General features: G+C 44.5%; 159 protein-coding genes, 3 tRNA genes and 1 pseudogene (1 of these 163 cut by a window edge). 76 read left to right on the plus strand and 87 right to left on the minus strand.

Annotation, left to right across the window (positions count from 1 at the left end; translation table 11 throughout):
* From C3B73_RS12515 to C3B73_RS12530, 4 genes are all read right to left on the minus strand, one after another.
* Positions 1 to 972 carry the start of a TolC family protein gene (locus C3B73_RS12515; protein WP_103665950.1) on the minus strand. 1,104 nt of this gene lie to the left of the window's left edge, so 972 of the gene's 2,076 nt are visible here — the first part of the coding sequence; it begins with the start codon at positions 970 to 972; the stop codon falls past the left edge of the window.
* A gap of 161 nt (positions 973 to 1,133) precedes the next feature.
* Positions 1,134 to 1,922: a hypothetical protein gene (locus C3B73_RS12520; RefSeq protein WP_103665951.1), complete on the minus strand. Its 789-nt coding sequence runs from the start codon at positions 1,920 to 1,922 to the stop codon at positions 1,134 to 1,136.
* A 117-nt stretch (positions 1,923 to 2,039) separates the two neighbouring features.
* Positions 2,040 to 3,479 carry a tetratricopeptide repeat protein gene (locus C3B73_RS12525; RefSeq protein ID WP_232803204.1) on the minus strand — a complete coding sequence of 480 codons (1,440 nt, stop codon included), beginning with the start codon at positions 3,477 to 3,479 and terminating at the stop codon, positions 2,040 to 2,042.
* A 70-nt stretch (positions 3,480 to 3,549) separates the two neighbouring features.
* On the minus strand, positions 3,550 to 4,971 hold the full coding sequence (locus C3B73_RS12530) for an amidohydrolase family protein (protein ID WP_157939503.1): 1,422 nt from the start codon (positions 4,969 to 4,971) through the stop codon (positions 3,550 to 3,552).
* Positions 4,972 to 5,157: 186 nt separating this feature from the next.
* Between C3B73_RS12530 and C3B73_RS12535 the strand changes: the two genes are divergently transcribed.
* Entirely contained in the window at positions 5,158 to 7,191 is a 2,034-nt protein-coding gene (locus C3B73_RS12535; RefSeq protein ID WP_157939504.1) for a S9 family peptidase, read from the plus strand.
* Between the two features lie 103 nt (positions 7,192 to 7,294).
* On the opposite strand, the gene C3B73_RS12540 is transcribed toward C3B73_RS12535, so the two are convergent.
* Genes C3B73_RS12540 through hutH form a run of 3 tightly spaced genes read right to left on the minus strand, consistent with a single transcriptional unit; the run spans position 7,295 to position 10,475 of the window.
* On the minus strand, positions 7,295 to 7,765 hold the full coding sequence (locus tag C3B73_RS12540) for a DUF456 domain-containing protein (protein ID WP_103665955.1): 471 nt from the start codon (positions 7,763 to 7,765) through the stop codon (positions 7,295 to 7,297).
* Positions 7,766 to 7,795: 30 nt separating this feature from the next.
* Positions 7,796 to 8,977, minus strand: coding sequence for an MFS transporter (locus C3B73_RS12545; protein ID WP_103665956.1), 1,182 nt, complete (start codon positions 8,975 to 8,977; stop codon positions 7,796 to 7,798).
* A 10-nt stretch (positions 8,978 to 8,987) separates the two neighbouring features.
* A complete protein-coding gene (hutH, locus tag C3B73_RS12550) occupies positions 8,988 to 10,475 on the minus strand; it encodes a histidine ammonia-lyase (RefSeq protein WP_103666196.1) in 1,488 nt (495 codons plus the stop codon).
* 138 nt (positions 10,476 to 10,613) lie between these two features.
* Between hutH and C3B73_RS12555 the strand changes: the two genes are divergently transcribed.
* Positions 10,614 to 12,293 carry a peptide MFS transporter gene (locus tag C3B73_RS12555; protein ID WP_103665957.1) on the plus strand — a complete coding sequence of 560 codons (1,680 nt, stop codon included), beginning with the start codon at positions 10,614 to 10,616 and terminating at the stop codon, positions 12,291 to 12,293.
* Positions 12,294 to 12,364: 71 nt separating this feature from the next.
* Here the strand turns inward: C3B73_RS12555 and fbp are convergent, their stop codons facing one another.
* The 5 genes from fbp to C3B73_RS12580 all read right to left on the minus strand — a co-directional run bounded on the left by fbp (position 12,365) and on the right by C3B73_RS12580 (position 18,644).
* Positions 12,365 to 13,354, minus strand: a complete 990-nt coding sequence (gene fbp / locus C3B73_RS12560; protein WP_103665958.1) for a class 1 fructose-bisphosphatase — start codon at positions 13,352 to 13,354, stop codon at positions 12,365 to 12,367.
* A 43-nt stretch (positions 13,355 to 13,397) separates the two neighbouring features.
* Positions 13,398 to 14,570: a porin gene (locus C3B73_RS12565; protein WP_103665959.1), complete on the minus strand. Its 1,173-nt coding sequence runs from the start codon at positions 14,568 to 14,570 to the stop codon at positions 13,398 to 13,400.
* Between the two features lie 47 nt (positions 14,571 to 14,617).
* On the minus strand, positions 14,618 to 15,382 hold the full coding sequence (locus C3B73_RS12570; protein ID WP_103665960.1) for an MIP/aquaporin family protein: 765 nt from the start codon (positions 15,380 to 15,382) through the stop codon (positions 14,618 to 14,620).
* Between the two features lie 145 nt (positions 15,383 to 15,527).
* Positions 15,528 to 17,027, minus strand: a complete 1,500-nt coding sequence (gene glpK, locus C3B73_RS12575) for a glycerol kinase GlpK (RefSeq protein WP_103665961.1) — start codon at positions 17,025 to 17,027, stop codon at positions 15,528 to 15,530.
* A gap of 18 nt (positions 17,028 to 17,045) precedes the next feature.
* A complete protein-coding gene (locus tag C3B73_RS12580) occupies positions 17,046 to 18,644 on the minus strand; it encodes a glycerol-3-phosphate dehydrogenase/oxidase (protein WP_103665962.1) in 1,599 nt (532 codons plus the stop codon).
* 254 nt (positions 18,645 to 18,898) lie between these two features.
* Between C3B73_RS12580 and C3B73_RS12585 the strand changes: the two genes are divergently transcribed.
* The gene (locus C3B73_RS12585) at positions 18,899 to 19,666 is read left to right on the plus strand and encodes a DeoR/GlpR family DNA-binding transcription regulator (RefSeq protein WP_103665963.1); all 768 of its coding nucleotides are present in this window, start codon (positions 18,899 to 18,901) and stop codon (positions 19,664 to 19,666) included.
* Between the two features lie 57 nt (positions 19,667 to 19,723).
* Here the strand turns inward: C3B73_RS12585 and C3B73_RS12590 are convergent, their stop codons facing one another.
* Complete coding sequence (locus C3B73_RS12590) at positions 19,724 to 20,458, minus strand: transporter (protein WP_157939505.1); 735 nt, start codon at positions 20,456 to 20,458, stop codon at positions 19,724 to 19,726.
* A 107-nt stretch (positions 20,459 to 20,565) separates the two neighbouring features.
* Between C3B73_RS12590 and mnmE the strand changes: the two genes are divergently transcribed.
* Complete coding sequence (gene mnmE, locus C3B73_RS12595) at positions 20,566 to 21,939, plus strand: tRNA uridine-5-carboxymethylaminomethyl(34) synthesis GTPase MnmE (RefSeq protein ID WP_103666197.1); 1,374 nt, start codon at positions 20,566 to 20,568, stop codon at positions 21,937 to 21,939.
* Between the two features lie 354 nt (positions 21,940 to 22,293).
* Here the strand turns inward: mnmE and C3B73_RS12600 are convergent, their stop codons facing one another.
* The 4 genes from C3B73_RS12600 to C3B73_RS12615 all read right to left on the minus strand — a co-directional run bounded on the left by C3B73_RS12600 (position 22,294) and on the right by C3B73_RS12615 (position 26,725).
* Positions 22,294 to 22,938: a nitroreductase family protein gene (locus C3B73_RS12600; RefSeq protein ID WP_103665965.1), complete on the minus strand. Its 645-nt coding sequence runs from the start codon at positions 22,936 to 22,938 to the stop codon at positions 22,294 to 22,296.
* Between the two features lie 148 nt (positions 22,939 to 23,086).
* Complete coding sequence (locus C3B73_RS12605) at positions 23,087 to 24,331, minus strand: ABC transporter permease (RefSeq protein ID WP_103665966.1); 1,245 nt, start codon at positions 24,329 to 24,331, stop codon at positions 23,087 to 23,089.
* A gap of 24 nt (positions 24,332 to 24,355) precedes the next feature.
* Complete coding sequence (locus C3B73_RS12610; RefSeq protein WP_103665967.1) at positions 24,356 to 25,585, minus strand: ABC transporter permease; 1,230 nt, start codon at positions 25,583 to 25,585, stop codon at positions 24,356 to 24,358.
* An 18-nt stretch (positions 25,586 to 25,603) separates the two neighbouring features.
* Entirely contained in the window at positions 25,604 to 26,725 is a 1,122-nt protein-coding gene (locus C3B73_RS12615; RefSeq protein WP_103665968.1) for an efflux RND transporter periplasmic adaptor subunit, read from the minus strand.
* Positions 26,726 to 26,978: 253 nt separating this feature from the next.
* Here C3B73_RS12615 and epsC point away from each other — a divergent pair, with 253 nt between their 5' ends.
* Together epsC and cysM are read left to right on the plus strand one after the other, a co-directional pair.
* The gene (gene epsC / locus C3B73_RS12620; RefSeq protein WP_232803206.1) at positions 26,979 to 27,809 is read left to right on the plus strand and encodes a serine O-acetyltransferase EpsC; all 831 of its coding nucleotides are present in this window, start codon (positions 26,979 to 26,981) and stop codon (positions 27,807 to 27,809) included.
* Between the two features lie 8 nt (positions 27,810 to 27,817).
* Entirely contained in the window at positions 27,818 to 28,699 is an 882-nt protein-coding gene (gene cysM / locus C3B73_RS12625) for a cysteine synthase CysM (RefSeq protein ID WP_103665969.1), read from the plus strand.
* 59 nt (positions 28,700 to 28,758) lie between these two features.
* On the opposite strand, the gene secG is transcribed toward cysM, so the two are convergent.
* On the minus strand, positions 28,759 to 29,136 hold the full coding sequence (secG, locus tag C3B73_RS12630) for a preprotein translocase subunit SecG (RefSeq protein ID WP_103665970.1): 378 nt from the start codon (positions 29,134 to 29,136) through the stop codon (positions 28,759 to 28,761).
* A gap of 93 nt (positions 29,137 to 29,229) precedes the next feature.
* Here secG and C3B73_RS12635 point away from each other — a divergent pair, with 93 nt between their 5' ends.
* A complete protein-coding gene (locus tag C3B73_RS12635) occupies positions 29,230 to 30,162 on the plus strand; it encodes a mechanosensitive ion channel family protein (protein WP_103665971.1) in 933 nt (310 codons plus the stop codon).
* 28 nt (positions 30,163 to 30,190) lie between these two features.
* On the opposite strand, the gene C3B73_RS12640 is transcribed toward C3B73_RS12635, so the two are convergent.
* Complete coding sequence (locus tag C3B73_RS12640) at positions 30,191 to 30,874, minus strand: SOS response-associated peptidase (RefSeq protein ID WP_103665972.1); 684 nt, start codon at positions 30,872 to 30,874, stop codon at positions 30,191 to 30,193.
* Between the two features lie 152 nt (positions 30,875 to 31,026).
* Between C3B73_RS12640 and C3B73_RS12645 the strand changes: the two genes are divergently transcribed.
* From C3B73_RS12645 to C3B73_RS12660, 4 genes are all read left to right on the plus strand, one after another.
* Positions 31,027 to 31,959, plus strand: coding sequence for a CPBP family intramembrane glutamic endopeptidase (locus C3B73_RS12645; RefSeq protein ID WP_103665973.1), 933 nt, complete (start codon positions 31,027 to 31,029; stop codon positions 31,957 to 31,959).
* 98 nt (positions 31,960 to 32,057) lie between these two features.
* A complete protein-coding gene (locus C3B73_RS12650) occupies positions 32,058 to 33,659 on the plus strand; it encodes a DEAD/DEAH box helicase (protein WP_103665974.1) in 1,602 nt (533 codons plus the stop codon).
* A gap of 141 nt (positions 33,660 to 33,800) precedes the next feature.
* On the plus strand, positions 33,801 to 35,366 hold the full coding sequence (locus C3B73_RS12655) for a Na+/H+ antiporter NhaC family protein (protein WP_103665975.1): 1,566 nt from the start codon (positions 33,801 to 33,803) through the stop codon (positions 35,364 to 35,366).
* A gap of 201 nt (positions 35,367 to 35,567) precedes the next feature.
* Positions 35,568 to 36,575 carry a sigma-54 interaction domain-containing protein gene (locus C3B73_RS12660; protein WP_103665976.1) on the plus strand — a complete coding sequence of 336 codons (1,008 nt, stop codon included), beginning with the start codon at positions 35,568 to 35,570 and terminating at the stop codon, positions 36,573 to 36,575.
* Positions 36,576 to 36,584: 9 nt separating this feature from the next.
* On the opposite strand, the gene C3B73_RS12665 is transcribed toward C3B73_RS12660, so the two are convergent.
* The 6 genes from C3B73_RS12665 to C3B73_RS12690 are packed head-to-tail and all read right to left on the minus strand — an operon-like array spanning position 36,585 to position 43,564.
* Positions 36,585 to 37,715, minus strand: a complete 1,131-nt coding sequence (locus C3B73_RS12665; protein ID WP_157939506.1) for a glycosyl hydrolase family 18 protein — start codon at positions 37,713 to 37,715, stop codon at positions 36,585 to 36,587.
* Between the two features lie 50 nt (positions 37,716 to 37,765).
* Positions 37,766 to 38,980 carry a glycoside hydrolase family 18 protein gene (locus tag C3B73_RS12670; protein WP_157939507.1) on the minus strand — a complete coding sequence of 405 codons (1,215 nt, stop codon included), beginning with the start codon at positions 38,978 to 38,980 and terminating at the stop codon, positions 37,766 to 37,768.
* Between the two features lies 1 nt (position 38,981).
* Complete coding sequence (locus C3B73_RS12675; RefSeq protein WP_103665979.1) at positions 38,982 to 40,919, minus strand: hypothetical protein; 1,938 nt, start codon at positions 40,917 to 40,919, stop codon at positions 38,982 to 38,984.
* An 8-nt stretch (positions 40,920 to 40,927) separates the two neighbouring features.
* The gene (locus C3B73_RS12680; protein WP_103665980.1) at positions 40,928 to 41,851 is read right to left on the minus strand and encodes an AAA-type ATPase lid domain-containing protein; all 924 of its coding nucleotides are present in this window, start codon (positions 41,849 to 41,851) and stop codon (positions 40,928 to 40,930) included.
* An 8-nt stretch (positions 41,852 to 41,859) separates the two neighbouring features.
* On the minus strand, positions 41,860 to 42,825 hold the full coding sequence (locus tag C3B73_RS12685) for a PorV/PorQ family protein (RefSeq protein ID WP_157939508.1): 966 nt from the start codon (positions 42,823 to 42,825) through the stop codon (positions 41,860 to 41,862).
* 19 nt (positions 42,826 to 42,844) lie between these two features.
* Positions 42,845 to 43,564, minus strand: a complete 720-nt coding sequence (locus tag C3B73_RS12690) for a polysaccharide biosynthesis/export family protein (RefSeq protein WP_103665982.1) — start codon at positions 43,562 to 43,564, stop codon at positions 42,845 to 42,847.
* A 400-nt stretch (positions 43,565 to 43,964) separates the two neighbouring features.
* Between C3B73_RS12690 and C3B73_RS12695 the strand changes: the two genes are divergently transcribed.
* The 13 genes from C3B73_RS12695 to C3B73_RS12755 are packed head-to-tail and all read left to right on the plus strand — an operon-like array spanning position 43,965 to position 58,818.
* Entirely contained in the window at positions 43,965 to 45,305 is a 1,341-nt protein-coding gene (locus C3B73_RS12695) for a GumC family protein (protein WP_157939509.1), read from the plus strand.
* Positions 45,306 to 45,307: 2 nt separating this feature from the next.
* Positions 45,308 to 46,030 (plus strand): tyrosine-protein kinase family protein, encoded by a 723-nt coding sequence (locus C3B73_RS12700; protein WP_103665984.1) that lies wholly within the window; start codon positions 45,308 to 45,310, stop codon positions 46,028 to 46,030.
* Positions 46,027 to 46,209 carry a hypothetical protein gene (locus C3B73_RS12705; protein ID WP_103665985.1) on the plus strand — a complete coding sequence of 61 codons (183 nt, stop codon included), beginning with the start codon at positions 46,027 to 46,029 and terminating at the stop codon, positions 46,207 to 46,209. The genes C3B73_RS12700 and C3B73_RS12705 overlap by 4 nt, the downstream gene beginning before the upstream one ends.
* Positions 46,210 to 46,212: 3 nt before the next feature.
* Positions 46,213 to 47,781, plus strand: coding sequence for an O-antigen ligase family protein (locus tag C3B73_RS12710; protein WP_103665986.1), 1,569 nt, complete (start codon positions 46,213 to 46,215; stop codon positions 47,779 to 47,781).
* Complete coding sequence (locus tag C3B73_RS12715) at positions 47,762 to 48,544, plus strand: WecB/TagA/CpsF family glycosyltransferase (RefSeq protein ID WP_157939510.1); 783 nt, start codon at positions 47,762 to 47,764, stop codon at positions 48,542 to 48,544. The genes C3B73_RS12710 and C3B73_RS12715 overlap by 20 nt, the downstream gene beginning before the upstream one ends.
* Positions 48,544 to 50,058 carry a flippase gene (locus tag C3B73_RS12720; RefSeq protein ID WP_103665988.1) on the plus strand — a complete coding sequence of 505 codons (1,515 nt, stop codon included), beginning with the start codon at positions 48,544 to 48,546 and terminating at the stop codon, positions 50,056 to 50,058. Before C3B73_RS12715 ends, C3B73_RS12720 begins: the two co-directional genes overlap by 1 nt.
* Complete coding sequence (locus C3B73_RS12725) at positions 50,055 to 51,314, plus strand: glycosyltransferase family 4 protein (RefSeq protein WP_103665989.1); 1,260 nt, start codon at positions 50,055 to 50,057, stop codon at positions 51,312 to 51,314. Before C3B73_RS12720 ends, C3B73_RS12725 begins: the two co-directional genes overlap by 4 nt.
* Entirely contained in the window at positions 51,311 to 52,672 is a 1,362-nt protein-coding gene (locus C3B73_RS12730) for a GNAT family N-acetyltransferase (RefSeq protein ID WP_103665990.1), read from the plus strand. Before C3B73_RS12725 ends, C3B73_RS12730 begins: the two co-directional genes overlap by 4 nt.
* Before the next feature lie 20 nt (positions 52,673 to 52,692).
* Positions 52,693 to 53,967: a carboxylate--amine ligase gene (locus tag C3B73_RS12735; RefSeq protein WP_103665991.1), complete on the plus strand. Its 1,275-nt coding sequence runs from the start codon at positions 52,693 to 52,695 to the stop codon at positions 53,965 to 53,967.
* Positions 53,968 to 54,005: 38 nt separating this feature from the next.
* Positions 54,006 to 54,830, plus strand: coding sequence for a polysaccharide deacetylase family protein (locus C3B73_RS12740; RefSeq protein ID WP_198597360.1), 825 nt, complete (start codon positions 54,006 to 54,008; stop codon positions 54,828 to 54,830).
* 42 nt (positions 54,831 to 54,872) lie between these two features.
* Complete coding sequence (locus C3B73_RS12745) at positions 54,873 to 55,850, plus strand: acyltransferase (protein WP_103665993.1); 978 nt, start codon at positions 54,873 to 54,875, stop codon at positions 55,848 to 55,850.
* Positions 55,851 to 55,900: 50 nt separating this feature from the next.
* Positions 55,901 to 57,598 (plus strand): glycoside hydrolase family 9 protein, encoded by a 1,698-nt coding sequence (locus C3B73_RS12750; protein WP_198597361.1) that lies wholly within the window; start codon positions 55,901 to 55,903, stop codon positions 57,596 to 57,598.
* Complete coding sequence (locus tag C3B73_RS12755; protein ID WP_103665995.1) at positions 57,595 to 58,818, plus strand: glycosyltransferase family 2 protein; 1,224 nt, start codon at positions 57,595 to 57,597, stop codon at positions 58,816 to 58,818. Before C3B73_RS12750 ends, C3B73_RS12755 begins: the two co-directional genes overlap by 4 nt.
* Positions 58,819 to 58,827: 9 nt before the next feature.
* Here the strand turns inward: C3B73_RS12755 and C3B73_RS12760 are convergent, their stop codons facing one another.
* From C3B73_RS12760 to C3B73_RS12775, 4 genes are all read right to left on the minus strand, one after another.
* Positions 58,828 to 59,619, minus strand: a complete 792-nt coding sequence (locus tag C3B73_RS12760) for a class I SAM-dependent methyltransferase (RefSeq protein WP_103665996.1) — start codon at positions 59,617 to 59,619, stop codon at positions 58,828 to 58,830.
* Positions 59,620 to 59,783: 164 nt separating this feature from the next.
* Positions 59,784 to 60,602, minus strand: a complete 819-nt coding sequence (locus C3B73_RS12765; RefSeq protein WP_103665997.1) for a dienelactone hydrolase family protein — start codon at positions 60,600 to 60,602, stop codon at positions 59,784 to 59,786.
* An 83-nt stretch (positions 60,603 to 60,685) separates the two neighbouring features.
* Positions 60,686 to 61,984 (minus strand): M24 family metallopeptidase, encoded by a 1,299-nt coding sequence (locus C3B73_RS12770; protein WP_103665998.1) that lies wholly within the window; start codon positions 61,982 to 61,984, stop codon positions 60,686 to 60,688.
* A 75-nt stretch (positions 61,985 to 62,059) separates the two neighbouring features.
* On the minus strand, positions 62,060 to 62,584 hold the full coding sequence (locus C3B73_RS12775) for a DUF1643 domain-containing protein (protein WP_103665999.1): 525 nt from the start codon (positions 62,582 to 62,584) through the stop codon (positions 62,060 to 62,062).
* Positions 62,585 to 62,724: 140 nt separating this feature from the next.
* Here C3B73_RS12775 and tilS point away from each other — a divergent pair, with 140 nt between their 5' ends.
* The 3 genes from tilS to C3B73_RS12790 all read left to right on the plus strand — a co-directional run bounded on the left by tilS (position 62,725) and on the right by C3B73_RS12790 (position 64,844).
* Positions 62,725 to 64,074: a tRNA lysidine(34) synthetase TilS gene (tilS, locus tag C3B73_RS12780; RefSeq protein WP_103666000.1), complete on the plus strand. Its 1,350-nt coding sequence runs from the start codon at positions 62,725 to 62,727 to the stop codon at positions 64,072 to 64,074.
* Positions 64,071 to 64,637 carry a hypoxanthine phosphoribosyltransferase gene (gene hpt / locus C3B73_RS12785; RefSeq protein WP_103666001.1) on the plus strand — a complete coding sequence of 189 codons (567 nt, stop codon included), beginning with the start codon at positions 64,071 to 64,073 and terminating at the stop codon, positions 64,635 to 64,637. Before tilS ends, hpt begins: the two co-directional genes overlap by 4 nt.
* Positions 64,638 to 64,755: 118 nt before the next feature.
* Positions 64,756 to 64,844 (plus strand) — tRNA-Ser (locus C3B73_RS12790).
* Between the two features lie 11 nt (positions 64,845 to 64,855).
* Here C3B73_RS12790 and C3B73_RS12795 read toward each other — a convergent pair.
* From C3B73_RS12795 to C3B73_RS12815, 5 genes are all read right to left on the minus strand, one after another.
* On the minus strand, positions 64,856 to 67,024 hold the full coding sequence (locus C3B73_RS12795; RefSeq protein WP_103666002.1) for a CHASE2 domain-containing protein: 2,169 nt from the start codon (positions 67,022 to 67,024) through the stop codon (positions 64,856 to 64,858).
* Between the two features lie 3 nt (positions 67,025 to 67,027).
* The gene (locus tag C3B73_RS12800) at positions 67,028 to 69,775 is read right to left on the minus strand and encodes a hypothetical protein (protein ID WP_103666003.1); all 2,748 of its coding nucleotides are present in this window, start codon (positions 69,773 to 69,775) and stop codon (positions 67,028 to 67,030) included.
* Between the two features lie 49 nt (positions 69,776 to 69,824).
* Entirely contained in the window at positions 69,825 to 70,556 is a 732-nt protein-coding gene (locus C3B73_RS12805; RefSeq protein WP_103666199.1) for a FecR family protein, read from the minus strand.
* A 20-nt stretch (positions 70,557 to 70,576) separates the two neighbouring features.
* Positions 70,577 to 71,758 carry a hypothetical protein gene (locus C3B73_RS12810; protein WP_103666004.1) on the minus strand — a complete coding sequence of 394 codons (1,182 nt, stop codon included), beginning with the start codon at positions 71,756 to 71,758 and terminating at the stop codon, positions 70,577 to 70,579.
* 141 nt (positions 71,759 to 71,899) lie between these two features.
* Positions 71,900 to 71,973: transfer RNA gene (locus tag C3B73_RS12815), tRNA-Ala, on the minus strand.
* Positions 71,974 to 72,175: 202 nt separating this feature from the next.
* Between C3B73_RS12815 and C3B73_RS12820 the strand changes: the two genes are divergently transcribed.
* Positions 72,176 to 73,132: an OmpA family protein gene (locus tag C3B73_RS12820; RefSeq protein WP_232803207.1), complete on the plus strand. Its 957-nt coding sequence runs from the start codon at positions 72,176 to 72,178 to the stop codon at positions 73,130 to 73,132.
* A gap of 97 nt (positions 73,133 to 73,229) precedes the next feature.
* Here C3B73_RS12820 and C3B73_RS12825 read toward each other — a convergent pair whose 3' ends face one another.
* The 3 genes from C3B73_RS12825 to C3B73_RS12835 form a co-directional block, all read right to left on the minus strand.
* Entirely contained in the window at positions 73,230 to 75,680 is a 2,451-nt protein-coding gene (locus C3B73_RS12825; protein WP_103666005.1) for a DUF5686 and carboxypeptidase-like regulatory domain-containing protein, read from the minus strand.
* Positions 75,681 to 75,795: 115 nt separating this feature from the next.
* Positions 75,796 to 76,080: a hypothetical protein gene (locus tag C3B73_RS12830; RefSeq protein ID WP_103666006.1), complete on the minus strand. Its 285-nt coding sequence runs from the start codon at positions 76,078 to 76,080 to the stop codon at positions 75,796 to 75,798.
* Positions 76,081 to 76,102: 22 nt separating this feature from the next.
* On the minus strand, positions 76,103 to 77,149 hold the full coding sequence (locus tag C3B73_RS12835; RefSeq protein WP_103666007.1) for an ABC transporter ATP-binding protein: 1,047 nt from the start codon (positions 77,147 to 77,149) through the stop codon (positions 76,103 to 76,105).
* Between the two features lie 174 nt (positions 77,150 to 77,323).
* Here C3B73_RS12835 and C3B73_RS12840 point away from each other — a divergent pair, with 174 nt between their 5' ends.
* From C3B73_RS12840 to C3B73_RS12855, 4 genes are all read left to right on the plus strand, one after another.
* The gene (locus C3B73_RS12840; RefSeq protein WP_103666008.1) at positions 77,324 to 77,821 is read left to right on the plus strand and encodes an SPOR domain-containing protein; all 498 of its coding nucleotides are present in this window, start codon (positions 77,324 to 77,326) and stop codon (positions 77,819 to 77,821) included.
* Positions 77,822 to 78,041: 220 nt separating this feature from the next.
* Positions 78,042 to 78,389, plus strand: a complete 348-nt coding sequence (locus tag C3B73_RS12845; RefSeq protein ID WP_103666009.1) for an STAS domain-containing protein — start codon at positions 78,042 to 78,044, stop codon at positions 78,387 to 78,389.
* A gap of 13 nt (positions 78,390 to 78,402) precedes the next feature.
* Positions 78,403 to 78,825, plus strand: a complete 423-nt coding sequence (locus tag C3B73_RS12850) for an ATP-binding protein (protein ID WP_103666010.1) — start codon at positions 78,403 to 78,405, stop codon at positions 78,823 to 78,825.
* A gap of 6 nt (positions 78,826 to 78,831) precedes the next feature.
* Entirely contained in the window at positions 78,832 to 80,559 is a 1,728-nt protein-coding gene (locus C3B73_RS12855) for a PP2C family protein-serine/threonine phosphatase (protein ID WP_103666011.1), read from the plus strand.
* Here the strand turns inward: C3B73_RS12855 and C3B73_RS12860 are convergent.
* The 3 genes from C3B73_RS12860 to C3B73_RS12870 form a co-directional block, all read right to left on the minus strand.
* The gene (locus tag C3B73_RS12860; protein WP_408609861.1) at positions 80,552 to 82,057 is read right to left on the minus strand and encodes an MltF family protein; all 1,506 of its coding nucleotides are present in this window, start codon (positions 82,055 to 82,057) and stop codon (positions 80,552 to 80,554) included. The two genes, C3B73_RS12855 and C3B73_RS12860, sit on opposite strands and share 8 nt — an antisense overlap.
* A gap of 340 nt (positions 82,058 to 82,397) precedes the next feature.
* Positions 82,398 to 83,237 carry an IS3 family transposase gene (locus C3B73_RS12865; RefSeq protein ID WP_103666013.1) on the minus strand — a complete coding sequence of 280 codons (840 nt, stop codon included), beginning with the start codon at positions 83,235 to 83,237 and terminating at the stop codon, positions 82,398 to 82,400.
* Positions 83,227 to 83,520, minus strand: coding sequence for a transposase (locus C3B73_RS12870; protein WP_103666014.1), 294 nt, complete (start codon positions 83,518 to 83,520; stop codon positions 83,227 to 83,229). The genes C3B73_RS12865 and C3B73_RS12870 overlap by 11 nt, the downstream gene beginning before the upstream one ends.
* A gap of 382 nt (positions 83,521 to 83,902) precedes the next feature.
* Between C3B73_RS12870 and C3B73_RS12875 the strand changes: the two genes are divergently transcribed.
* The 3 genes from C3B73_RS12875 to C3B73_RS12885 are packed head-to-tail and all read left to right on the plus strand — an operon-like array spanning position 83,903 to position 85,740.
* Positions 83,903 to 84,130, plus strand: coding sequence for a hypothetical protein (locus C3B73_RS12875; protein WP_103666015.1), 228 nt, complete (start codon positions 83,903 to 83,905; stop codon positions 84,128 to 84,130).
* Complete coding sequence (locus C3B73_RS12880) at positions 84,120 to 85,280, plus strand: 6-bladed beta-propeller (protein WP_232803208.1); 1,161 nt, start codon at positions 84,120 to 84,122, stop codon at positions 85,278 to 85,280. The genes C3B73_RS12875 and C3B73_RS12880 overlap by 11 nt, the downstream gene beginning before the upstream one ends.
* The gene (locus tag C3B73_RS12885; protein WP_103666017.1) at positions 85,255 to 85,740 is read left to right on the plus strand and encodes a hypothetical protein; all 486 of its coding nucleotides are present in this window, start codon (positions 85,255 to 85,257) and stop codon (positions 85,738 to 85,740) included. The genes C3B73_RS12880 and C3B73_RS12885 overlap by 26 nt, the downstream gene beginning before the upstream one ends.
* Before the next feature lie 32 nt (positions 85,741 to 85,772).
* Here the strand turns inward: C3B73_RS12885 and C3B73_RS12890 are convergent, their stop codons facing one another.
* Entirely contained in the window at positions 85,773 to 86,699 is a 927-nt protein-coding gene (locus C3B73_RS12890; protein WP_232803210.1) for a DMT family transporter, read from the minus strand.
* An 8-nt stretch (positions 86,700 to 86,707) separates the two neighbouring features.
* Complete coding sequence (locus tag C3B73_RS12895) at positions 86,708 to 87,115, minus strand: DUF4293 domain-containing protein (protein ID WP_232803212.1); 408 nt, start codon at positions 87,113 to 87,115, stop codon at positions 86,708 to 86,710.
* A 203-nt stretch (positions 87,116 to 87,318) separates the two neighbouring features.
* Between C3B73_RS12895 and C3B73_RS12900 the strand changes: the two genes are divergently transcribed.
* From C3B73_RS12900 to C3B73_RS12925, 6 genes are read left to right on the plus strand one after another with little or no spacing between them, the layout of a single operon-like run.
* On the plus strand, positions 87,319 to 88,233 hold the full coding sequence (locus C3B73_RS12900) for a DMT family transporter (RefSeq protein ID WP_103666019.1): 915 nt from the start codon (positions 87,319 to 87,321) through the stop codon (positions 88,231 to 88,233).
* A 2-nt stretch (positions 88,234 to 88,235) separates the two neighbouring features.
* Positions 88,236 to 89,939, plus strand: coding sequence for a polysaccharide biosynthesis/export family protein (locus C3B73_RS12905; RefSeq protein ID WP_103666020.1), 1,704 nt, complete (start codon positions 88,236 to 88,238; stop codon positions 89,937 to 89,939).
* Positions 89,940 to 89,954: 15 nt separating this feature from the next.
* Positions 89,955 to 91,079, plus strand: a complete 1,125-nt coding sequence (locus tag C3B73_RS12910) for a Wzz/FepE/Etk N-terminal domain-containing protein (RefSeq protein ID WP_103666021.1) — start codon at positions 89,955 to 89,957, stop codon at positions 91,077 to 91,079.
* A 1-nt stretch (position 91,080) separates the two neighbouring features.
* Positions 91,081 to 92,325 carry an O-antigen polymerase gene (locus C3B73_RS12915; protein WP_103666022.1) on the plus strand — a complete coding sequence of 415 codons (1,245 nt, stop codon included), beginning with the start codon at positions 91,081 to 91,083 and terminating at the stop codon, positions 92,323 to 92,325.
* A gap of 2 nt (positions 92,326 to 92,327) precedes the next feature.
* Positions 92,328 to 93,629, plus strand: coding sequence for a lipopolysaccharide biosynthesis protein (locus C3B73_RS12920; protein WP_103666023.1), 1,302 nt, complete (start codon positions 92,328 to 92,330; stop codon positions 93,627 to 93,629).
* Positions 93,626 to 94,810, plus strand: a complete 1,185-nt coding sequence (locus C3B73_RS12925) for a glycosyltransferase (protein ID WP_103666024.1) — start codon at positions 93,626 to 93,628, stop codon at positions 94,808 to 94,810. The genes C3B73_RS12920 and C3B73_RS12925 overlap by 4 nt, the downstream gene beginning before the upstream one ends.
* 6 nt (positions 94,811 to 94,816) lie before the next feature.
* On the opposite strand, the gene C3B73_RS12930 is transcribed toward C3B73_RS12925, so the two are convergent.
* The 4 genes from C3B73_RS12930 to pyrR all read right to left on the minus strand — a co-directional run bounded on the left by C3B73_RS12930 (position 94,817) and on the right by pyrR (position 98,276).
* Positions 94,817 to 95,626, minus strand: coding sequence for a glycosyltransferase family 2 protein (locus tag C3B73_RS12930; protein WP_103666025.1), 810 nt, complete (start codon positions 95,624 to 95,626; stop codon positions 94,817 to 94,819).
* Between the two features lie 12 nt (positions 95,627 to 95,638).
* Positions 95,639 to 96,688 (minus strand): glycosyltransferase family 2 protein, encoded by a 1,050-nt coding sequence (locus tag C3B73_RS12935; protein ID WP_103666026.1) that lies wholly within the window; start codon positions 96,686 to 96,688, stop codon positions 95,639 to 95,641.
* A 93-nt stretch (positions 96,689 to 96,781) separates the two neighbouring features.
* Entirely contained in the window at positions 96,782 to 97,732 is a 951-nt protein-coding gene (locus C3B73_RS12940) for an aspartate carbamoyltransferase catalytic subunit (RefSeq protein WP_103666027.1), read from the minus strand.
* Complete coding sequence (gene pyrR, locus C3B73_RS12945; protein ID WP_269801012.1) at positions 97,725 to 98,276, minus strand: bifunctional pyr operon transcriptional regulator/uracil phosphoribosyltransferase PyrR; 552 nt, start codon at positions 98,274 to 98,276, stop codon at positions 97,725 to 97,727. The genes C3B73_RS12940 and pyrR overlap by 8 nt, the downstream gene beginning before the upstream one ends.
* Positions 98,277 to 98,487: 211 nt before the next feature.
* Here pyrR and sucC point away from each other — a divergent pair, with 211 nt between their 5' ends.
* The gene (gene sucC / locus C3B73_RS12950) at positions 98,488 to 99,693 is read left to right on the plus strand and encodes an ADP-forming succinate--CoA ligase subunit beta (RefSeq protein ID WP_103666028.1); all 1,206 of its coding nucleotides are present in this window, start codon (positions 98,488 to 98,490) and stop codon (positions 99,691 to 99,693) included.
* A gap of 98 nt (positions 99,694 to 99,791) precedes the next feature.
* Here the strand turns inward: sucC and bshA are convergent, their stop codons facing one another.
* On the minus strand, positions 99,792 to 100,934 hold the full coding sequence (bshA, locus tag C3B73_RS12955; RefSeq protein WP_103666029.1) for an N-acetyl-alpha-D-glucosaminyl L-malate synthase BshA: 1,143 nt from the start codon (positions 100,932 to 100,934) through the stop codon (positions 99,792 to 99,794).
* A gap of 210 nt (positions 100,935 to 101,144) precedes the next feature.
* On the opposite strand from bshA, the gene C3B73_RS12960 reads away from it, so the two are divergent.
* From C3B73_RS12960 to C3B73_RS12985, 6 genes are all read left to right on the plus strand, one after another.
* Positions 101,145 to 101,900 carry a YebC/PmpR family DNA-binding transcriptional regulator gene (locus C3B73_RS12960; RefSeq protein WP_103666030.1) on the plus strand — a complete coding sequence of 252 codons (756 nt, stop codon included), beginning with the start codon at positions 101,145 to 101,147 and terminating at the stop codon, positions 101,898 to 101,900.
* A gap of 4 nt (positions 101,901 to 101,904) precedes the next feature.
* Complete coding sequence (locus C3B73_RS12965) at positions 101,905 to 102,549, plus strand: tetratricopeptide repeat protein (RefSeq protein WP_103666031.1); 645 nt, start codon at positions 101,905 to 101,907, stop codon at positions 102,547 to 102,549.
* A gap of 3 nt (positions 102,550 to 102,552) precedes the next feature.
* On the plus strand, positions 102,553 to 103,065 hold the full coding sequence (locus C3B73_RS13950; RefSeq protein ID WP_157939512.1) for a hypothetical protein: 513 nt from the start codon (positions 102,553 to 102,555) through the stop codon (positions 103,063 to 103,065).
* Positions 103,049 to 104,797, plus strand: coding sequence for a BatD family protein (locus C3B73_RS12975; protein ID WP_103666033.1), 1,749 nt, complete (start codon positions 103,049 to 103,051; stop codon positions 104,795 to 104,797). Before C3B73_RS13950 ends, C3B73_RS12975 begins: the two co-directional genes overlap by 17 nt.
* Positions 104,794 to 105,555, plus strand: coding sequence for a hypothetical protein (locus C3B73_RS12980; protein WP_103666034.1), 762 nt, complete (start codon positions 104,794 to 104,796; stop codon positions 105,553 to 105,555). Before C3B73_RS12975 ends, C3B73_RS12980 begins: the two co-directional genes overlap by 4 nt.
* Positions 105,556 to 105,640: 85 nt before the next feature.
* Complete coding sequence (locus C3B73_RS12985; RefSeq protein WP_103666035.1) at positions 105,641 to 107,017, plus strand: dipeptidase; 1,377 nt, start codon at positions 105,641 to 105,643, stop codon at positions 107,015 to 107,017.
* A gap of 34 nt (positions 107,018 to 107,051) precedes the next feature.
* Here the strand turns inward: C3B73_RS12985 and C3B73_RS12990 are convergent, their stop codons facing one another.
* From C3B73_RS12990 to sucB, 7 genes are all read right to left on the minus strand, one after another.
* A complete protein-coding gene (locus C3B73_RS12990) occupies positions 107,052 to 108,533 on the minus strand; it encodes a TolC family protein (RefSeq protein ID WP_103666036.1) in 1,482 nt (493 codons plus the stop codon).
* On the minus strand, positions 108,526 to 109,896 hold the full coding sequence (locus C3B73_RS12995; protein WP_103666037.1) for an ABC transporter permease: 1,371 nt from the start codon (positions 109,894 to 109,896) through the stop codon (positions 108,526 to 108,528). Before C3B73_RS12995 ends, C3B73_RS12990 begins: the two co-directional genes overlap by 8 nt.
* An 8-nt stretch (positions 109,897 to 109,904) precedes the next feature.
* On the minus strand, positions 109,905 to 111,164 hold the full coding sequence (locus C3B73_RS13000; protein ID WP_103666038.1) for an efflux RND transporter periplasmic adaptor subunit: 1,260 nt from the start codon (positions 111,162 to 111,164) through the stop codon (positions 109,905 to 109,907).
* Positions 111,165 to 111,328: 164 nt separating this feature from the next.
* Complete coding sequence (locus C3B73_RS13005; RefSeq protein ID WP_103666039.1) at positions 111,329 to 113,551, minus strand: APC family permease; 2,223 nt, start codon at positions 113,549 to 113,551, stop codon at positions 111,329 to 111,331.
* Between the two features lie 50 nt (positions 113,552 to 113,601).
* The gene (gene panD / locus C3B73_RS13010; protein WP_103666040.1) at positions 113,602 to 114,027 is read right to left on the minus strand and encodes an aspartate 1-decarboxylase; all 426 of its coding nucleotides are present in this window, start codon (positions 114,025 to 114,027) and stop codon (positions 113,602 to 113,604) included.
* Between the two features lie 9 nt (positions 114,028 to 114,036).
* Positions 114,037 to 114,888 carry a pantoate--beta-alanine ligase gene (gene panC / locus C3B73_RS13015; protein WP_103666041.1) on the minus strand — a complete coding sequence of 284 codons (852 nt, stop codon included), beginning with the start codon at positions 114,886 to 114,888 and terminating at the stop codon, positions 114,037 to 114,039.
* Positions 114,889 to 115,043: 155 nt separating this feature from the next.
* Positions 115,044 to 116,798 (minus strand): 2-oxoglutarate dehydrogenase, E2 component, dihydrolipoamide succinyltransferase, encoded by a 1,755-nt coding sequence (gene sucB, locus C3B73_RS13020; RefSeq protein WP_103666042.1) that lies wholly within the window; start codon positions 116,796 to 116,798, stop codon positions 115,044 to 115,046.
* Positions 116,799 to 117,101: 303 nt separating this feature from the next.
* Between sucB and frr the strand changes: the two genes are divergently transcribed.
* The 4 genes from frr to C3B73_RS13040 all read left to right on the plus strand — a co-directional run bounded on the left by frr (position 117,102) and on the right by C3B73_RS13040 (position 123,222).
* Positions 117,102 to 117,671 carry a ribosome recycling factor gene (gene frr / locus C3B73_RS13025; RefSeq protein WP_103666043.1) on the plus strand — a complete coding sequence of 190 codons (570 nt, stop codon included), beginning with the start codon at positions 117,102 to 117,104 and terminating at the stop codon, positions 117,669 to 117,671.
* A 72-nt stretch (positions 117,672 to 117,743) separates the two neighbouring features.
* The gene (locus C3B73_RS13030; RefSeq protein WP_103666044.1) at positions 117,744 to 118,112 is read left to right on the plus strand and encodes a four helix bundle protein; all 369 of its coding nucleotides are present in this window, start codon (positions 117,744 to 117,746) and stop codon (positions 118,110 to 118,112) included.
* Between the two features lie 36 nt (positions 118,113 to 118,148).
* Entirely contained in the window at positions 118,149 to 121,676 is a 3,528-nt protein-coding gene (smc, locus tag C3B73_RS13035) for a chromosome segregation protein SMC (protein ID WP_103666045.1), read from the plus strand.
* Between the two features lie 613 nt (positions 121,677 to 122,289).
* Positions 122,290 to 123,222, plus strand: coding sequence for a tetratricopeptide repeat protein (locus tag C3B73_RS13040; protein WP_232803214.1), 933 nt, complete (start codon positions 122,290 to 122,292; stop codon positions 123,220 to 123,222).
* 93 nt (positions 123,223 to 123,315) lie between these two features.
* Here C3B73_RS13040 and C3B73_RS13045 read toward each other — a convergent pair whose 3' ends face one another.
* Together C3B73_RS13045 and C3B73_RS13050 are read right to left on the minus strand one after the other, a co-directional pair.
* On the minus strand, positions 123,316 to 125,823 hold the full coding sequence (locus tag C3B73_RS13045; protein ID WP_103666046.1) for a M14 family metallopeptidase: 2,508 nt from the start codon (positions 125,821 to 125,823) through the stop codon (positions 123,316 to 123,318).
* Entirely contained in the window at positions 125,823 to 126,329 is a 507-nt protein-coding gene (locus tag C3B73_RS13050; RefSeq protein WP_103666047.1) for a nuclear transport factor 2 family protein, read from the minus strand. Before C3B73_RS13050 ends, C3B73_RS13045 begins: the two co-directional genes overlap by 1 nt.
* A gap of 496 nt (positions 126,330 to 126,825) precedes the next feature.
* On the opposite strand from C3B73_RS13050, the gene C3B73_RS13055 reads away from it, so the two are divergent.
* A complete protein-coding gene (locus tag C3B73_RS13055; protein ID WP_103666048.1) occupies positions 126,826 to 128,415 on the plus strand; it encodes a Ppx/GppA phosphatase family protein in 1,590 nt (529 codons plus the stop codon).
* Positions 128,416 to 128,834: 419 nt separating this feature from the next.
* Here the strand turns inward: C3B73_RS13055 and C3B73_RS13060 are convergent, their stop codons facing one another.
* The 5 genes from C3B73_RS13060 to C3B73_RS13080 all read right to left on the minus strand — a co-directional run bounded on the left by C3B73_RS13060 (position 128,835) and on the right by C3B73_RS13080 (position 134,554).
* On the minus strand, positions 128,835 to 130,214 hold the full coding sequence (locus tag C3B73_RS13060; protein WP_103666049.1) for a M28 family metallopeptidase: 1,380 nt from the start codon (positions 130,212 to 130,214) through the stop codon (positions 128,835 to 128,837).
* 4 nt (positions 130,215 to 130,218) lie between these two features.
* Positions 130,219 to 130,665 (minus strand): hypothetical protein, encoded by a 447-nt coding sequence (locus C3B73_RS13065; RefSeq protein WP_103666050.1) that lies wholly within the window; start codon positions 130,663 to 130,665, stop codon positions 130,219 to 130,221.
* Positions 130,666 to 130,773: 108 nt separating this feature from the next.
* The gene (locus C3B73_RS13070) at positions 130,774 to 132,096 is read right to left on the minus strand and encodes a murein hydrolase activator EnvC family protein (RefSeq protein ID WP_103666051.1); all 1,323 of its coding nucleotides are present in this window, start codon (positions 132,094 to 132,096) and stop codon (positions 130,774 to 130,776) included.
* The gene (locus tag C3B73_RS13075; protein WP_232803216.1) at positions 132,093 to 132,857 is read right to left on the minus strand and encodes a DUF4292 domain-containing protein; all 765 of its coding nucleotides are present in this window, start codon (positions 132,855 to 132,857) and stop codon (positions 132,093 to 132,095) included. Before C3B73_RS13075 ends, C3B73_RS13070 begins: the two co-directional genes overlap by 4 nt.
* A gap of 2 nt (positions 132,858 to 132,859) precedes the next feature.
* Positions 132,860 to 134,554, minus strand: a complete 1,695-nt coding sequence (locus tag C3B73_RS13080) for a tetratricopeptide repeat protein (RefSeq protein WP_103666052.1) — start codon at positions 134,552 to 134,554, stop codon at positions 132,860 to 132,862.
* A 104-nt stretch (positions 134,555 to 134,658) separates the two neighbouring features.
* Between C3B73_RS13080 and C3B73_RS13085 the strand changes: the two genes are divergently transcribed.
* Together C3B73_RS13085 and C3B73_RS13090 are read left to right on the plus strand one after the other, a co-directional pair.
* Entirely contained in the window at positions 134,659 to 135,210 is a 552-nt protein-coding gene (locus C3B73_RS13085) for a 2'-5' RNA ligase family protein (RefSeq protein WP_157939513.1), read from the plus strand.
* Positions 135,211 to 135,301: 91 nt separating this feature from the next.
* On the plus strand, positions 135,302 to 136,402 hold the full coding sequence (locus C3B73_RS13090; RefSeq protein ID WP_103666054.1) for an alkene reductase: 1,101 nt from the start codon (positions 135,302 to 135,304) through the stop codon (positions 136,400 to 136,402).
* Between the two features lie 189 nt (positions 136,403 to 136,591).
* Here the strand turns inward: C3B73_RS13090 and C3B73_RS13095 are convergent, their stop codons facing one another.
* Both C3B73_RS13095 and C3B73_RS13100 read right to left on the minus strand, forming a co-directional pair.
* Positions 136,592 to 137,353, minus strand: coding sequence for a lysophospholipid acyltransferase family protein (locus C3B73_RS13095; RefSeq protein ID WP_103666055.1), 762 nt, complete (start codon positions 137,351 to 137,353; stop codon positions 136,592 to 136,594).
* A gap of 16 nt (positions 137,354 to 137,369) precedes the next feature.
* Positions 137,370 to 138,128, minus strand: a complete 759-nt coding sequence (locus C3B73_RS13100; RefSeq protein ID WP_103666056.1) for a GNAT family N-acetyltransferase — start codon at positions 138,126 to 138,128, stop codon at positions 137,370 to 137,372.
* Between the two features lie 282 nt (positions 138,129 to 138,410).
* Here C3B73_RS13100 and C3B73_RS13110 point away from each other — a divergent pair, with 282 nt between their 5' ends.
* Positions 138,411 to 139,634 (plus strand): MFS transporter, encoded by a 1,224-nt coding sequence (locus C3B73_RS13110; RefSeq protein ID WP_103666058.1) that lies wholly within the window; start codon positions 138,411 to 138,413, stop codon positions 139,632 to 139,634.
* Between the two features lie 121 nt (positions 139,635 to 139,755).
* On the plus strand, positions 139,756 to 140,712 hold the full coding sequence (locus tag C3B73_RS13115; protein ID WP_103666059.1) for an NADP-dependent oxidoreductase: 957 nt from the start codon (positions 139,756 to 139,758) through the stop codon (positions 140,710 to 140,712).
* An 84-nt stretch (positions 140,713 to 140,796) separates the two neighbouring features.
* On the opposite strand, the gene C3B73_RS13120 is transcribed toward C3B73_RS13115, so the two are convergent.
* Positions 140,797 to 142,950: a PAS domain-containing sensor histidine kinase gene (locus C3B73_RS13120; RefSeq protein WP_103666060.1), complete on the minus strand. Its 2,154-nt coding sequence runs from the start codon at positions 142,948 to 142,950 to the stop codon at positions 140,797 to 140,799.
* Positions 142,951 to 143,323: 373 nt separating this feature from the next.
* Between C3B73_RS13120 and ggt the strand changes: the two genes are divergently transcribed.
* Positions 143,324 to 145,060, plus strand: coding sequence for a gamma-glutamyltransferase (ggt, locus tag C3B73_RS13125; protein WP_103666061.1), 1,737 nt, complete (start codon positions 143,324 to 143,326; stop codon positions 145,058 to 145,060).
* Between the two features lie 313 nt (positions 145,061 to 145,373).
* Here the strand turns inward: ggt and C3B73_RS13130 are convergent, their stop codons facing one another.
* From C3B73_RS13130 to recJ, 5 genes are all read right to left on the minus strand, one after another.
* Positions 145,374 to 147,326: a M14 family metallopeptidase gene (locus C3B73_RS13130; RefSeq protein WP_103666062.1), complete on the minus strand. Its 1,953-nt coding sequence runs from the start codon at positions 147,324 to 147,326 to the stop codon at positions 145,374 to 145,376.
* Between the two features lie 100 nt (positions 147,327 to 147,426).
* Positions 147,427 to 147,768 carry a hypothetical protein gene (locus tag C3B73_RS14105; RefSeq protein WP_232803220.1) on the minus strand — a complete coding sequence of 114 codons (342 nt, stop codon included), beginning with the start codon at positions 147,766 to 147,768 and terminating at the stop codon, positions 147,427 to 147,429.
* Between the two features lie 17 nt (positions 147,769 to 147,785).
* Positions 147,786 to 149,387, minus strand: coding sequence for an AMP-binding protein (locus C3B73_RS13140; RefSeq protein WP_157939514.1), 1,602 nt, complete (start codon positions 149,385 to 149,387; stop codon positions 147,786 to 147,788).
* Positions 149,388 to 150,158: 771 nt separating this feature from the next.
* Positions 150,159 to 150,231, minus strand: a tRNA-Phe gene (locus C3B73_RS13145).
* 134 nt (positions 150,232 to 150,365) lie between these two features.
* The gene (gene recJ / locus C3B73_RS13150; RefSeq protein WP_103666065.1) at positions 150,366 to 152,069 is read right to left on the minus strand and encodes a single-stranded-DNA-specific exonuclease RecJ; all 1,704 of its coding nucleotides are present in this window, start codon (positions 152,067 to 152,069) and stop codon (positions 150,366 to 150,368) included.
* 337 nt (positions 152,070 to 152,406) lie between these two features.
* Between recJ and C3B73_RS13155 the strand changes: the two genes are divergently transcribed.
* The 6 genes from C3B73_RS13155 to C3B73_RS13180 all read left to right on the plus strand — a co-directional run bounded on the left by C3B73_RS13155 (position 152,407) and on the right by C3B73_RS13180 (position 158,265).
* Positions 152,407 to 153,525, plus strand: a complete 1,119-nt coding sequence (locus C3B73_RS13155) for a Glu/Leu/Phe/Val family dehydrogenase (RefSeq protein WP_157939527.1) — start codon at positions 152,407 to 152,409, stop codon at positions 153,523 to 153,525.
* A 471-nt stretch (positions 153,526 to 153,996) separates the two neighbouring features.
* Entirely contained in the window at positions 153,997 to 155,226 is a 1,230-nt protein-coding gene (locus C3B73_RS13160) for an MFS transporter (protein ID WP_157939515.1), read from the plus strand.
* Positions 155,227 to 155,348: 122 nt separating this feature from the next.
* Positions 155,349 to 156,251, plus strand: a complete 903-nt coding sequence (hslO, locus tag C3B73_RS13165; protein WP_103666067.1) for an Hsp33 family molecular chaperone HslO — start codon at positions 155,349 to 155,351, stop codon at positions 156,249 to 156,251.
* Between the two features lie 58 nt (positions 156,252 to 156,309).
* Positions 156,310 to 157,560, plus strand: coding sequence for an NAD(P)/FAD-dependent oxidoreductase (locus C3B73_RS13170; protein WP_103666068.1), 1,251 nt, complete (start codon positions 156,310 to 156,312; stop codon positions 157,558 to 157,560).
* 89 nt (positions 157,561 to 157,649) lie between these two features.
* On the plus strand, positions 157,650 to 157,907 hold the full coding sequence (locus tag C3B73_RS13175) for a ribbon-helix-helix domain-containing protein (RefSeq protein ID WP_103666069.1): 258 nt from the start codon (positions 157,650 to 157,652) through the stop codon (positions 157,905 to 157,907).
* Entirely contained in the window at positions 157,897 to 158,265 is a 369-nt protein-coding gene (locus tag C3B73_RS13180) for a type II toxin-antitoxin system VapC family toxin (RefSeq protein ID WP_103666070.1), read from the plus strand. The genes C3B73_RS13175 and C3B73_RS13180 overlap by 11 nt, the downstream gene beginning before the upstream one ends.
* A 71-nt stretch (positions 158,266 to 158,336) precedes the next feature.
* On the opposite strand, the gene C3B73_RS13185 is transcribed toward C3B73_RS13180, so the two are convergent.
* The 7 genes from C3B73_RS13185 to lpdA form a co-directional block, all read right to left on the minus strand.
* Entirely contained in the window at positions 158,337 to 158,774 is a 438-nt protein-coding gene (locus tag C3B73_RS13185; protein ID WP_103666071.1) for a HesB/IscA family protein, read from the minus strand.
* A 30-nt stretch (positions 158,775 to 158,804) separates the two neighbouring features.
* Complete coding sequence (locus C3B73_RS13190) at positions 158,805 to 159,503, minus strand: AlbA family DNA-binding domain-containing protein (protein ID WP_103666072.1); 699 nt, start codon at positions 159,501 to 159,503, stop codon at positions 158,805 to 158,807.
* Positions 159,504 to 159,583: 80 nt separating this feature from the next.
* A complete protein-coding gene (locus C3B73_RS13195; protein WP_103666073.1) occupies positions 159,584 to 160,600 on the minus strand; it encodes an NAD(P)H-dependent glycerol-3-phosphate dehydrogenase in 1,017 nt (338 codons plus the stop codon).
* Positions 160,597 to 161,307 carry a glycerol-3-phosphate 1-O-acyltransferase PlsY gene (plsY, locus tag C3B73_RS13200; protein ID WP_103666074.1) on the minus strand — a complete coding sequence of 237 codons (711 nt, stop codon included), beginning with the start codon at positions 161,305 to 161,307 and terminating at the stop codon, positions 160,597 to 160,599. Before plsY ends, C3B73_RS13195 begins: the two co-directional genes overlap by 4 nt.
* Before the next feature lie 108 nt (positions 161,308 to 161,415).
* Positions 161,416 to 162,297, minus strand: coding sequence for a lipoyl synthase (lipA, locus tag C3B73_RS13205; protein ID WP_103666075.1), 882 nt, complete (start codon positions 162,295 to 162,297; stop codon positions 161,416 to 161,418).
* 227 nt (positions 162,298 to 162,524) lie between these two features.
* On the minus strand, positions 162,525 to 163,250 hold the full coding sequence (lipB, locus tag C3B73_RS13210) for a lipoyl(octanoyl) transferase LipB (protein WP_103666076.1): 726 nt from the start codon (positions 163,248 to 163,250) through the stop codon (positions 162,525 to 162,527).
* Positions 163,251 to 163,811: 561 nt separating this feature from the next.
* Positions 163,812 to 165,233: a dihydrolipoyl dehydrogenase gene (lpdA, locus tag C3B73_RS13215; RefSeq protein WP_103666077.1), complete on the minus strand. Its 1,422-nt coding sequence runs from the start codon at positions 165,231 to 165,233 to the stop codon at positions 163,812 to 163,814.
* A gap of 248 nt (positions 165,234 to 165,481) precedes the next feature.
* Here lpdA and C3B73_RS13220 point away from each other — a divergent pair, with 248 nt between their 5' ends.
* The gene (locus tag C3B73_RS13220) at positions 165,482 to 166,261 is read left to right on the plus strand and encodes a lytic murein transglycosylase (RefSeq protein ID WP_232803223.1); all 780 of its coding nucleotides are present in this window, start codon (positions 165,482 to 165,484) and stop codon (positions 166,259 to 166,261) included.
* An 81-nt stretch (positions 166,262 to 166,342) separates the two neighbouring features.
* Here the strand turns inward: C3B73_RS13220 and C3B73_RS13225 are convergent, their stop codons facing one another.
* The gene (locus tag C3B73_RS13225; protein ID WP_103666078.1) at positions 166,343 to 167,668 is read right to left on the minus strand and encodes a TlpA family protein disulfide reductase; all 1,326 of its coding nucleotides are present in this window, start codon (positions 167,666 to 167,668) and stop codon (positions 166,343 to 166,345) included.
* A 108-nt stretch (positions 167,669 to 167,776) separates the two neighbouring features.
* Between C3B73_RS13225 and C3B73_RS13230 the strand changes: the two genes are divergently transcribed.
* The 4 genes from C3B73_RS13230 to C3B73_RS13245 are packed head-to-tail and all read left to right on the plus strand — an operon-like array spanning position 167,777 to position 171,962.
* Entirely contained in the window at positions 167,777 to 168,148 is a 372-nt protein-coding gene (locus tag C3B73_RS13230; RefSeq protein ID WP_103666079.1) for a BlaI/MecI/CopY family transcriptional regulator, read from the plus strand.
* A complete protein-coding gene (locus tag C3B73_RS13235) occupies positions 168,145 to 169,722 on the plus strand; it encodes a M56 family metallopeptidase (RefSeq protein WP_157939516.1) in 1,578 nt (525 codons plus the stop codon). Before C3B73_RS13230 ends, C3B73_RS13235 begins: the two co-directional genes overlap by 4 nt.
* A gap of 56 nt (positions 169,723 to 169,778) precedes the next feature.
* Positions 169,779 to 171,275 carry a M56 family metallopeptidase gene (locus C3B73_RS13240; protein ID WP_103666081.1) on the plus strand — a complete coding sequence of 499 codons (1,497 nt, stop codon included), beginning with the start codon at positions 169,779 to 169,781 and terminating at the stop codon, positions 171,273 to 171,275.
* A 6-nt stretch (positions 171,276 to 171,281) separates the two neighbouring features.
* On the plus strand, positions 171,282 to 171,962 hold the full coding sequence (locus tag C3B73_RS13245) for a toxin-antitoxin system YwqK family antitoxin (protein ID WP_103666082.1): 681 nt from the start codon (positions 171,282 to 171,284) through the stop codon (positions 171,960 to 171,962).
* 59 nt (positions 171,963 to 172,021) lie between these two features.
* Here the strand turns inward: C3B73_RS13245 and C3B73_RS13250 are convergent, their stop codons facing one another.
* The 4 genes from C3B73_RS13250 to C3B73_RS13260 form a co-directional block, all read right to left on the minus strand.
* Positions 172,022 to 173,128: a 6-bladed beta-propeller gene (locus C3B73_RS13250; RefSeq protein WP_103666083.1), complete on the minus strand. Its 1,107-nt coding sequence runs from the start codon at positions 173,126 to 173,128 to the stop codon at positions 172,022 to 172,024.
* A 3-nt stretch (positions 173,129 to 173,131) separates the two neighbouring features.
* Positions 173,132 to 173,359 (minus strand): hypothetical protein, encoded by a 228-nt coding sequence (locus tag C3B73_RS13955; RefSeq protein WP_157939517.1) that lies wholly within the window; start codon positions 173,357 to 173,359, stop codon positions 173,132 to 173,134.
* Positions 173,360 to 173,696: 337 nt separating this feature from the next.
* Positions 173,697 to 174,188: a GNAT family N-acetyltransferase gene (locus C3B73_RS13255; protein WP_103666084.1), complete on the minus strand. Its 492-nt coding sequence runs from the start codon at positions 174,186 to 174,188 to the stop codon at positions 173,697 to 173,699.
* A 209-nt stretch (positions 174,189 to 174,397) separates the two neighbouring features.
* Positions 174,398 to 175,711, minus strand: a complete 1,314-nt coding sequence (locus C3B73_RS13260; protein ID WP_103666085.1) for a dipeptidase — start codon at positions 175,709 to 175,711, stop codon at positions 174,398 to 174,400.
* 133 nt (positions 175,712 to 175,844) lie between these two features.
* Between C3B73_RS13260 and C3B73_RS13265 the strand changes: the two genes are divergently transcribed.
* The 4 genes from C3B73_RS13265 (at position 175,845) to C3B73_RS13280 (ending at position 178,826) form a co-directional block, all read left to right on the plus strand.
* Positions 175,845 to 176,111 (plus strand): GlsB/YeaQ/YmgE family stress response membrane protein, encoded by a 267-nt coding sequence (locus C3B73_RS13265; protein WP_103666086.1) that lies wholly within the window; start codon positions 175,845 to 175,847, stop codon positions 176,109 to 176,111.
* 85 nt (positions 176,112 to 176,196) lie between these two features.
* A complete protein-coding gene (locus tag C3B73_RS13270) occupies positions 176,197 to 176,595 on the plus strand; it encodes a hypothetical protein (protein WP_103666087.1) in 399 nt (132 codons plus the stop codon).
* A gap of 30 nt (positions 176,596 to 176,625) precedes the next feature.
* Positions 176,626 to 177,336, plus strand: coding sequence for a hypothetical protein (locus tag C3B73_RS13275; protein ID WP_103666088.1), 711 nt, complete (start codon positions 176,626 to 176,628; stop codon positions 177,334 to 177,336).
* A gap of 83 nt (positions 177,337 to 177,419) precedes the next feature.
* Positions 177,420 to 178,826: a Glu/Leu/Phe/Val family dehydrogenase gene (locus C3B73_RS13280; RefSeq protein ID WP_103666089.1), complete on the plus strand. Its 1,407-nt coding sequence runs from the start codon at positions 177,420 to 177,422 to the stop codon at positions 178,824 to 178,826.
* 160 nt (positions 178,827 to 178,986) lie between these two features.
* On the opposite strand, the gene C3B73_RS14110 is transcribed toward C3B73_RS13280, so the two are convergent.
* The 3 genes from C3B73_RS14110 to C3B73_RS13290 form a co-directional block, all read right to left on the minus strand.
* Entirely contained in the window at positions 178,987 to 179,142 is a 156-nt protein-coding gene (locus C3B73_RS14110) for a hypothetical protein (protein ID WP_232803225.1), read from the minus strand.
* 355 nt (positions 179,143 to 179,497) lie between these two features.
* Complete coding sequence (locus C3B73_RS13285; protein ID WP_103666090.1) at positions 179,498 to 179,911, minus strand: hypothetical protein; 414 nt, start codon at positions 179,909 to 179,911, stop codon at positions 179,498 to 179,500.
* The gene (locus C3B73_RS13290) at positions 179,904 to 181,178 is read right to left on the minus strand and encodes a hypothetical protein (RefSeq protein WP_103666091.1); all 1,275 of its coding nucleotides are present in this window, start codon (positions 181,176 to 181,178) and stop codon (positions 179,904 to 179,906) included. The genes C3B73_RS13285 and C3B73_RS13290 overlap by 8 nt, the downstream gene beginning before the upstream one ends.
* A gap of 121 nt (positions 181,179 to 181,299) precedes the next feature.
* Here C3B73_RS13290 and C3B73_RS13295 point away from each other — a divergent pair, with 121 nt between their 5' ends.
* On the plus strand, positions 181,300 to 182,793 hold the full coding sequence (locus tag C3B73_RS13295; protein ID WP_103666092.1) for a sodium/proline symporter: 1,494 nt from the start codon (positions 181,300 to 181,302) through the stop codon (positions 182,791 to 182,793).
* A gap of 65 nt (positions 182,794 to 182,858) precedes the next feature.
* On the opposite strand, the gene C3B73_RS13960 is transcribed toward C3B73_RS13295, so the two are convergent.
* Together C3B73_RS13960 and C3B73_RS13300 are read right to left on the minus strand one after the other, a co-directional pair.
* Positions 182,859 to 183,035, minus strand: coding sequence for a hypothetical protein (locus tag C3B73_RS13960; RefSeq protein WP_157939518.1), 177 nt, complete (start codon positions 183,033 to 183,035; stop codon positions 182,859 to 182,861).
* A 185-nt stretch (positions 183,036 to 183,220) separates the two neighbouring features.
* Positions 183,221 to 185,047 carry a Xaa-Pro dipeptidyl-peptidase gene (locus C3B73_RS13300; protein ID WP_103666207.1) on the minus strand — a complete coding sequence of 609 codons (1,827 nt, stop codon included), beginning with the start codon at positions 185,045 to 185,047 and terminating at the stop codon, positions 183,221 to 183,223.
* A gap of 370 nt (positions 185,048 to 185,417) precedes the next feature.
* On the opposite strand from C3B73_RS13300, the gene C3B73_RS13305 reads away from it, so the two are divergent.
* Complete coding sequence (locus C3B73_RS13305; RefSeq protein ID WP_103666093.1) at positions 185,418 to 185,801, plus strand: endonuclease domain-containing protein; 384 nt, start codon at positions 185,418 to 185,420, stop codon at positions 185,799 to 185,801.
* A gap of 134 nt (positions 185,802 to 185,935) precedes the next feature.
* Here C3B73_RS13305 and C3B73_RS13310 read toward each other — a convergent pair whose 3' ends face one another.
* Positions 185,936 to 186,451, minus strand: a complete 516-nt coding sequence (locus C3B73_RS13310; protein ID WP_103666094.1) for an HAD domain-containing protein — start codon at positions 186,449 to 186,451, stop codon at positions 185,936 to 185,938.
* A gap of 724 nt (positions 186,452 to 187,175) precedes the next feature.
* Here C3B73_RS13310 and C3B73_RS13320 point away from each other — a divergent pair.
* Positions 187,176 to 188,256 (plus strand): annotated as a pseudogene (locus C3B73_RS13320) (hypothetical protein); the annotation flags it as partial.

A 188,256-nucleotide genomic window follows, 5' to 3' on the forward strand; every position in this document is an offset into this window, starting at 1 on the left:
GTTTAAGCCTACTGAAAAGAACTCCCGGCTCCCGTTGTTTTGAAAGGTCGATTGTGGATTTGTGCCGGCGTATAAATTGTATCTCAGGTAGGTCGATAGAGATAATTCATTATAAAATTTATAATCCACACTTTGCTGTAAGGACGTCAGCTCATCATAAAAAATCAGGCCTTCTGATCGTAATCTTTCGAGATCAATATTAAAAACGGGGTAGTCAGAAACAGAAAGTCCTGTTGTATCAAATTCACCAAGAAACCTGCTGACCTTTTCATTATGATCAATGGCTGATTCTGTTCTCACCATTCTTGAGGTAACTTCCAACACCCGGTCGAGAGTGATATAATTTTGTTCATACAATCGGGTGAGCGCATACTTCTGTTCTTCCAGGATTTTCAGGTAATCTCTGAGCAGCTCCAATCTGTACTTATTAAAACCAGATCTGAACCTATCAATTTTACTTTCAAGGGCCTCCTGATGAGAAATAGCTTGGGCTTTCTTCTCCATGATCCTGATCTCGCTGCTCAATTGGTCGCCGGTTGACTTATTCTCAAAAAGTCCATCTTTCAGCACATTCCATTGAACACCTACCTGTGCCCGCCGCTGATAGAAAATGCCCTCCTGGCCAAACACTCCCTGATCCAGGTTTTGCAGTAATCCTGAAGTCAATTCAACGCCAAGGTCAGAATGTAGAACCTCTTGCCTGTACTTAAGCAAGTCGATCTCTGCCTGTGTCAGATCTGAGTAAACAAGCGATGAGTCGAAAAAAACGGAGGAAACATTCTTAGAGTTGAAAGGACCGGTTTCCGGCAGGTTATTTAGAAAAACCATGGCGACAGAATCCAACCTTGCTGAAAGACGGTCTAGATCATGCCCATCCTGCGCATAAGCTGTGTTTCCCGCAAACCCCAGGCACAAAACATAAATACATGCTGTAAACAACAGGTTGCCTACAGCAACTTCATTTGAACTCAATGTTACCCTAACTACTAAATTCCCATTCCCTTTTTTTACAAAGCCTAATCATTTGCAACCCATTTACTAATCAGTTCTTTATGTATGAGAATATATATGCCTAGTACGTCAGGTTTTATTAGATATTTTTTATGTTGCCTTATATCGTACCTTTAATCATGCTAAAGCGCATCGACCAACTGCCACATTTCACTTTTAACGATATCACGTGTGGCATAGATCGCATCAAACATTTCGTTGATGTCGGTGCCGGGCATTACACTTTTGATCAGCTCATTGGTGAAGCCAAACTCAATATGATTCATTTCTTCATAGTGATCGGCTGTTACAAAATTATAGGAATAATTTAACCCTCCGGGCTGAATCAAAGAATAGGTTCTCCAGCTATGCATGGATCCATCTTCAACACGTGCCTCATGAAGCGGACGAGCCATGTCATTTTCAAGTGTGATATACTCAGCTTCTTTCCCCGGTTTTACCATCATGAAATTCATGACCACAAATTCACTGAGGTTTTGATTTTCCCCATTATAGATCCCGGCTACTGTCTTCCATAGCTCAGAAAACTGATGGGTGGCAAGATCATTTGTCCTTTCAATCAATCTTGAATTTGCATTCTCGACCTGCTTGTTAATGGCATCACTGACACGTACCAACGTATTTGGGTCTTTATAAGTAGTTACGATCACATAATTATAAGAACTGTTTTGCCCTCCCGGGTATCCAACCCGGTAAAAATACCAGCCTTTCAGCTTATCGGTGGAATGCTCCTTTTCATAAACCGTTTTCCAATCTTCTTGAACTAATCTCTCGAACTCATCATGATCTTCGGCTTCTACTTTAAGGTAATCGATGTTCAGATAAGCATTCTCTTCAGTCTGACCTACTACAGATGCTGAGATCAGTAATGACAGACACGTTGCAAGGGCGATTTGTATTGCATACTTCATTTGTCCCTCCGGAAATTGATATAGATGTTTATAAATGTAAAAGTAACAGATTCCGGCAAAAATTCAAGTATTTAAGCGTTCTCACCTCATTTATTTTGGGCAAATTCTTAATGCATCTTACTCATTCAGCCCACTCAGACTTCTTCTTCTCTCAGGTGTCCTCTCGAGTTGTTTGTTATAGGCTGCGTTTGCTTCATCATATTTCCCCATTTCCGATAGGACGTCACCCAATAACTCATACGAAGGCTTCACAATTACAGGCGGGCCAAAGTCGATAGGTAAACCGGCTTCAACCTCGGCTGTTTTCGTTAATAACTCGATACCTTCATTTTGATGGCCTTCCTTTACGAGCATAATTGCCTTGATCTGATCCATTTGAATATTTCGCTCCACAGACTCCGGCGTTTCCATCAGTTTATCCAGTGCCTGTTTAGCCTCATCCATCCTATCCAGATGCAGGGCAGCCAGGGCACTCGTAAAGTAATAGTTCACAGCACCTCTCGTACCCGGTGTAAACTCAGCATTAAATGAATCCGCAGCTTTCCAATCCTTTGTATCAGCCACATAATGCCCTCTCATTACGGCAAAATGCCACAACTCACTGCTGCCTGGCTCACCGGAAATGCGCTCGTAGCATTTACTTAACACTTGTTCTGCTGACGCAGCATCTCCTTCCTGTAGGTACCCATACTCAAGCCACCACGGATAATGCCCGCAGACGGTAGTAGCTTCTCCCAACTCTTTCTGCCTGTTTGTTTGAACATCACGAGCCACGATATTCGCATCAATTACGCCATCCCACATTCCCAGTGCCAGAAATATATGTGAGGTCATATGCTGGGCATGAGCCGCAGAGGGTGCGATCCTGGAGTAAGCTTTTGCCATTGGCAATCCAAGTGGGGCATGAACCGGATCATCAAACGAATGGATGAGATAATGTGCTGCACCGGGATGTTCAGGGTTTTCATTCCATACATCCATCAACTCGGCGGCCGCCCTCATATAGATCGCATAATCACGCCCTTCATGCGCCGAACCTAAAATTGCCAAACCATAAAAAGCCGTGATCTCGTGGTCTTCCGGATACCTTTCATGCAGCTGTTCCATAAAATCCAGATACATCAGATCTCTTTCCTCCTTGGGCTTGCCTTCAGATTCCTTTGTGTTTCCATATAATATTTCAAGCGACATCAGAAGGTCCTTTTCTATTTGTGAACCGGCCTTAGCCTGACGCTCAGCCACAGTATTCCCCAACCCATTGAGCACTTCCATAGCCGCCTTCCGGTCCTGCTGAAACCAAAGCGGGTGATTGTGACTTTTTGCCTCGCCGTAATAAGCCATGGCAAAATCAGGGTCGATCTCTCTTGCTCGCTTGAAAGCCCTGGCGGCATCAGCATATTCAAAATTATGCAGGAATTTCATGCCTTCCATGAAATCAGCTTGTGCGGCTGCATCTCCTGAGTTTGGGAAATCGATCTTTCCTAAGGTCCTTTCCTGAGCGAAAAGCCCGGTTGTTAAAACTGTTATTGCAAAGGCAATCAGCACAATTTTATTCAAAAGTCGCATGTCGGTTAGATTGAGTTTTTAAAATTAGCTTCAAACGCATTCGGTAATCGCGTAAAATAAATTAATGCCGCTGTACAGTCGTCACATCCATCAGTTTTCCTTTGATCATGACGTGAGACAGGCTCCGCATATTGGATATATCTTCTGCAGGATTTGATTCCAGAATGATGAGGTTGGCCAGCTTGTCCTTTTCCAGGGTTCCAAAATCATCCTCACGTCTCATGGCCATCGCCCCATTTTTAGTGGCCATCACTATCAGGTCATTTGGATCAATTCCAGCCTCCTGCATCATCTCCATTTCATCATAAATGGATATCCCATGTAGCGTTCCCGGATTTCCGGCATCGGTTCCCACAACAATAGGGATCCCGGCCTCATACAGTCTTTTGAGGTTTTGCAGCATCACATCTGATGTCATATCTGTTTCAGGATCAAATGCCTGCAACCGTTCTTTGAATGCCTCACTCATTCTTGGATGATCCTTGAATTGTGAGGCTGTTGTTATGAGTTCCCGCGTTCTTTGGTCCACACAGCCGTTGGGATCGGTAATAGGGATCGGTTCAATATCTGCCGCACCCCTGAAAGCTACCGTATATCCGGCCCCTACGATCAGCGTTGGGTTATAAATAGTGCCCTCTTCTTTCATCAGGTCTATAAACTCTTCGTCTATTGGCCGATCCTGAACGCTATGAACCAGTAATTTAGCTCCACTTTTTACAACGGCTTTAGCCTGCTCCAGTGTCGTTGCGTGCACGATCATCTGATTATCATGCTTTTCTATTTCATCAGCGGCCGCTCTTACCCGGCTCATATAATCTTCGTCATCTGCTCTGATCATCCAGAATTTTACCCCTGTGCTTCCCAATGCCGACATGTACTGAACCATTTTTACTCCGGTCTCCTCAGAATCTAGTTGAACCAATACTCTATCTGAAGGCAGGTCAAATGGGGCGCCGGGCACCGGTGTCAGTAAAGGTCCGGCTGCCGCCACGTGTGGAGCATTCGGGTTTTCTTCAGCCTGTTCTTGCAGCGCAACTGACCAGCTCATTCCTCCAACATCGTACACCCCGGTGATGCCCGAACAAAGATAGGTATCAAAATATCTCTCCGGATTCCGTTCCTGATAGGCCGCTATTTCAGTAAAGGGGTAAGTTTCATTAAGGTCCATGGCATCAGGTCGGCTGTCAAAAAATCCGGTTTGAAAGAAATGCATATGCGCATCAATTAAACCCGGGGTAATGAATTTCCCGGCAGCATCCACCACTTCGGTTCCCATCGGAACTGAGCAATCGCCCGCTTCTCCAATACAATCGATCGCGTTATCTCGGATCAGTATTTCACTATTCTCGATAGGTTGACCTCCGTTGCCATCAAATACGATGGCTCCCTTTATGACTAAATAGGTGTGTTCTGTGGAGCCGGTTGAGCAACCTACAAAGAGTGTTAAGCTTATAATAAAGGTTAAAAAAGTGCGGATTCTCATAGTTGTCAGGTCAAGTGTTCTTATACCTATGAATAAAGCTATAATGGCGTTCATATCAAACTTTTTGAAAGAATTGCGTCGTGAACACAGGTGCAATTCATACAATCTTCAGACTATTTATTTAGATGATACTGTTCTATGACTATATTTCATCAAACTTTAAAAAATCAATCAGGAGGTAATCCTATGAATAACATTACTAAACGATCGGCTATGCTGACCATGATCCTCTCAGTAGGGCTCATGTTATCAGCTATGGCTCAATCCGGCCTTACTCCGACAGATGTGGCCAAGATCAAGAGTGTTGGTTCCGTTTATCTGTCTCAGGACGGAAACACAGCAGCCTATACCCTTTCGGTACCGGCAGATCCGATGAAGGAAAACAAACCGGCCAGTTCACATCTGTATCTGTTAGATGTGGGATCCGGGGAATCCCATCCCTTTATAACCGGTCGCAGCGTTAGCGGGATCGCTTTCCGGCCAAACTACAACAGCATTACCTACCTGGATCGTCAGGAAGGAGATGATACCCGTTCCATCTATGAGATCTCGCTGAATGGAGGAGAAGCTCAAAAGCTCTATTCTTTTAAAACGAACATTTCCGGGTATGAATGGGCACCGGACGGCAATCATATTATTTTCCGTGCCACCCAACCCAGGGAAACCTCACCGTCTCCTTTACCATACACGCCTGAGATCTACGAAGAAAACCTCAGTGAAACCAAGGCATATATTCAAAACGTAGCTATGCCGGGACATATGCCTCACCACATAGATATTGACGGACATGTCACCGCTGCCACCTGGAGTCCCGACCAAACCAAAATGGCTCTTGCCGTAGCTCCTTCACCCCTTGTGGATGATTTTTATATGGCACAAAAGGTTTATGTAATGGACCACAAAACAAGGGAGATCATCTCTGAAGTGGATCATGAAGGAAAACTCGGTGCGTTTAAATGGAGCCCGAACGGTGACAAGATCGCTATGATAGCCGGAGCCGATATCAACGATCCGATCGACGGCAGGTTAAAAATTATCGATCCTGAAACCGGTTCAACCCAAATTCTGCAGAAAGACCTGAAGGGCAAATTTGAACAGGTAGAGTGGGCTGATAACAACACGCTTCACTACTTAGTGAGTAAAGGTGTTTGGTCTGAATTCGGTACCATAAAAAGTGATGGAAAACAGATGAAAGCTATTCTCCCTACCGGAGGCCCGATCCTTTCTTCCTTTGCAAGTGCAGCAAATGGTACGGTCGTGTTTGATGCTAACACTCCACAACATCCGGATGAAGTTTACCTGATGAAAAAAGGAGAAAGATCACCCACCCGTGTGACGAACAGTAATCCATGGCTCGATGATAAAGAACTGGGTAAGCAGGAAGCTATCTCATACACCACTAAGGACGGCATGGAGATCGAAGGTTTACTGATCTACCCTGTAAATTTTGAGCGTGGAACCCGTTACCCAACCGTGACTGTGGTACACGGCGGACCTGAAGCCCATTACAGCAACGGCTGGCTGACGGCATACTCCATGACCGGACAGATGGGTGCTGCCGATGGTTTTGCCGTATTCTATCCGAACTATCGCGGAAGTACAGGTCGGGGCCTTGAATTTGCCATGAGCAGTCAGGGCGACCTTGCCGGGGCAGAATTTGATGATATCGTGGAAGGCGTTGATTACCTGATCGAACAAGGAATCACAGACAAAGATAAAGTAGGTGTGACCGGTGGGTCTTACGGTGGATATGCCACTGCCTGGATGAGCACCCGTTACAGTGACCGATTTGCGGCCGGTGTGATGTCAGTTGGGATCAGTAACAACCTTTCAAAATGGGGAACTTCTGATATCCCTGAAGAGCTGTTCCACGTGCATGCCCGGAAACGCATCTGGGATGATTATATGGGATACCTGGAGCGCAGCCCTATTTACCATGTAGATAACGCCAAAACACCACTGCTGATCATGCACGGTAAGGAAGATACACGTGTTGACCCGGGACAATCTTATGAGCTGTACCGCCATATCAAGACACGAACAGACACACCGGTTCGACTGGTGCTTTATCCCGGTGAAGGTCACGGAAACCGTAATGCAACTGCTCGATATGATTTCAGCCTTCGCATGATGCGCTGGTTCAATCAGTATTTAAAGGGAACCGAAACCCAACGCCCTGATTCTGAACTGGAAATAGAAGCCGTTTCAATCGATAATTAAGATCGCATCCGGTTCTGAAATTACGAAGCCTGACTTGTGTTATACAGGTCAGGCTTTTTTAATGCGTGTGATCGTACATTCCTGAAATAGGAAAACTACCCACTCAAAGATTTGTGAAGTAGTAAAAGCCCATCACGCCGGCAGCAATAACTTTTAATCCGGTGGCAACCATAAATCCGGCAAATGCTCCTAAAGCAGACCTGAGAGCCCGGTCTGACTTTTGTCCTGCAATAAGTTCTCCGATAAAGGCTCCGAATAAAGGGCCAACCACAAATCCGATCGGCGGAAAAAACAGACCAACAATAAGTCCCAGAATACTGCCAGTAATCCCATAGGGCGTTCCCCCTGATTTTTTTGTAGCCCAGGCCGGAAGTGCATTATCCAGAACAAAACCGAAAATGATCACGATCAGCAACCAAACGATCATGAAGGTGAGTGAAAACGGACTGTGCAGGATCTGCAGGATAAGCAACCCAATGTAACTGAAAGGGAGACCGGGAGCCACGGGTAAAAAAGCACCGATCAGCCCAACGAGAATAAAAATACTGCCTAATATGATCCAGAATAATTCCATGATCCTTACACGTTTGGATGAGTGATTTTGTTACAAGGTAGTTGAATGTACTTTGAATTTCCTGATGGAAAACCAGCCAAACAACGGTCCAGCAAACAGGATCAAAAATGCCCATGGCGTCAACCATTCCACCCAAACTGCCGTCAGGATCTGAATACTGATGATAGTGGTAGTAAAACCAATACTGTTGACCAGCGTCAACCCGGTGGCCACATAAGACCGGTCTGCCGAACCGGCTACCAAAGTTGAGAACTGGGGTGAATCCGAAACCACGCTGACGCCCCAAATCACCATGATCAAGAGAAACACCGGGTATGAAAGATCAAAGATAAAGGGGGATATCAGGCAGCAGAGCCCGGAGATCATCAACGACACAGTAGCCACATATTTACTGCCTCTCTTCTGAGAAAGATACCCGCCGGCAATACAGCTTAAACACCCCACGGCGATGATCAGAAATGACCAGATCGGTACATTCAACTCACTTTCAAACCCTGCCTTATAAAAGGCGAGCATTACCGGCACAAAAGCCCAGAAAGTGTACAACTCCCACATATGTCCAAAATAGCCAAAGGCCGCTGACCGAAAATTCCGGTCTTTAAAAAGCTTGAACATAACAGAGGGTTTGAAGTCACCCTTCTTTCCACTGTACGGGCCATCACTGACCGTAAGTAGCAGTAACAACCCACCTGAGGCACTCAATACCGAAGTACTCACCATCACAAAACGCCAGGGCAGGTCGGCCCCGGCAAACTTCAGAAAATGCGGGAAGGCCGTGCCAAGTACCAGCGCTCCTACCAGGTAACCCAATGCCTTCCCCAATCCTTCCTTGTGCCAGTCGGAGGCGATCTTCATTCCCACCGGGTAAATTCCAGCCAAAAAGAATCCGGTTAAAAAACGGGCTGATAATAGTGTTGCGTACCCGGAGGCAAAGATCACGGAAAGATTGAATAAAGCTCCCAAAACAGAACAGGCAAAGAAAACTTTCACGGGAGAATACCGGTCAGCCATATTCATTGCCGCAAAAATGAGCGTTCCGATAATGAACCCCGCCTGTACCGCCATGGTAACATGCCCAACCGCTGAAAGATCCAGGGATAATTCAAGGATCAGGTCAGGTAATACAGCATTGCCTGCGAACCAAAGGGAGGTCCCCGCAAATTGTGAAAACACAATGACAGGTAAAATAAAACGAGGATTCTTCAGGCTCATCTGATATGAATTATTTCAGGTCCAGGTCACGGATCAAAGACGGATCACTCAATAACTCTACCGCCTGATTGATCTCATCCTTAAAGAAATGATCCTCATCTGCATGGGCTATGTGCTCCCGAATATATTGATGAGCTTTTTCTATCCCTGCACCCGGTTTAAGCGGCTTTCTGAAGTCCAGGGCTTGTGCGGCGGTGAACAGCTCAATGGCCAATACCTGCTCTACATTTTTATACACGTTCAGCAACTTCAAAGCTCCGATACTTCCCATACTTACATGATCTTCCTGCCCAAGACTGGTGGGGATGGAATCTACAGAGGCAGGGTGACACAGTACCTTGTTTTCTGAAACCAGTGCTGCCGCTGTGTACTGCGGGATCATAAAGCCGGAGTTGATACCGGTTTCCTCCATCAGTAATTCCGGCAATCCGTCGTGACCTTCAAGCATCAGGTAGGTTCGTCTTTCCGAAATACTGGCAAGTTCAGCCAGTGCAATGGCTGCAAAATCCAGAACGAGAGCAAGTGGCTGACCATGGAAATTCCCTCCTGATATGATATCCCCATCCTGAAATACCAGGGGATTATCCGTCACAGAATTGATCTCTGTTTCTACCACTCTCACACAATGCTCGATAGAATCCCGGCTGGCCCCATGCACCTGCGGAATACACCGGAGGGAATAGGGGTCCTGAACCTTACCACAATTTCTATGAGATTCCAGGATCTCACTTTTTCCCAGCAGGTAGCGCACATTGGCAGCCACCGTTTGCTGTCCATTGTGTGGACGAATTTTATGTATGCGCTTATCAAAGGGCTTGATGCTGCCTTGAAGAGCTTCAAGGCTCATAGCACCCAACAGATCTGCCACTTTTAACAAATGAAGGGTCTTTTCCAGTACATAAGCTCCATAAGAACTCATCAGCTGGGTGCCGTTTATGAGGGATAACCCGTCTTTAGCCTGAAGGTCGATCGGTTCGAGTCCATGCTTTTTCAACACTTCATCGGCAGGAATGGTGTCGGTTCCTTCCTCATTCCAGAACGAACCAAACCCCAGCAAAGGCAGCGACATATGCGATAGCGGTGCAAGGTCGCCGGAAGCCCCTACACTTCCCTTTTCGGGAACTACGGGAATCAGGTCATGGTCGATGAAGTAAACAAACCGCTCGAAGGTTTCCATAGAGATACCTGAATAACCGATCCCCAATGCATGGATCTTCAGCATCAGCATCAATCTCGAGATCTCTTTAGGAATTAGATCGCCGGTGCCCACAGAATGCGACAATATCAGGTTTCTTTGAAGCTGTTTAAGCTGATCGCCGCTTATGCGTTTGTTCGCAAGGATCCCGAATCCGGTATTGATACCATAAAAGGCCTCATCTTTTTTCAATGCTTCTTCAACGACCTTTCGGGAACGTTGAACCGTACCCGCATCTTTTTTAAGGTCGTTTATTGATTTCTCTAGATCTTTATAAAGTGATCGAATGCTGATATCTACCATGATTTTCCCTTTATTTATTTTGCCTTTGAAGGTCGTCAGAACGTTCATGGAATTCAATCCCTTCTTGCAACCCACTGCCTGTTTAAGTATCATCGGACACTCTTAACTTTTTTAAATCTTAACCAACTTATAAGCATTATGGCAAACGGTAATGCCGCCACCGCTAATGACTTCTTCGGTCATCCGCGCGGACTTTCGACCTTATTTTTTACTGAATTATGGGAGCGTTTCAGTTATTACGGGATGCGCGCCCTTCTTGTACTTTTCATGACCGCTGAAGCCCTGGGTGATAATCCCGGTCTCGGTTTCAGTGTGGGTGAAGCTACAGCTATTTACGGTATCTACACCTTTTTTGTGTATGTATTGTCACTGCCGGGTGGCTGGGTTGCCGATAACATCTGGGGACAGAAAAAAGCGGTATTTGTAGGTGGTTGTATCATTGCTGCCGGACACTTCAGCATGGCCATCCCCACAACCACATTCTTCTTTATTGGCCTGGCGCTGATCGTGATCGGTACCGGTTTACTGAAACCCAATGTGAGTTCTATGGTGGGTGATATTTATCCGGAAGGTGGTGCCCGTCGCGATGCTGGCTTCTCCATTTTCTACATGGGTATCAACCTTGGAGCCATTTTAGGGCCTCTGCTTTGCGGCTTGCTTGGTGAAGGATATAACTGGCATTATGGATTCTCCCTGGCCGGTTTTGGTATGGTACTTGGATTGATCTCCTACAAAATTGGAGATAAATACCTGGAAGGTGCCGGTGAACTGGATGAGAATTTCACCGAAGAACAGGTCAGCAAAAAAAGCAAGATCTTCTACACTATATCCTCCATTTTGATCGCTGTTGTAGTAGTGTTTGGTTTCCTCCAAAGTTCCGGAGCCATTGATGTTGCTCTTGATGCACTGGCTCAAAATCTTGGTATCGTGGCTGTGATCATCACTCTGTTATTTTTTGGATACATCATCTTTTTCGGAGGCCATAATACTGAAGAGAAGAAACGCTTAGGGGTGATCTTCTGGCTGTTTATTTTAGCGGCATTGTTCTGGAGTGGTTTTGAGCAAGCCGGTTCATCCCTGAACCTTTTTGCTTCTGATCTTACGAACCGTGCTGCCGGACCAAGTTCATTTCTTGGCGGTTATGGAGCACTTTTGGTCACCTTTATAATTGCACTGCCTGTCGGTTACTACGTACTAAAAGCCTTCAGGCGGGACGATCTTTGGGGTATGGCTAAATTTGCCCTTGTAGCCTCAGCCGTAGGCCTGATCGGCTTTCTGTATTGGGTATTCAGTCAGATTGGTGACGGATGGATCATCCCTGCCAGTACCCTGCAGCTGATCAACCCAACCTTTATTGTGATCTTTGCCCCGATCTTTGGATTCATGTGGACCTGGCTGGCCTCGCGTAATGCCAACCCTTCCATTCCGGTCAAATTTGGATTGGGCCTTTTTGGCCTGGCAGCCGGTTTCTTTGTTCTATCATGGGGTTCTGCCAATGCCTCTGCAACCAACCTGGTTTCTCCGGCATGGTTGATCGTAACGTACTTCCTGCATACAGCCGGTGAGCTTTGTTTATCTCCTGTCGGACTTTCATCCATGACCAAACTCGCTCCTAAGAACAGAGTGAGTCAGATGATGGGTATCTGGTTTGTAGCCGCTGCTTTGGGTAACCTGATGGCAGGTCTCGTAGCCGGTCAGCTGGAGAGTCTTGCTCCGGCAGGCTTGTTCCAGATGGTAGCTATTATCGTCGGTGGTGGCGGGGTGATTGCCCTGCTTGCTGCACCCGGCGTCAGAAAGCTTATGGGGGATATAGAGTAAAACCAGCTAAATTCAACACCGTAAAAAGCTCCTTCATTAAGCATGAAGGAGCTTTTTTTCTCAATCAACAATCAAGCCTGAAAGAAGGATTCAAGTTTTTCAACATTTCCTTTTGACCCGATATATACTGGAGTGCATTCGTGAATGGAAGTCGGTTCAATTTTCATGATCCGCTTTTTGCCATCAGATGACAACCCACCGGCCTGTTCAATGATAAAACTAAGGGGATTGCACTCATACATCAGCCTGAGTTTTCCATTCGGATACTTACTGCTGTCCGGGTACATGAATATACCGCCTTGCAACAGGGTACGGTGCACATCAGCGGCCATGCACCCAATATATCTTGCTTTATACGGTCGTTTTGTTTCAGGATCGTAGGCCTGACAATACTTCACGTATTTTTTCAAGGCTTCATCCCAATAAATGTAACTGCCTTCGTCTGTACTGTAGATGTTACCTTCTTCCGGTATTCGGACCTCCTTATCAGACAAAATGAATTCGCCAATACTTGGATCAAGAGTAAATAACTGAACTCCCATTCCTGTTGTGTATGCCATGATCGTGCTTGAGCCATAGAGCACATATCCCGCTGCCACTTGTTTTGTACCCGGCTGAAGGGCATCACTTTCAGTTAAATGCTTTTTATTCTCAGGGCGCATGTAAATGGAAAAGATACTCCCTATGGTGGCACTGATGTCAATATTTGAAGAGCCATCCAGAGGATCCATGTACACAATATATTTACCCGATTCATCACTGAGCCTGACAACCCCTTCATTTTCTTCTGAGATCACCATGCATGTGATGTTGGATCTTCCTAAAGCGGATTGAAGCTGTTCATTGGCAAACAGGTCCAGCTTTTTAACCGATTCGCCATGAAAATTGGAAGCTCCGTCAAGTCCTAAAATATTTGTGATACCTGCTTTGTTCACTTCCCGGGAAATGATCTTGGCTGCTAAAGCAATATCCCTCAATAACTGTGAAAGGTCTCCCCGGGCACCCGGAAATTTATTCTGAGCATTGATGATATACTCTTCTAATGTGGTCAGTTTCTTCATGTATCAGCTGTTGGTGTCAGGTTATTGTGAGTTCGGATGGAGCTTAGAAATTGAGCTGCATTCCAACTATCAGTGCCTGATAATTACTTTGGGCATCTGATGAGAAATCCTGCAGTTCTCCAAGGAGTGTCAGATTATCGGTAAGGTCATATCTGCTGAATACCATCAGCAATTCGTTTGTAATATCCGGTGAGCTTCCCACAATAGTCGTATTTGCATCCTGTGAACCTTCTCCATAACTAAGGCCAACTGTTAATTTATTCAGATCATAAGTAGCTTCCGTGTACCATTGTTTAGCTTGTACTTCAGCCTGATCCAACCCGGTTCCTGTCAAGCTTATCCCGATCAGGCCATCTGCCCCCACACCCTGAGTTTCAGAGTAGGCACCGGTCAACCTGAGATCTTTAGCCGAAATTCTCACCCCCGTGTCCCAGCCTGAAATGTCATAGCTGTAATCAGCACTGACCACTTCAATGTTCTGAGTCATTCCACCTAACCACAGGTCAATAATTCCGGAATTAAGATTAATATTGTAATTGGCTTGTGCCTCAAGGCGTGGAGTGGCGGTCTGAATCTGTTGCTCTGAGGCTCCGCTTGGTTTTTCAGGGTTGATCAATCCTGCTTTCACACTAAAACCGCTAAGATCTGGAGTGGTATAGGTCACTCTGGGGTTGAAGTTCGCATAGGTGTAGCCGCTTCCTATTCTACCCAATGTCGCATTGGCCGCATCCGGTCCTCCAAAGCGGCCAACACCCATTCCGCTTCCGGCATCAGCAATGGAACTGCTGTTAAAGATCCCATATCCTTTACCGATGTTCACTTTTCCAAAGTCTCCGGATAGCTCGATATCAGCAATCCTCCCTTCAAATAACCCTTCGTTCTGAATACTTGGTCCCTGCAAATGATGATTGATCTGAAATATGCCTTTCACTTTCAGCCCATTCATTTCCGGAGCCTCTATCGTAAAAGTTATATTTGCCGGATTGAATCCTGACATGATCCTGGTTCCGAACTGATCTGAAGCATCGGAATTGAATGCTTCATGTTCCGAGGCGACTATAAAAACAGGCAGCTGCCCGGTGACCGCCAGGTTCCAATTATTTTCAGTTTCGAACTGAACCTGCTGGGCCTTAAGAGGCTTTGTCAGTAGTATAGGCAGAATAGTCAGGCATAGCATTACAATGAGTGTTTGTGGTACTCTTCTTGATGAATTCATTTTTTTTGGATTTTTGAGTGTGAGTTAGATCACCTGTTTTTGGGTTATCAAAGTATCATGAAGACCAATGCAGCCAGTACGGCCCCAACCGTTGGAGCTGCTATGGGTACCCATGAATAAGCCCAGTCATTGCTTCCTTTATTCGGGATCGGAAGTACGGCATGCGCCAGTCTTGGACCAAGGTCACGTGCCGGATTGATGGCATAACCGGTAGGACCGCCTAAAGCCAGGCCTATTCCGAATACCAGTAATCCCACAGGTAAAGCTGCCAGTGAGCCAAGGCCAAAACCAACTTCCTCTCCGCCAATGTTAATAGATTGTAGCATCTGCCCATTCGAATCCATGAAGCCGGGATCCGTCAGATAAAACACCCCGAAGATCAGTATGAAGGTGCCTATGGTTTCAGTTATAAAGTTGGAACCGTAATTTCGTATTTCAGGAGCCGTTGAAAATACCGCCAAGATCGTTCCGGCATCTTCTGTGGCATCAAAATGTTTTTTATAAGCCAACCAGGTCAGAAATCCCCCAAAGAATCCCCCTGCCACCTGAGCAAGGATATAAGGCACAACCATCACCCAGTCAAACAGACCGGCAGTAGCCAGGCCAATTGTGACCGCAGGGTTGATGTGGGCTCCGCTGAATTGCCCCATGGTATAAACGGCGATAAACACCCCCATTCCCCAACCCCATGTGATGACGATCCAGCCACCGCCATTTCCTTTGGTCTTGTTTAATATGACGTTGGCAACCACTCCACAGCCAAATAATAGAAGGATGGCGGTTCCAATAAATTCTGCTATAATAGGACTCATGATAAGATCTCCATTTGTATTGATTTAGAATTCCATGCCTGTAGTTTTGATAGTCTTTGCCTACATGCACTCGAAAATTTGTCTTGCCGCCGGGCTTTAAGTGCATGACCGGCAAGACCTGAATGTGTGTTATTTGGTTAGTTTATTAACGGTCGTCGGCCCAGGTGATGGCCGCATTAACAGCTCGCTGCCACCCTTTGGTGATCTCTTTTACTTTTTCGGGATCCATCTTTTGGACGAACTTTTTATCGACCTGCCACATCTTTCGTATCTCTTCGATATCATCCCAATAACCCACGGCGAGACCGGCGAGATAAGCGGCACCTAAGGCTGTGGTCTCTGTGATCACCGGGCGGATCACCGGAATATTTGATAGCAGATCGCTTTGAAACTGCATCAGTGTGTCGTTCACGGTCGCTCCGCCATCTACCCGAAGTTCTTTTACTTCTATACCTGCATCGGCCTTCATGGCGTTGAGCAAGTCCATGACCTGATAGGCTATAGAATCCTGAGCGGCTCTTGCCAAATGCGCACGATTGGTTCCCCGTGTCATTCCCACCATGATCCCTCGCGCATGCTGTCTCCAGTGCGGAGCGCCCAACCCGGCAAAAGCGGGTACGAGATAAACACCGTCAGAATCCTCAACTTTGTTGGCAAAGTACTCAATGTCCTTGGACTCCTGTATGATGCTCATCTCATCGCGAAGCCATTGCACCACGGCGCCTCCAATAAATACCGAACCCTCCAGCGCATATTCAGTTTCTCCATTGATCTTCCACGCTACAGTGGTCAGTAGATTATTCTCTGATTTCACCGGCTTTTTCCCCACGTTCATCAACATGAAACAACCGGTTCCATAGGTATTTTTAACCATACCCGGCTCCGTGCACATCTGACCGAACAAAGCGGCCTGCTGGTCACCCGCAATACCGGCGATCGGCACTTTACTGGCAAATAAAGTTGTTTTGGTTCGCCCATATTCCTCGCTCGACTGTCGTACTTCGGGCAGCATATTTTCAGGGATATCCATCAGCTCCAAAAGATCCTTATCCCATTCCATCGTATTGATGTTAAAAAGCATTGTTCTGGAGGCATTGGTCACATCCGTAATGTGAAGCTCTCCCTGTGTGAAGTTCCAGATCAGCCATGAATCGATGGTCCCAAAAGCCAGATCTCCTTTTTCCGCTTTCTCACGGGCACCCTCAACATTATCAAGGATCCATTTAACTTTTGTCCCTGAGAAATAGGAATCGATCACAAGGCCTGTTTTATCCTGTATCATCTCGGCATGACCGGCTTCCTTTAAACTGTCACAATATTCCGAGGTTCTCCTGTCCTGCCACACTATCGCATTATAGATCGGTTTACCGGATTTGCGGTCCCACACCACCGTGGTTTCACGCTGATTGGTGATACCTATACCTGAAAGCGCTTTTCCGTTGATACCGGCTGAAGCAACCGCCTCGGCGGCAACACCTGCCTGCGAAGACCAGATCTCCTGAGCGTCATGTTCCACCCAGCCCGGCTTTGGATAAATTTGCCTGAACTCTTTTTGAGCTACTGAAACGATCTCACCTTTCTTATTGAAAAGCATCGCCCGTGAACTGGTCGTACCCTGATCTAGTGCTAATATGAATGTTTCCATAATGACAGTTGGTTAGTTTTAGTTATTAGTTACTAATGCCTTTGGTTCGTACTTCTCTAACAAATATCGGTTGGCAAGTTTTGTGAATGCATGAACCTGATCGTCGATCCATTTTTCATCGTATCCCAATTCCTGCGCCATCAATTCCGCTACTGCCGGTGCCATATCAATGGCGGCTTTGGCATCCAAAAATAACATTCGGATCCTGCGGGCCAAAAAATCTTCAACCGTTCGGGCCATCTCATGGCGTGCAGCCCAGATGACTTCAGCCTTAATATGTTCATAATCTTCGTGAAGATTCTCCTTTAACATACCTTCCTTCCCGGCTAAAGCTTTTACCTTTTTTTTGTCTGACCCGTAAAAATATAGGGGGTCGCTAAAATCCACATTCTCTTCATGGCCATGGACCTTCAGCCCGTCACTGGTTGATCTCTTCTTTCCGATCTTTAAAACTGACTCCGCCTTGTCAACGGTATCTTCTCCCATTTTTCTGAAGGTGGTCCATTTACCCCCGGTAATGGTGATCAGACCGGAATCTGACACAATGAGCTTGTGGCTTCTCGAAATTTCTTTGGTCTTTGTATCTCCTTCTTTTGGAGCTGCCAGGGGACGTAATCCGGCAAACACACTTTTCACATCCTTTCGGGTGGGTTTTTTGGCCAGATATTTTTGCGCTGTCTTTAAAATAAAATCGATCTCTTCTTCCATGGCAACCGGCTCCAGGCTGTGTTCATCGAGAGGGGTGTCCGTGGTCCCAACCACAACTTTATTGTGCCATGGAACGGCAAACAGCACGCGTCCATCATCCGTTTTTGGTATCATAATGGCATCCTCACCGGGAAGAAAGTCTTTTTCCAGTACGATGTGCACACCCTGACTTGGTCGCACCATTTCCTTATGTTCGTCTTTATCCATTTTCATGATCTCATCCACAAAAACTCCCGTGGCATTGATCACAGACCTTGCCTTAAGGTCATAGGTCTTACCGGTTTCACGATCTTTCATTCTTACTCCGGCCACCTTATCCGAATTTTTGATCAATCCGGTTACTTCCGCATAATTAAGGGCGATTCCTCCATGCTCGACAATGGTTTGAACCAGATTGATCGACAGCCGGGAATCATCAAACTGCCCATCGTGATAGATCACGCCACCCCGCAGACCCTCCTGCCGGATCGTTGGCAGCCTTCGAACCGCCTCTTTTTTGGAGATTGGCCTGGAACGACCCAAACTCAATTTTCCTGAAAGAAGATCATACATGGTAAGACCTATGGTATAATAATACCTGGTCCACCATTTGTATCCGGGAATGACGAAGGTTTCATTTTGAACAAGATGGGGAGCATTCTTCTTCAGTAATCCGCGTTCACGCAGCGCCTCTCTTACCAATGCGATATCTCCCTGGGCTAAATATCTCACCCCGCCATGTACCAGTTTCGTACTTCGGCTTGAGGTCCCTTTCGAAAAATCAGATTGTTCGATCAAAAGAGGCTCATACCCTCTGCTTACGGCATCCAGGGCCACTCCCAGTCCGGTCGCACCTCCACCGATGATGATCATGTCCCACTCTTTTGCCCCGTGCTCTTCAATTCTCTGTACTAAATTCTCACGTTTCATAGCATTTCGTCTATTTCGTTTTGTTCTTTTTCCAATTTATACAAAATAAAACGAAACACAAATAAAATATTTCGGAATCTTTCACAACCCCTGCACTTAAGCTAATTGACTGTTATGTAGTTAATTAATGACTCCTTACAACCTCAAAGGTCTGCTTCAATGAATCCTAATCACTTTCTTTTTGTTTCGTTTTAGAGCGAATTTGTCACCCCAGACCATTTATGGTATATTTGAAATAAATTAAAGCATCTATCATGACCGTAGCGGAAAGACACGAAATCATACTTAAAGAACTGAAAGACAATGGAAAGGTAAATGTGCAGCACCTGAGTAACGACCTGGAAGTGTCTGAAGTAACCATCAGAAAGGACCTGAGGGTGCTCGAGGAAAAAGGATTGTTATTCAGAACGCACGGCGGGGCAACCCAGACGAATCCCTATACAAGCGACCGGCCCGTTTCGGAAAAGGCCAAAATACGTGCGGGTGAAAAGAATGCCATTGCCAAAGAGGCGGTTCAGCTGATCGGGGACTATGATTCGATCATTCTTGCTTCCGGCACAACTATTCTTGCAGTGGCAAGACACATAAAATCGGATCACAGACTGAATGTGATCACCTCGGCTTTGAATGTTTCCCTGGAACTCTCTCATCATGAGAATGTAGAGATCCTCCAATTGGGCGGACAGCTTCGTCCAAGTTCCACCTCAGTGGTAGGTCCTTATGCCGAACAATTCCTGAGCGGCATTACCTGCGGGATCCTGTTTCTTGGTGTGGATGGCATTGACCTCGATCACGGACTTACTACGTCCAACCTTATGGAAGCAAGCCTCAATCAAAAATTCATTGAAGTGGCTCAATATGCCGTGGTTGTTGCAGATCATACCAAATTTGGAAAGCGGGGATTCAGCCGTATTTGCGGGCTGGACAAAATTCAGCATATCATTACGGATGACGGCATATCTTCAGATACTATTATAAAGTTGGAAGAAATGGGCATTCAGGTGACGACAGCCTCACAATAATAAGGGGCAGCTTATCGCCACCCTTTTGTCATCACCCCATATTAGAATTCAAGTAACTCAGTATCCTCTGGCAAATCCGATCCCTATGAATGCGATCTCATTTTCAGTGTCATATCCAAAATTCAGGTCCAGCTGAGTACCACTTTCGAGTCCGTAGGTCACTCCGCCTTCCACCCAGTGCTGCTCAAAATTTCCGTAATAATTCCCGGCATAGCCAAAATACCCGTTCATATTATCTGAGATCATAAATCCGGGGGTCAGTGTAAACAGCCAGCTGTCATCCACATTACCAACGCTGAAACTGTACCCAAGATTAGATGAAATGCTCAGGCTCTCATTTAAGGCATGATCCGCAAGGACTCCGATGGAAGGAACCGTTTCATCACTCGTGAATTCCTCGGTTCCAAACGGCAAACTCACCTCAGCTAAAGCCGACAGGCTCGAGGCTTCCCCGCGATACAGATTATATTTGAACCCGACCCCCATATCCTGAATGCCTGTGTACGAGGTGCTTCCTCCGAGCAGTTCCTGATCAACCGTTGTGAAGGACCCCAGCAAGGCACGGAATTCTAACTTTTCGTTGATCCCATAACGCAGCACAAGCTGCCCCACATCAAATTGTTTATTCAGGTCGGTATTACTGAATTGTAAACCGGCCTCAAACCCAAGCATCCCTTCAGGGGTGATGAACGATCCATTCGCAATGCCCGGCCGATCCGGTGAGTAATTCTGGGCCTGCACCAGATTAAAACCAAAAAATAGCAGTAGTATAACAGATAGATTCTTCTTCATAGGATTGAGTTTGTTTCGAACCAAGGTACATATTTTGCCTGAAAACCGTAGGGGCAATTCATGAATTGCCCCTACGGTTTTCATTTCAATCTGCCTATCTTAACCGCATGACAGACATCACTCAAAAATCACCCATTGCGGCCATCGCTACCCCGGTTGGGGAAGGCGGTATTGCCGTGATCCGGGTTTCCGGCCGGGATGCGATCGCCACGGTTAACAAGGCTTTTCAGGGAAAGGACCTGACTCAGCAAACATCTCATACGGTTCATTTTGGAAAGATCGTGAACAAAGAACGGTTTCCCGTGGATGAGGTGTTGGTCACCTTATTTCACTCCCCCCGTTCTTACACCGGCGAGGAAACTGTGGAGATATCCTGCCATGGTGGAGTGCTTGTAACCCAAACCGTGCTTGAAACCATTCTGTCACTTGGAGTAAGGTCTGCCGAACCGGGGGAGTTTACTCAGCGTGCCTTTCTCAATGGCAAACTCGATCTAGATCAGGCCGAGGCCGTGGCTGACCTGATACACGCAAAAAGTTCCAAAGCCGTGGATGCCGCCCATCAGCAATTGGAAGGGCGGCTTGGAGAGCACATCAAAAAATTCAGGCAGCAGATCATCGATGCCACCGCCATGATCGAGCTTGAACTCGATTTTATTGAAGAGGATGTAGAGTTCGCTAACAAAGAACAGCTGCAACAACTGCTTGAGGATCTGGACTCGGAGATCACCGAATTATTGGAAACCTATGAAACCGGTCGATTGGTGAAAGACGGCGTGAAGACCGTACTCATTGGCCGGCCCAACGCCGGGAAGTCCACACTGCTGAATACCCTGGTTGGCAGCGACCGGGCCATAGTCACGGAAATAGCCGGCACCACCCGCGATACCATCGATGCTGACTGGAGCTATGACGGACTGCTGTTCAAACTCATTGATACGGCCGGCCTGCGCGAAACGGAAGATATTGTGGAGGCCGAAGGGGTGAAGCGTTCCCAAAAGGCTTTTGAGCAGGCGGACCTCGTGATCTACCTCAAAGATCTTTCCCAGCCGTTCAGCGATGAAGAACGCAAGGAGATCGCTGACTTTCAATCCCGCGCCAAAGATACACCCTTCATTTTGATCGGCACCAAAGCAGACATCGAGACTGATCAGGAATGGCGGACAGAATTCGACTTGAAGATCTCAGCCCTTGAAGGGGAAAAGATCAAAGAATTGAAGCAGCTCCTGAAAGACCGGGCCCTGGAGAACAAACATTACGACGCTTCAAGTTTACTGGTTACCTCCACCCGCCACCGGGATGCCCTGCAGAAAACCAAAGAGCACGTCCGATCGGCCCTTCGTGGTTTAGCCATGGATATGACAGGCGACTTCCTCTCTATTGACCTCCGGGCAGCCCTGAAGGAACTGGGCACCATAACCGGCGAGATCACCAACGAAGATGTGCTGGACAGTATATTTTCCCGCTTTTGCATTGGGAAGTAGATTTGCTAATTAATTAAGCCTGAGCCTCGGCAAAGTTTTAACACAAAAAGCACTGAAATGAGTAGTTTTGTGCTCGTCACGGTGCTCTGCTCCGTGATGCACTATGGAGGCTCCGCCTCACAAAACAAACAGTTTTTTAAATGACTGAACCGGAACGTACAGAGCGGTGATTCGGGGTATAGACGACTTATGTGGCCTTAATTATTATAGTTGGAGGCAGAGCCTCCTGCAGGCATTCCGGGGCAGAGCCGCCGGAACGAGGGTTAAACCGCAGACCATTCATTACCTTCTTAACCAAAAAAGCCCGCACAGCTTTCGCCATGCGGGCCTCACTAACCATATCTCAACCAATAACTACGCGGTTTGCAACACTTTTGGCTCAATGATGAGCTTGTCCTTGGGTCGGCGGACTTTCTTCATAGGAGCCAGCCAGTCATTATCTTCCTCCCGGTAGCCAATGGTCATCAGGGCCACGCTTTTCAAACCTTGTGATGAAAGGCCGAGTAACTCATCCAATTCTTCATTCTTGAAACCCTCCATTGGGGTAGCATCCACTTCTTCAATAGCTGCGGCCTGCAACCCAAAACCCAGAGCAATGTAGGCCTGCCGGGCCGACCAATTAAAGTGTTCTTCCTTTGGTCTGGAAGCCACACCGTTCGCCATATTGCGAACCGGCTCCAGTTCCTTTTCACCCAGGTCTCGGATCTCTCCCGTCAGTTTCACAAAATCATCAATACGTTCTTCAGTGATCTCATCCCAAGCTGTAAAGACCAGAAGATCGGAACTTTCGGTGATCTGACTTTGATCATAAGCAATAGGCTTGATCTGTTCTTTGAGTTCCGGATCGGTTATGTGAAGCACGGTAAACGGCTGTAAACCTATGGAAGTTGGAGCCATTTGAATGGCTTCAAAGATCCGATCCACTTTCTCTCTTGGCACGGAACCGCCGTTCATCTTTTTGGTTGCATATCGCCACTGAAGGGCGTCGTAAAAATTCATACTACGGTTATTTTTGTGAGTTTTATTCATTCACACAAAATAACACTAAACGTCCTGCATTTACTCCCGGTTCACCTTTCTTTGTTCTTATAGATACCATAGCCAGCATCTATCAACTGTTTCTGTTTAGCGGGTTGAACCGATAGATCTACTCGTATCGGAGGGATTCAACCGGGTCCACTCTCGCGGCTTTAATAGCCGGAAAGATCCCCGCAAGTAATCCGATCAACCCAAGCACCCCAACCGTAACCACTACGGCAAGCTGCGAGATCTCAGGATTTCCGAGAAAGTCACCCGCCCCGCCTTCAAGATTCATAGAGCTAACGCCAAATACAATGGCTGTGGAGATCAGGATCCCAAGCCCTCCTCCCAGAAATGAGATGAACAGCGACTCAAAAATAAACTGCGTGATGATGTGCACTTTTCTGGCACCCACTGCGATCTTAACACCAATTTCCCGGGTGCGTTCTTTAACCACCACAAACATGATATTCGCCACGCCCACCCCGGCGATCATCAGCGTAAAGAATCCAACGGTAAACAGAAAGATCTCCAGCCCCATCGCCACCTTCTGATTCATCTCCTCCATTTCAATGAAATCCCACATCGGCATCGCCTGTTCGTCAGCCGGATCGAAATTGTATTTAGAGGCCATGATATTCACAATTCCGGCCCTGATATCTTCCTGCAGCGATGGGTCCTGGGGACGGATCAGCATAGAGCCGATATTTCGGTTGCCATACATATTCCTGAAAGTCGTATAAGGAATGATGGCGCGATCGGCGTCCGGGCCATTATTCATGGATGTCTGCATCTTAGGCTTCATCACGCCAACCACCGTGAACGGGGTATTATCCAGCATCACCTGCTGACCCACCGGGTCTTCTTCCCCAAACAATCTGACTGCGATCTCATCTCCCAGAAACAGTACCCTTCTCATTTCATCCACATCCCGCTCGTTGATGAACCGCCCTCCTGCTGCAGGATACATGGTTCTCATGATCTCAAAATCGGGATTCACCCCCTCCATGAAAGTATTGGTGGTAATATCCCCCGTTTTTAATTGAGCACCCCAGCGCCCGTACTGTGGACTGGAGTATTGAATGCCCGGCACGGCATCCTGTAGCAGTTCCACATCCGCTTCTGTGAATGAGATACGGCGACCTATTCCCAGCCCTTCGTAGTTCACGCTTGTTTGTCCACCATACACCACGATCACCTGATTACCCGCTCCAAGCATTCCCTCCATCATGCTGGTGCCCAGCCCGCGCCCAAAAGCAAGCAGCAGAACCACGGAAAGGGTTCCCCACGCAATGGCCGTCAGGGTCAAAAAGGAGCGAAGCTTTTGCTTACCAAGGTCAGAGAAGAATTCAGTGAATAGGGTTCGCCACATATCGGTATACTTATCAAGTTTAAATTATTGTCTCAGGCATTCCACTACATCCAGTCTTGAAGCCCGCCATGCCGGCAACAAACCGGAAGCAAAGCCCACAAAACCAAGCACGGCAAAGGCGATCAGTCCAACTTGCGGTGAGAAATAGGGAGTCCCCACAAATTCTTTAATGGGAATATTCTGCATGGCTTCAACCAGGAACCACCCGATCAGGTAACCGGCTGCAGCACCAATGCCCACGATCGAAAAGGTCTCCAGAAAGAACTGTATCATGATATGATGTCGCCGTGCACCTGCCGCCCTTCGGATCCCGATCTCTTTCATGCGTTCCTGAACCACCACAAACATGATATTGGCCACGCCGATACCACCCACAGCCAGGGTAAAGAACCCAATCAATCCAAGAAATCCATTGATCCCCAAAAACATGATGTTGATGAATGACCAGAATTCGTTCGTATCCCAGATACCGATCGCATCCCGATCCGTTGGGTCAAAGCGATGTTTGCGCCCCATCACCTCGTACACCTGATCCTGTATGGCCGTTGCCAGCGCCGGGTCTTTGGGGGTATATAAAATGTTGTTTATGATCTCGGTTCCCATCATCGCAGAAAAGGTGGTAGCCGGAATAAACGACCGGTCCCTGTCTTGCTGGGAATAGGATGAGTTCTGGATCTTTTCCTGCAGCACACCGATCACCGTAAAGGGCGTATTGGCAACCATCACCTGCTTGCCCACCGGATCTTCCTCACCGAATAAGTTTTCAGCCAGTCGGTTCCCGATAAAGATCACGCGGCGGCGTTCATCCAGGTCCCGTTGGTTCAGCCATCGTCCACCGGGGACTTCAAAGGTATTGCGCAGTTCCTGATACACCGGATACACTCCGCCAACTGAAGAGTTACGCCGTTTATCGCCATAGGAGATCTCAAGGCTTCGCATGTATTCCGGAGTTGCCACATCAATAGCTGCGATCTCATTCTTCAGCAACCTGGCGTCTTGTTCCCGATAGCGGACCGGCCGGCCAATTCCGTATCCCTCAAACGGCTTCGTGGTTTGCCCACCAAACATGATCGCGAGTTGGTCGCCCATGCCGCGCATATTCAATACGGTCTGATCACGGAATCCCATCCCAAAAGCCAGCAGCAGAATGAGCGTAGCGGTCCCCCACATGATACCGAAAATGGTAAGAAAGCTTCGCAGCCGCTGCTGGTTGAGGTTTTGGAATAATTCTTTAAATAAAGCCGAGAGAGACATATTTGCCTGAATTGGAATTTATCTTACAGTGAGTGTTTTAACCGGACGCTCCAGAACGGTATCGCCTTCATTCAGTCCTTCAAGCACGGCAATGGTGATTGCATCACTCATTCCCACCCGAATTTCTTTCTCTTCACGGCTGCCGGGTTCGGTTCCGGGGATGTCCACAAACGCTTTGCCATCTCTCATCTCGATCACCCGCTCAGGAATAGTGAGAGTATTTTCCAGTTTTTTGATGATGATATCGGCATTGGCGGAATAGCCGGCTCTGAGTACCGCCCCATTTGTATTTGTGATCCGGATCTCAACCGGAAATACTGTTGCATTATCCTGCTCCTGTGCTTTTAGTGAGATGTGTGACACCTGACCCTGTATCACATTATTCGGGAGGGCCCCGATCTTGATATCAACAGGCATGCCGATCTCAACTTTCCCGATATCGATCTCATCCACTGTACCTTTGAACAATAGATTTTCCATTTCAGCAATGGTCATAAGCGGTGTACCGGCCTGATAAGAAGTCAGGGGAACCACAGGCTCTCCCACATCCACCAGTTCTTCCAGGATATACCCGTCGATCGGGGCGCGAATCACTGACTCGATCAGCACATCTCCCATTTTGATACGGCCGGATTCCAGCAGCTGCAACCGCTCATTGGCGATCTGCTTTCTAACCAGTACATCACTGTGCCGCTCCTTAAGCTGATCATATTCCTGTTGAGCCACTAACTGTCGCTCCAAAAGCTGACTCATCCGATCCAGCTCTTTTTTAATATTCTCTTCCTCGATCTCGATACGCTCCAGGCTACGTTTGGCCTCAGCCAGTTCCAAAGGTGTCGGGTCAGGACTGACTTCGATCAGCGGGTCTCCCTTTTTCACGTAATCGCCGGCCTCCGCATACAGCCTGCTTACCACTCCCGATAGTTTTGATTTGACTGCGATCTCATTTTCCGGCTCAATGGTTCCAACAGCTAGTGCCTTTTCTACGATCGTGCCGATCTCGGCTGTAACATGTGGTTGTTCCTGTTCCTGAGCATCTTCCGAATCATTGCTGTAACTGTAATAGAAGCCTCCGCCACCCAGTACGATCACCGTTAAAGTTACAACCCATATCCATGTTTTTCGTTTTTGCTTTGCCATGATAATTCTTGTGAAATTGAATTGGTTTTGATTGCCTCTACGGCATCGTGTTTTCAATGTTTCTATTTTTTTCTGAACCGGATAGAAAAACTATTCGGTGAACCCCTAAAGCCTTTGTTTTTCTTCAGGGTTGAACCGGATCCGATCTTTAAATAAATCGTTGGGCTGATCCGACATTTTCAATATTATGAACTTACTGAGGCTTATTTTGTGTTAGCCTGATGAACCCCAAACAAATACCGGATCACAAGCCGTGAATGATTTCAATACCTTTGTTAAAGAGCTGGCTCAGGCACATCGTGATGTGTCCAAATGTCCACCCCCCGAAATGGTGATCTCCTTTTTTGAGCATTTGATGAGCATGCTCTTCCCGGAATTTTCCCGCAATCGCTTAGTTGATGAACCGGCGGTAAGAGATTCGTTAGAGAAGTGTAAATCCGAACTTCGGACGATCCTCGATCAAAACAGTGAATGCGTGCAAAGTGAGCGAAGCGGGCTCGAGGATATGTTTTTCAACAAACTGCCCCACATTCGTAAAGCTCTGATCGAGGATGTTGAAGCCATCTTTGCGGGGGATCCGGCGGCCAAAAGTAAAGGGGAGATCATCCGGACCTACCCCGGCTTTTACGCCATTGCGGCTCATCGGATCGCTCATGAATTACTGAATCTTGGAGTGAACCTTATCCCAAGGATCATCTCAGAATTCGCCCACCGGCAAACGGGCATTGATATTCACCCGGGTGCCGAGATCGGGGACCATTTCTGCATTGATCACGGTACAGGAGTGGTGATCGGAGAAACCACAAAGATCGGTTCAAACGTCAAGATCTATCAGGGCGTGACCCTTGGTGGGTTGAGTGTCAGAAAAGAGGATGCGAAGATCAAACGCCACCCAACCATTGAAGATAATGTAGTGATCTATTCCGGTGCCACCATCCTGGGTGGGGATACCGTGATCGGAGCCGGCAGTATCATCGGCGGCAATGTGTGGCTGACCAAAAGCGTGCCCGCCAATTCCAAGATCTACTACAAAGCCAAGATGTCGAACACGGAAGGAGAAACGGATACCATAACCTATAAATAATTTATGATATGAACATCGAAGAGCTCATTGGCAATACTCCGCTTGTTGAACTGCAGTCTATCCCCACGAATAAGAATGTAACCATTTACTGCAAACTGGAGGGACAAAATCCCGGTGGCAGTGTAAAGGATCGGGCAGCTTTGGGTATGATCAACGGAGCCCTTGCACGTGGTGAGATCAAAAAAGGAGATACTTTGGTTGAGGCTACCAGTGGAAATACCGGTATAGCCCTCGCAATGATCGCTTCCATGAAAGGCCTGAAGATCAAACTACTGATGCCGGAAAGTGCCACCGAAGAACGGGTCAAATCCATGAAGGCCTTTGGAGCTGAAGTCATTCTCACTCCCGCCGAAAAAACCATCGAATATTCCCGGGAGCTGGCACAAAAAATATCGGACGAAGAAGGCTATTTTCAGCTTAACCAGTTTGGAAATCCCGATAACTACAAAATGCACGAACGCACTACCGGGCCTGAAATATGGAAAGATACGGACGGCAAGATCACGCATTTTGTCTCTGCCATGGGAACCACCGGAACCATTATGGGGGTGTCCCGTTACCTGAAATCTCAAAACCCGGATGTGCAGATCGTAGGTACTCAACCTACCGAGGGTTCTTCTATTCCCGGCATCCGAAGATGGTCACCTGAATTCCTGCCTGAAATATTTGAAGCTGACCGGGTTGACCGGGTGGTGGATGTGAGTCAGGATGAAGCTACTGAAATGGCTCGCAGAATGGCAAAAGAAGAAGGTATTTTTGCAGGCATGAGCAGTGGAGGGGCATTGACCGCTGCCCTGAAAATTGCGGAAGAGCTCGAAGAGGGCATTATCGTATGCATCACCTGCGACCGTGGGGACCGATATCTCAGCTCACCGTTATTTGAGGAATAAAAAAAGCCTCATCAGGTTAATGATGAGGCTCAATATTCATTTCAATGCGGGAACTAAATTTAGTTACCACCCTCTTCTGAGGTTCCGCCCTGATCGTCACTTTGGGTCTGCGGAATAGCAGGTGACGTTTCTGAAGGTGTTTCAATTGGAGCATTCACTCCGGGGGCACCTTCCTGTAAAATACTTCGGTTTACTTCGCCTCGGTCGATCGCGAAATTAGCCAATACACACAGCGTCAGGAAGATACCTGCCAGCACGGATGTGGCCTTTGACAGAAGATCTGCAGTTCTGCGGGCACCGAGTCCGCCACCGCCTCCGATGGCTCCGGCTCCACCCATTCCGGAAATTCCTTGTCCCTGACCCGGCTGTAACAGAACAACCACGATCAGCAGAAAACAAATGATAGCGATGACACCAACAATTATATTATAAAGCATGTAATTAGATTCTTATCTTTTTTGAAGGGTGCAAAGATACCCATTTTTGCATACTATCCCAAGCATCGGAGTATCAAAAAATACAAATAACGGATGAAAGAGTTCATAGACAGCATAAAAGAATTCATTGCAAACTCTCCAAGTCTAACCGTTCAGATCGCTGAAACGGTCGGGATCATCATTTTTCTCTGGCTCATTCGCTTTTTTGTAGTCCGGATCCTTCAGAAAAATGTTGAAAACAAAAAAACGCTGTACAAGTGGAAAAAGAACACGAACTACATTGTTTTTCTGATAGGAGCGATCATACTGGCTCAGGTTTGGTTTTCGGCCCTTGGTCAGCTGGGAACATTTCTTGGTTTACTTTCTGCCGGTATTGCCATCGCCCTTAAAGATCCCGTCACCGATATGGCCGGGTGGCTGTTTCTGATCTGGCGTAAACCGTTCGATATTGGAGACCGGGTACAGGTCGGTAATTCAAAGGGGGATGTGATCGACATCAGGGTCTTCAAATTTACCATTTTAGAGATCGGAAACTGGGTGGATGCGGATCAGAGTACCGGGCGCATCATACATATCCCCAATCATAAGATATTTGCCGAAGACATTGCCAACTACACCGCTGACTTTGAATGGGTATGGAATGAAATGGGCGTACTGGTGACCTTTGAAAGTGACTGGAAGAAAGCCAAAGATCTACTTCAGGAGATTGCAGACGATGTGTGTCAGGAATTTGTGAATCAGGCCCGGGATGAAGTCAAAAAAGCTGAAAAGCACTATTTGATACAATACCGATATCTCACACCCATTGTGTACACCAGCGTGAAAGACAGTGGGATCAACCTCACCATTCGCTATCTATCCAATCCGCGTACCCGCAGAGGCATTTCACAGCAACTATGGGAAAATATCCTGCTCGAATTTGAAGGCCATGACGACATCGATTTTGCTTACCCAACCATTCGGTATTACAATAACCCGACTGAAGGTAAGCCCGGCACCATTCCCGGAGCGGATCTGCCCGGTTAAAGACGATCTTAATGTTTAGGGATGAGAACTAATCGTCATCAGCTCCGTCATAATTCCGAAGTTTGGGAATTGGCTGAATGAGTTCCTTTGAGTTATTGGAGGGATCATTCACCAGCTCCGGCACTCTGAATACGGTCATATTTGGGAGCAGGGCGTCGGCATCAAATCCTTTATCGATCAGGGCTTTCCCTTCACCATTCAGCCACTTATCCTGATCACTGCTTTTTAAGATCACCGGCATCCTGTCGTCAAGTGGTTCCACAAGTGCATTAGCCGGCATTGTGAGTATGGCAAAAGTTTTTACGGTTCTGCCATTTTCATCTTTATACACCGAACAGATCCCGGCAAAGCCACTCACTTCTTCTGAGATCACCCTCAGGTAAAAAGGCAGGGGATCCTCAACGGTCTCCTTCCACTTATAAAAACCGGATGCCGGGATAATACAGGCATGTTTCTCCAAGGCTTCATCCCAGACAGATGATTCCTTTACATCTTCAACCTTAATTTCCGATACCCCTTCAACTGACCGATCATTTTTATACCCCCATTCATAAGTATCGATCTTTCGTTTCCCACCCTGCTTTAGGATGACAGGCATTACAGCTCCCTGTATCACATTGTAATTGGGGTCATAAATAACCTCTGAGGATGATTCAACTTCAAAGATCTCTTCGATAACATCTTTGGAAGCTTCTAATACGTAACGTTCCATGCTTTTTATACTCAGTTATACTTTGGCTTTGTTTGTAATAAACGAAAAATCTCTCAGGTATTGCCCATCAATTTCTGACCGGTTACAAACATCCTGCTAAAAAGTGCCTGTAATTTCTATATTAAGTCAGACCGAATTTCAAACACTGACCTATGAAAAACCCGTTTTTTAATGTTGAGGAACAGCGGTTATGCTCCCTTTTAAGGATCATTCTATTTCTGTTTCTGTTTAGTTTTGGAGTAGCGCTGCCTTCGCTCATACCATACACAGCCCTTCAGTTTATTGGTATTTCACTTATTACACTCGGATTGTACTACGTGATGTTCCGGTTTGTGGATCAGCGGTCGTGGGATCTTGCGGGATTGAGCCTGAACAGTACATGGATGAAAGAACTGTTTGCCGGCATCATCATTGCGGCAGCTGTGATGGGGGTGATCTTTTTGGTGATCTGGCAGACCAACGGGCTTGATATCAACGGTTTTGGGTGGGAGCGAAACGGGCAGCGATTCTGGCTGATCCCTATCCTTGTTTTCCTGGTACAGATGTCTTCTGTTGGCTTTTATGAGGAATTACTGTCAAGGGGATACCTTATTCCAAATATCAAAGAAGGCCTGACCATTGGGCAGATCACTCCTTTCCAGGCAACCCTGATCAGTGTATTTCTAAGTTCCGCCTTATTTGGTATGGCACATGCCGCCAATCCGGATGCCTCCATCACTGCCGTCATCAATATTTTACTGGCCGGTATCATGTTGGCAATTCCGTTCGTCATAACCGGAAGACTGGCTTTATCGATCGGTCTGCATTTTTCGTGGAATTTCTTTCAGGGCGGGATCTTTGGGTTCCGCGTAAGTGGAATGGAGATCAGAAATTCAATTATTCAGATCCAGCAAAAAGGTCCTGAGTGGTGGACCGGGGGCTCATTTGGGCCGGAAGCCGGTCTGACGGGAGTGCTTGGAATATTGCTTATCATCATCCTGAGCCTGGTTTATTTACGTTATACCGGGGTTGATCTAACAGCAGAAAGTTTCTTTACGAAATCGTACAGCGAGTACAACCAAACAGGTAAAACGAAGATTACCTGAGCTTCCGTTACTTTTTTTGTATATTAATGAATCTCCAATGATGGAGATAAGATCTTTGAAAATTGAACTATAACGCCAAAACGAAAGAGGTGTAAACATTGTCTTTTGAAGAATTTGGCTTAAGCCCCGAACTAATGAGCGGGCTGGCCGACCTACGAATTGAAGAACCTACACCTCTCCAGAATGAAGTTATTCCATCGGTACTACAAGGCAACCATATGCTTGTAAAAACTGAAACCGATGATGATGGAGTATTTTTGATACCTGCTTTGCAGAAATTGACTACCTATGGAGAGGTTAGTGGCACTAAAGTTTTAATATTAACACCATCTATTGAGCGAGCTAAAGCGTTGGATGAGACTGTATGGGCTATGGGATACCATGCTCAGATCAGCAGCACCCCCCTTTCCATGAAAGGAAACCGCGATGAACAAGAGCAAGCTATAAAAGATGGGGCACCGGTGGTAATTGCAAACCCCGGACGTTTGATTGAAATACTGGATAAAAATAAGCTAAAGCTTTCCCATATTGACCTGGTTGTAATTGATCAGGCTCATGGCATGGAGAACTATAACCTGGTGAACCGGGTGAAGGATATCATGAAGGTAGTGGAGAGTGACCCACAGGTGCTTATTTTTTCTGAATCAAACAACAAAGCTACTCAAGCTTTGTCCTCTGCTTTACTTAAAGACCCGAAAGTATTCGGATTTGATGAAGATGTGATCTCTGATCAACCTGATGATAAAGGCCAGGAAGCAGCTCAATCCCCTCAGGATGGAAATGACTCAAACTCCTCCTCCGAGAAGGAGCCTGAAGAAGAATTTGTACTGGATCAGGAAGAAGTAAATCGTAAGCTGGAAGCCGCAAGTGTAAGTGTGGTTCTGAATCCTGAAGAGAAAAAAGATGAAGTACCTACTGAAGCTTCTGACAATGATAAATCTTCAGATGCTGATGAAGAAGACCCAACGGTTCCTGAAGACCTGACGCAGGCTTATATTTACGTCCCCCCAAGAGCCAAGATATCTACCCTTCTGGCCCATCTTGAGAAAACACTGACCGCCAAGATCGTTGTATTTGCCGCTTCAAAACGGACAACAGATCGATTGTTCAGAATTATCCGTAAAAAAGGATGGGGAGTGGTAAGCATCAACGAAGGACTTAAGCAGGAATACTATGATGAACGCTTCGGTAAATTCGTTTCCGGAGACATGAAGATCCTGCTGGTTGGTGGATTATCTGCCACTGAAATTGAGCTCAATGAAGTAAAACAGGTCGTTAACTATGACGTTCCCAACGAAGTTGAGGAGTACAAGTACAGAGCGGAACTGGTTGGAAACGGTAAGGCAGCCCGCATGGTATCACTGGTTTCCAAAATGGACAAGGATGATATCGATGAGATCGTAAAAAAAGTGGGATATGCCCCAACTGAAATTCCACTTCCTGAAGAAGTGAAAGAAAAGAAAGGACGCTCCAAAAAGAACACAGATTCTAACAAGAAGTCCGGATCCAAAAAGAATAACCGGAAACAGACTTCCAGGAAGGATAAAAAGCGGAGAAAGCCCAAAAAAGAAAAGAAAACGAACGGACTGCCACGCCCTTCCTACGAGGGACTTTCCGGTGGGAAAGAAGGTAAAGGCAAACGTCCGGCTCCAAGTTCTGAAGACGGAGCATTTGGCTGGATCAAAAAGCTGTTCAACTAGATCGGCTTTATTACATTAAAGTGATCGTCTTAAGGCGCATCTTTTCAGGTGCGCCTTTTTTATGCTCTTTAACACCATTCTTTTGGCATTTCCTGCCCGATTTACTACCATGCTTCTTTCCAAAAATGCAGAACATTTTCTATGAGTAACGATTTTGCCGGTACAAAAAAGAAGTGGAAAGACCCTGAGACACAAAGAAAAATTGGAGTAGGACTTATCCTTGCCCTTATAGTAGCCGGGGTTTATGCCGGCCTAAATAACGCATTCCCGGAACAGAATGGACACTATGGGATCTGGTCGATCATGCCTCCGTTGGTTGCCATCGTACTGGCCTTTTACACTCGGGAAGTCGTCAGCTCATTATTCATTGGCATCTGCCTGGGTGGGGTTATTTCCGGTCAGATCAACATTGTTCAGGATTTTCTGATCCCTTCTGTGGGAACTGAAAGCTTTGCGCTGATCATCATCGTTTATCTTTGGGCTCTCGGAGGTTTGATCGGGATCTGGACCCGTACCGGTGGCGCCGAACGTTTTGCTGTGTGGGCCAGCCAAAAAATGGTGCGAGGACCCCAAACGGCCAAATTCTTTACCTGGTTAATGGGCTTGATCTTTCATCAGGGTGGCACCATCAGTACCGTACTTACAGGCGCTACAGTCCGGCCAATAGCAGATAAATATAAGGTATCTCACGAGGAACTTGCCTATATGGTTGATTCCACCGCTTCACCGGCAGCCACCATCATCCCATTTAACGTATGGCCTTTCTATGTTGGGGGCCTGGTGATCGGGACCCTGCCACTTTTTGAGACCACTCAGCAGAGTATTGCTTTTTTCATCTCTGCCCTGCCCTATAACTTTTACGCGATCTTCGCCATACTTCTTACACTGCTATTTGCCTGGGATAAATTCCCATTTGTACCCGGTAAGAAAATGAGAGCCGCCATCAAAAGGGCACGTTCCGGGAATGGTCTCGATCGTGAAGGGGCAAACCCTATGGCTGCTGATGAGCTCACTCAAAGCAAAGTACCAGAAATTTATTCACCCGGCCTGATCGACTTTTTCGGTCCCATTGGAACTCTTCTTGGGGTGGCAATCCTTCCTTACCTTGTCACACGGTTCTTTATGGGCATGGGTGAAAACGCAGTACTCCCAATTGCAGAGGCATTTATACTGGCAGTGCTTGCCGGATTCGGTATTGCGTTGGCTAAAGGAATGAAGCTGCAGGAAGTCATAAACGGTTTTATTGATGGATGTAAAGGCGTAACCATTGGAGCCGTAATACTCGCCCTCGCAGTCACCTTAAAAGAAGTCGCGGATGCCGTTGGTACTGCCGCATATGTTGTTGAATTGGTGGGAGATGTAATTCCTCCATTTTTACTTCCGGGACTCCTGATGATCCTATGCATGCTCATAGCTTTTTCAACGGGTACCTCGTGGGGAACCTATGCCGTTGTATTTCCGGTTGCCATACCGCTAGCGTGGGCTATCGTTCCGGACCCATTCTTTCTCACTTTATGTTTTTCTGCGGTCATAGGCGGGGCTGTGTTTGGGGATCAATGCTCACCAATTTCAGATACCACGATCTTATCCTCACTTTCAACCGGGTGCGACCTGATGGATCACGTTCAAACCCAGTTTCCTCTTGCAATTTTAGCCGGAACCTTGGCTGTATTCACTTATGCAGCGATGGTCCTGCTATTTGTATAGCTGAGCTACATAAGGCTTTTATAAACAGTGGGTGTTACAAACATTAATAAATTCTCATGTAACATCACACATAATTCCCTTACAATTGTTCACTACGTTGGTAACAGTTAATGGGTAGCTGTCACTAATTACAATAATTTAGAAAGGGGAGGTTAACAATGGCAGGATTCTATAAATCTGTCAAAAGACCCGGGAGAGATCATGGCGTCTGATAACGAATGGATTCATGAATCTCCGGAAATTACTGAATTAAAACGAAAAGCTTTAAGGGTAGCCAAATCAAAAGTACCGGTTCTTTTAACAGGAGAGAATGGAACAGGAAAAGAAGTGCTTGCTCATTTTATTCACAATAACTCTGCAAGCAAAGAAATCATTGATAAAAAACCATTCATCATAGTTAACTGTGGTGCTATTCCTGAAGACCTTATCGAAAGCGAACTTTTTGGATATGAGAAAGGGGCCTTTACCGGTGCTGATCATACTAAAGAAGGCGCCTTCGAAATGGCCAACGGCGGGACTCTGTTTTTAGATGAAATAGGTGAACTGTCACTCAATGCACAGGTTAAATTACTGCGTGCGGTAGAGTATCAGTCATTTAGAAGGCTGGGAGGTAAAGAAGAAATTAAAGTAGATGTCAGGATCATCTCGGCAACCAATGTTATTCTGCATGATGCCATCAAATCGGGTGACTTTCGGCAGGATCTTTTTTACAGGCTGAATGTGATAGAGCTGTATATTCCTGCATTGAGGCATCGAAAAGATGAAATACCGCTTTTAACTGAACATTTCCTGAAGGTATTTTCCGAAAAATATAATATTGGCAAACTTTATATCGAGGAAGATTGCCTGACCTGCTTCAAGAAATATAATTGGCCTGGCAATGTAAGAGAGCTGAAAAATATCATTGAACGATGTGTGGTTCTCTCTAAAGACGGGGTCATTGACAGAGATGTTCTCCCCTCACAAATAGCCACAGAAGACTGCATGAATACCCAACACATTAAAAGTGGAAGCAGACCCTCGGGGAAAAAATTTCTTGAAATAGAAATAGGCACCCCCTTCGATGAGATCGAAAAGAAGGTGATACAGCAGACCTTATCTTCTTGCAATAACAATAAATCTGAAGCAGCTAACATACTTGGGGTAAGCAGAAAAACACTGCACAACAAACTTCACAAGTATGAATCAACTCCTGATAACGGAAACTAAAAACGAAACTTAGTTCCCCATTTCTGCGGCTACTTCGTCTGCAAGTTCTTTAGATCCTGTGATCTCCCAAACGATCATCCCACCCACACCTTTTTCTCTGGCATATTCAAACTTTGCCTGTATCGACTTTTCGTTATCAAAACTTACAAACTGATCATTTGTGCCATACCATGCTGCTTTCGCATTATCATCCCACTCCGGATTAGTGGCAATACCAGGAAATTCCTCAACCAGATTATCATAGCTTGTCTCTCCATAGCGCCTGCTTGCTCCTGAGGCATCCTGTTCGGGAGCGTTCACACCTGTCCATACATAACCGTACAGATCAATTCCAAAGCCAAGCTTTTCAAGGGGAATTCCTGCTTCATGGAACCTATTGATCAATTGTTCAATATTTGGGTACTCTGTTCCGGATCCGGGGATATTAACGACCTCATTTCCGCCTGATGGATTATAGATCGGTGAGTTATGCCAGCTGTACCACCCGTTCCAGGCCCCTGAAAGATCGTAGGTCATAATATTGATCTGATCAAAATACTGTTCGGCATTTGCAAAAGCAGCAGCGGCATTACTCCCGGTCATTGATGCCCCTGTAATGATCGCGTCCGGTATCTTCTCCCTTAAAGATTCCATAAATATGGCAAAACTATCAGCATCAGGTACCGGTTCAGGGTCAATATCAACACCATCAAAGCCCCATGTGATCATAAAATCAGCGATTCCCTGGGCGATCGTTTCGGGGTTACTTTCTATACAGTCTGCAAATGCTTCATTCCCTGCTCCACCAAAAGACATGATCGAAGGTACATTATTTGCCCGTGCATCTTCTGTAAATGCATTCAGGCGATCGGGGGAGATGTTTTCCCATGCTTCCGGCTCACCCGGTTCACATGTGGATGATGATATGGTTTGAGCAAAAAAGATCCCATGAGTAAAGGCGTTCCAGTTCAGCTCACTTCTTTGAGTGTTGCCCCAGTTACCATGCCCGCCCACATTATAATTCCAGCTTGCTACATAACCTGATACCCACATTCCTTCAGCATTAGGAGGATTATCTCTCTCAGGCTTATCATTAGAATTAAAAAAATTACATTGAACTAAAAATATCGCAGTTAGCAACAGCATTATTTTTTGAGACATGATGTACTGTACCACTTTTTTAAGATTTTGGTTTAATGATGAACTTGGGATCATTGACCGTATTCTTTCAATTTTGTTTTCACGGTCTGTAATAATCTATCCCTGTTATTTTCCGGTTCTTCACTCAAGTACCCTCCGGATATCTCCCAGATCAGAAGTCCCCCTATCCCTTCTCTCCTAATAAAATCTATTTTTTCTTCTATGGATCTTCCGTTATCAAATGATACGAAGGTAGCCGGATCTTCAATACTCAGATAAGGAACCCGGGCCTCTTTATCCCAAAGTGGGTTTGACAGGTCATACTTTTCGTTCAAGGCATAATATGGAGTTCCTCCATACCAGGGGACAGTGGGCACGTTATTAGCTTCCCATTCTTCCAGTGGCTCACTAACCCCTTCCCATTCATACCCGTAAAAACTTGCCGCGACACCTAGTTTTTTTCTTTCAATTCCTGCATTTAGATAATCATTTAGCCTCAGTTCAATGGACGGCAAAGGTAATTCTCCGGCAATTGGAAAAGTATTTCCCCCATTGTACAAGGGGGTATTATGCCAGGTAACCCAACCCTGAAAAGGACGACTCATATTGTAGGTTGCAATATTGATCTGGTCAACTTTATCCTGAAAACGTGCATAGATATTAGGTTGATTGACTGTAGCCACCGTCAAAAGAGCTTCATCCAATAAAGGTGTACTAATATTTTTAACGGCTGCGGAAAGCTCCGTTATGAACGTATAAATACTGTCCGAATCTTCTGCTTCCAAAGGCTGCATATCTATATCAACGCCATCAAATCCCCATTCATTGATCAACCCGGTTATGTTATCAATAAATTGTGGCCTGTTTTCCGCTGAAATAGCTTCCAAAAAGTTTCCCCTTGTATTATAGCCTCCAATAGTGATGAGCACCGGTTTACTATGTTGGTGAGCCACCTGAATGATGGAACGTACTCTATCAGGGTTCACATTCTCATAATCAATGATTGGGGTTAATGAAGCTCCTGAATCAGGATAGATATTGAAATAGAATAAATGCGTAAAGGCATCCCAGTCAATATCATTGGTTTCAAGATGCCCCCATGTTTTTCCGTTGGTGGTGCCTTCCACATAATGATTCCATGAAGCCAGATATGCCGACACCCATATATCCCCTGAGTCTAGTATATCTTTTTTAGGTTCAAAAAAAAGTGAACAGGAGGTCCCCACCGTTAATACAACAGCGGCAAGAAAAACCATTGAACTAAATTTTACGGAACTATTTTCCATATCAGTTTGATATTGCAATTTTTGATCCAAAGACCGGTTGGTTTTCAACGGCATTTTCATGCACAACTACAGATTCAAGATCTAAATGAAACTTCATAATCGGCAGTTGGTATTTTTCTGAAAGACTTTTGATCCGTTTCATGACTTCAGGTTTAATTCTGCTGTCGGCCATAAGTATCATATCAACCTTTTTAGAACGTATCAGCCGCTCAAGTTTCCAATGCCCTCCAAATATTTTAAACCCATTAATCTGTGTACCCTCTTTCTGGTGATCCTCATCTATGAATCCAAGTACATTAAAGGTTGGGCTTTCAAATGCCATGATCTGATCGAGTAATAACTCACCTGAAGCGTTCGCCCCATAAATAAGTACGTTATTTTCAGCTTTGCTTGTTCGGAAGAATAAATACCGCAGTGTTTTGTGTGAGATCCGGAAACCTAAAACAAAGGTCAAAAGCAGATAAAAATTCAGTATCAGAAAGGGAACAAAGAAATCCAGCTTGACCTCACTAAGAAAGAAGAAAACCGGGATCAAAGACAGTGTAGAATAGGCAACCGCCTTGGTGATCTTAAGCGCATCCCCAAGGCCAATTAAATTGTATGAGTCGTTATAAATTCCAACCATCCACAAAGTGATGAATTGAGCAATAGCTGCTACCACTAAAATTATCTGAAACTGAGCGGCGTTAAACCCACTGCTGTTGGTCCACTGTATGGCGAGCAACGATAATGTGAAGGCTGTAATTATAAAAACCAGATCAAAGAATACTTTTAGACTGGTTCGGTTCAGCCAAAAACGCTCATAGAAAGGCAGAAATATCCCATTGTTAAAAATGTCAATTTCACGATACCTGAGTTTTTTAACCCCTAATAACAGGATAAAAACCGTAATTCCCAGGGCTATTACAGATTTACTGTAAGAGTCGATGACCGTAATACTAAAAGCTGACACAGCAAAGAATGCAGAAATAAAGTAAAGAAGAATTACTGTATTACGGTGGGTAAACCCATATGCTAACAGTTGATGGTGGATGTGAGATTTATCCGGGAGAAACATTTTTTTCAGGCGTCCCTGCATGGCCGTTTTTGCCGTGTCTTTTTCCAAAAAGGTTCCCAAGAACCGTCTAATCATGGCGATCAGGGTATCCGTAATAGGCAGCCCAAGTACTATGATTGGAAAAAAGATGGAAAAACCTGTTGAAATTTTATTTGAACTTTGAATGGACAAGATTGCCAGTAAGAACCCCAGAAGCAGGCTGCCTGAGTCCCCTAAAAAAATTCTGGCAGGGTTAAAATTGTACCTTAAAAAACCCACTAAACTACCTGCCAGAATTAAAGCGATATAAGCGTTGCCAATTTCTCCGGTCAAAGAAGACACGGCAAATATAGAAACGCATGCTATAGTTGATACTCCCGTGGCCAAACCATCCAGTCCATCGATCAGATTAATGGCATTCGTGATCCCAATGATCCACAAAACTGTTAATGGATAATCAATGAATTGCACATTCAAGGCATAGGTACTCAACGGGTTCATCACTGAAGAAATTTTCACTCCCGCTAAGTAAACCAGAGTTGCAATAACAAATTGAAGGCCAAATTTTAAACCGGGCTTAAGGGGGGTTACATCATCCCAAACCCCCAGTAAAAATACCAATGTGAGAGCACCTCCGACCAGTAATATTTTTTGATAATGTTCTGAAATATCAACCTGGCCGGTGTCAAATATGGTAAAAGCGAGCACACTGCTTATTGCAAGTGTCAGAAATATGGCCAGCCCTCCCAAACGAGGAGTGATGTTTTTATGAACTTTCCGTTCATCCGGTTTATCCACTGCACCTATTTTATATGCTGCTTTAATTGCAAGCGGGGTTAAAAGTATAGACAGTACCACCGGTACTAAAAAAGCTAATATGAATTGAATGATTTGTATACCCATGATGATCTTTAGTTAGTCAAATACCCTATGATTTTGTGTATGTTATCAACCACAAAATTTCCCTTTTTGTGTGATTTTCTTTTGATGAGCTGCCTTTCTGCATTCTGAAAACTCAGATTTCTAAAAGCTACATTCTGGTCGGTATATAAATGTGAAACATCAATTGAAATAGGGAGGTCTTCCGGCTGAATTATCTCTCCTTTTTTACTATAACAAGCATGTGTAATGGCATTTTTAAGCTGCCTCAGGTTTCCCGGCCATTCATAATTTATGCACTTGTATAATGCCTGATCGGAAATTTGTATTGCTTCCCCCGTTTCGTTGAAATCAAATGACTTCTGGTGTTGTGCAATAAATAATCCGACCAAAGGGATGATATCCTCCCGATGCTCTCTAAGGGGTGGAATTAGAATAGAAACGGGGTTCAAAAGCTCACAAATATACGGCCAGACAAGATTATTGGAAGCACCCTTCAACCATTCCTTTTGAACAATAAATATGAAACGGACTGACTCTATATCACTCTGATCCCTGAACTTTATTAATTTCGAAATCAGGTTAAGCTGCCCGATCGGCTCCAGGTCCGAGAAATTGTCTATAATCAGTGCAATTTTGTTAGGTTCGGCATCCTTGTTTAATTCCAATGCCATTTCCTGAAAAACGTTTTCCTGAAGATCTTCTAACTTTAGATGATCAAAGGAAAGATGGGCCAGGTAGTTGTAGTTTTCACAATCCAACTGGCAAATCAATTTTGCGATCCACTCCTTTCCAGTACCGGCTTCGCCACTAATCACTACATTGGAATTCGTTTTTGACAGCGTGATGACCTTTTGCAGTATATCTATCATCAGCCTGCTTTCAAGATGCTCCAGAGTTACCTCCACTTCGTTGAGAGGTATTTCCGTTTGATTCAGGTTTATCAAAACACTCATAATTTCACCTATAATTTTAGGCTAAAGCCAAATTGATGAACTCTGTTATAGAAATTATTTCCGGGCGCAACCGCATAGTTGAACTCTAATCCCGAAACATTAAACCCTAACCCAAATGTTAAGCCTGATTCACTTTCTCCTAACAAATAATCTTCTGCGCCATTGAGGTAGCCCAATCTAAAAAGAAGATTATCCGTCAGGACGAATTCCCCGGCAAAGCGGTAGTAGATCTCCTGTACATTGATCTTTGTTTCTGTTGATGCATACAAACCGAGTTTCTTTCTTTTACCTCTTTCAGGAAAATATAAACTGGCTCCGTACTCAAGACTTTGTTCTATGTTTTTATCGGTTAACCGTGTATTTCCATTTCCAAAGTGATTGTACCCCAACCCATACCCCATATTTTTAAACTGTAATGAATAACTAAGGTTATTCGATGGTGTATAAATTACACCCACACTCCCATTTACGTGCTCTCTTGCAACAAAATCATTCCAGGCAGTATAGGCGTACCCTGAAACTCCTATACTGAATACCGGAGCTAATAAGTATGAATAGGAAAGATTTAGCTGGATCCTGTTTATCTCAGGTTGTAAAACATCTATCCCTCCCAAAGGATTGACCTCATTAAAACCTGATGATAGGTACTGTAATCCAACCCCGAAAGAACTCTTGTTTACTTTGAAATTTTTCACACCTATCCCTAAAGCATAAATATTCGTGGTCCACGAATGATAAGACTGTTGATAGATGGAAGTCTTGTTTCTGAAAGATAAAGAGGCCGGATTTGCAAATGTCTCTGACAGGACCGAGATATCAGAGGATGTGGCATGTGCCAGAGCCAGGTCGCGGGGGCCTGTATCTAAGGTTCCAACTAACTTGCCATAAGAAAACTGAGCCTGAACCGGACTCAGCCCCGATGCAGTCGCGTAACATAGTATGAAGCTGACAATGTAGAAGGTGAATCTTTTCATGGTAGAACCTTTTTTCATACTAATTCACCGCTCTAAAAAGTCCGAATACAAGTACTGCGTCTCTCAGGAATCCGGAAAATTCTCTTACAAAATTCTCTTCTCTTGGTATATATACGATATCACCCGGTCCTATTTTGATCTCGTGATTGAGTAAGCCCTGCTCCAGGTACTCATTTAGATCTATAGTTGAGTAACGTGGACTTGAATTCCGCCTGTAAACTTTAACATATCTTAGATCGGCATCCGTGGTTGGCCCACCGGCCATGGTCAATAATTCAAATAATGAGATCTCACTTACTACCGGAAAATTCTGTGCTCTTGAAACCGCCCCAAAAACCGAAATTATATTATCTCGTTTTGATACCAACGTAATTGTGAGTCTTATTTCGTCAGCAATATATTTTGATAATCTTTCTGTCAACTCACGATCAAGCTCCTCTTTTGTTTTGCCGGCCACTACAACTTCACCGATCAAAGGCATAGCGATAGTACCATTACTTGTTACTGTGGTTCGGGTATTGAAATCCTCATTTTGCCAAACCAATATTTCGATCTCATCCCCATAGCTGATCTCATTCGGTGAGTAAGCAGACTGCCCTTCAATAGACATGGCTGCTTCGCTGCTAATATTTTCTTCAGAAATATTCCTGGAAGATCCACACCCCGTCAGGGTTAAACCAACTACAATAGTAGCTGAAATAGTGAGTAAAAGCGCCTTTGGTGTAATTTTTCTATTCATCAAAACGATTTTTTAAAGTTTTGATGTACCTATTTCAATAAATGTGCCACAACTCACTTTCCTCAAAAATAAATTTATAAAACACCCTTAGAAGCTCTTTAAAGGTGAATAAATTTTCTCCTCATGTACAGAATAGGAAACAGGTGGGAAAATTTTACACACCCAATTTTATCGTGTGTAAATTTTACTTACCTCCCGTTTTCATTACTCGCTCACCCTAATTTCATTTTGCCAATAGACCTGAAAAATACCCCACTAAGACCCTTTAAAAGCCGTTTTTAGTCATTACAAATATTAAGAATTCTTAACAATTGAAGAGTTCGTTAAAACGGCACGGCAATTGTAATTAATGATTCCAAACCAAAACAGGTCAACTTTTAAACTCGACGAAACCGAACATATGGGGCAAATTGATACCGTCATAGACACCTTAAAAGACATACTCAGGAGAAGGAAATGGTTGCTGATCCTTATACCTATTATTATGTGTCTGCTTGGAGGAACCGCAGCCTATCTGATACCTGCCAAGTATCACTCTTCTACATCTATTCTTGTACAAAAAGAGGAAACCCTTAACCCGCTTATCCTTTATGAAATGGCGGTCAATATGGCTTCAGAAGATCGCCTGAAATCGTTTAACAAGATCGTATTCAGCCGAACCACAGTGGAAACACTCATAGACTCCCTGAATCTCGATCGTGACATCAAGAATAATGTAGAACGCCAAAAGCTGATCGAGAAAGTGAAGAAAAACATCAATACGAATTTCACTGGATCCGATTCATTCGAAATTATCTATTACGACTCTGACCCCTACCGTGCTCAAAAAGGTGTTGATATCATTGCCAACCATTTTATAAAAACACGTCTGAGTTTAGAAAATCAGCGTAATGAGCAGACCGTTGTTTTCTTTGAAGACAAACTGGAAGAACTTGAAAAAGAAGTGGAGGTCAGGCGATCCAATATTCTTGATATATCCAGACAGCGCCTTCAAGACACACCTAATGATAACACATCCCTGCGCATTCAGATGCAGAATCTTGACCGGGAAATTGCAGGTCTGGAAGAAGAGATCAACAATATGGAGCGGATCCAGAATAGTCTGGACAATATAAACATCTCCCGTATCTCACCGGCCCAGATCGAGGATCTTTACTCCTTAACCCTGATGAATTTTCCGTACTCAGGCGAACTAAGATCTGTATTGAGGGAATACGATGCCCAAAAACAATCGTTCACGGCAGAACACCCAAGTATCAAACGATTACTCAATCAGATCAAAGACCTGAGCTCCAGAATGCCTCCTGCGGTTCAGACAGAGATAGACCTGAAGAAACTCAAGATACAGGACCTTACCGAACAGCGGGAATTGATACTCGCCAATATAGAGGAAACAGTAGTGGCTCAGAGAATGGATGAGGGTACCGAAAGTGACTACGGTATTTACAGAAAACTGTATGACGAGATGAAGGTAAAACTTGAACAAGCTAAGACCACCAGGGACCTTGGTCGCAAGGCTGCCGATCAGTTTGTGGTCATCGACCCTCCATTTTTTCCTGAGAAACCATCCTCACCAAACAGGTTACTCATCATTATTGGCAGCCTGTTCGTCGGCTTATTTGTAGCCGCATTTACAGTTGTGGTAGCCGAAGTACTGGATAATACCATCAGAAGTGAGGTAGATGTAATGACTTATAACAAACCGATAATCGCATTTATATCAGACGGTAAATCATACTAATTATGGATCAGATCAAAGAAGAATTAAGAGTAGAACAGCTACCCAGTAAATCAAACAATTCGATCTGGAAGCCGGATCAAAGCCTGATGCCGATCGTGGTATCAGAGACCCGTTCAAATTTCATCGATCCAAAGGTAGTTCATCAGAAGTACTATAACAGTTTCAATTACTCCAAACTTCCTCAGGAGTATAAGAAGATGAATTTATCGCTCGGTGTAACGAGTGCCCGAAGTGGAGAAGGTAAAACACACATTGCGGCTAATCTCGCTACATCATTTGCTGTGGGTTATAAAAAGAAAACAGTGCTCGTGGATCTGAATATCAAGAATCCCTCTATACATAAGATCTTTGACATCGATCCAAATCCCGGACTTACACATACCTTAAAAAACCGTGAAATTCAGCTGACGCAATCGATGCACGATCAGCTTTACTTATTACCTATCGGTGATGTGAATGATTATTCACTTGGATTAAGTGACATCCTTGCTATCCGTGATCTCATTTGCACCCTTGAGGAGCAGTTTGATTTCATCGTGGTGGATATGTCTCCCATTCTGCCCATCACTGAATTCCCTGTTCTGTTCGCCAACGAAGTGGATGGCCTTATCACAGTAGTTGATTCAAAAACTACAAAGCAATCTGATATGAAAGAGATCTTCCGCCATATCAATGAAGATCAGATCACCGGATTTGTCTTTAACCGCATGGAGCCGCAATCATGACCATCCTGCTGGGAATCATAGCTTTTCATTTTTGTGTGCTTTTCAGTGCACGGTTTTTCAGAAAACGCTCGGTTCAAACCATTTTCTGGGTGTTTTTCTTTTCGCTTATGATCACCCTATGGGTCGTTTTCGGCATGTTTACAATGGAAATGCCTGATACACCGGACAGATTTTATTAATTCATGGATACCATCCGAAACATATTAACCCTTAATCCCGGCAGGTCACTTTTCTTTGAACCGTTAGGTCTCAACAGAAATAATGCCCCGGCTGTGCTTATTCCAATCTTTGGGTTCTTGTTGGTGTTTGGCATGCTTATGCTGACTGAAGGAAGCGTAGCTGCTGCTTTTTTCACCTTTTTGATCTTTGCCCTTGTTCTGGTCACCATTTATAAGGTTGAGTATAGTTTTTATGTGCTCATATTTCTGGTACTGTTCTTTGACCAGTTTGGGATACCCGGTTTCGAACCATTTACCTATACAACCGACTACTTCAAAAATTTAAAAGAGAATCGTTACCTCCCTTATTCTTCTGCCGGTGTATTCAATCCCATTGAGCTGCACTTTATCCTGATGGCACTGGTGTGGTTCTTCACCCTTCCGATCAAAAAAGAGTACAAATTTCAGCCGATTCCGGTCTGGGGGTCTTTTTCCCTGTTTTTAATCACTTTCAACTATGCGTTTGTAAGTGGCATCAGAACCGGAGAATTTTTAGTGGCACTCTGGGAAGTACGAGCCCTGTTTTATCTCTGTTTTCTTTTCCTGTTTGTTCCACAGATCATTCAGACCAAGAAGCAGATCAACATCTTACTATGGATCAGTGTAGCAGCCATTACCCTAAAGGCACTGCAAGCCATTCACCGATATATGATCCTCGGCTTTTCAACCGCCGGTTTTGAAACCCTGACCAATCATGAAGATCCTGTCTTCACATCCACCATCTTCATACTCGCTCTTGGTTGCTTTGTATTTGGGGTGAAGGGTAAACAAAAATGGTGGTTACTGCTGTTATGTATTCCCCTGGCATTCGGATTTTATGTTGGTTTGCGCCGGGCCGCTTACGCAGGTCTGATCATTTCTATTGCCGCCTTTTTTGTTCTGCTACCAATGCTCGAGCAGCGGTTCCTGATCAAACGTAGCATTCCCTATTTACTCTTGCTGCTCGTGTACGTAGGTGTTTTCTGGAATTATCCAAACACGAGCTTTTCCGGACCTGTTAATCTCATCAAAAGCGGTATTGTTGAACCGGATAAGGAAACCAATACGCAGGACTATTACTCAAACCTGTATCGGGATTTTGAGGACTACAACCTGGCCGTTACCGTACAAAGAAGTCCCGTTTTAGGCATTGGTTTCGGGAATAAATACGATATGCCATTAAAACTGGCGAACATCTCATTTCCACTTCGGGACTACATTCCACACAATGAGATTTTCTGGTACCTGGTAAAAACAGGATCTGTAGGATTCCTCATGTTTTGGATCTTCTTTAACGCATTCGCCTTTAAGGGCGCCAGCACACTGCACCGGCTCAAAGATCCATTTGCTAAAGCTGTTTGTGCCATGATCACCATCGCCGTGATCAATCAAATGGTGGTTTCCTACTTCGATCTGCAGCTCACCTACTATCGAAACATGATCTATCTAGGTACGCTCATGGGGTTACTGCCCACACTAATAGCTATTGCAAACAAAGAAGAGGAAGAACAACATGAAACCGAACAATCAAACAATGAGGACGAAGATGTATAAAGGGGTTGAATCAAGTTATTTCTTAGGAGTCAGAATTGATAAACACACTTCAGACACTGCACTGGCAAACATTCAGAATATTTTAGATGAAAAGCCTGAAACCGGAAACATAGCTCCTGTTTACTTTGTGAATGTGCACAGCATTTTTCTCGCTTTGCAGCATCATTCGCTCATGGAGCAATTGAATTACTCTGCCCTAACCCTGGCTGATGGCAGCGGGTTACACTGGGCCGGTAAATTATTGGGTGAACCGGTCGTCGAAAATCTAAATGGTACCGACTTCACTCCAAAAGTCTTGAAGCTTGCAGAAACCTCTGGAAAAAGTGTTTACCTGTTAGGCGCCAGAGAGTCGGTACTGAACCGGACGATATCAAATATCGAACAACAATTTCCATCCCTTAAAATCGCCGGTTTCCATCATGGATATTTCAATACTGAGGATGAGGCTGGCATCATTAAAGACATCAACCGATCTAAAGCCGACATTTTATTAGTGGGTATGGGCTCACCCATACAGGAAGACTGGATCTGGAGAAATAAGGAAAAACTAAAAGCACGGATCGGTTTTGCCGTAGGTGGATTGTTCGATTTTCTGTCAGGTGAATTCCCGCGTGCCCCTTTATGGATGCGGAGATCAGGACTGGAATGGCTTTACCGATTCTTCAACGACCCATCCAGTAAATGGAAACGCATTTTTGTAGAGATACCCATATTTCTTCCACTCATCATACTTGCCCACTTTTTACCGAAGAGAATTAGTTAATGAAAACTGAAAACACATATAGTGAGATCAACAAGTCTATCGCCAAAAACACCACCGTGATGTTTGGCGCTCAGATCATAACCTGGTCTGCCAGCTTCGTGTTGCTCATGTTTTTACCTAAATATCTGGGCAGTGAGAATTACGGAAAACTGTTTCTGGCACTTTCCATCTCAGCAATGATCGAAGTGCTGATCGATTTTGGTGGGAGCTACCTGATTCCCAAAGAGGTTTCAAGAACCAAGTCAAGAACAGCTCAGATACTGTCCAATTTTGGGGTAACTCGATTTATTATCTGGATCTTCGCTATGACCATTCTCATTGTATTTTCATACATCGCGGGATATCCACCGGTTACTCAGTTGCTCATTATCATTCTTGGTTTCTCTAAACTATGGGAAGGCGCAAAGCGAGTTTTGGTCAGTGGATTCCAGGGGCATGAACGCATGGAATACCCCTCACTGGGGGCCATTGCTGACCGTATTTTTGTATCCGCTTTGGTGGTAAGTGCCTTGCTTTTAGGATACGGCCCCATCATGGTAGCCATCATAATGGCCGGTGGTGCCTTAATAAATCTTATCGTCATGGTCCTGTTCTCTAACCGGATCCTTGATCGATTTCCGAAATTTCAATGGTCAGAAACAAAAGTGATGCTACAGGTCAGCATTCCGTATTTCCTGTGGTCTTTGTTTTCCATCATTTACTACCGTGTAGATGCCGTCATGCTTTCTCTGATCACTGACGACAGCGTGGTTGGATGGTATGGGGCCTCTTATCGCTTTTTCGATATTGTAATGGTTTTCCCAAGCATCTTTACAACGGTGGTTTTCCCAATTTTCTCAAGGCTTTGGGTGGACAGTAAAAATGAAATGATGGTCACCTTCCAAAAGAGTATCAAATTCATGGCCATCATGGCCTTCCCGGTAGCGTTAGGTATTCTCTTTTACAGTGAGAATATCGTTGGGTTATTCTTTGGACTCGAAGGGTATACACCTTCAGTCATCATCCTTCAGATATTTGCGATCAGTATTCCTCTTGTTTACATAGATTTCATTCTTGGAAGCACCATTCTGGCGGCTGATAAACAAAAGACCTGGGCCTGGGTTGGCTTATCTGCCATCTTCATCAATATAGTGTTGAACCTCATTTTTATTCCTTACGCCCAGGCAAACTATGGAAACGGAGGAATCGGAGCGGCCATCAGTACTTTTGGAACAGAAGCATACATTCTTGGATTTGCCCTGTTCCTGCTTCCAAGAGAGTACCTGAGATCACTTCAATTCTCTTACACTGTGAATATTGTATTGTCACTGGCACTGATGCTGTTTGTCATGTGGGTCGGCCAGTTAAGTGGTTTACCCTGGATCATATCAGCAATTTTTGCCGCCGTTACTTACCTGTTTTCAATTTTACACACCGGTGTTTTAGAGCCCCGGGAGAGAGCCTTTGTATTAGAGCAATTTCAATTCTCAAAGCTCAAAAATAAAATTTTAAGAAAATCTGAGACCACAGCATGAAAATCCTACAAGTTATTCCATACATACCTGCTCCACCTACTTTTGGCGGTGCCCTGCGTGTCTATCATTTGCTTAAACATAACTACAAGCATCACGATCTGACTGTGGCCGGTTATGTTAACGAAGGGACTGTGGAAGCCATGGAAAAAGATTTTCCGGGAATTAAAAATAAGATGCATTTCATCCATCACCCCAAAAGCGGGAGCAATAAAAGAATTCTACAGGCTCTATCCCTCTTTTCCAAACACAGTAACTGGTATCGAAATACTTACTCAAACGAAATGCAGGCACTGCTAAACAAGCTAACAGACCAAACAGATTTCGACCTGATACAAGTAGAATTTCCTCCACTTTGCCAATTCGAATTCCGGTCAGACGCCAAACGGATCATGGATGCACACAATGTTGAATATGACAACTTCTACCGCATGTATAAGCTGGAGAAGTCACTTCCAAGAAAGTATTTCTACAAACGCGAATACGAAAAGTTCTACACAGAAGAAGTGGAACTTGCCTCACGTCAGGATGCCGTCTTCACCACAAGTGAAAGAGACAAAAGTATATTTCAGGGACACTTACCGGACATGCCGATCCATGTAATTCCAAACGGAGTTGATACTGAATTTTTTGCTCCTTCAGATCAACCCACTGAACCAAACACCCTGGTATTTACCGGAATGATGGGATATGTCCCAAACAGTGATGGGATGCTGTATTTCATTGAATCTGTCCTTCCATTGATCCAAAAACAAATACCGGATGTTAAGGTGTATGTGGTTGGCAAGAATCCACCTCAAAGTATTCTTGAAAAAGCTTCGGATAATATCATTGTAACCGGATTTGTGGATGATGTTCGCCCATATGTACATCGTTCTGCCGTTTATATCGTACCTCTCAGAATGGGTGGGGGAACCCGCTTAAAAGTTCTGGAAGCTTTATCCATGAAAAAACCTGTGGTAACTACCAGTATAGGATGTGAAGGTATTGATGTCGTTCATGATACGCATGCGATCATTACAGACGATGCCCAAAGTTTTGCTGAAAGTGTGATCAAACTCCTTCATGACAAAAAAGAATCGAAGCGGCTTTCTGAAAACGGGTATGAACTGATACACAATCACTATGAGTGGAACGCCATAGGGGAAAAAATGGAAACAGCTTTTCAAACATTAGTTGATCAGGACCGGAATAAAACAGGCAATAACATAGATCCATACACAATGAATTCTAATAAAATAGTACAACCAACAGAATGAGAGACTCAAGCGTGTATAATAATTCACAACCTATTTCCGATACATCATTGGAAGTTCTACAACCTGCACAACCACGGGGCACTAAAGTTGATACTATCAATGCAGAAATAATTAAAGACTTAAGCTCCTTCAAAAAACTCGAACCCGAATGGGACGACCTTTTGGAAAAGTCGGAGGGAACCATCTACTCAAGCTTTAACTGGATCTTTGGATGGTGGAAACATTTTGGTGAAAACGCATACCGTACTCTATCCATAGTGGTACTCAGAAAAAACGATCGGGTCATTTGTATCGCACCCCTGTATATCGGGGAAACAAGGGTATTCAATTTCAGCTTACAAAAAAGATTACGACTAATGGGAGATGGAGCCTCGATATATGGAAGCTGGGGTTATCGTGATACGTATGGGAGAAGTGATTTTTTGGATATTCTGTGTGATGTTGATTTTGAAGACGAAGTAGTTGAACCGCTTTTTGAAGCCATCGAACAACTGGCAAAGGATAACCGGATCGATCACCTGAACTTCGAGCACATTAACGATCGTAGTTTTGTAAAAAGAAAACTGTTCCCATTTCTGGACACTAATGAAAGACTTACATCAACTATCAAGGAAACAGATGTATGTCCTACTATCCATTTAAATAACGATTTTGATGAGTACCTGATGGAACTGAGTTCAAGTTCACGAAGAAAACTCAGAACCTCATTGAAGGCTGAAACAAAAAAAGATGGTTATGAGGTAAGTGAGGTCTCAAAGCCTGCGGAGGTCGACAATGAGATCAATATTCTTATCCAGATGCATCAAAGCCGGTGGAACGACCTGGGATATCCCGGTGCTTTTTTCGACACTCGTTTTGAGCATTTCATCAAAGAATTTGCTCAGGCAGCTCAGAAGAAGGGGCAACTTTGGTTCAAGATCGCAAAAGATAAAAAAGGTCACTGTGCCACAAGGCTGGCCTTTAAATTTAAAGGCAGATATTACGACTACCTTACGAGTTTCGATTATGATGCACCTTCCAGTAAATACCGACCCGGTATCGGCCTGCTTACACATATGATCAAGGATGCCTTCGAAAATGATGGCCGTTCGGTAGAATTATTACGGGGTGATGAGGCCTATAAATTTGACCTTACCTCTGATGTTCATAAAAACTGGAGCTGGAAGGTCTCCTTTAAAGAAGAGAGAAATAAGTTACTTACGATACTTACGGACGCCGTTTCTCTGCTCACCTTTACCGTCCTTAAAGAAGCCACGCTTTTTCAGGTTCAAAAGAACTTGCACAACAGTCTAAAAGCCCTGGTGGAATACCCAAGGGTTAGATACGAAATGTTGAAATACAAGTACCAAGACGATTAATAATAAATGAGAGGTCTCCTATGAAAACACAAAAAAATCTTCCGCCTGCCCTTTGTTGCAGTGAAATAGGCGTAGTACACAGCCTTGGTGAGGCCGGTATTCCGGTCCATTCAGGTAGTTTCTTTAAAGACAACCCGGCTTTATTCTCAAAGTATGTGGTCAAAAAAGTGCATTTCGATGACTACACATCAGAGCATTTTATTGATGAGCTCATTGAATACGGCAAACAACAAAAGAGCAAAGCTGTTTTTATAAGCGATGATGACAGAGCCATTTTAATGTTCTCAGAACACCGTGAAAAACTGGAACCTTACTTTCACTTCCTGTACCCGGATAAACACCTGGTTCAGGGATTACTTGACAAACGGGAATTCTGCTCACTATCGAGGGAATATCATTTACCATCACCTATCTCCTACTTTTTCTCAAACGAGAAGGAATTTCACGCCGTGAAGGACAAAGTGCCTTTTCCTTGTATCATCAAGCCTGCCTTCAAACAGGATTGGTGGGTTCCCGGGTTTACCGAAAGAGTGGGAGATTACAAAAAAGCCTACGTATGCCATTCCCTCAAAGAGCTTGAAGACTTTTTTGAATCCATCAAAGATTTATCTGACCGTGCAATTATTCAGGAATATATACCCGGTGATGATGCACACCTTTATTCCCTGAACATGTACATCAATGATCAGGAAGATATCAAAGCGATCTATATTGCTCAGAAAAAACGGGTTTACCCAATTGGTGCGGGCACCGGTTGCTACGTTCAAACAGTGGAAGAAAAAGAGATCATAGACCAGACTGCCGGCATGGTTAAGAATCTCCACCTTAAAGGACTGGTTAACGTTCAATACAAAGTCCATGAAGAATCACACAAACCGTACATCATGGAAATGCATGTACGAAACAGTTTCTGGAACTACCTGGGCACAGCCGCCGGGATGAACTTACCGGCCCTTTATTACAGCGACCTTACTGGAGAAAAGGTTAACGTTAATGCACCTACTAAACCTGACGGTTATAAAAGAAATGTAGCATTCATAGACCTCGGGAAAGACATAAAAGCCTTTTTACAGTATAAAAAAGCCGGTGAAATGACCTTTCGGCAATGGATAAGAACCTATTCTGGGGAACATGTTATTGGGGGAAATATGCTTAAAGACCCACTGCCTATCGTAAAAAACATCCAATTCATTTTAAACAGAAGGTTGAAATCAAAATTCAAGAGAAAAGCCCCCTCCGATATCATTCCGGAGGAACACGATTTTAACACTCAACCCATTCAATCGGCTCATTGATCATAACCACAAATTTTGAACACAACACACATAGTACCATGAAAGAACAAGCCGTACATACCCTAACTCAGTTACCTCACAACACAGATAAAAGGGTGAAAGAAGTTAAAGTCTTGATGTACCACCGCCTTATGGATGCAGCAGAGGCTCGTGTGAACAATCATTGGACCGCCGTAGAGCAAAGTTCCTTCAGGGAACACCTTAAAGTACTCGAAGCCTTCAACTATACGGCAATTACGTTCAATGACCTTAAGCTTCACTTTCAAAATGAAATTGAACTTCCAAAAAAACCGGTGATCATCACCTTTGATGATGCCTATAAAGACTTTTACGAGATCGGTTATCCTCTTTTAAAAGAATTTGGGATGAGAGCAGTGATCTTTGCCCTCGGTGATCGCAGTATAACCGAAAATGCCTGGGATGATCCCAGTGAAATTGATCGTGTACCTTTGATGTCTGATAAGGAACTTGTGCAACTTCATAATGAAGGCTTTGAAATTGGTGCACATTCCTGTACTCACCCGAAGTTAACCGAGATATCTTTAGAAGAAGCAGAACGAGAGATTTTTGAATCAAAAGAGAGCCTTGAACGATTGCTCGGAAGCGAGGTCACTTCATTTTGCTATCCCTATGGGCTTGAAAATAAAGCTATACAGCAGATCGTAAAAGATGCCGGGTTCTCTTTTGGGTGCACGGTCTATTCGGGACCAACCAGTTTTGGGGAGTCCTTATTCAACATTCACCGCATTACTATCAAAAATAACATGGGCGCCCTTGGTTTTGCCCTTAGGGTTCTTACACCGCTTGATGCCGTAGAGGTAAACGGATCCAAACTCAAAAAACGCATTTTTTCAGTTGGATAATCCTATTTCACACACCAATCCTTTTAGCAGTATGGACAATCAATGAGTACCGAAAACAGACATACAGATCAAAACCTGGCCACTAAGCTTTCAAAGCGTTTGGCTTCAAAGAATAGCTGGTTATTGAACCGCGTTGGCAAGAGCCTTGAAAGAGATAAGAATTATCCACTTAGTTACCTGATCCATAAAGGTTTTTCGTTCATGTATAATATTCTTGTTTCAAGGGTGTATCTCAGAAAGGTTGATTCGGTAGGAAAGCATCCAAGGGTTGAAAAAAAACCTTATCTGGTCAATCTCGGTCAAATGAAGCTTGGGGATAACGTCAATATCTGCTCAAGAAGCGTTGCCTGTGATCTTGTTTCATATCCTGAGGGTCTTCTGGAGATGGGAGATGATGTGTTCGTGAACTTTGGAACAACCATATGCGCTGAGAACAAAGTAAGCATCGGAGATCGTGTAAAGATCGGCCCTTATTGTATGATCCATGACACCGACTTTCACGTTCCCGGAAAAGATTTCACAACGGCTAAAGGGATACCCATTATTATAGAGGATGACGTTTGGCTGAGTTCCCGGGTTTTGGTTATGAAAGGGTCAGTAATTGGTAGGGGATCTGTGATCGCTGCAGGAAGTGTGGTATCAGGTGTGATCCCACCCAACGTAATTGCCGGTGGGGTTCCTGCAAAAGTCATTAAAAAGATATCACCAAATGATTTTGAAGAAGCCACCTCCAAAAATGATAGTGCCATCGATTGCAGAATTAAAAACAAGATTGATGGTATCATCAGATCGGTAACAGGAACCGATGCCCACGAATTACCACATCACACATCAGTAAGTTCCATTGACAACTGGTCGGCCGACAATCACCTCAAGATCCTTAAATCTATTGAGAACGAATTTTTATTTGAGAGCCATGAGTCCGGATACCTAAAGCTGAATACCCTGCAAAAGATCTACCAATGGACTGCCGGATCTGTCTCAGATTCCGTTAAATCTACCTATGTGATGAATAAATGATAACCCAATCAACATATAACTCAGCTTCATTATGGCGAGCATCCATCACAATGCTCGCTGTTTTATACCTTCATGCCGGATGCACAAAAACGGCAACAGAAGCTCCCCCTATTTTGGTTAACAATCTTGGATATCTGCCTCATGAAGCCAAGATCGGATTTGTTACCGATCCTTATGCCACAACATTTTCTGTGATCAATATTGAGACTGGTGAAACGGAATTGCAATCACCGATCACTTCAGAGCCAACCTTTGCCGCCCAGGCAGGCGATCTTGTCAAAACAATAGATTTCAGTGGCTTAAATAAAGCGGGATCCTACAAAATTCAGCTCGATACGGATGAGGGTGCTTCCTACGAATTTCAGGTCGGCCAGGGGATCTATAACAAGGCTCTTAGCAAGGTCCTTAAAAGTTTCTATCTGCAGCGTTGTGGTGTTGAGGTTTTGTCTGAATATGGTTCACACAAAGCCTGTCACTTAAATTTGGCACATTATTATCACAATGAAGTACCTCACGAAGATGTATCGGGAGGCTGGCACGATGCCGGTGATTACAACCGGTTTGCCGTAACACATTCTTACAGCATTGCACTTTTGATCCATCAATACCTCGAAGCCCCTCAAAAATATGTGGACGGTCATTTTTCGATCCCTGAAAGTTCTAATGGAATACCTGATATTTTAGATGAGATTCAGGTTGGCCTGCGCTGGCTTTTAAAAATTCAGAACTCAAATGGGGGGGTACATCATAAAGTCTCTATAAAAGAGTGGAACGGTGAGCATCTGCCTGATCAGGACTCAACCCGTCAGTACATATTTCATATCAGCAGCACTGCAACAGCCGGAGCAGCCGGTGTGTTTGCTTTAGGGGCCGGTGTTTTTAGTGATATAAACCCCGCTTTTTCATCCGAACTTAACAGAGCAGCCTTAAAGGCGTGGGGTTTTCTTGATCAAAATCCGGTTACCGTCCCATTAGGTGGTTTCACAAATCCACCTGACGTATATGGCGGAGAATATGGTGATCAAATTGATCTCGATGAAAGACTCTTTGCGGCTGTTGAATTATTTAAGATGACGGGGAATACAGAATTTCTCGACTTCTTTCAGGTCAACTATAACAAATTCTGGAACCGCTCTTTTTATGTCCCATCCTGGCAGGATCTTAGGAATTTCGCCTTCTATTCATATCTCAACCTCAATCTAACAACACCGGGATTAGATATCGATGTGTACAATGATCTTTTATCGCTTTCAAAGGATTACGCTGAATCTATATTGAACCGAACTAATGCCAATCCCTATAAATACTCACTCAAGAATAATGAATATTACTGGGGGTCAAACAGTATTGCCTTAGGTTATGCCTTTGACCTAATTCAGGCATTTAAGATCCACGGTATCCGGCAATACAGAGATGCCGCCAAAGATCATTTACATTACATGTTTGGTCGAAACCCCATTGGCATTTCATTTGTAACCGGACTCGGTTCAAACCCTGTAAAAGACCCGTATCACCAATTTTCGGCACTGACTCTGCATCCTGATCCTATACCCGGTATGTTGGTTGGTGGCGCCAATTATTCCACCCACCTCAACAACAAGCCAATCTCAGAATTTCAGGCAAAAAATTATGAAGACAACTTCAGGAATTATATGGTCAATGAACCGGCCATAAATTATACCGCAACTCTTAGTTACGTACTTGGATATTTCTCCCACCCACCAGCCACTAAAGAACACACATTATGATCATCATCCATATTCTTCAAGCTATTATTTTCAGCATCATTGCGCTGTTCATATTTTATGTTTTTACCCTGAGCATTTTTGCTCTTTTCAACAAAAAGAAGAGGGACTTTACGGCTGACAGGTACCGTAAATTCGCTATTGTGATTCCCGCTCACAATGAAGAATTACTGATCTCACAAACACTTTACAGTCTGTTTTCACTGATCTACCCAAAGAATAAGTACGAGGTTTTTGTGATCGCCGATAATTGTACGGATCAAACAGCTCAGATCGCAACAAACATTGGTGCAACCGTTTTAGAGAGAAATCACGAAACCTTAAAAGGAAAAGGACATGCATTGAGGTTCGCTTTTTCTGAGATCCTCAATAAAGATGAATTTGAAGGAATTATAGTCTTTGATGCTGACAGTCAGATCTCCGGCAACTATTTGTGTGTCATGAATCACTACATGGAAAACGGCAGCCGGGTCATACAAAGCAGCGACCTGGTGCAGCCACAACCCGGAGTCTGGAGCAGTGAAATGACGCGGATCGGCTTTACCCTATATAATCTTGTCCGACCTTTAGGCAGAAACTTTCTTAAGCTCTCGATGGGTTTAAGGGGTAACGGTATGTGTTTTCATCCTGAGGTTTTGAAAAACATCCCCTGGAAAGCATACTCACTCACCGAGGATATTGAGTACGGCATCCTGCTGATGCTTAAGGGGGAACACATACAGTTTGCCCCAGAGGCAACTGTAACTGCAAAAATGCCGGAAAACTCAAAGAATGCTGAATCTCAGCGGGAAAGATGGGAAATAGGACGTTATCCTATCATTGCACGATATAGTATCCCTTTGATCAAGAAGTTTTTCCGAACCGGTAAGATCACTTACCTGGATACGTTCACAGACCTTATCATGCCCCCCATGGTAAACCTGATGATCCTGATACTGATCTTTTCGATGCTGAACCTTATCCCGGCCCTTTTTGGCATTGGATCTTTTTTACTCTTCACAGTATTATGGGGAGGTTTATTCCTCCTTTCGATAATTCATCTATTGATCGGTTTTAAAGCCGCAGATGTGGATCGGGATCTTTACAAAGCGCTAATTCATGTCCCAAAATACGCTATCTGGAAGCTTATGCTCTATCTCAAGGCTTTTAGTAACGGTAAGCAAGAAGATTGGGTACGCACTGCCCGAGAACAGAAGGTGGCTACTGACAGCTCTCAAAGCTAAAAATAAATTCTACTTCCGGGGTGAACCGATAAACAAGTTAACCTTGTATTTCAGGTCTGTACCACTTGATCTATTTGAGTCGTACAGATCCTCAATTTTATTGCATAACATGTTCCACTCTTCACCTTCATGAATGAGATAACTCTGGGAATGTGCGCATCCGATCAAAGCCTCTGCATCCATTTTTTGCACATAACTGTACCTAAGCCGTTCTACATTCCTGAAATAAGGCATCGTCCTGAATTTCCACAGGAATCGGATCCGCCATTTCTTAATAAACCCGGCGGGGAATCCATCATAAGGTGATACATGCTCCGTATTTTTATTGGTAGCCTCTTCAATGATCTTCAGGTATTTCCCCGTAAACTCATCCGTCTCATCCCAGTAACTCCATACCAAAGCTAGCTTACCACCCGGCTTCAGGATCCGGTTGAACTCTTTAAGGCTTTCCCTGAAATGAAACCAATGAAAGGCCTGAAACGATGATACGATATCGAATGAATTATTTTCTAATCCGGTGGTTTCTGCAGGAGCTATTACATACTTCACATTTGGGTGTTCTTCAGCAGCCTCGGCCATAGCTTGGTTTGGCTCAACTGCTGTCACCTTAGCGCCGGTATTGCCTAAAAGTCTGGATGAGATTCCTGTTCCGGCCCCTATATCAGCAACTTGAATTTCATTTTGTCCCCTGAACGACTCAATGATCTTCTCGATCATTTCCTCGGGATATCCGGATCTGTATTTGGCATACGATTCTGATTTATCTGTAAAAAGCTCTGTGTTTTCTGTCTTAGTACCCATGTTGTTTTACCTTCCATTTAAATTCCCCTGTTATTCACTAAATACTACCCACAGCAGCCAATATATATCATTATCAACTGATTTATTCAATCTGCTTTTCTATAAACAAAAAAAAGGCATCGCTCTGTGCGATGCCTTTAGAAATCAGGATATCATCTTGTTTCTTAATCAGAATCTGACTCAAACGTCTCGTTAAAAAATGTCTTCATCTCTTCCCAGGATAAACTGTCTGCTTCGGCATCGTAAGCAAGAGGCAATTCAAATTTCTGTCCCAAAGAATCAGCCCCCGGGTTTGTAAACGCATGCTGTGCTCCTTCATAACTGATATACTGGTAATCCGCACTGATGCTTTCATAGGCACCGGTCAGGGTAGATACATGCTCTTCCGTGACCATAGGGTCAGCCGATCCATTCAATATCAGTATTCTTGTATCGATACTATCCTCCGGCATCACAGGCAGTTGTAGTCCGGCATGAAAGGCCGCAACTCCATCCAGATCAGCTCCGGAGTGCGCCATTGCAAGGACCACACTTCCACCAAAGCAATAACCTATCGCCCCGATCTTTTCAGGATCAACATTGTCCTGATCTTTTAATGTTTCCAAAGCGGCATTAAACCGAGCCTGTGCATTTTCAAAGTTTCCCATCACTTCACCGGAAAACTGCATGGCATCTTCCGGATGGTCTGCTTGTTTTCCATTTCCATACATATCTACAGCAAGAGCTACATAACCCAACTCAGCCAGTTTTTCTGCACTGTTCCGGGCATGCTCATCATGTCCCCACCATTCATGAACAACCAGCATACCGGGTCTTTTACTGAAATCATTTTCATCCTGAGCAATATACCCGTTCATCGTCAGGCCATCCATTTCATAACTAATCTCCTGCCCTACTACACTGGGACCGGAATCTCGCGTTTCAGTTTGGGCACACGCACCTAATAATAGGAGTACAAAGGCCATGGTCATAAGTTTTTTCATAGGAATATTTTTTTGGTTTATTATCAATTCAACCGTTTAACACTTAGAGCGTTAATAATGTTTCAACCGGTTTGATCTTCTCTTCAATCTACAAGGATGAGTTCTTCCTGTGGTTCGACCAAAAAGCGGGCACCATCTTCAGTGATCACCACCATCTCCTCAACGGATATGGTTTTATAGGTACTATCACTCAACGCCCAGCTGTGAAATCCGTCAAAGGCGAATACCATTCCGGGTTTCAGCACTTTTTGTGCTGCAGGACGAATAGAAGGTGACTGTGACCCGCCAAGATTTGGACCGGTGTCGTGGGCAACGTAACCAACCGGGTGACCGGTACTCCACATCACATATTCTGAATTATTCTTTTCCATCAGTTCTCTTTGGGCAGCATCAACCTCAACGCCTTTAACTCCGGGAGCCATCGCGTTAAAGGCTGCACGGTTACCTGCCTTCGCTGATTCCCAGTAGAACTGAATATCATCCGGAGCCTGACTTTCACCTTCCTTCAAGACATACGCAAAGCGCTGAATATCACTCACCCACCTGTCATATAGTTTGATTCCAAAATCCGTTTGTATGACATCTCCCGGCATGATCACCTTTTCGGTAGCATGGGAATGACCACGGTCCGGTCCCGAATTCACATTGGGATTCTGACTTGGATTCCAGGCATCCTTTACCCCGTACTGCTCCATTTTATTTTTTAGAAAGGCCGCCACTTCTGCATCTGTGGTTTCCCTGGGAATGATCATATCATAAGCCTCGATTTCCCATTCTGCTGTCAATTCTGCGGCTCTCGTCATGATCTCAACTTCTTTATCAAGCTTGACTGACAACCACTCGTAAATGAGTTCTTCCGAAGAGATCAGCTTTTCCGATAACTCCGGTCCCAGTTTTTCCTCCAATTCGACTCTTTGAGTGTAACTCAGACCATCGGCTTGTGCGTTATTATCAGACGAATTCACAGCTATTGTATTGAATTCGTTACCTCTGATGAACATCACGGCTTCATCAATAGCCGACAGGCCCCGTTCCACCGGGATCACTTCATCATGGATATCTAACTCACCCAGGGCAGTGGCTTCCCCAACCGGAGAATATACCCGGGAATGAAATCCGGACTCGTCTTTATAGAATAAAAAAGCCGCCGTGCCGCCTGCATTTTCCCCGCCAATATGATCAGCAATTGGGTCGTTGTTATTTTCCCTGCAGACAACGAGCCAAAGATCCACGCCTGCTGCATCCATTGCCTGTGGCAAAAGTGTTGAAATACGTTCTTTTCTGATCTCAGGCCAGGGTGATTCACCCCACTCAACAGTTTCAATATTTTCAGGCGCACAAGCTGAGGCAAATAACAAAAGTGAGATGAGATACTTCAACATAGGTATGTAATGATTTGGATTGAAGTACGAAGCTACATTATCTGATGCATACCTGCCAATCGTGTTGACCTTGTTTTACAGAACTTCGTGAACGTACTCTTTGATCGGGAAAGGTTCAGCCGGAGCCGTTTTTTTCAGGTAAAGCGGATGATGAGGGTGACCGGCTTTAGAGATCCTCCCTCGTTTAAAAAATGTGCAATCATTGTCCTTCAACACCTCGTAGATATCTCTCAAACATCTTGAAAGGTAGGGCCTCTTCTCGATGAGTGTTCCCCAGGCACACCAGATATCGGCAGCCACCCCTTTTGTTAAATCTTCAATAACATCCATATTCTTTTGGTGGATCTTCTTCTGAAAATGCTGGTGCATCTTATCAGGATTGGTCGCTCTTTGAGGATATAGATTGAACATCAGCCATCCTTCGTATCCATGATCTCTCGCAAATCTTGCAACTGAGGCAACCGTCGGATCCAGGTCGTGGGGCTTCGCAGTACTGGGGTTCACCCCAAAGCAGATCAGCGGATTACCTCCTTCCTGCCCCAAAGAATATCGCGTTAAAGGTTCATCATGATGATAGATCCACTCTCTGTCTGCAAACATAGTAGCTGTTGGTTAAAATTCGGCCTCAAAGATACAGGCTTTTGTTACACTCTTAAAACCGATTTTCCTCCGCTATCCCACCCTATCAACTATTCCTGATCGGTCATTCTATCTTCGTCTATTTTTCCATACTTTTTTATATGGCTAATACATTGTCAGATCATTTACAGAAACACCTCGAGGAGGTATTGTCCGAGCACTTTAAGGGGGATGACCGGTTCATTATTGGAGTGAGCGGTGGTCCTGATTCCATGGCACTGCTGTATCTTTTACACAAGCTCAACCGAAATGTATTTGTGGTGCATGTCAATTACGGAAAGCGAGGAACCTCATCTGATAAAGATCAGGAGCTCGTGGAACAAATGGCATTTTCGTGGGGATTTGAAAGTTGCTCCGTTTCACCTGATCCCTCAGAAGCTAACAATCAAAACTTTCAAAACTGGGCGCGTGAACAACGTTATCAGTTCTTTCGGGATTTCAAAAAGGATCTGAATGCTGCTGCTATCATTACCGCTCATCACAAAGATGATCAGGTGGAAACCATTTTCCAGAAGATCCTTCGCGGCAGTGCCCCTACCGCATGGCAGGGAATGCAGGATTGGGACAGTGAAATACTGCGACCATTATTGCCATTTGACAAGGAACAGATCCTCACATTCTGTGAATCTGAAGCGGTTCCTTACCGAATGGATGAAAGTAATCTTGACTCTGATTTTGCCCGCAATTTCATTCGAAATGAGCTCTCACCTGAGATGGATAGATTTTTCCCGGGGTGGCAACAAAACTTGCTCGACCTCAGTGAATTTGGCTCGGCTTACACTTCGGCGGTTGATCTTGTACTGAAAAACATGTCCGGTGATCGGTTTCTCGATATACAAAAACTGCAGGAACTTGAACCCGAACTGAAGCGTGCGGTTTTAAAACAATTTCTGGATGATCACGGCCTTGAAGGTTCCTATTCAAAACAGCAGCTCCTCGATCTGTCGAACATTGGATCATTGCAGACCGGAAAAAGTATTCAATTTGGCAGGCTCAAACTAACACGCGACCGCGACCTTCTTAGGCTTCATGGCGATACTAATGAGGACTCTTTCGGATCTCATTTAATTGAAAAAGATAAGGTTGAATCCGGGTTTGAGGCCGCTTTCTTCACGCTCAATATTTCCGAACAGGAACCTCAGTCTCCGAACCTTCGCATGGATGCCTCCAGGCTATCGTGGCCACTTGAGATCAGGCCATGGGAACCCGGTGATGCCATTCAGCCACTGGGTATGACGGGATCACAAAACGTATCCGATCATCTTACCAATCGTAAGATCCCCACAATTTTGCGTGAAAAAGCTTTGGTATTGTGCGGATCAGATAGTACTATTTACGCCATTATTTATCCTGAGAATGCCGATATTAAAGAATTGGGCATGATCTCAGATCTCGTGAAATGCGAAGACACCACCGAAACCTTTTTGACCATTAATTTTCAGACACCATGAGTTCCAAGTTTTACCAACCTGATACTGTAACCTGCAACGGAGAAACTTTCAAGCTCTACATCACCAAGGAACAGATCGATGAGCGAATGAATCAGCTTGGCAGTAAACTGGATAAAGATTTCGAAGGAAAGAAGCCGATCTTTATCGGGATCCTGAACGGTGCCTTTATCTTTCTGGCTGACCTGATGCGCCACGTAAGCATTCCTTGCGAGGTCGATTTTATGAAATTAAGCAGTTATGGAGATGAAAAGGTTTCTTCCGGTCAGGTAACCGAACTCAAGCATATCGATGCCAAGATCGAAGGCCGCCACGTCATTCTTGTAGAAGATATCGTTGATACCGGGCTGTCTATGAATTACATGGTCAAGCGCATCAAAGAGAACAGCCCTGCTTCTGTTTCTGTATGCACATTACTTCACAAGAAAGAGGCTACCAAGCATGATGTCCAACTCGATTACGTTGGCTTTGAGATCCCTGATGCATTCGTTTTAGGATACGGATTAGATTATGCTCAGGAAGGCCGGAATCTCTCGCAGATCTACGTCATTGACGACAAAGGCTGATCAAAATAATTTCCGGTTATCGTCACTAATAAGGGCTTTGAAATCATCTTCAGGAATTGCCCGGAAAAGGTTGCTATTAGTACCCAAAGCTCGCTATATTTGTTGCCCTCCAAAAAACGGAGAGATGGCTGAGTGGCTGAAAGCGCTCCCCTGCTAAGGGAGTATACCTCCAACGAGGTATCGAGGGTTCGAATCCCTCTCTCTCCGCATTTTTTATTCTATTTCTGCTCCATCACAAATACACCTTTCCAGTTCTCCTCTGGTGGATCTTTTCTCATCTCCTCACAGCGTTGTATAAATACCCCGGATGGATTGTGTTCATGCAATTCTAACTCCGATGATCGTTTGAATAACGAGATCGCTCTGTCCCAATCCAGTTCTAAGTAGGCTTCTAATCCTTCCTCAAAAAGGCGATTCCTTTCAAGAAGATCCTCTGATACATGCTCTTTTGATCCCGTCAGTTCATAAACATTCACGGGTTTAGTTTTTCCCTTCACCACGATCTGATCTAGCTTTCTGAAAATGAGATCATCCTGATAAGACTCTGCTTCCTGTTTGGTCGATTCCGTTACCATGGTTTCCACACCATAGAACTGAGCCCCGCTTTCACATCTGGCTGCCAGATTCACGTTATCTCCCATCATGGTATAGTTGAACCGTTTTGAAGATCCCATATTCCCGGTGATCATCAACCCTGTATTGATGCCAATGCGCTGCCTCATATTCACCACCAGGTCCGGCCAGCCTTCACTTTCCCACTTTTGGGTTAGTTTCTTCAGTTCAAGTTGCATCAGGCATGCCGTTTTACAGGCTTTATGGGCGTGACCCTCTGTTTCGACGGGAGCCCCGAAAAAGGAAACAATGGCATCCCCAATATATTTATCCAGCGTGCCTTCCTGATTGTTGATGATGCCCGTCATCGCATCCAGATATTCATTGATAAGCTTCACCAATTGATCCGGCCTTAATTGTTCTGAAAAGGTTGAAAAAGAAACGATATCACTAAAAAATGCAGTGATATACACCTCATTCCCACCCAGTTTAGGTTCCTCACCTGAGCTTATCATTTGATCCACAAGTTCCGGGGATACGTAAGACGAAAACATCCCTTTGATCCTTCTCTTCTCTTTCTGCTCCATATAATATTCATAGCCAACCATCCCGCTTTGAGTTATGGCCAAAGCAAGGATGGGGCCGGTGAGCATCATTATGATGTTGAATGAAACAAAGGCCCAATAGCTCACACCAAAAAATGCACCGGCCAGGATCAGGGCGAGTACAAACCCGGAAACGGCATTAAAATACCGGTTCACAAATCCCAGGATCACACAAAACAAAAACATTATGAGCAATGTGTACCAGTTATTGAATCGGGATAAGTAGTTGTTATCCAGAATGGTTTGAATGGCATTGGCATGTATCTGATAACCGGGTCGATCGTTATTACCTTCGTTTGCAAATGGAGTGGCATAAAAATCTTTCAATAACGGCATGGTAGCCCCCACAAGAACGATCTTATCCTTAAACGCTCCTGCTTCAAGATGCCCAAACTCGGGGTCATCAAAACTGTTAACAGAGGCTCCCAACTCTGATTCAAAAACGGTGGTATAGGAAGAGTCGTCAATAACTTCCTCGAACGATACTTCAGGAAAGATGCCTTCAGGACCATAGTAGTTGATCAGAAAGGAATTGGCACGGTCTTTTGGAACCTGAAACGGCCCTAAGGAAAAGAATTTTGAACGGTTTTCCGGATCAATATCATCCACTTCTTCATAGGAAATTCCCTTGTACTTCCTTACGACTTCTACGCCGAACCTGTAGTAATCCTCTTCTCTGTGAGTATGGCCAAAGTTATAGGTGCGAACGGCTCCATCCAGATCCGGAAACACCCTGACCAATCCCGGTTTATTTGGATTCGAATTCAGCAGAACAGAATTTGGAAAGAGGGGTGATATCAATTCAGATACATTGGTTTGTTCGGTCTGCAATTCACCCCCGAGAATTACATTTCCGTGCCTCTCAAGCGAAGCCGCAAAGAGTGAGTCGTTCTCGGAGCCATAGGTATCCGGATTATCAAAAATAACATCGAAGGCAATGACCCTGGCGCCGGCACGGTTTAAATTATCAACCAGTCGGGCATGAAGATTTGTCGGCCAGGGATATTTATAAGGGATCTCTTCATCAGCCTGTTGACTTATGGCAACCAGTACGACGGGTGACTCAGACACATCCAATTCACCTCTTAACTCAAACAGCAGATCATGATGCCTGAGTTCAAGCATTTGAACCGGTTTCATAAAGATCAGAAATACAGACAGCAAAAATGCAGACAGGGCTATAATGATAACCTGAGATGTATGTTTGGTCTGTTTTTTTTCTGCACTCATAGGTTAAAACCTGAAGAGATATCGAAGTTGAACGATCCGGTCATTGGCCTGATTTCCACCACTTACATTGGTCAGGTTAGCATCAAATAACAGGGCATGATACTGATCAAAATCATACCGGGCTCCCAGTTGGATCACATAGGTTTGAAATCGGTCGGAGTCAGTCAAGGCGCTAAATTCATAATAATCATCCTTTGGGTCTTCTGATGTGCCATTTTCATTGATATCCAAAGATCTGGAATCCACTTTGTTATTTGTGAAAGCAAGCCGTCCATTTACGGAAAATTTATCTTCCAGCAACCGATAATTACCTCCGGCATACAACCCGGTGATACGGACCTTATTCTGACCACTTCCTGACGTTGTGTAATTATAGGTCAAACCAACACGGCTTTCCAGCGGCAACTCATAAAACCTGGAGTTCAGGTTCAAAGACAATGAAGTGCTTTTTACATCCCCGTAAGCAAAGGCTTCATCGGTCGTGTTCAGGGTATTGAGATTCAAAGAGGCATCATTTCTTGCATCCATAAATTCGAATTGCTGTGTGATGCCTGTTGTAACATTCAGAGTATGATTCTGACGTGGGGTGGGAGCGATAACGGTCACGAGTGAGTCTGACCCGTTAATGGTTCTTATTTCCTGCCTGACGTTAAATACAGCTGAATTTATCAGATCAGGTGACAACAAATAATTCTGCCGCCCCACATCATTATCCCTGCTTCGATATCTGAACCCAAGATTGACCCGAGGCAGTGACCGATCATTGGGATACCAGCTGGCATTGGTTCGGTAGGTGATCGTCTTGGTCGTGGCATCACGGGTGCCGGATACGTTGTCTTTCAAGTGTTCAAGTCCCAGCGTCAGATACAGCTGATTTGATAATAAATTGAGTCGGTCACTGGCTGTGAAGCCGGCCACATCTCTTCTTATGGTTGAATTAGCCAGAGAATAGAAGTTAGGGCCGATCCAGCGATACTGCAGCCTCGCATTGTTGAACCGGTTTCTGTACGACAACTCATGATTTGTGGCAAACACACTGTTTGGCATGAACAGGCTGCCTTCAAGATCTCCATTTTCATTTTCCCTGAGGCGAAGTGGAAGTACACTCATATTTTCGTTCACAACGATCAGCCAGGATAATCGATCCAGAAAATCTGCCGTACCACTGGTGATATCAAAACCGAGATCATCCGCACGTTCGATGGTCAGCGGACCTCCATACACATCATTATTCAAGGCACTTAAAGCCGCATCCGATTCCAGGCGAAGGGTATTATCCATGAACCCCATTTTCAGGTCGGTTCCCAACACCACATTTTCCCTGGGTTTGGCAGCACCGCCATCCACAGTCAGCCGTGAGGGATCGCTCAATAAGCTGTCACGATCTGCAGGGGTAAGCCCGGAATTCAGGTTCAGACCGGAGTTGATTATATCGAGGTAATTTCTCGCATTGAGGATGGAGGTCGTGTCATCCTCAATTTTCATAGCATGAAACCCGATCTCAAATTTACGTTCATCCCCGGCGGCAATTCTTCCCCCTATGATATTCCGGGTAAAGGTTCCGCGCCCTTCATCGGCATAAGTGAGTATGTAATTTTTACTGACCGGATCTCCATTACTGTTCAACACCTCCTGTACCGTAAGGCTGTCATACAAATTGGTGATACGTCGATCCAGCTGCCCAAACATGAACTGAACATTAAGCTTCTCATTTGGTGTACGGATATTCGAATTGATCCCCTGAATTCTTCGTCCCGTGATGGTGAAATCACTCATATACGGATACACGTGCCCGGCCTCGAATTCAAACCAGTTGCTGTACATCAGGTCGATGCCATATCTGTTCTGTGGCTGAAGGCGGCTCGATTCCTGAGAGGTCAGATATCCATTCAGGGAATATTTCCACAAACCATATTTACCGGATATCCTGCTTCTGCCTGTGTACGCATTATTGACATCCCCTGAGATCACCTGATTCCGCGCCGTCAGCTCTGCAGATATAGTTGGGATGTTATTTTCACCAAAACCGGTAAAAGAGGCCGCACCCGGTGCCACTACAGAAAAAGGCCACCGCACCACCGAGAATTCACCGGATGAGGTTTCATACACAAGTTCAACCGTATACGCCCCCGAACTTAGATCTTTGGGTTTATAGGAGATGTAATAATCACTGGCATCCATCTCTTCACTGACATCGATCCCATTCACATATAACTTGAACTGCCCCTCCTCAACTGTGTTTATATCGTAGAACAGAGCAACAGCGATCAATACGTCATCTTTGGTGACCCCGCTTTCGGATTGCGGGGAAAGGATGGTGTAGTCGATGCCTTCCATCTCAGGTTTATCCGACCTTTGTTGCAGTTCTTCAACGATCTCTACACGTACCGGATTTTCAGAGGGTAAGATCGCCGGAAAGTAAAGGGATTCGCCAGACAGGAGTTCTATTTCCAGGTAATATTCAACCAGGCTTGCGCTCGAATTCTCTACCGTAAAATCGGCAACCAGGTCATTATCCTGAAAATACACCTCCATCTGACTGTAACTGAAGTCCCCGTCATATCTGTAAAATAACCGGGCTTGCTGAATATCAGACTCCAGTAATCCCGGTACCGAAAATTCAAGTTGGGTGGTCCCGTTTCGCTCCATAGCCACAGGCGGCTGATGCTGAATATTGTATTGGGCCCATGCCGTTTCTGTCCCGGTGTATAGAACCATCAACACCCCAATACATGTGAACAGTACCCGCATCCCGACTATGTATTTTTGATGAGTTTTATAGCGATCATGAGTGCCTCATTTAGTTTTGCCCCTCTTCGAACACATCGATCTTGATTTCCCGAAGTTGACCATTCTGATCTCTGAATTTCAGAATGATCTCTTTCTGTATCAGGTCGGTATCCATTTCGTCAAAGCCGGTGTTTAGGGTCCTAAGCTCGGCCTGTTCCAGCATCCCGGAATCAATGGAATTCCCCTCTTCATCCACCTGAGCATACATCTCATCGAATAATGATATCGTTTCTCCGGAGTTCAAAGCCGTGACATCCACCTGACCTTCTTCCACCCATACAAAACCGTCTGATCTGGATCCAAAATCGGTCCCTTTTACAGAAGCCAGAGATCGTGAGGTGTACACTTCAAACTCATTCGCCCCCTGTGGCTGAACCTGCAAAAACAGTTCCCCGCGCTGCAGGTTGATCATGGTGTTGCTCACTTTACTGGAAAGTTCGACATCTCCGTTTATGATCAACAGGGAATTGGGTTTCACCTTGGCAATACTTTTATCCATGAAATAAACGAGGGCAAAGCCTTCTGAATCCGTTAAAAGGCTGTCGCCTGAAAAAAGTCGTTCACCAATGTCTTCTGCCGGATCAAGTGTTTTCAACTTATCCTTATCCAGATTGGTAACGGTTACATCCGGTTTGAACCGCCTGACGATCCCGATCTCGCGCTCAACCTGTAAAGCTTCCGCTTCCATGGAAACCATGGCCAACAAAAGAAAGAGCGGTATAATTGTGCGAAAAAATTTCATGTATATCCTACTTCCCCCGATCAATTTGCACCTAAGATGAGTTTCTTATCCCTGATCAACTGCAGTAATTCTTCGAGTTTAACCGTTGCAGCCGGACCTGTGAATTCCTGACCGTCATACTCTAATCCGGTCAGCTCAAATCCTTCTGACTGAAGCCGGCGGTAAGCATCCTCGCCGATCAAAGCGATCAGGGCATCCTGCACTTCCGAAGTGATCGGCGGAGCATTCACGTTCTCAGTATTTCCTCCAAGGGTAAAAGACCAGATCTCTGAAGACACCCGTTCCACATCTCCGCTTCTTTGCAATGAAGTTTGAACCTGCCAGTAATATGTTTTCCCCTGTTCCAGAGGCTGAGCCCCTGAGGATGGATATTGATAGGTACTTTCAGTGACCAACACATCCAGGTTTTCATATTCAAGCAATGAACCGTCATCATTAATAGGCAGGGTACTCAACGCACTTTCTATGAGCGATGCCGGACTATCCTGCCGGTTCTGTTCCACCACGATCAATCTGTAGCTGATATCATTTTCACCTTCCCAGCTAAATTGCGGAAAGGGGTTGGTGATCTCTGAGCGAGAACCCACTTGTTCACCCGGGGCCTTCAGGTAGATCTCACTTTCCTCAAAAACCCGGGCCGCTGATCCACCAAAGGTCACGACATCACTGGCAAGGTCTTCCCGACCAAAAGCATTGGTCACTCTGAATATGATCACTTCCACTGAGTATTCATCTCTTGGGAGTATTGTGGAACCGGCTAACTGGGTCAAAAGATCGTCACCCTCAGGCGTTAACCCGCCTGAAAAGTCTATGCTCTGATCAATGCCCGGAATGCGTTTTTTCGCAATATCGTTGTTGGTGACATAAACCGACTGATACGGTTCAAGTGAAATAGGCAGGTCTGCCAACGATCTCAAATTGACGAGTGAACCTGATCTTGCCCCACTGATCTTGATCTCCATGTACAAATTATTGACAGGCTCCGGATCCAGGTTTTCAATGAATCCTGTTATCAATACGGGACCACTGCCTTCGTTTTTCACACCCAGATCCGTTAAGCCAACAAGCTGAGTGTTTTCAAGAAGTGGGGTGGTTTCAAGCTGAACCGAAATATTCTGCGCGGAAATTGTTTTAATGGGAACAATAGCCAGTAAGGTCAGTAATACCAATGAGACGTAACTGTTACACCATCTCGTATTCATTTTGACTCCCGTAATTGTTTTGCGACCACATTTTAAAGTAATAGACATTCACAAACAAGTTTAAGACCCATTTCCTAATGAACGGCAAATATAAAGCATTGAGCATAAAAAAAGCCTTTCCCAATTCAGAGAAAGGCTTTGTGGAGCTACGGGGATTCGAACCCCGGACCTCTTCGCTGCCAGCGAAGCGCTCTAGCCAACTGAGCTATAGCCCCGTTACATTAAGGGCGGATAAAATAGATATTTTGTCAACAAATAACACTATGAATTTATTTATTGTAAATTAAAGTGTCACAGTATTATAATTCAGCTTACATTCAAGGCTGTAAGTACATAAAAAACTCTTTTTAATTCATTAGTAAACCGCTATTTTAGCATCAAACATTCAAAAGTTAATTTAAACCGTAATCCAAGAAGATGACAAATTTAAAATCTATCCTACACATTTCGTTTGTCGCCGTTGCAGTGGTCTTCATGTCCAGCTGTTCCGGAACCGACGAACTACTCGCACCATCTGAGCGTACGCTTGAGTATCTGCGTTCATTAGATGAAGAAACGCTGAGAACTTTAGATACTGATTCTGATGGTCTTAACGACTACCTGGAACTGTATGAGTACGAAACCGATCCACTGAGTGCAGACACTGACGGTGACGGCCTAACTGACGGTGACGAAGTAAACACTCACGAAACCGATCCATTAAGTGCTGATACTGATGGCGACGGCCTTTCTGACGGTGATGAAGTAAACTCTTACAACACCGATCCTAACAACTCTGATTCAGACAACGACGGTCTTTCTGACGGTGACGAAGTAAACGAGCACAACACCGATCCTAATAACTCTGACTCAGACAACGATGGTATCAGTGACTATGACGAGATCATGACTCACGATACGAATCCAAACAACGCGGATTCTGACGGAGACGGTTTCACTGATCAGCAAGAACTTGACATGGGTACCAACCCAACTGACGGTTCCGATCCGGTTTACCTTGATACTGATGCTCTTGAAACAATTAACTTTGACTTCGACCGCTCAAACATCCGCAGCGATGCTGAAGCTATCCTGATGGAAAACGTAGAAGTACTGAAAGATGCTCCTGCATTCCGTGTGCGTATTGACGCTTACACTGACCATGTTGGTGGCGATCAGTATAACTTACGTTTGAGTCTGCGCCGTGCAAACGCTGTTGTAGATTACTACAAAGCTAACGGAATCTCTGAAAGCAGAATCGAGTCTCGCGGATTAGGTAAAGCTCCTGTTGAGTGTGCTGAATCTGAAAAAGATGCCAACACTCCGGGCTGTGAAAGAAACCGACGTGCTGAGTCTCACCCAATTAGTACACTTAAGTACGAAAGAAATAACTAAGGTCAGGTAGTTTAAGACTACAACTTAGTACACATTTTAAAGCCTGCAGTTTATGACTGCAGGCTTTTTTTTATGCCTACAATTCAGCGTTCCTTTATCAGAAGAATCTCGCCACGCTTATGCCCAGGAAGAATCCGGGTTGATCGATCCGATACGCCAGGTCGGCCCTGAACAGAGAGAAGATGTTACTGAGTGAGATACCCGCTTCCATGTGCAGATCTTCTGTAAACGATGGGGAAAAACCGTATCTGTTTTGAAACTCATCAACCTGACGATCCCTGACCCAGGTCTTACCAATTCCACCAAAAGCTATGACACTTAAACCCGTTTGCGGAGCATTTCTCCATCCAAGCATTTCGAGGGGTACACTCTTGAAATTGTGCTCTGCATTTAAAGCTACATAACTCGCCCCTTCGTAAGGCACATATCGTTTGGTCTTAAAAGCTCCGAAAGGAGTGAATACCCCCTGTGCCACATCCAGAACCTCATTTTTCTGAACCGGCAGGTCACCGATGTAGGTACCGGCATTCAACCTCATCTCCAGGGTGTTTGGGAAGAATCGGCGCTGGTAGAATGTTTCAATACTTCTGTAAAGGTCTATCTTGAATTTTGTGTAGTCCCAGCTGCTTGACAGGTACGAGGCTGAATGCTCTACGCTCAACTCAAAATCTTCTGCCCCTACGGCACCGAAGGCTTTTTTATCATTTCCCTCATTCCAGGTCAGAGTCAAAGCACCTAAGTTACCTTCATCCACATAACTGTTTGGGCGCTGAATATTATTTCTTCCGATCAGGTCATAATTGGTACTGTAATCGATACTTTCATGGGTTTCATAATTGTAGGTAAGCCTGATCGCACCCGGAATAGTTCTCATCAAATAAGCTCCACCAAAAGAAAAACTTTCATTTCGGTAGTAATCAAAATAATCCGGATAACCGAACAAAGGAGTAAATGAAGTTAGTGTAGGGGTGAACATATCTGAATTATACTGGGTGTCATTGAACACTTTATATTCACTGACCAAGGCAAAACGTCGCGTGTTCTTCAGCGGCCACAAACTCATTTTTACCCCAAAAGAGAAGGCCTCTTCGCCGGAACCATAACCGGTACTGTAGCCTCCAAAAACGGTGGATCGTAGCCTGTTGTCAATATACCGGCGTTCATGTTTCAAGCCGGCATACAGGGCCTCCACGCGATTGAAGTGGGCTTGTGGAGTGATATTTCTGGTCAGTTTCGACAGAACGGAACTCTGTGAGCCACCGCTTTGTCCGCCTCCACCCGTACTTGCCGAAACGGTCGTTCCGTCTGAACCCGATTCTTCTTCCCAGTCAATGAACCGCGTGAAGAAACCGGTGGGCCGTAATGCTTTCTCAAGCGTGGCAGTGCTGTCAATGGATTTATAAGCCACTTCTTCCTGCTCATCCAATGGGATCACATCCACCTGACGGAAGAATATGGAGTCTTCCATTGCCACCGAAGCGGAATCAACGCTTAGCATTTCATTTTTCTGGAACAGGGTGTCGGGCAATTCGATATTGACCTTATAGTCGTTCAGTTTGGCCACCTGCCTGAAACCGACGGGCGGAAACCTGAGTCCTACCACCCCTATTTCCACCAGTCCGTCAATTCTGACATCCACCGGCAGCCAGAATTCGCCTCCAAAGTTGCTGAATTGCTGCGAATAGGACAGGTCAAAATCCTGCACAGGCGGCGGAAAGACCACCACGGCATTTGGTTTAAGATCCACTTCCAGAAGGGCATACTCTTCACCCAATACAAAGATGGTTCCCTCAAACAAAGGCTGGAATTGTCGCCTTGAACCCACCGATATCTCGTACACCACCTGCCCATCTATGGACTGCATGTCTTCCAGGGTGAAATCGTAATAGGAAAGAGCATCCGGATGGGTAACCCCCACCACATTGAATCCGGCAATATCCAGGTTGTCGTCGTAGAAGTTCGGCAAGTAGCTGACCCCCGCAAAATTCGAGGCCTCATCCATATTGGCCGTCTGCCGCTTCGATTTCAATATCTCCCTCGAACCCTTTTCCTTATCCCAGTACGCGATCGATACACTTTCTGAAATGGAAATGATGGAGGTGTCATTTTTTAATTGCTGCCGCGTATAGGCCTCTGCCTGATAGGTCCTGAGATCCGCCCGCCAGATCTTCTTTCGCTCGATCACTTCCCGCATGATGGCGATGGCCGGATCTTCACCGCTGACGGTGATCTCCCCCATATCAGCGATGGATGGGTGGAGCAGAAAATCGACCGGCTTGTCTGCATTGGTTACAACAACCTCCTGACTTTCAAACCCAATGAACCGCGCGATAAGGGTCACCGGAAGCTCGCTTACGATCAGGCTGAATTCCCCGTCCTGATTTGAGATAGTTCCCTTATAGGTATCCTTGATCACGATATGAGCCGCCGGCAGGGGCTCTCCGGTCTCGGCATCGGCAATGCGGCCTTCGATCCGGTGTTGGGCATTCAGCGAGCTTAAACCAAAGAGGATAGTGGAAATGGTGATAATTAGAGCCTTGATCTTCATATCTACAGTTTTTTGGTCGGATGAATATGCCTGTAAACCTTCAGCAAAAAGTGGACTGAATTCAGCTTTGAGTTAAGAGATACCTTACTACCTTTCAGCACGAGGGTGGAAGGACTTAAGCCACCTTCTCTTTACCCCTTAGAACCGCCCCAAGAATTGCTGTAAATAAGGATGCACCGATAATAGACCAAACTACGGGAAAGGGTTGTCCATCAATCTCTATTGACCAAAGTTCCGGAAGACCCAACTCACCGGCGATCCATTTACCGATGATGGCTCCTATAAATCCAACTCCGGCTGAGATCAAACACCCACCGAAACTGTATCCGCTTATACTTTGACCGATCCCGCCACAAATGGCAGCGATCAATAACAGTAATAAAAATCCAAAAAATGACATCTTCTTATCCTCGTTATTTCTGTTAAGCCTTTTGTTCTAGTACTACTGCGGCCTCTAAAGGTTTCACAACCACGTGATCATCTACATCAAACAAAAGCCGGTTATCGGTGTGAACAATGTATTTATCACCCTTGAACAACACATGATAGGTAATATCGTGTCCCCTGAACTCGCGGCCAACTATAATGCCGCTTTCCGTGCCATTGGCCTGACAACGTTCGATGGTGAGATGCTCGGGGCGAATGGAACACAGGATCAATCCTTCAGCTTCCTTATTGATCTTCACCGGCCCAAGTCTGGTCTCCACGTTATCGCTTCCATCGGCATGAGCCCGGAATAGATTAGTACGTCCTAAAAATTGGGCCACAAACTGAGTTTTGGGGTGGTAGTAAACTTCTTCAGGCGTACCGATCTGTTCGATCTGACCGTTGTTCATCACCGCGATCCGGTCAGCAAAAGAAAGAGCTTCCTCCTGATCGTGCGTAACCAATATGGCACTCATACCTGACTTCTTGAGGATCCCCCTCACTTCTTTCCGTGTGGTATCCCGAAGCATGGCGTCCAAACCGGAGAAAGGTTCATCCATTAATACCAGTCGAGGTTTTGGGGCAATGGCACGAGCCAAAGCTACCCGCTGCTGCTGTCCACCTGAAAGCTCATCAGGCATTCGGTGCTTATATTTTTCCATACCGGTTCGGCACAACACTTCCTCTGCCAGAACAGGGCGCTTTTTCTTTTCTACTTCCCTCAATCCAAATGCCACATTTTCAAGAGCGTTCATGTGCGGAAATAGGGCATAATCCTGAAACACAAAACCTATCTCTCTTTTTTGCGGGGAAAGGTGCACAGAGGGACTTTCCACCAATTCTCCCTCAATAGAAATTTCACCGTCGTCACATTGTTCAAACCCGGCTATGAGGCGAAGTGTTGTAGTTTTTCCACACCCGCTTGGGCCAAGCAGCGCAAAGATCTCATTTTTACCAACATCAAAGCCAACATTATTTACAACAGGCCCGCTTTGGTCAAATGCTTTCGTAAGTCCGGTAATGTGTAGAAGAGGTTTTTCCATATATGTACTGAACCAAAAAACTTAGATTTAGATTCAGTCTACATAAGATAAGGACTATTCCAATACTTCTGAAAATTTTGATGCGTGAATATTTGTGAAACAGATTGGTATGATGTAAGTTTAAAATATTGAGGGTTTACCACGTATATCAATTATAAATTAATACACTTACTTATGAAAAAATTAGGCATCTACACATTCGTGTTCGCTTTTGCTTTGATCAGTATTCAGGGTTGCGGACCAAGTGAAGAGGAAAGGCGTGCCGCTGAACAGGCTCGACTTGATTCACTCCGTCAGGTTGAACAACAACGCATTGAACAGCTTATGCAGGCACGTGAGGATAGCCTTGCACGCGTAGCTGAGCAACAGGCTATGGAAGAAGAAGAACAGGAAATGAGCGGTAATTTTGCAGAAGATGGAGAATACGCGGTTCAGGTAGGTGCGTTCCGCTCAGAAACTCAGGCTAACAGTTACAGAGACAAACTCAGAGAACGGGATTATCCGAGCGTTTACACCGTAAAAGTTGGAGAAGAGGAAACCGGAGATATCTGGTTCAGACTCCGTGTTGGCTTTTTTGCGAATGAAGCAGATGCCGAATCTTTTGGTGCTGAACTCGGAAAAGAGCTGAATACCGGATACTGGGTTTCAAAGATAGAAAGGCAATCTAATTAGTAGTTGCTTCTCTCCCAAGCAATTGCTTAATTAAAGACGCGCTCAAGTAGCGTCTCTCTTGATGAATAGTCAGCCCCGCACATTAGATAAATGTGCGGGGCTATTTTTTTGTATCTTTTTTTCATCCTTTTCGTAATCCATCAGGCAAAAACTTTTCTAATTCTGTGGTTTACGTTATTATGCACTCTCAACATGATCTAAAAACTTCAATTTAAGCGAAATGAAAAATTTCAGTATCGCTACACGGCAAAATCAGAACGTCAGTATACTGGATATCAGTGGTGAGTTGGATGCACATACGGCTTCACAGTTAGAAAATGCACTTAAATCTCTCATTGATAACGAAAACTACTCCATTGTGGTAAATTGTTCCGGCCTGGATTATATAGCCAGCGCCGGCCTGGGAGTTTTCATGGCTTATATCGAAGATGTGCGAAGTTTGGGCGGCGACATCAAACTCACCGACATGAATGATCGTGTATACAATGTATTTGATCTGCTCGGTTTTCCAACACTTTATGATATCCTTGATAGTGAACAAGAAGCACTGCATAGCTTTAATGACTAATATATAAGCAGACGTGGCAGGAACCCGACAAATACATACCCTATCTGTTGAAGCTTCTACAGAGCACCTGGCAGAGGTACGTGATTTTGTTGCTGACCACGCTAAGAATATTGGGCTGAATCAGAAGATCATTTCAGAGATCCGCCTCGCCGTTGATGAAGCCTATACGAATATCATCAAACACGCCTACGACAACAATGCCACTGAAAAAGTGAGTATCGAGATCGGCTCAGATGATGATCAGCTTTGGATCACCCTGATCGATAACGGCAAAAGCTTTGACCCGGATTCTTACAGTGAGCCGGATCTCATGAGACGGATCAAGGAAAAGAAAAGAGGGGGTATGGGCGTGTATCTTATCCGGAAAGTAATGGATCAGGTACAATACAACCGTAAGGGTAAAAGCAACGAAATACGAATGGTCAAAAACCTTTGACGCCTCGTGGAAACTGACTTAAGATCATTGGATAACGAAGAACGACAAAGCCGCTTTGCTTTGCGCACTCTTCTTGAAACCAGCAAAATGCTGGTTGAGTCTCAGGATCCTGATTTTGTACTGAATAACCTGCTGCTGATCACCATGGGGAAGCTGCTCGTCACCCGTGGGATCATTCTGATCCAAAACGGATCTGAAAACAGCTACAGAGTAAGCAAGATCAAAGGGCAAAATTCCCTGGGTGAAGAGGACCTGATCACATTGCCTGTTGATGAATCGATCCTAAAAAAATCTGTTATTCAGGGAACCGATCATCCTGAACTGGTTGAGGAATTGGGACTATCTGAAGAGGCAATACTTTTTAACCTCAGAACCACCAACCATCATCTGGGCTTTCTTTGCCTGGGAGCCAAAGGTAACAAGCAACCCCTTGCCCATTCCGAACTTGAATTCATCGAAAGCCTGGCTATAATTTCTTCTGTGGCCATTGCAAACTCAAGGATGTTTCAGGAGTTGCGACTCATTAACAGAAAGCTGGATCGAAAGGTCCATGACCTGCATACCCTGCTCGAACTAAGCAAGGATTTTAACCTGATGGTAGATCAGGATGAAATTGCCCGAACTTTTAAATTTGCCATGCTTGGGCAAATGCTGATCCGCACCTTCTTCTTTGCCCTTGATATCGATGATGAGAGGTCCCTGATCTCAAGCAGCGGACTAAAGGAAAAACCCTCTCAGGAGGAGCTTAAAAAATTATACGAACTCGACGATGTGTTCTACTGTAATGAGGAACACGATTGTCCGTTTCTGGATAAAAATAATATCCGATTGGTCATTGCCCTGCGCTTCCAGAATGAAAAGATCGGAGTGGTTGGCGTAGGGGCTCCCGCAAACAAAGAGGAATATGGAAGTGAGGAGGTAAATTTCCTGCAATCGCTTGGAAACCTTGCATTGCTTGCCATTCAAAAAACCATGCTTCTTGAAGAACGGATTGAGAACAAGCGGATGGAAGAAGAACTGGAATTAGCCCGAACTATTCAGGAAGGCCTGTTCCCCTCTCCGGTGCCTGAGATATCCGGCTTTGACCTGAAAGCGACCAATATTTCATCCCGGCAGGTTGGGGGTGATTATTTTGATGTGGTGGAAACCCCGGATGGCGGATATATTCTTGCCATCGCTGATGTAACCGGTAAAGGCGTTCCGGCTTCTTTATTGATGGCCAACCTTCAATCCATGTTACATGCCCTGGCACCGATCGACATCACCCTGTCTGCAGCCACTGACAGCATCAATAACATCATCCATCACAATACCCCGGCCGATAAATTCATCACTTTTTTCTGGGGCAAGATCTCCAATTGCGGCACCTACTTTGAGTATGTAAATGCCGGCCACAACAATCCCCTGTTATTCAGAGAAGGAGAAAAGGAACCGGTTGAACTGGATAAAGGAGGAGTCATTTTGGGAGCGATGGAATCCATCATGCCTTACGAATCCGACACTATTGAATTGAAGAAAAACGACGTGCTGGTTCTCTATACGGATGGTGTGACTGAATCCATGAACCCGGATAAAAACGAAGAGTATGGTGAGGAACGCCTTGAAACCTGCATTAAGAACAATCTGACCAAAAGTTCTCAGGAGATCATGGATGCCGTGATCGAGGATATCAAAGACTATTCAAATGATACGCAATACGACGATATCACAATGCTGGTGATCAAAGTCAGTTAAGCGTCTGAAGGCCAAATACACCGGTGTTGCCGGTCCGCTTGGTTTCATTGTACGCCAGGATCGTCTGATAGGTATTATATCTGTTCATGATCTCATTCACATATCTGACGGTCTCTATCCCCCTCGTAAAACCGTAGCGTGCATTCTGATAATACTTTCTCTGCATAAGCTTTAGCAACGACTCAGAGACATTCTCCCATTCGTTGGGATCCTTATTATGATCGATGGTAAGCCTACGGGCATCCGCAACATGCCCCATGCCGGCGTTGTAGGTAGCCAGGGCAAACGACCACTGATTGGTTGAATCCATGTAAGAATAATGCTTCAAATGTTCTGACAAGATCTTGGCGCCTTCACGAATATTGACTTCCGGTATATACAGAGAATCCGGGGAGATCTCAGAATAGCGTGGCAGAACCTGCATGATACCAACCGCACCGGCCCAACTTACTGAAGATGGATTAAACCGGGATTCCTGGGCCGCAATGGCTGTCATCATCACCCAATCCAATTCAAACTCACCTGCGACCTGACGGATCATTTCATCGTAAGGAGAAATAGTCCCGGCCTGACCACCCTGCTGATAAGTCGGACTAAAATAATCAGCGATCTGATTACCGGATTCAAAATATTTTTTCCGCAGAATATTCAGAAAAGCTGATCTCTTGGGGATACCGTCCTCATTGAATCTGAAATGCTTATATAAAAAGCGGTTGAGCTGATGCTCTAAGTCCGGTGCATTTTGACGAATAGCCCATGCTATGGAATCACCTTCAGCAATAAGGGGACCCTTCACCAATCCATTCATATACTTGGATGCCGCATCATACATATTATTATCGGCTACCGTTGCCTCATACGTGCCATTTGCTACCTGAAACAACACCGATTCTGTATCCATATCATCCGGAATCACATTGATACTGATCGGAAAACCTTCTTCCTTTAATTCCTGCAACCGCACATAGTAAGAGCTGTTCCGCCTCACACTGATCGTTAATCCCTCAAGCTCACTTATACTTTCAGGGTAAAACCCGAGATCATCAGATACCACCACCAACTGATCGACCAGATTATAAGGGCGGGTAAATTTCACAAGCTGTTTTCTCTCCGGAGTAATGGTATAGTTGGCAGCAATAATATCGCCCTCACCACTATTTAACAGATCGTAGGGACTCTCATCCGGCCCAACGATCACTACTTCTAAAGCCAGGTCATTCTCTTTGGTAAATTCTCTGAGTAACTCATATTCGAACCCAACCTGAATTCCATTATACAAGAAATATGAATTTGAGCTGTAGCTGGTGATCATTCTCAAAACCCCGTTTTGCTTTATTTCAGCAAGATCTTTTTGAATGGGCTCATTCACCGTAACAGGCAATGATTGCTCTGCAGAAGTTTCAGGAACAGACTCATTACTGCAACCGGCAAGTAAAGCGATCCCAACTCCACTGAGCAGAATATATTTTTGAACTCCCGTAATGTGATCTTTATTCAAAATCATACGTTGGTTTTAATCTTAATTCTCTCAACCATGTTTGAAAGCATATTTTTTATGCTATTCTGCATTATACAGGTAATATTTTGAAAATCCTCGAATCTTAGCGAGGTCTAATATATACGAAGTTGTTAACGAAACAAGTTTCAAAAAGGTTCACGACAAAACCTATTCCCTTGAATTGTATGACTTTACCTTGATCCACTACCGGATAAAAAGACGAGCTAACGGCAATTAACAAACTTTAGAATTGAATAATCATTGGGTTGAAGCCCTTTGGATTGAGGTGGTCTAGGTTCTTAGGACAGCGTTTTTGGTTTTTTTAGTTTGATCTTAATCATTAAGCAGCCGTTTTATAAACCCGTGTTGGAGGAACATCCCCTATGGAAGAGTGTCCTCTGCAATTATTGTAAAAACTAATATAGGTGCTACACATATCAAAGAGTTCTTTTCCATCTTTGGGTTCATACAGATATAACTTCTCATATTTGATGCTGCGAAAGAAGCGTTCAATATAGGCATTGTCGGTTGCTCTGCCTTTTCCGTCCATCGATATTTGAACGGTTTCCAGTGACTTTACATAGCTGGTGTATTCATGCCCGGTAAACTGCCGGCCCTGATCAGAATTAATGATCTTTGGGGTTCCATAACGCCTCACGGCTGTTTTCAGGCAATCAACAACCCATCCGGCCTCCATCGTGTTACTCACCGACCAGCCCACAATGTACCGGCTGTACACATCGATAATGGCTACCAAATACATGAATCCGCGTTGCATAGGTATATAACTGATGTCGAGCTGCCAAACCTGATTGACCCGCGTAATATTCAACCCCCGCAACAGATACGGATACTTGTAGGCCGCAGGATCACAAATAGTGGTTCTGGGACGAGGGTAAATAGTCTTTAGGCACATAATCTTCATCAGGCGTCTGACCTTTTCGCGGCTAATACACAGTCCCTGTAAGGCTAAGTCCCTGCGGAACCGCCGTGATCCCCGTGTTGGATCTTCGATATACATGCGATCCATCACACGCATCAGATTCAGATCCACTGCACTGATGCCCTTGGGTTTGAAGTAATAAACCGAGCGATGCAAATTCAACAAGCGACACTGGGCGCTCAGACTAAGCTGCTCGTCATGAGCATCAATGAGTTTTCGACGTTGTTTAACCGGCATCACAACAACTTTTTTTTAACCAATCGGTCTCCACCTTCATCTGACCAATCTGCTTGTAAAGTTCATCAAGCTGCTCACCGGTTTTCTGGAGTTCATCCTGATTACCATCTTGAACAAAGGCAGCATCGGCATGATCCAAAAACTGCTTCTTCCAGGTGGTGATTTGATTAGGATGTATCTCGTGTTTGACCGCCAATTGTTGGATCGTCTCACGTTCTTTGAGCGCCTCAAGGACGACTTTGGTCTTAAAACTGTTGGTAAAGTTTCTTCTTTTTCGTTTCATAGTCAGCAAATTAACATTTTATTGTTTTGCTGTCCTATTTTTCTAGACCACTACAGATCTTTGGTTTTTTTCTCCAGGTAAGGGTCACCCCGATCAGTGTAATTATGATGGCTACAACGGATAAAACAGCCGGCAATTCGGCTAAAATAAAGAAGGCTAGAGTAGTTGCAAAAATCGGTTCGGTATAGATATTATTTTATATAAGTTGTAAAGTGATAAATATAGAGTCAGGTTCATATTAATCCACTCCCTACGATTAAAGGTTGATATATACCTATATATATTATATTAAAGTACAAAGCAATGGATTGTGTTTAAGTACAAGTATACAATTACTTAACAATTCTCATTGTCACAAAACTAAATAAACGAGAGAACTATTATGATAACATTTATGATAACATTTATGATAACATTTAAGAAAAAATTACTGCTTTTAGTAAGTAGTTTCATTTTGACTTTTGGTTTTTCAATGGTTAATACAGCCAGCCTTCAAGCAGATATTGACCCACCAAATTGTGCCTTTAGTCCAATTGACAAAGATTGCCACACAGTTGTTGCAACCAATTGTTTATGTGGTGAAGTAAATCCTGATCCAGGTGAAGGTTGATTTTAAAACCAAAAAAGCTAAAATCTCGGGCCATTGTCGATATGGTTCGAGATTTTTTAAAAATTATGGATTTATGTTTCGCACATTTATAGTTCTTTTAATTGCAATTTTTGCTCTTCAATGCTCCCGAACACCACACACTGACAGTGAAACAAAATCAATAGAATTGATTCAAATTGATACTGTATTGCTAGAACAGGGTGCGCAGCTTTTCGGAAAATTTTATGAGCATATGAGAATCAGCCAGAATGGAAGTTACTGGCTTTTTAATGAACGCATCCGAAATCAGGTATTTGTTTTTAACAGTGATGGATCATTTCATTCTGTAATAGGAAAAAGGGGCAGGGGGCCTGATGAAATATTAACTGTAAGTAGTTTCGACATTAACAAAAACAATGAAGTGGCTATATTTGATGGAAGTCAACGCATGATTAAAATTTTTACTCTTGATGGCAGACTGATAAGCTCAAATAATATTCTTGAAAATGCTGACTTCAGCTTAGTGCCGCATTATCTTAGGTGGTATAAGGGGCAACTTGCCGGTACAATTATAGACCTTGAATCAAGATTTGAACCTTACAAATCAAGGCTACTTGCTCTCATAAATGATGATGGTTCTACGGATACGGCATTTGGCAAGTTTGATCCCTTCTCAAAACAAGACCATAGGGAAACCTTCGTTTCACTATTGGCTCTGGATGAAGAGAATAATGTCGCCTACACAAACTTACAATCCTCACCTTACTTTCAGATATATGACATGGAACATTTTGAAAGGATTCTTTATGGCGGTAAAATTACTGAAAGTTTTAATAAGCCCTCACAAGAAGTAACCCCTCAGACATCCCTTTCTAAAATTATGTTATTAGTGGAAGATACAAGCGTATTCGCCCATATTTTTTTAACAGATGAATACTTCATACAACACATGCAAATTTTGACCAAGGAGTGGTTTGAGACCAGTGATTATACCGCAAAAGGAAACGTATTGGTTTTCTATGACCGTGAAACCAATGAATTCATTAAAGAGATAAAATTAGAAGGTATTACACCACTTGCCGCGCAAAAGGGAAAAATATACGCCGTTGAAAATTTTAATCCCGATCAATTTACTATAGGCATTTATGAAATTAGTACAAATACTGAGTAGATCAATTATTGTATTTTGGCTGATATTCTTCTCGGGATGTGTTAAGGATAAGTACGCTCCATATTATGAAAAAACAGGTAATGAATGGGAGCAATACATATATGAAATATCTGATAAAGAGAAGGTTACTTTAAATAATACCGTCCTACTTGTATTAACAAGTAGCGAGTGCTCCCCTTCAATAGATGAAATAAAAAGCTGGGATACCTTCAATGAGAATAGTGATTCGATAAAGGTACAAATGGTAATATTAGAAAAGTATTTTACTACCATACAAGTTCTACTGGAGTATGAAGATATTGGATTGCACGTCTATAGGGATTCAGCCTATTCCTTAATTAAAACAGACCTTTTACCAAACACACCAATGAAAGTTTATTTCGATAATGAAGGAAAAGTGAAAAATTTGTCCCCAATAGGCGTAAGTAATGACCCGTTAATATTTATTCATGGCTCTTGAATAATTTACATACCTATCAATCTGTATAAATGTTATTGATTGTGAATTGGGTTTTCAAATTTAAGTTTAGGTTTTTTCTTCCAGGTAAGGGTCACCCCGATCAGTGTAATTATGATGGCCACTACTGATAAAACAGCCGGCAATTCGGCTAAAATAAAGAAGGCGAGGATCGTTGCGAAGATCGGTTCGGTGAGGATCAGGGTAGACAGTAATGTAGGGGACACAAATTTCACGGCATAATTCAATGAACCATGCCCCAGAAGCTGTGGACCAAATGCCAGTGCCAGCCCTATCCATAAAACGGTAGCATCGAGTTCAGTCGGTACTCCCTCTACTACCAATAAAATGACAAGGCAGGTTGCAGCGGCATATCCATAAACAGGAAATACATATCCCAGCCAGGATCGGTTTTGCCTGATCTTCCTTCCTATCAGAAAGTAAACGGCAAAAATTGCTGCACCGGAAAATGCCATGGCATTACCCAGTACAGGATTTGAAAAAGTCGTTTCAGCATTGTAATCAGATATCCCAAGTAAAACCGACCCTCCAAAGGCCACAAATACGCCTACCCAAACCGTGGGGGCAAAATTCATCTTGTACAACACGCGCTCTGCCACTATCAACATGATGGGGTGTATAGTCACCAATACGGAGGCTGAAGCCACTGATGTGAAATAAAGTGAACTCGTCCACAGCGTGAAGTGAAGCCCCAGCGCAATACCGGCCATAGCCATTAGTCGGTTTTCATTCCCCGCAGCTTTAAGGTCGTATTTCTTGCTTCTTTTTTGGTATACATATACCGGTACCAGCATCAGAAAAGCACCGATGGTCCGGATGGTCACCAACAACAAGGCGGAATACTCCGTGGCAAATTTTACCAAAACCGGAGCGATCCCAAAGGTGGTCAACCCAATAACCAGAAATGAATAGACCTTTAATTTTGAGAACGGTTGATCCAAAAATACCCCTATCGAATTCTATCCATTGAACGGACAAGCTCTTCATCCTTTCGAATATACCGCATAGCCAGAATCTGAAAGATCAGTGATAGAAAGATCAGGCCTGAACCAAGTCCTTCATCCCACATATAGGTTCCAAATCCTCCAAGAGAAAGCAGAACTCCCACACCGAAACCTAATGCCACTACCTGCAGAAGAGCCGACTTTTTGATCCATGAGATCTGATTGGTTCTGTTATTATACAGAAAGATGGCAAACACATTGAGCACCATCGGTAACACGAGTGAGATCGCAAGGCCATATCCGATCCAAAGCTGAGGGTCGCTCATGGCTTTATCATAAATAGGTGTAAAATAAACCACGAGGTTCAGAATGGATGCTAAGGCCAAAAATACAGTTTGAATTCGCTGAATCACTTGATAAAATTTTGTTTTAATATTTGTGCTAAAGATAAAAGTTTTAGGGATTAAAAAAGCTTTGTCGCAGCTCATCTCTTTAGTCTGTCATTTATGCTTTGTTACAGACCTATATTCGTTTTACAGAACGTTTTATTTCGGTTTAAATGTGCTTTTACCCGTACCTTTTCCCCTTTCGAAATTAAAATATCATTCATCCTGTTTTGAGCCGCCCCTATTTAATTGACCTCAGCCTTATTTTTGTAGCTATCATCTGGGCACTGAACTTTAGTATTGTTAAGGTCTCGCTGAGCGAAATTGATCCTTACAGCTTTAATGTGCTGAGATTCATATTTGCCACCGGCTTGCTGTGGTACTTTGCACGAAAAAAAGGGCATTCCCTCAAAGTCCGGAAAAAACACTTCTGGAAACTGGTTGGGATCGGTATCATCGGAAATCTGTTTTATCAGCTGTTCTTTATCATTGGCATCAACTATACATACGCTGCAAACGCCGCGGTGATGCTTGGTACCATCCCCATATGGGTGGCTCTTCTCTCTCAGTTTTTCACTGATGAGAAACTCACGCTTTTCAAGACATTGGGTGTTTTATTCGCCTTCATTGGCGTAGCCCTTATCATGATCGGTGGTCAGGACAAGATCTCTTTTGAATCTGAAACCTTTTGGGGAAATATAATAACTCTGGCGGCTGCCATTTGTTGGGGCGTTTATACCATTCTCTCCCGACAATACCTTAGAGTTTACAGCCCTCTTCAATATTCTGCTTTTATGTCGGTAGTGGGTTTGATCAGTTTAACACTCATTGGCTTACCGTTTCTCATCAAACTGAACTGGAGTGGCATTTCCTGGGTAGGATTTGGTGGCATCCTTTACAGCGGTGCTTTGTCCATTGGAATTGCATACATTATTTGGAATAACGGAGTCAAAAAAATTGGAGCTGTCCGTACTGCGGCTTATCAAAACCTGGTTCCGGTTCTTGGTTTGATATTTGGACTTGTGCTGTTAGGTGAAGAACTTACGGTTCTTCAATATATTGGGGCAGGTTCTGTAATAGCGGGTATCATTCTGGCTCGTAAAAAGACAAGAACAGAGCAGGCTAAACTCTCATACAATTCATAAACATGAGTCGCTTACAACGTATTTTATTTTTAATCATTGGGTTTGCGGTGGCTTACTCTGCCTCACCTCTGATGGCTCAACAATCAGATCAAAATTCTGACAGCGAACAGCCCGGAGTTCAATTCAATCAGATCTTCAATACTTACTATTATCAGGACCCGATGGGCCTAAGGATCGGTTCTGAAGTGCTTGCAGCCGATGGTATCATCGACCCTTCTTCTTATGTACTCGGCCCCAATGATGTTCTTTCCATTGAAATTATTGCCAACAACGACCTTGTGTTAAGAGCGATACCTGTCAATTCTCAGGGTGATATTGTGACCCCGGTTTTAGGAACCATTCAGGTTGGAGGACTTACGATCGATCAGGCTAAACAGGAAATTCAAAAAAAATCGGACCAGGTTTTTAGATCATCTGAGGTGAACCTGACCCTGGAAAGAGCCAAACACATATCATTTTATGTTTCGGGTGATGTTACCAGTCCCGGTAAACATACCCTTCCTGCATTTTCTAGAATCTTTGATGCCATCCTTCTTTCCTTGAACGGCAGCTATGATAAAGACAGCCTGAATGCCTCACAGATCCTCAGAAACAACAATTATTCCTTCCGCAACATCACCATTTTGCACGCTGACGGAAGTGAAAGCAAGGCCGACCTGATCGCATTTTTAAAAGCCGGGCACACTTCCAGGAACCCTCGTATTCAACTGGGGGATCAAATCAAACTAAGAACCCTTTCACCCCGGTCTCCAAAAGTGAGTATTTCAGGGGCTGTCCTGAAACCCCAGGAAATCGAATATTCGGATGGCGACACGCCGCACCTCTTAGTAGAAATTGCCGGCGGGCTCACTTCCGAAGCCGATGCATCCAAAGCTTTTATCTATCGGCTGCAGGGTGATGCCGTAAATAAAATGGAAATAGCCTCATCCGATTGGCAAGACTTTAACCTTGAACCCAATGACCGGGTTGTGATTCCCGAAGATCAAAACAAGCAGGTGGCTGCCTCGGCCCGAATTCATGGAGAGGTACGTATGCCCGGTATGTATCCGATCCGACAGGGGCAGTCCACGGCTTATGATCTGTTGCAATATTCTGAAGGCCTGACCAATGAGGCTCTTCCTTCTGCAGCCTACCTTAAAAGAGCCGGGAGCATTGAAAATGAAGCCCCAAATAAATTAAATCCAACCATCATTGGGCGAACTTCAGATCAGATCCAGCAGGAAACGGAATATCTGGAGCTGGAAAGTCAGGTTAGCCGGGGAAAAGTATTCATTAACCTGAGTGATACGACTCAACTCAAAAGTGTGAAGCTATTTGATGGAGACCGGATATTTGTCCCCCGGGATGAAAATACGATCTTCGTTTTTGGGCAGGTCAACAATCCGGGATACTATCCCGCAGAAGGGGCATCATCAGATACCTATGATTATATAAACCAAGCCGGTGGGTTTGCTTTAGCCGCCAACAAAGAGCGGATATTTATCATTAAAGCAGGAAGTAACACCTGGTACCGGCCTGAAGAAACCGAACTTGCAACCGGAGACCGCATCTTTGTGGATCGCATCCCTTATGATGAACTGAATGCCCAGCGCACTTATGAAACACAGCGCGATCAGGTAAAAAATTCCAGAATTCAGCTGATCATGACCGGCATCACAACCATTACCGGGATCATAACCACCTATGTGGCTATTAAGAATAATTAGGGTAAGCAGATCAAAATGAGTGAAACAGATGAAACTTCGTCACAAAGCAGCCTGATGTATTTTCTCAGGCTCGTGATCGCAAATTGGAAAACACTGATGGGAATATATATAACCATCGGAATCTTGACTGTGATCATACTTTTACTACTTCCTAAATGGTACAAAAGTGAAGCAACCGTAGTCATATTGGATGAGAACCAATCGGCTATCTCCAACATGATGAACCAATTCAGTGCCTTTGGTCTTGGCAGCTTTGGTGAAAATAATGTAGCGACTTATATGGGATACGCCCGAACAAATAAAATGTACGACAGGCTGATCGAAGAGTTCAAACTGAATGAAGTGTACGAAACCCAATATGTAGAAGACACATACGAAGCCATTTTCGAGAATATGAATGTGACTGACAATGAGGATAAAACTTTCACTATCTCTTATTTGTATAAAGAAGATCCGGAAATGGCAGCCAGTATCGTTCAATTCATATACGGCCAACTGGACCAAATTGCCCTTGAGGTAGACCGTGCGGAGGCTTCAAATTTCAGGCAATACGTTGAAAATTATTATGATGAGGTAAGTTCCAAACTTAGGGCAGATGAAGATTCCCTGACCCGTTTCCAAAGTAAGACCGGCATCCTGGATCTAGGCATTCAAACAGAAGCTGCTATTGAGGGCATTGCAGAACTTGAAAAACAAAAGATCAGCCTCGAGATCGAAAAAAATTATGTAGAAGAGGTTTTTGAAAACACGGGGCGTGTTCAGGAAATAGAAAACAGAATTTCTGCTATAAGCGCCAAGATCACAGACCTTCAAAGAAATAATAGCGAGGTCCTTGTTGCCATCGATTCTCTTCCCAAACAAGGTGCCGATTTTTTAAGGCTGAAAAGAGATATCCTGATCGGTGAAAAGGTCTCAGAATTTTTACGACTTCAATACGAGCAGGCTCTTTTGGATGAACAAAAGATAAGCTCCAACCTTTACCTCGTTGACCCTCCATCCATCCCTGAAAAAAAGTATAAACCTCAGCGAACCAGGATACTTTTCATCGTGATGTTCTTTACCGTTCTGTTATCACTGATATTTATTCGGGCAAAGGCTTTTTACCGGGATCATTCTGAATCTTTCAAACAACTGATCTAGCATGATCTCCCGGTCACTCTACAAATATCTGCCGCTGTATGTTTTTTTAGGTATTTGGGGATTGGTCTTCTTCTTTTATAACCTGAAGCTTTATAACATTTATCCTGCTTCGGCTCCTACCGTGCATTTGATCTTGTTTGGCATCCTTGCTTTTGCATCAGGGTATATTTTATTCACGATGTATGATGTTCAAGGCCTGAAACCTGCTGAACAGGATCTATCCATTAGTTTAAACCCCGGCACTATGGCCTGGCTTGTAACCGGCCTGACACTTACTACATTTCTGGGGGCCCTGCTTATAATTTATACTGTTGCAATTGAATTGGGCGGAGCGGAAGCCTATTATAATACACCCATCAGGGTCAGGAATTTGTTTACTGGATATCAAAATAATCCGCTAACCCCACCACCGCTTTCATTTAAAGTTGGTAATTACCTGATCAATACCGGTTTTGCCGGCACTGTTTTTGGTGGCGTACTATTTTCTCTTAATCACAAGTTTCGGTACCTGGGAATATTGATCATTCCTGCATTCATCTTTGCATCCACCGTCACAATTGGCCGATATACACTGGTAAACAGCCTCTTCTTTTTTATTTTTGCCTACATCATTGCCACCTATTATTTGAAACCCCGTTTAAGAAAAAAGCGGCTGATCGAGATCTGTATCTACTCTGCCGTTTTTGTCATCTTTCTTGGACTCTTTACCTTTATCCTTCTGGAGTTCCGTACCACCCAGGGAACCGAGAATGCTGTAAAGGAGTATGCGTTAAAATCATCCTACCTATACCTTACCGGTGGCATTACGGCCCTTGATAATTTTTTAGCGCAGGATTTTACACTGGTTTATGGGCAATCAAGTTTCAGAAGTATTTTCCGATGGCTGATACAACTGGATTTATGGGATGAAAGTAATTTAAAAGCGGTTCATGAACCATTTACATCGGTCACACCGTCTATAAGTATCAACACCTACACATTTGTAAAGTCGTTCTTTGAGGATCTTGGAATATCCGGGGTTCTGTTTTTCAGCTTCACATTCGGGGCTCTTTGCAAGGTCGCCAATCACGCTGCATTTAATTCTTTTTCTTTCATCAGGTCAGGTGTTGCCATCACCTTTATATTTGCGGCCCTGATGTCTTTTTATTCGTTCTACTTCCATTCAATAACCACAGCTGTTTATCGTATTTTGATCATCGCCGTTATTCAGTATGTTTTTGCAAATAAGCTCAAAGTAAAGCATTGAAAATGCCTAATAGGGTTTCCCATTTTGGAAGTAAACTAAAAAACAGCCTCTATGTCAGGCAGGTGGTAAATTTAGTAAGCGGCACATCTTTAGCTCATCTGATCACCATAGCATTAAGTCCTGTACTTACGAGGATCTTCCCCGCTGAAGCTTTTGGGGAATTACAGTTGTTTCACTCTATTGTCATCATCTTATCTATCGTAAGTACCGGGTGTTTTGAATACACCTTTGTTTTGCCCCAAAAGGACAGGGATGCTTCTTTACTTTTTAAATTCAGCTTTCTCCTTAACCTTCTTTTTAATCTATTCTTATACCTTTTTATTTATGTCGCCTACAGGTTTTCCGGCTTGCCATCAGACTTAAGCTCTCTCTTTATTTGGCTCATTCCACTGGGAGTATTTTTCAATTCTGCCTTAAATATTATAACTCATTTCGTTATCAGGTTTGAGCAGTACGGGACAGCCTCTAAATCAAAGGTCTTGCAGAGCTCAGTCACGGGAGGCACCCAAACGGGTCTCGGGATAGCAGGAATGTTAAATGGCGGACTGATCATTGGTCACATTGCGGGCCGGATCATTTCAACTGTATTTCTCTTTTTCAGGAAGACCAGCGTACGCCTTGAGAAAGCATTTTACAAGCAAAACCTGAAGCCTGTTACCAAAAAGTACTTTGGTACAACCAAGTTCCTGCTTCCATCCAATGTACTAAGCTATGGAGCTATTGAGATCCCGGTTTTCATAATAGGGGCCCTTTTTGATCAGGAAATGTTGGGTTTTTATGCACTGGCCTATCGTGTATTAAGTGTGCCATCAGCTTTTATAGGCAACTCGGTTGGTCAGGTTTTTTATAAACAACTTTCTGACCGATATAACAATGGGGTTTCCATCCAAAATTTTTTAGTTAAAACATGGGGAGTCCTTTTTCTCATTACCATTATTCCCACGGGTATTTTACTGCTTTGGAGTGAGCCTTTATTTGCCTTTGTATTTGGTGGACAATGGCAGACTGCCGGTTCCATAGCTATGATCATGGCTCCACTCTTAGCCATCGATTTTATCAGTGCCCCTACAGGCAAAGCACTTATCGTTCTTGAAAAACAAAAGATCATGCCCGTGTTTTCTTTCCTGAACCTGATAACGCGAGCCGGAGGCCTCCTGATAGGCTGGTACCATCAGGATTTTCTTTTGGGAATCATTCTCATGGTAATTGGGCATATATTAAGTTTGATCACCTATAACTTATATTTACTTAAGGCTGTCGGTATATACGAAACTGCTATTTCAGCAAATGATCCATCTTCATGAGCCAAAAAAGCCTGCATATTGTTTCCCATTCTTTTCCAACCATTGAAGCACCTTATGATGCCACATTCATCAGTGATCATGCCAGTACACTTTCAGACCACTTCGATGTTAGGGTATGCATTCCTACGCCAATATCATTCCCCTTTACGTACAGATTCATAAAAAATCATTCGCCTCTAATTCTACCTGATAATGTACAGGGCGATCGATGCTTATATTTGTCATTACCTAAAAAAAGATTTCCTGCTTTTATCAGCCGGTCATTATCAAAGAACGTTGTCAAATCCCTCAGCGGTCAACCCATAGACTTGATCCATGTTCATTTTTTATACCCATCCGGCATGATCATCTCTGAGCTGAAAAAAGAGTTCAGATGCCCAGTGATTCTTACAGTTCATGGGGTTGATTTCTACCATACCTATAATAAGCCCGTCTTGAAGAACATACTGAAATCAAACCTTGAACAGGCTGATGCCATTGTATCTGTGGGACCCGGATTAAAGCAAGATATCGTCAACGAGTACCCAGACCTGAAAGATAAAGTTCATTGTATTCATAACTTTGTAGATACCCGGATATTCAAACCGGTAAAACAGGAAATAAGAGAACGTCTCAGAGTAGAACTGAGCAATAACCCTTCATCTTTTCAACTGCTGTGTGTGGCAAATTTCAGGCATAAAAAAGGGATTGATACCTTGATGGAGGCCTTAACTCTAATGAAAAAGCCAGATCTCCCCACTCTCCACTTGATCGGACGAGTAGATGAAGAGCCTGACTTTCAAGCCCGGGTCCGGAAAAAAATTGAGACGTCAGGATTAAAAAATGTAGTTATCCATGGCCCAAAACCCCGGGAAGAAATAAAAAAATGGATGCAGGCGATGGATGGTTTCATACTCCCCAGCCGAAATGAACCCTTTGGTATTGCACTGATCGAAGCCATGGCTTGTGGACTACCGGTCATTTCTACCAAGAGTGGCGGCCCCGAGCAGATCCTGAAAGAGAACCGAGGAATCCTCATACAACCTGACAAACCAAAACAGCTGGCAAAAGCAATTGCACAGATACAGGAGATCAATTCCTTTGATGCTGAAGGCCAACACGCCTACATCGAGGAAAATTTTGGTAAGAAGCGTTATACCACAGAATACACCGGTCTTTATGAGCGACTTCTCTCAAAGTAGTCTGTTCTATTCTCTTAGCAACTTCCGATATACGTTTTCCCCAAAGATCTTACCTACATAAAATCTAAGTATCAGTATTTGAAGCTTGACCTTCTTTTTCAGCCAAAAACCCCATCCAAATTCCCTAAATCGATGATCATGTTTGGAATATAAATGCCTGGCACCCTGTATCTTTTTATCGAAATTTGTACTGATCTGATCGACCGACCTGAACTCCCTGGTTAGGACCTCATCCACAAAATCGATGGTATGATCTTTGCACAAACGGATCAACAGGTCATACTCCTGACTTGACTGCAATTGCTCATCGAAGCCTCCGACACCCTTTACGGCAGCGGTTTTCATGAGTAGCGTTTCTGTACCTGACACGATATACCTATCCAATAAGGCCCTGTAGAGGTTCCCTTTCACACGGTTATATTTAATGGTTGGACGGCCAGAGCGTTCATCTTTTGAATGACAGGTTACGATGCCTAAAGAAGGATCACTGGCTGCCAAAAATACTTTAACCTGCTTTTCGATCTTTTCCGGAAACAGAATATCGTCATCATCCAAAAAGTTTATGAAGACACCTTTTGCCTTACTTAAACCCAGGTTTCTTGAATAACTGGCTCCCAGATTTTTAGGATTCCTGAAAAAGTGCAGGTTCTTATAGCCATTTAAAACATCCGAAGGATCCTTTTGCGAGCCATCATCTACCACAATGATCTCAATATTGGGATAGGTCTGATTTTGCACAGAATCAACCGCTCTTGTAAGCAGATCCACTCTGTTATAGGTAGGAATAACGACAGAAACTAAAGGTTTTGGATCCATGTCAATTTGGTTTTACCAACCTGTTTTACCCGCTAACAGCCTTTTAATCATCTGAAAACTAAACCCGCTAAAGTGAGCTATCTGCATGACCACCAAACTAACAACCACATGGATCCATCTTGAAAATAAACCCGGGGCTTTATCATCAGATCGCCATATCTCTTGTTTAAATTTTTGATTGGTATTGATCACCACCCGGAATGACTCTCCAATAAAGAAAAGACCCAGTAAGAGCGCAAAGGTTGGAAAGTATAAGGTTGATCCTGTGAGCAGATCCAGGACCCCATAGATCATCAAAAAGCATATGAAGAGAAACGGCAGAAGACCCCGGACCGGTGAGCTTTTGGGATGCAGTGATTTGGTGAGAAACCTCCCGCGGCCATATCTGAAATATTGCCTGAATAAACCTGAATAGGAATTTCGGGGGTAGTACCAGCTTTTTATCTCAGGGCTTACATAGATACTCTTACCAAAATATTCATATAGGCGAAGATTTAGCTCCGAATCCTGATTGGTTATGTTTTCGGTGTTAAACCCTTCAACTTCTTTCAGGTCCCTGGTCCAGAAACAGCCGAGAAAAACCGTATCGGCGTAACCCTCATAATTTTCGTCCATATATTTGGCGCCACCACTACCCAACAGGCTTTTAACGGCTATGGATATACCGGCCTGAACGGGAGTTTCCGCTACATATCTTTGAGAGCCCCCCACATTTTTGCTTTGGGTCCTGAGGAGTGTGCTCACACTTTTTTCAACATAATCATCACGATAGAGGCAGTGGCCATCCGCTCTTAAAAACACCTCACCTTCCGCCGCTTCGATCATTTTATTAAGCCCATGCGACTGATACCTATCCGGATTATCGATCAGTTTTACACGGTCATCCTCTTCAGATAATTGCCTGACAAGCTCACGTGTGTTATCCGTACTTCCGCCATCAGCGATCAGGACCTCGATCAGATCCGGATAATCCGAAGCAAGAAATCCCCTTACAACCCTTTGAATATGTTGTTCCTCATTCAGAACAGGAATTCCGATCGTAACTGTTGGCTTATTCTCGATACTTGATGACCTTCCTGATTAATACTTTCGTTAAAATAGAACCCACTTATAATATCAAAATCCCAATAACTTTTGAATTTTCTGTCAAGGATCTTAAACCCTGGTTCCGCCACTAAGCAGATACAGGATAGCCATTCTTACAGCCACTCCATTGGTGACCTGATCCAGGATAACAGCACGGTCGCTGTCAGCTACCTCACTTTCCATTTCCACTCCCCTGTTAATAGGTCCCGGATGCATGATCTTAAAATCAGGGTATTTTTCAAGGTGATGATATTTGATCCCGAATCGTTCATGATACTCACGTAGAGATGGAAACAACTCCGTAGCTCCTTCCTGTCTTTCGAGCTGAATCCTAAGTGCCATAGCTATATCACACCATGCCAGGGTCTCATTCAGATCGTATGACACTTCCACTCCCATGTCTTCCACATAAACCGGCATCAGGGTTTTAGGGCCACATAGAACCACCTCTGCCCCCAACTTCTTCAATCCGATGATATTTGAACGCACTACCCGGCTATGAGAGATATCCCCAATGATCGCAACTTTTTTTCCTGTCAGATCGGGGTGTAAGGTTTGCATGGTGAACATATCCAGCAAGGCCTGAGTGGGATGCTCATGAGCCCCATCGCCTGCATTCAGGATGGCGGCATCCACACATTGTGTTAGAAAATGTGGTACTCCGGGACTTTCATGCCGAACCACAACCATATCGATTTTCATGGAGCTGATATTTCGGATCGTATCCTTCAGCGATTCCCCTTTTTTGGTACTCGAAGAACCGGTGGAAAAATTTACCACATCGGCTCCCATGCGCTTCTGAGCCAGTTCAAATGAAAGTCGCGTTCGCGTACTGTTTTCATAGAACAGGTTTACAATGGTCTTATCACGAAGTGTAGGCACTTTTGGAACCGTCCGGTCAAGGATCTCCCGGAAATATTTTGCCTGATCCAGCACGAACAGGATATCTTCTTTCGAATAGTCTGTGAGTCCTAACAGATGCTTTTGGTTGAACTGATATCCTTCGGGAACTTTACTCATCGCTATCCTCCTCCACTTCTACCAGATACACAGCATCCTCGCCGTCAATTTCATTTACTTTCACACGCACTTCCTCATTCTCATAAGTTGGCAGATAGATCCCCATATAATCAGCTGATATCGGTAATTCACGGTGCCCCCTGTCGACCATGCAGCAAAATTTAATGCTTCTCGGACGCCCGTAGGCCATGATAGCATCCATTGCGGAGCGAACCGTTCGGCCGGTGTAAAGCACATCATCCACTAAAACTACGTCGCGGTCAAACAGGTCGAACGGGATTTCCGTTACCTTCACTTCCGGCATCTTCAGTTTTGACCGGTAATCATCGCGGTAAAAGGTAACATCAAGCACTCCAAAATCTATAACGGTGTCAAATTGTGCTTTGATCTCTTTGATGATGCGCTTCCCCATATAAACGCCTCGGGTTTGCATCCCAATTACAGCCAGTCGGGAAAAATCATTGTAGGGTTCCAGGAATTGATGAGCGAACCGCTGATAAGTGCGGTTTAATTCCTCTGGAGTCATGATCCGGGCTTCTTTCAAGCTAGATTACCTCTTTGTTTTGATGGGTTATAAAGTTAGTGTTTGTAGGAATTAATGCCAAAGCTAAAACAGCAGCGGTTAATTTATTCGGGCCATAGAATTACGCCGGGTTTTGTGATATGTAAAGAATCATGCACTTCCTTTCTTTTAGCCTGTAATCTCGGTATTATTGGCTCCCGAAAAATCGCTTTTAATACTTAAAATTGTATCCATGAAAATTCACGAGTATCAAGCCAAAGAAATTCTTGAGAAATACAATGTAGCCGTGCCTGCAGGTATTGCTACAACTACCGTTGAGGAGACCGTTGAAGCCGCTAAAAAACTAAAAGAAGAGGGTGCCTCTCTATTTGTAGTGAAAGCTCAGATTCATGCCGGTGGGCGTGGTAAAGGCCGCACTAAGAAAAATAACGCCAAAGGTGTTATCCTCTGCAAAACCATTGATGAAGTTAAAGAGGCCGCTGAATCTCTGCTTGGTGATGTACTCGTTACGGTTCAAACCGGAGAAGAAGGACAGTTGGTTCAGCGCTTGTACGTAACTGACGGTGTGGATATTGAATCTGAATTTTATCTTGGTATCCTGCTCGACCGTGCCGTTGGGAAAAATGTAATCATGGCATCCACAGAAGGTGGTGTTGAGATCGAAAAAGTTGCTGAAGAAACCCCTGACAAAATTGTTAAGGAATGGGTTGAGCCGGGCATGGACCTTCAGCCAAATCAGGCTCGCCGCATCGCATTTGCGTTGGGACTTGAGGGTGAAGCCTTGAAGAATGGCATCAAGATCATTCATGCGCTTTACAATGCTTATCAGGAAACCGATTCAAACATGTTTGAGATCAACCCATTGATCACAACACCAGACAACAAGGTCTATGCCCTGGATGCAAAAGTGACCTTTGATGACAACGCCCTTTACCGTCACAAAGATCTTGCAGAGCTCAAAGATGAGTCTGAAGAAAACCCATTGGAACTTGAAGCTCAGAAATACAACCTCAACTACATCAAACTGGATGGTAATGTAGGCTGTATGGTAAATGGTGCCGGACTTGCAATGGCTACCATGGATATCATCAAGCTTTCGGGCGGTGAACCGGCTAACTTCCTGGATGTAGGGGGTGGAGCCAATGTTGAAACCGTGAAAAACGGATTCCGCATTATTCTGGAAGACAAGAATGTAAAAGCGATCCTGATCAACATCTTTGGCGGTATCGTTCGCTGCGACCGTGTTGCTAACGGTGTGATCGAAGCGGTGAAGGATCCTGAGATCGCAGAAAAAGTTAAAGACGTACCTATTATTGTACGTCTTCAGGGAACTAATGCTAAAGAAGCTAAAGAGATCATTGACAACAGTGACCTGAATGTGATCTCAGCTGTTCTGCTTAAGGAAGCTGCTGAAGAAGTATCTAAAGTACTTGCCTAAGTAAGTAATAGCATAAAACTCTTTTATACAAAAAACGCCTGTTCAAATGAGCAGGCGTTTTTTATTCATTGAATGTTTCTCGTTATCAGATCAGGTCGTCAAACCTTTGACCCCATCCTCTCACGTACCTTCTCGTAAAAATTCTCATACTGTTTTACGACTTCCTCCTGCTTAAATGTAGCTGCATGTTTGCGTGCATTTTGAGACATGCGCTCGTGCAACTCAGGGTCACTAAGGATCTTCACTCCGTAATTAGCCATACATTCCACATCATCCAGGTCACAAAGGTATCCTGTTTCACCATGTACATTTACTTCCGGCAAACCACCAATATTTGAACTGATGACCGGCACGCTGCAGCTCATGGCCTCAAGGGCAGCTAACCCAAAGGTCTCTGAACCCGAAGGTATCAAAAACAGATCGGCGATCGAAAGCACCTCTTCTACCTGATCCAGTTTACCCAGAAACCGAACGTGATCACAAATCCCCAGGTCTCGGCATTGCTGTTCGGCCTTTTGCCGATCAGGTCCGTCACCCACAAGCAGCAACTTAGACTTAATACCTGATTCCAGGATCTTAGCAAACACAGATACCACTTCAGGTACGCGTTTTACTTTGCGGAAATTGGACACGTGAACCACTACTTTTTCATCATTTGGGCAGATGGCTTTTTTGAAGTGGCTCTTATTGGATTTCTGAAACCGGTCTAGATCAATAAAATTCGGGATCACCTCAATATCCTGCTGGATCTCAAAATTCTCGTAGGTCTCCCGCTTCAGGTATTCTGACACTGCGGTCACCCCATCACTTTTATCAATGGAAAACTCGACCACATGTTTGTAACTCGGGTCCCGCCCAACCAGGGTGATATCCGTTCCATGCAGGGTTGTGATGATCGGCACTGTTACCCCGCGTTCACACATGATCTGTTTAGCCAGGTAAGCACTGGTTGCATGGGGCAGTGCATAATGCACATGCAACAGGTCGAGGTCTTCATATTCGATCAGATTCACCATTTGTGAAGCCAGTGCCAGGGCATAAGGCGGATAATCAAAAAGGGGATAGGAGTTGATCGAGACCTCATGATAGGTGATACCGGTCTCCAGGGTATCGAGGCGGGCCGGCCGGGAGTAACTCATCATATGAATGTTATGACCATTCTTCGCCAGGTTCTTCGCCAGTTCAGTTGCAACTACCCCGCTTCCGCCAAAGGTGGGGTAACACGCTATACCTATATTCATTTATTCTCTTTTGAAATTTATATTCTTCAAACTCTAAAATACTCAATGTATGGTTTCGATAATCATTGCAACACAAGGTTTAACAGATTGGTTTCACTTTTTGTAACATCCATACGTGCCACGTAAAATTGTGCTATAAACTTTCTTATCCGCACAGTCTCTTTGTATATTACATGGCTTGTAAAATGTAACTAATTTATCCTTCAAAATATGGCAGGACATTCGAAATGGGCGAACATTCGCCACAAAAAAGCTAAGGAAGATGCTAAACGATCCAAGATCTTCACCAAGCATATCAAGGAAATTACCGTTGCTGCACGTGAAGGAGGAGGAGATCCTGACGGAAACCCCCGCCTCTCGCTGGCCATCGAAAATGCCAAAGCTGATAATGTCCCAAAAGATAACATAGAGCGCGCCATCAAACGGGGTACCGGTGAGGACTCTGACGGTGCAGCCTATGAAGAAGCCACCTTTGAAGGCTATGGTCCCGGAGGTATTGCTTACTTTATTGAGGTAACCACAGATAATAATAATCGTACGGTTAGTGACATCCGCCATATTTTCACTAAACACGGAGGTAATATGGGTACCACCGGCTCCGTTGGATACATGTTTGAGCAAAAAGGCATGATTCAGGTACCCTCAGACGGACTCGATGACGAAGAATTTATGCTCGAGGCAATTGATGCCGGTGCAACAGACGTAGATACTGAAGATGAGATGTTCGTGGTTTATACAAGCCGGGAAGAATTATTTGATGTAAGGAACCGACTTGAAGAAGCCGGTTTTAAGATCGAGTCTGCAACCCTGATCCGGGAAGCCGTTACTCAAACAAAAGTGGATGAAAGCACAGCTGAATCCAACCTTAAGATGATGGAAAAATTTGAAGAAAATGATGACGTGAATAACGTATTCACAAACATGCTGATGGATGATGAAACCATAGCCATCGCTGAAAATCTCTGATAAATTGAAACCATACTTCATTTACATAGCACTGTTTCTGATCTTCTCAGCTTTCACCAGCGATGAAGCCCGGCAGGCAAATTCTGCCTTCGAGGAAGGCAATTATGAGCAGGCTGAAGAACTTTATAAAGCTGCCATCGAGGCTTCCCCTGATAATTTCAAACTGTATTTCAACCTTGGGAATACTCAGGCAAAACAGGGAAAGGTTGAAGAAGCCATTGACTCATTCATGGAGTTCCGCTCCCTGGCTGAAAGTCCTGAGGATAAATCGATGGCAGAGTATAACATTGGAACCTTGCTGGCTGAGGATCAAAAATGGAAACCGGCAGCCACCCATTTTAAAAATGCCCTGAAACTGGACCCTTCTGACCTTGACGCCAAACACAATTACGAAAGGGCATTGGAAGAGATCAAGAATGAGGAAGAAGATGAAGGCAATGAAGAGCAGAATCAGGAAAATCAACCGCCGCCGGAACCAAGTGAGTATGCCCAAGCTATGAAGAAACAGGCTGAAAAACTGGTAGCTGAACAACGGTATCAGGATGCCTACAATCTTATGCAACGAGCTCTCGAAGCCGATGATACGGTTCGGGCTTTTAATGACTTCATAGAACGCATCAGAAATGTATCAGAAATTAACTCGAACTGACCTATGAAAAGACTTTCACTGATATTATTACTGTCCTTTTTATCCTTACCGGTCCTGGCTCAATCCGCTGATCAGTACTTCCATAACGGGGCCCAGTATTTCATCAATGCAGATCTGCAAACTTCTTTGAATTATGTTGAGGAAGGCTTGATGAACTATCCCAACGACCGAAAACTGAATGCTCTGTATGAAAAGCTGAAAGAAGAACAGGAAAAACAGCAGCAGCAACAGCAACAAGAACAGCAGCAGCAAAACCAACAGGATCAAGAGCAGGAACAGGAGCAACAACAAGATCAGCAAAATCAGGAGCAGCAAGAGAATCAGGAAAGTGAAGGTGAGCAACAAAATGAGCAGCAGCCTCAGGAGATGAATCCTGAAGAACTCGAATCTCAGCAAATCAGCAAAGAAGAGGCTGAAAAGATCTTAAGAGCTCTTGCCCAGAAGGAAAAAGAACTGCTCAAGGAATTCAAAAAGAAAAAATCTACAGGATCAGCCAAGCATGAAAAGGATTGGTAGACTGAAACACTTCTTTTTCTTACTGCTTTTAACTTTCGGTTTTTCCGGGCTTACCGTTGCTCAGGACATTCAGGTAGATGCCGAGCTTTCCGAAACCAATATCTTTAATGGCGAGCAGGTCAGGCTGGAAGTCAGTGTCAGCGGCAATGCCATGGGGTCTGTTCAGCAACCTGAATTACCGGAAATCGACGGCCTTCGCTGGTTACGCGGAAGCACCTCCCGTGGTACGCAATACACCATCATTAACGGTAAACCATCTGTGACGTATACCTACGGGTACGTGCTTATTGCTCAGTCGCCGGGGGATTATACTTTACCCCCGATCACCATTACGGTTGAGGATAAAACCTACCAGACAGACCCTATTCCCTTCACGGTTCTTGACCCGGCTTCACTTGAATCGGGTGATGCAGAAAGAGCTCCTGATATTTATGTCAGGGTTGAACCGGATACCAAAGACCCGGTGGTTGGTCAACAGGTTGTGGCTGATGTCGTTCTGTATTTCAAAAACGGGGTAGAGGTTTCTTCGTATCAACCTACACCGGGCTGGAAGGCTGAAGGATTCTGGAAAGAAGAACTTAATTATCCGCAGCGGGCACAAACATCTTCAACCATTGTAAACGGAGTCAGGTATCAAAAAGCCCGGCTCATTCAGTATGCCCTGTTTCCTACCAAATCAGGTGAATTGACCCTGAGTCCATTTGAGATCACGGTTTCAGTTCGTTCACGCCGCAGCTCGGCCGACCCATTTGGCTTTGGATTGAATCAGGAGCGTATGACTCTTCAATCGACACCGGTAACACTGAATGTGGAAGGCCTGCCTGAACTGAATAATGCTGAATTTATCGGTGCGGTGGGTGACTTTGAAATTACCCGAACCATCTCTACCTCAAGTGCCCTGGTTGGAGAAAGCATTGAGATCAATACTCAGGTATCCGGAAAAGGTAATATTCCATTGGTGAATAAGCCTGATTACGAGCTACCTGAAAGCCTGGAGCGATACAATCCTGAAGAGTCCTCAAATATAGAGCGCAACGACCGGGAGATAACGGGCAGTCGTAATTTCAGGGATATTGTCATTCCCCGCAATGAAGGGGATTACACCATTCCGGCAACCAAAGTGGCTTATTATGACCCATCGCGATCTGATTTTGTGATCGTGACCCTCCCGGAACTGACTTTTCGGGCAGAACGCGATCCTGATGCACCTCTTCTCACCGAAAAAGATCTTCGGTTCAACGTAAAACCAATTACCGGATTAGCCAGCTGGAGTAAACCGGAAGTAAAACCACTTCATGAGCGGGTTCTTGTTTGGATGATGATCATTTTCCCGATCTTGCTAACCGCAGGTGCTTATGGATTCAAGAAATACCATGACAGAATGCAAACTGATTCTGCCTTTTCAAGATCAAGGCGAGCGACTGACAAAGCGAATAGCACTCTGGAAGAAGCCGACCAAACGAATGATATCAAAGCCGGCTATCATTTGATCGACAAGGCACTCACCCAGTTTATTACCGATAAACTGAACCTGCCCCCGGCCGGTTTATCACACGATCAACTGATGGAAGCTGTTGAGAAGTTTAATGACAGGGAATTGAACGACCGGCTGCGAAAGATTCTGAATAAATGCAAAACCATTGCCTATGCCCCAAATGCCACGCAAGAATCTTTGACAGCAGACATAGAAATAACTCGCGAGATCATTAAAAAAATAGGTAAGCTTTCATGAATATCAGATCCCTGATTGTAAGCATCGGAATACTGATTTTAAGCCAAAACGTGTGGGCACAACAAGGCAGCTTTGATCAGGCAAATACATTGCTTGAAAACGGTTCACCTATGGAGGCCATGAGTGCCTACAGAAATGTTGAAAGCAGTGGGTCTGTATCAGGAGCGCTTTATCTGAATATGGGCATAACCGCCATGCAACTGGATTCGCTGGGGCTGTCTAAGTTTTATTTTTTAAAAGCCAAAGAGTATTCAACTACCCAACAACAAGCAACTGAGGCATTAGAGTATGTGAACTCACAGTTCAGCCGGCAATCTGCTATTCTACCAAAACTGCCCTGGGATCGAGCCATAGATTGGATCAATAATCAACTTTCAGCCTTTGGATTATTTTTGATAGGCTTTTTACTGACACTGTCCGGTTTATCACTCTTATATCTTGGGTGGTTAGACAAGGTGCCACTCAGTAAAACCTTCTCCACTCAGCTTACTCTTATCATCATCGGTTCATCCCTGGCGCTTTTAGCTTTTTATGCAGATTACGTCAACCAACGATACGATGAAGCTGTTTTGATCTCGAGTTCGCAACGGGTTCTGGAGTCCCCTGATGAAAACAGTGCCTTGGTAAGTATTGCTTATGAGGGCTATGATCTAACCGTTGATCAATGGGAAAGTGAGCAGGCTGAGGAATGGGTGTATGTCAGGTTGGGCAACGGCCAATATGGGTGGACAAAACCCGCTGGAATCAAAACACTTTAGGCCTTTGATAAAAAAGAACTACTCCCGATTATTCTTTATTTTCAGATAAATAAGCTAAAAAAATTCATTAACAGGTATTAAGACCATGAGTAAAACTCAAGACTATATTGACCAGCACATAGATCGTTTTTTAACTGAATTATTTGAACTGTTGCGCATCCCAAGTGTCAGCACCGATTCTGATAAGAAGGGTGAGGTCGAAAAAGCTGCTCACTTTCTGATCAATCAGCTGGAGGATCTTGAGTTAGATACCGTTAAAAAATTTGAGACACCCGGCAATCCTATTGTGTATGCTGAATATTGTCCACATGATGACAAACCCACGGTTTTGATCTACGGTCACTATGACGTTCAGCCATCTGACCCTGATGAGCTCTGGAATACTCCTCCTTTTGAGCCCACCGTTCGAGAAGGAAACATTTATGCTCGCGGCTCAAGTGATGACAAAGGTCAGTCTTATACACACATCAAAGCGGTTGAGTCTTTCAGAAAAACCGGAACCGAATTACCGGTCAATGTAAAATTCATTTTAGAGGGTGAAGAAGAGATCGGTTCACCTAACCTGATCCCATTCATTGAGGAACACAAAGACATGCTCGCGTGCGACATGGTCCTGATCTCTGATACCGCCATGTTTGCGGAAGATCAGCCTTCCATAACCTATGGCCTGAGAGGACTCGCCTACATGGAAGTGGAAGTGGTTGGACCAAATCGCGACCTGCATTCAGGTGTGTATGGCGGAGCGGTTGAAAACCCGGTGAACGTGTTATGTGAAATGATCGCCAAGCTGAAAGATGAAGATGGCGTAATACAGATACCGAAATTTTACGACAAGGTTAAATCACTGACCAAAGCCGACCGTGATGCATACAAACAGCTCCCTTTTGATGAAAAAGCTTACAAAGAATCACTGGATATTGATGCGGTTCACGGTGAAAAAGGATACAGCACCCTGGAACGCGCTTCTGCCCGCCCAACACTGGATGTAAACGGTATCTGGGGTGGTTACACTAAGGAAGGAGCCAAAACGGTACTGCCTTCCAAAGCCAATGCCAAGATCAGTATGAGATTGGTTCCGGATCAGGATCCAAAAGAGATCGCTCAATTGTTCACTGAATACTTTCAGTCACTGGCACCTGATACTGTAAAAGTGAAAGTATCAGAACATCATGGTGGACATCCATCCGTTACTGATCTTGATTTCTATGGACTGAAAGCCGGTGCACAGGCATTTGAAGATATCTACCACGAGGAAGTCTTGTTTTCACGTGAGGGTGGCTCCATTCCTATCGTATCCGATTTTAAACGGGTACTTGGTGTTGAATCCATTTTAATGGGCTTTGGCCTCACCAGTGATGCTATCCATTCACCAAACGAAAAATTCGCACTCAAGGATTTCCACAGAGGCATTAAGACCTCAGCCAGGTTCCTCGAGATCTTACCGGAATTCGCTGACAAATAAGATCAGCGATTTAGGCAAGTTCTACTACACTCTCTTAGATCTCCTGCTCGATAACGATGGGCGAACCGGTTTCAAAATCGTATAAGGTCAGGCGCCGGAGGTTGTAGTAACCTGTCCAGTAATTTCGAAGAGCCTGAATGTAACTGCGCCGGGCACTGTCTTTTTCGTTTTGAGCAATGAACAGGTTGGTGACATCGATCTTACCGATCAGGTAACGATTTTTGGCCACATCATATCGGCGTTCAGCGATCTCATCCGATTTTTGAGCCAGCTCTACCTGACTTTGAAGTTGCGAAAATTCACGAACCGTACTTCTTACATTCAGGTCAAATTGCAGTTTTTGATAAGTGATCGTATTCGCCGTAGCAGCCTGTTGGTTTCTTGCGGCCTGAATTTCTGCCGTATTTTTCCCCCAGTTAAATATGGGGATCTGAAATCCCACTGAAAAGAACTGCCTGTTTTGGGGATCCTCATATAGCCGGTCAAAATCTTCTGAAGTTTGGTTCAAACCATAGCTTGCCTGTATGGTTGCCGAGAAGCCTGCCGCTTTTTTGGCCTGATCATAAGCCTGATTTGCCTGTATCTCACTCAGCTGAAATTCCAGGGAGGTACTGTTATTTTCTTGTGCCAGCTCAAGAGCTTTATCTACATCAATATTCAATTCAGGAGCTTCTTCAGGGGCTATGACTTCAATGACCACATCATCCGGAATTCCCAATAAAGCCTTGAAGTTTTCTTCAGCCCGCTGGAAGTTTAATGTGGCTGTGGTCAGTGAGGTTTCAGCATTTCTTAGCTGCAATTCACTTTGAAGCAGATCATTCTCAGCAATACTCCCTACCTGATAACGTCCCTGTGAAATATTATAGATCGAGTCGTTTACCGTGACGTTAAATTCTGCCACTTCTACATTGATCTTTGCCAGCAGAAAATCAAAAAAGCTTTGAGTAGTGCTGAAGGCAAGGTCTTCCATATCTTCAACATACTGCTTTTGTGCGATCTGATATCTAAGCGGTTCTGTTCGGTGCCTCCACTTTAAACTGTTAAACTGGAACAACGGCTGACGGTACGTGGCCACCAGGGGAGTACTTTGCCATAAGTAAGTATTCTCACCTTCAAAAATCCCCAGCCTTGTAATCCCACTTGAAAGCGACAGATTACCTCCGGTTGGCATAATGCTTTGCTCGATACTCAGATCAACAGACGCCTCTGATTGTGTACGGGATGAGAACGTAACTGTACCATCATCCTGCACATTCGAAAATATGGACTTGTTGTAGTTTGGGGCATCACCACCCAGGTTCAGGCTTGGCAACAGGTCTGCCCTAAATGACCGGTACCGCCATTTGGCTGAGATCAGCTCAAAATTAGCTGCTCTTGCTAAAGGACTCGATTCCTTAGCTATTTCAATACTTTCTTCAAGTGTCAGAGATCTTTGTGGCTGATCTTGTGCCTGACTTTCCGTATAAAACAGTACGGATAGAATTAACGTCAGATATACTAAAAATGATTTATTCATGGCGTAATGCGTGTACAGGATCATGTTTTGCAGCTCGTTTTGCAGGGTAGTAACCAAATACCACACCGATCAAAACAGCTACTCCGAATGATATGAATATTGAAATTGGTGTTACGATAGTGGCAATGTCGGCTGTTACCTCGATCACATAACTGAAAGCCAACCCTAATACGATTCCGAGAAAACCACCGGTGATACTGATCGTGAGTGCTTCCGTTAAAAATTGCAGTTCTATATCTTTTTTCTGGGCTCCAACGGCCATTCTCACACCGATCTCACGGAATCGCTCTACCACAGACGCCAGCATGATATTCATGATACCGATACCGCCAACGATCAGGGAAATGGATGCAATGGTAGAAAGTACGATGTTGAAAATACGTTTGGTCTGCTGCTCCTGCTGCAGTAATTGTTCCGGTACAATGATCTCGAAATCGACCACATTATTATGTCGCCTTTTCAACATACGCGACAGGATCTCAGCTATGGTACCGCTGTATTTGGTATCCGTCACCTTGACGATGAGCCGGTCAAGTTGATTATAATTTCCATCACCTGCATCACCGGATGAACTACCTCCACTTGAAAAGATCATCATTCCGCCCCCCATTACCACTGTTGAGCCACCACCCTGCTGCAGATCATTCGAGGTTACAACCGCTCTGTTTTTAAATCTCAGCAATACTGTTGAAACTGGTGCATATATGTCCAGATTAAAATTCCTGATCCCCAGATTCTCAATATTTTCTGTGGAGACTTCCTTTTTTTCTAAAACACCCACAACTGTCAGCCACAAATGCCCCACTTTGATCTTTTTACCGATCGGATCCTCTCCGGCAAAAAAGCGGGTTTTAACATCATAACCGATCACACAGACCGGGTCAGCTTCGTTTATCTGTACTTCACTGAAATTACTGCCCTCAATAACCTCAAAGTTACTGATATCAAAATAATCTGTATTTACACCAACCAGTTTACCCGTTCGCATTCTGGCTTCACGAATAAAATTGGTTTCGTAAACGATCTCGGGACTCAGTTTTTCTACCTCAGGAACTAACTCTCTGATCGTGTTAAGATCCTCCATGGTCAACCCCGGAGAGAACTTTGTTGATTGTTGCTGTTCCTCACCCTCATTAACGGACCCTTGCCTTTGTTCCACAACCGGCTGAACGATCACATTGTTGGTTCCAAGCAACTGCATTTGGGTCAACACCTCTTGCTGGGCTCCGTTACCGATAGCCAGCATTGCGATCACAGACGACACTCCAAAAATGATCCCCAAAGAGGTGAGGAATGCCCTTAGCTTGTTACGCTGAATTGCCTCAAGGGCAATATCAAAGTTGTATAAAATTTTCTGTAGCAAAATGAGCCTTAGTTTGAAGTGATCGCTTCTTCCAGATATAGTTTGTCTATTCCGGAGGTGTCTTCCGGAACCGATAGGTAGATAATGTCATCCAGATTTAAACCACGGTGTACCACCACTTCATTTTCATTCATAAGACCAAGGTCCACTTCCTGCATAACCGCAGATAACCCTGATTGCTTAAAGACGAAGCTGGTAGAATCCTGAACATGAATGGTCTCTAAAGGCACGAACATGGCATCATTCATTCGATCTACAATGATACGGTTGCTTGTGGTCATGGCCGGCCTCAGAGTCGAGTCAGTTTCACTGATCTCAACCACTACTTCATATACTTTAGAGTTGGAACCTGATCGTTGTTCACCAATATTTGCTACACTCGTCACATTTCCCGTCAGGGTCTTATTCTGAATGGCATCCAGCCCAACGATCACATTCTGTCCGGTTTGTACTTTTTGGACATCCACTTCATTAACATAGGTCACCGATTCCATTACTGAGAAATCCGGCAGTTCTGCCACGGTAGGATTCCAGGCACTGATCTCACTGCCTTCAGATATTTTTGAACCGTTACCGGTTCTACGATAGATGATCATACCATTGGCCGGAGCCTGCACGGTAAATTCAGTCATCAACTCTCGTATTTTATTCACTTCATTTTGCTCTTCCTGTAGGTCTGCCTCCACTTCGCTCATCTGTGCTTCGGCCTGTTTGACCTTGGTCACATAATTCTTTTTTTCCTGCTCTAATTGCCTGTGTGCCTTGTCCAGGTCAATTTCAGCCTGACGCTGTACGGCAGGAGATTCATACTTGGACTGATCAAGGGCAATTTGTCTTTCTTCAAGAGCATATTCCAGATTGATGAGGTTATCCCTGGCCTGAGATAAAGTCAGAGTGCTATCTAAAGATACCTGTGTTACCTGTGACTGCGCCTGTTGAAGTTCAAGCATGGCGTCCTGTAATCTGCCCGTTATTTCCGAACGGTCCAGTTCAGCTACAAAATCTCCCTTTTCCACAATGGTTCCTTCCGGAATAAGCCTTTGGATGGTCAGGTTAAATAAACGAACATCTCGCCCGCCCTGGGGACCACGGATCTCAACTGAGTTTTTGGCTCTCAGTTCTCCGGTTGTGGTCACATCAACCACGAATTCCCCTGATTTTGGTGTTGTGGTCAACACCACCGAGTCTTCGCCTTCGCCACCAAGCAGCATCCAACTCAATAATAACAGTGCAACAGCACTTATAGGTATCCAATATTTTTTCTTCATATCTGAAAGTCTAATTTAAAAAGAAAGGAAGGTAATGTATTCCCGGACCTCTCAATATACTATAAATTTAGTTTTACAATTTCGTGTAAATCTAATTCACCGGTTAGATACTTTGTTCACGAAAAACTTTTACCCCGGTTTATTAAAAAATGCAAAATAGGGATCTACTCATTTTGCATAAGTACATCCCCAAAAGAGATCTCCTCTGCCGCAAGTATCATCAAAGTGGTTGGCATATCATGTAACCATTCCTGAACCTCTGTGTAGTGAGACGCGAAATGATCATCTGGTTTAGCCATCCCCATAAGCACAAGATCCGCATCCTGAGAGGACTCGTGGATAATAGATTTAAAGCTTCTGCCATTTGATACAATGATTTCCGGGATGGCGCCGGTTCTTGCCTTCTCGATCAGCTCAACAAGATTTTGTTTGGCATCTTCTGCGGCATTCTCAGAGTCTACAACCATTTTCAGCCTGATCTTAGCATTCCACCACGAACGGCTACTGGCAAGTAAATAGGCAACCATCATCATGAGCCCTCCATTTCCCTTCAAGCCACCCCACCAAACGTCAATGATCTCTTTATCGCCGAACCCATTGTCTTTGTCATCGTGCACAACTATCACGTTTCTGTTCATGTCATAGAAGTCTGAGATCATTTTACAATACCTTTCTCTTAGCTCCTCGTTCTCACTATCCCCTAAAATGATAGTATTGGGAACCAATGCACCAAGACCATAGGACCTGACTAACTGTTCAGAACCTTCGAAAGCATCATTGGCAGTGGTTACACGAACCAATGCCTGAACGCTTCGTTTTGATAGGAATTCCCGAATATTTCCTTCCATTTTCGTGATCTGCGTTGTGGTAAAGTTTTTACTGGTCAGTACAGTGGCAACAGTCATCAGTCCCCGATTGTGGGTAAGGGCAAGACCAAAGTCAATTAGGTGCCATCTTTTTGTTGGAGCACCGGATAATACCAATGGATTTGGCCGCCAGGTTTTCGCCTCTTCATTCACCCCCAGGTGAAACAGCCCCATCCGGGTTATGGCCATCCAGATCCCTCTTCTCACATCACCCCAGGCTGACTGTAACTCTCTTCGTTCCAGCCATATATAGATCAGGATCACAAAAATAAAGGCAACGCTGGTCGCCACCGCATTTATCAAAAACATCACGGAGATACACCCAAGTGCACCTAAAATGGAAAAGGCCCAATGCACCTTGAACTCAGGTCGGAAGGAGGGGCTTTTTAGTAATCGCTCTATCCCGGCTGTAATATTGAGCATGCCATATGTCGTTAAAAAGAACATAGTGAGGATGGGAGCTATTAAATTCAGGTTGCCAAAATATACGGCTGTAAGTGCAATGACCAAGGTGACTATAGTCCCAAGTCGTGGAGTATCTTCGGCTCCTTCTCCCTTGCCCAACCAGCTTAGCCAACGGGGCAGAACCTTATCCCTGGCCAGGGCCTGAAGCACCCTGGGGGCTCCCAGTATACTTCCCACGGCACTTGAAAGCGTGGCTCCCCAAACACCGATCAGGATCGCATCCCCCCAATATGAAATCTTTCTCATGATCAGCGGATCCTCGATCAGTGTCATAGCATCTGCTCTGTTAGCAAGAATGATCGGAAGCGTCATATAGATCAGATAGCCTACTCCAATAGCATAGAACGTACCCTTTGGAATCGATCTTTTAGGATCTTTTAGATCCCCTGACATGTTAACCCCGGCCATTATACCGGTTACCGCCGGAAAGAAAACGGCGAATACCACCCAGAATCCCGCAGAATTCTCCGGGGAAGCTCCCCATAATTCAATATTCGATTGCTCGACTGGGCTGCCAAAAAATAAGGACAGCAGTGAAAGCACGATCCCAAACATGATAAAATATTGGGCCCTGATAGCCGCTTTTGCCGATACCAGAGCTAAACCGGCCACACCTACGGTTGTCACTAATCCGACTGTAGTAATGTTCAATTCCGGAAAAACACCAACAACACTTTCTGAAAAACCTATGGTGTATAAGGCGATCGAGAGGGCCTGCGCCAGGTACAGCGGGATTCCGATAGCACCGCCGGATTCTATACCAAGCGACCTGCTTATCATGTAGTAAGCCCCGCCTGTACGTACGCGCTGGTCGGTTGCGATCGAAGCAATGGAAAGAGCTGTCAAAAACGTGATCGCTGTTGAAATGGTCACGATCAGGAGGGTACCGATCAGACCAACGTTTCCTACCACCCACCCAAACCTCAGGTACATGATAACACCTAAAATGGTGAGGATAGATGGTGTAAATACACCCCCAAATGTACCCAAGCCGGTTTCAGATGATTTTAGAACCTCTTCTTTGTCTGGGAATAGCTTCTTTATTCTATTATTCATTCCCAGACTTCCTGAAATTGCACAAAGTAAACCCTATTGAACTGCTATATCTATTTTTCTACTAAAGTATTGTCAACCAAACCTGTTTCTAGGTCGTAAGTTTTACCGTGCGTTGTATTCTCAAGGATATCTTTTGGATCATTATTCTCATCAACAATAACCACTTTTGGCTTATGTTCTTTGGCTTCTTCAGGCGTCATTTCTGCATAACTGATCACAATGATACGATCACCCACCTGGGTCATGCGTGCTGCAGCACCATTCAGGCAACAAACACGGCTTCCACGTTCTCCGGGTATGGTATACGTTTCAAGACGGGAACCGTTGGTAATATTCAACACCTGCACTTTTTCGTAAGGCAGCAGGTTGGCTGCATCCAGCAGGTCCTGATCAATGGTAATACTTCCTTCATACATCAGGTTTGCTTCCGTAACTGCCATTTGGTGCAGTTTAGATTTGAACATCGTGATCTTCATTATACTATATCAGAGGTCTAAAATTAGGTTATCGATAAGGCGCGTTTTTCCTAAATAAGCTGCGCCTGCCAAAATATATCTCTCTCCCTTTTCCAGCTTGTTGACCGGACTCATGGTATCAAAGGAGAACACAGAAAGATAATCATTTTTAAAGCCTTTCGCTTTAAGTTCCTCTCTTTGCAATTCTAACATGTCTTCAGGCTCCATCAGTCCCTGATTCACCTTCTCTTCAACCCTTTTTAGTGCCGAGTAAAGGTATGGAGCGACCCGTCTTTCTTCCTGAGAGAGGTAGGCATTCCTGCTGCTTAAAGCCAGTCCGTCTTCGGCCCTTTTGATGGGAGCCATAACGATCTCTACATTATGATTGAACTCTTTGACCATCTGCCTGATGATCTGTACCTGTTGGATATCCTTTTGCCCAAAAACAGCAAAATCCGGCTCAACAATATTGAATAGTTTATTGACCACCAATACAATACCCTCAAAGAACCCGGGACGACTTCCACCATCCATATGAGTGTTTAGTTCCTTAACCTGTACAGATAAGTATTTCTTTCCGGAACCATACATGATCTCGTCATCCGGGGTAAATACAATGGTACAACCCGCATCTTTGCAAGCCTGAATATCATCTTCCAGTTGCCGGGGATAATCCTCAAAATCCTCATTTGGCCCAAATTGCTCAGGATTTACATAGATAGATACCACAACTTCATCCGCCTTAGAACCGGCTAATTTGATCAAAGACAAATGTCCTTCGTGCAAAGCCCCCATGGTTGGAACGAACGCGATGGTCTTACCTTCTCTTTTAAACTGGCTAACCTCTTTTCGAATCTCTTCAATGGTTTTGCACTGTTTCATAAATGGAAATTGAGTTTAAACGGCGACTTTTGTTTAAGGGCACTAAAAGTAAGCATTTATTGGCTGAAGTAAACAGTTTACAACCGGGCGCTTCCTCCATAAACCAAAAAAGCGCTCCTCTCAGAGCGCTTTTTCAAATTTGGTTCCTGATCAGATCACACTGAGCGATCCATATCAAAGTCTTCCAGGATCTCTTTGATCCGGTTGAGGAATGCTCCACCGTGAGCACCATCGATGATACGGTGGTCATAACTCATGGATAAGAACATCATTTGACGGATCGCGATCACATCGCCGGCTTCTGTTTCCATTACAACCGGGCGTTTTTCAATGGCACCGGTACCGATAATGGCAACCTGTGGCTGATTGATGATCGGTGTTCCCATCAGGTTTCCTACACTACCGTAGTTGGTCAGTGTAATGGTACCACCCACCAGGTCGTCAGGACTCAATTGCTTACTTCTTGCTTTATTAGCAACTACATTCACGGAATTTGCAAGTCCAACCAGGTTTTTCTCCTGAGCTTTCTTTATAACCGGAACGATCAAGCCACCTTCGCCGCCTTCACCAAGAGCAACGGCCAGGCCAAAATTGATATCCTTCTTAACGTGGATCTCATCCCCAACAACAGAACTGTTGATGAGCGGGAATTCCAGCATTGCCTTGATAATGGCTTCCACAAACAAAGGCGTAAAGGTCAAACGTGTTCCCGTTTTTTCCTGAAATTCCTTCTTGTTCGCATTTCTCCATCTCACCATGTTGGTCACATCCACTTCTGCAAAGGTGGTAACATGTGCTGAGGTCTGCTTGGATTTAACCATATGCTCAGCGATCATCTTACGCATGCGATCCATTTTGATCACTTCCACATCACCGGATGGAGAATGTTTAACATCAAGCTGCCCGGCCGAAATTGAATCGCCGGATGACTTGGAACCTGAACTTGGCTTGCTAAGTCCACCACCGGATGAAGCCGCTTGCTTCTGTGGTGCAGGAGCAGAAATCTTACCGGCTTTCTTGTCTTCTACATAGGAGAGAATATCTTGTTTAGAGACCCGGCCGTTCTGACCTGATCCTTCAATGCTTTCGAGCTCTTCCTGACTGATGCCTTCTTCTTTGGCAATTGAACGAACCAGCGGGGAATAAAATCTTCCATCACTTCCCATACGCTGTGGTTCAGAACCACCGGTTGTTCCATTTGATGACGCTGATGCAGCCTGACTTTGAGTTCCAGCCGACGAAGTTTCTTGTGTTTGCTCTTTCTTTGGAGCCGGGGCACTTCCTGATGAAACAGCGGCACCTTCACCTGTGGCAATCACAGCTATGGTTTGGCCAACTTCGATGGTGTCATTTTCTTCTGCCAGGATCTCAACTAGCGTTCCTGATGCGGGAGAGGGTACTTCACTGTCAACTTTATCTGTGGAGATCTCCAGTAGAGTTTCATCTTCTTCCACCTGATCACCCACTTGCTTATTCCAGCCAATAACCGTGGCTTCAACAACCGACTCGCCCATTTGTGGCATTTGCACTTCAATGCGCTCACCTTCATCACCGCCGGATGCAGCAGGAGCTGCTTCCTGTTCGGCAGGCTCTTCCTGTTGTGCGTCACTTTCTTCAAGAGATGCTTCTTCAGATGACCCACCTGATGATACATCACCGGCAGCATCAGCATCGGTCTCTATGATAGCAATGGCCTTGCCAACTTCAATAACGTCACCCTCTTCAGCCAGTATCTCAACCAATACACCGGCTTCCGGTGATGGCACTTCGGTATCCACTTTATCAGTGGCAACCTCCAGCAGAGTCTCATCCACTTCTACAGTGTCTCCAACCTGCTTGGTCCACTCTATTACGGTGCCTTCCATTACTGATTCACCCATCTGGGGCATTACCACTTCTACCTTCGCCATAAAATTGTTTTGTTTTGCTGCCTGTACGGCTGTTTAAAGGAATTTTTTACGGACCCTAAAGTTCAGGATTATTCCAATTAGTTCAAAATTAGTATCGTACTTTAAAAAAGCAGAAAAGCGCTTTTTTCAATCTTTTGCCTTTTCGGTCTTCATTTCACAGAGCTTATAAAACTCAGACCGAATTTAATTTCGTTCACTGAATTCGATATCGTCCAATTTGAGCTTTCTTCAGGGTTTGTCCTCACTTCTGATTTTATTAACTTCGTGTTTTAGTCAAACATCATTTAATACAGCCCTGGCATTATGATATCGGAAGAATTACAAGAAATTATTGACGAAGCTGAAATGCACATGGAAGAAGCTACTGCTTTTTTCAAAAAAGAACTCTCACATGTTCGAGCGGGTAAAGCTAACCCCGCCCTCCTTGAAGGTATCAAAGTTGAATATTATGGCTCTAAAACGCCCCTTCAACAGCTGGCTAACGTAAGTGCTCCCGAACCGAGATTACTGGTGGTTCAGCCTTACGATCGTTCAGGGATGGAGGATATAGAAAAAGCGATCATGTCGGCCGGACTTGGCTTAAACCCAAGTAACGATGGTGACCGGATTTTGATCCCGCTTCCTGTACTTACCGAGGAACGGCGCCGGGAACTGGTCAAGCATTCGAAAGATATAGCCGAACAGGCCCGGATCAGTATTCGTAACTCCCGTCGCAATGCCAACGATTCTGTGAAAAAAACAGTAGAGAGCGAATCACTTTCTGAAGATTCCAAATATGAGGCCGAGGATGAGATCCAAAAACTGACCGATTCCTACATCGCCAAAGTGGAAGAAATGCTCGAGAAAAAAGAAAAAGAAATTATGACTGTTTAACGGGTTTCGGATTTCGTGATTCAGGTTGCGTGTTGTTCGTGGATACAAACAATAGTTGCCAGTTTAATTTATATGAAAAGTTATCGGGATTTAGAAATTTATCAGATGGCATATCATTTGGCTCTTGAGGTTCACGACCTAACAATGGCACTTCCGAAATATGAATTGTATGAGCAAGGAAGCCAGGTTCGCCGTTCTTCCAAAAGGATTAAAGATACGATTGCCGAAGGATTTGGAAGAAGGCGTTATAAAGACGAATTTGTACGATTCCTGATTTTTGCTCATTCTTCCTGTGACGAAACCATATCACAGTTAAACATGATCAGCGACATACACTTTGCAGAAGAACCACTGACCGATCTACTTAATCAATACGACACATTAGGCCGGAAAATTAATAGTTTTATAAAATACGTAGAACAGAATTGGAAAACGGATTAACCCGTAACGTGTAACACGAATTTCGCAACCCCATAGATGTATATATCCGAATTAGAATTACAGGGTTTTAAGAGTTTTGCCCATAAAACCAAGGTTAAGTTCGACAGTGGAATAACTTCCATTGTTGGACCGAATGGGTGCGGTAAATCCAATATTGTGGATGCACTGCGTTGGGTTTTGGGAGAGCAAAGACCATCTCTTCTTCGGTCTTCTGCCATGGCTAATGTCATCTTCAATGGTACCGCGAAAAAGAAAGCTCTCGGTATGGCTGAAGTGTCCCTCACATTTGTGAATGACAAAGGCATACTTCCCATCGAGTATAGTGAGGTAACCATTTCCAGAAGGCTGTATCGCTCAGGAGACAGTGAGTATCTGATCAATGGAACCAGCTGCCGTCTTAAGGATATTATGGAGCTTTTCATGGATACCGGAATGGGCTCTGATGCGTATTCTGTGATCGAGCTCAAAATGGTTGAAGAGATCCTGAACGACAAGAATAATGACCGCCGCAGGTTATTTGAGGAAGCTGCGGGAGTTACCAAATACAAAGATCAGCGTAAGAAGACGATCCGCAAGCTGGAATCGACCCGTAAGGATCTTCAGCGTGTGGATGACCTGTTGGTTGAACTGAGAAAGAAAGCCCGCTCCCTAGAAATTCAAGCTGAGAAAGCTGAAAAAGCCAAAGTCTATAAAGATGAGCTGGAGCACCTTGATAAAGGGCTCACCCTTCATGATTTCAATAAAATCAAAGAAGAGCTGGAACCTCTGAAAGAGCGGATCACCAACGCCGATAAGGAAAAGCGCGAGATCTCCAAAGCCATTGAAGAGCTTGAAGAAAGTGACGAAAAAGCCAGAGCAGAACTCATCGAGAAGGAACGGCAGCAGGCAGAGGCTCAGCGCAGGGTAAGTCAGCTGCATAACGCCTTACGCGAGGCGGATACCAACCTTCGGATCACCCGTGAAAAGATCGAGAATGAGAAGAAGGTGATCACCGAATATGCCAAGGATATTGAAAGTGGTCAGAATGATCTCGAGGAATTAAAAGATCTGCTGGAATCGAGCCGAAACAAGCTGGAAAGTTTTGATGACGAAATGGAAAAATCGAGCAAGGCTCTCGAAGATTCCAAGAAGAAATATGGGCAGATCCAGCAACAGTATAATCGCGAGCGAAGTGACTTATATGAGATCGAAGTTCAACTGAGTGCTACCAACAACGAATTGAATCAGCTTCAGACCAAGCGGATCAAGATCGAAAGTCGACTCGAAAATACAGAAGGCGACCTGGAGCGCATTGATGACGAGATCACAGACCTGAACGACGAGATCGAAAATATGACCGGTGAGCAGGGGCTCATCGAAAAGAAACTGGACACGCTGGTTGTTGAGCGCGATGAGCTTGAGGAAGAGCTTGAAACAGCCCGAGAAAAACGGGAACAGTTTGCTGATAAACAAAATGAGATCAAGGATGAACTGAGGACCCTTCAAAGTAAAAAGGAATCCCTGGGATCTGAGATCAATTTGATGAATGATCTCGCCAGTTCCAATGAAGCCTTTCCCGGAAGTGTCAAATACCTGATCGAAAATCACCGGTTTGATTTCAAGGATATGACCACCGTTTCTGAAGTCTTTGACACAGACCAGAAGCATGCCGTGGCATTGGAAGCCGTGCTGGGTGAAGCTCTTAATTTTGTGGTCGTAAAAACCCTTGATGACGCGCAACGAGCGGCGAAGATCCTTAAAGAAAATAAAAAAGGCCGCGCTACCTTCATTCCCCTTGACCAACTGGCGGCCACCTATCCCGTCAAAGACGGAAGTCTGTTTGATGACGTGAAATCCAAACGGGAGTATTCGGCCCTCAAGCAATTGTTGCTCGGTAATGTGTTAGTGTATGATTCTGTTGAAGAGGCTTATAAAGACACGCGTTCCGAAAAAGATCTCATTGGTGTAACTTTTGAAGGTGAAGTAGTAACCGGCCACAAATTCTTCCAAAGTGGCAGTAAAAAGAAGAACGCCGGGATCAGGGTCGGGCTGAAAGACAAGATCGAAAAGCTGGAGAAAGAAGAGGCCAAGACAGCCAAAGAGACCGTCAAGCTCGAAGAATACCTTCAGCAGATCGTAGAAAAATATGAGAAGCTCGATATTGGCAAACTCAGTCAAATGCTCAAGGAAAAAGAGCAGGAAGTTCGCCGACTTGAGCAGCAACAGCAAAGCCTGAGCTCCAAGGTCTCTGTCTATCAAAAGAATATTGGCGAATTGGTGAACCGTAAGGATCACCTTAAAAGCAGTGAAGGAACCGCCCAGGAGGAACTGAATTCCATTCATCCCAAGCAAAAAGAACTTCAGCAAAAAATGCTGGAGCTGGATGAAAAACAGCAGGAGAAAAAAGACCTGCTGGAAACCCTGGAAAATGAGCGATCCATTGCACAAAGTCGCTACAACGATACGCAGCTTAAGCATCAGGATCTCAAGAACAAAGTAGACAACCTGGAGCGTGATGTTCAGCGGGCCGAGACCGGCATACAGAACGTGAAGAAACGTATTGAGAACCGGACGGAACTGACCGAAGAAAGCAAAGAACGCATCGAAACGCTGACAGGTCGCACTAAAGAACTTCAGGCTAACATCACCACAAACAGTGAGGCCAAAAAAGAAGCTGATGCCGCCCTTGAAAAGGCTGAAGAAACGGCTGCCAAACAGCGCGGAAAGATCAATGAGATCGAAAAGGAACTGAAGGAGGTCCGCCGACGTAAAGAGGTGAATATGGAGCTTGTCCACCACCTCGATATGGCCCGTGAAAAAATGGAAATGCAGTCGCAGGCACTCTCTGACCACATCTGGGAATCCTACGGCATTCTGATGAAGCAGGTGGATGAAACCCTGCCAGAAAACAAGACACCGGAGGAAGCCAAGGAGCGCATCAGCTGGCTGAAGCAAAAGCTTAACAGCATTGGCGAGGTAAACCCGCTGGCTATTGAAGAGTATAAGGAAGAAAAAGAGCGACTCGATTTTTACGAGGAACAGATCATGGATCTTGAGGAAGCTGAAGAACAGCTTTTAGAGACCATTGATGAGATCAATGAAACGGCTACCGAGCGATTCAATACCACCTTTGAAAAGATCCGTATCAACTTCCAAAAAGTATTCAAAACTCTCTTTGAGGCGGATGACTACTGTGACCTCATCATTGAGCAGGATGTTGAAGACCCCCTTGAAGCCCGGATCGAGATCAAGGCTCAGCCTCGCGGTAAACGACCTTCCGGGATCTCACAGCTTTCAGGTGGTGAAAAGACCCTGACGGCTATTGCTCTTCTGTTTGCCATCTACCTCGTGAAGCCCTCACCATTTTGTGTTCTGGATGAGGTGGATGCCCCGCTTGATGATGCCAACATTGAGCGTTTTGCCAAGATGATCAAGAACTTCAGTGAAGACACTCAGTTCATCATCATTACTCACAACAAGCAAACCATGAGTAAAGCTGAGATGATGTATGGAGTAACCATGCCTGAAACCGGGATCTCCCGCCTGGTGGGTGTGAAACTGGATGAAGTGGAAGACGTTCTTTAGAATATTGAACCTGCCTCGCCGGTAGGCAGGTATCAAACAAGGAATATCCAATCTTGAAGTGAATTAGGTCTTTGCCTATCCTCCTATTAACATCTTTGAAGAAGTCTTATATCCGATTCTTACAACAAACGCTCAGCGCTTGCCTTTCGGCAGACAGATTCTTTCACTCGCCCTAGAAATAACACGTGTCCAGCCCTCGCTACGCACGCTCTGCGCCGTAGCAGTCTCTGCATTAGTTTCAAAACTGCTCAATTCCAACCAGTTTATCTTCTAAAAAGCTTGCCACCTATTCTTTTTGGACAATTAATTGCATCCATTTTAATAATCCTTTAATTACTATAAGTGTATTTAATATCATCTTTACTTACTATTAGTTATACATTATAAATTAGATTTGGTCGAGGCACCGATCCCGCCGTATATTGAGAGCAGTTATTCAAAAAACAAGCCCACGGAGAAAACCGGCGGGCTATTTTTATGCCCTTCTCTCTCGCTTTAACAATCCTTTCATCCTGATCTATTGATCGCTTTTCAGATTCAAGTATTTCGTTGTTGAAGTTCAACCTGAGCGTTTTATCTTTGGCTACACAATTAAATTAACTGTAAGCCAATAATGAAGAACCTGTCCGTAATATTCTTACCGCTGATCCTGATCTTTTCTGCCTGTAATTCTGAGTCACCGGAAACCAGATTTCAGGATCTTCCGGAAGAAGCCCAAACGATCTCATTGACCGGTGATACGCTTTATACCAGTGTTGATTCCCTGCCGGAGGCCCTGGCGAATAGAATAGATTCTTTAAGTGCTTTGGCGCTGGAGCAGGACCGGCTTGTGGACAGTTATATCTGGGAAGCACGGAAAACAGCCTACAGGGGTGATTACCGAACAGCCATAGTACAGCTCTCTTCCGCTATCATTGAGTTCCCCGACGAGCCCCGACTATATCGCCACCGTGGGCATCGGTATATCACGCTTCGTGAATTTGACCTGGCCATTCAGGATTTCCAAAAGGCAGCCGATTTATTTGAGGGGCAGGATGATATTACGGAGCAGGACGGCCTTCCTAATGCAAAGAATATCCCATTGAGCTCACTTCATACCAATACCTGGTACCATCTTGGCCTGGCTCATTATTTAAAGGGAGAATATGACCTCGCGAACGGGGCTTATGAGAAGGGACTTGTCGCTTCCACCAACGATGATATGAAAGTCGCTTTTCTTTACTGGCACTATATGGCATTGCGTAAAGCCGGACACGACGTAGAAGCGGGCAAGGTTCTGGAGCAGGTCTCAGAAGATATGGTCATGATCGAAAACACGAGTTATCATGAACTTCTGATGGTATTCAAAGGTGTATTTTCTGAAAATCAGATCTTAGATGAGAATAATTCAGAACTAGACAATTCAACACTTGGTTATGGCCTCGGCTTCTGGCATGATATAAATGGCCGGCATGAAAGAGCCACTGAGATCTGGCAGCAGGTCCATGATTCAGGAAACTGGGCCGCATTTGGCTTTATTGCCAGTGAAGCAGAACTGGTTAACTAAGAATATGTATTACAGTGCGATGGTGTTACGGTGTTATCAGTTGATCCCAACTATAACACCGTAACACTTAAACACTTCCGCACTACAACACCATTAATTCCCTACAAAGAACAGGGCGTTACCAAAGAGAAGTTTCCCGTTATGCCAGAATCCACGGAATAGGGGATTGTCAACCATATAGACCACCTCACCTGAACCCATATTCTGAACACCAAAGGTCAGGGTATGCTCAAGTTCTTTTTGGGCGTCAACTCCGGTAAATCCGCTACGATGGGCTCCGGGTTTAGCCGCGCCCACATTCCATCCGTAATCCAGGTACTCGTAGGCATCAGATCCAAGCTTCAGAGACATATAAGTATCATCATATCCGAAAGCGAGTGGGTGTGTGGTATCCAGGGAGATTTCATACACACTGCCCGGGTTAGAACCGGAAGCACGTTCACGTTCTGCATTCCCATACACCCTGAGTTTGTCGCCAGGCTCCGTGTCAGCTTCCCCTTCACTATCCATCGATTTACGTTTCAGGGCAAAACCTTCCTTACCGGCCAGTACACTGTTCGCACCGTCCAGCGCGATCAGTGTCCCGCCGTCTCTCACCCATTCCCGGATCACAGACAAGTTCGCATCGTTAGCAATACTCCCATACATGGTTGGCATCACTATTACGTGATAGTCACTCCAGTCAACAGAGCCAATATCATCCGTATTGATCATAGTCACCGGATAGTCGATCTGCTGATCAAAGAAATTCCAGATGTGGCCTACCATATTACCACTCGTTCCTTCTCCTGAGATAAGTGCCACTTTAGGCGTTTCGATCAGGCGTACAGAAGAGGAACCGAAATCCTTACCGGAATCCACAAAACCGGTGGCTACCGGAGTCACAATTCGGTTCAATAATGCTGCTTCGTCTTTAACGATCTGATCAAAACGATCGCCCAGGTTCTCATTTCCATTTCTAGTGATGACCAAAGTACCGGGCTTGTAACTATTGCCATTCAGAGTGAAGGCTTCTTCTGCATAGCGGACTGTTATGCCTTTCTTGAGGATCTGGGACAGATACTTCATGTCATCCATAGAATTCCACTTAGCCAGGTAAGCATAAGGTTTTTCGATGCTTGGCGTCAGTTCCTCTTCCACCGTTGGCTGAACAGGCTCTGTATCGATCGTGCCCGTCACAGCATAGCCATCAAGGCCATAAGCGTAATGAGTTTCCCAGGCTGTAATATCATAAGTCAGTGAATCGACCAGTTCAGGATTTGGCTCAAACAGCGCCCGAACCAAGGTGCCTTTTGGCTGATAAGTGCTGATCACGTAATCCCCTTCTTCCACAGAAACACGTCCGGTTTCTCCGGTTGAGAAATCATATCCATTGGCGTTGGATGAGCGTGAAGCCATTCCAAATTCGATCTTTTGCTTCATCAGATACTGAAGCAGCATAGATACTTTATCCGGGTTACTGCTTTTTTTGACCACAAATGTTTTGTACTGACCCGAACCATTCTCGATCGTATCATCAAAATAGGTCTTAAATTCGTTGATCACGCGCTCATGATTCTGAGAAGTAATCTCTACGGTAGAAATGCCACTGGTGTGATGATGCAACAACCGGTCCTTCAAAGTCAGCGTATCACCTTCCGGCTTATACACACCCAATCCGGCAAAACCGCCACCGGCCTGCTCGTAGGTCATGCCGATCGCTCCGTTGAAGGTAGGCCATGTATCACCATAGCTTGGATAAAAAAGATCAAATGATTCCTTCGTAAAATATAACCAACCCTCTTTGTCAAAATACTTAGTGTGATTCTTACCGATCATGGTCTGATACTCTCGCTGCCAGTCAGTGATAGCGTTATGAAAGGGCTCAGCCGCCGGTGCAAAATAGTACGGAGAACGGTAGCTTTGTTCGTGGAAATCAACATGTACATGTGGCATCCACTCCTGATACGCTACAATACGCTGCTTACTTTCAACCTGAGTCTGCCAGGCCCAATCACGGTTCAGATCAAAATGATAGTGATTGGTACGCCCACCCGGCCATGGCTCATGGTGCTCACGGGCATCGTGGTCCGGATTGAATTCCTCTCCAACCACGGTTCTGTACCAGTTCACATACCGGTCACGTCCGTCAGGATTGATCATAGGATCCATGACCACCACGGTGTTATTAAGCCAGTCGGTTCGCTGCGTTACCAATTCATGAATGGACTTCATGGCTGCCTCACTGGAAGAGGTCTCATTCCCATGCACATTATAACTCAACCAGACAATGGCTTTCTGATTGGCTGTAGGCTCACCATCAACCAAACCGGTCAACTTTAAGTTATTCTGCCGGATCTCTTCAATGTTATTCTGATTTTCCTGGGAGGTTACCACCACATAAACCAGCTCACGTCCCTCGTTGGTCTTTCCATATTGAGTCAGGGTCACTAAAGGAGATTCATCAGCCACATGCTGAAAATATCCCAGGACCTTATAGTGAGGAGTCCACTGATCGCCAAGCTCATATCCCAGATATTCAGCCGGGGACTGGATTTGAGCCCATCCCGGAAGGTTCAGGAATAAGCCTAAGAGTAGTGTTAGCAATAAACTTCGTTTCATTATTCTGCCGATTTATTTAATTCAGATTCGATTTGTTCAACCACATCATCAACAATGGAATTGGGGATAGGGATAGTAAGGTTGTAATGGGCAATTTTCCACCCATTTTCATTTTTTACCAAAACCCCGGTTCCGCGGCTCGGTCCCAGGTTGGGTGTATCCAGTTCTTCATCAAACCAGGCTACCATCCCATTATCAGAAAAATAGATCTTTCTGAAGGTTGGGGTGAAGGTCCAAGCCACGCCATCATCCTCAAAATAGGGTTTGGACCAGGGCTTGAACTCTGCCACGGTCCACCGTTCAGTGGCATCCGTACCCATAAAGATGGAAGAATCACTTTCAAAATGAGCGAAGTACCGTTCGAAGTCACCTTCGGCTGCAGCCGCATGCCAGTCATCGAGCACAGCATCCACCGCATCCGGTGATGGTGGCATCGGAGTTTCTTTGGGTTGGCAGGCCACCAAAAACATTACAGGCATCAATAGAAGTAACAGCAAGGATCGCATACACATAGGGTTGAATTAAGAGTTAGCCTATGGTAGCCAATACACAAGGATTGGGCAAGGGGTAATTTCAAGAAGAATCAAAGTCCTGAGCTTCCTAATGCCTGATTACATCTCTCTGTAAATGAACAAGTTCATTTACGGTCCCTCTTCAAAGATGGATTTTTCTTTGATACGAGATCTATCTCAGTCTCTTAGCATTTCATTATTTAAAATGGACTATTCAACCTCGTCGAGTAGCTCCGCTGCTCGACGAGAAATAACATAGGAAGCTGAATTTCAATCCCGGGCGTATGCGATACGCCCTTACTGACTGTATTGATTAATTAAGTTGAGTAAGCCTGTTTGCGTAGTGGCAAAAAATTTGAATTTTACCATGCTCTTTATGCAGCTCCACTACTCAACGAGCACAACGGGTTCTTATCATTGCACTTTAGTCCTGTAAAAACTCCGTACTTTTGGTTATGCTTGGGGCAGACCTCAATCAACCCGTTTTACTTTGATCATCAGCAGTAACAGCGCCAACCAGATCGCCCCCATCAAACGCATTGCCGCCATCGACATTGGCACCAACTCCTTTCATGCTATCATTGTCGATGTTTATTCAGATGGCAGCTTTCGTACACTCGATAAGCTCAAGGAAATGGTTGAAATGGCCAAGGGAGGGATGGGAAAGCGACTATCAGAAGGCGCGTTCAAACGGGGCCTGTCAGCTCTTAAGAATATCAAACGGCTGGCAGACAGTTATGAATGTGAAAAGATCCTGGCCTATGCCACCAGTGCCATCCGGGAAGCAGAGAACGGGGGTGAGTTCATCCAGAAAAGTATAGATGAGGTGGGTATCAAAATGCTGGCTATTCCCGGTCGTGTGGAAGCGGAGCTCATCGGACTTGCTGTCCGACACGGAATGAAGCTTACCGAAAAACCTGCCCTGGTAGCGGATGTTGGCGGTGGCAGTGTTGAATTCATTATCGGCAATGACAGTGACTTCTTTTACCTGGCCAGCAAAAAGATCGGGGTTTCCCGCATGACGGAGATCTTTAAACCCTCCGATCCTATCACTGAAGATAACATCCAAAAGCTTCAGGCGCATTATGAGGAAGAACTCCGGGATGTGGCCCAGGCCTTTGCCCAACACAGAACGGATACCATCATCGGTTCGTCCGGAACCATGGAGAACATCGCCCAGATGATAGCCGCCCGAAAGAACATCCCAACGGATGTCACCTTAAATGAACTCGAATTTTCAGCTGAAGAATTCAAGGAGTTCTATGACTATTTCATCAAACTGAACCGAAAGGAACGCAAAAAAGTAACCGGACTTGAAACCAAAAGGGTTGGGTTCATCAATACCGGGGTGGTTCTGGTTGATTATCTGATCCGGAAATTTGGGATCCGAAAGATCCGCATTTCTTCTCAGGCACTTAGGGAGGGGATCGTGATCCGATACCTGAAAAAGGAAATGATCGGGTTGCCATGGACCGGAGAGATGTCGGATCCACGCCGACGAAGCGTCTTTGAATTGCTTCGCAAAACGGACTGGCACGAAAATCACTCCCGCCACGTGGCCAACATGGCCCTGACCATCTTTGACGCCCTGGAGAATGAATTGGAGCTTAATGAAACAGATCGTGAGTTACTCGAGTACGCGGCCTATTTGCATGATATCGGGTATTACATCTCTCATTCCAAACATCATAAACATGCCCTGTATATTATCCGACATGCAGATCTAAAGGGTTTTAAAGAAGAGGAGATCGAGATCATAGCCAATGTGGCCCGTTATCACAGGCGTTCTACCCCAAAGAAACGACATGGTGAGTACTGGAAACTGAAGCCGGCCATTCGAAAGCGCATCAAAAAACTGTCCGGTATCTTGCGCATTGCGGATGGATTGGATCGCAGTCACTATCAGAACGTGAAGGACCTGCAGGTTTACTCCGGTGATAAGGAGATCAAGATCAATATCCGGACGGAGGGCGAGCCTTATCTTGAGATCTGGGGGGCCGAACGAAAATCTGACCTTTTTAAAGAGATGACCGGCAAGAAGCTTAAGATTGAGCGGATTATTGAGGCCGGGATGGGTTGATAACCTGAGGTTAACTTTAAAAAGAGAGTGTATTGCATGGATAAGCACTAATGTAGAACCTGCGAGCGTCCGAAGGTCCTCGCAGCGTTCGGTTGCAACGCTCGCAGGACTTACAGACGCTGCGAGGTTGCATAAAAGATTAACAAAGATGCTTTAACAAAGGGTTTTTTAATCGAACTCAGGTTGCTATATAATATTCACTCCGACGCAGAGCGTGCGGAGCGAGATCAAGGTTTTGGTACACTTCTATGGGAGGCGGAGCCTCCTGTGGGCGTTGAGCAGCGGAGCTACTCAACGAGAACTAACTACCACAAGCCACCACCCTCACCTTGCTCAGACGCTCTGCGTCGGAGCAGGCAGTAAGTATCAGAGTAAAATAAGCAGGCAGCGGCTCAGGGAGCCGCTGTACCTATACAAAATTAATCACCAAAGGAGCCGGCAGGTCCCGGGAATACGACCGGGCTTTCAAAGCCGTCTTTGGAGACACTGGCTACTCCGAAGTAATAGTTATCGATCACCACATTCTCCAGGGTGTGCTCAGTCACATCTGCAGGCACGAATACACTTTTTTCCCATTGGTTGGAATCGGTCAGGCGCCAATAGATCTTATAGCCGGCAAGCTGGGGATTCTTATCCGAATCAAGAGCCTTCCAACTGAGCGTGGCACTTGGTCGAACCGCTCCGGAAATTCGGACCTCAGCCGGTGGACTCGGAGCCCAAGACATACCTGCCATCACAACCGCATTAAGGCCGGTCAGTTTGGCTGCGTAATCAAATTCAACTTCACTGAGGACATCTCCATATTCTACTCCGTCTTCGGTTCTGATATCCTGATGCTGGCGTACATAATCCTCATTGGTTTCCATGATCCGCACACCCGGGAATCCGGCATCATTGAATGGACGGTGGTGACCTCCACGACCAAATCGATCCAGACGATAGATCATCATCACGTTTAAATTTCTGATATACAGATCTGCCATCTTATCTACATAACGTGCCAGGTTACGGGAAGGGGAATCCACCTCGCCACCTGTAAAGCGCCGGATACGAGCTTCCCGCTCTGTTTCAACGGCACGGGTTCCTTCAGAGAAGACACGGGCGGTGGTATTATCGATCACGCCGTTAATGCCCTGAATGTTACCGATCATATCATTATTCAAGACTCCTTTGATATCCCAGCCCTGCTCTTTGGCATATTCAGCCAGGATCTGTCCACCGAATAATCCCTGCTCTTCACCGGAAAGCTGAGCATACATGATGGATCCTTCAAATTCATACTGACTCAATACACGGGCAGCTTCAAGTACTCCCGCTACTCCGGAAGCATTATCATTGGCTCCGGGAGAAACAGATTCGGAATCCATTACATCACTGACGCGGGAATCAATATCACCGCTCATGACCACAAAACGATTCGGGTCGGCGGTGCCACGTTGAATAGCTACCACATTCACCACTTGAACCGTTTCCGGAATACGGCTGCCTTCTTCTCCTCCTACATAATCACTCACGTAAAAAACTTCCAGACATCCACCACAGTCTTCCGAGATTTGTTCAAATTCTGCCTTCAACCAGCGGCGAGCGGCTCCAATTCCTTCTGTTGCGGAGGTTGTGTCAGATAATGTATGTCGGGTTCCAAAACCCACCAGTTTCGTGATATCCGCTTCAATTCGTTCTGCTGATGGAGCCTCGCCGATCTCTCTCAACACCTCTGTTTGCAGGGTCTGAGCCAAAACTCCACCCATTGCAAATAAAAGGGTTATCAGGGTCAATACTAATGCTTTAATTGTTTTCATAGGTTCAATTCTCACTGGGGTTGTTACGTAAATTTTGTTCCTGTTTCAGATATTCCTGAAGGTTTTTCTGAAACTGAATCTGAGCTTTCAATCCCGCTCTGTGGCCAAAAAGTGCTCCCAATCCACAAGCTACGATCACGACGAACTGGAAGGTTAAGTTGGCATCTCCAAGTCCTGCATCATAGATCTGAACCCAGACCAAAGGCGGAATGGCGATCAGTAATCCGAAGATATATGGCACCGGACTGGCTCCCTGCAACCTTCGCATGAATCGACGGCCGGTTACAAACACGATGTTCATATAAACCAGGCCAAAGCCAAATAGAAAAAGAGTTCCAACAAATGTCGGATCTGTTATTTTGATCAAGAATTCTGACGACAAAAGTGTAAAAGCCGAAGATATTATAAAAACGCCTGAGGCATAAAAAGCGAACCGAGGGATGTTATCCAAAACGATAGTGTGATTTAGGTTAAGAAATTTAGATTCTCACATTCAGTTGCGGACAAAAAGATACAACAATATCCACATGTGAGATGGTTAAAAGGTGCAATAAAAAGGTTAGCGGGATAACCAGTTCTGTGGATTCACAAACTCGTTACCATCTCTGACGGCAAAGAAAAGCACTTCCCCCAGTTCCGATTCTGAGGTACCGGCATTACCAACTTTGTCACCGCGTTCCAGAACCGAACCGATCTGAACACTGATACTGGATAGGTTACCATATGCCGTGTAGTATGAACCATGCTTAACAAATACCACATCCCCATAGCCACGGAGCGGAAGGATCTCAAATACATATCCCGGCGATACAGCGGTGACCGATGCTCCGGATTCCGTAACTATATCAATACCCGGATGTTCGGTACTGGTTCCATACAGGGGATTGCGCACCCTGCCGAATTTCTTTGCTACCGTTTTGCTGTTCACCGGCCACGGTAAAACACCCTTGGACTGCACAAATTCATTTTCGTAGGTGAGCAGGATGTCATCACTCACGAAGTTTTCCCGTAATACCGATCGGGAATATTTTTCTACTTCAGCTGCTCTTTCATCTGCATCGGCAATATTTCGGGCCTGCTCCAGTCTGCGAAGGCGTTCGTTTTCCTGCTCCCGAAGGGCTTCCTCATCCTCGATCAGGCTGGTAAAGGTGTTCTCAAGATTCTCTTTTTGTTCCCGGGTCTTTCTAAGCTCCGCCAGCCAGTCACTGCGTTCCTGCTTGATCTCTTCTACCGTTTGTTCCTGCTGCCTCCGTTGAACAGCCAATTCATCTTTTTCCTGCCTTATCTCATCGATCACTTCCCGGTTTCGCTCATAACTGTCCTGAAGGTCAGCCTTCACCTGATCGAGTTCCTGCTTGGCCTCACGGATCACTTCGGCCTGCTTGGTCTTTTGTTCATCGAATCTGCGAAGATAATTGGAGCGCACCACCATTTGATTGATGGATTCGGAGGTTAACAGGAGTTCAATATTTGCTGCCCGACCATTTTTATACGCGTAAGTGATGATCTTTCGGTAGTTGTCCATGAGATGCTCGAGTTCAGCCTCCCGCACTTCCAATTCATTTTCAGTGAGTTCGATCTCTGCCTCGATCTGTGATTGTTCATTCTGCAAACTTTGGATCTTGTCGTCCTGAAGGGCAATGAGGTTATTAAGTGACTGAAACTGCTGATAGGATCGGTCAAATTTTTCCTCTGCCTGGTTGACCCGCTCCTGATAATTTTTGATCCGGGCCTCCAAAACATTGATCTCGGCCCGGGTATTTTCCTGTCGCTTAAGAAGTTCTTCCCGTCTTTCCTGATAGGTCTGGGCAAACAGATCGCCGGAAAAAGCTATCAGAACAACAAAACAACACACGTATTTTATGGAAGCGAATGATCTCATAGTCTCTGGATCTTTATATTATCTGGGATATCAATTTCTAAGTTGATCCGGTCAGGATTTGTTTCCAGTGAACGCACTAAAAAAACGACTCTCGAACGCTCATCCGCACTGAATATCGTGATTTTTCTGGGCAAAACGAATCCGTTCAACTCACCATAGCTTTCATAGTAGATGCGTGAATAGGGTGAGTTCTGTGGGATGGTTTGATCTACCGTTTGAACCTGACCGTTTTCCCGGTCAACCACCACCCTTAACCCATTTCGGAGTAAGAGCCTAAAGGTCGAACCATTTTCCTGCAGCCGATCCACATTTTCAGCATCCACTTTGAAGTTGATGAGGTCCAGCATGTTGATGGATGTCAGTTCATTTAAGCTCGTCAATCGCCCATCGTAAATGGAGATCTTCTGAGCTTCCTTATCAAGCCGGTTATAAATAAGAATAGAATCCTGCTCCACCAACATCTGCCCACCTTCAATACCGATACGGTTTTGTATGGTCAGTAGACTGCGGGTTTCGTTTGTCGCAAAATCGATGGTCACACGGTCACTGTTTCCCGGTTCACTCACTAATGCACGGCCCTTGCCGGTCATGGTCTCAAGCTCGCCGGCATAATTTGGCACCATAGCCACCACCTTTTCAACGGATTCTTTACTGGGGCGAAAATCACCCTCCATCGTCAATTCAGAGCTGCTGCTACAGGCACTGAGCAGAAAAAGGATTCCAAATAATAAAAAGTACGTCTGTTGTAAAGGAGATCTCAAATCTATCCGTCGATCTTTTCTTTTAAATGAATTCGTTCCGGGTCGTTCTCTAACGCCTGTTCCCACCACTTTCTTGCCTCATCCATATTTCCAAGCTTCTCATACACATCCCCAAGGTGTTCATACACCTCAGCACTGGCTCCACCCGTATCAATAGAGGCTTTGATATAACGCCGGGCCCTTTCATAATCTTCCAGTTTGAAATAGACCCAACCGACCGTATCCAGATATGCCGCATTCTCAGGGGCTACTTCGATCGCTTTCAATGCCAGCTCTTTGGCCCTTTCCAGGTCCTCGCCTCTGACCGACAAATTGTAAGCGTAGTTGTTCATGGCGTTGTCGTTCTCGGCATCATACCTGAGTGCCAGTTCATAGGCTTCATCCGATTGTTCATGTTTCCCAAGGTTACCTCTCACATCCCCAAGTGTACTATAAATGATCGACTTGAATGGGCGCCGGGCAGGGGCACGAGTGGCATTTTCCAGCCATTCCTCTGCTGCTTCATTTTGGTCGGATAGCATATAGGCACTTCCCACAAAGAATTGTATGAAGGCATCTTCTGGAACCGATCCATGTGCCTGTTTCCCGACTTCGATCACCTGCTCATAATTCTGTTGACTTAATAATAACTGCAATCTCTGCCGCCAGGCTATCTCATCTTCCGGTAACAGCTGATTTGCTTTTTCAAGTAGTTCGAGGGCTCGTTCCGGCTGTTCCATCTGGGCATAGAATTCACCTGAAAGACTAAAGGCGGGACCATAATCCTGATCGGTTTCCGTAAAGGCATCCAATACTCCTTCGGTCTCTATTCTAAGCTGAATGTTCTGGGGATTCTGTTGTGACCTTGAATACAGGAATCGGGCAATATTCATTTTTTGCTCAGGCTGTATCAGCGGATCAGACACAAAATTGGATAAGAAGGTCCCGGCACTGTCCCATTTCTGCTCATCCAGATACAGGCTAGCCAGGTTGATCAGTGATTGTGGGTCGCGGGCATTCCGTTCCAATGCGTTGCTTAAGATCTCCTTTGCCTCATTTTCATTGCCGTAGTTGGCGTAGTATTGCCCCAACAGGTTCAGCATTTCAAGGTTGTCCGGGTCGAGCTCCCGCATCTCTTCAAGTTGAGCAATGGCTGAATCGGGTGCCGACAGGGCTTCATAGTTTCTGAATTTCATTAGCAGGACCGAGATATCACCGCCCCTCAGTTTCAGGATGTCATCCAGTATCTGATTAGAGCGAACAAATTCCCCGTAATCCTTGTAGGTATCCGCCAGCATGTACAACGCATCAAAATCATCCGGGTACATATCCAGCAGGGTATTTAACTCTCTGAGAGTTGCATCATTCTGCCCGGCCCGGCGATAGATCTGAGCCAGTTTCAGTCGGTACCATTTGTTTTGTGGCTCACCGTCCACTGCCAGCTTCCCGTATAGTGCGGCATTAGGCAGATTATCCATACTGTAATACACATCCGCCAGAGCATAATCTACTCCGGATGATCCGCTCAGGTAATCCTTTGCCTCTAACAATAGCTGCTCAGCTCTATCAAACTCCTCATTTTCAAAGGCCTCCAGTCCCTGAATAAACATGGACTTCCCGGCGATCTCATTCTCATTTTGCACCTGAGTTTGAGCGAAGCCAGTGGAAGTAAGCAGTCCACCAATAAGTAAAGCGAGTACATATTTCATAACAGTCATATCAACGTCAAGTATAACAGGAAAGTGCGATTTTTGCTTGCCATTTGAAGGATTCCAAAGAAATGATTATTTGTATGGATCATTTACGACGGATAATCTCTCAAATGAATCACGAACTCTATTTCATTGCTCTTATTCCACCTGAACCACTCAGGGAACTGATCCAGGACCTTAAACTGGAAGTAGCCGAACAATTCGACAGCTCACATTCGCTAAATGCCCCTCCTCACATCACATTGATCAGCCCTTTTCGTATTAGTTATGATAAGGTCTCAAGTTTACAATCACTCCTTGAAGTGTATGCCCAGGGTCACTCTCCCTTTCAGGTTCAGCTGAAGGATTTCGCCACCTTTCCCCCTCGGGTGATCTTCATCGATGTAAAGATCTCTGAAACCCTTCAGCAATTTCAGCAAAAACTTGAGCTGATGATCCGCGCTGACCATGATTTTGGGTACAACTATCAGGAGCGGCCATTTCATCCGCATGTCACCCTTGCCTTTAAGGACCTATCAAAAGAGAATTTCTACAACGCCTGGGATGAGTTCAAAGACCGCGATATAGAAGAGGATTTCACAGCCGACCAATTTTACCTGCTTAAGCACAATGGTGAGGTCTGGGAAGTTTCAGCTTCCTACCCTTTGAACACGTCTGTTTAGCTTTTCAAATACTTTTTTATCCCGGAATGCCCTTAATTACTTTAACGTTGAATGGTTAAGCTGAAACTACAACAGTTATTAAGTTCGAACAATGACAAACACTTATAAATTATTTGAAAAAACAGAACTGAGCCAATTATCATTACAAAATCGCATAGTCATGGCTCCAATGACACGCAGCCGCGCCACTGCTGACCATATTCCAACAGACATCATGACAACCTATTATGGACAACGTTCCGATGCCGGCCTAATAATAACCGAGGGCGTTGCACCGTCTCCAAATGGGGCAGGATACCCAAGAATCCCCGGTATTTATAGTGATGAACAACGTGACGCCTGGAAGTCGGTCGTTGAAAAGGTTCATTCTAATGGCGGAAAGATATTCATGCAGCTTATGCATACCGGACGTATCTCTCATAAACTGAATATGCCGGATGATGCAGAGATCCTTGCCCCGAGTCCTGTTCCATTCACCAACGAAAAGATGTACACTGATCAGGAAGGCCCGCAAGATTATCCGGTTCCTGAAAAGATGACCAATGACAAAATAGAAAGTACCATTCAGGAATATGTGGATGCCTCCAAACGAGCCATTGAAGCCGGTTTTGATGGAGTAGAAGTTCACGGCGCCAACGGTTACCTGATCGAACAATTCCTGGCTCCCAATACCAATACCCGCACCGACAATTACGGTGGATCCATTGAAAACAGAAACCGTTTTGCGATTGAAGTTTCCAAAGCCGTTGCAGAAGCCATAGGTAAAGAGAAGACCGGTATCCGATTATCTCCCTATGGCGTTTTCAATGGAATTGAACCACACAATGAATTGGATAAGCAGTATACCGAGTTGACCAAAGCTCTGAATGAAATTGGCTTGTTATATATCCATATCGTGGATCATTCTGCCATGGGTACGCCTAAAGTCCCTGATTCTATCAAAGAAGCCATCAAAGATCATTTCAGCAATGGGGCGATCATACTTTCCGGCGGTTATAACGGTGCCGAAGAAGCTAACAGAGATATTGTTGAGAACAAAGGTGATCTGATCGCATTTGGGCGACCTTTCATTTCGAACCCGGATCTTGTGTACCGACTAAAACACAACATTGAATTAGCTGCGCCGGATCATGATACCTTCTACACTCCGGGACCTGAAGGGTATATCGACTACCCTGAGGCTGAAAGCTGAAATTCTGCTTAATATATTTGCTGTATCCAAAAACCGGATCGCAATTCGGTCTTTCGGTCCATCGGTGATTCACTCTTCAGTTCTTCCTGATCTTCGGTTCACCGATTTATAGTTGTTTTAATGAAGAGTCCAAAGCCTGACCCATTACCGGGTCAGGCTATTTCAATTACAAAAAATTAGTGCCATGTATCATTGCGAAGGCTCAAAGTATTCCTGAATATTTTCTCGTAGCTTCAGAGCCAGTTCTTTCCGATCTGAGGACTGTTCCGTCTTCGTTCCAAATTTGATCTTACAGTAGATCTTTTTTGTTTGAGAAAGTATCATAAGGTGTTCCAGAAATCCGTGCCGGGCACCAAAAAAACATACGCTATCCCGTGCCGGCGGGTCTTCCTTAGCAGTGGCATATGAGATCGATGCAGTATGAACCGGGATCTGCTCATCCGCCGGAAACTGAAGCAAGGAGGCATGAAAAGGCAGGATCTCTTCCCCACCGGATGAGGTTGCCTCCGGAAAAAAGATCAGCCCCTGATACATATTCATAGACCGTGATAATTCTTCGTTCACCCGCTTCACATCGGTTTTCCTTTTACGGTCCACAAAGATCACCCCAACCGCGTTAACCATATAACCCAGCACCGGCCAGCCTCGTACGGCCTTTTTGGCCACAAAGGTACACCTTAGGCTAAGATAGAGCGGAATGATATCCATATAACTGAGATGGTTAGATACCAGAAAGAATGGAGCTTGTGGCGGTTTCCCTTCGATCTCAACCTGCATATTAAAGATAAAAGCCACACCCTCTGCCCAGGTTCGCATAAACAGGTTTCGCCACGGTTCATACCGTTTTTGCAGCAATTTTGGAACCGCTAATCCAACCCAGTATATCCCGAAGGTGGTCAGTGTAAAGATCAGCAGAACGAAAAGCCTGAAATATCCGCGGATCTTTCTCATAATGAACGTATTTAGATTATCCGAAAAACATCTTTCGGGTTCGGTCAGATATATTTTCGATATCAAGAAAGACCATTACATAAAAAAGCTCAAGGTCATTTTTATAGGCCGGCTTACTGATGATATCACAACCTACACTCAGATAATTGGCCAGCAGCCCGGGGGTCTCAAAATCTACTTTTCGTTCCACATCAAAATCTTCCTCATTCAATCCAAAAGGCTCGGCTCCACTTACCTGATAGTTGGGATGGATGACGCCCCGGTGTTTGAGTTCCTTATAGATCGCAATACCTTCTTCCGGTGACTTAGCCGGAATTCCCAGGCTGCCCAGCAAATACCGCTGATCGAGGGCCTGTAAATACCCGGCAAACCCTTTCCACAGTAAGAACAGAACCCTTCCGCTGCGATGCTCTTCTTCTATACATGCCCGACCAACTTCAAAACTTTTGGTCAATACCTCTTCAGGTAGCTCCTTGAGATTGAACAGCGTTTCAGAATAGAAGCCTTCTCCGCCTGCCGCCTGAGCGTAAGTTTGAAGACGGTAAGTCCCAACCACTCTTCCGGTTTCATTTTCTTTCACGATCAGGTGATGACACTGATCATCGTATTTATCCTCATCGATCGTTTTGGATGAATCAAATTCCCTTTCAAGCTCCTTATAAAAAACCTCGTATCTCAGTTTTAAGGCTTGTTCGATTTCTGAATCTGTAGATGCAATACTCACCGTATAACGATGATTTGAAATATCAGGTAGGATCTTCTCTTTAGCTTTCAACTTTGTGCTTTAATTTTATTTATCAGTTTTTCGATAATCAGCCAACAATTTTGCAGATTTAAAACATTCCGCATCAGACGGATGAACGGGTAGTAAACGATTTGCTTTAACACAATGTAATACTGTACAGGCCCAATAAATCCAACCCTGAAAATATCACGAAATCCCCACTTCAATTCAATAATTATCTAAGGGTTAGTTTTGTGGCTCTGCCCGTTAATTATCAGTACCTTTAGGTTTATTTAAAATTTCATTTTCAACCAAATTCCCAAAACGACAAACTTGTCTTCCAGCTCCGCTTCTGAATCAAAATCACTTCTGCAAGATGTAAACCTCTACATCATTTTCGGTATTACCTTAACAGCCGTAATGGGGGTGTCATCCATCGCTCCGGCTTTTCCCTCCATCGCCGATTCCCTTGATGTCTCTACCGAGCGCATCGGGTTACTGATCACCTTTTTTACCATTCCCGGTATCATTATCACCCCTATACTTGGCCTGCTGGCAGATCGATTTGGACGTAAGATCGTATTGGTTCCTTCACTGTTGCTTTTCGGAGCAGCCGGAACAGCTTGTGCCTATGCTGCCTCTTTTGAGCAGATGTTGTTTTTTCGGGCTCTTCAGGGAATGGGTAGTGCCTCTCTTGGTGCCCTGAACCTGACATTGATCGGAGATCTGTATTCCGGAAATCAGCGCGCAACCGCCATGGGTTATAATGGGAGCGTGCTCAGTATCGGTACCGCTTTTTATCCGGCCGTTGGTGGAGCATTGGCCATTCTGGGTTGGTTCTATCCCTTTTATCTGAGTTTGCTGGCCATTCCGGTTGGGATTTCCGTTCTATTCAAACTTGAAAAAACCGGTTCATCGAATAGTCTTAACGTTTCTGAGATATTCTCAAATGTGGCCTCTTCATTGGTTTCCAAAAAAGTGATTCCCTTATTTGCCGGTATCTTTTTGACCTTCATCATGCTTTATGGAGGCTATATCACGTTTTTTACCATTTTGCTGGATGAGAGGTTTGAACAAAATGCCTTCTGGATCGGACTGATCCTTTCCGGTTCATCCTTTATGACGGCGTATGCCTCATCCCAGCTTGGCAAACTCACTACCCGTTTTTCGGAGGTTAATCTGATCCGAACCGCAGCGATCCTCTATCTGGTTATTTTCCTGATCATCCCTCAAGTTACCAACATATGGTGGTTCATTATTCCGGTACTGATCTTTGGAGCCGCTCAGGGCATCAACATTCCAAGCATCCTGAATTTGCTGACCGGATATGCTGACAAAGAATACCGGGCGGCTTTTCTTTCCGTAAACTGGGTGGTGATGCGTACCGGTCAGGCTCTCGGTCCTTATCTGCTGGGTTTGGTATATGCCGGAATCAGCCTGAATGCAACATTTTATGCCGCAGCCGTAGCCGCAGGACTGTTTGTCATTTCCTCATTCTTTTTCATGAAACGAGAGTGGTATGTAGCAGCAGATGTGACCATGATCGAAGACCTTTAGAAATCAGCCCGTTCAATTTTATTCATCACTCTCATAGGGTTTTTCAAACTCTCCCTCTGAACTGATCCTGCCTGTCACTTGTTTTTCAGACAAACAGACAAACAATTAAAAACAAGGACGTATGAGTGAACAAATGAACGCTGCTTTTATAGAAGACTATGGCGATCTGAACAATATCAAAACCGGAACACTGGATAAACCGGAAGCAGGTGAGGGAGAGGTCTTGGTGCGCGTAAAAGCCGCCGGTGTAAATCCCGTTGATGCAGCTGTAGCCAAGGGCATGTTGAAAGATGCCATTCCGGGTGAATTCCCACTTATTCCCGGCTGGGATGTTGCAGGTGTAGTTGAGGAAACCGGTTATGCCGCACGTCGTTTTCAGGCAGGTGATGAGGTTTACGCTTATGCGCGCCGCCCACTGATCAAGCACGGAACCTTCGCAGAATACATCGCGCTCCCAGATGCATACCTTGCTGAACGCCCAACAAATATTTCTATAGAGGAAGCAGGCGGAATACCGTTGGTGGGATTGACGGCCTATCAATCAATTTTTGATTTTGGAGAGCTCAAAAAGGATCAAACGATCTTAATTTTAGGTGCTTCAGGCGGTGTGGGCACCCTGGCTATTCAGTTAGCGAAATCCGTTGGAGCAAACGTCATTGGTGTGGCAAGTAAAGCCAATCATGATTATATGAAAGACCTCGGGGCTGATATCACGATCGATTATAACGATCATCATGTGGGAGAGGCCGTGCAAAAGGTTCAGCCTGAAGGCGTGGATCTGATCTTCCATTGCTCCCGTGGAGATTCCTTTGCACAGGTTATGGAAACCGGAGTGTTAAAAGATGGCGGAAAAATTGCATCCATCACCAAGAGTAAACCTGATATCAGTGATGATATTGAATTTAAGTACGTATTTGTAGAACCGAATTCGGAACAGCTCGAACATATTGCCGCCCTTGCTGATAACGGTAAGATCAGAGTTCCGATATCCAAAACGTACACATTGGAAGAAACCGGTCAGGCTCTGCAGGAAATTGAAAAACTGCATACCAGAGGGAAATTGATCATCACACCCTGACAGAACCTAAGCCGTAATAAAAAAGCCGGGTCTAATGATCCGGCTTTCTTATTTGGTTCGACCTGATCTAATTTCTGACAGGTATCACAACAAACTACTGGCAGCTCCTCTTAGCTGATCGTTTCTCTTGAATGTCAGATCTACTGACAAACCGCTGTCTCCCGAATCTATATTCAGAGTACCCTGCAACTGATCAGACAGGGTTTTGACAAGGGTCATACCCAGCGAAGAAGGCGATTCCAGGTCTATATCTCTGTCAACACCCTTACCATCATCCTTCACCTGAAGTGAGATCAGGTTATCTTTATTTTTGAGACTGAGCTGAATCTCTCCTTTTTCTGCTTCTTTGAAGGCATGCTTATAGGCATTTGTGACCACTTCATTCAAGAGGAGGGTATAAGGAACCGCCTGATTGATGTTGACCTCTACTTCATCCAGCTCCAATTCTATCTTGATCTCTTTACCGTTGGCGATGGAATCTGAAATATGTTTGATCAGGTTTTCTGTTTGTTCATCTAACCTGACGCTGGTGAAATTGTCACTTTGGTACAACTGATCGTGAATGAGAGCAATGGATTTAATACGACTTTGATTGTCTTCCAGATATTTATACACCACTTTATCATCGGTTTGGTAAGCTTGCAACTGCATCAATCCCGAAACCAATGCCAGATTGTTTTTTACCCGGTGATGAACCTCCATCAATAAAATTTCTTTTTCTTTTAGCGACTCTTTTATCCGTTCATCAGCCAGTTTCTTTTCAGTAATATCCTGAAAACTGCCATGCAAACGCACACATTTCCCATTGTGAAAAATGGCTTCCCCTATGGTTCGGATCCATTTGATATTCCCTTTACGACTTCTAACTTTCAATTCGAGATCATACGACTTCCCTGACTCAATGGCTTTGTTCACCGCTTTAGTGATCTTCTTTTTGCTTTCCCCTACATAGAAATCCAGTCCGTCCTGCAGGTTAGGATTGTAATCCTTATCCACTTCCAGAATCTCTTTTACTACATCCGTCCAGTTAACCCTTCCTTTTTCTACGTCAAGCTCCCAGGCTCCGATCTTCACCATACGCTGTGCCTGTTCCAGCAAACTTTCCATCCGAACTTGCTCAGAAATATCCACTCCGGTACCCAAAATATAATTTTTCCCATCCTGATTGAAGAATGAACCGGTCAGGTAAAAATGTGGATGACTCCCATCCTTCGTTTTTAACTGAGCCGTTATACTCGCTGAACCTTCCACAAACGCTTCCTTTATAATATTTTCGATCCGTTCGTGGTCCTCCCTGAAGTAGAAATCCAGGGGATTCATGTTTTGAATTTCTTCCCAGGAATATCCAAGCCTGTCAATAAAGTATTGGTTGACCCTAATGTAATTCATGTCCTCATCCAACACATAGAATAAACCCGGAAGTGAATTCAAAGCCTTGTCGATAAAAGATTGTTCGTTCAGCAGATCCTTTTCTGTTTGCTTCCTGTCCTTGATATCCACTCCGGTTCCTACCAAAATAGTCTCATTATTAATGGTGGTGGTGATACCTGACAACAAATAAGGGATCTTGTCTCCATCTTTTGTTTTCAGGCGCAGCTCAACCTCATTCGCAGAATATTTCAAGGTGGTCAAAAAACTTTGTACCGAGGCATCCACATCCTCTTCTGCCACAAATTTCGTAAAGTGGTTGTCATCTCCCGGTTTATAATCGATCAGCTCGCGAAAACGGTTGTTCACACTGATGATCTGCCCTTCTTTATCGATCACATAAAAAATGCCCGGCAAACTATTTATGATGTGATTATTGAGCACCTCTTCCAGGTCCCGATTCAGGTCTGAGATCTTCAGGTTTTTTTCGTATTCAAAGGTCTTACCAAAAACTGATGTGATTGATCCTGCCAGCTTCTCTTCAAGCTCTCCCTGTTTGATAAGATCAGTTGCACCGGCTTTTACCAGTTTAATCGCCTCCTCTAAAGAAAAATCTGATTTGATGAGAATCAGGGGGATATCAGGATCCAGCGATTTAATTTTATCAACCGTTTCGATGTCTGAAAGATCCAGATCCTCCAGGTCCAACATGACAAGATCATCAGAGTGATCAATTGCCTGATTGGTGAATGTTTCTACAGCCTCAACTCTTTTTACTGAATTTACTTTAAACTCTAACTTCTCAACTATACTGGAAACAGCCTTAAATGTCTCATCACTTTTCGTGACAACTACTTGGTTCCGACTCATGGATATTTTTTCTCAATAGGGATTAACTCTTAAAACTAAGCATAACTTTAAATGTTTCGTATTAGAATGTTTCTATTAATTTTTGTAAGTAATTAGAATGCAATACATTAGAATTTTTTATCAAGTATTTAACTGGTTCTTTTCTAAACGATTATTACCAAATGTGATAGGAATTGAATGATAAATTCTATTGCCTGATTATAAATGAGTTTATTAAATAGTAGCCCGAAATGTGATACCTAAATGGGTTCCGATTGTTAGGCATGAATAGATCCATTTACATTTTATCACACCTATACCCGAAACGAAACCTTTTGTAAAAGGCCTTTAGTGGTTGTATAATCTGTTCGAGTTTTAACTTTATTACTTCAACATGGAACGCATATACCAACTTCTTGCTCTGTTCACATCTATTTTATTGGTACTCCTCACTGAAACCACTTTTGCTCAGATCGACCGTGAGGCCGGGGAACCGTTTTTGACCCGTTCTGAAGTGATCGCTCAGCGTGGCATGGTGGCCACCAGTCAGCCCCTCGCTACTCAGGTTGGGCTGAATATCCTGCGAAACGGAGGCAATGCCATTGATGCCGCTATTGGTGCCAATGCTGCCATGGGGCTCATGGAGCCTACCGGAAACGGGATCGGCGGCGACCTGTTTGCTATTATCTGGCACGAAAAAAGCGGGCAACTATATGCTTTGAATGCCAGTGGGCGTTCGCCGCGGGGTTTATCCTATGACCGCCTGATGGAAATACTGGAAGAGAAAGGCGAGGATGACATTCCTTCCTACGACCTGCTGTCCGTTTCCGTACCGGGAGCCGTGGATGGCTGGTTTGAGATGCATGAGCGTTTTGGTACTACGGATATGAGTGAGATCCTTGCCGAACCGATCCATTATGCAGAAAATGGATTTCCGGTTAGTCAGGCCATTTCAGAAGCGTGGATACGAAGTGCCCGGTTCCTGAAAAATCAACCCGGAGCTTTTGAAGAAACTTTTACTATTGATGGGCGTGGACCTGAGAAAGGAGAGGTATTTCGTAATCCCGACCTGGGGAACACCTTCCGTCTGTTAGCAGAACAAGGTCGCGATGCCTTTTACCGTGGTGAGATCGCCAGAAAGATCGATACCTGGATGAAGGAGAATAACGGCTACCTGCGATATGAGGATTTTGACCAACATCGCTCAGAATGGGTGGAGCCTCAAACCGTAAATTATCGTGGTTATGATGTGTACCAGGTAGGTGGTAACGTTCAGGGAACCGCTGTCTTGCAAATGCTGAATATCCTGGAAGGCTTTGACCTTTCTGAAACCGGGTTTGGCACAGCTGAAACCCTTCACCTGCTTATTGAAGCCAAAAAACTGGCATTCGAAGACCGAGCCAAGCATTACACGGATTCCGACTATTATGACATTCCTTACGAAACCCTTCTTTCCAAGGAATATGCAGCTGAACGTCGTAAGTTGATCGGTGACCGCGCCCGCCGTGACCTCACCACCGGTGTGGATGTGCTGGAAGACGGGGATACCATCTACCTCACAACCGCCGATGAAGAAGGCAATATGGTTTCCCTTATTCAAAGTAATTTCCGTGGTATGGGCACCGGTTTTGTGGTGCCGGGAACCGGATTCAGTTTTCAGAATCGTGGTGAGTTATTTTCACTGGACCCAAATCACCCCAATGTTTATGCCCCCGGCAAGCGTCCCTTCCACACCATTATTCCAGGCTTTGTGATGAAGGACGGGAAGCCATTGATGAGCTTTGGAAACATGGGAGGCGGATATCAGCCAATTGGTCACGTAAGTATCTTAACTAACATCATCGACTTTGGCATGAATATTCAGGAAGCCGGTGATGCATTCCGCTGGGAACATTCCGGCTCCACCCAGCCTACTGATGATCTGGATGCTAAGCTAACGGATACCGGTCAGGTCAGCATCGAATCCGGGGTGCCATTTTCTGTAGTCAAAGCTCTCAGAGCTATGGGCCACGAAGTTCAGATCGGAGATAGTTTCTTCGGCCGATATCAGGGTATCATGCGTGACCATGAAAGAGGGGTGTATTTCGGCGCATCAGAATCCAGGGTTGACGGGCAGGCTGCCGGATACTGAGTTACCTTGGTTTGTCAGGCATTTGATATGGGATCCTCTGTGCAGGAAAACACGGAGGATCTACTTGATGGGTTAAACCCTTGTTCATCTCCATCACCCGGTTCTCGACGATTCCATTGTTATAGTCCTTTTTTGACTGAATCGAATAATGGAGCATTAAGCCTGATCTACTTATGGCTCGTCATGAAGCTCAGGCTTCGTGATGCAGTCCGGGAAGCTGGAGCTTCCGGGACCACGTTGCTAAGCCGGAGCTAAGCAACGAGTACAAATATCAAAAAAAAGCCCCGACCATCTTGAAGATGATCGGGGCTTTTTAATTTACCTGATCAGGATTCGGGTTAGTCTCCTTCAGGTGATCACCCACTTCGATCTCCTTCTCAATATATCCGCCTCGTGTAGAAAGGATCTTCACCTTGCCCTCGGCTCCTTCAATGCCATTCAGCTGTACCTCAAAATATACCTTCTTAGATTCTCCGGCACCGGTATATCCTGCACGGATCGTTTTATCGTATAGCTCAGGAGTAATGATCTTCAGCTTGGCATCTTCATGTCCCTTGGTAAGTTCCGAATCAAAGTCCAGCTGAACCCGGTCTTCCCTGACAATTTTTACCAACTGCGCCTGCTTCAAGGCCACCGGTAAGTTCCCGGTGTTCGTCCAGCTGACGGAGATCTTATAGGTATCATCTCCGGTTTGCTCCACATCGATCTCATCCAATGTAATTTGCGGAAGCTCTTTCGCCATCATCAAATTGAATAAGGCTTGTTTTTCAGCCCAGCGCTCAAGCTGCCATGGCGGACCGTTTTGACTGAAGAACTTGGGATGAGTACCGCCTATTTCCACTTCCCCAAGCTCGGGATGGTCAAAGGTGTTCCAGGGTTTAAAACCACGACCTTCGTTTTCCCGAAGGTCCCATTGCAGGGCATCGTAGTCATCATAAACCCCATCGTTATTATAATCTTCCATCGCTCCATTATTCCACAGTTCATCGCCGTACCAGATGGAACCAAAATAGAAATACCCAAAATCAGGTCCGTGCCCAAACAGGGGACTTGGCCGTGAAGGGTCTCCGGTCACACGATTGGTAGGATAGCGAGTCATATAGGTTTCATAGACATCACCCGCCCATGGATATTCGGTGATCTCAAGTCCCAGACGATCATACTTTTCATAGAGCTCGAGATCCTCAGGATACATGCGCTCTTCACTTTTAGAAGTGGAAGGCGGCCGCAGGTGCATGGGTACGCGTGTATCCATAGAATTCACAACCGAAATATTCGGATGAGTAAGCATCCACATGACCACCGATCGTGATTCAGGTTCACTTAACGGGTAATCTCCGGCTCCATATTGTGTGTAACCCCGTCCGGTAAGTTCACGCCCGACATCAGGCCGCCAGTTTTCAGCGTAATTACGATGGAGATCGAGGCCACCGATCCCATCTTCATTATAATCCCCATCACCGTCGTTATCGATGCCTTCAGAATACACAAACCAATCGCCTTTTCCGGGCAGCACCCGTTTCATCAACCGGCCTTCCGGGTCTCTGGGATCGATGATGTAATTGGCTTCGTCCATTTCATCGGGACCGGCTTTTTTACGCATTGAGTATATGATACCGTCACCATCCAGATCTTCGGGAGCATCTTCATCCAGAAGGCCATCGCGGTCATTGTCGTGCGGGCGCACAGAACTTCGGTTTGCCTGAGCCGTATGCAGGTAAAGATTCGACCCATCCGGGTTATTCTGTGGGCGAAGATAGATGGCTTTGGTGTCGATCAATTCCGTGATCTCAGGATCTTTCCCATAATTCTCAAGCAGGTGCTTGGTCAGCCATAAAATAGACTCACTGCTGGTGATCTCACCACTATGCCGGCCACCTTCGAAATAGGCCGCAGGCTTGTCGGTATGCTTTCCCGTTTCCTTGTTGGTGATGGTCATTTGCAGAATAGGCCTTCCCTCAAAACTTTTAGCCACCTCATACAGATCCACTATATCAGGATACTGTTCAGCCCATCGCTCATACCATTCATACATCACATTTACGGTATGATAGGTATCAAAAGTCAGTTCCTCACCGACCGTGTATTCAACTTCCGGAAAACGGTGCTGTTCAAAAAAGCTGATCCCGTGACGTTCACCCCCAACCGTGTACATGGTCGTATCCGATTCCGGCCATTCCGGAGCATTCAACGGGGTATAATTTTGTGCAAAAGCCTGACCTGCCATTATTATGGACAGAATCAATAGAAGCCCAATTCGTTTCATATCTAAAGAGTTAATTAACATTTAGTTTCGGTAATGGGCTGCAATGTAATGTATTAGAAGCAAAAATTTTGTGTTTGGGTGTGGGTTTAAAAAAGAAACGCTAGTAGTTCGTCTTAGGCTGGTGAAGAGCTGTGGGAGTTGGTGGGTTGTTACCAAAACGGGAGTCAGGTTTCAAAGGATTTAACTTTTTATACCTCATGGGAAGCTTGAGATTCCGGGACGGCGTTGCTAAGCCGAAGCTTTGTAACGAGGCAAAGGTTTCAAGTAGTTTGCGTTTTGTGCTTAGCACGCAAGAATCCCCCATTACACCGCTGCTTTCACCTGCTGTCCCTTGAGCACTGTGATTGACATTATAGGTAAAAAGGCTATCTACTGTAGATTGGCTGATACCTATACCTGTATCTTCAATATCTGTTATGTCAATTATTAAGATACCGAGCATTTTCAACAGATAGGATATCAGGTGTACAAAAAGCGTTTGATATTTTTCTTCGGAGTTTTTTCGAACTCCTGATCTACAAGCTCAATCCCTGAGAGCTGCTCGTAGGATGCAACAGATTCATTATATGAACGACGCGTTTTCTCCAGGACATCATCAAGGTCTTCCTCTTTTGTGCCGGATGCCGTCATCATTTCAGCATCCGGATAAACCTTAGCCACCAACCGGTTATTTCGCTGTATAATCACACACTCCTGAATAAACGGAAAATTCATGAGTCGCGACTCCAGCTCCTCAGGATATACATTTTGACCGCTCGGCCCCAGAAGCATATTTTTTTCGCGGCCTTTTATGAAAATAAAATTCTCGTCGTCAATAATCCCCAGATCCCCTGTCTTGAACCAGCCATCTTTTGTAAAAGCCTGGTCATTAGCTTTCTTATTGTTGTAGTAACCTAGCATTAAATTCCGGCCTTTTACCTGAATTTCACCGGCTTCCTCATATGGTTTTTCACTGTTTATCCGTACTTCCATCCGGTCGACCAGCTTACCTGATGATCCATTTTTTGTCACATCATGAGGTGCATAGCTGATAAGTGGCCCGCATTCGGTCATTCCATAACCGATCGTAAAGGGAAATTTAATTTTTCTAAAAAACGATTCCACTTCAGGGCTTAAGGCTGCTCCGCCAACTACCGCTTCATGAAAGTTTCCACCAAAACTCTCGATCAGACTTTTTCGCGTTTTTTTATAGATCAGGTTTCTAATTCCCGGTAAGGTTAACAGCACTTTGGTCGCCGGTTTTTCCAGCAAGGGCACGATGCGCTTTTTATAGATCTTCTCTATGATCAATGGAACCAGCAAAATAAGATGGGGTTTAACTTCTCCAAGCGCTTTCAACAATATCTGCGGTGTCGGTACTTTAGTTAGAAATGTAATGTGGCAACCCAGCGAAACCGGAAACAAATTCTCAAAGGCCAATCCAAATATGTGCGCCATGGGCAAAATGGAGACAATCCGGTCACCGGCTTTAAGTGGCATATTCTCCCGCGCATAAATAATATTCGATTTAATACTCCGCACCGGAAGCATCACGCCTTTGGAAAACCCCATGGATCCTGAAGTATATGAGAGGACCAAAAGATCTTCATCGCCCCGTCTTGATAACTCAAAATTCTGCTTTTCTACGCTCAGTGAATCATCCATTGCCGTTTGGGGCAATGAGTCTGATTGTTCATTTAGAATTTTGAAATCATCCGTGGAAATGGTGAGCCTTAATTCTTTGAGTTCAGCTTTGTTTAGATTTACAAAGAGAGAATCTGCTACGAATAGCACTTTTGCACCGGAATGCTTTAAAATATGATGAGCATTTTCGGGTGTAAAATCAGGAAGAATGGGAACGATTACACCTCCAAATGCCATAATTGAGAAGAATGTTGTAGCCCAGTTTGATGAATTTCGGGCATATATCGCAACTTTATCTCCGGGCTTCAATCCCACTTCACTCAAAGTGATCTTTAATGCTTCGATCTGATTGGCTACTTCACCATAAGTAGATGTTTTACCGTCGTAATCCGTAAAAAGAGGCCGGTCCCAGTTTTGCTGAAATGCGGTGGTATACATTTGGTCTAACCGTGATTGAGGAGCTGATTTTACCATAGGTGAGCGATAAGTTTTGCGGTCTTAAGATCTCTATTATTCAATAAATATTGTCCCGATTTTAAAATACATACTTTGACGCAATATACCAGGGTGGGAAACGGTAGTAGCAGCAACTAATATGTTTTCTGTCGCTGTTTGAGTTGCACCCAGAATACAATTCACAGGGGAAGAAACCAATAAAATTAGAATAAGAATAATGCAGGTTTTGCAGCATTATGCCCTTTCTATGGGTTTGTTACTGCATTGGAAGCTGGAGCTTCCGGGACGGCGTTGCTAAGCCGGGGCTTTGCAATGAGAGTAAATTCCAATGTCTGCATTGTTAAAAGAATGCCATTCAGTAAAGCAGGCTCCAGGTGGGCTAAAGCTTTATGTACGATCTCGTTCACAAAATTTATCTGTTCACGTTACGTGAACACGCATAATATGTGTACAAAAAGATGAATAGCATTCAGTAATGTTTGAAACCTTGCCGGCCACGATATCATAAAACGGATTACTTCGTTCTCTATAAGCTGATAGTTAGGAATGGAATCTCCCTCAATACCAATAGCATCATGACTTTCATCCTTTTCACGAAACTCCAGTTTTGCAACTAGGCAAACTCCGCTAAAAATATTTTTCTTATTCCAACCATACGCAGTGAGTTCCCAGCGAGTCCCACAAAAAAAGTAGTAAAATTAAAAAAGCCTTGAGCCGCTATAAGTTAATGCGAGTCAAGGCTTTACTTGAGTGTGGGACCGGGCGGATTTGAACCGCCGACACACGGATTTTCAGTCCGTTGCTCTACCTACTGAGCTACAGTCCCTTTCATCAAGGACGGCAAAGATAAAGGGTTTATTATCTACATACAATATTAAATTATGGAAAAAGGATATTTAGGCTTTAGGTGCGAGGTGTTAGGTGTTAGTTTTTTTCTAACACCTAACACCTCTTTTACTTTTAAGGTATATGGATATCCTTGAGCCGCATCTGCAGGGTGCGCCGGCCGTTCCAGTTGTTTTCTTCCAGCACATAGGCAATGTCAAACGGATCACCGGTTCGTACCGATGGCAGATATTCGTGCATATTGAAACCGATGGTATCAAAGGAACCCGACTGCCCCTGTTTGATCTTCATTTTGAGGTGACCATTCCCGACGATAGTGGGTTCACCAACTACGGTTACGCCTTTACTAACAAATATGGGACGAATGTTACCGGGACCAAAGGGCTCGAACTGACTCAACAGCTTCCAGAATTTCATGTCAACCTCAGTGAGATCAAGATCAGCATCAATAGTCAGCTCCGGCTCAAAGGAATTGTCGGAAAGATCACTGAAAGCCAGCTCGTTCATGCGGCGCCGGAATTCTGTGAGGTTGTCCTCAGCAAGGGTCAAACCGGCTGCAAACTCATGACCGCCGAACTGCTCCAGCAGGTCATCGCACTTCTTGATGGCGTTGTAAATATTAAAGCCTTTGATGCTTCGGGCTGATCCCTTGATCTTGCCATCCACATTACTAAGCATGATGGCCGGACGATGGTACAGATCCACCAGGCGCGAGGCCACAATACCGATCACCCCAAGGTGCCAGTCTTCAGCATACAGCACAATGGTGGAAGTCTCCTCCATATCGAAATTCTGATCGATCTGCTTCATGGCTTCCTTCATCGTTTGGGAATCCGTATCGCGACGCCTCAGGTTTATGGATTCCAGTTCCTGTGCATGAGCCTTTGCCTCGGCTATTGTTTCTGAGATCATCAGTTTCACGGCAGTGCTGGCATCTCCCATACGGCCTGCTGCATTGATGCGCGGACCGATCGAAAACACGATCTTAGAAGTGTTTACCTCTTCCTTTTTTACTTTGATAAGATCAAGTAACGCCTGAATCCCAACCCGTGGGCTTTTCCGGATCATGTTCAATCCGGCTTTCATCAGCACGCGGTTCTCATCTATGATAGGCACTATATCGGAGGCAATGGAGATGGCAACCAGATCCAGAAATTGAAAGGCGACCGATTTAGGTAATCCCAATTTCTTGATGGTGGCCTGAATGAGTTTAAACCCTACACCGGCTCCCGACAATCCATCGAAAGGATACTCACAATCGGGGCGTTTGGGATCCAGAACAGCCACGGCATCGGGTATTCCATCTCCTACGGTATGATGATCACATATGATCAGGTCGATACCTTTTTCTTTGGCTTCCCGGGCTTCCTCAATGGCTGTAATGCCACAGTCAACGGATACGATCAGAGTGGCATTGACTTCTTCTGCGTATTTGATACCATCGGGATTGATTCCATATCCCTCCTTGAAGCGGTGAGGGATATAGTAATCGGCGTCCACACCGAATTCCTTAAGAAAGGTGTAAACACAAGACGTAGCCGTAGTTCCGTCCACGTCGTAATCTCCATAAACGAGTACTTTCTCAGTGCGGCGAATGGCCAAGGCCAGCCGTTCTGCTCCTTCTTCCATATCCTTCATTAAAAAAGGATCGTGGAGGTTTTCTATCTTTGGCCTGAAAAAGTATTTTGCATCATCGTAAGTTTTTATGCCGCGGATAGCCAGTAATTGGGCTATTTTGGCCGGAATTCCAAGCTGTTCCCCTAATGCAGAGGCAGTCTCTTCCTGTTCCGGCTGCGCGTACGTCCAGCGGAATGACATGATTGTTTTTTGCTTTATTTTTATTCATAGAGGCTGATCGGCGGTCAGGCCGGTACGCCAACGCTCATTGCGTTTTCATTGGTTATATAAAATACTATTTACAGAGAGAAAATCAGCATACTTATCCGCTTTATTTTCAAATCTGCCCTCACAGGGGCGCTGCCTGTTATAACAACATTCACTTACATCTTTTAGTATGAAATGAACCGGTTCAGATTGAGAATCATTAAATAAATGCTGACCTTTGGAAGCGTTTCCTCACAAAGATTACGCATACATATTTTTCAGTTTAACAACAGACCAAAAGACCTTGAATTACTCCAGCTCCAAATTTCCGATCTTTGATGAACTCTACAATAACGAACACGAACAGGTCGTCATTTGTTCAGATCCTGATACCGGCCTAAAGGCCATCATTGCCATTCACAACACGACCCTGGGGCCTTCTCTTGGCGGAACCCGCATGTGGAATTATGAGTCTGAAGAAGCCGCCCTGCGTGATGTTCTGCGTCTCTCCCGTGGCATGACTTACAAGTCAGCCATATCCGGACTTAACCTTGGCGGCGGTAAAGCCATCATCATCGGGGATGCACGCACCGATAAAACGGAAGCTCTCTTTCGTGCCTTCGGACGTTTCGTAGATGGACTTGGTGGTCGCTATATCACCGCGGAAGATGTGGGCATGACTGAAAAGGAAATGGAATGGATCTATTCCGAAACCAAGTATGTAACCGGAATTCCAAAAGCATTGGGTGGCAGCGGGAACCCATCTCCTGTAACCGCTTATGGTGTATATATGGGTGTTAAGGCCTGTGCCAAAAAAGCCTACGGAAGTGATTCCCTCGAGGGTAAGAAGATCGCCCTGCAAGGTGCCGGAAATGTTGCTTCCTCGTTTGCACGCCACGCCGCAAAAGAAGGGGCAAAGTTATACATAAGTGATATTTATGAAGACAAAGCCAAAGCCCTGGTTGAAGAAGTGGGCGGCGAGCTGGTTAACAACCCTGATGACATCTACGGATTGGATGTAGACATATTCACACCATCTGCCTTAGGTGGGGTGATCAATGATGATACCTTGAAACAATTCAAATGTGATATCATTGCCGGTGCGGCCAACAACGTTCTGGATGAGGAAGATAAACATGGCCAAATGCTTCTGGATAAAGGGATCATCTATGCCCCTGATTATGTGATCAATGCAGGTGGGATCATCAATATTGCCAGCGAACTGGAAGGATATGATGAAGAAAGAGCCCTGAACAATGCCGGTAATATCTACAACACCATTACAGATATTCTGAGCTACTCAGAAGAACACGGCATTCCCGCTCACAAGGCATCAAATGCTCTGGCAGAAAAACGCATTGAAACAGTTGGTAAGATCAAGAATAAATATTCTTCCAATGCTCATGTTTCAGGACGTTTTGGAAGCATGTATAAACGTTTTATCGACTGATCGATCGACTGATAGAAACAAGATAATTCATTCGCAGGCACTTCATCTTCATGAAGTGCCTTTTTTATTGGGTTTATCTTTATATGTGGCACTAAAACACTCATCTGACCCTTATTTAAATGCGAATATCAGCTCGGTACAAACAGTGCTGTTTATACACCTTGAAGCGCCATATCGCAGAACATGAATCCCTGTGCCGATAGGCAGTCCCGAGATCTAATTGTTTTCCGGAAATCGACATCTGATTTTATGACTATACATGGATTCCCGCCTTCGCGGGAATGACTACAATTAATTTTTGCTTTAACAATACCTGGTCAATTTTGTCGACACCCTTCAATTAAATATGCAACAGAAATAGACGACCCTTATCCCGCGGATAGAATAATACATTCACTTTGTAATGTAGATTCGTCATAAATAGCGGTATTTTCAGGGATCATAATTTTCTGAATTTCATCGTACATCTCATTGAGTTACCTCACCTTTGTTTTAAAAGAGAGAAAAGTCCTGAGCTTTGGACTTTCATTTACCTTTTTTTCGAGCTTTGGTCAGACTTTCCTGATCTCACTGTTCGTGCCCTATTTTTTGACGGACTTTGATCTTTCAAATGCGGCTTTTGGTTCTATTTATTCGGCAGCCACTCTTGCCAGTGCCTCCATCCTTCCATTTCTGGGAAAATGGATCGATGTATTACCCATTGGTAAATACAGCTTATATGTGGCAACCGGCTTATTGGTAGCCGCACTCACGATGGCCTTTTCATGGCACATTGGTTTTCTTTTTGCAGGAATCCTTTTGCTTCGCTTATCCGGTCAGGGTTTGAGTGGTCATACTGCCGAAACTGCTATGGCTCGTTATTTCACTCTGCAGCGCGGTAAAGCTTTAAGTATTTCCAGCCTGGGATATCCAATTGGTGAGGGCATTTTACCCGTAGCAATTGCAGCTATATTAGCTGTTAGCAGCTGGCGAACCACATGGGGAATCATTGCTGCACTCATCGCTTTGGTCTTTATTCCATTCATCCTGTATGTCTTAAAGCAAACTGATATCGAGCAATCCAATCAAAAATTTAAAAGAAAGGAAGAGGATATAGACTCCGATTCAGAGTCAGGCTCATATTTTCAGATCATCAACGACCGAAATTTCTGGCTTATCCTACCGGCGATTCTGATTCCGCCTTTCTGGGCAACGGCCTTATTCCTGTATAAGGTTTCCATTGCCGAACAACTTGGGTGGACCGCAGCCATTATTGCATCTGCATTTATATTCTTTGCTGTGGCACGGATCATTAGTTCGCTTGGCATAGGCCCGGTCATTGACAAAATGAGTGCCATTAAGATCTTCCCATTCTACATACTGCCCTTTGGGGCGGGAGTCATGGTAGCCTATTTTCACCCCGGCGTATGGTCTGCTTTTTTATATATGGCCCTGGTTGGCATGACGCTTGGCTTTGGCAGCACCACCAAATCAGCTCTTTATGCTGAGTTGTACGGTGAAGATATGATCGGAACCGTTCGTTCTTTATTCGCAGCCATCATGGTATTCAGTACCGCACTTAGCCCTTTTTTAATGGGATGGATGCTGGATAACCATATAGCCATGGAAAGCATACTACTGATGGCTGCCACAACTGTGGTTTTTGGAGTGATTCTGGCTCTTATCGGGTTGAAGGATACAGAACCACATACTGCACAGTGAGGGTTGTTGGACAAACCGGGGCATCAGTTATATCTATAGATGCCTGCCCAATAAAATCCAATATTCTGCGTATCTTTGTGACTTATTAATTTTTTGAAAAAAGAGATCCTGTTAGTACTCCTATGAACATTGACGAATATAATTTCAAAGACCGACTTATCAAGGGAATGACCACCGATGGTCATTTTAAAATTTCTGTTGTTAAGACTACCGAAGTTGTAAAGACGGCTAAAGACAATCATTCTCTATCTCTGTTAAATACTGTGGTGCTTGGCAAAGCACTGACAGCCACCATGCTTCTGGCCTCCGAACTTAAGGGAGAGGAACGCATTCAGCTTCGAATGGATGGAGATGGCCCTATTGGCTTTCTGGTTGCTGAAGCCAATCAGGTGGGTGAGATCCGTGGTTATGTTAAGAATCCGGTGGCAGAACTCGATTACTCCAACCCTGATGTTCAACTCGGAGATGGCATCGGGCTCGGCATTCTGACGTTCTCGAAGATCTTATACAACGAAGCGGAACCCAGAACCAGCAGCATTGAGATCGTAAGTGGAGACATCACCAGTGATGTGGCTCATTATCTGGCTCAATCCGAGCAAATCCCATCGGCCTTACTTCTGGATGTTGGTATTGATGAAGAAGGTCAGGTAACCCATGCGGGGGGACTTATGATCCAGCGCATGCCGGGTGCTCCTGACGGGCAGATCGATATGCTGCAGGAACGTCTCGGCTCATTTCCACCGATTGATGAACTCCTGAGTGATGGTCAATATATTGATGAGATCATGACCAAGGCTGTATCTCCGCTTAAAGTAAAAGAACTCAACCGACAGCCGGTCGATTTCTTTTGCCGCTGTACGCGTAAGCGGTTCAAAAATGCGCTTTCCATGCTAAGTCTTGATGACCTGAAGGATATGGAAGGCGAAGGGCAGGAAGTAGTCTGCCAATATTGTAATAAAAAAGAGACCATCAGTAAGGAAGAGGTTGAGCAGATCATTTTAGAGGCTCAGGCCAAAATGAATTGACCGCACACTAAATTAAATGCTTCGCTGCCTTGTTTTAGCCCATAAATAACTAAAGGACATGAGTAAAAACGTAGTCATTGTAGGCGGAGGATTTGCCGGTATCTCAGCGGCCCAAAAGCTGTCATCTTCTGATGTAAACATCACCATTATTGACAAGACCAACCACCACCTGTTTCAGCCTTTGCTGTATCAGGTGGCTACTGCAGCTTTGTCACCCGGTGATATCGCCATGCCGATACGAGCCATATTCAGAAGGCAAAAAAATGTTGAGGTTGTGCTCGGTGAAGTCACCAATATTGACAAAGAACAACAATCGGTTCAACTTAAAAACGGGCATAGCTATCCTTTTGATTATCTACTCCTCGCTCCCGGGGCTCAATACAATTACTTCGGCAATGATGAATGGGAAAAACATGCACCGGGCTTAAAATCCATCTCCGATGCCCTCGATATAAGAGAGCGCATTTTACTTTCACTGGAACAGGCTGAACAGATCACCGATCCCAAAGAACGACAGCCTTACCTTACCTATGTGGTGATCGGGGGTGGCCCAACCGGGGTTGAAATGGCTGGCTCTATCGCAGAGATCGCCAAGCGCAGTATGATGCGTGACTTTAGAAACATCAAACCCGATGAAACCAAGATCTACCTGGTTGAGGCTGCTGATGGCATCCTGAATGCTTTTGAGGAACCGCTGTCTAAAAAAGGGCAGAAAACCCTTGAGGATATGGGAGTGGAAGTTTTATTGAATACCCCGGTCAAGGATATAAGGGAAAATGGCGTTCAGGTTGATGGTCATTTTATTGAAACTCCAAACATTGTGTGGGGGGCCGGTGTCGTTGCATCCCCACTGATCAAACAGCTCAAGGTTGAAACTGACAGGATCGGCCGGGCAATCGTGAACTCTGACCTTTCGATCGGGGATCACTCCAATATTTTTGTAGCCGGAGATGCCGCTCATGCCAAAGATAAACAGGGGAACCCCCTGCCCGGATTAGCACCCGTAGCCCTTCAGCAAGGCAAATACCTTGGCGAACTAATCAAAAATGAGCTCAGGGGAAGATCACGCAAAGATTTTGAATATGTCGATAAAGGAACTATGGCCACAATCGGACGAGCCAAAGCTGTGGCAGACGTTCGGGGATTTAAATTCAGTGGTTTCTTTGCATGGATGCTTTGGGGACTCATCCACATCTTCTTCCTGATCGGATTTCGCAACAGATTTAGAGTATTCGCCGAATGGATCTGGCATTATGTGACCTTCAAGCGTGGCGTTAGGCTGATCGCCAAGAAAGATGAAGAGTCATAAATAGAGACCATTTTTTTCAGCCGCTCGCTCCTTAATTGAGTAAAAGCCCCAAACGATGTATATTACATACATCATATTTGGAGAGAACGATGAAACGAACACAGATCTACCTTACCGAAGAAGAGAAGAAGGCCATTGAAAAGCTATCCGATGAGCGTGGTACGACCCAAAGCAATATCATTCGTGAGGCGATTGATGAATATGTGGCCAGGGAAAAAGAAAAGCCCAGGAAAAAATCCATCATGGATTTTGCAGGCATCTGGAAGGATAAAAAAGATCTTCCTGATATTGACGAGCTTAGAGATGAATGGGAAGAACGGTTAGATCAAATTTACAATGATCGTTGATTCAAACATTCTTATCGACTTTTTAAAAGGAAAGCCAGAAGCTTCTGAGTTCATCAGTCAGTTTGATCCAATTCTCACTTCTGTAGTGGTTGTTTCAGAACTTTATGCAGGAATAATCTCCAAAAATGAACTTCGGGAATTAATGGCTTTTATTGAACAATCTGTTAAACAAATTCCGATCTCAGAAGAAATTGCAAAAGAAGCCGGCCTCTTAAGAATGAAATATGGTAAAAGTCACGGATTACGATTACCGGATGCATTTATAGCTGCAACAGCTATTGTAAATAATATTCCTGTAGCCTCTCTCGACAAAAAGCATTTCTCTGTCTTGACCGATGATCTGGTTGTACCCTACTGATCTCACACAAACATTAGGTCAGCGAGGATCTACATCAACTGCGTCATCTTTGTTCCTGAAAAGCTTATTGATCAAATGGCGAAGGAAGTCCCACACCCACAATTTTCTGTGGCATTCGGGTTGTCAAAAGTGAAACCGCGGGCATCCAGGCCGTCGGGATAATCGATCTGCATCCCTTCCAGATACATAAGATGCTTTTCAGCTACAATGATCTCGACCCCGAAGCTTTCAAATACTTTGTCCTCATCTGTACGGTGGTCTAACCCAAGCTTATAGCTTAAACCGGAACAGCCCCCTCCATCCACGGCAACCCTAAGGTAAATGTCATCGCTCATTCCTTCTTCACTCTTGATCTTTTGCACCTGTCTGGCGGCTCTTTCAGTGAGTGAAACAGGCTCTCCTGTCAGGTGTTCTTTTTCAAAGGGATTCTCTGAGACAGCTGTATCTTCCCCATCCTCATCAATCAGGGAGGCGATCACATCATCTAAATTCTCGTCTTGCATACTCATAGGAACTACACTATTTGGAATGAGTCAAAATTACGAAGTTTTATGGGAAAAAGTGTAATGCGTTACTCCATCCTTTTCAAACAGATCAAGTACGCCGGCACTCACCAGGTTGACCAATATTTTAGCTGCACGATAGGTTGTTACACTGATCAGCAGCGAGAACCTCTTAACCGTGATATCCCCGTATTCATTCAGAAACCTGAACAACTGTTGCTCATTTTCACCATACTCAAAGGTGACCCCTTCTGATGAGGCGTTTTGTTTGAGCACTTCAACATACTCATCACTGGCAACCACACTTTCATGGTCCACCCTTACATACACCTGCCTGTACTTTTCCCCTTTAACATAGATCGGTTTTTTTTCGGCTTCGGGCACTTTGACCAGCAATACATCTCTTTCCCCGATATTCACCAGTTCGATCCTGATATCCACTTCCGGGATACACACTTCCCTAGCTGCCTGATTGAGCCAGAATTCCTCCTCATGATAGCTTTCCACACCAATGATCTCACCATTATCTTCAACCCCGATCAAAATGGTTCCTCCTTTGGTATTGGATAATGCAGCAATTTCCCTGGCGATCTTTTCCGGTGAGGCGACACTATGTTTGAATTCCAAAAAGCTGCTTTCTCCGGTCTGTACAAGGTTCTTCAAATCATTCCGCGTAAGCTTTGAAAGCTCCACAGAATTGGAGTACTGCATGTAAAATTCAAATTCATCTTCCATCGTAAGCAGGGTTTCGAGTTACGCGTTACGAGTTACAGGACCCATTTTGTGAAACCTGTAACTCGTAACACGAAACCCAATTACATCACAATTTCATCTTTCGGATCACGCGTCATCAATTTGTACAACGCATCTCTCGGATCCATATTTTCGAATAAGATACTGTAAACAGCCTGTGTGATCGGCATTTCCACATGGTTCTTTTCAGCCCAGTCACGAACCGATTTTGTGGTTTTAACACCCTCAGCCACCATATTCATACTATTTACAATGTCATCGAGCTTTTCACCCTGACCGATCCTGAAACCAACCGACCTGTTTCTACTATGGGAACTTGTACAGGTCACGATCAGATCTCCCATCCCGGTCAGACCCGAAAAGGTATCTGAGTGAGCACCTAACAATTGTCCCATTCGTTTCATTTCGTGGAGTCCGCGCGTGATCAAAGCCGCCTTGGCGTTGTCTCCTAATTCGGCTCCATCCACAATACCCGCAGCTATAGCCATAATATTCTTGACCGATCCACCGATCTCAACACCGATCACATCATTGTTAACATAGACCCGAAACATGGGCGTCAAAAACGTTTCCTGAATGATCTTGGCTGTACGTGTGGAGTAGGCAGCAGCTACAACGGTGGTTGGTTTTAATTGCCCCACTTCCTCGGCATGACTTGGTCCGTACAATACCCCAATATTATCTTCAAAGGTGGTTCCCTCCATCACTTCTATCAATACCTGAGACATGGTTTTAAAGGTATCATTTTCGATACCTTTTGCTACCGTCACCAGGATCTCATGACCATCCAGGCAGGGCTTTATTTTTTCAGCAACCTCCCTGAGTGTATGCGAAGGTGTGGCGAATACAACCATATCCTGTGATTGCAGGCACTGCTCGATGTTATTATAGGCCACAATAGAATCAGGCAGTTCAATATCATTCAGGTAGGATGGATTTTTGTGATCTTCGTTTATCCGGTTGGCAATTTCTTCCTCACGGGCCCATATCTGAACCTGATTTCCGGCCTGATCCAGAACCATGGCTAAAGCCGTTCCAAAACTGCCTGCTCCAATAACTGTTACGTTTTTGCCGCTCATACCTGTGCTTTCTCGAGATCTTGTTCCTGAGATTCCTCTTCTGACTTATTTTTATTTCCGTAAATATTCACCCGGCTTTCAGTTCCATTCATCAATCTTTGGATATTGGATTTATGCTTATAAATGATCCCCGCTGCAATGATGATTGCAAATATGATAATACTGCCATCCACATTGATCCCTAACCCAAAGCGCATAACAAGCAAACTTACCGGGTAGATAAAACTTGCCGTCATGGAAGCTAATGATACATATCGGGTGGTTAGTACGATCACAATAAAGATCACGCTCGAAATACCTATAGAGATCGGTTCAATACCGTAAAGCATCCCGCAGGCTGTGGCAGCTCCCTTTCCTCCTTTAAAATTGGCAAAGATCGGAAACATATGCCCGGTTACAGCAAACAGTCCACAAGTTATCTTCAGAAAAGCATCGGCTTCCCAGCCGGGAGGAGCGATCGGGCCATTACTGATCTCAAAGGCATACATGGCTACCCAATACGAAGCCACAAATCCTTTCATGAAATCAAGCACAAGTACACTCACGCCCGACTTCCAGCCTAAATTCCTAAAAGCATTGGTTGTGCCAAGATTTCCACTTCCAAAATTCCGGATATCCATTTTATGGAAGATCTGACCCACCCACAGTGAGGAAGGTATAGACCCCAATACATAACTGATAGCCAGTACTGTAAATAATGCAATCATGTGCCTCGTATTTTTTGGAAGTTAAGAGATTGGGGCATTAGTTAGTAGTTAATGGTTTTTGGGAATTCTGCCATTAACTATTATACCAATAACCTTTAACCAAATACACTAAACATGCCGCTCAGCGTGATAAGAAGAACGTACCAACGGGCCACTTTCCACATGCTCAATACCAAGCTTTTCACCGATCCCTTTGTATTCTGCAAATTGATCTGGGTGTACCCAGTCAACTACAGGATGGTGCATCTTGGTGGGCTGCATGTACTGACCGATCGTCAAGACATCCACACCATGATCCACACAATCCTGCATCAGCTCGATCACTTCTTCCCGCTCTTCTCCAAGCCCTACCATAATTCCGGTCTTGGTTCTGATGCCTGCATTCTTGGTGCGTTGTAAGAGTTCAAGGGAACGCTCATATCGTGCCTGCGGGCGGACTCGTCGATACTTACTTGGTACCGTTTCAAGGTTGTGGCTCAATACATCCGGAGGAGTATCAAACACGATCTGAAGGGCTGCATCCCATTCTCCACGAAAATCAGGAATCAGAGATTCAATGGTTACTCCCGGAATGGCTTTTCTTAACTCTTCATGGCAGGCTGCAAAAATTGGTGCTCCACCATCCTTACGCTCATCACGGTTAACAGAGGTCAGCACCACATGCTTTAATTTCATTTTGGCGGCCGCATCAGCTACACGCTTCGGCTCATCCCAATCCAGTTCAGCCGGTGGCCGACCGGTTTTAATAGCACAGAAAGCACAGGAACGGGTGCAAACATCTCCCAGGATCATAAAAGTAGCTGTTCCGGCACCCCAGCATTCTCCCATATTCGGGCAACGGGCTTCAGAACAAACCGTATTCAGGTTATTGTCTCGAATGGTTTGTGAAACCTCTTTGAATTTCTCTCCCGATGGGAGTTTTACCCTCAGCCAGTCCGGCCGCCGGTTTTTTTCTGATGGTTTGTCAACTACCTGAAGTTCTTTGATCATGGTGCTTCTTTAGTGATTTAGTGCCGATCCCTTAAGACCTGCAAGACCGTTGTCATCCTGAGCGGTTAGAATTATGATTAGGCTTTCCATGTATTTCGCGAAGGATCTCAAAGTATAAAACAGTTCAAATATTGAACCTTGAGACTCTTCGCGTTCAGTATCATTACCTATAAGACTTTTGGACGCTCAGAGTGACAACCATTTTGATATTAAAAACAGAATTAAAGTTACGAAATAATCTGCTCCACTTCTTGCAGGGAACCCTGCTTTGAAATGGATACTTCAAATACCTCTTCAAAGTGAAATATAATCCGTTCTTTAACCTCTTCGGCGTCAATTTCTTTGCCGGAAAGAGCCTGTAAACTGGTAACGGATTTATCGTCAATGCCGCACGGCACGATATTGTTAAAATATCTCAAGTCAGTGTTTACGTTGAGCGCAAAACCGTGCATGGTTACCCAGCGAGAACAGCGAATACCCATGGCACAGATCTTTTCATTATTTACCCATACACCTGTTTGTCCTTCAATTCGATGAGCTTCAAATCCATAATCGGCACACACTTTGATCATGATCTCTTCAAGGTACCGAAGGTAACGATGTACATCCGTAAAATGCCTGTCCAGATCCAGAATGGGATAACCCACGATCTGCCCGGGGCCGTGGTACGTGATATCGCCCCCGCGATCGATCTTCAGGAACTCAGCTTCAAGCTGCTGAAGCTCCATCATGGATCGTAGCATATGTTCTTCACTGCCGCTTTTACCGAGGGTGTAAATGTGAGGATGCTCCACAAAAAGAAGTATATCACCCAGGCGCTTTCTGTTGGATTTGCCTTTCTGTTCTGCTCGTTTTTCATCGATCAGCCGCTGCTGAATAGACTTCTGCAGATCCCATACCGGCTGGTATGAGGCATGACCTAAATCGTACAGTTCGATGATCTTTTGAGACATGTTAGTTCATTATTACGCCGTAGGGGCAATTCATGAATTGCCCCTACGGCGGAGGTTATTTCAACCAGACATTAAATAATCAGATACTCATATAAGTATATCACCTTTTCACGGATTCGCTTGTGCAAACAATGGCTGGTCCAAGCGAGACGCTTGTACCAGGTGAATGGTTTTGCCGGGAAGCACCAAGTTTAAAAACAGCTTCTTAGCCATTGGCTTACACCCTCCGCCGGTTTTGACGAGTCAAAACCAAGGCACCTCCCTCAAGGGAGGACTCTTTATCTTATCATACTCGATCTTATCGATAACCGGTCCGATCGATATTATAAGTATCTATTCTTCGAAACTTGTGCAAGCGTCCCGCTTGTACGAACAACGTCTGGTCCAAGCGTGACGCTTGAACCAGACTAATGGTATCGTTATTCAAATCAACCATCGGTCAGACTGGCTTGAAGCCGTCAGACCGAGATGCAATTATTACCAAGACAAAAATGGCTCCCGAAGGAGCCAAATTCTCTATCACAAATTTGCGCTGATCATACAATCAGCGTAACCTGTGACCTATTTTTTCTTAACGGGAGTTCCTAAGTGAACACCTTCGTTGTATGCTTCAGCTACAGCTTCCATCACGGCCTCAGAGAGGGTTGGGTGTGGGTGAACCGCGCTGATAATTTCATGTCCGGTGGTTTCAAGGTCACGGGCAACAACCGCTTCAGCGATCATTTCCGTCACACCGAATCCGATCATATGGCAACCGAGCCACTCACCGTATTTGGCATCGAATACAACCTTAACAAAGCCTTCTTCGTGCCCGAGCGCTGTGGCTTTTCCGGAAGCAGAAAGCGGAAACTTACCGACTTTCACATCAAAACCTTCATCCTTGGCTTGCTGCTCTGTGTAACCAACAGAAGCGATCTGAGGCTCACAATAAGTACAGCCCGGAATGTTGTTGTAATTGATCGGGTGTGGATTTTGTCCGGCTAACTGCTCAGCCAGAACTACCGCTTCATGAGACGCTTTATGTGCCAGCCATGGTGCACCGATAATATCACCGATGGCATAGATGCCATCAACATTGGTCTTGTAGGTTTTCTTATCAACCACAATTGCGCCTTTCTCGGTTTTCACGCCGGCTTTATCGAGACCGAGTCCTTCTACGTTTCCGGTCACACCAACGGCAGAAAGAACCACATCGGCTTCGATCTTCTCTTCGCCTTTTTTGGTCTTCACGGTGACTTCAACGCCCTTGCCTTTCTTCTTCACGTTTTCGACCGTGCTTCCGGTCATCACGTTCATGCCTTTCTTCTTATAGAGCTTACCGAGTTCTTTTCCGACATCTTTATCCTCTACCGGCACCAGGGTATCCTGAAGTTCCACGATCGTTACTTCAGTACCGATGGTATTGTAGAAATAGGCAAACTCAACGCCAATAGCGCCGGCCCCTACGATCACCATTTTCTTAGGCTGCTTTTCAAGCTGCATAGCCTTTTCAGAGTCAATGATCATCTCACCGTCGATCTCTAATCCCGGAAGCTGACGCGGACGTGCTCCGGTAGCCACGATAAAATGCTTGGCTTTGATGCTTTCCTGCTCTTTGCCTTTTTCATCATTGACAGCCAGCTCGGATTTGGATTTGAAAACACCGGTGCCCATGAAAACTTCGATCTTGTTCGCTTTCATCAGGAACTGAACGCCTTTGCTCATCTTATTGGCAACACCACGGCTCCGCTTTACAATACCTTCAAAATCAGCGGAATAATCCTTTACATTGATCCCATAATCTGAAGCGTGCTCGATCGACTCATAGACTTCTGCCGAACGCAGCAAGGCTTTGGTTGGGATACAACCAATATTCAAACAAACACCGCCAAGATGTCTTTTTTCTACAATTGCGGTTTTAAAGCCAAGCTGAGAAGCGCGGATGGCGGCTACATATCCGCCGGGGCCTGACCCAATTACACATACATCAAATTCTTTTGCCATGGTACTTTTTGATAATAGTTTTGAAGTTCATCGCCTGGCGAAACTCAATTCGCCACAGCGCACTTTTAAAAGCTCTAAAAGGTAAGGGTTTTTAAGTTGAACTTCGAATATTGAACAAGGAATAATGAATATTGAAGTTCGACCGGTTTAAAATACAGCACTAAATATTCACAATCTTTAATTCTCAAATCGATTCACTTTTGTTATAATGAGAGAACACTTAGAGAGAACCATTTCATCTTGATCTTATGGCTAAAATCACTACCATTCTGCTTCTTTTTTTCACCTTTGTTCTATCAGGTAATGCTCAGGCAACTGACCCGGATCCTGCTGCCATGAAGAAGAATATCGAGGAGCTGGCTAAATACTTTGAAGGAAAAGGGTATGCCTTCAATGAGATGCTGGAAGACCCAAGGTATGAGCCGGTTGAGAATATCACCCTTAAATTTACCCGGGCTGCAGAACGGGTGATCGAGGACTTCAGTGAGTATCAACAGGTTCTGAATTACGACCATAAGAAAATGCTCATTAATGATTTTATGAAACAGTATGAGTCTGATCTGGAGTCGGCTGAAAAAGAATATGGCATACCTAAAAATGTGATCGCGGGAATCCTGGGGGTTGAATCAGAATTTGGGAAATATAGTGGTACTTATAACCCTTTCAATGTATATGTATCTATGTATGCAGAAGGCCACCGTGCCGAATTTGCAAAGGCTCAACTGGAAGAGCTGCTTATTTTTGTAAAAAATAATGATCTGGACGTATTCGAGCTGAGGTCCAGCTACGCCGGAGCCATGTCGTATGCCCAATTCATTCCTTACTCCCTCAACCGCTGGTGGGTGGGTAAGGACCTCTATCATATGCCAAACAACATCAATTCGGTGGCTAAGTATCTGTCTCATTTCAAAGAAATAACCGGGACTGTTGAAGGGGCTATCTACCGATACAACCCAAGTGACCTTTACACTCAGGCTGTGTTGTCTCTGGCAAATGAGGTGACTGAAGTTACTGAGGGTACGAAGTGATCCAGTTATTGGTTATTCGTTAAGAGAAATTCAATAAATATAATCCCATTCGCGATTATACCACTAACGAATAACCAAACCTCACTCTAAATACTTAGCCAGGGTTTCCATTAGGTTATCTGAGGAAAGCGCCATTCCATATTCAGCGATCTCACCCTTAGGGCCCACTAAGTAATAGGTTGGATAGGAATTCACTGAATACAACTCCTGTGTTTCGTTATTCTCTTTATAGATTTCAGGGATCTGAGGCCATTGTATATTTTCACGCTCAATAAATTGCTTAAATCGATCCAGACTCGGTTCATTAGCGATCCCAACGATCTCGAAATTTTCTCCGCCATAACGTTCATATGCTTCTTTGATGACAGGCAAAGCTTCGAGGCAAGGTCCGCACCAGGTGCCCCAGAAATCGATCATCACATACTTCCCACGCAGATCAGATAATGTCAAGTCATTGCCATCCAAAGTTTCAGCGGTAAAGTCAGGTGCCATCGTTCCCGGGCGCAATGCCACCTTTGGGTCTACATCTTCTTCCGACTCTACGATCGTCATGGAACCCCCGTCTGCTGATATTTCTGAGATCTCCCAGCTTTCCCCCGCGATGTTGAAGGGCTCTGTGACCGGATAGGCCTCAAATCCGTCTTCCATGATGTCGAATTGACCATCCTCATCCAGATCGATATAGAAGTATGTATAAGGTTCGATCCGATATGGCGGAGCACTTTCTTTGATGAGAGCTACCTCGAAGGTTTGATCGTTGACGGTCCACGTGCCCATCCGAAGATGATCGAAATAAAGCTGCAGGCTTTCAGAAGGTTGGGTGTCCGACAAATAGAGTAAGCTCGCAGGACCTTCAAATTCTACGATTTCTCTTCCGTTATAATACTCCATTCGGGCCGTTACTCCCGCCTCCATCACCTCGAATACATTGTCCTGAAACTCCACGGTAGAGGGTTCAAAGTAAATGGGATCTTCTTCATCAAATTCCCCGTTTTCGTTTTCTACAAAAACCAGCATATCTCCGTTTTCATCTTCTCCCACAGCCACCGTAAAGATCACGTCCACCCAGTCATCAGTTACCGTTTCCTCGCTGATCATCATCATATTTCGTTGATATACGGAAGAGTCGATGAAACCCTCTGCGAAACCCTGAACCACATACTGTTCAAGATCCAGGATCCCATGAATAACCTCTCCCTCTGTCAATGCTTCCGGCAGTTCAGTTGGCTCACCCGGATACTGAGGCTCAAACACATAATTACCGCCCATGTTCAGCGCTAAAATGGGTGGAACCTGTCCGTCATTCTCCTGAAGTGAAAGCTTGAGCTCAAATGGAGGGCCAGGGGCTTGCTCAGTACAGGAAAGCATCAGAAATAGTATTGAAAGTATAAAAAACAGGTTTTTCATGAGCTCGGAGATGAATTTTGCTTAGATCTCCACAGATTATAAGAAAATTTTGGATGTTTGATTTTTTATTCTACATTTGTAGAAACAATTCTAACCTTGTAGAACAACATGGATCTATCACAAACTGAAGAAGAACTGATGCAGCACCTGTGGAAGCTGGAAAAGGCTTTCATGAAAGACCTGCTGGATGAATATCCTGAGCCCAAACCGGCTCCCACCACCGTTGCAACGCTTTTAAAACGCATGACCGAAAAAGGGTTTGTGGAATATGAACAAATGGGGCGCTCGCGACAGTATTATCCATTGGTCAGGAAATCTGATTATTTCTCGAAGCATGTAAATGGATTGATCAAGAAGTTCTTTGACAATTCAGCTTCACAGTTTGCCTCTTTTTTTACATCCGAGACGGACTTATCGGAGGCAGAACTAAAGGAACTAAAAAGCATCGTTGAAAAAGAGATAGAGAGGAAGCACCAGTGATCACTTATCTATTTTATTCTTCAATAAGCTTGGCTTTTTTATTACTGGTATACCGATTTATGCTGGAGAAGGAAAAACGATTTACTTTCAACCGGATATTTTTACTCTGGAGTCTCGTTTTTTCACTAACCATTCCATTACTTCCTGTTGGTATAGCTCCGGTTGAAATGCAGTGGGCCGGTCTTTTCATATCAGGTGAGAACATTTCGGCAGCAAATACTCAACAGCTGAATAGCATTAACATGAATTCGGACTTTCAGCCGCCAAATGAGATGAATAAGCCCTCTGAGAGTTCTAGTGAAATGCCCTTTCAGGTTGCATTTCTTATCTATATGACGGTAACAACTGTATTGTTTTTACGATTGGTGCGATCTCTTCATGAACTTCAGTCTAAGACCAAACGAGAGTCTGCGTACATGAAAAACGGTGTCAGGATCGTGCTCTTGACCAGGCAAGTTATTCCTCATTCTTTTCTTAATGCAGTATTTGTCAACAAGAAGAGGTTTGAACAAGGAAAAATCCCCGAGGAAGTCTTAGCTCATGAAGTTGCCCACGTCAGACAGATGCATTCGCTGGATATACTTTTTGTGGAGGCTTTAAAAATAATCTTTTGGTTCAATCCACTTCTTTATCTCTACAAACATTGTATAGCACAAAATCACGAGTACCTTGCGGATCAAGCCGTACTATCTAAAGGCACCGGCATACAACAGTATCAAAGAATGCTTTTGAAAACTATGGAAGAAAAAACCATATACAGCTTGGCAAGCAGCTTCAATTTTTCTTTAACAAAACGGAGGCTACAAATAATGACTCAATCCAAAACAAAAGCGAAATTTTTCGTCAAACTTACAATGCTGGTTCCACTCTTTGCCGGACTATCGTTGATGCTGGGGTGTGAACCTGCATCAAATCAGAACCCATCTGATATTGACACGTCCAACGAACTTAGCATTGAAATTCTGGAAGACAATGCACTGCTCATGGATGAGAACCCTATGACTTTAGATGAATTGAATAGTCTTTTATCAGAAATGCCTGAAAGTCCTAGGTTGGTTAGAATGGAAGTCAGCCCTGAGGCTGAATTTGGAATAGTAACAGATGTCCAAAGTATTCTGCGAAAGCATGAGGCCTTTAGAATAAGTTACTCAACCAAAGATAGTGATGGTAGCAGTGACCTAACACTACCGCCTGCTCCTCCTGAACCAGATGAACAGGTAGAAACTCAAAATCTTATGCAAATTTTAATGAATAGTGATGGCAGGCTACTGATGAATGAAAAACCTGCTGAGCTAAATGAAGTGAAAGAGAAAATCAAACAGTTTGTGAATAAAGACAGCTCAGGGCCGAACGCGGCCGTTATTACCATAAAAACTTTAAAAGAAACACCTTATGAATTGTATGCTAAATTGCTGAATGAAGTCAGAAGCGCATATGACGAGTTGAGAAATGAGGCTGCTCAAGATCAGTTTGGAATGGCTTTTTCAAGTCTTGAACAGAATAGCACTGAAAGAGAGACCATTCAGGAAATGTATCCAATAAAATTATCGGTCGTACCTCCGGAGAAAAATTAATAGTGACCATTGATTGAAAACTAAAAATCTTATTTAGGGAATTAAGGGGAAAAATAATGATCATCTATTTAGTTAAATCCACTTTACTGCTTGGGCTACTCTTTGGGCTTTACAAGCTGTTGCTCGAAAATGAGAAGATGCATCGCTTCAACCGGTTCTTTTTACTGTTTGCCCTGGTTTTTGGGTTAACGGCCCCACTCATCTCATTTGAATTTCAACCTGAGCAATCCATCGCCGGTATCCAGATGCAACAAGTGGAACGGGTGGTGAATGCACCGGCCAAGGCTGTAGATCGATCGATTCAACCCCTGATCACCCCAGAGCAAGGCCTTTCGCCCGGTTCTGAGAGCACTCCAGATACCGTTAATAAATCAAACTGGTCGATTGGTACCCTGAATGTAATACTTGCCCTATATGGAGCCATCACTCTTTTTCTTTTGATCCGTTTTGTGGCCGGACTGATTCAAATTCGCAATAAGGTCAAAGCCGGAACCCGAAAAGAGTTAGAACATGCCACCCTGGTTTTGTTGGAAGAACCGATCACCCCTCAATCATTTCTGGATTACATATTCCTCGAAAAGCAACCGTTTGAGTCAGGTAACATTGAACCTGAGATCCTGGATCATGAATTCACCCATGTCCGCCAGCTTCATTCATTTGATGTGCTATTGATCGAATTCTTGAAAGTCATATTCTGGTTCAACCCGCTGATGTATCTGTACAAACATGCGATCCAGCTGAACCACGAATTTCTGGCGGATGAAGCGGTGGTCCGCAGCGGGTCATCCATAAGCGATTACCAGGAATTGCTCATCCGGGTCAGTTCCGGAAATAATTCCTTGAAGACCACCAGCAGTATCAATTTCTCCCTTACCAAAAAACGACTTCGAATGATGGGCACAAAGATCTCCAAGATAAAAGTTGGAGCTGTTTGGCTTTTTGTCCTTCCACTGTCTGTTGCCTTGATCATTGTTTTTTCAGCTCAAACAGACAAGTATCCTCAAACCATGAGTATGCAGGAGATATGGGATTCTATGCCTCCCACTACCTATTACGATGTTGAGTTGGAATCCGATGGGCCCACCGGTTTATATCACCCACTTGATGAGCGCACCGGTGTATTGATCGGTCCAAACGGAGAGCCCTATACCGGAGAAAGAAATACATACAGAGTCGAGACAGATTCTTTGATCCAAAAAGAAACAATAGTTAATGGAAAAATAACTCAGACTGAGTTTCATATGTATGACAGCACAGGATCTTATCAATACAGATCCGTAGTTATTCCCTCCCTGGATGAAGATGGAAATACCGTATCTACCTATTACGATGACAGGCTTACTGATAGCCTTGTTCTTAATATGGAAAAAATTGATACAGATTCATTAATTACCACAAAAGCATGGCATCCTAACGGACAGCTGGCCTGGGAGTTTCAAATGAAGATGCCGGGCGGGGGGAGGCATGGCATGACCACAGTTTATGATGAGAATGGTGATATTGTTGAGCAGGAACGCTATGAGAATGGAGAACTCATTGAAAAGATCAAATAACACCCTATGAAACAATTTACCAGCCATATTGATTTTTCACTGACCAAAAAGAGATTCAAATTGATGCTGAAAGAGTTTTCATTATTCAGATCAGGATCAAAAGCCCTGCTTCTTTTACCTGTCCTTTTGATCTCTACGCTCATGTTCTGTACACAACAACCGGATTATCCTTTAGATATTACCGGGAACAGTGACAAGCTTTATTCTACTGTTAAGCTATTCGTTAACCCTCCTAAATCAAAAGAACTGAAGATCGAGAAACGGGGTATGGGAATCAGGTATAATTCTGAAGGAAATCCATTCACAGGAACACAGGAACTCAGGTATGTAAAGAATGACAGGTTATTTAGTGAAACTGTTTATGAAAATGGGATCATGAAGAGCTCTCTTGGATATGATGAGAATGGCAAGGCATTGGATCGATTTGAATATGGATACATTGGAGACCAATTCAAGATGGTCAAGCACATAAAGCCGAATGGAAGGGTTGTCGAAGAATGGCAGGATGTTACTTCAGGTAATTTGGGATATCACAAAACGTGGTACGAAAATGGGCAGTTAAAGTATGAAACCTATTTCGAGAGTAATATTCAATATGAGGGTCTGATGACTCTGTATGATGAAAATGGCAAGATCATACAGCAGGAACGCTATGAGAATGGGGAATTGGTTGAGACGGTCATGTAATTGTGTGGACAGTTTTTAAAATTCAGTAGCAAGCTACAAACCTAGAATTCATTAAATTCTCAATTAAAACTGTTGACGCTGTAACCTTTTATTTCAGTTGTAACGGTATTGTAGGTAAAAATTTTATTAGCAACCATTTTAAAACCACTTATCTGGCCTAAATCTAATTTTGCAGAATATTGATACCTTCCTGTTTTCAGATCATATATATCAAATATATGAGGGCCAAATTTCTCATTCCCTTGTTGACTCCAAATAACAATATCGTTTCCAACAATAGAAAAATCTAAGTTTGTATCGGTTCCCTCAAATCCTATGGGGAAAAACCCAGGAACTCCATGGTATATATCACGGTCAAAAATTAGTTTGGGATTTGTAGCATTATCAATAGTGTGAATTGCATTTTTTATTTCTCCATTTTTCTCATAAAAAATGATCTGAGATAGATATCTTGGAACAAATATTGTTAGATCGTCTGCAATTTTAACGTTTCCAATAAAGGGTTTCCCAAACACTTCTATCTGCTCATCTAAACTATCACCAGGGTTTTTCACTAATTTGGAATAAACGCCTTTTAAATCTCCCTCAATTTCATAACGCTCAAAAATATGATCTAAATCCACACCCGTTACGCTGACAACTACATTTGAATCAGACACAGAAACATGACCGGGAGTATTGTGTTTATACAATTTTTGCCATCTAAAATCACCCTCCTCATTAAGGCTTACAAGTGATCTCGCCCCGATATCTACAACATAGATATTACCGAGTAAATCCATAGAAAAGTCGAATGGCTGGACAAACTCCCCGGGACCATTCCCAAGTCCACCCCCAACGTTTCTCCTGAAATTACCTCTAAGATCAAACTGCTTTACATAACCATCTGTAGCATCCAGAATATATAGCGAACTATCATCGGCATTGATTGTTAACGGCTGAAATATTGAAGAATCAGACAGACCATTAACCGTGAAAATTTCTTTTAAATGAACCTCTTTCCATGTTCTTTCTAATGCTTCCTGTTTCTCTATCTCATACTTAAATGGGAAAACATGATCTTCATTTTTCCATTTAACTACTATCCCTTCCTCTCTTGGATTACAGGAAGTAATCCAGAAAATCGATATAAGAATATAAATAAAGGATTTAAAAACCCGTTTCACCGATCATATTTTTTCTATTGGGCGCTCACCAATCACATCAACCATCACGCACCAATACCAAGTTACTGTTCCATCTTCATTCGGCCACCATGCCAAATTACAGATACTGTTTCCAAGTGTTCCACAACCCACATTCAAACAAGCTTGCACTCGATTACTGCTTTCAGTTGTGGAAGGAGACATTAATACAAAAATAAATGCCAGTAATGTTGATATAAATATTCTTCTCATTACTTCCCCCTTATTGTGTTATCTATACCAAAATAGATAAAGTTTTTTTATTCATTTCTTCAACCAGTTTAACTACCCTTTTTTACTACCCGAAATTTCCATCCGATTTTCCGCCATATTGCTTGTGGTTGAGACGATCAAGTAATTGTGCTGGCTGTTTCAAAATTCAGTGGTAAGAAACCGTAACGCTTTAATCCCGATTTCTTGGGAGGACGCTTCAAGGTTACTACTTTCAGTTTTTGATATGCACATGCAAAAGTATTCGCATAAAAAAGCCCCTTCCGCTAAGAAGAGGCTTTACTTCGATATTCGTTATTCAATATTGGTTATTGAATATTCAGTTCAGATCTTTGGTCATGAAATACCATTTGGGATCACCATATTCGAAGTCCTGTTTCTCATACAGGCGACGGGCAGGATTGTCTTCCCTCACTTCCAATGTGACTTTAGAGCAGCCCATTTCACGAGCTTCTTCTTCAATGGTTTCCAGCATCATGGTTCCGATACCCATACCGCGTGCATCGGGGTGAACCGCTACATCGTGTATCTTGAACACCTTACTGGCAGTGAAGGTGGAAAAACCTACAAAGCAAGTTACAATACCCAATGCCTTTTCGCCGGCGTAGGCGATATAGGTCATGGTAGTTGGGACTTTCTTCATCTCCGCAATCATATCCACGCGGACTTCCTCGTCCAGTGGTTGATCCTGTCCCATCGGGTCTCTCGCAAAAAGGTCTACGATCCTGACAATATCTGAGGCATGTTTAGTATTATTTAGATCAGCTTTTATAATTTTGACATCGGTTGCGACGTCTGCTTCTGCAATCACTCTTTCTTGATTTATATTAGTCTTGATGTAATTATGTACTAAAGTTAAGAAAGTTAGGCGAGGGCTTAAAATTTATAAGCCTATTCTAACTTTTCTTAGCATTATCTTAACATCAGCTAATTTATTTTGTTCCGAGATTTAATTCCTAAACAAAAAAAAGTGCCGATATTAAATAACATCGGCACCGATAATTTGAATGATAATGATGCTTACTCAGCCGGAACAACCTCAGCATTACTTTGCTGGTCTTCGGCCACGGCCTGAACCTCATCTAAAACACGCAGCAGGTTGCCACTCCAAAGCATTTCGATCTCTTCTTCAGTATAACCGCGTTTAACCAGTTCATGCGTTACATTGAAAGTCTCAGAGGCATCCATCCAGTTGTAAACACCGCCACCGCCGTCAAAATCAGAGCTGATTCCCACATGCTCAATGCCGATCAACTCTACCATATAATCGATATGATCCGCAAAATCGGCTACACTGACCGGGGGCGTATTCACATTAACTTCTGATTCAATTCTTGGCTCTGCGTTATCCTGAGCAGTGCGATACAATTCCATGTATTCGTCTCGTTCTTCATCGCTCATTTCACGGATATCACCCCAGCCAACCATTTCAAAACCAAGTTTTTCAGCTTCCTCTTCCAAAATTGTGCGCGAAGCTTCTTGCCAGGCCGCGTGTTTGTCGCCATCCACATAGCCACGGAAAGCTACGGTTTGAACCACACCACCATTTTCCTTGAGCATCAGCAATTCTTCATCGCTGAGATTTCGGCTATGGTCATAAACGGCCCGTGCAGAAGAATGGGAAGCAATGACCGGCGCAACCGATAATTCCATCGTTTCCAGGTTTGCTTTCTTGGATGGATGGGAAAGATCGATCATGATACCAAGCCGATTCATCTCTTTAATAGCTTCCTTACCTAATTCACTTACACCATCGTGCAGCCATTCGCCATCACCTTCGCCGGTGTTGGAATCCACAAACTGACTATGTCCGTTGTGGGACAGTGACATATACCGTGCTCCGCGGTTGTAGAATTCTTCAATGCGGGAAAGGTCCTCGCCAACCGGATAGGCATTTTCTACCCCGATCATGGCTACTTTCTTACCTGCGGCCACAATACGTTTAACATCTTCTGAAGTGGTAGCCAGCTCGATCTGATCCGGAGCGATCTCCTCGGTCAATCGTTGAATGGCATCAAATTTACTGATCGCATTTTCATAGGCAGCCGCATATCCTTCTTCAGTCAGTTCATCCTGACCGGTGTAAACGATCAGCCAGGCCACATCCAGTCCGCCTTCTTCCATTTTGACCAGATCTACCTGTGTATCCAGTCGCTGTGTATAATTCGTTTCTTCTGTGAAGTTATTGACGTTGATATCGACGTGGGTATCCAGCGTGATAACGCGTTCATGGATATCCATGGCTTTATCAAAGATCTCTTTCTCATTATCAGTAGATGAGCAACCGGCCGCAAACAAACCGCCGGCGAGCATTAGAGTGAACAGTTTTTTCATAAGATTCTATTTCGGGGTTAGGGATTACAGGCTTCGAATCTATGTTAAAAAAATGAAAGTTGTGGACTATACCGGAACGCAAACACCTTACAGCCCATTATTTTAATACATATTAACAAAACACAGGTTCGTTATGACGCTCATGAATGTTTTAGCTTACATCACAATAGGATTGATCATTGGATGGCTGAGCCGCATTATTTCCAAAGACCGGGGTATTACCATGTTTCCCAGCCTGACTTTTGGAGTGGCCGGTGCATTGGCCGGCACGGCGATCGTTTATTTGTTTGATCTTGCCGGCGCAGCCATTTATGCGGCAGTGGGAGCTTTTGCCTTGTTGTTCATTGTAAATACCTTCCGGCAAGACGATCCCATTTTTACAGACACGGAAGCGATCTGAGTCCTTTTTTCACTTTTAGACAGGAACAAATGCAGGTTTTTGGGATATGTATGTTAGGCATCCCAAACCTAATATTTGTTTCTCCATGACCCTTAAACACCGAAGAATTCATCTCTTTCTTCAGATCTTTTTTCTGTTGACAGGCTTGTATGAAGGCTACCATATTTTAGATCTGTTTGTGCAACCCGACCTGACTCAAACGCTCTTTATCCCTCAGGACGGTCAGCTTCCCATCATAACGCTGGTTGTTCATATTTTAGCCATGGTACTCAGCCTGTTTTCAGGGGTCTCACTTTGGTCTAGGGCCATTTGGGCTTACGGATTTTCACTATTTACCTCCGGGCTACTTTTCGGTATGAACCTGTTCAACTTATCCGCTGCCATTCAGGAAAATTCGTTTCATATCATCCCTATCGTGTTGATCCTGCTTATCCTGATGCAAAGTTTTCCTTTTCTTCTTCGGCGATCCTATCGGGGAGCGTAACCCGACTCCACTTTTTCCGTTAAAGGATGCATGGAGAAAGTCACCCAAAAAGACATTGACTGGTTACTCAACTTAGATACCTCAACCGTACCTGAAAAGGTTCCAACAAGGCCTTTATGGATTCGGATCCTAATATTGACGGGGATTTCTCTCCTTCTGTTGCTTTTACCTTTCTTTTTATTGATCCGTTCGTCCGTTTACCTGCATGTATCCCATCAGTTCTCTGCGTGGCCGTCCCTCATTTCAGGTATGAGCCTGACCATTCTTTTGCTGCTACTCTATCTGCTTTTCATCTTCAGAAAGTTCCGGGATAAACGGCTGCTGCTCAAGTATGGGGTGATCGGAATATCAACCCTGGTCTTGTCTTTCTGTGTGTATGGTTCTGTGTATCTTTCCTCGGTTCATTCCAAGACCGAAACCGTAAGAAGTTATTACCGTTCGCTAAATCCCATTTTGAGGGTTACCTCCGCAACCATTTCACTGGCGGATAAAGATTTCCTGATCACGGATATCAAACGAAGCCCTGAGGATTACCTTTCCATGGGACTCACCCCGCTTGAACGATCCATGCATTATCCCCAAAAAAATGGATATGTGCATGCTATTGACATACGAACGATCGGAAAAAGTGAGGTCAGGAACCGGGTTCTTCAAGCGTCATTTTTCCTGCTTGGTTTCGAAACGCTGAGGCATACCGGCACGGCCGATCACTTGCACATTTCACTGCCGTTATCTGATTAAGTACTAAGGCTTTTAGCTTGTTTATATGTAATATAATTGCGACCATCAAGCACGCCTAATAACAAGAAAGGAGAATTTGGAATATGTCTACCTATAAATTTTATGAACAGGTAAATCTAAACTTTGATAAAGCAGCCCAATACACCCGGTTTGATAAAGGGATACTTGCCCAGATCAAAATGTGTAACACAGTGTACCATGTAACTTTTCCGGTCCGCCGGGATAATGGAGACATTGAGGTTGTTGAAGGATGGCGGGTTGAACACAGTCATCACAAAACACCGACCAAGGGAGGGATCCGCTATAGCCACAAAGTAGATGAAGATGAGACCATGGCCCTTGCCGCCCTGATGTCTTACAAATGCGGCATTGTGGATGTACCATTTGGTGGAGCCAAAGGTGGTGTCAAGATCAGCACCCGCGATTATTCGGAATCAGAACTTGAACGCATTACCCGCCGTTACACATACGAGCTGATCAAAAAAGGATTTATTGGACCGGGTATTGATGTACCCGCACCCGATTATGGAACTGGAGCCCGTGAAATGGGATGGATCCTCGATACCTATCGTCAGATGAAAGATGACCTGAACGCAGAAGCTTGCGTGACCGGTAAACCCATTCAGCAGGGTGGTGTTCGCGGCCGTACGGAAGCCACCGGTCGTGGTGTTTATTTCGGGATCCGGGAAGCCTGCAACAACAAAGAAGACATGAAAAGTGTAGGCCTCGACACCGGTGTGGAAGGCAAGACCTTTGTAGTGCAGGGTCTCGGTAACGTAGGTTATCACGCTGCAAAATATATGACCGAAGCCGGTGCCAAGCTGGTTGGTGTAGCTGAGATCGAAGGATCTATCTATGATGAAAATGGAATGGATCTTGAAAAATTGATGGAATACCGAAAAGATAAGGGAACCATCATTGGCTTTGACGGAACCAAAGAACTTGATAATCGTGATGATGCTTTCTACCTGGAATGCGATATCCTGATCCCGGCGGCTCTTGAAAGTCAGCTTACCGGCGACAATGCAGACAAGATCAAAGCCAAGATCATTGCAGAGGCGGCTAACGGTCCTACCACAGCTGATGGTCATGACATCATGAAGAAACGTGGTGCGCTGATCATTCCTGATACCTATCTGAATGCCGGCGGTGTCGTTGTTTCTTATTTTGAATGGCTAAAAAATATTCAGCACGTACGTTATGGCCGAATGAGCAAACGCTTCGATGAGTCAAGTTACAAGAAGATACTTGGTGTGATCGAGAACATCTCTGACCGTAAATTCACGGAAGCTGAACTGGAGTCACTGGCTCACGGTGCCGATGAGTACGACCTGGTCGATTCCGGTCTGGAAGAAACCATGATCACCTCTTATCAGCAGATCGCTGAAGTTCGTAACGAACATAAACTGGATGATCTCAGAACAGCTGCCTACATCAGTGCTATCAATAAGATCGGCACCATGTATGAGCAGATGGGTATTTTCCCGTGATCTGACATTATTTTTATTTCTGTAAAACCCACAGGGGCGTATCGACATACGCCCCTGTTTTGTTTATAATAGACACATGGAAGAATTCAACACTATCACCATTGAAGGCAGCGGCTATGTGGTTAGCCTCGTCTTACCGAACAACTCCTTGCTATTTTTTTTACTCATTAAAAGTAAAATCTACTCTGACACTGTCGTAGGGTGGACTTTCTCGCCAGTTGGCTTCAAACATTTTGGCAACGACCATACTATCTATTTCATCATCTTCAATATATAATAGCGAAGCCTGATGCCAGATATCTTCTGCATCATCCAAAAAAGAGAAAGCATCTGCAAGTTCAGTTCCAGGTTCAGAATCTTCTAAATCAAGAACAAGATCTAAATCTAAAATTTCTAATCTCCAAAATGCACATATTCATGTAATAGAGTTGTACCTACTAAAAAGATAAATGCATCTCCCATTATTGTCCCGCTTTTGAATTCTCCATTGTATTTACCAAATCTATGTCTAGATATAGTGTATTTGGTGTTGACAACAAAAACATTCCTAGTACATTATTATTGCAATCTCCACAAGCATTATCTAATTGTATTATTTCGATAGTTGGGCCTTGTCCCCATTTTAAATGTTCGATTATTTCTACTTTATCTCTCTGTGATGTACCATTTCACTATTCTTGTCTAATAAATAAAAACTCCTTTAATAATACTTGTAAACTATCTTCTTTTGTCTTCGAATAGGTAGCCCTATAAAAAACATTTTTCTGAAAAAGTCTTAATTCTATATAAATGATCTTATCAGTGTATTCATAATTTATGAATTCAAGTGCTAACTTATCCTCAGGCTCATTATTAACCACTCTAATTGTATTATTTGACAACTTAATAACCGAACCTGATTCAAAGTCAGTTTTATCATTTTTTATTAAGACGTATTCTTTACCTTTTTCAATATATCCAAGAGTCTTGTCGCTTAGTATAGTTTCCAATACTAATTTTTGATCCTTTGCAACATTATTCTGAGCGCAGCTTATCCAAGTACTTAAGTTTAATAGTAAAAATAGTGTTAATAGTATTTTACTCATTGTTTTTCTTGTATTTCATCATAAAATCTTCAACGTTATGCCTCCAGATAGACATACCATATACATCTTCTTCAAATAGCAAGCCAGATTCCGGGCTATTCCAGGAACCATCCGACCACTCACTAAAGTGTACATATTCATGCAAAAGGGTAACACCAACTAAAAAAGAGAAAGCATCTGCAAGCTCAGTTCCAGGCTCAGACTCTTCTAAATCAAGAACAAGATCTAAATCTAAATAGAGAATATCTGCTGCAGTAGTTCTGAAAAGACCATAAGTATCATTATTACATGTATCACAAGCATTAGCTAATTGTACAATTTCTATTGTTGGGCCATTGCCCCACTTCAAGTGTTCTTTTATCTGCTCTGAACTTAAATCACCGTACTTTTCAAGGGCTGATATAATATAATCGTTATATGCTAGATTAGGTATCTGGTTCCTTAAATACTCTGTTAGCTTTGGATATAAGTCTTCATAATTAGAATCAGGTGGGTACTTGAACTCTGGAGCCATACTTAAAAAATTATCAGGGGCCGTTCTGTCTGAATATTCTCGGTATGTAGTTCCGCTTCCGCCACCTCCAGTTCCTCCGGTATCTCCACTTCCACCTTCTTCAAAACATACTTCTGTGAATGTTGAACCTTCATATGTCGAACCTAAATACCCGTATCCATATTGATACCAATCTGTCCAATGCTGTGTTTCTTCAACATAACAGTCTACAGATAACTTACGCTTACCATTAACTGAATGAGCCTCTTTTTCTGTTAAAGGATTTAACTTCCCCACGTATTTACCACTTTCAAATCTTGAAGCTATAACTGTACTGTCACTTTCATCAATCAAATACATTTGACCAGAAAAATCTGCAAAATTTCCCCATGAAAGCCCTGGGGTTTTTACTTTTCCTTTTTCCAAGAACTTCAACACGAAAAATGAATAGGACTTACCATTTTCTACAGCTAAAACTTTAAGCGTTAATGGCGAACCCTTGAATTCACTATTCACCCTATTTTCACTAACAGAAAACTCATGATAGGTGCCACCCAGCTCTTTAGAGAATGAAGAGTTAAACACTTTCCAATTAACAGTATAATCTTTTTGAAGTATTTCAGAAATACCTGAAGACTCATATTCTCTTTGTAGCATCTTTACAAAAGATTCTGAGTCTGTCTTTTCTGATTTTGTACCCACCATTTCACTACAACCAAAAACAAGCGTTAACGAAATAATAAGTAATACAGTTATTCTTAAAATATTACTCATGACTCATGTTACTTTTTTTAGTTTAGTATTACGTAGTTAATTTCTTTGCAATCTACAGCTATGAGTTCCCAACATGTCAATTGTTACAAAAAACTTAATATAAATTCTATATCATCTTAAAATGGATGAACTAAATACCATATCGATTGACGGGAGCGGCTATGTCCTGGCTGCATTTATCGGGTATCTGATCATTCTTTTTGGGATCGGCATTTATTCCGCACGCTTTTCATCAGAAGGGATCTCTGAATTCTTCATTGGCGGTCGTAAGATGAATCGCCTGGTAGTAGCTCTTTCAGCCGTTGTTTCCGGACGAAGTGCCTGGTTATTGCTTGGGGTCACCGGCATGGCCTATGCTCAGGGTGCCTCGGCCTTATGGGCGGCTGTCGGGTACATTGTCGTGGAATGGTTACTGTTCATGTATTACGCCAAACGGCTTCGTAAATTTTCTGAGCGGTATGATTGTATCACCGTCCCCGATTTCTTTGCCGAACGCTTTGATGACAAGAACGGAAGCCTTAGAATAATTCTCGTCATCATTTTCCTGATCTTCATGGTGGGTTACGTATCCTCTCAGTTTGTGGCCGGCGGTAAAGCCTTTGCCTCCAGTTTTGGGATCACCCAAACAACCGGAGTGGTTCTCTCTGCCGTTATTATTCTTCTTTATACTGTATTAGGCGGTTTCATGGCGGTGAGCCTGACCGATACCATACAGGCTTTTTTCATGATCATTGCCCTGGTGTTTTTACCCATCATTGCCATCTGGAATCTGGGTGGATGGAGCGTGATGGCTGAACAGCTCACCCTTCACGAGATCGGATTCATGGATCCCTTTGCCCTGGGTTTTGGAGCCTTCATCGGTTTTGTCGGCATCGGACTCGGTTCACCCGGTAATCCTCACATTCTTTCCCGGTACATGTCGATCGATGATGCCAAGCAGCTTAAATACGCGGCCTATGTCGGCACCTTCTGGAATGTAATGATGGCTGTCGGGGCCGTAATGATCGGTTTGGTTGGCCGTGCCTATTTCCCGGAAGTCTCCATGCTGCCGGGTAGTGATACCGAGAACTTATACCCACTGCTGGCACAGACACAGCTGCATCCCATTTTATTTGGTGTAGTGATCGCTTCCATTTTTGCCGCTATTATGTCCACCGCCGATTCCCAATTATTGGTAGCCGCTTCAAGTGTGGTCCGTGATATTTATGACAAGCTCATCAAAAAGGATGAAGATCTTTCACAGAAGAAACTCGTTCTATATAGTCGGATCGTGGTGGTTATTTTAGTGATCCTCTCGCTGATCTTTGGGTTGGTGGCCGAGAATATCGTCTTCTGGTTGGTGCTGTTTGCCTGGGCCGGATTAGGAGCTTCCATCGGGCCTACTTCCATCATGGCCCTTTACTGGAAGAAAACAACCAAGGCCGGCATCATTGCCGGACTTCTGACAGGTACAACCGTGACCATCATCTGGTATTTTGTGCCCGTTCTAAAAGATAATATGTACGAACTCATCCCGGGTTTCTTCCTCGGCCTGTTTGCCACATGGATGGTCAGTAAGCTCACCCAACCCCCCGAGAAGATCGAAGAGCATTTTGAGGAAATGGTCCGGGAATGATCGATCGGGTTTTTCGGTCTTTAGGCTCGTTTCCAACCTCCCGGTTGGGAACGAAAGTCCGGACCCTACCTCAACGGCAGGCAGGCTCCCGGTCCGCGGGGATAGATAATGCCCCCGATGGTTCCACGACCGAGTGCATTGCCCAACCTCCGAATGGCCATCTGGGCCATACAATCAACCCGCGGAGGTTCTTTGGTTCTCATTTCTACCCCGGGATAAAATCCCAGGGCTAATGATTTCATCCCGTTGGGATGAGGGCACAAAATAATACGGCTCCTAGACTACCGTCTTTGATCATTCAAAAACATCGGTCGTTCGGTCCATCGTTAATCGGTGAATCGGTCGTTCAAATCACCAACCCTAAACCGTGATCACCCGCAAGATCCGTGTTATCCGCGTTCCATTCCTATTGCAGGATATGATTCAGCTATTTGGTACTCATCTTTCCACCAACAATGGGTAACGTCAGGCTTGTCCCATCCAGATCGACGGTGAGTTCGGTGCCGGGCTGTGGGTGAAGGGTATATTCCTGATCACTGCTGAAGATCATGAGGCCGAGTTGTTGTCCGGTAGGGATGATCTGATCGTCCGGTTGAAGATCAAAGGTCAGAGTATAGAATGTACCCGGCTCAAGCGGCTCACTTTCAGTCAGTGAGTCATGATTTTGCGGATCTGCCCAGCCTCGGGTGATGATATTATCGGTGATCTTTGCGCCACGACCTTCTTCCCACGGTAAAGCCACCAGCCAAACAGAGAGGTTGGCCGCAGGCTTACTGCTTGCCACCTTCACGGTGATGGAAGGTACTCCCGAGATATGCAGGGAATCGGTCAGGGGTTGACTCACGTACATCAACCGGTGGTTGGTCCATTTGGCCTTAGCAAGGGCGGTTCCGTCGAAAGACACATTATCCATAAAGGTTTCGGTGCCGGCGTCGTTCGTTTTTTGTGTACTTAGAGTGCCTCGCTCCGGAGCATTACCGGAGAGATAGAAGGTCACATCCTGCGCCCCCGGGTGCGGATATTCCGGATAAGAAGTAGGCTGATCGCGTTCATCATCTTCGCGGGTGATCCATGACCTTGGGAGGTCTTCAACGCCATTCTCCACATCATACAGATATCGTGTGAACCACATATTCATCAGCCAGATCGGAGGCTGCCCCCCGTGTCCGCCCTGATGATAATACACCATCGTTTCCACACCCTTTTCTTTGAGCGCGTTATAGATCCGATAGCTGTGTTCCGGCATCACATTCCAGTCATTAAAAGCATGAGCCATCAGAACCGGAGCTTTCAATGGCCCCAGATCATTCAGGTAATCCCGTCCGGCCCAGAAATCGTTATAGTCACCGGTCTTCCGGTCGATGCCTTTAGCAATAATGCCATCCCGTACCACCCGGTTGTTTCGCTCGCGGTATTCCTCAGGCCCGCTATGAATAAAATCATACAGTACGTCCACATCTTCCCCAAGATATCCACCCGGTGACCGAACCAAACCATTGGAGCGGTAGTAATGATAGTAAGATGTATTTGGAGCAACCGGAATGATGGCTTCCAGTCCATCCACACCGGTAGTGGCAGCAGCCAGAGGAAGGGTTCCGTTATAGGAGGTTCCCGTCATCCCAACCTGACCGGTGCTCCAGAAAGCTTCCACTTCTTCATTCCCATCCGGCGTGGTGTACCCTTTGGCACGACCATTCAACCATTCGATAACGGCTTTGGAAGCCAGGGATTCGTTGTCACCGCCAACCGTTGGGGAACCCTGAGAAAGTCCGGTTCCCGGTGAACTCGAATGCACCACAATAAAGCCCCGCGGAACCCATGTTCGAATGTGAGAATTAGAGATGACCGGTCGCTCTCCCCGTCGTTGTACGTCAGGACCTTCCTTTCTAGCCGGAGGCTCTTCTCCGACCTCATGCTCCACATTCCAGAAAAAATCAAAAGGCGGTTGTGCGGTGCCTGCGTAATATGGACTTGTTTCATAGATCACCGGCAGTTTCAGATCGCCGGATTCCGTTTGTTGGGGTCGGGTCACCGCCACATGCATACGGTCAGGTTCACCGTTTCCGTCAGAGTCGAATTCAGTTTCCACCCAAAGGTCGTGGCGGATCCAGTTTTCGGGATCCTCAAACTCAGGAATGACCTGCGCCTGCCCATCCTCGATAACCGGGACCTGAATGTTCTGAGCACTGAGCCCGGATACGACCATAAAAGTGAATACAGAAAGCCAAAGGGTAAAAGTTCTAAATGATCTCATCATGTACATGTTCGGTTTGAATTATTTCCATCAGGAAAGTAATGGATAATAGAATAATTGTTTGGGAAATATTAGAGTATTGAACACACAATGATGGAGGTGAGCACTTCCACAAAATTATTTTACTCATAAGGTAAACATCAAGGTAGAGAAACCTAACGGTGGTTTTTCAAGTATCTTCTCTTATTCCGGAAATTATCTGGAAATCAAGTAAGAAAATTCTCCCCTTGAGGGGAGACCAACTCAAAAAGCTGTTCCTTTTTGAGTTGTGTGGGGTGTTTGTTTGTCAAGGCAATTTACGACTTCCCTTTCCATAAAAATTTTGTAAGGAATTACGTTTTCACGGCTCTAACTATGAAAAGAAGTTACTATGAGTCGAAATAAGATCATTCCTTACGATCGAAAAATGAGAGCATTAGCCAGGAAGCTTCGGAAAAATATGACTCTTTCTGAAGTTCTATTATTGCAGCAGATCAAGGGACGTAAATTAGGAGTTCAGTTTCACTGGCAGGTACCAATGGAAACCTTTGTTGTAGACTTTTACTGCCATGAGATCATGCTTGCGATTGAGATCGATGGAAGCAGTCATGATAATCCTGAAAGTGCGGCTGCAGATAAACAAAGACAAGGAATAATTGAATCACACGGAGTTCATTTTATTCGGATCACGGACAAAGATGTTAAACGAAATCTTGATGGTGTTTTGCGACTATTGAGAAATGAAGTTCAGACATTACTGGAGAAAACCCGATAGCCCTGACTCACACCCTCCGCCAATTTTGGCAAGCCAATATATTGGCACCTCCCTCAAGGGAGGATTTTTATTAATATCCATCACGCATAGATAAAGGTTAACATTCAATATTCCATTCATGGATGTTGACGATCTCAAATTAACGCAGCGATCTTCTTCACCTTTGCTTTGTCTGCAAAGCCCACCTGTGGATCACACTGAATGAATCGTTCTCCAAATTGACTGAGACCCTCATCAATATCATCCAGGATGACATACCTTGGAATTTCCTCAGAATATAAATGTTCGGCGATCCACTGCCGTATCTCGTCACCACGGTTCACCTTTCCGGATGACTCATAGATCAGAGAAGGAGTAACGTCAACCACAAAGTCACCGGGAACACCATTTTCTTCAAAAAGGGCTTTTAACTGCCTGAGTGAATGATCATAGCGCCATGTGGAAGTAACCACGATCTGTCCGTTATAATATTCCACCACCAGCTTAAGGTGAGCCATGGCGATTGGGCACCAGTCACGACTAGTGGTTCGTCCCGTTTGTTTCTTCTGTCTTCTCAGGTGGTCTTCGGTATTCAACACCCCATCAATATCCACAAACACCGTCAATTTGCGATTTGAATTGTTTTCACTATTTCTATCGTGCAGTTCCATATTTTATTCTAAGTACATTCGGGGAGAGGTGCAAGGTGGGGCGTAAGATCGGGCATCCGCGAAATCCCAGAATCCCCTAAATCCGCTATTCTCAAACGATACACTCATTAGTGAAACTCTTCGGAATGGAACGCGGATAACACGGATCTTGCGGATGATCACGGGTTAGGATTGATAAATTGAAAGACCGATTCATCGATCAGTGATGGACCGAACGACCGATTGGTGATGGACCAAAAACGGAGGCCAAAGGACCGTATTTTTTATGAACTCATCCCAGCAGGATGAAAACAAAAGCCCCGGGATTTATCCCGGGGTAGAAATGAGAACCAAAGAACCTCCGCCCGGTTGATTGTATGGCCCAGATGGTCATCCGGAGGTTGGGCAATACCTTCGGTCGTGAAATCCATCGGAATTGAACGCTGAAATCACGGGGCTGCCGGATGATCACGGAATATTGGGAAACAAGCCTTCATAGTCCAAGGTGAATGGTAGTGCTTTAATGGACTATAAGATACCCGCCTTCGCGGAGATGACCAGAGAAAGTGGCAAAGTTGCGAGACCTTTTAGGACCCGTTCAAACACTCCTAACATGTCTCATATCTTGTTGAGCCACAGTATTTTATTGTAAATGGCACTTAAAAAGGTTTAATTCATGGCGGTATAAATGAAAAATCAGTGAATACTGGGACTGCGGGGTCCTGCTAATCAAATCTAAAGACCTATGAAGAAGACTGTTCGATCGTCTAACCATGTGTTACGAGTATGTATTAATTTTACATTTCTGATGCTTTTCACTTTATCAGCTTTTCAGCTTCAGGCTCAGAAAAACCCATATCCTTTCAGTTTAGATCTTAGTTTTGGGGGAGGGTTGATCGGTAATCCGGATATTAATACAAGCTTCCAGCCGGAAGTGGGATTTAGTTATATGCCCGGTAAATTTGGAGTAGGATTAAATGCCGGTTTACTGTCTTATGATCCTGCATTTGATACCCAGCAGTATACAGCCGGCTTTGAGGAGTACACCTCGGTATCCGGTTCTGATGAGAAATGGAGCTCCTTCTTTATGAGTCTGGGTCCCCGTTTTGAGTTTGGCAGTAGCCTGCCGGTTACCTTCCGGAGCAGTCTGGATCTTTCACTTACTTATAATTCACCACCCTCGATGTCAGTTGATTTCAATGATCCGGATGGTTCAGCAGGTGATCTGCAGCTTCAGCTATCAGGTTATGATGCCGGTGAGGATTATACCAAATGGTCAGCCGCTATTCGACCGGAATTTCAGATGCAATTCAGTCCCGGTGGCAGTGACCGTTTTGCCATAACCGTTGCTACAGGCATTCAGCATCGCTTATCCCAAAATGAATTCACTTATTCGCAACGAGATCTGTCGGAAGTTCAGGTTGTACCGAATTCTCAGGAGATGTTCATGCAGTTTGAGATAGCACCCCAGGTTCAACAAACGGCTCAACCCCCGCAAACGAATTTCTTTACCACAGTGGGGCTTAAGATAAAGTTTGGTGGCCCTAAGGGCATGTCTGCACCAGTGCAGGACTACAATTCCGCTCGGTCTAATAAACCGAGCTCCATTGCTGATGGTGTGGGTGACGGTGATTTAGACAGTGATGATGACGGTATAGATGATACAATCGAAACAGCACAAGATCGCAGATCCACTAAAGCTCTAAAGAAAGGCGACCGATTAAGCACAGAAATATCTGATGGTGATGCGGATAGTGATGGTGATGGCATAGATGATGCAATTGAAACAGCTCAGGACTACAATTCAAGTCGTTCCAACAAACCCA

The sequence above is a fragment of the Gracilimonas amylolytica genome (assembly GCF_002911695.1).
GTDB classification, from domain to species: domain Bacteria; phylum Bacteroidota; class Rhodothermia; order Balneolales; family Balneolaceae; genus Gracilimonas; species Gracilimonas amylolytica.

Bases quoted from the DNA above. Each gene is read 5' to 3' on its own strand.
- C3B73_RS12520 (WP_103665951.1), bottom strand. From the start codon at position 1,922: ATGAAGTATGCAATACAAATCGCCCTTGCAACGTGTCTGTCATTACTG.
- C3B73_RS12530 (WP_157939503.1), bottom strand. From the start codon at position 4,971: ATGAGAATCCGCACTTTTTTAACCTTTATTATAAGCTTAACACTCTTT.
- C3B73_RS12535 (WP_157939504.1), top strand. From the start codon at position 5,158: ATGAATAACATTACTAAACGATCGGCTATGCTGACCATGATCCTCTCA.
- C3B73_RS12540 (WP_103665955.1), bottom strand. From the start codon at position 7,765: ATGGAATTATTCTGGATCATATTAGGCAGTATTTTTATTCTCGTTGGG.
- C3B73_RS12545 (WP_103665956.1), bottom strand. From the start codon at position 8,977: ATGAGCCTGAAGAATCCTCGTTTTATTTTACCTGTCATTGTGTTTTCA.
- hutH (WP_103666196.1), bottom strand. From the start codon at position 10,475: ATGGTAGATATCAGCATTCGATCACTTTATAAAGATCTAGAGAAATCA.
- C3B73_RS12555 (WP_103665957.1), top strand. From the start codon at position 10,614: ATGGCAAACGGTAATGCCGCCACCGCTAATGACTTCTTCGGTCATCCG.
- fbp (WP_103665958.1), bottom strand. From the start codon at position 13,354: ATGAAGAAACTGACCACATTAGAAGAGTATATCATCAATGCTCAGAAT.
- C3B73_RS12565 (WP_103665959.1), bottom strand. From the start codon at position 14,570: ATGAATTCATCAAGAAGAGTACCACAAACACTCATTGTAATGCTATGC.
- C3B73_RS12570 (WP_103665960.1), bottom strand. From the start codon at position 15,382: ATGAGTCCTATTATAGCAGAATTTATTGGAACCGCCATCCTTCTATTA.
- glpK (WP_103665961.1), bottom strand. From the start codon at position 17,027: ATGGAAACATTCATATTAGCACTAGATCAGGGTACGACCAGTTCACGG.
- C3B73_RS12580 (WP_103665962.1), bottom strand. From the start codon at position 18,644: ATGAAACGTGAGAATTTAGTACAGAGAATTGAAGAGCACGGGGCAAAA.
- C3B73_RS12585 (WP_103665963.1), top strand. From the start codon at position 18,899: ATGACCGTAGCGGAAAGACACGAAATCATACTTAAAGAACTGAAAGAC.
- C3B73_RS12590 (WP_157939505.1), bottom strand. From the start codon at position 20,458: ATGAAGAAGAATCTATCTGTTATACTACTGCTATTTTTTGGTTTTAAT.
- mnmE (WP_103666197.1), top strand. From the start codon at position 20,566: ATGACAGACATCACTCAAAAATCACCCATTGCGGCCATCGCTACCCCG.
- C3B73_RS12600 (WP_103665965.1), bottom strand. From the start codon at position 22,938: ATGAATTTTTACGACGCCCTTCAGTGGCGATATGCAACCAAAAAGATG.
- C3B73_RS12605 (WP_103665966.1), bottom strand. From the start codon at position 24,331: ATGTGGCGAACCCTATTCACTGAATTCTTCTCTGACCTTGGTAAGCAA.
- C3B73_RS12610 (WP_103665967.1), bottom strand. From the start codon at position 25,585: ATGTCTCTCTCGGCTTTATTTAAAGAATTATTCCAAAACCTCAACCAG.
- C3B73_RS12615 (WP_103665968.1), bottom strand. From the start codon at position 26,725: ATGGCAAAGCAAAAACGAAAAACATGGATATGGGTTGTAACTTTAACG.
- cysM (WP_103665969.1), top strand. From the start codon at position 27,818: ATGAACATCGAAGAGCTCATTGGCAATACTCCGCTTGTTGAACTGCAG.
- secG (WP_103665970.1), bottom strand. From the start codon at position 29,136: ATGCTTTATAATATAATTGTTGGTGTCATCGCTATCATTTGTTTTCTG.
- C3B73_RS12635 (WP_103665971.1), top strand. From the start codon at position 29,230: ATGAAAGAGTTCATAGACAGCATAAAAGAATTCATTGCAAACTCTCCA.
- C3B73_RS12640 (WP_103665972.1), bottom strand. From the start codon at position 30,874: ATGGAACGTTACGTATTAGAAGCTTCCAAAGATGTTATCGAAGAGATC.
- C3B73_RS12645 (WP_103665973.1), top strand. From the start codon at position 31,027: ATGAAAAACCCGTTTTTTAATGTTGAGGAACAGCGGTTATGCTCCCTT.
- C3B73_RS12655 (WP_103665975.1), top strand. From the start codon at position 33,801: ATGAGTAACGATTTTGCCGGTACAAAAAAGAAGTGGAAAGACCCTGAG.
- C3B73_RS12660 (WP_103665976.1), top strand. From the start codon at position 35,568: ATGGCGTCTGATAACGAATGGATTCATGAATCTCCGGAAATTACTGAA.
- C3B73_RS12665 (WP_157939506.1), bottom strand. From the start codon at position 37,715: ATGTCTCAAAAAATAATGCTGTTGCTAACTGCGATATTTTTAGTTCAA.
- C3B73_RS12670 (WP_157939507.1), bottom strand. From the start codon at position 38,980: ATGGAAAATAGTTCCGTAAAATTTAGTTCAATGGTTTTTCTTGCCGCT.
- C3B73_RS12675 (WP_103665979.1), bottom strand. From the start codon at position 40,919: ATGGGTATACAAATCATTCAATTCATATTAGCTTTTTTAGTACCGGTG.
- C3B73_RS12680 (WP_103665980.1), bottom strand. From the start codon at position 41,851: ATGAGTGTTTTGATAAACCTGAATCAAACGGAAATACCTCTCAACGAA.
- C3B73_RS12685 (WP_157939508.1), bottom strand. From the start codon at position 42,825: ATGAAAAGATTCACCTTCTACATTGTCAGCTTCATACTATGTTACGCG.
- C3B73_RS12690 (WP_103665982.1), bottom strand. From the start codon at position 43,564: ATGAATAGAAAAATTACACCAAAGGCGCTTTTACTCACTATTTCAGCT.
- C3B73_RS12695 (WP_157939509.1), top strand. From the start codon at position 43,965: ATGGGGCAAATTGATACCGTCATAGACACCTTAAAAGACATACTCAGG.
- C3B73_RS12700 (WP_103665984.1), top strand. From the start codon at position 45,308: ATGGATCAGATCAAAGAAGAATTAAGAGTAGAACAGCTACCCAGTAAA.
- C3B73_RS12705 (WP_103665985.1), top strand. From the start codon at position 46,027: ATGACCATCCTGCTGGGAATCATAGCTTTTCATTTTTGTGTGCTTTTC.
- C3B73_RS12710 (WP_103665986.1), top strand. From the start codon at position 46,213: ATGGATACCATCCGAAACATATTAACCCTTAATCCCGGCAGGTCACTT.
- C3B73_RS12715 (WP_157939510.1), top strand. From the start codon at position 47,762: ATGAGGACGAAGATGTATAAAGGGGTTGAATCAAGTTATTTCTTAGGA.
- C3B73_RS12720 (WP_103665988.1), top strand. From the start codon at position 48,544: ATGAAAACTGAAAACACATATAGTGAGATCAACAAGTCTATCGCCAAA.
- C3B73_RS12725 (WP_103665989.1), top strand. From the start codon at position 50,055: ATGAAAATCCTACAAGTTATTCCATACATACCTGCTCCACCTACTTTT.
- C3B73_RS12730 (WP_103665990.1), top strand. From the start codon at position 51,311: ATGAGAGACTCAAGCGTGTATAATAATTCACAACCTATTTCCGATACA.
- C3B73_RS12735 (WP_103665991.1), top strand. From the start codon at position 52,693: ATGAAAACACAAAAAAATCTTCCGCCTGCCCTTTGTTGCAGTGAAATA.
- C3B73_RS12740 (WP_198597360.1), top strand. From the start codon at position 54,006: ATGAAAGAACAAGCCGTACATACCCTAACTCAGTTACCTCACAACACA.
- C3B73_RS12745 (WP_103665993.1), top strand. From the start codon at position 54,873: ATGAGTACCGAAAACAGACATACAGATCAAAACCTGGCCACTAAGCTT.
- C3B73_RS12750 (WP_198597361.1), top strand. From the start codon at position 55,901: ATGCTCGCTGTTTTATACCTTCATGCCGGATGCACAAAAACGGCAACA.
- C3B73_RS12755 (WP_103665995.1), top strand. From the start codon at position 57,595: ATGATCATCATCCATATTCTTCAAGCTATTATTTTCAGCATCATTGCG.
- C3B73_RS12760 (WP_103665996.1), bottom strand. From the start codon at position 59,619: ATGGGTACTAAGACAGAAAACACAGAGCTTTTTACAGATAAATCAGAA.
- C3B73_RS12765 (WP_103665997.1), bottom strand. From the start codon at position 60,602: ATGAAAAAACTTATGACCATGGCCTTTGTACTCCTATTATTAGGTGCG.
- C3B73_RS12770 (WP_103665998.1), bottom strand. From the start codon at position 61,984: ATGTTGAAGTATCTCATCTCACTTTTGTTATTTGCCTCAGCTTGTGCG.
- C3B73_RS12775 (WP_103665999.1), bottom strand. From the start codon at position 62,584: ATGTTTGCAGACAGAGAGTGGATCTATCATCATGATGAACCTTTAACG.
- tilS (WP_103666000.1), top strand. From the start codon at position 62,725: ATGGCTAATACATTGTCAGATCATTTACAGAAACACCTCGAGGAGGTA.
- hpt (WP_103666001.1), top strand. From the start codon at position 64,071: ATGAGTTCCAAGTTTTACCAACCTGATACTGTAACCTGCAACGGAGAA.
- C3B73_RS12795 (WP_103666002.1), bottom strand. From the start codon at position 67,024: ATGAGTGCAGAAAAAAAACAGACCAAACATACATCTCAGGTTATCATT.
- C3B73_RS12800 (WP_103666003.1), bottom strand. From the start codon at position 69,775: ATGCGGGTACTGTTCACATGTATTGGGGTGTTGATGGTTCTATACACC.
- C3B73_RS12805 (WP_103666199.1), bottom strand. From the start codon at position 70,556: ATGAAATTTTTTCGCACAATTATACCGCTCTTTCTTTTGTTGGCCATG.
- C3B73_RS12810 (WP_103666004.1), bottom strand. From the start codon at position 71,758: ATGAATACGAGATGGTGTAACAGTTACGTCTCATTGGTATTACTGACC.
- C3B73_RS12820 (WP_232803207.1), top strand. From the start codon at position 72,176: ATGACAAATTTAAAATCTATCCTACACATTTCGTTTGTCGCCGTTGCA.
- C3B73_RS12825 (WP_103666005.1), bottom strand. From the start codon at position 75,680: ATGAAGATCAAGGCTCTAATTATCACCATTTCCACTATCCTCTTTGGT.
- C3B73_RS12830 (WP_103666006.1), bottom strand. From the start codon at position 76,080: ATGTCATTTTTTGGATTTTTATTACTGTTATTGATCGCTGCCATTTGT.
- C3B73_RS12835 (WP_103666007.1), bottom strand. From the start codon at position 77,149: ATGGAAAAACCTCTTCTACACATTACCGGACTTACGAAAGCATTTGAC.
- C3B73_RS12840 (WP_103666008.1), top strand. From the start codon at position 77,324: ATGAAAAAATTAGGCATCTACACATTCGTGTTCGCTTTTGCTTTGATC.
- C3B73_RS12845 (WP_103666009.1), top strand. From the start codon at position 78,042: ATGAAAAATTTCAGTATCGCTACACGGCAAAATCAGAACGTCAGTATA.
- C3B73_RS12865 (WP_103666013.1), bottom strand. From the start codon at position 83,237: ATGCCGGTTAAACAACGTCGAAAACTCATTGATGCTCATGACGAGCAG.
- C3B73_RS12870 (WP_103666014.1), bottom strand. From the start codon at position 83,520: ATGAAACGAAAAAGAAGAAACTTTACCAACAGTTTTAAGACCAAAGTC.
- C3B73_RS12875 (WP_103666015.1), top strand. From the start codon at position 83,903: ATGATAACATTTATGATAACATTTATGATAACATTTAAGAAAAAATTA.
- C3B73_RS12885 (WP_103666017.1), top strand. From the start codon at position 85,255: ATGAAATTAGTACAAATACTGAGTAGATCAATTATTGTATTTTGGCTG.
- C3B73_RS12905 (WP_103666020.1), top strand. From the start codon at position 88,236: ATGAGTCGCTTACAACGTATTTTATTTTTAATCATTGGGTTTGCGGTG.
- C3B73_RS12910 (WP_103666021.1), top strand. From the start codon at position 89,955: ATGAGTGAAACAGATGAAACTTCGTCACAAAGCAGCCTGATGTATTTT.
- C3B73_RS12915 (WP_103666022.1), top strand. From the start codon at position 91,081: ATGATCTCCCGGTCACTCTACAAATATCTGCCGCTGTATGTTTTTTTA.
- C3B73_RS12920 (WP_103666023.1), top strand. From the start codon at position 92,328: ATGCCTAATAGGGTTTCCCATTTTGGAAGTAAACTAAAAAACAGCCTC.
- C3B73_RS12925 (WP_103666024.1), top strand. From the start codon at position 93,626: ATGAGCCAAAAAAGCCTGCATATTGTTTCCCATTCTTTTCCAACCATT.
- C3B73_RS12930 (WP_103666025.1), bottom strand. From the start codon at position 95,626: ATGGATCCAAAACCTTTAGTTTCTGTCGTTATTCCTACCTATAACAGA.
- C3B73_RS12940 (WP_103666027.1), bottom strand. From the start codon at position 97,732: ATGAGTAAAGTTCCCGAAGGATATCAGTTCAACCAAAAGCATCTGTTA.
- sucC (WP_103666028.1), top strand. From the start codon at position 98,488: ATGAAAATTCACGAGTATCAAGCCAAAGAAATTCTTGAGAAATACAAT.
- bshA (WP_103666029.1), bottom strand. From the start codon at position 100,934: ATGAATATAGGTATAGCGTGTTACCCCACCTTTGGCGGAAGCGGGGTA.
- C3B73_RS12960 (WP_103666030.1), top strand. From the start codon at position 101,145: ATGGCAGGACATTCGAAATGGGCGAACATTCGCCACAAAAAAGCTAAG.
- C3B73_RS13950 (WP_157939512.1), top strand. From the start codon at position 102,553: ATGAAAAGACTTTCACTGATATTATTACTGTCCTTTTTATCCTTACCG.
- C3B73_RS12975 (WP_103666033.1), top strand. From the start codon at position 103,049: ATGAAAAGGATTGGTAGACTGAAACACTTCTTTTTCTTACTGCTTTTA.
- C3B73_RS12980 (WP_103666034.1), top strand. From the start codon at position 104,794: ATGAATATCAGATCCCTGATTGTAAGCATCGGAATACTGATTTTAAGC.
- C3B73_RS12985 (WP_103666035.1), top strand. From the start codon at position 105,641: ATGAGTAAAACTCAAGACTATATTGACCAGCACATAGATCGTTTTTTA.
- C3B73_RS12990 (WP_103666036.1), bottom strand. From the start codon at position 108,533: ATGAATAAATCATTTTTAGTATATCTGACGTTAATTCTATCCGTACTG.
- C3B73_RS13000 (WP_103666038.1), bottom strand. From the start codon at position 111,164: ATGAAGAAAAAATATTGGATACCTATAAGTGCTGTTGCACTGTTATTA.
- C3B73_RS13005 (WP_103666039.1), bottom strand. From the start codon at position 113,551: ATGAATAATAGAATAAAGAAGCTATTCCCAGACAAAGAAGAGGTTCTA.
- panD (WP_103666040.1), bottom strand. From the start codon at position 114,027: ATGAAGATCACGATGTTCAAATCTAAACTGCACCAAATGGCAGTTACG.
- panC (WP_103666041.1), bottom strand. From the start codon at position 114,888: ATGAAACAGTGCAAAACCATTGAAGAGATTCGAAAAGAGGTTAGCCAG.
- sucB (WP_103666042.1), bottom strand. From the start codon at position 116,798: ATGGCGAAGGTAGAAGTGGTAATGCCCCAGATGGGTGAATCAGTAATG.
- frr (WP_103666043.1), top strand. From the start codon at position 117,102: ATGATATCGGAAGAATTACAAGAAATTATTGACGAAGCTGAAATGCAC.
- C3B73_RS13030 (WP_103666044.1), top strand. From the start codon at position 117,744: ATGAAAAGTTATCGGGATTTAGAAATTTATCAGATGGCATATCATTTG.
- smc (WP_103666045.1), top strand. From the start codon at position 118,149: ATGTATATATCCGAATTAGAATTACAGGGTTTTAAGAGTTTTGCCCAT.
- C3B73_RS13040 (WP_232803214.1), top strand. From the start codon at position 122,290: ATGAAGAACCTGTCCGTAATATTCTTACCGCTGATCCTGATCTTTTCT.
- C3B73_RS13045 (WP_103666046.1), bottom strand. From the start codon at position 125,823: ATGAAACGAAGTTTATTGCTAACACTACTCTTAGGCTTATTCCTGAAC.
- C3B73_RS13050 (WP_103666047.1), bottom strand. From the start codon at position 126,329: ATGCGATCCTTGCTGTTACTTCTATTGATGCCTGTAATGTTTTTGGTG.
- C3B73_RS13060 (WP_103666049.1), bottom strand. From the start codon at position 130,214: ATGAAAACAATTAAAGCATTAGTATTGACCCTGATAACCCTTTTATTT.
- C3B73_RS13070 (WP_103666051.1), bottom strand. From the start codon at position 132,096: ATGAGATCATTCGCTTCCATAAAATACGTGTGTTGTTTTGTTGTTCTG.
- C3B73_RS13080 (WP_103666052.1), bottom strand. From the start codon at position 134,554: ATGACTGTTATGAAATATGTACTCGCTTTACTTATTGGTGGACTGCTT.
- C3B73_RS13085 (WP_157939513.1), top strand. From the start codon at position 134,659: ATGAATCACGAACTCTATTTCATTGCTCTTATTCCACCTGAACCACTC.
- C3B73_RS13090 (WP_103666054.1), top strand. From the start codon at position 135,302: ATGACAAACACTTATAAATTATTTGAAAAAACAGAACTGAGCCAATTA.
- C3B73_RS13095 (WP_103666055.1), bottom strand. From the start codon at position 137,353: ATGAGAAAGATCCGCGGATATTTCAGGCTTTTCGTTCTGCTGATCTTT.
- C3B73_RS13115 (WP_103666059.1), top strand. From the start codon at position 139,756: ATGAGTGAACAAATGAACGCTGCTTTTATAGAAGACTATGGCGATCTG.
- C3B73_RS13120 (WP_103666060.1), bottom strand. From the start codon at position 142,950: ATGAGTCGGAACCAAGTAGTTGTCACGAAAAGTGATGAGACATTTAAG.
- ggt (WP_103666061.1), top strand. From the start codon at position 143,324: ATGGAACGCATATACCAACTTCTTGCTCTGTTCACATCTATTTTATTG.
- C3B73_RS13130 (WP_103666062.1), bottom strand. From the start codon at position 147,326: ATGAAACGAATTGGGCTTCTATTGATTCTGTCCATAATAATGGCAGGT.
- C3B73_RS14105 (WP_232803220.1), bottom strand. From the start codon at position 147,768: ATGCTCGGTATCTTAATAATTGACATAACAGATATTGAAGATACAGGT.
- C3B73_RS13140 (WP_157939514.1), bottom strand. From the start codon at position 149,387: ATGTATACCACCGCATTTCAGCAAAACTGGGACCGGCCTCTTTTTACG.
- recJ (WP_103666065.1), bottom strand. From the start codon at position 152,069: ATGTCATTCCGCTGGACGTACGCGCAGCCGGAACAGGAAGAGACTGCC.
- hslO (WP_103666067.1), top strand. From the start codon at position 155,349: ATGAACATTGACGAATATAATTTCAAAGACCGACTTATCAAGGGAATG.
- C3B73_RS13170 (WP_103666068.1), top strand. From the start codon at position 156,310: ATGAGTAAAAACGTAGTCATTGTAGGCGGAGGATTTGCCGGTATCTCA.
- C3B73_RS13175 (WP_103666069.1), top strand. From the start codon at position 157,650: ATGAAACGAACACAGATCTACCTTACCGAAGAAGAGAAGAAGGCCATT.
- C3B73_RS13180 (WP_103666070.1), top strand. From the start codon at position 157,897: ATGATCGTTGATTCAAACATTCTTATCGACTTTTTAAAAGGAAAGCCA.
- C3B73_RS13185 (WP_103666071.1), bottom strand. From the start codon at position 158,774: ATGAGTATGCAAGACGAGAATTTAGATGATGTGATCGCCTCCCTGATT.
- C3B73_RS13190 (WP_103666072.1), bottom strand. From the start codon at position 159,503: ATGGAAGATGAATTTGAATTTTACATGCAGTACTCCAATTCTGTGGAG.
- C3B73_RS13195 (WP_103666073.1), bottom strand. From the start codon at position 160,600: ATGAGCGGCAAAAACGTAACAGTTATTGGAGCAGGCAGTTTTGGAACG.
- plsY (WP_103666074.1), bottom strand. From the start codon at position 161,307: ATGATTGCATTATTTACAGTACTGGCTATCAGTTATGTATTGGGGTCT.
- lipA (WP_103666075.1), bottom strand. From the start codon at position 162,297: ATGATCAAAGAACTTCAGGTAGTTGACAAACCATCAGAAAAAAACCGG.
- lipB (WP_103666076.1), bottom strand. From the start codon at position 163,250: ATGTCTCAAAAGATCATCGAACTGTACGATTTAGGTCATGCCTCATAC.
- lpdA (WP_103666077.1), bottom strand. From the start codon at position 165,233: ATGGCAAAAGAATTTGATGTATGTGTAATTGGGTCAGGCCCCGGCGGA.
- C3B73_RS13220 (WP_232803223.1), top strand. From the start codon at position 165,482: ATGGCTAAAATCACTACCATTCTGCTTCTTTTTTTCACCTTTGTTCTA.
- C3B73_RS13225 (WP_103666078.1), bottom strand. From the start codon at position 167,668: ATGAAAAACCTGTTTTTTATACTTTCAATACTATTTCTGATGCTTTCC.
- C3B73_RS13230 (WP_103666079.1), top strand. From the start codon at position 167,777: ATGGATCTATCACAAACTGAAGAAGAACTGATGCAGCACCTGTGGAAG.
- C3B73_RS13240 (WP_103666081.1), top strand. From the start codon at position 169,779: ATGATCATCTATTTAGTTAAATCCACTTTACTGCTTGGGCTACTCTTT.
- C3B73_RS13245 (WP_103666082.1), top strand. From the start codon at position 171,282: ATGAAACAATTTACCAGCCATATTGATTTTTCACTGACCAAAAAGAGA.
- C3B73_RS13955 (WP_157939517.1), bottom strand. From the start codon at position 173,359: ATGAGAAGAATATTTATATCAACATTACTGGCATTTATTTTTGTATTA.
- C3B73_RS13260 (WP_103666085.1), bottom strand. From the start codon at position 175,711: ATGAAAAAACTGTTCACTCTAATGCTCGCCGGCGGTTTGTTTGCGGCC.
- C3B73_RS13265 (WP_103666086.1), top strand. From the start codon at position 175,845: ATGACGCTCATGAATGTTTTAGCTTACATCACAATAGGATTGATCATT.
- C3B73_RS13270 (WP_103666087.1), top strand. From the start codon at position 176,197: ATGACCCTTAAACACCGAAGAATTCATCTCTTTCTTCAGATCTTTTTT.
- C3B73_RS13275 (WP_103666088.1), top strand. From the start codon at position 176,626: ATGGAGAAAGTCACCCAAAAAGACATTGACTGGTTACTCAACTTAGAT.
- C3B73_RS13280 (WP_103666089.1), top strand. From the start codon at position 177,420: ATGTCTACCTATAAATTTTATGAACAGGTAAATCTAAACTTTGATAAA.
- C3B73_RS13285 (WP_103666090.1), bottom strand. From the start codon at position 179,911: ATGAGTAAAATACTATTAACACTATTTTTACTATTAAACTTAAGTACT.
- C3B73_RS13290 (WP_103666091.1), bottom strand. From the start codon at position 181,178: ATGAGTAATATTTTAAGAATAACTGTATTACTTATTATTTCGTTAACG.
- C3B73_RS13295 (WP_103666092.1), top strand. From the start codon at position 181,300: ATGGATGAACTAAATACCATATCGATTGACGGGAGCGGCTATGTCCTG.
- C3B73_RS13960 (WP_157939518.1), bottom strand. From the start codon at position 183,035: ATGAAATCATTAGCCCTGGGATTTTATCCCGGGGTAGAAATGAGAACC.
- C3B73_RS13300 (WP_103666207.1), bottom strand. From the start codon at position 185,047: ATGAGATCATTTAGAACTTTTACCCTTTGGCTTTCTGTATTCACTTTT.
- C3B73_RS13305 (WP_103666093.1), top strand. From the start codon at position 185,418: ATGAGTCGAAATAAGATCATTCCTTACGATCGAAAAATGAGAGCATTA.
- C3B73_RS13310 (WP_103666094.1), bottom strand. From the start codon at position 186,451: ATGGAACTGCACGATAGAAATAGTGAAAACAATTCAAATCGCAAATTG.